This window comes from Streptomyces sp. TN58 (assembly GCF_001941845.1).
Classification (GTDB): Bacteria; Actinomycetota; Actinomycetes; order Streptomycetales; family Streptomycetaceae; genus Streptomyces.
The window spans coordinates 4948040-5178725 of record NZ_CP018870.1; the positions used below are offsets into that span (position 1 = coordinate 4948040).

General features: G+C 72.1%; 198 protein-coding genes, 1 tRNA gene, 1 pseudogene and 1 riboswitch (1 of these 201 only partly in view). Of the genes and pseudogenes, 128 read left to right on the forward strand and 72 right to left on the reverse strand.

Going from position 1 to position 230686, the window contains the following annotated elements:
- Window positions 1-302, reverse strand: the 5' portion of a protein-coding gene (locus BSL84_RS22690) for a hypothetical protein (RefSeq protein ID WP_030028225.1). It extends 43 nt beyond the left edge of the window; 302 of the gene's 345 nt are visible here — the first part of the coding sequence; it begins with the start codon at window positions 300-302; its stop codon lies beyond the left edge, outside the window.
- 222 nt (window positions 303-524) lie between these two features.
- Between BSL84_RS22690 and BSL84_RS22695 the strand changes: the two genes are divergently transcribed.
- The 3 genes from BSL84_RS22695 (at window position 525) to BSL84_RS22705 (ending at window position 4450) form a co-directional block, all read left to right on the forward strand.
- Window positions 525-1289 (forward strand): DUF4097 family beta strand repeat-containing protein, encoded by a 765-nt coding sequence (locus BSL84_RS22695; RefSeq protein ID WP_075971011.1) that lies wholly within the window; start codon window positions 525-527, stop codon window positions 1287-1289.
- A gap of 124 nt (window positions 1290-1413) precedes the next feature.
- Window positions 1414-3810: an endopeptidase La gene (gene lon / locus BSL84_RS22700; RefSeq protein WP_045323681.1), complete on the forward strand. Its 2397-nt coding sequence runs from the start codon at window positions 1414-1416 to the stop codon at window positions 3808-3810.
- Window positions 3811-4009: 199 nt separating this feature from the next.
- Window positions 4010-4450, forward strand: coding sequence for a MarR family winged helix-turn-helix transcriptional regulator (locus BSL84_RS22705; RefSeq protein ID WP_030028221.1), 441 nt, complete (start codon window positions 4010-4012; stop codon window positions 4448-4450).
- Window positions 4451-4482: 32 nt separating this feature from the next.
- Here the strand turns inward: BSL84_RS22705 and BSL84_RS22710 are convergent, their stop codons facing one another.
- The gene (locus BSL84_RS22710; protein WP_075971012.1) at window positions 4483-5256 is read right to left on the reverse strand and encodes a protein phosphatase 2C domain-containing protein; all 774 of its coding nucleotides are present in this window, start codon (window positions 5254-5256) and stop codon (window positions 4483-4485) included.
- Window positions 5257-5654: 398 nt separating this feature from the next.
- Between BSL84_RS22710 and BSL84_RS22715 the strand changes: the two genes are divergently transcribed.
- Genes BSL84_RS22715 through BSL84_RS22735 form a run of 5 tightly spaced genes read left to right on the forward strand, consistent with a single transcriptional unit; the run spans window position 5655 to window position 11443 of the window.
- Entirely contained in the window at window positions 5655-8636 is a 2982-nt protein-coding gene (locus BSL84_RS22715; protein ID WP_075971013.1) for a nitrate- and nitrite sensing domain-containing protein, read from the forward strand.
- Entirely contained in the window at window positions 8633-9139 is a 507-nt protein-coding gene (locus BSL84_RS22720) for a roadblock/LC7 domain-containing protein (RefSeq protein ID WP_030031512.1), read from the forward strand. Before BSL84_RS22715 ends, BSL84_RS22720 begins: the two co-directional genes overlap by 4 nt.
- Window positions 9136-9525 carry a DUF742 domain-containing protein gene (locus BSL84_RS22725; RefSeq protein ID WP_075971014.1) on the forward strand — a complete coding sequence of 130 codons (390 nt, stop codon included), beginning with the start codon at window positions 9136-9138 and terminating at the stop codon, window positions 9523-9525. The genes BSL84_RS22720 and BSL84_RS22725 overlap by 4 nt, the downstream gene beginning before the upstream one ends.
- Window positions 9506-10135, forward strand: a complete 630-nt coding sequence (locus tag BSL84_RS22730) for a GTP-binding protein (RefSeq protein ID WP_030031514.1) — start codon at window positions 9506-9508, stop codon at window positions 10133-10135. The genes BSL84_RS22725 and BSL84_RS22730 overlap by 20 nt, the downstream gene beginning before the upstream one ends.
- A gap of 3 nt (window positions 10136-10138) precedes the next feature.
- Complete coding sequence (locus BSL84_RS22735; protein ID WP_075971015.1) at window positions 10139-11443, forward strand: styrene monooxygenase/indole monooxygenase family protein; 1305 nt, start codon at window positions 10139-10141, stop codon at window positions 11441-11443.
- Here the strand turns inward: BSL84_RS22735 and BSL84_RS22740 are convergent.
- The 3 genes from BSL84_RS22740 to BSL84_RS22755 form a co-directional block, all read right to left on the reverse strand.
- On the reverse strand, window positions 11350-12555 hold the full coding sequence (locus BSL84_RS22740) for a C40 family peptidase (protein WP_075971016.1): 1206 nt from the start codon (window positions 12553-12555) through the stop codon (window positions 11350-11352). The two genes, BSL84_RS22735 and BSL84_RS22740, sit on opposite strands and share 94 nt — an antisense overlap.
- A gap of 1803 nt (window positions 12556-14358) precedes the next feature.
- Window positions 14359-14799, reverse strand: a complete 441-nt coding sequence (locus BSL84_RS22750; RefSeq protein WP_030028173.1) for an SHOCT domain-containing protein — start codon at window positions 14797-14799, stop codon at window positions 14359-14361.
- Entirely contained in the window at window positions 14799-15206 is a 408-nt protein-coding gene (locus BSL84_RS22755; protein WP_051873153.1) for a DUF6325 family protein, read from the reverse strand. The genes BSL84_RS22750 and BSL84_RS22755 overlap by 1 nt, the downstream gene beginning before the upstream one ends.
- Window positions 15207-15312: 106 nt before the next feature.
- Here BSL84_RS22755 and BSL84_RS22760 point away from each other — a divergent pair, with 106 nt between their 5' ends.
- Entirely contained in the window at window positions 15313-16683 is a 1371-nt protein-coding gene (locus BSL84_RS22760) for an FtsW/RodA/SpoVE family cell cycle protein (RefSeq protein ID WP_075971017.1), read from the forward strand.
- Window positions 16680-18149: a penicillin-binding transpeptidase domain-containing protein gene (locus BSL84_RS22765; RefSeq protein WP_030028169.1), complete on the forward strand. Its 1470-nt coding sequence runs from the start codon at window positions 16680-16682 to the stop codon at window positions 18147-18149. The genes BSL84_RS22760 and BSL84_RS22765 overlap by 4 nt, the downstream gene beginning before the upstream one ends.
- 212 nt (window positions 18150-18361) lie before the next feature.
- Here the strand turns inward: BSL84_RS22765 and BSL84_RS22770 are convergent, their stop codons facing one another.
- Entirely contained in the window at window positions 18362-19483 is a 1122-nt protein-coding gene (locus BSL84_RS22770) for a ferritin-like domain-containing protein (protein ID WP_030028165.1), read from the reverse strand.
- 168 nt (window positions 19484-19651) lie between these two features.
- Here BSL84_RS22770 and BSL84_RS22775 point away from each other — a divergent pair, with 168 nt between their 5' ends.
- From BSL84_RS22775 to BSL84_RS22785, 3 genes are all read left to right on the forward strand, one after another.
- Complete coding sequence (locus tag BSL84_RS22775; RefSeq protein WP_030028164.1) at window positions 19652-20581, forward strand: AurF N-oxygenase family protein; 930 nt, start codon at window positions 19652-19654, stop codon at window positions 20579-20581.
- A 97-nt stretch (window positions 20582-20678) separates the two neighbouring features.
- Window positions 20679-21392: a TetR/AcrR family transcriptional regulator gene (locus tag BSL84_RS22780; protein WP_030028163.1), complete on the forward strand. Its 714-nt coding sequence runs from the start codon at window positions 20679-20681 to the stop codon at window positions 21390-21392.
- A gap of 10 nt (window positions 21393-21402) precedes the next feature.
- Window positions 21403-21675 carry a hypothetical protein gene (locus tag BSL84_RS22785; protein WP_030028162.1) on the forward strand — a complete coding sequence of 91 codons (273 nt, stop codon included), beginning with the start codon at window positions 21403-21405 and terminating at the stop codon, window positions 21673-21675.
- Window positions 21676-21806: 131 nt separating this feature from the next.
- On the opposite strand, the gene BSL84_RS22790 is transcribed toward BSL84_RS22785, so the two are convergent.
- The 3 genes from BSL84_RS22790 to BSL84_RS22800 form a co-directional block, all read right to left on the reverse strand.
- Entirely contained in the window at window positions 21807-23075 is a 1269-nt protein-coding gene (locus BSL84_RS22790) for a sensor histidine kinase (protein WP_075972194.1), read from the reverse strand.
- A gap of 32 nt (window positions 23076-23107) precedes the next feature.
- Entirely contained in the window at window positions 23108-23962 is an 855-nt protein-coding gene (locus BSL84_RS37495) for a hypothetical protein (protein WP_267894044.1), read from the reverse strand.
- 184 nt (window positions 23963-24146) lie between these two features.
- Entirely contained in the window at window positions 24147-24818 is a 672-nt protein-coding gene (locus BSL84_RS22800) for a hypothetical protein (protein WP_045322472.1), read from the reverse strand.
- Between the two features lie 162 nt (window positions 24819-24980).
- Here BSL84_RS22800 and BSL84_RS22805 point away from each other — a divergent pair, with 162 nt between their 5' ends.
- On the forward strand, window positions 24981-25865 hold the full coding sequence (locus tag BSL84_RS22805) for a nuclease-related domain-containing protein (RefSeq protein WP_075971018.1): 885 nt from the start codon (window positions 24981-24983) through the stop codon (window positions 25863-25865).
- 113 nt (window positions 25866-25978) lie between these two features.
- Here the strand turns inward: BSL84_RS22805 and BSL84_RS22810 are convergent, their stop codons facing one another.
- The gene (locus BSL84_RS22810) at window positions 25979-27166 is read right to left on the reverse strand and encodes a Ku protein (protein WP_030030161.1); all 1188 of its coding nucleotides are present in this window, start codon (window positions 27164-27166) and stop codon (window positions 25979-25981) included.
- A gap of 31 nt (window positions 27167-27197) precedes the next feature.
- On the opposite strand from BSL84_RS22810, the gene ligD reads away from it, so the two are divergent.
- Together ligD and BSL84_RS22820 are read left to right on the forward strand one after the other, a co-directional pair.
- A complete protein-coding gene (gene ligD, locus BSL84_RS22815) occupies window positions 27198-28094 on the forward strand; it encodes a non-homologous end-joining DNA ligase (RefSeq protein ID WP_075971019.1) in 897 nt (298 codons plus the stop codon).
- The gene (locus BSL84_RS22820; RefSeq protein WP_199816176.1) at window positions 28091-28984 is read left to right on the forward strand and encodes an ATP-dependent DNA ligase; all 894 of its coding nucleotides are present in this window, start codon (window positions 28091-28093) and stop codon (window positions 28982-28984) included. Before ligD ends, BSL84_RS22820 begins: the two co-directional genes overlap by 4 nt.
- 74 nt (window positions 28985-29058) lie before the next feature.
- On the opposite strand, the gene BSL84_RS22825 is transcribed toward BSL84_RS22820, so the two are convergent.
- Together BSL84_RS22825 and BSL84_RS22830 are read right to left on the reverse strand one after the other, a co-directional pair.
- A complete protein-coding gene (locus BSL84_RS22825) occupies window positions 29059-29454 on the reverse strand; it encodes a DUF6479 family protein (RefSeq protein WP_030032372.1) in 396 nt (131 codons plus the stop codon).
- 116 nt (window positions 29455-29570) lie between these two features.
- A complete protein-coding gene (locus BSL84_RS22830) occupies window positions 29571-30554 on the reverse strand; it encodes an XdhC family protein (RefSeq protein WP_075971020.1) in 984 nt (327 codons plus the stop codon).
- 752 nt (window positions 30555-31306) lie between these two features.
- On the opposite strand from BSL84_RS22830, the gene BSL84_RS22835 reads away from it, so the two are divergent.
- The 6 genes and pseudogenes from BSL84_RS22835 to BSL84_RS22860 all read left to right on the forward strand — a co-directional run bounded on the left by BSL84_RS22835 (window position 31307) and on the right by BSL84_RS22860 (window position 37969).
- Window positions 31307-31831, forward strand: a complete 525-nt coding sequence (locus BSL84_RS22835; RefSeq protein WP_030033852.1) for a VOC family protein — start codon at window positions 31307-31309, stop codon at window positions 31829-31831.
- 478 nt (window positions 31832-32309) lie between these two features.
- Window positions 32310-33743 (forward strand): ATP-binding protein, encoded by a 1434-nt coding sequence (locus BSL84_RS22840; RefSeq protein WP_030037025.1) that lies wholly within the window; start codon window positions 32310-32312, stop codon window positions 33741-33743.
- 238 nt (window positions 33744-33981) lie between these two features.
- A complete protein-coding gene (locus BSL84_RS22845; protein ID WP_159393546.1) occupies window positions 33982-34458 on the forward strand; it encodes a hypothetical protein in 477 nt (158 codons plus the stop codon).
- A complete protein-coding gene (locus BSL84_RS22850; RefSeq protein WP_075971022.1) occupies window positions 34430-36694 on the forward strand; it encodes a hypothetical protein in 2265 nt (754 codons plus the stop codon). The genes BSL84_RS22845 and BSL84_RS22850 overlap by 29 nt, the downstream gene beginning before the upstream one ends.
- Window positions 36695-36888: 194 nt before the next feature.
- Window positions 36889-37014 (forward strand): annotated as a pseudogene (locus BSL84_RS37810) (transposase domain-containing protein); the annotation flags it as partial.
- Window positions 37015-37282: 268 nt separating this feature from the next.
- Window positions 37283-37969 (forward strand): hypothetical protein, encoded by a 687-nt coding sequence (locus BSL84_RS22860; protein ID WP_159393548.1) that lies wholly within the window; start codon window positions 37283-37285, stop codon window positions 37967-37969.
- 136 nt (window positions 37970-38105) lie between these two features.
- On the opposite strand, the gene BSL84_RS22865 is transcribed toward BSL84_RS22860, so the two are convergent.
- Window positions 38106-38177: transfer RNA gene (locus BSL84_RS22865), tRNA-Arg, on the reverse strand.
- A gap of 67 nt (window positions 38178-38244) precedes the next feature.
- Here BSL84_RS22865 and BSL84_RS22870 point away from each other — a divergent pair.
- From BSL84_RS22870 to BSL84_RS22990, 25 genes are all read left to right on the forward strand, one after another.
- Window positions 38245-38757, forward strand: coding sequence for a response regulator (locus tag BSL84_RS22870; protein ID WP_075971024.1), 513 nt, complete (start codon window positions 38245-38247; stop codon window positions 38755-38757).
- Window positions 38758-38939: 182 nt separating this feature from the next.
- Window positions 38940-39929 carry an ArgS-related anticodon-binding protein NrtL gene (gene nrtL, locus BSL84_RS22875; RefSeq protein WP_075971025.1) on the forward strand — a complete coding sequence of 330 codons (990 nt, stop codon included), beginning with the start codon at window positions 38940-38942 and terminating at the stop codon, window positions 39927-39929.
- Between the two features lie 19 nt (window positions 39930-39948).
- Window positions 39949-41340 (forward strand): diaminopimelate decarboxylase, encoded by a 1392-nt coding sequence (gene lysA, locus BSL84_RS22880; protein WP_030037036.1) that lies wholly within the window; start codon window positions 39949-39951, stop codon window positions 41338-41340.
- Window positions 41341-41468: 128 nt separating this feature from the next.
- Window positions 41469-42758 carry a homoserine dehydrogenase gene (locus BSL84_RS22885; RefSeq protein WP_045322474.1) on the forward strand — a complete coding sequence of 430 codons (1290 nt, stop codon included), beginning with the start codon at window positions 41469-41471 and terminating at the stop codon, window positions 42756-42758.
- 6 nt (window positions 42759-42764) lie between these two features.
- On the forward strand, window positions 42765-43835 hold the full coding sequence (gene thrC / locus BSL84_RS22890) for a threonine synthase (protein WP_030037040.1): 1071 nt from the start codon (window positions 42765-42767) through the stop codon (window positions 43833-43835).
- A gap of 337 nt (window positions 43836-44172) precedes the next feature.
- Entirely contained in the window at window positions 44173-45099 is a 927-nt protein-coding gene (gene thrB, locus BSL84_RS22895) for a homoserine kinase (protein ID WP_030037042.1), read from the forward strand.
- 429 nt (window positions 45100-45528) lie between these two features.
- The gene (rho, locus tag BSL84_RS22900) at window positions 45529-47628 is read left to right on the forward strand and encodes a transcription termination factor Rho (RefSeq protein ID WP_075971026.1); all 2100 of its coding nucleotides are present in this window, start codon (window positions 45529-45531) and stop codon (window positions 47626-47628) included.
- A gap of 352 nt (window positions 47629-47980) precedes the next feature.
- On the forward strand, window positions 47981-49081 hold the full coding sequence (locus tag BSL84_RS22905; protein ID WP_045322458.1) for an LCP family protein: 1101 nt from the start codon (window positions 47981-47983) through the stop codon (window positions 49079-49081).
- Window positions 49082-49321: 240 nt separating this feature from the next.
- Window positions 49322-49540: a 50S ribosomal protein L31 gene (rpmE, locus tag BSL84_RS22910; protein WP_030008686.1), complete on the forward strand. Its 219-nt coding sequence runs from the start codon at window positions 49322-49324 to the stop codon at window positions 49538-49540.
- A gap of 126 nt (window positions 49541-49666) precedes the next feature.
- Window positions 49667-50746, forward strand: coding sequence for a peptide chain release factor 1 (prfA, locus tag BSL84_RS22915; protein WP_030030384.1), 1080 nt, complete (start codon window positions 49667-49669; stop codon window positions 50744-50746).
- Between the two features lie 47 nt (window positions 50747-50793).
- Complete coding sequence (gene prmC / locus BSL84_RS22920) at window positions 50794-51639, forward strand: peptide chain release factor N(5)-glutamine methyltransferase (protein ID WP_030030385.1); 846 nt, start codon at window positions 50794-50796, stop codon at window positions 51637-51639.
- Window positions 51640-51688: 49 nt separating this feature from the next.
- Complete coding sequence (locus BSL84_RS22925) at window positions 51689-52336, forward strand: L-threonylcarbamoyladenylate synthase (protein WP_030030386.1); 648 nt, start codon at window positions 51689-51691, stop codon at window positions 52334-52336.
- Window positions 52333-52965 (forward strand): low molecular weight phosphatase family protein, encoded by a 633-nt coding sequence (locus tag BSL84_RS22930; protein ID WP_030030387.1) that lies wholly within the window; start codon window positions 52333-52335, stop codon window positions 52963-52965. The genes BSL84_RS22925 and BSL84_RS22930 overlap by 4 nt, the downstream gene beginning before the upstream one ends.
- 516 nt (window positions 52966-53481) lie before the next feature.
- Window positions 53482-54711 carry a serine hydroxymethyltransferase gene (gene glyA, locus BSL84_RS22935; protein WP_030031814.1) on the forward strand — a complete coding sequence of 410 codons (1230 nt, stop codon included), beginning with the start codon at window positions 53482-53484 and terminating at the stop codon, window positions 54709-54711.
- A gap of 116 nt (window positions 54712-54827) precedes the next feature.
- Entirely contained in the window at window positions 54828-56162 is a 1335-nt protein-coding gene (locus BSL84_RS22940; protein WP_045321203.1) for an MraY family glycosyltransferase, read from the forward strand.
- 274 nt (window positions 56163-56436) lie between these two features.
- Window positions 56437-56874 (forward strand): hypothetical protein, encoded by a 438-nt coding sequence (locus BSL84_RS22945; RefSeq protein ID WP_030027371.1) that lies wholly within the window; start codon window positions 56437-56439, stop codon window positions 56872-56874.
- Window positions 56875-57115: 241 nt separating this feature from the next.
- The gene (gene atpB / locus BSL84_RS22950) at window positions 57116-57922 is read left to right on the forward strand and encodes a F0F1 ATP synthase subunit A (RefSeq protein WP_075971028.1); all 807 of its coding nucleotides are present in this window, start codon (window positions 57116-57118) and stop codon (window positions 57920-57922) included.
- Between the two features lie 80 nt (window positions 57923-58002).
- Window positions 58003-58230, forward strand: coding sequence for an ATP synthase subunit C (locus BSL84_RS22955; RefSeq protein WP_046776171.1), 228 nt, complete (start codon window positions 58003-58005; stop codon window positions 58228-58230).
- A gap of 37 nt (window positions 58231-58267) precedes the next feature.
- A complete protein-coding gene (locus tag BSL84_RS22960; protein ID WP_030826858.1) occupies window positions 58268-58810 on the forward strand; it encodes a F0F1 ATP synthase subunit B in 543 nt (180 codons plus the stop codon).
- Entirely contained in the window at window positions 58807-59622 is an 816-nt protein-coding gene (locus BSL84_RS22965) for a F0F1 ATP synthase subunit delta (protein WP_030027377.1), read from the forward strand. Before BSL84_RS22960 ends, BSL84_RS22965 begins: the two co-directional genes overlap by 4 nt.
- Before the next feature lie 129 nt (window positions 59623-59751).
- Window positions 59752-61347 carry a F0F1 ATP synthase subunit alpha gene (gene atpA, locus BSL84_RS22970; RefSeq protein ID WP_030027378.1) on the forward strand — a complete coding sequence of 532 codons (1596 nt, stop codon included), beginning with the start codon at window positions 59752-59754 and terminating at the stop codon, window positions 61345-61347.
- Between the two features lie 20 nt (window positions 61348-61367).
- Window positions 61368-62285 (forward strand): F0F1 ATP synthase subunit gamma, encoded by a 918-nt coding sequence (locus BSL84_RS22975; RefSeq protein WP_030027379.1) that lies wholly within the window; start codon window positions 61368-61370, stop codon window positions 62283-62285.
- Window positions 62285-63727 carry a F0F1 ATP synthase subunit beta gene (atpD, locus tag BSL84_RS22980; RefSeq protein WP_030027380.1) on the forward strand — a complete coding sequence of 481 codons (1443 nt, stop codon included), beginning with the start codon at window positions 62285-62287 and terminating at the stop codon, window positions 63725-63727. The genes BSL84_RS22975 and atpD overlap by 1 nt, the downstream gene beginning before the upstream one ends.
- 161 nt (window positions 63728-63888) lie before the next feature.
- On the forward strand, window positions 63889-64260 hold the full coding sequence (locus tag BSL84_RS22985; protein WP_030027381.1) for a F0F1 ATP synthase subunit epsilon: 372 nt from the start codon (window positions 63889-63891) through the stop codon (window positions 64258-64260).
- Window positions 64261-64422: 162 nt separating this feature from the next.
- Entirely contained in the window at window positions 64423-64869 is a 447-nt protein-coding gene (locus tag BSL84_RS22990; protein WP_030027382.1) for a DUF2550 domain-containing protein, read from the forward strand.
- 110 nt (window positions 64870-64979) lie between these two features.
- On the opposite strand, the gene BSL84_RS22995 is transcribed toward BSL84_RS22990, so the two are convergent.
- The 3 genes from BSL84_RS22995 to BSL84_RS23005 all read right to left on the reverse strand — a co-directional run bounded on the left by BSL84_RS22995 (window position 64980) and on the right by BSL84_RS23005 (window position 68887).
- The gene (locus BSL84_RS22995) at window positions 64980-66881 is read right to left on the reverse strand and encodes a glycoside hydrolase family 18 chitinase (RefSeq protein WP_078848827.1); all 1902 of its coding nucleotides are present in this window, start codon (window positions 66879-66881) and stop codon (window positions 64980-64982) included.
- 135 nt (window positions 66882-67016) lie between these two features.
- The gene (locus BSL84_RS23000; RefSeq protein WP_234363498.1) at window positions 67017-67706 is read right to left on the reverse strand and encodes a response regulator; all 690 of its coding nucleotides are present in this window, start codon (window positions 67704-67706) and stop codon (window positions 67017-67019) included.
- The gene (locus BSL84_RS23005; RefSeq protein ID WP_075971029.1) at window positions 67703-68887 is read right to left on the reverse strand and encodes a sensor histidine kinase; all 1185 of its coding nucleotides are present in this window, start codon (window positions 68885-68887) and stop codon (window positions 67703-67705) included. Before BSL84_RS23005 ends, BSL84_RS23000 begins: the two co-directional genes overlap by 4 nt.
- A 161-nt stretch (window positions 68888-69048) precedes the next feature.
- Between BSL84_RS23005 and BSL84_RS23010 the strand changes: the two genes are divergently transcribed.
- Complete coding sequence (locus BSL84_RS23010) at window positions 69049-69627, forward strand: hypothetical protein (RefSeq protein WP_075972195.1); 579 nt, start codon at window positions 69049-69051, stop codon at window positions 69625-69627.
- Between the two features lie 30 nt (window positions 69628-69657).
- On the opposite strand, the gene BSL84_RS23015 is transcribed toward BSL84_RS23010, so the two are convergent.
- Complete coding sequence (locus BSL84_RS23015; RefSeq protein WP_045321206.1) at window positions 69658-70230, reverse strand: cob(I)yrinic acid a,c-diamide adenosyltransferase; 573 nt, start codon at window positions 70228-70230, stop codon at window positions 69658-69660.
- Window positions 70231-70434: 204 nt separating this feature from the next.
- Here BSL84_RS23015 and BSL84_RS23020 point away from each other — a divergent pair, with 204 nt between their 5' ends.
- From BSL84_RS23020 to BSL84_RS36595, 3 genes are all read left to right on the forward strand, one after another.
- Window positions 70435-71283: a 3-hydroxyacyl-CoA dehydrogenase family protein gene (locus tag BSL84_RS23020; RefSeq protein WP_075971030.1), complete on the forward strand. Its 849-nt coding sequence runs from the start codon at window positions 70435-70437 to the stop codon at window positions 71281-71283.
- A 172-nt stretch (window positions 71284-71455) separates the two neighbouring features.
- The gene (locus BSL84_RS23025) at window positions 71456-71779 is read left to right on the forward strand and encodes an STAS domain-containing protein (RefSeq protein ID WP_030030436.1); all 324 of its coding nucleotides are present in this window, start codon (window positions 71456-71458) and stop codon (window positions 71777-71779) included.
- 190 nt (window positions 71780-71969) lie between these two features.
- Window positions 71970-74597 carry an ATP-binding protein gene (locus BSL84_RS36595; protein ID WP_075971031.1) on the forward strand — a complete coding sequence of 876 codons (2628 nt, stop codon included), beginning with the start codon at window positions 71970-71972 and terminating at the stop codon, window positions 74595-74597.
- Window positions 74598-74652: 55 nt separating this feature from the next.
- Here BSL84_RS36595 and nucS read toward each other — a convergent pair whose 3' ends face one another.
- Window positions 74653-75324 (reverse strand): endonuclease NucS, encoded by a 672-nt coding sequence (gene nucS / locus BSL84_RS23035; protein WP_030037138.1) that lies wholly within the window; start codon window positions 75322-75324, stop codon window positions 74653-74655.
- A gap of 219 nt (window positions 75325-75543) precedes the next feature.
- Here nucS and BSL84_RS23040 point away from each other — a divergent pair, with 219 nt between their 5' ends.
- Window positions 75544-75936, forward strand: coding sequence for an SCO5389 family protein (locus BSL84_RS23040; RefSeq protein ID WP_030037139.1), 393 nt, complete (start codon window positions 75544-75546; stop codon window positions 75934-75936).
- On the opposite strand, the gene BSL84_RS23045 is transcribed toward BSL84_RS23040, so the two are convergent.
- Window positions 75905-76990, reverse strand: a complete 1086-nt coding sequence (locus tag BSL84_RS23045) for an LLM class flavin-dependent oxidoreductase (RefSeq protein ID WP_045321211.1) — start codon at window positions 76988-76990, stop codon at window positions 75905-75907. The genes BSL84_RS23040 and BSL84_RS23045 overlap by 32 nt on opposite strands.
- A 230-nt stretch (window positions 76991-77220) precedes the next feature.
- Between BSL84_RS23045 and BSL84_RS23050 the strand changes: the two genes are divergently transcribed.
- On the forward strand, window positions 77221-77547 hold the full coding sequence (locus tag BSL84_RS23050) for a hypothetical protein (RefSeq protein WP_030037143.1): 327 nt from the start codon (window positions 77221-77223) through the stop codon (window positions 77545-77547).
- A gap of 188 nt (window positions 77548-77735) precedes the next feature.
- On the opposite strand, the gene BSL84_RS23055 is transcribed toward BSL84_RS23050, so the two are convergent.
- The 7 genes from BSL84_RS23055 to mce form a co-directional block, all read right to left on the reverse strand.
- Complete coding sequence (locus BSL84_RS23055; RefSeq protein WP_030037144.1) at window positions 77736-78572, reverse strand: ABC transporter permease; 837 nt, start codon at window positions 78570-78572, stop codon at window positions 77736-77738.
- Window positions 78569-79684, reverse strand: coding sequence for an ABC transporter ATP-binding protein (locus tag BSL84_RS23060; protein ID WP_030037146.1), 1116 nt, complete (start codon window positions 79682-79684; stop codon window positions 78569-78571). Before BSL84_RS23060 ends, BSL84_RS23055 begins: the two co-directional genes overlap by 4 nt.
- 152 nt (window positions 79685-79836) lie before the next feature.
- A complete protein-coding gene (locus tag BSL84_RS23065; RefSeq protein WP_030037148.1) occupies window positions 79837-80613 on the reverse strand; it encodes an ABC transporter permease subunit in 777 nt (258 codons plus the stop codon).
- Window positions 80614-80615: 2 nt separating this feature from the next.
- Entirely contained in the window at window positions 80616-81629 is a 1014-nt protein-coding gene (locus tag BSL84_RS23070) for an ABC transporter ATP-binding protein (protein WP_075971032.1), read from the reverse strand.
- Between the two features lie 101 nt (window positions 81630-81730).
- On the reverse strand, window positions 81731-82669 hold the full coding sequence (locus BSL84_RS23075) for a cellulose-binding protein (RefSeq protein ID WP_030037152.1): 939 nt from the start codon (window positions 82667-82669) through the stop codon (window positions 81731-81733).
- Between the two features lie 196 nt (window positions 82670-82865).
- Entirely contained in the window at window positions 82866-87422 is a 4557-nt protein-coding gene (gene scy / locus BSL84_RS23080) for a polarized growth protein Scy (RefSeq protein ID WP_045321212.1), read from the reverse strand.
- Window positions 87423-87612: 190 nt separating this feature from the next.
- On the reverse strand, window positions 87613-88041 hold the full coding sequence (gene mce / locus BSL84_RS23085; protein WP_030030807.1) for a methylmalonyl-CoA epimerase: 429 nt from the start codon (window positions 88039-88041) through the stop codon (window positions 87613-87615).
- A gap of 135 nt (window positions 88042-88176) precedes the next feature.
- Here mce and BSL84_RS23090 point away from each other — a divergent pair, with 135 nt between their 5' ends.
- Window positions 88177-89376 (forward strand): acetyl-CoA C-acetyltransferase, encoded by a 1200-nt coding sequence (locus BSL84_RS23090; protein ID WP_030030806.1) that lies wholly within the window; start codon window positions 88177-88179, stop codon window positions 89374-89376.
- Window positions 89377-89451: 75 nt separating this feature from the next.
- On the forward strand, window positions 89452-90414 hold the full coding sequence (gene meaB / locus BSL84_RS23095; protein ID WP_045321213.1) for a methylmalonyl Co-A mutase-associated GTPase MeaB: 963 nt from the start codon (window positions 89452-89454) through the stop codon (window positions 90412-90414).
- Between the two features lie 27 nt (window positions 90415-90441).
- On the opposite strand, the gene BSL84_RS23100 is transcribed toward meaB, so the two are convergent.
- From BSL84_RS23100 to BSL84_RS23120, 5 genes are all read right to left on the reverse strand, one after another.
- Window positions 90442-91029, reverse strand: a complete 588-nt coding sequence (locus BSL84_RS23100) for a PepSY domain-containing protein (RefSeq protein WP_075971033.1) — start codon at window positions 91027-91029, stop codon at window positions 90442-90444.
- 116 nt (window positions 91030-91145) lie between these two features.
- Entirely contained in the window at window positions 91146-91622 is a 477-nt protein-coding gene (locus BSL84_RS23105) for a MarR family winged helix-turn-helix transcriptional regulator (protein WP_030030829.1), read from the reverse strand.
- A 66-nt stretch (window positions 91623-91688) separates the two neighbouring features.
- On the reverse strand, window positions 91689-92489 hold the full coding sequence (locus BSL84_RS23110; protein ID WP_075971034.1) for an AIM24 family protein: 801 nt from the start codon (window positions 92487-92489) through the stop codon (window positions 91689-91691).
- 14 nt (window positions 92490-92503) lie between these two features.
- Window positions 92504-93154, reverse strand: coding sequence for an AIM24 family protein (locus tag BSL84_RS23115; protein WP_075971035.1), 651 nt, complete (start codon window positions 93152-93154; stop codon window positions 92504-92506).
- Complete coding sequence (locus tag BSL84_RS23120) at window positions 93154-93792, reverse strand: AIM24 family protein (protein WP_045321215.1); 639 nt, start codon at window positions 93790-93792, stop codon at window positions 93154-93156. Before BSL84_RS23120 ends, BSL84_RS23115 begins: the two co-directional genes overlap by 1 nt.
- Before the next feature lie 187 nt (window positions 93793-93979).
- On the opposite strand from BSL84_RS23120, the gene BSL84_RS23125 reads away from it, so the two are divergent.
- The 5 genes from BSL84_RS23125 (at window position 93980) to BSL84_RS23145 (ending at window position 96826) form a co-directional block, all read left to right on the forward strand.
- Window positions 93980-94327, forward strand: coding sequence for a DUF3817 domain-containing protein (locus tag BSL84_RS23125; protein ID WP_030030825.1), 348 nt, complete (start codon window positions 93980-93982; stop codon window positions 94325-94327).
- Entirely contained in the window at window positions 94324-94620 is a 297-nt protein-coding gene (locus BSL84_RS23130; protein WP_030030824.1) for an MTH1187 family thiamine-binding protein, read from the forward strand. The genes BSL84_RS23125 and BSL84_RS23130 overlap by 4 nt, the downstream gene beginning before the upstream one ends.
- 201 nt (window positions 94621-94821) lie before the next feature.
- Entirely contained in the window at window positions 94822-95520 is a 699-nt protein-coding gene (locus tag BSL84_RS23135) for a hypothetical protein (protein ID WP_075972196.1), read from the forward strand.
- The gene (locus BSL84_RS23140) at window positions 95517-96197 is read left to right on the forward strand and encodes a DUF4166 domain-containing protein (RefSeq protein WP_030032638.1); all 681 of its coding nucleotides are present in this window, start codon (window positions 95517-95519) and stop codon (window positions 96195-96197) included. Before BSL84_RS23135 ends, BSL84_RS23140 begins: the two co-directional genes overlap by 4 nt.
- A complete protein-coding gene (locus tag BSL84_RS23145) occupies window positions 96194-96826 on the forward strand; it encodes a TetR/AcrR family transcriptional regulator (RefSeq protein WP_075971036.1) in 633 nt (210 codons plus the stop codon). Before BSL84_RS23140 ends, BSL84_RS23145 begins: the two co-directional genes overlap by 4 nt.
- 57 nt (window positions 96827-96883) lie before the next feature.
- Here BSL84_RS23145 and BSL84_RS23150 read toward each other — a convergent pair whose 3' ends face one another.
- Complete coding sequence (locus BSL84_RS23150; protein WP_075971037.1) at window positions 96884-97903, reverse strand: glycoside hydrolase family 6 protein; 1020 nt, start codon at window positions 97901-97903, stop codon at window positions 96884-96886.
- 718 nt (window positions 97904-98621) lie between these two features.
- Window positions 98622-99617, reverse strand: a complete 996-nt coding sequence (locus BSL84_RS23155; protein WP_030032693.1) for an ArsR/SmtB family transcription factor — start codon at window positions 99615-99617, stop codon at window positions 98622-98624.
- Between the two features lie 89 nt (window positions 99618-99706).
- Here BSL84_RS23155 and BSL84_RS23160 point away from each other — a divergent pair, with 89 nt between their 5' ends.
- The 4 genes from BSL84_RS23160 to BSL84_RS23175 all read left to right on the forward strand — a co-directional run bounded on the left by BSL84_RS23160 (window position 99707) and on the right by BSL84_RS23175 (window position 103685).
- Window positions 99707-100960 (forward strand): MFS transporter, encoded by a 1254-nt coding sequence (locus BSL84_RS23160; protein WP_107484832.1) that lies wholly within the window; start codon window positions 99707-99709, stop codon window positions 100958-100960.
- Between the two features lie 21 nt (window positions 100961-100981).
- Window positions 100982-101491: a MarR family winged helix-turn-helix transcriptional regulator gene (locus BSL84_RS23165; RefSeq protein ID WP_030031370.1), complete on the forward strand. Its 510-nt coding sequence runs from the start codon at window positions 100982-100984 to the stop codon at window positions 101489-101491.
- A gap of 76 nt (window positions 101492-101567) precedes the next feature.
- Window positions 101568-101897 carry a DUF3817 domain-containing protein gene (locus BSL84_RS23170; RefSeq protein ID WP_030031371.1) on the forward strand — a complete coding sequence of 110 codons (330 nt, stop codon included), beginning with the start codon at window positions 101568-101570 and terminating at the stop codon, window positions 101895-101897.
- Between the two features lie 87 nt (window positions 101898-101984).
- Window positions 101985-103685: an acyl-CoA mutase large subunit family protein gene (locus BSL84_RS23175; RefSeq protein ID WP_030031372.1), complete on the forward strand. Its 1701-nt coding sequence runs from the start codon at window positions 101985-101987 to the stop codon at window positions 103683-103685.
- A 130-nt stretch (window positions 103686-103815) separates the two neighbouring features.
- Here the strand turns inward: BSL84_RS23175 and BSL84_RS23180 are convergent, their stop codons facing one another.
- A complete protein-coding gene (locus tag BSL84_RS23180; RefSeq protein ID WP_030030143.1) occupies window positions 103816-104439 on the reverse strand; it encodes a TetR/AcrR family transcriptional regulator in 624 nt (207 codons plus the stop codon).
- Between the two features lie 248 nt (window positions 104440-104687).
- Here BSL84_RS23180 and BSL84_RS23185 point away from each other — a divergent pair, with 248 nt between their 5' ends.
- The 4 genes from BSL84_RS23185 to BSL84_RS23200 all read left to right on the forward strand — a co-directional run bounded on the left by BSL84_RS23185 (window position 104688) and on the right by BSL84_RS23200 (window position 108915).
- Window positions 104688-105686 (forward strand): tetratricopeptide repeat protein, encoded by a 999-nt coding sequence (locus tag BSL84_RS23185; RefSeq protein WP_075971038.1) that lies wholly within the window; start codon window positions 104688-104690, stop codon window positions 105684-105686.
- Between the two features lie 639 nt (window positions 105687-106325).
- The gene (locus tag BSL84_RS23190) at window positions 106326-106967 is read left to right on the forward strand and encodes a DUF6230 family protein (protein WP_030030147.1); all 642 of its coding nucleotides are present in this window, start codon (window positions 106326-106328) and stop codon (window positions 106965-106967) included.
- Between the two features lie 108 nt (window positions 106968-107075).
- Complete coding sequence (locus BSL84_RS23195) at window positions 107076-107648, forward strand: DUF6114 domain-containing protein (RefSeq protein ID WP_030030148.1); 573 nt, start codon at window positions 107076-107078, stop codon at window positions 107646-107648.
- The gene (locus tag BSL84_RS23200; RefSeq protein ID WP_075971039.1) at window positions 107638-108915 is read left to right on the forward strand and encodes a hypothetical protein; all 1278 of its coding nucleotides are present in this window, start codon (window positions 107638-107640) and stop codon (window positions 108913-108915) included. Before BSL84_RS23195 ends, BSL84_RS23200 begins: the two co-directional genes overlap by 11 nt.
- A 112-nt stretch (window positions 108916-109027) precedes the next feature.
- On the opposite strand, the gene pyk is transcribed toward BSL84_RS23200, so the two are convergent.
- The 3 genes from pyk to pta form a co-directional block, all read right to left on the reverse strand.
- On the reverse strand, window positions 109028-110458 hold the full coding sequence (gene pyk / locus BSL84_RS23205; protein ID WP_030032108.1) for a pyruvate kinase: 1431 nt from the start codon (window positions 110456-110458) through the stop codon (window positions 109028-109030).
- 61 nt (window positions 110459-110519) lie between these two features.
- Window positions 110520-111734 carry an acetate kinase gene (locus BSL84_RS23210; protein WP_075971040.1) on the reverse strand — a complete coding sequence of 405 codons (1215 nt, stop codon included), beginning with the start codon at window positions 111732-111734 and terminating at the stop codon, window positions 110520-110522.
- A gap of 54 nt (window positions 111735-111788) precedes the next feature.
- A complete protein-coding gene (gene pta, locus BSL84_RS23215) occupies window positions 111789-113936 on the reverse strand; it encodes a phosphate acetyltransferase (RefSeq protein ID WP_030028622.1) in 2148 nt (715 codons plus the stop codon).
- A gap of 241 nt (window positions 113937-114177) precedes the next feature.
- Here pta and BSL84_RS23220 point away from each other — a divergent pair, with 241 nt between their 5' ends.
- On the forward strand, window positions 114178-115203 hold the full coding sequence (locus BSL84_RS23220) for an ATP-dependent 6-phosphofructokinase (RefSeq protein ID WP_075971041.1): 1026 nt from the start codon (window positions 114178-114180) through the stop codon (window positions 115201-115203).
- Window positions 115204-115229: 26 nt separating this feature from the next.
- On the opposite strand, the gene BSL84_RS23225 is transcribed toward BSL84_RS23220, so the two are convergent.
- Complete coding sequence (locus BSL84_RS23225) at window positions 115230-115853, reverse strand: helix-turn-helix domain-containing protein (protein WP_107484925.1); 624 nt, start codon at window positions 115851-115853, stop codon at window positions 115230-115232.
- Between the two features lie 386 nt (window positions 115854-116239).
- On the opposite strand from BSL84_RS23225, the gene BSL84_RS23230 reads away from it, so the two are divergent.
- Both BSL84_RS23230 and trxA read left to right on the forward strand, forming a co-directional pair.
- Window positions 116240-116632: a MerR family transcriptional regulator gene (locus BSL84_RS23230; RefSeq protein WP_045321223.1), complete on the forward strand. Its 393-nt coding sequence runs from the start codon at window positions 116240-116242 to the stop codon at window positions 116630-116632.
- Window positions 116633-116666: 34 nt separating this feature from the next.
- Window positions 116667-117020 (forward strand): thioredoxin, encoded by a 354-nt coding sequence (trxA, locus tag BSL84_RS23235; protein ID WP_075971043.1) that lies wholly within the window; start codon window positions 116667-116669, stop codon window positions 117018-117020.
- On the opposite strand, the gene glgB is transcribed toward trxA, so the two are convergent.
- The 4 genes from glgB to BSL84_RS23255 form a co-directional block, all read right to left on the reverse strand.
- Complete coding sequence (gene glgB / locus BSL84_RS23240) at window positions 117010-119298, reverse strand: 1,4-alpha-glucan branching enzyme (protein WP_075971044.1); 2289 nt, start codon at window positions 119296-119298, stop codon at window positions 117010-117012. The genes trxA and glgB overlap by 11 nt on opposite strands.
- On the reverse strand, window positions 119295-120737 hold the full coding sequence (locus BSL84_RS23245; protein ID WP_075971045.1) for a maltokinase N-terminal cap-like domain-containing protein: 1443 nt from the start codon (window positions 120735-120737) through the stop codon (window positions 119295-119297). The genes glgB and BSL84_RS23245 overlap by 4 nt, the downstream gene beginning before the upstream one ends.
- A 300-nt stretch (window positions 120738-121037) precedes the next feature.
- On the reverse strand, window positions 121038-122756 hold the full coding sequence (treS, locus tag BSL84_RS23250; RefSeq protein WP_030026068.1) for a maltose alpha-D-glucosyltransferase: 1719 nt from the start codon (window positions 122754-122756) through the stop codon (window positions 121038-121040).
- Entirely contained in the window at window positions 122753-124747 is a 1995-nt protein-coding gene (locus BSL84_RS23255; protein ID WP_045321225.1) for an alpha-1,4-glucan--maltose-1-phosphate maltosyltransferase, read from the reverse strand. Before BSL84_RS23255 ends, treS begins: the two co-directional genes overlap by 4 nt.
- 625 nt (window positions 124748-125372) lie before the next feature.
- Here BSL84_RS23255 and glgP point away from each other — a divergent pair.
- Window positions 125373-128009: an alpha-glucan family phosphorylase gene (gene glgP, locus BSL84_RS23260; protein WP_075971046.1), complete on the forward strand. Its 2637-nt coding sequence runs from the start codon at window positions 125373-125375 to the stop codon at window positions 128007-128009.
- 127 nt (window positions 128010-128136) lie between these two features.
- On the opposite strand, the gene BSL84_RS23265 is transcribed toward glgP, so the two are convergent.
- Entirely contained in the window at window positions 128137-130404 is a 2268-nt protein-coding gene (locus BSL84_RS23265) for a M4 family metallopeptidase (protein ID WP_075971047.1), read from the reverse strand.
- Between the two features lie 381 nt (window positions 130405-130785).
- Here BSL84_RS23265 and BSL84_RS23270 point away from each other — a divergent pair, with 381 nt between their 5' ends.
- Window positions 130786-132261, forward strand: coding sequence for a sugar transferase (locus tag BSL84_RS23270; protein ID WP_079273271.1), 1476 nt, complete (start codon window positions 130786-130788; stop codon window positions 132259-132261).
- 21 nt (window positions 132262-132282) lie between these two features.
- Here the strand turns inward: BSL84_RS23270 and BSL84_RS23275 are convergent, their stop codons facing one another.
- Window positions 132283-133227 carry a GDP-L-fucose synthase family protein gene (locus BSL84_RS23275; RefSeq protein WP_075971049.1) on the reverse strand — a complete coding sequence of 315 codons (945 nt, stop codon included), beginning with the start codon at window positions 133225-133227 and terminating at the stop codon, window positions 132283-132285.
- 365 nt (window positions 133228-133592) lie between these two features.
- Between BSL84_RS23275 and gmd the strand changes: the two genes are divergently transcribed.
- From gmd to BSL84_RS23295, 4 genes are all read left to right on the forward strand, one after another.
- Window positions 133593-134606 (forward strand): GDP-mannose 4,6-dehydratase, encoded by a 1014-nt coding sequence (gmd, locus tag BSL84_RS23280; RefSeq protein WP_030026059.1) that lies wholly within the window; start codon window positions 133593-133595, stop codon window positions 134604-134606.
- A gap of 245 nt (window positions 134607-134851) precedes the next feature.
- The gene (locus tag BSL84_RS23285) at window positions 134852-137629 is read left to right on the forward strand and encodes a DNRLRE domain-containing protein (protein ID WP_075971050.1); all 2778 of its coding nucleotides are present in this window, start codon (window positions 134852-134854) and stop codon (window positions 137627-137629) included.
- Between the two features lie 95 nt (window positions 137630-137724).
- On the forward strand, window positions 137725-138399 hold the full coding sequence (locus BSL84_RS23290; protein WP_045321229.1) for a hypothetical protein: 675 nt from the start codon (window positions 137725-137727) through the stop codon (window positions 138397-138399).
- Window positions 138400-138529: 130 nt separating this feature from the next.
- Window positions 138530-138745 carry a DUF6458 family protein gene (locus tag BSL84_RS23295; protein ID WP_030026053.1) on the forward strand — a complete coding sequence of 72 codons (216 nt, stop codon included), beginning with the start codon at window positions 138530-138532 and terminating at the stop codon, window positions 138743-138745.
- Window positions 138746-138772: 27 nt separating this feature from the next.
- Here the strand turns inward: BSL84_RS23295 and BSL84_RS23300 are convergent, their stop codons facing one another.
- Both BSL84_RS23300 and BSL84_RS23305 read right to left on the reverse strand, forming a co-directional pair.
- Window positions 138773-139888 (reverse strand): glycosyltransferase, encoded by a 1116-nt coding sequence (locus BSL84_RS23300; RefSeq protein ID WP_075971051.1) that lies wholly within the window; start codon window positions 139886-139888, stop codon window positions 138773-138775.
- Window positions 139889-139896: 8 nt separating this feature from the next.
- Complete coding sequence (locus BSL84_RS23305) at window positions 139897-140436, reverse strand: WcaF family extracellular polysaccharide biosynthesis acetyltransferase (RefSeq protein WP_030026050.1); 540 nt, start codon at window positions 140434-140436, stop codon at window positions 139897-139899.
- 171 nt (window positions 140437-140607) lie between these two features.
- On the opposite strand from BSL84_RS23305, the gene BSL84_RS23310 reads away from it, so the two are divergent.
- Entirely contained in the window at window positions 140608-142056 is a 1449-nt protein-coding gene (locus tag BSL84_RS23310) for a hypothetical protein (RefSeq protein ID WP_051873025.1), read from the forward strand.
- Between the two features lie 196 nt (window positions 142057-142252).
- Here the strand turns inward: BSL84_RS23310 and BSL84_RS23315 are convergent, their stop codons facing one another.
- Genes BSL84_RS23315 through BSL84_RS23325 form a run of 3 tightly spaced genes read right to left on the reverse strand, consistent with a single transcriptional unit; the run spans window position 142253 to window position 146435 of the window.
- Window positions 142253-143488, reverse strand: a complete 1236-nt coding sequence (locus BSL84_RS23315; protein WP_075971052.1) for a hypothetical protein — start codon at window positions 143486-143488, stop codon at window positions 142253-142255.
- The gene (locus BSL84_RS23320) at window positions 143485-145233 is read right to left on the reverse strand and encodes a lipopolysaccharide biosynthesis protein (protein WP_075971053.1); all 1749 of its coding nucleotides are present in this window, start codon (window positions 145231-145233) and stop codon (window positions 143485-143487) included. Before BSL84_RS23320 ends, BSL84_RS23315 begins: the two co-directional genes overlap by 4 nt.
- Window positions 145230-146435: a glycosyltransferase family 4 protein gene (locus BSL84_RS23325; RefSeq protein WP_030026046.1), complete on the reverse strand. Its 1206-nt coding sequence runs from the start codon at window positions 146433-146435 to the stop codon at window positions 145230-145232. The genes BSL84_RS23320 and BSL84_RS23325 overlap by 4 nt, the downstream gene beginning before the upstream one ends.
- A gap of 173 nt (window positions 146436-146608) precedes the next feature.
- Between BSL84_RS23325 and BSL84_RS23330 the strand changes: the two genes are divergently transcribed.
- Entirely contained in the window at window positions 146609-147097 is a 489-nt protein-coding gene (locus BSL84_RS23330) for an adenylyltransferase/cytidyltransferase family protein (RefSeq protein WP_030026045.1), read from the forward strand.
- On the opposite strand, the gene BSL84_RS23335 is transcribed toward BSL84_RS23330, so the two are convergent.
- The 3 genes from BSL84_RS23335 to glgX are packed head-to-tail and all read right to left on the reverse strand — an operon-like array spanning window position 147078 to window position 151280.
- The gene (locus BSL84_RS23335) at window positions 147078-147800 is read right to left on the reverse strand and encodes a CDP-alcohol phosphatidyltransferase family protein (protein ID WP_075972197.1); all 723 of its coding nucleotides are present in this window, start codon (window positions 147798-147800) and stop codon (window positions 147078-147080) included. The two genes, BSL84_RS23330 and BSL84_RS23335, sit on opposite strands and share 20 nt — an antisense overlap.
- 34 nt (window positions 147801-147834) lie before the next feature.
- The gene (locus tag BSL84_RS23340; protein WP_234363499.1) at window positions 147835-149037 is read right to left on the reverse strand and encodes an MFS transporter; all 1203 of its coding nucleotides are present in this window, start codon (window positions 149035-149037) and stop codon (window positions 147835-147837) included.
- A 47-nt stretch (window positions 149038-149084) separates the two neighbouring features.
- The gene (gene glgX, locus BSL84_RS23345) at window positions 149085-151280 is read right to left on the reverse strand and encodes a glycogen debranching protein GlgX (RefSeq protein ID WP_075972199.1); all 2196 of its coding nucleotides are present in this window, start codon (window positions 151278-151280) and stop codon (window positions 149085-149087) included.
- Window positions 151281-151661: 381 nt separating this feature from the next.
- Between glgX and BSL84_RS23350 the strand changes: the two genes are divergently transcribed.
- The 10 genes from BSL84_RS23350 (at window position 151662) to BSL84_RS23395 (ending at window position 162684) form a co-directional block, all read left to right on the forward strand.
- Window positions 151662-152882 (forward strand): L,D-transpeptidase, encoded by a 1221-nt coding sequence (locus BSL84_RS23350; RefSeq protein ID WP_075972200.1) that lies wholly within the window; start codon window positions 151662-151664, stop codon window positions 152880-152882.
- Between the two features lie 137 nt (window positions 152883-153019).
- Window positions 153020-155215 (forward strand): choice-of-anchor A family protein, encoded by a 2196-nt coding sequence (locus tag BSL84_RS36600; RefSeq protein ID WP_107484834.1) that lies wholly within the window; start codon window positions 153020-153022, stop codon window positions 155213-155215.
- A gap of 72 nt (window positions 155216-155287) precedes the next feature.
- Window positions 155288-156157, forward strand: coding sequence for an MSCRAMM family protein (locus BSL84_RS23360; protein WP_159393549.1), 870 nt, complete (start codon window positions 155288-155290; stop codon window positions 156155-156157).
- 97 nt (window positions 156158-156254) lie between these two features.
- Window positions 156255-156962 (forward strand): L,D-transpeptidase family protein, encoded by a 708-nt coding sequence (locus tag BSL84_RS23365; RefSeq protein ID WP_075972201.1) that lies wholly within the window; start codon window positions 156255-156257, stop codon window positions 156960-156962.
- 122 nt (window positions 156963-157084) lie between these two features.
- Entirely contained in the window at window positions 157085-158326 is a 1242-nt protein-coding gene (locus BSL84_RS23370; protein ID WP_045321234.1) for a L,D-transpeptidase, read from the forward strand.
- Between the two features lie 87 nt (window positions 158327-158413).
- On the forward strand, window positions 158414-159181 hold the full coding sequence (locus tag BSL84_RS23375) for an enoyl-CoA hydratase/isomerase family protein (RefSeq protein ID WP_045321235.1): 768 nt from the start codon (window positions 158414-158416) through the stop codon (window positions 159179-159181).
- A gap of 244 nt (window positions 159182-159425) precedes the next feature.
- Window positions 159426-159938, forward strand: a complete 513-nt coding sequence (locus tag BSL84_RS23380) for an ATP-binding protein (RefSeq protein ID WP_030030936.1) — start codon at window positions 159426-159428, stop codon at window positions 159936-159938.
- Between the two features lie 363 nt (window positions 159939-160301).
- Complete coding sequence (locus BSL84_RS23385; protein WP_075971056.1) at window positions 160302-161123, forward strand: polysaccharide deacetylase family protein; 822 nt, start codon at window positions 160302-160304, stop codon at window positions 161121-161123.
- Complete coding sequence (locus BSL84_RS23390) at window positions 161120-162307, forward strand: YncE family protein (RefSeq protein WP_030032828.1); 1188 nt, start codon at window positions 161120-161122, stop codon at window positions 162305-162307. Before BSL84_RS23385 ends, BSL84_RS23390 begins: the two co-directional genes overlap by 4 nt.
- A gap of 164 nt (window positions 162308-162471) precedes the next feature.
- Window positions 162472-162684, forward strand: a complete 213-nt coding sequence (locus tag BSL84_RS23395; RefSeq protein ID WP_030028136.1) for an EF-hand domain-containing protein — start codon at window positions 162472-162474, stop codon at window positions 162682-162684.
- Between the two features lie 53 nt (window positions 162685-162737).
- Here BSL84_RS23395 and BSL84_RS23400 read toward each other — a convergent pair whose 3' ends face one another.
- Window positions 162738-163295, reverse strand: coding sequence for a PadR family transcriptional regulator (locus BSL84_RS23400; protein ID WP_030028137.1), 558 nt, complete (start codon window positions 163293-163295; stop codon window positions 162738-162740).
- 113 nt (window positions 163296-163408) lie between these two features.
- Here BSL84_RS23400 and BSL84_RS23405 point away from each other — a divergent pair, with 113 nt between their 5' ends.
- Together BSL84_RS23405 and BSL84_RS23410 are read left to right on the forward strand one after the other, a co-directional pair.
- Window positions 163409-164140, forward strand: coding sequence for a flavodoxin family protein (locus tag BSL84_RS23405; protein WP_030028138.1), 732 nt, complete (start codon window positions 163409-163411; stop codon window positions 164138-164140).
- A 52-nt stretch (window positions 164141-164192) separates the two neighbouring features.
- Window positions 164193-164837, forward strand: coding sequence for a dihydrofolate reductase family protein (locus BSL84_RS23410; RefSeq protein WP_075971057.1), 645 nt, complete (start codon window positions 164193-164195; stop codon window positions 164835-164837).
- Between the two features lie 55 nt (window positions 164838-164892).
- Here the strand turns inward: BSL84_RS23410 and BSL84_RS23415 are convergent, their stop codons facing one another.
- From BSL84_RS23415 to gcvT, 5 genes are all read right to left on the reverse strand, one after another.
- A complete protein-coding gene (locus tag BSL84_RS23415) occupies window positions 164893-165405 on the reverse strand; it encodes an AMIN-like domain-containing (lipo)protein (RefSeq protein WP_030028140.1) in 513 nt (170 codons plus the stop codon).
- Window positions 165406-165557: 152 nt separating this feature from the next.
- Window positions 165558-166940 carry an L-serine ammonia-lyase gene (locus BSL84_RS23420; RefSeq protein WP_045320883.1) on the reverse strand — a complete coding sequence of 461 codons (1383 nt, stop codon included), beginning with the start codon at window positions 166938-166940 and terminating at the stop codon, window positions 165558-165560.
- Between the two features lie 270 nt (window positions 166941-167210).
- A complete protein-coding gene (gene glyA, locus BSL84_RS23425; RefSeq protein ID WP_030028142.1) occupies window positions 167211-168467 on the reverse strand; it encodes a serine hydroxymethyltransferase in 1257 nt (418 codons plus the stop codon).
- 17 nt (window positions 168468-168484) lie between these two features.
- The gene (gene gcvH, locus BSL84_RS23430) at window positions 168485-168865 is read right to left on the reverse strand and encodes a glycine cleavage system protein GcvH (protein ID WP_030028144.1); all 381 of its coding nucleotides are present in this window, start codon (window positions 168863-168865) and stop codon (window positions 168485-168487) included.
- A gap of 103 nt (window positions 168866-168968) precedes the next feature.
- A complete protein-coding gene (gene gcvT / locus BSL84_RS23435; RefSeq protein ID WP_075971058.1) occupies window positions 168969-170084 on the reverse strand; it encodes a glycine cleavage system aminomethyltransferase GcvT in 1116 nt (371 codons plus the stop codon).
- Window positions 170085-170255: 171 nt separating this feature from the next.
- Window positions 170256-170359, reverse strand: a riboswitch (glycine riboswitch).
- A gap of 205 nt (window positions 170360-170564) precedes the next feature.
- On the opposite strand from gcvT, the gene BSL84_RS23440 reads away from it, so the two are divergent.
- The 11 genes from BSL84_RS23440 (at window position 170565) to BSL84_RS23490 (ending at window position 182771) form a co-directional block, all read left to right on the forward strand.
- Window positions 170565-171230, forward strand: a complete 666-nt coding sequence (locus BSL84_RS23440) for an AAA family ATPase (protein WP_420718790.1) — start codon at window positions 170565-170567, stop codon at window positions 171228-171230.
- Window positions 171231-171328: 98 nt separating this feature from the next.
- On the forward strand, window positions 171329-172075 hold the full coding sequence (locus BSL84_RS23445) for an enhanced serine sensitivity protein SseB (protein ID WP_075971059.1): 747 nt from the start codon (window positions 171329-171331) through the stop codon (window positions 172073-172075).
- Window positions 172076-172171: 96 nt separating this feature from the next.
- Window positions 172172-172912, forward strand: a complete 741-nt coding sequence (locus BSL84_RS23450; RefSeq protein WP_030028270.1) for an enhanced serine sensitivity protein SseB C-terminal domain-containing protein — start codon at window positions 172172-172174, stop codon at window positions 172910-172912.
- A 456-nt stretch (window positions 172913-173368) separates the two neighbouring features.
- Window positions 173369-174364, forward strand: coding sequence for an ABC transporter permease (locus BSL84_RS23455; RefSeq protein ID WP_045320886.1), 996 nt, complete (start codon window positions 173369-173371; stop codon window positions 174362-174364).
- Between the two features lie 74 nt (window positions 174365-174438).
- Window positions 174439-176217 (forward strand): ABC transporter substrate-binding protein, encoded by a 1779-nt coding sequence (locus BSL84_RS23460; RefSeq protein ID WP_045320887.1) that lies wholly within the window; start codon window positions 174439-174441, stop codon window positions 176215-176217.
- 132 nt (window positions 176218-176349) lie between these two features.
- Window positions 176350-177348 carry an ABC transporter permease gene (locus BSL84_RS23465; RefSeq protein ID WP_030028267.1) on the forward strand — a complete coding sequence of 333 codons (999 nt, stop codon included), beginning with the start codon at window positions 176350-176352 and terminating at the stop codon, window positions 177346-177348.
- Window positions 177345-178469, forward strand: coding sequence for an ABC transporter ATP-binding protein (locus BSL84_RS23470; RefSeq protein WP_030028266.1), 1125 nt, complete (start codon window positions 177345-177347; stop codon window positions 178467-178469). The genes BSL84_RS23465 and BSL84_RS23470 overlap by 4 nt, the downstream gene beginning before the upstream one ends.
- On the forward strand, window positions 178466-179572 hold the full coding sequence (locus tag BSL84_RS23475; protein WP_075971060.1) for an ABC transporter ATP-binding protein: 1107 nt from the start codon (window positions 178466-178468) through the stop codon (window positions 179570-179572). The genes BSL84_RS23470 and BSL84_RS23475 overlap by 4 nt, the downstream gene beginning before the upstream one ends.
- A gap of 363 nt (window positions 179573-179935) precedes the next feature.
- Complete coding sequence (locus tag BSL84_RS23480; protein ID WP_030028666.1) at window positions 179936-180592, forward strand: trimeric intracellular cation channel family protein; 657 nt, start codon at window positions 179936-179938, stop codon at window positions 180590-180592.
- Between the two features lie 42 nt (window positions 180593-180634).
- Window positions 180635-181489, forward strand: coding sequence for a thioesterase family protein (locus BSL84_RS23485; protein WP_030028665.1), 855 nt, complete (start codon window positions 180635-180637; stop codon window positions 181487-181489).
- A 118-nt stretch (window positions 181490-181607) separates the two neighbouring features.
- The gene (locus BSL84_RS23490; protein ID WP_030028663.1) at window positions 181608-182771 is read left to right on the forward strand and encodes a cysteine desulfurase family protein; all 1164 of its coding nucleotides are present in this window, start codon (window positions 181608-181610) and stop codon (window positions 182769-182771) included.
- A 34-nt stretch (window positions 182772-182805) separates the two neighbouring features.
- Here BSL84_RS23490 and BSL84_RS23495 read toward each other — a convergent pair whose 3' ends face one another.
- Window positions 182806-183471, reverse strand: coding sequence for an N-acetylmuramoyl-L-alanine amidase (locus BSL84_RS23495; RefSeq protein ID WP_030028662.1), 666 nt, complete (start codon window positions 183469-183471; stop codon window positions 182806-182808).
- 69 nt (window positions 183472-183540) lie between these two features.
- Between BSL84_RS23495 and mnmA the strand changes: the two genes are divergently transcribed.
- Window positions 183541-184671, forward strand: a complete 1131-nt coding sequence (gene mnmA, locus BSL84_RS23500) for a tRNA 2-thiouridine(34) synthase MnmA (RefSeq protein WP_030028661.1) — start codon at window positions 183541-183543, stop codon at window positions 184669-184671.
- Window positions 184672-184682: 11 nt separating this feature from the next.
- Here mnmA and BSL84_RS23505 read toward each other — a convergent pair whose 3' ends face one another.
- Window positions 184683-185606, reverse strand: a complete 924-nt coding sequence (locus BSL84_RS23505) for an NADP-dependent oxidoreductase (protein WP_075971061.1) — start codon at window positions 185604-185606, stop codon at window positions 184683-184685.
- A gap of 127 nt (window positions 185607-185733) precedes the next feature.
- Here BSL84_RS23505 and BSL84_RS23510 point away from each other — a divergent pair, with 127 nt between their 5' ends.
- The 11 genes from BSL84_RS23510 to gatB all read left to right on the forward strand — a co-directional run bounded on the left by BSL84_RS23510 (window position 185734) and on the right by gatB (window position 197994).
- Window positions 185734-186798, forward strand: coding sequence for a GlxA family transcriptional regulator (locus BSL84_RS23510; protein ID WP_051873184.1), 1065 nt, complete (start codon window positions 185734-185736; stop codon window positions 186796-186798).
- Window positions 186799-186857: 59 nt separating this feature from the next.
- Window positions 186858-187202 carry a DUF1330 domain-containing protein gene (locus tag BSL84_RS23515; protein WP_030028657.1) on the forward strand — a complete coding sequence of 115 codons (345 nt, stop codon included), beginning with the start codon at window positions 186858-186860 and terminating at the stop codon, window positions 187200-187202.
- A gap of 145 nt (window positions 187203-187347) precedes the next feature.
- A complete protein-coding gene (locus BSL84_RS37500) occupies window positions 187348-187482 on the forward strand; it encodes a hypothetical protein (RefSeq protein ID WP_267894046.1) in 135 nt (44 codons plus the stop codon).
- A 224-nt stretch (window positions 187483-187706) separates the two neighbouring features.
- Entirely contained in the window at window positions 187707-188396 is a 690-nt protein-coding gene (locus BSL84_RS23520) for an SDR family oxidoreductase (RefSeq protein ID WP_030029303.1), read from the forward strand.
- Entirely contained in the window at window positions 188393-189376 is a 984-nt protein-coding gene (locus BSL84_RS23525; protein WP_030029304.1) for a methionine synthase, read from the forward strand. Before BSL84_RS23520 ends, BSL84_RS23525 begins: the two co-directional genes overlap by 4 nt.
- Window positions 189377-189406: 30 nt before the next feature.
- Entirely contained in the window at window positions 189407-191608 is a 2202-nt protein-coding gene (gene ligA / locus BSL84_RS23530) for an NAD-dependent DNA ligase LigA (protein WP_030029305.1), read from the forward strand.
- Window positions 191609-191993: 385 nt separating this feature from the next.
- The gene (locus BSL84_RS23535) at window positions 191994-194174 is read left to right on the forward strand and encodes a putative bifunctional diguanylate cyclase/phosphodiesterase (RefSeq protein ID WP_234363500.1); all 2181 of its coding nucleotides are present in this window, start codon (window positions 191994-191996) and stop codon (window positions 194172-194174) included.
- Between the two features lie 251 nt (window positions 194175-194425).
- Window positions 194426-194722: an Asp-tRNA(Asn)/Glu-tRNA(Gln) amidotransferase subunit GatC gene (gene gatC, locus BSL84_RS23540; protein ID WP_030030671.1), complete on the forward strand. Its 297-nt coding sequence runs from the start codon at window positions 194426-194428 to the stop codon at window positions 194720-194722.
- 5 nt (window positions 194723-194727) lie between these two features.
- Window positions 194728-196221, forward strand: coding sequence for an Asp-tRNA(Asn)/Glu-tRNA(Gln) amidotransferase subunit GatA (gatA, locus tag BSL84_RS23545; protein WP_075971063.1), 1494 nt, complete (start codon window positions 194728-194730; stop codon window positions 196219-196221).
- The gene (locus BSL84_RS23550) at window positions 196218-196463 is read left to right on the forward strand and encodes a hypothetical protein (RefSeq protein WP_030030669.1); all 246 of its coding nucleotides are present in this window, start codon (window positions 196218-196220) and stop codon (window positions 196461-196463) included. Before gatA ends, BSL84_RS23550 begins: the two co-directional genes overlap by 4 nt.
- A gap of 16 nt (window positions 196464-196479) precedes the next feature.
- Window positions 196480-197994: an Asp-tRNA(Asn)/Glu-tRNA(Gln) amidotransferase subunit GatB gene (gatB, locus tag BSL84_RS23555; RefSeq protein ID WP_075971064.1), complete on the forward strand. Its 1515-nt coding sequence runs from the start codon at window positions 196480-196482 to the stop codon at window positions 197992-197994.
- Between the two features lie 67 nt (window positions 197995-198061).
- Here gatB and BSL84_RS23560 read toward each other — a convergent pair whose 3' ends face one another.
- The 3 genes from BSL84_RS23560 to BSL84_RS23570 form a co-directional block, all read right to left on the reverse strand.
- Window positions 198062-199933: a protein kinase domain-containing protein gene (locus BSL84_RS23560; RefSeq protein ID WP_159393550.1), complete on the reverse strand. Its 1872-nt coding sequence runs from the start codon at window positions 199931-199933 to the stop codon at window positions 198062-198064.
- Window positions 199934-200143: 210 nt separating this feature from the next.
- Complete coding sequence (locus BSL84_RS23565) at window positions 200144-200794, reverse strand: GNAT family N-acetyltransferase (RefSeq protein WP_079273274.1); 651 nt, start codon at window positions 200792-200794, stop codon at window positions 200144-200146.
- The gene (locus BSL84_RS23570) at window positions 200791-203025 is read right to left on the reverse strand and encodes a penicillin acylase family protein (protein WP_079273275.1); all 2235 of its coding nucleotides are present in this window, start codon (window positions 203023-203025) and stop codon (window positions 200791-200793) included. Before BSL84_RS23570 ends, BSL84_RS23565 begins: the two co-directional genes overlap by 4 nt.
- Before the next feature lie 48 nt (window positions 203026-203073).
- Between BSL84_RS23570 and BSL84_RS23575 the strand changes: the two genes are divergently transcribed.
- A complete protein-coding gene (locus BSL84_RS23575; protein ID WP_030028026.1) occupies window positions 203074-203808 on the forward strand; it encodes a siderophore-interacting protein in 735 nt (244 codons plus the stop codon).
- Between the two features lie 55 nt (window positions 203809-203863).
- On the opposite strand, the gene BSL84_RS23580 is transcribed toward BSL84_RS23575, so the two are convergent.
- Together BSL84_RS23580 and BSL84_RS23585 are read right to left on the reverse strand one after the other, a co-directional pair.
- Window positions 203864-204364 (reverse strand): DinB family protein, encoded by a 501-nt coding sequence (locus BSL84_RS23580; RefSeq protein WP_030028028.1) that lies wholly within the window; start codon window positions 204362-204364, stop codon window positions 203864-203866.
- 151 nt (window positions 204365-204515) lie between these two features.
- Complete coding sequence (locus BSL84_RS23585; RefSeq protein WP_075972205.1) at window positions 204516-205334, reverse strand: GNAT family N-acetyltransferase; 819 nt, start codon at window positions 205332-205334, stop codon at window positions 204516-204518.
- A gap of 61 nt (window positions 205335-205395) precedes the next feature.
- Here BSL84_RS23585 and BSL84_RS23590 point away from each other — a divergent pair, with 61 nt between their 5' ends.
- From BSL84_RS23590 to BSL84_RS23605, 4 genes are all read left to right on the forward strand, one after another.
- On the forward strand, window positions 205396-205857 hold the full coding sequence (locus BSL84_RS23590) for a signal peptidase I (protein WP_075971066.1): 462 nt from the start codon (window positions 205396-205398) through the stop codon (window positions 205855-205857).
- A 207-nt stretch (window positions 205858-206064) separates the two neighbouring features.
- Window positions 206065-208314 carry an MMPL family transporter gene (locus tag BSL84_RS23595; RefSeq protein WP_075971067.1) on the forward strand — a complete coding sequence of 750 codons (2250 nt, stop codon included), beginning with the start codon at window positions 206065-206067 and terminating at the stop codon, window positions 208312-208314.
- A 39-nt stretch (window positions 208315-208353) separates the two neighbouring features.
- On the forward strand, window positions 208354-208908 hold the full coding sequence (locus BSL84_RS23600; RefSeq protein WP_075971068.1) for a GNAT family N-acetyltransferase: 555 nt from the start codon (window positions 208354-208356) through the stop codon (window positions 208906-208908).
- Window positions 208909-209000: 92 nt separating this feature from the next.
- Window positions 209001-209591, forward strand: a complete 591-nt coding sequence (locus BSL84_RS23605; RefSeq protein ID WP_045320896.1) for a hypothetical protein — start codon at window positions 209001-209003, stop codon at window positions 209589-209591.
- 47 nt (window positions 209592-209638) lie between these two features.
- Here the strand turns inward: BSL84_RS23605 and BSL84_RS23610 are convergent, their stop codons facing one another.
- The 3 genes from BSL84_RS23610 to BSL84_RS23620 form a co-directional block, all read right to left on the reverse strand.
- The gene (locus BSL84_RS23610; protein WP_045320915.1) at window positions 209639-209860 is read right to left on the reverse strand and encodes a DUF6191 domain-containing protein; all 222 of its coding nucleotides are present in this window, start codon (window positions 209858-209860) and stop codon (window positions 209639-209641) included.
- Between the two features lie 38 nt (window positions 209861-209898).
- Window positions 209899-211164: a PQQ-dependent sugar dehydrogenase gene (locus BSL84_RS23615; RefSeq protein ID WP_199838740.1), complete on the reverse strand. Its 1266-nt coding sequence runs from the start codon at window positions 211162-211164 to the stop codon at window positions 209899-209901.
- A 112-nt stretch (window positions 211165-211276) separates the two neighbouring features.
- A complete protein-coding gene (locus BSL84_RS23620) occupies window positions 211277-212284 on the reverse strand; it encodes an aldo/keto reductase (RefSeq protein ID WP_075971069.1) in 1008 nt (335 codons plus the stop codon).
- 72 nt (window positions 212285-212356) lie between these two features.
- Between BSL84_RS23620 and BSL84_RS23625 the strand changes: the two genes are divergently transcribed.
- The 6 genes from BSL84_RS23625 to serA all read left to right on the forward strand — a co-directional run bounded on the left by BSL84_RS23625 (window position 212357) and on the right by serA (window position 222224).
- Entirely contained in the window at window positions 212357-213304 is a 948-nt protein-coding gene (locus BSL84_RS23625; RefSeq protein WP_045320916.1) for a 2-hydroxyacid dehydrogenase, read from the forward strand.
- A 350-nt stretch (window positions 213305-213654) separates the two neighbouring features.
- On the forward strand, window positions 213655-216477 hold the full coding sequence (locus BSL84_RS23630; protein WP_107484927.1) for a putative bifunctional diguanylate cyclase/phosphodiesterase: 2823 nt from the start codon (window positions 213655-213657) through the stop codon (window positions 216475-216477).
- Window positions 216478-216681: 204 nt separating this feature from the next.
- Window positions 216682-218568, forward strand: coding sequence for an acetolactate synthase large subunit (locus tag BSL84_RS23635; RefSeq protein WP_030027473.1), 1887 nt, complete (start codon window positions 216682-216684; stop codon window positions 218566-218568).
- Between the two features lie 32 nt (window positions 218569-218600).
- On the forward strand, window positions 218601-219125 hold the full coding sequence (gene ilvN / locus BSL84_RS23640; protein ID WP_030027475.1) for an acetolactate synthase small subunit: 525 nt from the start codon (window positions 218601-218603) through the stop codon (window positions 219123-219125).
- Between the two features lie 189 nt (window positions 219126-219314).
- Window positions 219315-220316, forward strand: coding sequence for a ketol-acid reductoisomerase (gene ilvC / locus BSL84_RS23645; RefSeq protein ID WP_045320900.1), 1002 nt, complete (start codon window positions 219315-219317; stop codon window positions 220314-220316).
- A 318-nt stretch (window positions 220317-220634) separates the two neighbouring features.
- A complete protein-coding gene (gene serA / locus BSL84_RS23650) occupies window positions 220635-222224 on the forward strand; it encodes a phosphoglycerate dehydrogenase (protein ID WP_030027477.1) in 1590 nt (529 codons plus the stop codon).
- 80 nt (window positions 222225-222304) lie between these two features.
- On the opposite strand, the gene BSL84_RS23655 is transcribed toward serA, so the two are convergent.
- Window positions 222305-223852 (reverse strand): MFS transporter, encoded by a 1548-nt coding sequence (locus BSL84_RS23655; protein ID WP_075971071.1) that lies wholly within the window; start codon window positions 223850-223852, stop codon window positions 222305-222307.
- A gap of 102 nt (window positions 223853-223954) precedes the next feature.
- Here BSL84_RS23655 and BSL84_RS23660 point away from each other — a divergent pair, with 102 nt between their 5' ends.
- Window positions 223955-224533, forward strand: coding sequence for a TetR/AcrR family transcriptional regulator (locus tag BSL84_RS23660; RefSeq protein ID WP_030031179.1), 579 nt, complete (start codon window positions 223955-223957; stop codon window positions 224531-224533).
- 43 nt (window positions 224534-224576) lie between these two features.
- Here BSL84_RS23660 and BSL84_RS23665 read toward each other — a convergent pair whose 3' ends face one another.
- Complete coding sequence (locus BSL84_RS23665) at window positions 224577-225551, reverse strand: NAD(P)-dependent alcohol dehydrogenase (protein WP_075971072.1); 975 nt, start codon at window positions 225549-225551, stop codon at window positions 224577-224579.
- A gap of 132 nt (window positions 225552-225683) precedes the next feature.
- Window positions 225684-227015 carry a PucR family transcriptional regulator gene (locus tag BSL84_RS23670; RefSeq protein ID WP_075971073.1) on the reverse strand — a complete coding sequence of 444 codons (1332 nt, stop codon included), beginning with the start codon at window positions 227013-227015 and terminating at the stop codon, window positions 225684-225686.
- Window positions 227016-227174: 159 nt separating this feature from the next.
- On the opposite strand from BSL84_RS23670, the gene BSL84_RS23675 reads away from it, so the two are divergent.
- Window positions 227175-228101: a proline dehydrogenase family protein gene (locus BSL84_RS23675; protein ID WP_030036885.1), complete on the forward strand. Its 927-nt coding sequence runs from the start codon at window positions 227175-227177 to the stop codon at window positions 228099-228101.
- A gap of 31 nt (window positions 228102-228132) precedes the next feature.
- A complete protein-coding gene (gene pruA / locus BSL84_RS23680; RefSeq protein WP_045320904.1) occupies window positions 228133-229764 on the forward strand; it encodes an L-glutamate gamma-semialdehyde dehydrogenase in 1632 nt (543 codons plus the stop codon).
- 127 nt (window positions 229765-229891) lie between these two features.
- Here pruA and BSL84_RS23685 read toward each other — a convergent pair whose 3' ends face one another.
- A complete protein-coding gene (locus BSL84_RS23685; protein WP_045320905.1) occupies window positions 229892-230593 on the reverse strand; it encodes a nitroreductase family protein in 702 nt (233 codons plus the stop codon).
- Window positions 230594-230686: the final 93 nt, after the last annotated feature.

Here is a 230686-nt window from a genome sequence, read left to right on the forward strand (position 1 = left end):
CAGCCGGTGTGGGGCCGCAGCCGGAAGGCGGGCCCCTCGCAGTTCGTGTCGCCGAAGACCGTGGCCCATGCGTCCGTGCGGTTCCTCGGCGAGTGGCCCGGCTCGGGGTTCTCCTGGCCCACACCGGGGAGGTTGAAGCACTCGCCGTCCCACGGGTCGGTCAGGAAGCCGGAGGCCTCGTAGCCCTCGACGGTCAGGTACGTGTAGCTGAACCGGCCCGAGGCGGCGGAGGCGGAGGCCGGGACGGTGACGAGGAGCAGGGCGGCGCCGAGAACGGCGGTGAAGGCGGAGCGGAGACGCATCAACTGGTCTTTCTACGGGTGGGAACACTGCCGCAGCCACCCCTGCCCGGCCGGGGGGCCCGCATCCGCCCGTCACGCGTACGGATGAGGAGGAAACGACCCTGCTCGGGCCGAACGGCCGAAGCCCGCCCGCCACCCGGACCCGGCCCGGGGGATAACCCCCCACCGGATCCGGGTACCGGCACCATCGGCCGCGCGGGGCGGGCGCCGCAGGATCGGGGTATGACTTCCCACACCACGGCGGCGGCCCGGGCCGCCCGCGCCTCGGCCGCCGCCCTCGCGGCCGGCCTCGTCCTGGCGGCCTGCTCCTTCGTCGACGGCCCGCGCACGACGGTGAGCGCCGACACCACGGTCACCGAGGCGGTCACCGCCGTCGAGCTGACCGGCACCCGGGCCGGGTCGATCGAGGTCACCCCGGGGGCCGGGCCCGGAGTCACGGTCCGCCGTACCGTCCGCTACCACGGCGACACCGCCCCCACGCCCGGCCAGCGGGTCAGCGGGGGCGTCCTCACCTTCACCGCCGACGGCTGCCCGAGCAGCTGCCGCATCGACTACCGGCTGGAGGTCCCGGCATCCGCGAAGGTCACCCTGGAGAGCGGCAGCGGCGACATCACCGTCGCGGGCGTGGCCGCCGCCGAGGTGGAGGCCGGGTCCGGCGACGTCCGGGCCCGGGACATCGCCGGCCCGCTGAAGATCCGTACGACCTCCGGCGAGATCACCGGCACAGGGCTGGCCGGCCCGGACACGTCGGTGCGCTCCGAGTCGGGCGACGCGCGCCTGGACTTCGCGAAGGCCCCCGCCTCCGTGCTCGCCGAGACGACTTCCGGCGACGTCAGCCTGGGGGTGCCCGCGGCCCGCTACCGGCTCGCCGTGTCCACCACCTCGGGCGACCGCGACGTCTCCCTGTCCGACGACGCCTCGGCCTCCTCCCACCTCACGGCGAAGACCACCTCCGGCGACGTCCGCGTCGCCACCCTGACCGGCTGACACCCCCCGGCCGGGGAGCACACCGGGGAGCGTGTTCGCCGCCGGCGAACGGAGGTTGGGGAACACCGGGAGGCGCAGATGCATTGAGTCCCTGTAGCTCAACTTCACTGCCGGAGGGAAGATCATGGCTTCGACGTCCGTAACGCTCACCCTGCCCGTGCTGCCTCTCGACGACGAGGTCGTGCTGCCCGGAATGGTCGTTCCGCTGGACCTGTCCGACGCCGAGGTACGCGGGGCCGTCGAGGCCGCCCAAGCCGCCGCCGGCACCGGGAAGCCCCGCGTGCTGCTCGTACCGCGGATCGACGGCACGTACGCCGCGACCGGTGTGCTCGGAACCGTCGAGCAGGTCGGCCGGCTCTCCGGCGGCGATCCGGGCGCACTCATCCGCGGCCTCGGCCGCGTCCGCATCGGCGCCGGCACCACCGGGCCCGGGGCGGCGCTCTGGGTCGAGGGCGAGATCGTGGACGAGACGGTCCCCGATCCGCTGCCGGGCGCCGTCGCCGAACTCGTCAAGGAGTACAAGGCCCTCGCCACCAGCTGGCTCAAGAAGCGCGGGGCCTGGCAGGTCGTGGACCGCGTCCAGCAGATCGAAGGGGTCTCCGCCCTCGCCGACAACTCCGGGTACTCGCCCTTCCTGACAATCGAGCAGAAGGTCGAACTGCTGGAGACGGCCGACCCCGTCGCCCGCCTCAAGCTCGCCGTCAAGGCGCTCAGCGACCACCTCGCCGAACAGGACGTCGCCGAGTCCATCGCCAAGGACGTCCAGGACGGCGTCGACAAGCAGCAGCGCGAGTTCCTGCTGCGCCGCCAGCTGGAGGCCGTACGCAAGGAACTGCGCGAGCTCAACGGTGAGAAGGAGGGCGAGGAGTCCGACGACTACCGCGCCCGCGTCGAGGCCGCCGACCTCCCCGAGAAGGTCCGCGAGGCCGCCCTCAAGGAGGTCGACAAGCTGGAGCGGTCCAGCGACCAGAGCCCCGAGGGCTCCTGGATCCGCACCTGGCTCGACACCGTCCTCGAACTGCCCTGGAACGAGCGCACGGAGGACCGGTACGACATCCAGGGCGCCCGCGCCGTACTCGACGCCGAACACGCGGGCCTCAGCGACGTCAAGGACCGCATCACCGAATACCTGGCCGTGCGCAAGCGCCGCAGCGAGCGCGGCATGGGCGTCGTCGGAGGCCGCCGCGGCGGCGCCGTCCTCGCCCTCGTCGGCCCGCCCGGCGTCGGAAAGACCTCGCTGGGCGAGAGCGTCGCCCACGCCATGGGCCGCAAGTTCGTCCGCGTCGCCCTCGGCGGCGTACGGGACGAGGCCGAGGTGCGCGGCCACCGCCGCACCTACGTCGGCGCCCTGCCCGGCCGCATCGTACGGGCCGTCAAGGAAGCCGGATCGATGAACCCGGTCGTGCTCCTCGACGAGATCGACAAGGTCGGCTCCGACTTCCGCGGCGACCCCGCGGCCGCCCTCCTGGAAGTCCTCGACCCCGCCCAGAACCACACCTTCCGCGACCACTACCTGGAAGTCGAACTCGACCTCAGCGACGTCGTCTTCCTCGCCACCGCCAACGTCCTGGAAGCCATCCCCGAAGCCCTCGCCGACCGCATGGAACTCGTCCGCCTCGACGGCTACACCGAGGACGAGAAGGTCGTCATCGCCCGCGACCACCTGCTGCCCCGCCAGCTGGAGCGCGCCGGACTCGGCGCCGACGAGGTGGTCCTGGAGGAGGACGCCCTGCGCAAGCTGGCCGGCGAGTACACCCGCGAGGCGGGCGTACGCACCCTGGAGCGGGCCATCGCCCGCCTGCTGCGCAAGGTCGCCGCCCAGCACGAACTCGGCGAGCGGGAACTGCCCTTCCACATCGGCGCCGACGGGCTGCGGGCCCTGATCGGGCGCCCGCACCACGTGCCGGAATCCGCCCAGGACCCGGCCGAGCGGCGCACCGCCGTCCCCGGCGTGGCCACCGGCCTCGCCGTCACCGGGGCGGGCGGCGACGTGCTGTTCGTGGAGGCCTCACTGGCCGACCCGGAGACGGGCGCGGCCGGACTGACCCTCACCGGCCAGCTCGGCGACGTCATGAAGGAGTCGGCGCAGATCGCGCTGAGCTTCCTGCGCTCCCACGGAGCCGAACTGGAACTCCCCGTCGCCGACCTCAAGGACCGGGGCGTGCACATCCACTTCCCGGCCGGCGCGGTACCCAAGGACGGCCCGAGCGCGGGCATCACCATGACCACCGCCCTCGCCTCGCTGCTCTCCGGGCGGCAGGTGCGCACCGACGTGGCCATGACCGGCGAGGTCTCGCTGACCGGGCGGGTCCTGCCGATCGGCGGGGTCAAGCAGAAGCTGCTCGCCGCCCACCGGGCGGGCCTGACCACCGTCATCATCCCCAAGCGCAACGAGGCCGACCTGGACGACGTCCCGGCCGAGGTGCTGGAGGGGCTGGAGGTGCACCCGGTGACCGATGTGCGCCAGGTCCTGGAGCTCGCCCTGGAAGACGCGCAGGTGCAGGTCCCGGCCGCCGCCTGACCTCGGACCGGGGGCCTACGCCCGCACCCGGACGGCCCGGTTCCCCGCTCCGGCGGGGCCCCGGGCCGACCGCGCGCCCGCTGCGAAATACTGGCCCCCACCCCCCGGGGCTGCCGGGACCCACCGGGACCTGTGGGGACCCACCGGGGCGCCACACATCGCGGCATCGCGCATCGCGGCATCGAAGAAGGAGCAGGACGTGCACGGGAGTGAAGACCAGGAGTTCCTTGCCCTGGAGCGGGAGCTGTCCGTCTTCCTCCGGCGGGCCCGCGCCTCCTCCGGGGAGATGGCCCGCGCCCTCCACCCCGAACTGGAGCCGGCCGCCTACGGGCTGCTCGTACGCCTGGAGGCCGCCGGCCGGCAGCGGGCCACCGACCTCGCCGCCTACTTCGGCGTCGGCAAGGCCACCATGAGCCGGCAGCTGCGGGCCCTGGAGGTCCTGGGCCTGGTGGCCCGCGAGCCCGACCCCGCCGACGGGCGGGCCTTCCTCGTCGGGCTCACCGAGGAGGGCCGCGAGCGGTTCCTGCGGGTACGCGGCGCACGGCGCGAGCAGTACATGCGCAAGCTCGCCGGATGGGACCGCGGCGAGGTCGCGGAACTGGCCCGCCTGCTCCACCAGTTGAACACGGGCGCCGAGTAGCGGACCGCCTCAGCCCCCCCGCAGGCCGCGCCTCAGAGTTCCGCGTAGACCGCCGACGCGTCGTCGTGCCGCTTGTGCCGGCCCCGCGGGACGGCCGGGCCGACCTCGACGGCGCGGACCCGGCCGATCAGCCCCTCCGCACCCTCCTTCCGGAGCACCGCCAGGCACTCGGCCCAGTCGCCCTCCCCGAACGTGTCCGTCCAACGGCTCGCCCCGTCCGTCAGCGCGGCCACCGCCCGCACCCGGCCGCGCGGGGTGCGCCCCGTGATCGCCCGGGACGCCACCGACGGGTCCGCGGCCGCCGTGAAGAAGCCGCCCTCGGCATTGCGCAGGGCGTCCGTCGCCGCCACCGAGCGCAGCACCTCCCGCGGCACCCGCTCCAGCCGGTCGTCGAGCACCGCCGCCACCTCGCCCCCGGGTGCCTGCAGGAGCAGTACGGAGTCCGAGAGCACGAGGTGTTCCACATACGCCTCGTCCCAGCGGACGACGACGACCGTCGCCTGCGGGGTCCGTATGTGAGAAAGGTCACACGTGTCGCGGTGGGCCTCGGCCGTGGCGCGAACTGCCTCGGCCAGGATCCGGTCCAGCGGCATGTCCCGTCGCGATCCGGACAGTTCGGTCAATCGGCCGCCGAGCCGGGCCGTGAACCACGGCACGCCGTGCACGCACCCGTCCCCGCCCGCCGGCGGGGTGACCCCGTCGAGCACCACCAGGACCCCGCCCCCCGAAGCGGGCACCGACGCCGACACCCAGTCCTCATTGGGGCGTTCCTGACTGCCGGGGGCCGTGGCGAGGTCGATGCGCATACGGACATTCTGCCCGGGCGACGTCTGTGGGCCCGGGAAGGTACGGACCAGGGCAGGCGTGGTGGGCGGCCCGCACACGCGCGGTGCCCGGCCCGGCCCGGACGGGCTCCGGCACAGGGCCGGCGATGTGGGCGGGGCATACTGCCAAAGGCCGCATCGATCTTTCAACCACCTGTCCACGGAGCCGGTCTGTGACCGGGTCCCCGAGTTGGTCGCCAACTCATCCGTGATGTTCACTCGTTCGAGTGGCCGGGTGGGCGATGTGCGGCTCTCTCCCCAACACGCTGCAAAGGTCTGAGGCGGTACGAGGGGGCAGGGGGCGTTTACTTGTTGACCGGCCGTTACCTCGGCCACACGAGTAGACGAGCAAAAGCACACGTACAGGATTGCGAGCACCGGTGCAGAAGAAGCGGTCTCGGAAGAACGGCACCGCCGCCGAAGGCCCGGCCCCCGCAGGACGCCGCGTCCGCGTGCGCAGCCGGCTGGTCGTCGGCGTCGCCGTCGCAGGACTCGCCGTCCTCACGGCCGGCACCCCCGCCGTCGTCACCGCCGCGAGGGAGCTGAACGACTCCCAGCGGCTGGTCACCCTCGCCGAGCAGACCGGCCAGATCCTCACCCTCACGCACGTCCTCGCCGACGAGCGCGACGCCGTGGTCGAGTACGCCGCCAAGGGCCGCCCGAGCGCCGCCAAGGCCGGCCTCCAGGACCGCGTCCAGCGCACCGACCGGCAGATCACCGAGGCCGCGACCGAAGTCGACGAACCCCTCGCCCTGGCCCTCGCCCGCGTCGAGTCCGTCCGTACCGAGGCCATCGACGGCAAGGGCACCGCCCTCGCCGCCCACCAGGCCTACACCGGCCTCATCACCGAACTCCTCGCCCCGGGCGCCCGGCTCGTCGAGCTGACGCCGCCGCGCGCCGAGTCCGCCCTCGTCACCACCCGCCCGCTGGCCCCCCTGGGCCAGGCCGTGGAACAGGCCTCCGCCACCCGCGGACTGCTGCTCGGGGCACTGGCCGTACCCCGTGGCGACCAGCCCTCCGGCTCGGCCGCGGTCGACGAACTCACCGCCGCAGCCCAGCGCACACGCGTACGGGAACAGGCCGCCCTGGACGACTTCGCGCGGGTCGCCCGGCCCGACGTACGCCAGACCCTCACCGCCACCGTCACCGGCCCCGAGGTCAAGGCGGCCGACGACTACCTCAAGCGGCTCACCGACCGGCCCACCCTGACCGGCTCTGACCGCAAGACCGACGGCGCCGCCGTCGGCGCCGCGCTCACCGCCCGCATCGACCGTATGCGCACCGTGGAGGCCACCCTCGCCGGGCAGCGCGCCTCCGCCCTCGCCACCCTGCGCGACGACGACGTGACCCGGCTGGAGATCCTGGTCGCCCTGCTGGGCCTGCTGTTCCTCGGCACCGTCGGCTTCTCCACCGCCGTCGCCCGCTCGCTCACCCGCCCGCTGTCGGTCCTGCGGCGCGGCGCGGAAAGGCTCGCCACCCCCGAGGGCTCGGTGGAACCGGTGCGGTTCACCGGCCGCAACGACGAGTTCGCCGAGGTCGTCCGGCACCTGAACGCCGTACGGGACCAGACGGTCTCGTTGCACACCCGGATCGCCGGCCTCGACGCCGACCGGCGCCGCATCATCGGCCGCAACGAAGCGCTCGCCTCCGGCCGGGAAGCACTCGAAGAGGAACTGACGCAGCTGCGCGCGGGGCTGGAAGAGCACCGCCGCAACATGTCGACGACCTCCGTCTCCCTGTCGCTGCGCACCCTGGGCCTGGTGGAACGCCAGCTCGCCGTCATCGAGGAACTGGAGTCCAGGGAACAGGACCCCGACCGGCTCGCGACCCTCTTCAAGCTCGACCACCTGGCGACAGTGATGCGCCGCCACAACGAGAACCTGCTCGTCCTCGCCGGGCAGGAGCACGGCCACGGGCAGGGACTCCCGGTCGCGCTGGTCGACGTGATGCGGGCCGCCGTCAGCGAGATCGAGCGCTACGAACGCGTCGACCTCGCGGCGCTGCCCTCGTACACGCAGGTCGCCGGACACGCCGCCGACGACATCTCCCACGTACTGGCCGAACTGCTGGAAAACGCGACGACGTTCTCGCCGCCGGACGTCAAGGTGAAGGTGTCGGGCTGGACCCTGGACTCCGGCGACGTGGTGCTGTCCGTCGTCGACGAGGGCATCGGCGTCACCGACGACCGCCTCGCAGCACTCAACGCCCGGCTGTCCACGCCCGAGGCGTACGACGAGGAGCCCGAGGAGGAGCACGGCCTGGGCCTGGGCCTGTACGTGGCCGGGCGGCTCGCGGCACGCCACGGGGTCACCGCGGAGCTGCGCGGCGCCCGGCACGGCGGCACCGAAGCCCTGGTCGTCATCCCCGCGACGCTGCTGCCGACCACCCCGCCGGCCTCGCCCGTCCACACCCTGGCCGCACCGGGCGCGCTCTCGCTGCACCTCCCGGGCGTGATAGCGGAGGCGAACGAGAACACCCTCCCCGCCCGCCCGCGCGGCGCCCACGCAGCCCCCGAAGCCGACGCCGAAGCCGACCTGGATCCGGCCCCGGCCCCGGACGCCGTCCCGGCGGAGCCGGTCATCCTGGCCGAGGGTGTCGACCTGGCTCCGGGCCCGGACGCCGTTCCGGTGGAGCCGGTCACCCCGGTCACCCTGGCCGAGGCCCTGGCGCCGCCCGCCGAGACCGAGGCCGCCGAAGCCGACGCCGACGCCAGCACCGGCCTGGACCGGGTTCCGGCCTTCGACGCCGTCCCGGCGGACCAGGTGTTCACCGCCGAGCCCCCCGCAGGGGAGCAGCTCCTCGCACGCATCGCGCACGACACGGACCCGGCGGACTTCGAGCTGCCGGAACCCGCCCAGGCCGACCCCGCCGAGCCCCCCGCCGGGGACCCGGCGGGGGACCCGGCCGGCGAGGTCTTCATCCCGGCCCCGGCCGCCGACGCCCCGCCCGCGGAGCAGACCTTCACCGCCGAGCCCCCCGCGGGGAGCCCGGCAGGGGACCCGGCCGGGGACCACACCCACGCCCCCGCCGAGGCCGACTGGCTCCCCCGCCAGGGCAGCCACCCCGCCGACCCGTCCGACGGCGGCGCCGCCGTCACCGACAAGGGCCTGCCGAAGCGCACCCCGCGCACCGTCGCCGCCCCGCGGGCGGAGGCCGTACGGCCGCAGCCGCCGCGCCGGGTCGACGCCGAAGAACTGCGGCGCCGGCTCGGGGGCTTCTACCAGGGAGCCCAGGACGGCCGCCGGGTCGCCGCCGCCGAGATCGCTCGGGACCAGGAGTCGGCCTCCGGGCCGGCGCAGGGGCAGGGGCCGGGGCAGAGCAAAACCGACCAGGGGGACAGCGCACAGGAGGCACGCACATGACCGCGCCCAGTACGTACGGACTGAGCACCCAGGCCCGCAACCTGCAATGGCTGCTGACCGACCTGGTCGAGGAGGTGCCCGGCGTCAACTCCGTCGCCGTCGTCTCCTCGGACGGGCTGCTGCTCCTGTCCTCCGACCCCGGAGCGGGCGGCGCGGGCGAGACGGGCGGCACGGGCGAACCACAGGCGGCGCCGCGGCCCAAGGGCCCACGGGGGGCGTCCGCCGACCTCGCCACCATCGTCTCCGGCCTCGGCAGCCTCACCACCGGGGCGGCCGCCCTGATGGAGCTCGGCGCCGTCAAGCAGACCATGGTGGCGATGGAGCACGGCTCCGTCTTCGTCATGGCCGTCAGCGACGGCTCGCTGCTGGGTGTGCACGCCGCGCCCGACTGCGACATGAGCGTCGTCGCCTACCACATGGCCCTGTTCGTCGGCCGCGCCGGCCACGTCCTGACCCCCGAAGTCCGCAGTGAGCTGCGCCAGTCGATGGAGAACACCCCGTGAGGAGACCGGCAACCGACCGACTCCCGATACGCGGAGCCGACCGCCGGCCCGCCCGCGTCCGCCCGTACTCCCTGACGGGCGGACGGACACGGTTCACCCAGGTCCTGCACGTCGAGACCTTCGTCGCCGCCCTGGACGCCAAGGCGTCCGAGCCGCAGAAGCCCGACCGCATGCCCGAGATGCCCGCGATCGTCGAGGTGTGCCGCCGCATGCGCACGATCGCCGAGATCGCCGCACTGCTGAAGCTGCCGCTCGGTGTGGTCCGCGTCCTCGTCAGCGACCTCGCCGACCAGGGCAGGCTCCGTGTCTACACGACGGGCCACGGCACCGGCCGGCCCGAACGCGCGCTGCTGGAAAGGGTGCTCGGTGGTCTTCGCCGTCTCTGACAAGCCCGTGGTCGACGACGAACCGGCACAGCCCTGGCAGTACGACCGCTCCCGCGCGCCCGTCGCCGTCAAGGTGCTGGTCGCGGGCGGCTTCGGCGTCGGCAAGACCACCTTCGTCTCCTCCGTATCCGAGATCACCCCGCTGCGTACCGAAGCGGTGATGACCCAGGCCGGCGTCTCCACCGACGACCTGTCCGGCACCCCGGACAAGCACACCACCACCGTCGCCATGGACTTCGGCCGCGTCACCCTCGACGACGACCTCGTCCTCTACGTGTACGGAACCCCGGGCCAGGAACGCTTCTGGTTCATGTGGGACGACCTGGTGCGCGGAGCCATCGGCGGCCTCGTCATGGCCGACACCCGCCGCCTGCGCGACTGCTTCCCCGCGCTCGACTACTTCGAGAGCTCCGGGCTGCCGTACGCCGTCGCCGTCAACCACTTCGAGGGCTCGCAGTCCTACGAGCCCGAGGACGTGCGCGAGGCCCTCAGCGTCCCGCCGCACGTACCCGTCGTCATCATGGACGCGCGAGAGCGGCGGACGGTCGTCGAATCCCTGCTGGCGCTGGTGGGCCACGCCCTCGACAGCACTCCCGAAGAGAGGACTTGAGAGATGCGCAGGATACTTGTCGTCGGAGCCGGGCAGTCCGGTCTCCAGCTCGCCCTCGGACTCCAGGCCAAGGGGTACGAGGTGACCCTCATGTCCAACCGGACCGCGGACGAGATCCGCACCGGGCGGGTCATGTCCACTCAGTGCATGTTCGACACCGCCCTCCAGCACGAGCGCGACCTCGGGATCAACTTCTGGGAGCGGCAGGCCCCGAAGATCGAGGGCCTCGGAGTCTCGGTGGCCGCCCCCGACGGCAGCCGCGCCGTCGACTGGCTCGGCCGGCTCAAGGGCTACGCGCAGTCCGTGGACCAGCGGGTGAAGATGTCCGGTTGGCTGGACACCTTCACGCAGCGCGGCGGGCAGCTCGTCATCCACGGCGCGTCCGTCGCCGACCTCGACTACTTCTCCCGCACCTACGACCTGGTGCTGGTGGCCGCCGGCAAGGGCGAGCTGGTGTCGATGTTCGAGCGGGATGCGGCACGCTCCCCCTACGACACCCCGCAGCGCGCGCTGGCCGTGTCGTACGTACACGGGCTCGGTCCGCGCCCCGAGCACCCGGAGACGGACGCGGTCCGCTGCAACCTCGTCCCGGGCGTCGGCGAGCTGTTCGTCATGCCGACCCTGACGACCTCGGGGCGGGCGGACATCCTCTTCTGGGAGGGCCTGCCCGGCGGTCCGCTGGACGTCTTCAAGGGCGTCAACGACCCGGCCGAGCACCTCGCGCTCACCCTGGGGCTGATGGAGAAGTACACGCCGTGGGAGTACGCCCGGGCGACGAAGGTGGAGCTCACGGACGCGGGCGGCACGCTTGCCGGCCGGTACGCGCCGGTCGTCCGGAACCCGATCGGGCGCCTCCCCGGCGGCGGGCTCGTCCTCGGCGTGGCCGACGTGGTCGTCGCCAACGACCCGATCACCGGGCAGGGCTCGAACTCCGCGGCCAAGTGCGCGGCCTCGTACCTCTCCTCGATCCTCATGCACGGGGACAACCCGTTCGACGAGGCGTGGATGAAGGCGACCTTCGACAAGTTCTGGTTCACCACGGGCAAGCCCGTGACCCAGTGGACGAACGCGATGCTGGGCGTGCCGCCGGAGCACGTGCTCAACCTGATCGGCGCGGCCGGGCAGCTCCAGCCGGTGGCGAATCGATTCGCCAATGGCTTCGACAACCCGGCCGACTTCGACGCGTACTTCTACGACCCCGAGGACGCGGCCGACTACCTCGCCGAGGTCGCCTCGACCGCCGGTGCCCCGGCCGCCGGCGCCCCCGCCGCCGACGCCTCGGCCTCGGGCGCCTCCTCGGAGGAGTAGCCGGCATCGTCCCCCGCCGCCGCGCCGCCCGAGGGCTCGGGCAGCGGCGGCGGGGCGAACTCCGCGAGCGGCTTCCCCTCCGGGTCCGGTCGCACCGCCCCGAGCAGCGGGTTCGCGGCGACCGGCGACACCTTCACCACCGATCCGGGCCGCGGCGCCTGGATGACCTTGCCGTCACCGACGTACAGGCCCACGTGTGTGGCCTTGGGGAAGTAGACCACCAGATCCCCCGGCCGCAGCTGGTCCAGCGGCACCCTCGGCAGCCGCGCCCACTGCTCCTGACTGGTCCGCGGGATCGCCCGGCCCGCGTGCGCCCAGGCCTGCGAGGTGAGTCCGGAGCAGTCGAAGGACCCGGGCCCCTCCGCGCCCCACACGTACGGCTTGCCGATCTGCGCCGCCGCGTACCGGAGGGCCGCGCCCCCGGCGGCCGTCGGCGTGCCCGTGCGCGCGGGCAGGGCCCCGGAGGCCACCAGGTCCCGCTGCGCCGCCGCGGTCGTCTCGTCCTCGCGCGCCCCCAGCCGGGCGAGCTGGTCGGGGGTAAGGGAGGACAGCAGCCGCTCGACCTGCTTCAGCTGCGAGGCGACCGCCTCCTTCTGGGCCTTCTGCCGTTCGGCCAGCGTCTGCCGGGTGTCCAGGGCCTTGCGGGCCTGCATGGCGAGCGTGTCGGCCTCCTTCTCGCCCTTGGCGAGGCGGCTCAGCGCCGCGGCCCGGCGCGCGCCCTCGCGGGCGGCGAGCCGGCGCTGTTCCAGCGCCGCCTGCGGGTTCCCGGCCAGCAGCATCCGGGCGTAGGGGGAAAGGCCCTGGCTGCCTTGGTACTGCTCGCGGGCCAGGCGTCCGGCGAGGGCCCGCTCGGAGTCGAGGGCCGTACGCACCCTGCCGAGCGCGGCGGCCCGCTGCCGCTCCTCCCGCCGGCCCGCCTCCAGCGCGTCCTCCGTGGACTTGTACGCCTCGGAGGCCTCCTCGGCCTTCTGGTACAAGCCCTGTAGGCGGGTGAGCAGCGCCCCCACGTTCTCCCCTTCGGGCAGACCGGGCTCGGCGCCGGCGTCGTGGACCGGTCCGGCGACGAGAAGCGCTACGGCGACACAGGCAGCGCGGAGCCCCCGATATGACATGGGATCACCTCCAAGACCGCCGATGCTGCCACGCCCGGTATGACAAATCCCCCAACGGAGTCGGCCGGTCGCCTGGTGCCACCCGGTTGGGGGCGGGGGGCGGGCGGGGCGGGGGCTTCGGGGGCGGGATCCGCGCGGGCGGGGTCGGGTCGGGGCCCGGGGGGTACGGGTGGTCGGGCGGGTCGGGGAGCGCGGCTGTGGGGGCGGGGAGAGGGGTCTACTCAGGCGGGGTCGAACGGAGCCTGGGAGACGGGAGGCACATGGGCCGGGCGGCGCCGGGGACGTGGGGCGGCGTGGGTGGGCGGGAGCCACCCGGGCGGTGTCGGTGGGGTTCTGGGGGTTTCCCGTCAGTCCCATCGTCTCTCCGCGTCGGGCCGGTCCGTCAAGGGCGCTCCCGTTGGTCGCGTCACTTCGTGAGGGCCTTCGGCCCCCCTTGACTGCCCGTCCCGCCACGGAAATCCGAAAGACTGCCGGGAAGCCCCCAGAGGAACGGGCCGGCCATCGAGACATCCCTCGGGGAGGTCGGCGCCGTGCGCCGGATCCCGGGGCGCCTCAAATCGCTACGCGCTTCTGCCCGATGGCGTTCCCCCGTCTCTTGGGCTGGTCATAAGCCGCCACCAATCGCTACGCGCTCCTGCCAGAGGGCGTCAGCGAGTCTCTTGGGGTGGGCATAGGCCGCCAGCGATCGCGGTGCGCTTATCCACCACGCGTCCGCGAGTCTCATGGGTTGGGCATAGGCCGCCAGCGATCGCAGTGCGCTTATCCATCACGCGTCCGCGAGTCTCATGGGTTGGGCGTAGGCCGCCAGTGGTGGCCGCGCGCTTCTCGATCACGCGTCTGCGGTTCGTCTGGGGCTGGGCGCAAGCCGCAGAAAGCTTTCCGCGCCCCTCTTGGACGACGTCCGGCCCCTGGGTGGGGTGGAAAAGCGTCAGATAACGGCTGGAGCGATGCCAATCCACGTCTGGGTGGGTGCCCGCATCCGAGAGGCTTCAATTCGCCCCAAATACCCCTGTCTGTGCCGACGGGTGGGATCTCGTCGTGGTCTTGATGGGGGTTGAGTTCGGCTGAGCCGAGGAATGGCTTTCCTGGCCCTCGATTTCGCCCCTCCCGGCCCCGAACGAGGGGCGGACGCGGTCGTCGAGGAGCGCGTAGCGATTGGTGGCGGCTTATGCCCGACCCCAGATGCTCGCGGACGCGTGATGGAGAAGCGCGTAGCGATCTGGGGCGGCCTATGTCCAGCCACAGGGGTCCGCTGACGCCGTCCGGCAGGAGCGCGTAGCGATCTGGGGCGTACCCGGCTCCCGCTGCGCGGCGCCGACCTCCCCGAGGGATGTCTCGATGGCCGGCCCGTTCCTCTGGGGGCTTCCCGGCAGTCTTTCGGATTTCCGTGGCGGGACGGGCAGTCAAGGGGGGCCGAAGGCCCTCACGAAGTGACGCGACCGAAGGGAGCGCCCTTGACGGACCGGCCCGACGCGGAGAGACGATGGGACTGACGGGAAACCCCCAGAACCCCACCGACACCGCCCGAGTGGGTTCCGCCCGCTCGTACCCCCTCGCGTTTTCCGATCCTGCTGGGGTGGGGTCCCGCCCCTGATGTCACCCCTCCCGTTTCCGACCCTGCGGGGGTTGGGTCCTGCCCGCTGGTGCCACCCTCCCGTTTCCGCCCCCGCCCGGGCGGCTCCGCCCCCCCGGCGGTTCCCGCCCCCCGGGCGGCTCCGCCCCCCGGCGCTCCCCGCGCCCGTCCGATCCCGTCCCGGTGCCTGCCCCTCACCGAAGCCGCCGCCCCGCCCCGCCCCCCGACCCTCAGCCGTTCAGCAGGCGGGCCTTCGCCGTCGTGAACTCCTGGGGGGTCAGCAGGCCCTCGCGGGCCAGGTCGGCCAGTTGGCGTAGCTCCGCCGCCAGGCCCGCGGGGGGCGTCCGGCCGGGCTCGTGGGGGATGTCCGTGTCCCAGTGCAGGGCGTCGATCGGCTCCGGCTCGTCCATCTCCTCCGGCTCGTCGGTCGGCTCGAACCCGAACTCCGGCTCCGGCGGCTCGTCCAGCGGATCCCGTTCCGGCGGCTGGGCCGGCTGGACCGGCTGGGCGAACCGGGGCGGCAGGGGGCCGCGGGCGGGCTCGTCCGGGCGTACCGCGCCCGACGTGTCCTGGGCCGCCCCCGACGCGCGCGCCAGCAGGCCGCGGAGCAGCGGGGCTCCCGCCGGGCGGTTCGCGGCGTGGACCGTCACTCCCCTCGGGCGGATGAACATCAGGCCGCCCCTGCCCGGGGGTCCGCCGGGACCCGGTCCGGCGGGATGCGGACCGAGCCCACGATCCGGCCGCCCGCCGCCCGTACGGCGACCGCCGCGTCCTCGGCCCATACGTGCTCGACCACCAGGAGCAGCGCGCAGCTGCCGCGCTCCAGCAGGTCCGCCGCCTCGTGTACGTCCTCCGGTCCGATCAGCCGGGCCACGTCCCGCCCCGTCAGCAAGCCGTGCAGCTCCACGAACTCGTCGAACTCCGCGGCGAGGACCTCGCCCGAGGCGGTCTTCGTGGCGACGAGGCCGTCGATCAGCCGGACCACCCCCGTCTTGCGCAGCCCCATCACGGCCTCGACGGCCGGCACCCGCAGCTGCTCCTCCGGGAAGGCGAGGACGATGAACTCCACAGGCCCCATGCGCCTCGGCTCCTCACTTTCGATACTTTCGACCGTTTGTGACGACTCTTCGGCACACTATGACATAAGCGGACATACCATCCGTCTGCTTGCTACGTTTCGGGGTATGACCGCTCTGACGGCGAAGGTGGCGGAGCCGACCCCGCCCCCGCCACCCGCAGCCGGCGCGCCCAGACGCCGGGGAGTCGAGCTGGCGCTCCTCACGGGTGCCGTCCTGATCTCCGTGCTCGGTCACCTCCTCGTCGGCCTCGCCACCACCGGCCGCATCCCCGACCCCGCCGACCGCTACGCCGCCGGCCTCGCCGCGGCCGCGCTGCTCGCCCACCTCGCCGTACGGCTCGCGGCGCCGTACGCGGACCCCCTCGTGCTCCCCATCGCGGTCCTGCTCAACGGCCTCGGCCTGGTGTTCATCCAGCGCCTCGACGCGACCACCCCGGGACACCCCACCGCGGACGACCAGCTCCTGTGGTCCGCCCTCGGCCTGGTGCTGTTCATCCTCGTCGTCGCGCTGCTCCGCGACCACCGGGTCCTCCAGCGCTACGCGTACCTGTCCGTCGCCACCGCCCTGGTGCTGATGCTGGTGCCCGTCTTCTTCCCGGCGGTCAACGGCGCCCACATCTGGATCCGCTTCGCCGGGCTGTCCTTCCAGCCAGGGGAGTTCGCCAAGATCCTGCTCGCGGTGTTCTTCGCCTCCTACCTCGCCGCGAACCGCACGGCCCTCGCCCTGACCGGCCGCCGGCTCTTCTGGAAGCTGCGCCTCCTGCCCGGCCGGGTGCTGGGCCCGATCCTCGCGATCTGGCTGCTGAGCGTCGGCCTGCTCGTCCTGGAACGGGACCTCGGCACCTCGCTGCTCTTCTTCGGCCTCTTCGTGATCATGCTGTTCACCGCCACCGGGCGGATCGGCTGGATCGCGATCGGCCTGCTCCTCGCGGCCCTCGGCGCGTACGCGGTCGGGACCCTGGAGCCGCATGTGAACAGCCGCGTGGACGACTGGCTGAATCCTTTCGCCTCCATCGAGCGCGGCGAGGGCCCCGGCCAGCTCGCCCAGTCCCTCTTCTCCTTCGGCGCCGGCGGCCTCCTCGGGGCCGGCCTCGGCCACGGCCGGTCCTTCCTCATCGGGTTCGCCGCCAAGTCGGACTTCATCCTCGCCACCGCCGGCGAGGAGCTCGGCCTCGTCGGCCTCACCGCGATCCTGCTCCTCTACGGGCTCCTCGTCGCCCGCGGCTTCCGCGCCGGCCTCGCCCTGCGCGACCCCTTCGGCCGGCTGCTCGCCACCGGCCTCGCCTCGATCATCGCGCTGCAGGTGTTCGTCATCACGGGCGGTGTCACCGGCCTGATCCCGCTCACCGGCATGGCCATGCCCTTCCTCGCGCAGGGCGGCTCCTCCGTCGTCACCAACTGGATCATCGTCGCCCTGCTGGTCCGGCTCAGCGACAGCGCCCGCAGGCCCCGGCCCGCGCAGGAGGCGGACGAGTGATCCGCTACATCCGCTGGTGCGCGTACTTCTGCGCGCTGCTGCTCCTGGCCCTGCTGGCCAACCTCGTCCGCGTGCAGGTCTGGGAGTCCGCCGCCTACGGCGCGAACCCGGCCAACAAGCGCACCGCCATCGAGCGCTACGCCGAGCCGCGCGGGGACATCCTCGTCGACGGACGGCCCGTCACCGGCTCCCGCGACAGCGGCCAACTGCTGCGCTATGAGCGGTCCTACACCAACGGCCCGCTCTACGCCCCCGTCACCGGCTTCTCCTCCCAGACGTACGGGACCAGCTTCGTCGAGCGCGCCGAGGACGCCGTCCTGTCGGGCACGGACCCGGGGCTGTCGGCGTTCCCGCTCTGGTACGAGCTGGCGCGCGGCCGCCCGGCCGGCGGGAACGCCGCGACCACCGTCCGCGCCGCCGTGCAGCAGGCCGCGTACACCGGACTCGGCGGCAAACGCGGCGCGGTGGCCGCCCTCGAACCGGCCACCGGGAGGATCCTCGCGCTGGTCAGCAGCCCTTCCTACGACCCTGCCGTGCTGTCCGGTACGGGTACGAAGGTGAAGGCGGCCTGGTCGGCGCTGAACGCCGACCCCGCCAGGCCGATGCTGAACCGGGCGCTGCGCGAGACGTACCCGCCCGGCTCCACCTTCAAGATCGTGACGGCGGCGGCGGCCCTCGACGCGGGCGTGGTCACCGACGTGGACGCGCCCACCCGGACCCCGGACCCCTACCCGCTGCCCGGGACCAGGACCCTGTTGCCGAACGCGGCGAAGGGCTGCGAGGACGCCTCCATGGCCGAGGCCGTGCAGTGGTCGTGCAACACGGTGATGGCGAAGATCGGCGTACAGGTCGGGCTGCGCGGGATGGTGGACGCGGCGCGCCGCTTCGGCTTCAACTCGGCGGGGCTGCGGGTTCCCTCGTGGGTGTCCCGGTCGAACTTCGACACCGACATGAGCCTGGACCAGCTGGCCCTCTCCTCGATCGGGCAGTTCAACACCACGGCGACACCGCTGCAGATGGCGATGGTGGCCGCGGCCGTCGCGAACGGCGGTGAGCTCGCCTCCCCGTACCTGGTGGAACGGACCACCCAGGACGACGGTTCCCCGATCCGGCGCGGCGACCGGCGCAGCCTCGGGCGGGCGATGAGCCCGGCCACCGCGCTGCGGATGCAGGAGCTGATGGTGAAGGTGGTGGAGGACGGCACCGGAAGGAACGCGGCGATCCCCGGCGCGGTGGTCGGCGGCAAGACCGGTACCGCCCAGCACGGCGTCGGCAACGCGGGGACCCCGTACGCGTGGTTCATCTCCTGGGCCCGCGCCGAGGGCGCGGGCCTGCCGGCGGTGGCCGTAGCGGTGGTCGTGGAGGACGCCGCCGCGGACCGGGGCGGCATCAGCGGCAACGGCGCCGCCGCGCCGATCGCCCGGGCGGTGATGCAGGCCGCGCTGCGTGCGAAGCCCTCCGAGTAGGCCGCGCGGTGGACCGTCGGCAGACCGCCCGGTGGACCGTCGGCAGACCGCCCGGTGGACATTCCGCCGGGCGGCCCGGACCGGGCCGGGGGTCAGTACGAGCAGCCGCTGGTGGGCAGTGAGCCCGGCGACGGCGGGGTCACGCCGTCGTAGAGGGCGCGGAGCATGGCCGGCGTGACGGCGGCGTACGGCTGCCCGTACGGGTGGCCGGGTCAGCGCTCCGCCGGGTCCGGACCGCCGCCGTCGGCGATGGCGGCCTCGACCTCCGCCACGCGCGCCGACTCCTCGGCCGCGAAGCGCTCGCGGTCGAGGGCGTCGGCGATCTCCTCGTCCTGGCTCATCAGCAGGTCCAGGTTGGAGTCGCCCATGTGGAAGACGCCCAGGTCCACGTACGCCCGCTGCAGCCGTTCGCCCCACAGGCCGATGTCCTTCACGCAGGGCACGATCCGGCTGAACAGCAGTTTGCGGAACAGGTGCAGGAACTCCGACTGCTCGCTGAGCCGCTGCGCCTCCTTCGGCGGGATGCCGAAGTTCTCCAGAACCTCCACCCCGAGCAGCCGGTCCCGCATCAGGTGACAGCCCTCGATCACGAACTCCTCGCGCTCGCGCAGCTCGGCGTCGGTCAGCTGCCGGTAGTGGTCGCGCAGCGCCATCCGGCCGAAGGCCACGTGCCGGGCCTCGTCCTGCATCACGTACGCCAGGAGCTGCTTGGGCAGCGGCTTGGCGGTCGTGTCCCGGATGAGGCCGAAGGACGCCAGCGCCAGCCCTTCGATGAGCACCTGCATGCCCAGGTACGGCATGTCCCAGCGCGAGTCGCGCAGGGTGTCGCCGAGCAGGCCCTGGAGGCTGTCGTTGACCGGGTAGAGCATCCCGACCTTCTCGTGCAGGAAGCGCCCGAAGATCTCGGCGTGCCGGGCCTCGTCCATGGTCTGCGTGGCTGAGTAGAACTTCGCGTCGAGGTCCGGAACGGTCTCCACGATGCGTGCCGCGCACACCATCGCACCCTGCTCGCCGTGGAGGAACTGGCTGAAGTTCCAGGCGGTGTAGTGCCGGCGCAGGTCACCCCGGTCCTTCTCGGTGAGTTTGGACCAGTGCCGGGTCCCGTACAGCGGCAGGGCCTCGTCAGGGGTTCCCAACGGATCGTACGGATCCACCTCGACGTCCCAGTCGATGCGTCTGGCGCCGTCCCACTGCTTGTCCTTGCCCTTCTGGTAGAGGGCGAGGAGGCGTTCGCGGCCGTCGTCGTACTCCCAGCTGAAGCGGGCCGAGCCGGAGGCGGGGATCTGCCATACGGCCTCTCCCGGGTCCTCGGTGTAGAGCTCGTGCGTCGACACTGACGCCCCCTCGTCTCGCGTACTGCGGTGCAGGACCGGACAGTTGGCAGGGTCACACGTTGGTAGACGCGGGGTCAACAAGTCGTGCGCGGGGGATTGACGACCTTGCTGACAGGCAGTCTCATAAGCAGTGACCGCCGGTAACTCGACGACGAGGTGTCCGAAGCCATGACGACCGTGACCGAACGAGCCGCGCTCAGGGACGCCCTCGGCCTCCTCAAGGACCGGGAGCAGATAGCCGAGCGCCTGCTGGAATCCTCGGCCAAGCACTCCTTCGACCCCGACCGGGAACTCGACTGGGACGCACCCATGGTCGAGGGGAAGTACTACTGGCCGCCCGAACTGCTCTCCCTCTACGACACCCCCCTCTGGAAGAAGATGGGCGAGGAGCAGCGCATCGACCTCTCCCGCCACGAGGCGGCGGCGCTCGGCTCGCTCGGCATCTGGTTCGAGATCATCCTCATGCAGCTGATGGTCCGCCACATCTACGACAAGTCGCTGACCAGCAAGCACGTGCGCTACGCCCTCACCGAGATCGCCGACGAGTGCCGCCACTCGATGATGTTCGCCCGCATGATCCAGAAGAGCGGCAGCCCCGCCTACCCCGTCTCCCGCCTCAACCACAACCTCGCGCGGATCCTCAAGACCGTCTCCACCACCCCCGGATCCTTCGCCTGCACCCTGCTCGGCGAGGAGATCCTCGACTGGATGCAGCGACTGACCTTCCCGGACGAGCGCATCCAGCCGCTGGTCCGCGGCGTCACCCGGATCCACGTCATCGAGGAGGCCCGGCACGTCCGCTACGCGCGCGAGGAACTGCGCCGCCAGATGGTGACGGCCCCCCGCTGGGAGCAGGAGCTCACCCGGATCAGCTGCGGCGAGGCCGCCCGCGTCTTCTCCCTCGCCTTCGTCAACCCGGCCGTCTACGACAACGTCGGCCTGGACCGGCGCGAAGCGGTCGCCCAGGTCCGCGCCAGCGGCCACCGGCGCGAGGTCATGCAGACCGGCGCCAAGCGGCTCACCGACTTCCTCGACGACATCGGCGTCCTGCGCGGCGTCGGCCGCAGGCTGTGGCGGAGCTCGGGGCTGCTGGCGTAACGGCTGCCGGCGGAAACGGCCGGTGGGGGAGTACGGATCGGGCGGGGACTTCCCGGACGCCGGCCGCGTCCGGCCGCCCGCGGGCTACCCTGCGGTCATGACCGTACGCGCGTACCGCAGGTTGAGCGTCGAGGAGCGGCGGGCCCAACTCCTCGACGCGGCCCTCTCGCTGTTCGCGCACCGGGCTCCGGAGGAGGTCTCGCTGGACGATGTCGCGGAGGCCGCCGGAGTCTCGCGCCCGCTCGTCTACCGCTACTTCCCCGGCGGCAAGCAGCAGCTCTACGAGGCGGCCCTGCGCTCGGCGGCCGACCTCCTCGAACTCTGCTTCGCCGAACCGCAGGAGGGCCCCCTGACCCGGCGCCTGTCCCGGGCCCTGGACCGCTACCTCGCGTTCGTCGACGAGCACGACACCGGCTTCGCGGCCCTCCTCCAGGGCGGCAGCGTCGTGGAGACCTCCCGCACGACGGCGACGGTCGACGGCATCCGCCGGGCCGCGGCCGACCAGATCCTCCTCCACCTGGGGGTCCCGGCCCCCGGACCCCGGCTGCGCATGATGGTCCGCACCTGGATCACGGCGGTCGAGGCCGCCTCCCTCATCTGGATCGACGAGGGCAAGCAGCCCGAGGTGGACACCCTCCGGGACTGGCTGCTCGACCAGTTCATCGCCCTGCTGACGGCCACCGCCGCGACCGACCCGGAGACCGCGGAGGCCGCCCGGGCAGCCCTGGCCCTGGAATCGGCGGACGGCCCGGTCGGAGCCCTGGCCCGGCGCGTGATGCCCGTGGTCTCCGAGGCCGCCCACCTGCTGTGACACTGGTGGGGTGAGAAGCCAACCGACCCCCTTCGAGGGCGGCCCGATGGACGGCCGGGTCCTCCCGATCCTGCTCGGCCCGACCGGACACCCGCCGAAGTGGTACGAGATCCCCGTCCCGACGCCGGACGGCCCGCCGACGGTACTGCTGTACGAACGCGTCCCGTCGGGCTACTCGAAGCGGCTCGGCCTGCAGAAGGGCTGGAAGTACGCCTTCCGCCCCTCGGGCACCAAGCCCCGCCCGCGCTGGCCCTGGACCAAGGCCCCCCGCCCCCAGGACTGACCCGGGGCGGCGGCCGGGGCCGCGCGCCCGTACGGCGCCCGTACGTCCGTGCCTGTACGGCCGCGGGCCCGGACCGGCCGCGGGGCCGGACCGGGCGCGGGGCCGGACCGGGCGCGGGGCCGGGCCGTGGCCTACGTACCCGGGAGGGAGAGGACCGCCAGGCCGCCGCCGCCCTCCGCGGTGCGGAAGCGCAGCGTCGCGCCGATCGCCTCCGCCTGGCCCACGGCGATGGTCAGGCCCAGCCCGTGGCCCTTGCCGCCGCTGCGGAAGCGCTGCGGGCCGTGCGCCAGCAGGTAGTCGGGGAAGCCGTCCCCGTGGTCCCGTACGGTCACCACCGGCCCGTCGACCGTCAGCACCACCGGCACCCGGCCGTGCTGGTGGGCGTTGGCCACCAGGTTCCCCAGGACCCGCTCCAGCCTGCGCCGGTCCGTCTCCACGTGGGCGTCCCGCAGGACGGCCACCTCCGTGGCCGTCGCCGACGCCCGCACCACGCGCCGGGCCAGCCGCCCCAGCTGGTGCAGGTCCGTCTCCACCGCCTCGCTGCCGGAGTCCAGGCGGGAGATCTCCAGCAGGTCCTCCGTCAGCTGCCTCATGGTCCGTACGCGTTCGCGCACCAGCTCCGTGGGCCGGCCCTCCGGCAGCAGCTCCGACGCCGCCTGCAGCCCGGTCAGCGGTGTGCGCAGCTCATGGGCCACGTCCGCCGTGAACCGCCGCTCGCTCTCCAGCTTCGACTGCAGGCTGCCCGCCATCGTGTCCAGCGCCGCGGCCACGGTCGCCACCTCGTCCTGGCGCCGCGACGGGTCCTTCGTCCGGGGGTCGTCCACCCGGGCGTCGAGATCGCCCTGGGTGATCCGCCGCGCCACGGTCGCCGTCTGGTGCAGCCGCCGGGTCACGCGGGTCACCGCGAAGGCGCCCACGAGCAGCGTCCCGCCGATGGCCAGCACCGACGACCCGATGATCGCGTTGTCCAGCCCGCTGATGGTGCGGGCGCTCTGCCCGTAGTCGACGGCGGTCGCCAGCGCCCGGCCGTCCGCCGGGGCCGCCGCCCACATCGTCGGGCGGCCGCGGTGCTCCGCCACGACCGTCCCACGGTGGCCGCCGACGGCGAGCGCCCGCAGCTCCGGCGGCAGCCCCACGGGGTCCAGGCCGGAACCGGGCGGCAGGCTCTCGCCCGCCTCGTAGGCGCTCGCGACGTCGTTCAGCTTGCCCAGCGCCTTCTCGCGCGCGGTGGCCACCGTCTGGCGGGTCACCTCCACGTGCACGAGTGCGCCGAGTACGGCCGCCAGCGAGCAGCACATCACCACGATGAAGCACGCCGACTTCCAGGTCAGCGTGGCCGTCCAGGAGGGCAGCCGGAGCCGCGGTCGGAGCCTCGGCCCGGGCTGCGGCCGGGGCGGCAGCCGCCGGCCGGCCCGGCGCCCGGGGTCCTCGCTCACGGCCGGTCCGGGGCGGGACCGAGACCTGCGCCGGATCCGGGACCGAGGCCGGGGCCGGATCCGGAGCCCGGACGGCCCCCGGGCCCCGGGCCGGAGCCGGGACCCGGGCCAGGGCCGCGGTCCTCCGTACCCTGCGGATTCGCGGGCACCCGTACGATCTGCTCGCGCGTCGGCAGCATGGTGCGCTGCTTCTCCTCCCAGGACCATGCGGTGATCAGCTCGTAGCCGCGGTTCCCGCTGGGCACCCGCAGGACCACGTCCCGCCCGGCCAGTTCCACCGAGACGACGGTCTGCGTGGTCGCCATGATCCGGTTGAGCCGCCCGTCGCGGTCCGCCGTGTAGACCCGTACGGACATCTTCCGGTCCGGGAACTCGATGCCCAGGATCAGCTCGTCCGTCCCGTCGCCCGTCAGGTCCCGGTAGTACGGCGCCAGCACCGGGCAGGCCGCGGGCGAGGTCTCCGCGGCCCCCTTCTCGCAGGCGTTGATCGCGGCCGCGGTCTCGGCCGGTATCCCGTCGGCCCCCGCCTTCGACTTCGGGTGGACCCGCAGCTCCGCCTGGACGAGGGCCACCGGATCGACCGCGTGCACGTCCCCGCCGCGAACGGGCGGGATCCCCTTCACGTACTCGGGCGGAGCCCCGGCCGGATCGGCCGGCGGTACGGTCGCCCCCTGGCGGTCGGGCCACAGGTGCACGGGCCCGCTCGCGGTCGCGGTCGCCCCGGCGCCGACCAGCCCGCCGGTGTCGCCGCACCCCGCCAGCAGCGGAAACAGGGCGAGTACCAACAGCGGGGCGACGGCCGGAGCGGGGGAGCGCCGGTGCGCGGAGCCGCCGAAACCGAACCTCTTCACGGCCCCCCTGTCCACAGCCCCGTGCCTTTCCGCCCGCGTCGCACCGTCGTTCGATCATGCCCACCATATGCGGAGGTGCGCCCGTTTTGCCCTTGCGGGTGCCGAGGCCGAAGCCGGTACCGGTGTACGGAGTCCCGTACCGGTCTCTCCAGCGCGCCGGTGGCTCTACGAGCCGGCCGGCCGGTCAGCCGTCCGTGCGTCCCCGGCGCAGCATGGCGAAGCCGAGCCCGGCCGCACCCACCGCCGCGATACCGGCGCCCGCGGCGAGCAGCAGTACGCCCTCGCCCGGTCCGTCGGCCAGCGTACTCAGCCGCCGCCCCTCGGCGGACGCGGCCTCCAGGGCCCGGGTGTCGCCGGAGGCGGCCCGCTGCTCGGCCGAGACGGGGACGACCTGCCCGCTGCGCGCGCTGTCCCGCGTACCCGTCTTGTACCCGCCGCCCGCGACGGCGTGGTCACCGCCCCGCGCGGCAGGGTCGCCCACCCATGAGGTCAGCCGGCCCGTCGAGTCCAGGGCCGCGTGCAGTTCGCCGGTGGAGCCGAAGTCGGTGACCCCGTCGCGGCTGGTCAGGGTGGTGGCCCTGGCTCCGTCGGCGGCCAGGATGTCGGCCTGGTAGGCGCCCGCGGCCGTCCGGTACACCTTCGCCGTGGACACGCCGTCGGCCAGCGAGAGACTCTTGACCAGGATCCGCTGCGGGGCCGCCGAGTGCGCGGACGAGGCCGCCGGCACCCCTTCGGCCAGAGCGGCGGCGGTGGGCAGCGCCAGCAGGCTGCCGGCACAGGCGGTCACGGCGGCTGCGCGAACGAGAGTGTGGCGGCGGCGGACGGTGCTCACGGAAAGCCCTTCGGTACTGGTCACGGCCTGGCATCTCCAGGTGCGACCAACCTAGGGGGCGGCCGTTGCGGCGACACCCCGTTCGTGTAACAGCGAAGTCGCAACGTCCCGTCGGACTCGTTACACCACCGGGGGATTGCCGTGCCGCGCCCCGGCTGCTCCCATGGACGGCGGGGGTGAGGGTGCATGCGCGGACTCAAGGTACTGCCCAGCGGTCGGCCCGGCCACGGCAGACTGTACGTCAACCTGCCCGACGGTCAGGCGGTCGCCTGGTACGACCGCCGGGCCAACCGCATCAGCGTGCTCGCGGACGATCACCGCGAGGCCGTCCTGGCGGTGCTGCGCCCCTACCTGAGCGGCACCGTGTCCATCGGGCCGCCGCCGGTACCCACCGCGGCCGACCTGCGCCGTCTCGCCCTGCCGCCCGACGCGGACCTGGCACCGAACCGCCCCGGCGAGACCCTGCTGGCGGAGCTGGAACACGGCGCCGCCGCGGGCACCCGCGCCCGGCACCGGCTGCGTCAGGACCTGACCGCGCAACAGCGGATGGGCGAAGCCTTCGACGCGCTGGAACCGGACGGCTGGCGGACCCTGCACCGCGTCCCGCTCCCGGGCTTCGGCCACATCGACCACCTGGTCATCGGCCCGGCCGGGATCTTCTGCGTGCGTACGGTCCCGGGGCGTCGTCAACGCGCGATGGTGGGCGACCTGTTGCTCACCGTCGGCCGCGCGGAACCCCGCCCGGACCCCCGCTGGATCCGCGGCGCGGCGGCCCGCGCGACGGCGCTCCTGGCCGCGCACGTGACTCCCGCCCTCGCATTGGTCGACGCCTCCCGCCTGGAGACCGCCCCGACCGTCCGCGACATCCGCATCCTCCAGCCGCCGTCCGCGACGCCGGACCTCGTGGCGTCCCCGACTGTCCTCGAACCCCCGGATGCCGACGCCCTGTTCGCCCAGGCCCGAGACGTCAGGACCTGGATGCCGGGGCTCCCGCCCCCGCGTGCGCCCGAGGCGCGGGGCCCGGGGTGGGGCGGCGGGCGTAACTCCGGGCGGAACTCCGGGAAGCGGTGACCGGGCGGGGCGGGGCGGGGCGGGGCGGGCAGGCGGTGCCGCAGGCCGGTCCGCAGGCCGACTCCCGCACCCCGAGCCCGGTACCCCGAGTCCCGCACCCCGACTCCCGTTCCTCAGGCGGAGGTCCGCTTCCGCGTCGCCGCCGCCTTCTTCGCGCCTGCGGCGGCCTTCTTCGCGCTCGCCGCCGAAGTCGACTTCGTGGCCCCCGACTTGCCCCCTGCCGATCTGGCCGTCGATCCGGCCGTCGATTTGGCCGTGGACTTGGCTGTGGATTTGGCCGTCGTTTTCACGGCCGTCTTCTTCGACGCCGCCGACGTGCTCTTCGCCGCAGCCGGCGCCGCGGTCTTCTTCGCCGAAGCGGCCGTCGACTTCTTCCCGCCCACCGCCTTCGGCGCGGCCTGGGTCCTGCGGCCCGGCCCACCCCGCCGCCGCATCGGCGTGACCTCGGCCTCCGTCCCGGTCGTCCCCGTCTCCTCGGTGCCCGCCTGCCCGGCGCCGCCTTCGCCGGCTCCACCCGCCTCGCCCCGAGAGGCCTTCGCCGCCCGCACGCTCTTCTCCAGCGCCGCCATCAGGTCGATCACCTGCCCGCCGGCCGGCTTCCCCGGAGCCTCCACCGGCTCGAACGCCCCACCCGCCTTCGCCGCGATCATCGCCTCCACCGCGTCCCGGTAGTCGTCGTGCAGTGAAGCCATCTCCACCTCGCCGAGCGTCGCCATCAGCGCGTCCGCCAGGTCGAGTTCGGCGTCCCGTACCGTCACCTCCACGTCCGGAGCAACACCCTCCGGCACCCGGATCTCGTCCGGCCACAGCAACCCGTGCATCGCGATCACATCGTCGACGACCCGCAGCATGCCCAGCCGCTCCCGCCCCCGCAGCGCGTACTTGGCGATCGCGACCTTCCGGCTCCGCTTCAGCGCCTCCCGCAGCAGCGTGTACGGCTTCGCCGCGGTCGCCCCGTTCGCAGCCAGGTAGTACGCCGCGTCCATCTGCAGCGGATCGATCTCCTCGGCGGGCACGAACGACATGATCTCGATCGTCTTCGCGGTGGCCAGCGGCAGCTGCGCCAGGTCCTCGTCCGTGATCGGGATGACGGACCCGTCCGCCTCCTCGTACCCCTTGCCGATCTCGGCGCCCGACACCTCCTCGCCGTCCAGCTCGCACACCTTGCGGTAGCGGATCCGCCCGCCGTCGGCGAGGTGGATCTGGCGGAAGGAGATCGAGTGGCTCTCGGTCGCGTTCACGAGCTTGATCGGAATGCTGACGAGGCCGAAGGAGATCGCTCCGTTCCAGATGGATCGCACGGTTCCTCCTGTTTCGTGGCAATCTCATCGTATGACGCCGATCACAATGGTGGAGGGCCGTCGCATCTCGCTCAGCAACCTCGACAAGGTCCTCTATCCGGAGACCGGCTTCACCAAGGGCGAGGTACTCCACTACTACGCCACCGTCGCGGGGCCCCTGCTCGCCCAGATCCACGACCGGGCCGTGTCCTTCCTGCGCTACCCCGACGGACCGGACGGCCAGCTGTTCTTCACCAAGAACCCGCCGCCCGGCGCACCCGACTGGGTGAGGACCACCCCCGTACCCCGCTCCGAGGACCCCTCCGCCGAACAGGTGGTCGTCGCCGACATGGCCACCCTCATGTGGTCCGCCAACCTCGTCGTCGAGTTCCACATCCACCAGTGGCCGGCCGGCAGCCCCGCCGTCGCCGACCGCATGGTCCTCGACCTCGACCCCGGCGCCCCCGCGACCGTCGCCGAGTGCAGCGCCGTCGCCCTGTGGCTGCGCGAGCGCCTCGCCGCCGACGGCCTCGACGCCTACGCCAAGACCTCCGGCTCCAAGGGCCTGCACCTGTCCGTGCCCCTGGAGCCGACCCCGTCCTCGCAGGTGTCCGCGTACGCGAAGCAGCTCGCCCAGGAGGCCGAGCGCGAGCTCCCCGACCTCGTGGTGCACCGCATGGCCAAGGCCCTGCGCCCCGGCAAGGTCTTCGTCGACCACAGCCAGAACGCCGCCGCCAAGACCACCGCCGCCGCCTACACCCTCCGCGCCCGGGCCCGCCCCACCGTCTCCGCCCCGGTCTCCTGGGCCGAGGTCGAGGCCTGCCGCACCCCCGCCGACCTGGTCTTCCTCGCCGACGACATCGGGCCGCGGCTCGACCGCGACGGAGACCTCTTCGCCCCGCTCGCCGACCCCGCACGGCGCCGCCCCCTCCCGAGATCCCGCCGATGATCCGCGTCGCGCTGGCCGCCTCCGTGCGCACGCTGCCGCGCGCTGCGGGACTGGCGTACGAGCCGAAGTTCGACGGGCACCGGCTCGTCGTCGTGCGCTCGGCGGGCGACGTGGCGCTCCAGGCCCGCTCCGGCCGCATCGTGACCAGCGCGTTCCCCGATCTGGCGGCGGCCGCGCTGCGGTTGCCCGCCGGGACGGTCCTCGACGGCGAGGTGGTGGTCTGGCACGAGGGCCGGACGGACTTCGCGCTCGTGCAGCGGCGCGCGGCGGCCACCGCGGCCCGGGCGGCCGTGCTCGCGCAGAGCCTGCCGGCCTCGTACGCCGCCTTCGACGTACTGGAACTGGCCGGGCTGGACGTGCGCGGCCGCGCGTACGAGCGACGCCGCGCCCTCCTCGTCGACCTGCTCCTGCCGCTCGGACCGCCCCTCCAGCCGGTCCCGATGACGACCGACCCGGAACTGGCCGCCACCTGGTACGAGACCCTCCCCGCCAGCGGCATCGAGGGCATCGTCGTCAAGCGGCTGGACCAGGCCTACCCGGCCGGGCGGCGCGGCTGGCAGAAGCTCCGGCACACCGACGTACGGGACGCGGCGGTGATCGGGTACACCGGGACCCCGCGCCGTCCGCTGGCCCTGGTGCTCGTCCTGCCCGTCGGGGACGAGACCCCGCTGGTGTCGAGTCCGCTGACGGCGGCGCTCCGGCGGGAGGTGGCGGACGTGGCCGCCGTGCGGGGCGGCGCAGTCGAGCCGGGGGCCACTGCGACGGCGACCGCCATCGGGCTCGGCGAGGTCCCGTACCGCCTCCTTGACCCGCCGCTCACGGCGGAGGTCCGGACCACCTCGACCCGGCACCCGCCGCCGGAGGTGCTGCGGTTGCGGACGGACCTCTGACCCGCGCGAGGGGCTGCGCGGGCCAGAGGTCCGGGTCGTCGTACGGTCGTCCCGTCGTCCTCGGGACGGCCGTGTCAGGAGTGCGCGCCGCGCCCGGCGTCCGGGGGAGCCCCGGGCTGCGGGTGCGGACCGGGCCCTTCGGGCAGCTCGTATCCGGACTCGCGCTCCTTGCGCACCTCATCCGGATGGCTGGAGGTGGTGGAGCCGAAGTTGCCGTAGCCCTGCATCTCGTGCGGCCGCAGGCCGCCCTCCGGGATCTCCACCTGGTCCCGCTCCTCGCGGACCTCGTAGACCGCTCCGCCGTTCGGCAGGTGGGGCTGATCCTCGGCGGCGGGGGGCGGCGGTTCCTTCGCCCGTACCATCTGGCCCAGCTTGAAGCCGCCGAGCAGCAGGGCGACGACGGCCAGTCCTACGATCGGGAACCACGCGACATCCGTGAGGATCGAGTCCACGCTCAGGATCATGTCCATACGGAGCATTTTCCCTCACATTGTCCCTGTATGCGCATTTCGGGACGTCGTGCGCGCACCGCACAGGACCAGGTAAGAGAGGAGCCCGGGGGCCTCAGCGCGTCCGGGCGGCGGGCTCAGCCGTTGACGGGGCCGGCGGTGTCCCGCAGTGCCCCCGCCTTGCGCGACCCCAGCACCGCCAGGATCTCCGCGCAGATCGCCAGCGCGGTCTCCGGCGGCGTACGGGCGCCGAGGTCGAGCCCGATCGGCCCGTGCACCCGCGCCAGCTCCGCCTCCGTGACCCCGGCCGCGAGCAGGCCCTCCCGGCGCCGCGCCGTCGTACGCCTCGACCCGAGCGCCCCGACGTACGGAACCCCGGCCGCCAGCGCCGCCCGCAGCATCGGCACGTCGAACTGCTCGTCGTGGCTCAGTACGACCACACACGCGGAGTCCCGGCGCGCCTCGATCGCCGCCACGGCCGGCTCGGCCGCCTCGACCCGTACGGCCTCCCAGCCCAGCAGCACCGCCTGCCGCTCGATGACGGCGGCGAGCTCACCGCCGCCCCCGATGACCACGTACGGGGCCGACGGGTGCGCCTCGACCAGCACCAGGCCGCTCTCCCCGTACAGGGCGTCCCGCCCGGCCCGCCGGGTGGCCAGCAGCTCACCGGCCCGCCGCCCGGCATCGTCGCCCGGCAGCGCGGTGGCCCGTACGACCTCACTGGACGCCTGGTCGGCGGCCTCGTTCAGCCGGGTCACCAGCGCCACCCCGACGCCCTCGCCGAGCAGTTCCCACCACTCGGCGGGAACCGCCGCGAGCGGCTGGAGCAGTACCTCGGCCTGCCCGCCGCAGGTCAGCTTCGCCGCCACGGCCTGGTCCCCGGCCACGGACACCTCGCACACCCGCGCGGTCGCCCCGGGCCCCATGGCCGCGGCCTCTGCGACGAGCTCGGCGTCGAAGACCCCGCGGTACAGGCTCCCGACGCACTCCCCCCGCACGTCGACGAGCACGGCCCCCGCGGGATCCCGCGGCCCGAAGCCCTGCTCGGTGACGGGCCGGGCCAGATACCCCGCCCGCCCCTCGGCCACCCACCGCTTCGCCGTCTCCACCAGCTCACGCATCCGTGCCGCCCCATCCACTCCGCGGTCTCTCCCACAAAGAGCCAGGTCAGCAGCACTCTGCGGGCTCGCCATCCACACTAGACACCCCCTCCCCCCGACCCCCACCCCGAAACCCACAGACCCCGCCGCCCCTCGCTCGTACGGATCGCCGGTGCCGCCCCGCCGGTGCCGCCCCGCCGGCGGCGGTGGGGCGGTGGCGTCAGGCCGTCGGCCCGAGGTCAGCGCGGGGACTCGACCAACCCGGTCGCGATCAGCCCGCAGGCGGAAAGAAGTCGACCGCGCCGACCGCGCCGTGGCCGGCGTCCGCCCCCCGACGGCAAGGCTGATCCGGTCCGGGCCGGGCCGTGGCAGACGTAACCCTCGGAGTCGTCCTCTCCCTTGCGCTCGGGCAGCGACTCGTCCTGGTGGATGCTGAGCCCGCACCGGACAGAGCCACGCTTGCGGTCGCAGACCACGTTCCCGACCGTCGGCACCTCGGACCTGTCGTACCGGACCCCGGTGTCCTGCCCAAGCGGCTCCGCCTTTGCCTGCGCTCTCTGCTTCTCGCCGCCAGCGGCAGAACCGGCCCCACGGCGACCCTCGCTGCTCACGCCGCCTGAAGATCGGCTTCGAGAGCCTGGGCGAGCGAGTCCGTTTGCCCCGTATTCAGGGAGAAAGGGACTTGGGGCGGGTCGTATCTAGGTCCTCAGTTGTCCTCATTGGGTCCTAGGTTCGTCGCATCGCGAAAAGCCCACGAGAGGACGAGGCAACCAATGAGCCACACCGCACCCGAGGGTTACACCAGCGTTGCACCGTGGGTGGTCACCGATGACACCGGTGCACTGCTCGACTTCATCACCGCCGCGTTCGCCGGCGAGGAACTCGCACGGGTGCCCGTCGAGGACGGCAGCATCGGCCATGGCGAGATCCGTGTCGGGGACACGGTGGTACTGGCCTTCGACCGACGGTCCGACTGGCCGGTGATGCCCTCCCTGCTGCGCGTCTACGTCCCGGACGCGGACGCCGCCATGGCCGCCGCTGTCGCACACGGGGCGCAGGTGGTCACCGAGATCGCCGACAGCGCGTGGGGGGATCGCGGGGGCCGGGTACGGGATCCCTTCGGCAACATCTGGTGGGTGGTGAGCCGGGTCGAGGAGGTCGCCCCGGACCGCGCCTGGGAGCGCATGCTTGAGCCGAAGTACGCCGAGGCGATGCGCACCGCCCAGGAGACCCTGGACATCGCGCTGAGCGGCCGGGATTCAGGCACGGCAAGCGCCCCGCGCCGCCCGACCGCCTGAGCCCTTCCGCCCCGGCCTGCGCCACTCCGCGGCGGCTGCCGCTCCCCGCCGGCGCACTCCCGGCGGCGCGTTCGGCCCGCACGCCCGGACTCAGCGGGACTGAGTTCGGGCCTTCATGCTTGGCACTTCAGCTGGTCAGCGGCGTGATCGCGCTGTCTTTGCTGGAGTGCCCACGGCAGGATTCGAACCTGAGCACACGGCTCCGGAGGCCGGATCGTCTCCAGGTGTTTGCCCAGGTCAGACACCTAGCTGACGAGTTGTCAGGCTTGCCGTCCCACGCATGTACCGACTCGGAAATGCGCCGAATGCCGCAGAATCTGAAGCGCGTGGGCCCCGGCGGTCGAGGCGCCGACGAGCGGCCCTCCCCTCCGCCTCGGCGGGGCTGCCGACGAGGACGGTAGAAGCGAGCTAGAGTCTAAGTAAGATGCGATCTACGTAATATCGAATCTATGTTTTGGAGGTTAGGGGTGGGGCTCTGATGGAGTTCAAGGGCAGGTCTGCCGACCTGGATCAGCTGGCTCGGCAGCTGGGCCTGGTGGTCGGCGGTACGGGCGCCACGCGCGGTCAGGCTGTGATCGTGACGGGCCGGCGCCGGGTGGGCAAGTCTCGTCTGGTCCAGGAGTTCTGCGACCGTTCCGGGCTTCCGTACGTGGTCTTCCAGGCGACTCGGGGACGCAACGCGGTGGCCGAGCGGGCGGACTTCGCCGCGACGCTGGCGCAGTCACCTCTTCCCGGGGCCGAACTGGTGGCCGGGCTGCAGGCCGCCGACTGGAACCAGGCACTGCGTTCCCTCGCGGTCGCGGTTCCGGACGATGCCCCGAGCATTGCGGTGGTCGACGAGGTGCCGTGGCTGGTCGAACAGGACGGTGAGTTCGAGGGGGCGCTGCAGACGGTCTGGGACCGGCACCTGTCCGCCAAGCCCGTCCTGTTGATCCTGGTCGGCAGTGACATGTCGGTCATGGAGGCGCTGCAGTCCTATGGCCGCCCGTTCTTCGGCCGGGCGGCCAAGATGACCGTACAGCCGCTGCATCTGGCCGATGTGCAGGCGATGACCGGCCTTGACGCGGCGGAAGCGGTGGACGCGCTGCTGATCACCGGAGGGTTCCCGGAGATCGTTCAGTCCTGGCGGCCGGGGATGGACCGCCGAGACTTTCTGCGCGAGGCTGTGTCCAACCCGCTTGCCCCGCTGTTGGTGGCGGGCGAACTGTCGCTACTGGGGGAGTTTCCCGAGGCCTCCCACTCGCGGGCAATCCTGGAAGCGGTTGGCAGTGGCGAGCGGACCTTCTCCACCATTGCCGCACAAGCCGGTGGTGCCGGCGCGCTGCCCTCGGGCACGCTGTCTCCGCTGCTGAACACGCTGCTGGCCAAGCGAGTCCTGGCCGCTGACCTGCCGCTCTCGGTCAAGGCGGACAGCAAGAACAAGCGCTATCGCATCGCTGATCCGTACCTGCGGTTCTGGCTGGCTTTCCTGCAACGCGGGATCCCGCTCATCGAGCGAGGTCGCGGTGATCTGGCGCTGGAGCGCATCGAGCGGTCGTGGACGACATGGCGGGGCCGGGCCGTCGAGCCGGTCGTCCGCGAGTCGCTGCTGCGGCTGCTGCCCGACGAGATGTGGCCGCAGACGGAGGCGGTCGGGGGCTGGTGGAACCGGCAGAACAACCCGGAGATCGACCTGATCGGAGCCGACCGCGAACCCGTCGCAGGACAGGTTCACTTCATCGGCTCGGTGAAGTGGCTGGAGTCGCAGCCGTTCGGCCGACGTGAGTACGACGCCCTGGTACGGGACATGCTCGCCGTGCCCGGTGCCGGGCCGGACACGGCGCTGGTTGCGGTGTCCCGTTGCGGTGTCGAGGACGATCTACCTCTTGCGGCGCATTGGGGTCCGGAGGACCTTGTCCGTGCCTGGCGGTAGCCAGGGAAACCTCCAGGGTGGTCATGGTGGTGTATCTGCTCGGGTGCCCAGTGGCGGGAGACATCGACCGCATTCTCAGAACCTTCCGGACGTCGAAGCCCCCTTGCGCGGCGGTGAGGTGACGGGCCCGGTTCACCCCCCCCGCGGGGTGACCGGACGGCGCTAGCCTGGCCGGGCGAATGCGCGTACCGCCCATGTGAAATGGCTCGGGTCCCTGGATCCTCAGCGGCTGACCGCGTTGCTGAAGGAGCGGGATCTGCCGCTCGCCGCCGGGTACCGACGGATCACCACCCTCCGCGAGCTCGCCGAACACCTGCTCACCGACAAGTCGGTGGGCAGGGGGCTGACGGCGGGCACCGCCGGAGAACTGGAATTGCTCGCTTCCATCGCCGCCCTTGCCCTGGAGCGGCACGGCCCCGTAGCCGGTGGCGAGGTCGAGGACGGGCCCCGGTATCCCTGGCAACAGCGGAAGCCCATTCCCCTGGTGGAACCCGCGGAGCGATTGGTGCCTGAGCGGGACGTGCTGTCCTGGTTCGAGCCGGGGAAGCAGCGGCAGCGGGCGGAACACACACTCACCCGACTGCGGGAGCGCGGGCTGCTGCTCCCCGCACCCAAGGGCCGACTGGCGCTCCCACCACTGTCGCCGATGGGAACGGGCAGCCGTGCCGCGTCGCTAGGCTGCCGGGATGAACACCGCCACGCCACTTCTCCTTGATCTGGACTCGTTCCTCGCCCGGGCCGAAGAGCGAGGCGCCCCGCTGGACGCGCGGGCGGCCGAGGCCGTCCTCGGTCTGCTCGCGTTGGGCGAAGCACGCCGCCGGACCGGCTTGCCCGAGCCCACCGAGGAGCTGGCCGAGGAACTGCTGCACATCCTGCTCCCGCTCTACGTCAGCGCCACCGAGGAAGAGCTGCCGGGCTTCGTGGCCGCGCTGATCGCCCTGATCGACCACACACACGAGGCCGGCCGCCTCAACGCCAAGCGGCAGGCGAAGCTCGTGACGCGGGTGCACGAGCTGGCCGAGGGCTTCACCCAGGCGATGACGAGCCCTCGCCGCCTCACCTGGCCGCGGCTGTACGGAAACCTGCTGCGCGCCACGGGCGTGGACGCCACCGATCCCCGGGCTGTGCGCGACTGGCTGGAGGCGTTCGCCGAGCGCCCGCAGGCCGAGCGGAACGCCGCGCTCGGCTTCGCCTCCTCCTCTCCGGAAAGACCGCTCGCCGAAGCGGCATACGCGGAGGCGCTGTGTGCGGAGCGCTCCCGGCAGGCCCGTCCGCTGCTTGCCGCACGGCTGGAGGCCGTGGCGCTCGCCGAGCGGGTGCGGCCCCGCCCCGGCGAGGGCCTGTTGGTCGCCGATGCCCCGGCAGGCAAGCCGGACGACGAGAGGGACGACCGGCACGAGGCGCAGGCGGCGGTGCTCGCGGATCGCTGGACGGCAGTCGGGCTCGACACCCTGCTGCGCGGACCCTTCGCGCACCTGGCGCCGGGCGGCGGCAGCGCTCCCACCCCTCTCCTCGCCCTTGTCGAGGCCATGGCCGGCCAGCACCTGGAGATGTACGGCGACGCCTTCGCGCCGCTGCCCCCGACCCCGTTGCCGGACTCCCCCGAGGAGCAGGCCGCGATGCTGCGTTCCGCGCCGCTGCCCCAGCTCCTGGCGCGAGCCGCCGCCGACCCGCAGGGCGCGGACGAGCGAACGCGCGAACTGGCGCTGGCGAGCGGCTTCCTGGTGCGGGAGCAGGGCGGCGCGATGAGCGCGGGGCCATCGGCTGAGGCCTGGCGTGAGGGTGGCCCCGCCGAGCTGACCGGACTGGCCCTGAACCTGCTCGGCGTCCTGCTGACACAGCCGGCCGAGGAGGAGGAGACCGCGGAGGAGTACGAGGGTGAGCACCTGCTCACCCTCTACCTCCTGTGCGAGCAAGCGGGGATGACGCAGTCCGTGGCCCGTGTGGCTGCCCTGAACGACATGTGGTTCGTGCCGCCGGGCCATGAGAGCGACCCCGACGCGTCCGTCCCGGCCACCGGAGACTACGAACTGCCTGACCCCCAAGCCCTGTCCACGATCCTGGGAATCCCGGCACTCACCGAGTCCGACCGTACGGACCTGACCCCGTCCGCCGCCCGCCTCGTGCGCCTGATGGACCGCCTGGCCGCCCTGGGTGTCACCGAGCGTACCGGAGACGCCGTCAGCCTCACCCCTCTCGGCTCCGCCCTGCTGCGGGACACCCTCCTCGTGGGCCTCGAAGGCGAAGCCGCCGATGTCTTCCCCACTCGGGAGCAGGTGCTCGCCTGGGACGCGGAACGGCTCGTCGCGGCAGCCCAGTGGTGGCCGAAGCGGGCCGCCCGGCAGGCCGTCGGCGACTGGCTGGCCGCGCAGGGCACCGACGGATGGACCCCTCTGTTCGCGGCGATCTCCGCCGCCTGCCCCGAGGCCGAACCCGCGAGGCGGCGGGCGCTGCTCGCCGCCCTCGACGCGACGGCCGTGCCCGACGAGGCCCTGTACGCGCTGCTGGCCGACCCGGTCCTGGGCGGCTGGGCCGAACACACCCTGCACGCAAGCGGCCAGGCGCCCGACCCCTCAGCCGTTCCGCTGTCGGCCCGCGCGGTGTACCTGCTCGACGCGCTCGAAGCCGTACGGAGCGCCGCATCCCTCGACCACCGCATGACGGCGGCTCGGAACGAGGAGGAGCCCGAACTGGTCGCCGAGGTCCACGCCGCCTTCGACAAGGCCGCGGCAGCCTGGCCCGGCGGCGGCCCGGCCCTGGTCACCGCCCTCACGGCGGCGGACCCGTACACGTCCGCCTTCCTGGCGCAGCAGCTCTCACACCACCCCGACCGCGCCACCGCCGACCAGGCCCGTCATGCCTGGCGGGCCTTCGAGACCAGGGGTACGACCCGCTCCCCGGGCAGGAAGAAGCCCGCCAAGCGCGCGGGCGGGAAACGCAAGCGGCGCTGACCGGCGTGAACGCCGGACCGGGGCTGGGCGAAGCCCTATGCAGTTGCTTTTGAGCTGAGGAGATCGTTGCCCCGCGTGTGACGGGGTGGGGTGCGGGCCAGCGGGTGCGGATCGGGATCCTGACGAAGGTGTTCACCGCCGAGCTGGTGGACGCGGCAATATCCAAGCACGACCGAGCCTAGCGGCGCCGTCGTCTCCTGCCGGCTCGGCTGGTCGTGTACTTCGTCCTGGCCCTGTGTCTGTTCGCCCGGGAGTCGTACGAGGAGGTGCTGCGAGTGCTGACCAGCGGTATCCCGGGCAGCCGGGCCCTTTCCCGGTGAACCGGTCGTCGTTGTGTCGGGCTCGCGCGCGGCTCGGGGAGGACGTGCTACAGACCGTGTTCCGCCAGGTGGCCGGCCCGCTCGCCACCAGGGACACGCCAGGCGCATGGAGGCGAGATCTGCGGCTCCTCGCCTTGGACGGCACCCAGTTGGATGGCCGAGGTGGTCGCGCACACCGGAAGACGTCCGACAGGAACTGTGGGCCTACCTCGCGGTCCACCACGCGATCCGCCAGTTCGCCCACGCGACGGCGCTTGTCCGTCCGGTCGTGGACGCCGACCGTGTCTCCTACCTGAAGTGCGTCCGCATCGTCCGCCGCAGCGTCCCTTCCCATCTCGGAGCGACCGCCACCAAACTCACCCGCTCCTTTGCCGAGGCTGAATGGGAGGCCCGTGCACGCCTCCTGCCGGCCCGGCGTGTGACGTCGATGATCACGGCGGCCATCTCCGCCGGAGCTGTGCTCATCAGCTCGGCCGCCGCGGCCTGGATCACCCACTACTTCACGGGACGGACCGAGAGGAGGAGGCAGGAGCACGCCGACATCCAGGAGGCGGCCAAGCGCGAGCACGAGGCCAGGCTGTCGCACGAGCAGCGCATTCGGGAACAGGTGATCGCCACCTCTACGACCATCTCGAAGATGCTCCAGGACTTCCGGGCGAAGATCGGCGAGGCCACGGAGGCGGCCGACACTCTGGCCGCCACGCTCCTGTACGACGAGTGCTCCGCCATCGTCCGCCGGCACCATGACGACGCCTTGCCCGTCATCGAGGTCATGCCGGACCTGGAGCTCCGGCGGCGAGCCAATGCCGTCTTCGAGTCCTACGGCGGGTGGGCGGAAGGCACAGCTGAGGCGTTGTCGAATCTCACGACGCGACCGGATGCCGCGGGGCTGGACGGGACGCGTGAGCAGTACTACGAGCGGGCGCGACGGGTGATCAGGGAGGCGTCCGACTGACGTGTGGCCCACACGCTCCTCACACGGGACCAGTGCGTAACAACGACAAAGGCCCGGACTCAGTGGTACTGAGTTCGGGCCTTCATGCTTGGCACTTCAGCTGGTCAGCGGCGTTACCGCGCTGTCTCTGCTGGAGTGCCCCCGGCAGGATTCGAACCTGCGCACACGGCTCCGGAGGCCGTTGCTCTATCCCCTGAGCTACGGGGGCGTGTCGCTTGTGGTGCGGCGACGGGTTGAACACTACCAGCTTCCGCGGGGTGATCAGGAACCGTTTTGTGGGGGACGGGGGAGTAGGTCGCCCGCACGGGGTGGAAGTGGCAAAAACCCGGACGCGGGGGCCCGGGCGGACCTACTCTCAAGTTGTGCCAGGCGTCTCGGGCCGGGTCCTCGTTGTCGACGACAACAAGGTCATCCGGCAGCTGATCAGGGTCAACCTCGAACTGGAGGGCTTCGAGGTCGTGACCGCGAGCGATGGTGCCGAGGCGCTGGACATGGTGCACCGGGTGTGCCCTGACGTGATCACCCTTGATGTGGTCATGCCCAGGCTGGACGGGTTCGGGGCCGCCGCGCAGCTGCGGGCCGATCCGCGGACGCGCGATCTGCCGGTCGCCATCGTCAGCGCCTGTTCGCAGCAGGAGGTCGAGGCCGGGATCGCGGCCGGGGTCGACGCCTTCCTCGCCAAGCCCTTCGAGCCCACCGAGCTCGTACGCGTCGTACGTCGGCTCGCCGAGCGCAAGGACCGGCGCGACGGGAGGAAAGGAGCTCCCGCCGGGAGGGGACGGGGCTGAACAACCACACCCCCGCTCATCTGACATGCCGATCGGGCCCGGGTCGCCGCCGTGCGGCGTTTCCCTTACGGCTCGCCTCCCTCCCTCCCGCCCGCGCCCGCCGCGCCCTGATGCGGGCGCCCGCTGTTCACATGGCGAAACTCTTCGTGGGATGACCGGGCGTCTCCCCTAGGCTGGGTCCCGTGATCCCCGCCGACCTCTCCCGTTGCGTCGTACGCGCCGTGCGCTGCGCCGTCGACGACGGGGAGCTCGCCCCGGAGGCGGCCGCGCCCGCGCGGGTCGTCGTCGAGCGGACCCGGCCCGGCGGGGTCGGGGACTACGCCACCCCCGTCGCCTTCCAGGTCGCCAAGGCCGCCCGGTGCGCGCCGCGTGACGTGGCCGGCGTACTGGCCCGCCGGCTCGGCGCCGAGCCGGGCATCGAGCGCGTCGAGGTCACCGGAGCCGGCTTCCTCAACTTCGTGCTGCCCGCCCCCTCCGCGCCCGCGGTCATCATCGAAGCGATCGTCCGCGACATCGCCATCCGGGACGTCCGCGGCGGCGCGGCCCATGTCCTGCCCGCCGACGAGAGCGGGCTCGGGCTGCGCGAGCGGGTCGTACGGCGCAGCGTCCTGCGGCTCGTGGCCGCCGAGGGCGGCACCGAGCGCGACCTGCCCGACACCCTGGCCGTGGCCCCCGTCGCCCGGCGCGACGGCGACGTCGTCGCCCGCTACGGCGCCGACGCCGCCTCCTGGGCGATGCTCGCCGTGCCCGCCCGGGAGACCCCCGCCTTCTCCGACCTGCTGCTGCACCAGGGTGAGGCGAACGAGTTCTTCCGCGTCCGGTACGCCCACGCCCGCAGCCGCGCCCTGGAACGCAACGCCGGCCGGCTCGGCTTCCACCAGGAGCCCGGCGACGTCGACGACGTCGACGAAGCCGCCGCCCTGCTGCGCCTCCTCGCCGACCACCCCCTCGTCCTTGAGGCCGCCGCGTACCACCGTGCGCCCGAGCGGCTCGTACGGAACCTCGTCGAGCTGGCCGACGCGCTGCTCGACTTCCACCACCGCGTAGTGCCCCAGGGGGACGAGAAACCCTCGGCCGCCCACCGCGCCCGGCTGGCACTCGCCGACGCCGCCGGGACGGTGCTGGCCGGCGGCCTGGCCCTGCTCGGCATGGACGCACCCGAACGCCTATGACCCGCGAAGAGAGATACCGATGAGCCGCTCCGCGCACCCCGCCGGCCCCCGCCACGCCGACGTCCTGCCCGAAGGGCACTACTCCCCGCCGCCCGCCGACCTCAACGCGCTCGACGAGAAGGTCTGGTCCCGCACCGTCCGGCGCGGGGACGACGGCGTCGTCTCCGTCGGCGGTATCGAAGTCACCCGGCTCGCCGAGGAGTTCGGGACCCCCGCCTACTTCCTCGACGAGGAGGACTTCCGCTCCCGCTGCCGCGCCTGGGCCCACGCCTTCGGCCCCGACGCCGACGTCTTCTACGCCGGCAAGGCGTTCCTCTCCAAGGCCGTCGTGAAGTGGCTGAAGGAGGAGGGGCTCAACGTCGACGTGTGCTCCGGCGGGGAGCTGTCCACCGCCCTCGCCGCCGGGATGCCGGCCGGGCGGATCGCCTTCCACGGCAACAACAAGTCCGAGAGCGAGATCCGCCGGGCCGTCGGGGCCGGGGTCGGACGGATCGTCCTGGACTCCTTCCAGGAGATCGCCCGCGTCGCGCACATCGCCCGCGAGCTGGGTGTACGCCAGCCCGTGCAGATCCGCGTGACCGTCGGCGTCGAGGCGCACACGCACGAGTTCATCGCCACCGCGCACGAGGACCAGAAGTTCGGCATCGCCGTCGCGGACGGGTCCGCCGCCGAGGCCGTGCGCCGCGCACTCGGCCACGACTCGCTGGAGCTGCTGGGCGTCCACTCGCACATCGGCTCGCAGATCTTCGACATGGCCGGCTTCGAGGTCTCCGCCAAGCGCGTCGTGCGGCTGCTCGCCGCCGTCCGCGACGAGCACGGCGTCGAACTGCCCGAGATCGACCTCGGCGGCGGCCTCGGCATCGCCTACACCTCGAACGACGACCCCCGCGAGCCCCACGAGATCGCCAAGGCGCTCACCGAGATCGTGGCCCGCGAGTGCGAGAGCGCCGGACTGCGCGCCCCCCGGATCTCCGTGGAGCCCGGCCGCGCCATCGTCGGCCCGACCGCGTTCACCCTGTACGAGGTGGGGACCATCAAGCCGCTGGAGGGGCTGCGTACGTACGTGAGCGTCGACGGCGGGATGTCCGACAACATCCGTACGGCCCTCTACGACGCCGAGTACTCCATCTCGCTCGTCTCCCGTACCTCCGACGCCGAGCCCATGCTCGTGCGCGTCGTCGGAAAGCACTGCGAGAGCGGTGACATCGTCGTGAAGGACGCGTTCCTGCCGGCCGACCTGGCGCCCGGCGACCTCCTCGCCGTGCCCGCCACCGGCGCGTACTGCCGGTCCATGGCCAGCAACTACAACCACGCGCTCCGCCCGCCCGTCGTCGCCGTGCGTGACGGACAGGCCCGGGTGATCGTTCGCCGCGAGACGGAGGAAGATCTCCTGCGACTCGACCTCGGATGATGAAATAGGCGTCTCACGAAATGGACCGAGGATGGAAAGTGCTGTCCATTGAGTGAGACTGGTTCACACCCCGCGCGCAAAACCGTGCGCGGGGTATTGACAGAAGATCGAAAGGCGTAGGTCGAATGATGCGTACGCGTCCGCTGAAGGTGGCGCTGCTGGGCTGTGGAGTGGTCGGCTCAGAGGTGGCTCGCATCATGACGACGCACGCCGACGACCTCACGCAGAGGATCGGCGCGCCCGTAGAGCTGGCCGGCGTGGCCGTGCGCCGCCCCTCCAAGGTCCGTGAGGGCGTCGACCCGGCCCTGATCACCACCGACGCCACGGCCCTGCTCAAACGGGGCGACATCGACATCGCCATCGAGGTCATCGGCGGCATCGAGCCGGCCCGCACCCTGATCACCACCGCCTTCGAGCACGGCATCTCGGTGGTCTCCGCGAACAAGGCGCTGCTCGCCCAGGACGGCGCCGCGCTGCACGCCGCCGCCGAGCAGCAGGGCCGCGACCTGTACTACGAGGCCGCCGTCGCCGGCGCGATCCCGCTGGTCAGGCCGATGCGCGAGTCCCTCGCGGGCGACAAGATCAACCGTGTGATGGGCATCGTCAACGGCACGACGAACTTCATCCTCGACAAGATGGACTCGACGGGCGCCGGCTACCAGGAGGCGCTCGACGAGGCCACCGCCCTCGGGTACGCCGAGGCCGACCCGACGGCCGACGTCGAGGGCTACGACGCGGCCGCCAAGGCCGCGATCCTGGCCGGCATCGCCTTCCACACCCGGGTCCGCCTGGACGACGTGTACCGGGAGGGCATGACCGAGGTCAGCGCCGCGGACTTCGCGTCCGCCAAGCGGATGGGCTGCACCATCAAGCTCCTCGCCATCCTGGAGCGCGCCGCGGACGGCGAGTCGGTCACCGCCCGCGTCCACCCGGCGATGATCCCGCTCAGCCACCCGCTCGCCTCCGTCCGTGAGGCGTACAACGCGGTCTTCGTCGAGGCGGAGGCCGCCGGGCGGCTCATGTTCTACGGGCCCGGCGCGGGCGGTGCCCCGACCGCGTCCGCGGTACTCGGCGACCTCGTCGCCGTCGCCCGCAACAAGCTCGCCGAGGCAACGGGGCCCGGCGAGTCGGCCTACACCCAGCTGCCGGTCAGCCCCATGGGCGAGGTCGTCACCCGCTACCACATCAGCCTCGATGTGGCGGACAAGCCGGGCGTCCTCGCCCAGGTGGCGACGACGTTCGCGGAGCACGGTGTCTCCATCGACACCGTGCGGCAGCAGGGCAAGGACGGCGAGGCCTCCCTCGTCGTCGTCACCCACCGCGCCGCCGACGCCGCCCTCTCCGGGACGGTCGAGGCACTGCGGAAGCTGGACACCGTGCGCGGTGTCGCCAGCATCATGCGTGTTGAAGGGGAGTAAGGACCCATGAGCAGCAATCGCACCCACCAGTGGCGCGGCATCATCGAGGAGTACCGGGACCGCCTGCCGGTCACGGAAACGACTCCGGTGGTCACGCTCCGCGAGGGTGGCACTCCTCTCGTTCCCGCGCAGGTGCTGTCCGAGCGCACCGGCTGCGAGGTGCACCTGAAGGTCGAGGGGGCCAACCCCACCGGGTCCTTCAAGGACCGCGGCATGACCATGGCGATCACCAAGGCCAAGGAGGAGGGGGCCAAGGCCGTCATCTGCGCCTCCACGGGCAACACTTCGGCCTCCGCGGCCGCGTACGCGGTGCGTGCCGGGATGGTCTCCGCGGTGCTCGTGCCGCGCGGCAAGATCGCGCTGGGCAAGATGGGCCAGGCCCTCGTCCACGGCGCCAAGATCCTGCAGGTGGACGGCAACTTCGACGACTGCCTCGACCTCGCCCGCGCGCTGTCCGACAACTACCCGGTGGCGCTGGTCAATTCCGTCAACCCGGTGCGTATCGAGGGCCAGAAGACGGCCGCATTCGAGATCGTGGACGCGCTCGGCGACGCCCCGGACGTGCACGTGCTGCCGGTGGGCAACGCGGGCAACATCACCGCGTACTGGAAGGGGTTCAAGGAGTACAAGGCCGACGGCCTGGCCTCCCGTACGCCCCGTGTGTGGGGTTTCCAGGCGTCCGGTTCCGCGCCCATCGTGCGCGGCGAGGTCGTCAAGGAGCCGCACACCGTCGCCACCGCGATCCGCATCGGCAACCCGGCCTCCTGGGACCACGCGCTGGCCGCGCGTGACGAGTCGGGCGGTTTCATCGACGAGGTGACGGACCGCCAGATCCTGGCCGCCTACCGGCTGTTGGCGGCCCAGGAAGGCGTCTTCGTCGAGCCCGCCTCGGCCGCGTCCGTGGCCGGCCTGCTCAAGGCCGCCGAGCTGGGCCTGGTGGACCCGGGCCAGCGGATCGTCTGCACCGTCACGGGCAACGGCCTGAAGGACCCCGACTGGGCGGTCGCCGGCGCTCCGCAGCCCGTCACCGTTCCGGTGGACGCCGAAGCCGCCGCCGTGCGCCTCGGCCTGGTCTGACGTACGACCGGGCGAATGCCGGGTCCGCAGGCCCCCGGAGTGTCCTGGCGGGCGCTTTCGGGGCCATGGCGGGCCCGGCAACCCACCTCGTACGACGGCACGAGTACGGTCGAAGCGGGTCCAACCCGGTCGAATCCGCGACACGCATCGTGCGCCTCCTGTGCGCCCTATGTCGCGAGAGAACCTTCCTTCGATAGGCTGTACTTACATCCGCCACCGCGCATATGACTGCGGTGCTGCCCCGAGGGCCTTCGGGTGTCGTACGTTCTCCAGTACATTCGCAGCGAGCCAGCGAAGAGCGAAGTCCTCGCACAGTCACAAGGAGTGTCATCGGACGATGGCCGGTCCAGCGTTCCGCGCCGCCGCCGTACGGGTGCGCGTCCCCGCCAGCAGTGCCAATCTCGGCCCCGGCTTCGACGCCCTGGGCCTGGCCCTGGGGCTCTACGACGACGTCGTCGTCCGGGTGGCCGACTCCGGCCTGAACATCGACATCGCGGGCGAGGGCGCCGACACCCTCCCGCGGGACGAGAGCCACCTGCTCGTACGCTCCATGCGCACGGCCTTCGACCTGCTGGGCGGCCAGCCGCGCGGCCTGGAGGTCGTCTGCGCCAACCGCATCCCGCACGGCCGCGGGCTGGGCTCCTCCTCGGCCGCCATCTGCGCCGGCATCGTCGCCGCCCGCGCCGTCACCATAGGCGGCGAGGCGAAGCTCGACGACGCCGCGCTCCTGGAGCTCGCCACCGAGATCGAGGGCCACCCCGACAACGTCGCGGCGTGCCTCCTCGGCGGGTTCACCCTGGCGTGGATGGAGGGCGGCAGCGCCCGGGCGATCCGGATGGAGCCCGCCGAGTCCATCGTTCCGGTGGTCTTCGTACCTTCCCGGCCGGTCCTGACCGAGACGGCGCGCGGCCTGCTGCCGCGCAACGTCCCGCACGTGGACGCGGCCGTCAACGCGGGCCGCGCGGGCCTGCTCGTGGAAGCCCTGACCAGGCGTCCCGAGCTGCTGCTGCCGGCCACCGAAGACCGGCTCCACCAGGAGTACCGGTCCCCGGCGATGCCCGAGAGCGTGGCACTCGTCAACCGGCTGCGGGCGGACGGCATCCCCGCGGTCATCTCCGGCGCGGGCCCCACGGTCCTCGCGCTGGTCGACAACGACGCGGCCGACAAGGTCGCGCAGCTCGCGGGCGAGGGGTGGGCCGCGAACCGGCTCGCACTCGACGCCGCGGGCGCGAGCGTTCTTCCGCTGGGCACCCAGGGCGGTTAGTCCCGTCGGGTGACGGGACCAGCCGGCCAGGGGCGGGCGGCCAGGGCAGGCCGCCCGCGCGGAAGAGCGCGATTGCCGGTGATTGAGAGGGGGAATATCTATTGGATCCGGTAGTGTTAGTCTCAAGTGCGCATCGGAAGCCGCCATGGCTCGGTGCTCAGTGTCCCCATCCGGGACCACATTTCTTCCGGGAGCCTCCCCGACTGCTTTGATCACTCCAGCAGTTTCGAGCACGCTCCGGAATCGGCGTGATTTTCCCACGCTTTCCAGCTCGGGGGCTTCTCGCCGGAACCCACGCACGTTTCTCTCCGCCGTATCTCTATCGGCGGACCACCGCCCCGGCACGGTCCACACCAAGGACCGTCGTCGGACAGCACAACCGGTCGCCGAGCCAGACAGGCCGACGTCCGCTCCAGGGAAGGACCCTTCGTGAGCGACACCACCGATCTGATGGGCGCTGCCGACACCTCTGTCGACGCCAGTGCCCCCGCCGCGGGCGCCGCGGCCGCCCCCGCCGGACGGCGGCGACGCACCGGCACCGGCCTTGACGGCATGGTCCTCGCCGAGCTGCAGCAGGTCGCGTCGGGCCTCGGCATCAGGGGCACCGCGCGGATGCGCAAGAGCCAGCTGATCGAGGTCATCAAGGAGGCGCAGGCCGGCAGCGGTGCCCCCAAGGCCGCCGCCACCGCCGCGGACACCGCCGAGGCCAAGCCGAAGCGCCGCGCCGCCGGCAAGGCCCGTACGGCTGCCGCCGACGCCGCACCGGCGGAGGCCCCGGCCCTCGCCGAGAAGCCCGCCGAGAAGCCGACCGCCGCGCCGGCGCAGATCGAGATCCCCGGTCAGCCCGCCAGCGACGACGCGCCGGCCGGCGAGCGCCGCCGCCGTCGCGCCACGGCCCCCTCCGGCAGCCCGGAGGGCTCGGCCCCCGTCTCCGTACAGGTCGAGCAGAAGACCGACACGGCCACCGCCACCGCGCCCGCCGAGACCAAGGCCGAGGCCGCCACGGCGGTCTCCGCCGGCCAGGCCCAGGGCCAGGACGGCGAGGGCCGCGGCCGCCGTGACCGCCGGGAGCGCGGCGACCGCCAGCGCGACCGCCGTGAGCGCGGCGCCAAGGGTGACGACCAGGGCCAGGGCGGCCAGGGTCAGGGCCAGCCCGCGCAGGGCGGTCAGGGCGGGGGCCGGCAGGACCGTGCCGACCGTGCCGACCGCCAGGACCGCCAGCAGCAGGGCGGCCGCGGCCAGGGCCAGCAGGGTCGCCAGGACGGCGGCCCGCAGGACGACTTCGACGACGAGGGCGGCCGCCGCGGCCGCCGCGGCCGCTACCGCGACCGCCGGGGCCGTCGTGGCCGTGACGAGTTCGCGCCGAACGAGCCGCAGGTCGCCGACGACGACGTGCTGATCCCCGTCGCGGGCATCCTCGACATCCTGGACAACTACGCGTTCATCCGGACCTCGGGCTACCTGCCCGGCCCCAACGACGTGTACGTCTCCCTCGCCCAGGTCCGCAAGGCGGGGCTGCGCAAGGGCGACCACACCACGGGTGCCGTGCGCCAGCCCAAGGACGGCGAGCGCCGCGAGAAGTTCAACGCCCTGGTGCGCCTCGACTCGGTGAACGGCATGGCGCCCGAATCCGGCCGCGGCCGACCGGAGTTCCAGAAGCTGACGCCGCTGTACCCGCAGGACCGGCTGCGCCTGGAGACCGACCCGGGCGTGCTGACCACCCGCATCATCGACCTCGTGTCGCCGATCGGCAAGGGCCAGCGAGGCCTGATCGTGGCCCCGCCGAAGACCGGCAAGACCATGATCATGCAGGCGATCGCCAACGCGATCACCACCAACAACCCCGAGTGCCACCTGATGGTCGTCCTGGTCGACGAGCGTCCGGAAGAGGTCACCGACATGCAGCGGTCGGTCAAGGGCGAGGTCATCTCCTCGACCTTCGACCGGCCGGCCGAGGACCACACCACCGTCGCCGAGCTGGCCATCGAGCGTGCCAAGCGCCTCGTCGAGCTCGGCCACGACGTGGTCGTCCTGCTGGACTCCATCACCCGTCTGGGCCGCGCGTACAACCTCGCGGCGCCCGCCTCCGGCCGCATCCTGTCCGGTGGTGTCGACTCGACCGCGCTGTACCCGCCGAAGCGCTTCTTCGGTGCCGCGCGCAACATCGAGGACGGCGGCTCGCTGACCATCCTGGCCACCGCGCTCGTCGACACCGGCTCGCGCATGGACGAGGTGATCTTCGAGGAGTTCAAGGGCACCGGCAACATGGAGCTCAAGCTCGACCGTAAGCTCGCCGACAAGCGCATCTTCCCGGCCGTCGACGTCGACCCGTCGGGCACCCGCAAGGAGGAGATCCTCCTCAACGCGGAAGAGCTCGCCATCGTCTGGAAGCTGCGCCGGGTGCTGCACGCGCTCGACTCGCAGCAGGCGATCGAACTGCTCCTCGACAAGATGAAGCAGACGAAGTCGAACGCCGAGTTCCTGATGCAGATCGCGAAGACGACCCCGTCGGGCAAGAACGACGACTGAGACCGGCCGTCCGGCGTTCCGCGCCGGACCCGGACGTGACGCGTCACCCGCAGCAGCCCCCGCCGCACACCCGCGGCGGGGGCTGCCGCGCGTTCTCCCGGCCCCGGCGGCGGCCCCTGGAACACCGGCGGGACCGCGTACGGGGCCTGGCCTCCTGCGAGCTTCGCCACACCCACACCCCAGGCGCGGCCCCCGGCGTACACGCCGAAACCGCAGGTGAGGAACGGGCTACGCAGCGTTTTACCCCGGTTCGTACGCAGTGGCAGCCGTACGGGCGGTTGCGGCGGCCGTGGAACCCTTCACGTCATTCGCCCGTCTGTGTCACAAGAGAACTGAGGACTGGGGACTGAGGATGACCGAGGACAGCAGGAGCCGCGGCCGGCGCGCCGCGGGCCGCCGCCGGCGCAAACCGACGGCACGCCGCCGGGCCCTCGCCGCCGCCGCGTGGAGCGCCGCCGCGGTGGTCCTGCTGGGCGGGGCGGGCCTGGGCTACTTCTACTTCAAGCTCAACGGCAACCTCAAGACCGTCGACATCGACCAGGCGCTGGGCACCGACCGCCCGGCGGACGTCGACAACGGCTCCATGGACATCCTCGTCCTCGGCTCAGACTCCCGCGGCGGCGCCAACAGCGCGTACGGCGCGGACGACGGCGGCTCCGCCCGCTCCGACACGGCGATGATCGTCCACCTGTACGAGGGCCACGAGAAGGCCAGTGTCGTCTCCATACCCCGCGACACCATGACCTCCCGCCCCGAATGCCCCACCGGCAAGGGCAGGAGCGACCCCGGCGGCAAGCGCCGGCAGTTCAACGAGGCCTACACCGTCGGCGGCGCCGCCTGCGCGGTCAAGACCGTCGAGAAGATGTCGGGGATCCGCATGGACCACTACGTCGAGGTCGACTTCACCGGCTTCAAGAAGATCATCGACACCCTCGGCGGGGTCCGGGTGACCACCACCAAGCCGATCAAGGACGAGTACAGCCACCTCGACCTCCCCGCCGGCCCCAACCAGCTCGACGGAGAGCAGGCCCTCGGCCTGGTCCGCACCCGCCACGGCGTCGGCGACGGCGGCGACCTCGGCCGAATACAGCTGCAGCAGGCCTTCATCAAGGCGCTCATCAAGCAGGTCAAGGGCGTCGGCGTGTTCGACAACCCCAAGAAGCTCTTCGACCTCGCCGACGCCGGCACCAAGGCGCTCACCACCGACAAGGCGCTCGGCGACGTGAAGTCCCTCGCCGGCTTCGCCCAGAGCCTCCAGGGCATCGACGCCCAGGACATGCAGATGATCACCCTGCCCGTCACCACGGACCCGCTCGACGCGAACCGCGTCACCCCGCTGCAGAAGGAGTCCAGGATGGTCTGGGACGCCCTGCTGGCCGACCGGCCCATCCCCGCCGAGGCCACCGTGGACTCCACCGGCGACAAGAGCGCGGCCGGAACCGTCGTCCAGTAGGCGCACCCGGCGGAACGGACCCGGAAGGCACCGGTCAGGGACCTGGAAGGGACCTGGAAGGGACCTGGAACGGATCCGGAACGGACCGCGGAATAGTCGGGGACCCCTTCCCGTTGAAGCAGGCGTCCTCAGAATTTTGACAGGCGGCCCGGTCCTGGCAGACTGGTCTGTCGGCCCCGGTTCACGCACGTAGCAATTCGGCTCCTGCGACCCGGCGCCCTCCCGAATCTAGGAGACACCTTGAAGCGCGATGTTCACCCCGAGTACGTCGAGACCGCGGTCAGCTGCACCTGCGGCGCGTCGTTCACGACCCGTAGCACCCTGACCGAGGGCACCATCCGTGCCGAGGTCTGCTCCGAGTGCCACCCGTTCTACACGGGCAAGCAGAAGATCCTCGACACCGGTGGCCGCGTGGCCCGCTTCGAGGCGCGCTTCGGCAAGGGCGCGGCCAAGAAGTAGCGCGACCCAGGCGCCGGTCTCCGGCCGCCCCCTGTCCACTCGGGGGCGGCCGGACCGGCGCCTTTGTCGTCGTATCGCCCGTCACCCCGTGCAGTCCCCCCGCACTTTCACCACAGGAGCCCCCCGATGTTCGAGGCGGTCGAGGAACTGGTCGGCGAACACGCCGACCTCGAAAAGCAGCTCGCCGACCCTTCGGTCCACTCCGATCAGGCCAACGCGCGCAAGCTGAACAAGCGCTACGCGGAGCTGACCCCGATCATCGCGACCTTCCGTGCCTGGAAGCAGACGGGCGACGACATCGAGACGGCGAAGGAGCTCGCGGCCGACGACCCGGACTTCGCCGCCGAGGTCAAGGAGCTGACGCAGACGCGCGAGGAGCTCACCGAGAAGCTCCGCCTGCTGCTCGTCCCGCGCGACCCCAGCGACGACAAGGACGTGCTCCTGGAGGTCAAGGCGGGCGCGGGCGGCGACGAGTCCGCCCTGTTCGCCGGCGACCTGCTGCGCATGTACCTGCGCTACGCCGAGCGCGTGGGCTGGAAGACCGAGATCATCGACGCCACCGAGTCCGAGCTCGGCGGCTACAAGGACGTCCAGGTCTCCGTCCGCACCAAGGGCGGCAACGGCGCCACCGAGCCCGGCCAGGGCGTGTGGGCCCGCCTGAAGTACGAGGGCGGCGTGCACCGCGTCCAGCGCGTCCCGGCCACCGAGTCCCAGGGCCGCATCCACACCTCCGCCGCCGGCGTGCTCGTCACCCCGGAAGCCGAGGAGGTCGAGGTCGAGATCAACGCGAACGACCTCCGCATCGACGTGTACCGCTCCTCCGGCCCCGGCGGCCAGTCCGTCAACACCACCGACTCGGCCGTGCGCATCACGCACATCCCCACCGGTGTGGTCGCCTCCTGTCAGAACGAGAAGAGCCAGCTCCAGAACAAGGAGCAGGCCATGCGCATCCTGCGCTCCCGCCTGCTGGCCGCCGCCCAGGAGGCCGCCGAGCAGGAGGCCTCGGACGTGCGCCGCAGCCAGGTCCGCTCCGTGGACCGGTCCGAGAAGATCCGTACGTACAACTTCCCGGAAAACCGGATCTCGGACCACCGCACCGGTTTCAAGGCGTACAACTTGGACCAGGTGCTCGACGGCGACCTCGACGCGGTCATCCAGGCCTGCGTGGACACGGACTCCGCCGCCAAGCTCGCCGCCGCGAACTGACCGCACACCGCACCACCCCCCGTACGACAGCAGCCCGGAGGACCAGCGTGAACTTGCTGCTTGCCGAGGTGGCCCAGGCCACCCAGCGGCTGGCCGCCGCCGGCGTGCCCTCACCGCGCTTCGACGCGGAGGAGCTCGCCGCCTTCGTGCACGGCGTCAAGCGGGGGGAACTGCACCACGTCAAGGACGCGGACTTCGACGCCCGCTACTGGGAGGCCGTCGCCCGCCGCGAGGCGCGCGAGCCGCTCCAGCACATCACCGGGCGCGCCTTCTTCCGCTACCTGGAGCTCCAGGTCGGACCCGGGGTCTTCGTGCCCCGGCCCGAGACCGAGTCGGTCGTCGACTGGGCCATACACGCCGTCCGGGCCATGGACGTCGTCGAGCCGCTGATCGTCGACCTGTGCACCGGATCCGGCGCCATCGCGCTGGCCATGGCGCAGGAGGTGCCGCGCTCGCGCGTGCACGCGGTCGAGCTGTCCGAGGACGCCCTGCGGTGGACCCGCAAGAACGCCGAGGGCTCCCGCGTCACCGTCCACCAGGGCGACGCCCTGAGCGCGCTGCCCGAACTCGACGGACAGGTCGACCTGGTCATCTCCAACCCGCCGTACATCCCGCTCACCGAGTGGGAGTACGTCGCCCCCGAGGCCCGCGACCACGACCCGGAGATGGCGCTCTTCTCCGGCGAGGACGGACTCGACACCATCCGGGGCATCGAGCGCACCGCCCACCGGCTGCTGCGGCCCGGCGGCATCGTCGTCGTCGAGCACGCCGACACCCAGGGCGGCCAGGTCCCGTGGATCTTCGCCGAGGAACGGGGCTGGGCCGACGCGGCCGACCACCCCGACCTCAACAACCGCCCGCGCTTCGCCACGGCCCGCAAGGCCCTGCCGTGACCGGCGCGACGACCCCTGCCACCCCCCTGCTGCACGAGGAGGCCCGCTGATGGCCCGGCGATACGACTGCAACGACGCGACGGACCGCAAGACCGGTCTGCGTGAAGCCGCATCAGCCGTGCGCCGCGGCGAACTCGTCGTGCTGCCCACCGACACCCTGTACGGGATCGGCGCGGACGCCTTCAGCCCGGAGGCCGTCCACGACCTGCTCGCCGCCAAGGGCCGCGGCCGCGGCATGCCCACCCCGGTGCTCATCGGCTCCCCGAACACCCTGCACGGCCTCGTCACGGACTTCTCCGAACAGGCCTGGGAGCTCGTCGACGCCTTCTGGCCCGGCGCGCTGACGCTGGTCGCCAAGCACCAGCCCTCGCTGGCATGGGACCTGGGCGACACCCACGGCACCGTGGCCGTGCGCATGCCCCTGCACCCCGTCGCCATCGAGCTGCTGACGGAGGTCGGACCGATGGCGGTGTCGTCGGCCAACATCTCCGGCCAGCCGGCGCCCGAGGACTGCGACGCGGCGCGCGAGATGCTCGGCGACTCGGTGTCCGTCTACCTGGACGGCGGTCCGACGCCCGGCATCGAGCCGTCGTCGATCGTCGACGTGACGGGGAAGGTTCCCCTGCTGCTGCGCGAGGGGGCGCTCAGCGCCGACCAGCTGCGGGAGGTCGTACCCGACCTAGAGGTGGCCCCGTGAGCCCTGAGGGGCGTGGCATAGCAGGAGGAAGCACTTTCCGCATACTCCACGTCAGCACGGGCAACGTGTGCCGCTCGCCGATCACCGAGCGGCTGACCCGGCACGCCCTCTCGCACCGCCTCGGCGGACCCGTCGGCGGCGACCTCATCGTGGAGAGCGCCGGTACGTGGGGCCACGAGGGCGCCCCGATGGAGGCGAACGCGGCCGCCGTGCTCGCGGACTTCGGAGCCGACGCGTCCGGGTTCACCGGCCGTGAGCTGCTGGACGAGCACGTCATACGCGCAGACCTGGTGCTGACCGCCACCCGCGACCACCGAGCGCAGGTCATCTCGATGGGCCACTCGGCGGGGCTGCGCACCTTCACCCTGAAGGAGTTCACCCGGCTGGTCAGGGCGATAGACCCGGCCACGCTGCCGCCGCTGGACGACGGCATGGCGGAGCGGGCGCGGGCGCTCGTACGGGCCGCCGCGGCGCTGCGCGGGTGGCTGCTGGCGCCGTCGCCCGACGCGGACGAGGTGTACGACCCGTACGGGGCGCCGATCACCTTCTTCCGCTCGATCGGCGACGAGATCAACCAGGCGCTGGACCCCGTGGTCACGGCCCTGACGGGCGTCGCGGCCCGCCGCTGACGCGGAGCCGTGCGGCCTGCCGGCCGGGGGTGCGGTCCCGCTGCGCGGAGCATGCCCCTGCCCGCCCCTTCTCCGTTTCCCGGGGCGCTGCCCCGGACCCCGCGCCTCAAGCGCCGGCGGGGCTGGGAGAGCAGGGCTCCGGCCCGGGCCCCGCGCCTCAAGCGCCGGCGGGGCTGAAGGATCGGGGCTCCGCCCCGGGGCCCGCGCCTCAAGCGCCGGCGGGGCTGGGAGAGCGGGGCTCCGGCCCGGGCCCGCGCCTCAAGCGCCGGCGGGGCTGGGAGAGCGGGGCTCCGGCCCGGGCCCCGGGCCTCAAGCGCCGGCGGGGCTGAAGGATCGGGGCTCCGGCCCGGGCCCGCGCCTCAAGCGCCGGCGGGGCTGGGAGAGCGGGGCTCCGGCCCGGGGCCCGGGCCTCAAGCGCCGGCGGGGCTGAAAATCGGGGCGGGTGGCGTCGGCAGGGCGTCGTGGGGGCTGCGGGCCTACAGTGGCTGGTACCCGGTACCCCCCTGGAGTCGCGCCATGAGCGTCATCACCCAGCCCACGGACCTGCTGCGCCGGCAGGACCCGGAGATGGCCGACGTACTCGCCGGGGAAGCGCGCAGACAGGCCGGCACGCTGCAGCTGAGCGCGGCGGAGAACTTCACCTCCTCGGCCGTCCTGGCCGCCCTGAGCTCCCCGCTCGCCAACAAGTACGCCGAGGGCTACCCCGGCGCCCGCTACCACGGCGGCTGCGAGTACGCCGACCTGGCCGAGCAGACGGCCGTCGAACGGGCCAAGGCGCTGTTCGGGACCGAGCACGCCAACGTCCAGCCGCACTCCGGCTCCTCGGCCGTCCTGGCCGCCTACGCGGCGCTGCTGCGGCCGGGGGACACCGTGCTGGCGATGGGGCTTCCGTACGGGGGACACCTCACCCACGGCTCGCCCGCCAACTTCTCCGGCCAGTGGTTCACCTTCGTCGGGTACGGCGTCGACGCCCGGACCGGCCTCATCGACTACCGGCAGGTGCAGGACCTGGCCCGGGCGCACCGGCCGAAAGCCATCGTGTGCGGGTCCATCTCCTACCCGCGCCACCCCGAGTACTCCGCCTTCCGGGAGATCGCCGACGAGGTCGGGGCCTACCTGATCGCCGACGCCGCCCATCCGATCGGACTGGTGGCCGGCGGGGCCGCGCCCAGCCCCGTCCCGTACGCGGACGTCGTCTGCGCGACCACCCACAAGGTCCTGCGCGGGCCGCGCGGCGGGATGGTCCTGTGCGGTGCGGACCTCGCCGAGCGCATCGACCGGGCGGTGTTCCCCCTCACGCAGGGCGGGGCCCAGATGCACACCATCGCCGCCAAGGCCGTGGCCTTCGGCGAGGCGGGCCGGCCGGCCTTCGCCACCTACGCCCACCGCGTGGTCGCCAACGCCCGGGCACTGGCCGCGGCGCTGGAGGAGCGCGGGTTCACGATCACCACAGGCGGCACCGACACACACATGATCACCGCGGATCCGGCGCCGCTGGGCGTGGACGGCCCGACCGCCCGCGGCCGGCTGGCCGCCGCCGGGATGGTGCTGGACACCTGTGTCCTGCCGTACGGGGACCAGCGGGGCGTACGCCTGGGCACCGCGGCGGTGACCACCCAGGGGATGGGGGAGAACGAGATGCGCCGCATCGCGGAGCTGTTCGCCGCGGCGCTGCACGGGGAGGCCGCGACCACACGTACGGAGGTCGGCGAGCTCACGGAAGGTTTTCCACCTTACGGGGATTAAGCGGGACAAGGAGGGTGTAGTGGAACCGGGATGCCGCACCCTGGCGTCCTCGGCAGAGGGGACATCGCAGCTAATGTGTGGGGCTGAGATGGCCGGCGATACATCTGGGGCAGCCCGTGCGTGAATATCTGCTGACGCTTTGCGTCACGGTCGCGGTGACCTACCTGCTGACCGGGCCCGTGCGGAAGTTCGCGATCGCGGCCGGGGCCATGCCGGAGATCCGCGCCCGCGACGTGCACCGCGAGCCGACGCCGCGCCTCGGCGGGATCGCGATGTTCGGCGGCCTGTGCGCGGGCCTGCTGGTCGCCGACCACCTGCAGAACCTCAACGCGGTCTTCGAGAAGTCGAACGAACCGCGCGCACTGCTCTCCGGAGCCGCCCTGATCTGGCTGATCGGCGTCCTGGACGACAAGTTCGAGATCGACGCCCTCATCAAGCTCGGCGCCCAGATGATCTCCGCCGGCGTCATGGTCATGCAGGGCCTGACCATCCTCTGGATCCCGGTGCCCTTCATCGGCACGGTCCCGCTCACCCAGTGGCAGGGCAACCTGCTCACCGTGGCGCTCGTCGTCATCACCATCAACGCGGTGAACTTCGTGGACGGCCTCGACGGCCTCGCCGCCGGCATGGTCTGCATCGCCGCCGCCGCGCTCTTCCTGTACGCGTACCGGATCTGGTTCGGCTACGGCATCGAGTCCGCGGCCCCCGCCACCCTCTTCGCGGCCATCCTGATGGGCATGTGCCTGGGCTTCCTGCCGCACAACATGCACCCCGCCCGGATCTTCATGGGCGACTCCGGCTCGATGCTCATCGGCCTGGTGCTGGCGGCGGCGGCGATCTCCCTGACGGGTCAGGTGGACCCGGACGCGCTGGCCCTGTTCGCCGGCGGTGAGCGCAACGCGACGCACGCGATGCTCCCGGTCTTCATCCCGCTGATCCTGCCCCTGACGATCATCGCGATCCCGATGGCCGACCTGATCCTGGCCATCGTCCGGCGTACGTGGAAGGGCCAGTCGCCCTTCGCGGCCGACCGGGGCCACCTGCACCACCGGCTGCTGGAACTCGGCCACTCGCACAGCCGAGCGGTCCTCATCATGTACTTCTGGTCGGGGCTGATCGCCTTCGGCACGGTGGCCTACTCCGTCCACTCCACGGCGATGTGGATCGTGCTGGTGATCGCCGTACTCAGTGCCGTGGGGCTTTTCCTGCTACTCCTGCCGCGCTTCACCCCGCGTACTCCGAAGTGGGCGGAGGGTCTGGTTCCGCCGCGCTACCGGCACGCCGCGCGCGCCGCGGAAGCGGCCGCGGAGGCCGCCGCGCGGGACGCCTCGGGCACCGAGCCGGCGCCCGCCAGGCCCATCGCAGCAGGCGTCTCGGGCGTCAACGGAGCAACCGCCGTGGGCCCCCGTTCGCGCTTCCCCGAGCGGCGTAAGGCTGAATCCACCCGCTGACAGCGGCATCGCATGTCCGACATGGGTGCGCATTAGCAGACAGCCGGCCCGCCTGTCGCGCACACACGCGCAGGGTCACTCTCATGTGTGACAGTCGGCACACCCGGCAGGTAAAGCTCTCATCAAATAGTTTGTGATACCGTTCACTAAACCCGGCGACAGAGCCGAAGGACCGTAGTGCGACGGTCCCTTGGCCCGAGGTTCTCTCTCGGACCGGGCTTACGCTCGTCCCGTACGAGTCCAGTGCCCCCACCACCACGCGGAGCAAACCGCCATGCGGTCAGATGACGTCCGATCCCTTCTGCAAGCCGCCGTGCCCACGGCCGTCGCCGGCGCACTCGCCGCGTTGATCAGTGGGCTTGTCGTCGGCGGCAAGGGCGCGGTCGGAGCGGTCGTCGCGACGCTGGTCGTGATCGTGTTCATGGGCATCGGATTCGTCGTTCTACAGCGCACGGCGAAATCGCTCCCGCACCTCTTCCAGGCCATGGGGCTCATGCTCTACACGGCCCAGATCCTGCTGCTTTTCGTGTTTGTCGCGGCGTTCAAGAACACCACCCTGTTCAACCACAAGGCGTTCGCGATCACGCTCGTGGCGACCACCCTCGTGTGGATCGCCGCGCAGGCCCGCGCGCACATGAAGGCCAAGATCCTTTACGTCGAACCGGACTCGACGACGGGCGGCAAGCCCGAAAATCCGGGACCGAAGACGTGAAGGGTAGGGCCGGGATAAGTGGGCGTTCGAGATCCTGCTATCGTCCGGTGCCAACTGCGGCACTGCGGGCGCGGGCATCTGAGCTGACGCCTGTTCCATCGCGAGGCTCGATGCCTGACTGCCGCCCCACCATCCGTTACACCAGTCCAGTGCCGAACCGCGGCTGCGCGCCGCGCCGACACAACGAGGTTGCCGTACCTATGCGCCACGCTGAAGGAGCCCTGCGGTGAGTGCTGCTGACATGACGCTCGCCTTCGAGATCAATTGTCATTTCGAAGACGGCACTGGCTGCGGCTTCCCGGGCCCGACCCTGTACTCGTTCCTGTTCAAGCCGATGTTCGGCGATGCGGACGGCCTGTACTTCAACAAGACGATGCTTCTGGCCCTGCTGGGCTCGATCATCATCGTCGCCTTCTTCTGGGCCGCGTTCCGGAAGCCGAAGGTCGTCCCGGGCAAGCTGCAGATGGTCGCCGAGGCGGGCTACGACTTCGTGCGCCGCGGCATCGTCTACGAGACGCTGGGCAAGAAGGAAGGCGAGAAGTACGTCCCCTTCATGGTCGCGACGTTCTTCTTCGTCTGGATGATGAACCTCTGGTCCATCGTCCCGCTCGCCCAGTTCCCGGTGACCGCGGTCATCGCGTACCCGGCCGGTCTCGCCCTCGTCATCTACGTCATGTGGATGTCGGTGACCTTCAAGCGCCACGGCTTCGTCGGCGGCTTCAAGAACATCACGGGCTACGACAAGACGCTCGGCCCGGTCCTGCCGATGGTCATGGTGATCGAGTTCTTCTCGAACGTGCTGGTCCGCCCCTTCACCCACGCGGTCCGACTGTTCGCGAACATGTTCGCCGGTCACACCCTGCTGCTGCTCTTCACCATCGCCAGCTGGTACCTGCTGAACGGGATCGGCATCGCCTACGCGGGCGTCTCGTTCGTCATGGTCATCGTGATGACCGCCTTCGAGCTCTTCATCCAGGCCGTCCAGGCCTACGTCTTCGTGCTGCTGGCTTGCAGCTTCCTGCAGGGCGCGCTCGCCGAGCACCACTGAGCGCGGCCCGCTCCAAGCAATCCCCCCAGTCGTCCGGTGGCCAACCCCCACCGGTCCGTGAAAGAGAAGGAAGAACTGGCATGTCCCAGACCCTTGCTGCCGTCACCGGTTCCCTCAGCTCCGTTGGCTACGGCCTCGCGGCGATCGGCCCCGGCGTCGGCGTCGGCATCATCTTCGGTAACGGCACCCAGGCGCTCGCCCGTCAGCCCGAAGCTGCCGGTCTGATCCGCGCCAACCAGATCCTCGGCTTCGCCTTCTGTGAGGCGCTCGCCCTCATCGGTCTGGTCATGCCGTTCGTCTACGCCTGACGAACACGACTAGTCCGAATCGACGAAAGGCACTGATGTGAACCTCCTGGTTCTCGCGGCCGAGGAGCCTCAAAACCCCCTCGTCCCGCCGATCCCCGAGCTCGTCATCGGTCTGATCGCCTTCGTCATCGTCTTCGGTTTCCTCGCGAAGAAGCTCCTCCCGAACATCAACAAGGTTCTGGAAGAGCGCCGCGAGGCCATCGAAGGCGGTATCGAGAAGGCGGAAGCCGCTCAGACCGAGGCCCAGAGCGTCCTGGAGCAGTACAAGGCCCAGCTCGCCGAAGCCCGGCACGAGGCCGCGCGCCTGCGCCAGGAAGCGCTGGAGCAGGGCACTGCGCTGAAGGAAGAACTGCGCGCAGAGGGCCAGCGGCAGCGTGAGGAGATCATCGCTGCCGGCCACGCCCAGATCGCGGCGGACCGCAAGGCCGCCTCTCAGGCGCTGCGTCAGGACGTGGGCAAGCTCGCCACCGACCTGGCCGGAAAGCTCGTCGGCGAGTCCCTTGAGGACCACGCCCGGCAGAGCCGCACCATCGACCGCTTCCTCAGCGAGCTTGAGGAGAAGGCCGAGGCGGCCCGATGAACGGAGCGAGCCGCGAGGCGCTGGCCTCCGCGCGCGAGCGTCTCGACGCGCTGACGGACAACACGTCCGTCGACGCGGCGAAGCTCGCCGGTGAGCTGGCCGCTGTCACCGCGCTGCTCGACCGTGAGGTCTCGCTGCGTCGGGTCATCACGGACCCGGCGCAGGCCGGCGAGGCCAAGGCCGAGCTCGTCGCTCGGCTGCTCGGCGGTCAGGTCGGCGGGGAGACCCTCGACCTGGTGTCCGGCATGGCCCGGTCCCGCTGGTCGCAGTCCCGCGACCTGGTGGACGCGCTGGAGGAGCTGGCGGCCACCGCCGACCTCACGGCGGCCCAGCAGGCCGAGGCGCTCGACAACGTCGAGGACGAGATCTTCCGCTTCGGCCGGATCGTGTCCTCGAACACCGAGCTGCGTGCCGCGCTGACCGACCGCGCGGCGACCACCTCCGCCAAGAGCCAGCTGCTGCGCAGCCTGCTCAACGGCAAGGTGAACGCCGTCACCGAGCGCCTGGTGATCCGTCTTGTCACGCACCCGCGTGGACGTAGCCTGGAGGCGGGACTCGAATCCCTGTCCAAGCTCGCCGCCGAGCGCCGTGACCGCATGGTCGCCACCGTGACCAGCGCGGTTCCGCTCAGCGACGTGCAGAAGCAGCGTCTCGGCGCGGTGCTGGCCAAGCTGTACGGACGCCAGATGCACCTGAACCTCGACGTGGACCCCGAGGTCCTCGGCGGGATCTCGGTGCGAGTCGGCGACGAGGTCATCGACGGCACCATCGCGGACCGCCTCGCAGAGGCGTCCCGCCGCATGGCCGGCTGACCAGCCACCAAAAGTACAAAGCATTCCTAGCGGCCCGGTTGGGCCGTGCAGAACTTGCAGAAGATTCCTGGGGGTCGCCCCCAGACCCCTAAGAAGCTTCAGGCCCAACAAGGAGAGCAGGGAACCCAGATGGCGGAGCTCACGATCCGGCCGGAGGAGATCCGGGACGCACTGGAGAACTTTGTCCAGTCGTACCAGCCGGACGCGGCCTCGCGCGAGGAGGTCGGAACGGTCAGCGTTGCCGGCGACGGCATCGCGAAGGTGGAGGGCCTGCCCTCCGCCATGGCGAACGAGCTGCTGAAGTTCGAGGACGGCACCCTCGGTCTCGCCCTCAACCTTGAGGAGCGCGAGATCGGTGCGATCGTCCTCGGCGAGTTCAGCGGTATCGAGGAGGGCCAGCCGGTGCAGCGCACCGGTGAGGTTCTCTCCGTAGGTGTCGGCGAGGGCTACCTCGGCCGCGTTGTCGACCCGCTCGGCAACCCGATCGACGGCCTCGGCGAGATCGCGACCGAAGGCCGCCGCGCCCTCGAACTGCAGGCCCCGGGCGTCATGGTCCGTAAGTCGGTGCACGAGCCCATGCAGACCGGCTACAAGGCCGTCGACGCGATGGTGCCGATCGGCCGTGGCCAGCGTCAGCTGATCATCGGCGACCGTCAGACCGGCAAGACCGCCCTGGCCGTCGACACGATCATCAACCAGCGCGACAACTGGCGCTCGGGCGACGTGAACAAGCAGGTCCGCTGCATCTACGTCGCCATCGGCCAGAAGGGCTCGACCATCGCGTCCGTTCGCGGCGCCCTGGAAGAGGCCGGCGCGCTCGAATACACGACGATCGTCGCCGCCCCGGCGTCCGACCCGGCCGGCTTCAAGTACCTGGCGCCGTACACCGGTTCCGCCATCGGCCAGCACTGGATGTACGCCGGCAAGCACGTCCTGATCATCTTCGACGACCTGTCGAAGCAGGCCGACGCCTACCGCGCCGTGTCGCTGCTGCTGCGCCGCCCGCCGGGCCGTGAGGCCTACCCGGGTGACGTCTTCTACCTGCACTCCCGCCTGCTGGAGCGCTGCGCGAAGCTGTCCGACGAGATGGGCGCCGGCTCGATGACCGGTCTGCCGATCGTCGAGACCAAGGCGAACGACGTGTCGGCGTTCATCCCGACCAACGTCATCTCCATCACCGACGGCCAGTGCTTCCTGGAGTCCGACCTGTTCAACGCGGGCCAGCGCCCGGCGCTGAACGTCGGTATCTCGGTCTCCCGCGTCGGTGGCTCCGCCCAGCACAAGGCCATGAAGCAGGTTTCGGGTCGTCTCCGCGTCGACCTGGCCCAGTACCGCGAGCTGGAGGCGTTCGCCGCCTTCGGTTCCGACCTGGACGCCGCGTCGAAGGCCTCCCTGGAGCGCGGCAAGCGCATGGTCGAGCTGCTGAAGCAGGGCCAGTACCAGCCGATGCCCGTCGAGGAGCAGGTCGTCTCCGTCTGGGCCGGCACCACCGGCAAGATGGACGACGTCCCGGTCGCCGACATCCGTCGCTTCGAGTCGGAGCTGCTGGAGCACCTGCGCCGCGAGCGCAAGGACCTCCTGACCTCCATCGCCGAGGGCGGCAAGATGTCGGACGACACCCTGGGCTCGATCGCTGACGCCATCGCGGCCTTCAAGCGCCAGTTCGAGACCTCGGACGGCAAGCTCCTGGGCGAGGACGTGCCGGCCGTCAACGTCTCCAAGTGACGACGGAAGGGACCTGACTCATGGGAGCGCAGCTCCGGGTCTACAAGCGTCGCATCCGTGCCATCACGGCGACCAAGAAGATCACCAAGGCGATGGAGATGATCGCCGCCTCGCGCATCGTCAAGGCGCAGCGCAAGGTGGCGGCGTCGATGCCGTACGCGACCGAGCTCACCCGTGCGGTGACCGCGGTGGCGACCGGTTCGAACACCAAGCACGCCCTGACCACCGAGGTCGAGGCGCCGACCCGCGCCGCGATCCTGCTCATCACGAGCGACCGCGGTCTGGCCGGCGGCTACTCCTCGAACGCCATCAAGCAGGCGGAGCGGCTCAGCGAGCGGCTGCGCGCCGAGGGCAAGGAGGTCGACAGCTACATCGTCGGCCGTAAGGGTGTCGCCTACTACGGCTTCCGTGAGCGCAAGGTCACGGACTCGTGGACCGGCTTCACCGACAGCCCGGCCTACGCCGACGCCAAGCGCGTCGCGGCGCCGCTGATCGAGGCCATCCAGCTGGAAACGGCCGAGGGCGGCGTCGACGAGCTGCACATCGTCTACACGGAATTCGTGTCGATGATGACGCAGAACGCGGTCGACGGCCGGATGCTGCCGCTCAGCCTCGACAAGGCTGCGGAGGAGGACGGCGCGAAGGGCGAGATCCTTCCGCTGTTCGAGTTCGAGCCGTCGGCGGAGGACGTCCTCGACGCCCTTCTGCCGCGCTACGTCGAGAGCCGGATCTACAACGCACTGCTGCAGTCGGCCGCTTCCGAGCACGCCGCCCGCCGCCGCGCGATGAAGTCGGCGACCGACAACGCCGGGGACCTCATCAAGAGCCTCTCCCGGCTTGCCAACGCGGCCCGCCAGGCCGAAATCACCCAGGAAATCAGCGAGATCGTCGGTGGCGCCAGCGCCATGGCCGACGCGACCGCGGGGAGTGACAAGTAATGACGACCTCTGTTGAGACGGCCGCTGCCACGGGCCGCATCGCCCGGGTCATCGGCCCGGTCGTCGACGTGGAGTTCCCCGTCGACGCGATGCCCGACATCTACAACGCGCTGAAGGTCCAGGTCGCCGACCCGGCCGAGGACGGCGCGCTCAAGACGCTGACCCTTGAGGTCGCCCAGCACCTGGGTGACGGCCTGGTCCGCACCATCTCCATGCAGCCCACCGACGGCCTGGTCCGCCAGGCCCCGGTGACCGACACGGGCGAGGGCATCACCGTCCCCGTCGGCGACTTCACCAAGGGCAAGGTGTTCAACACCCTCGGTGAGGTGCTCAACTTCCCCGAGGCGAACGCCGAGGTCACCGAGCGCTGGCCGATCCACCGCAAGGCGCCTTCCTTCGACGAGCTTGAGTCGAAGACGGAGATGTTCGAGACCGGCGTCAAGGTCATCGACCTTCTCACCCCGTACGTCAAGGGTGGAAAGATCGGTCTGTTCGGTGGTGCCGGTGTCGGCAAGACCGTTCTGATCCAGGAAATGATCTACCGCGTCGCCAACAACCACGACGGTGTGTCGGTCTTCGCGGGCGTCGGTGAGCGTACCCGTGAGGGCAACGACCTCATCGAGGAGATGGGCGACTCCGGCGTCATCGACAAGACGGCGCTCGTCTTCGGCCAGATGGACGAGCCCCCGGGCACCCGTCTGCGCGTCGCCCTGGCCGGTCTGACCATGGCGGAGTACTTCCGCGATGTGCAGAAGCAGGACGTGCTCTTCTTCATCGACAACATCTTCCGGTACACCCAGGCGGGTTCCGAGGTGTCGACCCTGCTCGGCCGTATGCCCTCCGCGGTGGGTTACCAGCCGAACCTGGCCGACGAGATGGGTCTCCTCCAGGAGCGCATCACCTCGACCCGTGGTCACTCGATCACCTCGATGCAGGCGATCTACGTCCCCGCGGACGACCTGACCGACCCGGCGCCGGCGACCACCTTCGCCCACCTCGACGCGACGACGGTTCTCTCCCGTCCGATCTCCGAGAAGGGCATCTACCCGGCCGTGGACCCGCTGGACTCGACGTCCCGCATCCTCGACCCGCGGTACATCGCGGCGGACCACTACGCGGCCGCCATGCGTGTCAAGGGGATCCTGCAGAAGTACAAGGACCTCCAGGACATCATCGCGATCCTCGGTATCGACGAGCTGGGCGAGGAGGACAAGCTCGTTGTCCACCGTGCCCGTCGCGTCGAGCGCTTCCTGTCGCAGAACACCCACGTCGCCAAGCAGTTCACCGGCGTGGACGGTTCGGACGTTCCGCTCGACGAGTCGATCACCGCGTTCAACGCGATCTGCGACGGTGAGTACGACCACTTCCCCGAGCAGGCGTTCTTCATGTGCGGTGGCATCGAGGACCTGAAGGCCAACGCCAAGGAGCTGGGCGTCTCCTGATCCGGCGCGCTCCGCGAGGAGCGCGTTCGCAGGCCCCCAGCTACCGCTGGGAGAAGCCCCCGGACGGAGAGGGGCGGGTGTGTCCCGTCCCTCTCCTCACGCCCATTAGAATTTGACCCAACACCCGGCCGACCCGCCGGGTGGTGACCCGAGGAGCCACCTTGGCTGCTGAGCTGCACGTCGAGCTGGTCGCGGCGGACCGCAATGTCTGGTCCGGCGAGGCCACCCTTGTTGTCGCCCGCACCACGTCCGGCGACATCGGCGTCATGCCCGGTCACCAGCCGCTTCTCGGTGTGCTGGAATCGGGCCCGGTGACCATCCGCACCAGCGAGGGCAACACTGTCATCGCCGCGGTGCACGGCGGATTCATCTCGTTCGCGGACAACAAGCTGTCCCTGCTGGCCGAGATCGCCGAGCTCGCGGACGAGATCGATGTCCAGCGTGCGGAGCGGGCACTGGAGCGCGCGAAGGCGGAGGCCGACGCGGCCGCCGAGCGTCGCGCGGATGTCCGGCTGCGCGCCGTAACGGGCTGACCGCCCGTCGGAGTTTCAACCGCCGAGTGCCGGAGGGCGACCTCCGGGGCTCGGCAGACCTCAGCCGCGGTCCGTTCTGGAATTTTCCAGACCGGGTCGCGGCTGAGGCGATGCAGGTCCGTTTTTCTCATGCGTATTCGATGAGCGAGGAGGTCGGTGAAGATGCTCCTCGCTCTGCTTGTGAGCGGCCTGGTCGTAGCCCTGGTGGTGATCGGGCTGTTCGTCTTCGGACTGCGCCGCAGACTGATCCAGCGGTCCGGCGGGACCTTCGACTGCAGCATGCGCTGGGGTGTGTCCGAGGAGCCCGACGTCTCCGGCAAGGGCTGGGTGTACGGGGTCGCGCGCTACAGCGGCGACCGCATCGAGTGGTTCCGGGTGTTCTCGTACTCCCCGCGCCCGCGCCGGCTGCTTGAGCGCTCCTCCATCGAGGTGCTGGCCCGTCGCGCCCCGGAGGGCGAGGAGGAGCTGGCGCTGCTGTCCGACGCCGTCGTGCTCGGCTGTCTCCACCGCGGGACGCGCCTGGAGCTGGCGATGAGCGAGGACGCGCTGACGGGCTTCCTGGCCTGGCTGGAAGCGGCTCCGCCCGGCCAGCGGGTGAACGTCGCCTAGGGCGAGGGGCCCTGTACCCAGCCCGGGGGTCTGGTACCCCGGCGGGGTGAGAACGGCATGGAGAAGCCGGGGAGACGGGGGGCGGACCCGTCTCCCCGGCTTCCGTCTTCCTACTGGAGCCCGGTGTGGACCGCGTTCGCGAGTTCACCGTTCGCGGTGTCGCCGCTGAACTCCCAGTAGAAGGCTCCCCTGAGGCCCTGCTGCTTGGCCCAGGTCATCTTTCCGGCGATGGTGGCGGGGGTGTCGTAGCTCCACCAGTTGGCGCCGCACTTGGCGTAGGCCGTGCCGGCGACGGTGCCGGTGGCCGGGCAGCTGTTCTTCAGGACCTTGTAGTCCTCGATGCCCTGCTCGTACGTGCCCGGCGCCGGTCCGGTGGCGGTGCCGCCGGGGGCGGCCTGGGTGACGCCGGTCCAGCCGCGGCCGTAGAAGCCGATGCCGAGGTTGAGCTTCGAGCCGGGCACGCCCTTCGCCTTGAGCTTGGCGATGGCGTCCGCCGAGTTGAAGCCGGCCTGCGGGATGCCGGCGTAGGAGGTCAGCGGTGAGTGCGGGGCCGTCGGGCCCTGGGCCGCCCAGGCGCCGAAGAAGTCGTACGTCATGACGTTGTAGAAGTCGGTGTACTGCGCGGCGCCCGCGTAGTCCGCCTTGTCGATCTTGCCGCCGTCCGAAGCGTCGGCGGTGATGGCGGCCGTGACCAGGTTGTTCGCGCCGAAGCGGGCCTTCACGGCCTGCATCAGGTTCTTGAAGGCCGCCGGGCCGCTGGTGTCGCAGGACAGGCCGCAGGCGTTCGGGTACTCCCAGTCCAGGTCGATGCCGTCGAAGACGTCGGCCCAGCGCGGGTCCTCGACCAGGTTGTGGCAGGACTGGGCGAAGGCGGCCGGGTTCGCGGCGGCCTGCGGGAAGCCGCCGGACCAGGTCCAGCCGCCGAAGGACCACAGCACCTTGATGTGCGGGTACTGCTTCTTCAGCTTGCGCAGCTGGTTGAAGTTGCCGCGCAGCGGCTGGTCCCAGGTGTCGGCCACGCCGTCGACGCTCTGGTCGGCGGTGTAGGCCTTGTCGTAGTCGGCGTAGGCGTCGCCGATCGTGCACTGGCCGTTCTGGACGTTGCCGAAGGCGTAGTTGATGTGCGTGATCTTCGCCGCGGTGCCGGAGGTGACCAGGTTCTTCACGTGGTAGTTGCGCCCGTAGACGCCCCAGTTCGTGAAGTAGCCCAGCTTGACCTTGTCGCCCGGGTCGGGCGGGACGACCCCGCCGGTCGTCGTGACCGTGGTGGAGCCGGAGGAGGGACCGGTCTGGTCGGCGGTGTCGCGGGCGGTGACGCTGTAGGTGTACGTCGTGCCCTTGGTCAGGCCCGAGTCCGCGTAGCTCGTCCCGGTGACGGTGGCGATCTTGGCGGAGCCCCGGTAGACGTCGTAGTTCTTCACGCCCTTGTCGTCGGTGGCCGGGGTCCAGGTCAGGGTCAGCGAGGTGTCGGCGACGTTGCTCGCGGCGGGGGCGCCGGGAGCCGTGGGGGGAGCGTCGCCGGGCTGGGTGCCCCCGTCGCAGGAGGCGCCGTTGATCTTGCAGCCGCTGGGGGAGCCGGATCCGGTGCCGTTGAAGCCGAAGCTGGCGGTGGCACCGGGGGCGAGGGTGCCGTTCCAGCCGACGTTCCTGGCCGTCCAGTGCGTGCCCGAGCTGGTGACGGTGGCGTCCCAGGCGGAGGTGACCGAGGTGCCCGCCGGGTAGTCCCACTCCACGGTCCAGCTGCTCAGGGTGGTGGTGCCGGTGTTCTTCACCACCCACTTGCCCTCGAAGCCGGACCCCCAGTCGGAGGCCTTGGTGTACGTCGCGGTCGCGGAGGCGGCGGCCTGGGCCGGGCCGGCCAGCGCCACGAGACCGGTGACGGGCAGGGCGAGCACGGCGACGACCGCCGCGACTCTGGTGAAGAACCGGGTGCGCCTGGTGGGGGGTGGGGATGCTGTGCTCAAGGGTGCTCCTCCGAGGTCCGTCGCGGCCGTGGGGGCCGTCAGCGACATGGGGGTGGGACCTGCGCCGCCCGTGAGCACGCTTTGTCATGGCACGCTCACCACAGTGTGCCCGAGCGTAGAAAGGTCTGGACCAACCGTCAAGAGGTCCAGACCGGTGTCGCCCGCCGCCCTCGGCGCCCGCCGTCAGATTCCCAACTCCTGAGCCAGAACGGCCGCTTGTAGCCTGCTGCGCAGTTCCAGCTTGCCCAGCAGCCTGCTGACGTGGGTCTTCGCCGTGGCCTCCGCCATCTCCAGCCGCTCGGCGATCTCCGCGTTCGACAGGCCCTCGCCCAGAGCGCTCAGCACCTGACGTTCGCGCGGCGTCAGGGAGGCGACCGCGGCCGCCCGCTCCGGAGCCGGTGCGCCGCGCGCCGGACGGGGCGCGGCGAACTCGGCGATCAGCCGCCGCGTCACCGCCGGGGCGATCAGGCCCTCCCCGCGCGCCACCGTCCGTACCGCCGCCAGCAGCTCCGCGGCGTCGGCGTTCTTCAGCAGGAAGCCGGCGGCGCCCGCCCGCAGGGCCCCGAAGACGTACTCGTCGAGGTCGAAGGTGGTCAGCACCAGGACGTCCGCCAGGCCCTCCTCCACGACCTGCCGGGTCGCGGACACCCCGTCGAGGCGGGGCATCTGCACGTCCATGAGGACGAGATCCGGCCGCATCTCGCGGGCCAGGCGCACCGCCTCCTCCCCGTCGGCCGCCTCACCGGTCACCTCGATGTCGCCCGCGCTGCGCAGGATGAGCACCAGCCCCGCCCGTACCGCGGCCTGGTCCTCCGCCACCACCACCCGGATCGTCGCGCCTCCACCGCTCGTCATGCCCTCACCGCTCGTCATGCCTCCACCGCCCTGTCCTCCGCGGGCAGGGACGCCCGCACCTGCCACACCGCACCGCGGCGGCCCGCCGTGAACTCCCCGCCCAGCAGTTCCGTCCGCTCCTTCATGCCGATCAGCCCCGCCCCCGATCCGGGCGCGCGCGGCCCGGGGCGGTCGCCGTAGGGCGAGTCCACCGCCACGCTGAGCCGTCCGTCCTCGTGCGCCACGCGGACCGTCACCGTGCCGGGCGCGGCGTGCTTGAGGGCGTTGGTCAGGGATTCCTGGACGATCCGGTACGCCGCCAGCTCCACCGGTGCCGCCGCGGGCTCCCCGGACGGGCGGTCGTCGTGCAGTACGAAGGTCAGCCCGCTGGCCGAGCCGTTCGTCCCGGCCTGTCCGATCAGGGCGTCGAGGCCGTCCAGGGAGGGCACCGCGACCGGCTCCCGGCCGCCGCCGGCGTCCCGCAGCAGCCCGATCAGGCGACGCATTTCGGCCAGCCCCTGGACGCTGTTCTCGCGGATCACGCCGAGTGCGTCGCGGCTGGTCGCGGCCGTGTGGATGGAGAGCGCGGCGGTGGAGTGGATGGCGATGGCGGAGAGGTGGTTGGCCACCATGTCGTGCAGCTCGCGCGCCATCCGGGCGCGTTCGGCGGCCACCGCCTCCTTGCGGTCCACCTCGGCCAGCAGCGCCGTCTGCTCGGCGCGCAGCCGGGCGGCCTCGGCGGCCTCGCGGTGGTTGCGCAGGGTGGCGCCGGTCAGGGCCGGGGCGAAGGTGACGATGCCGGTGATCGCGCCGATCAGCAGGGCCTGGGGGCTCCGCAGCCAGGCCAGCGAGGCGATGGTGACGACGACGGTGATCAGGCCGGTGGTGACCGGGAGCCGCCGGGCCATGGCCGGTTTCCCGTACACGACGGCCGCGTACATCAGGTCGGTGAAGATGATGACGGTGGCGAGGCTGCCGACGGTGAACTGGTCGGCGATCACCCCGGCGGTGCCGACGGCCAGGGTCGCGCGCGGCCGGGTGCGGCGCAGCAGCTCCATCGCGCCGAGGGCCGCCAGGGGGACCAGCGCGGCCCAGGCGGGCAGGAGGTCGCGGTCGGGGGTGCTGTAGACGCCGAGCGACCAGAACACCAGGCCCGCGGCCACGCTGACCGCCGCGAGGAGGACGTCGTCGCGGTGGGGGCGCAGGCTCTTCTCGGTCACGGTCCCATCCAACAGGGTGCTCCGCCGCCGTACGTCGGCGGAGCGGCGGAGGCGCGGCTACATCGAAGGATGCAGGCCCACATGGTCATTCGCGACGACGAAACGGGCGGCGGAGGGCGGGAGCCTTGGAGGACGACGCACCCGAGCGGAAGGAGAATCCCGTGATCGTCGCGTTGATCATCGCCTGCGAGGTCGGCTTCTGGGTCCTGCTGGCGGCGGGACTCGCCCTGCGCTACCTGGCGAAGATGCCCCGGCTGGGCGCGGCGGTCCTGCTCTGCGAGCCGCTGATGGAGCTGGTCCTGCTGGTCGTCACCACGGTCGACCTCAAGAACGGCGCCGAGCCCGACTGGAAGCACGGTCTCGCCGCGCTCTACATCGGCTACACCGTTGCGTTCGGGCACTACACGATCAAGTGGCTCGACGGGCACGCCGCGTACCGGCTGGCCGGGGGGCCGAAGCCGGCGGGCGCCGGCTACGGCATGGAGCGGGCCCGGCACGAGTGGAGGCTCTGGGTGCGCACCGTGGTCGCCGCCGCCGTCGCCCTGACCCTGCTGCAGGCAGCCGTCTGGTACGTCGGCGACGCGGGCGACGTCAGCTCGCTCAGGGCGTGGCAGTTCGGCGCCCTGCGCGTCGTCGGCATCCACGCCCTGGTCGCGGCGGCCTACACGATCTGGCCGAAAAAGGCCCCCGCCGGCGCCGAGCCGGAGGCCTCCTCCCTCGCCGCGAGCGAGCGGAGGTAGGCGGAGCGCCCCCGCGGGGGCGCCTCCCGGCTACCGCTCGCCGCCCGGCACCCACAGCACGTCCCCGACCTCTTTGTTGGCCACCCGGGCCAGGATGAACAGGAGGTCGGAGAGGCGGTTGAGATAGGTGGCGGTCAGCGGGTTCATCGTCTCGCCGTGCGCCTCCAGCGCCGCCCACGTCGACCGCTCGGCGCGCCGCACCACGGTGCAGGCCTGGTGCAGCAGGGCCGCGCCGGGGGTACCGCCGGGCAGGATGAAGCTGCGCAGCTTCTCGACCTGCTCCAGGAAGAGGTCGCAGTCGGCCTCCAGCTTGTCGACGTAGAACTGCTCCACGCGCAGCGGCGGGTACTCGGGGTTCTCCACGACCGGCGTGCACAGGTCCGCGCCCACGTCGAACAGGTCGTTCTGCACCCGGACGAGCACCTTGACGACCTCGTCCGGCAGGCTGCCGAGCGCGATGGCGGAGCCGATGGCCGCGTTGGCCTCGTTGGCGTCGGCGTACGCGGAGATCCGCAGGTCGGTCTTGGCCGTGCGGCTCATGTCGCCCAGGGCGGTCGTGCCCTTGTCGCCGGTACGGGTGTAGATGCGCGTCAGGTTCACCATGCGGCCAGGGTAGATGGCGGGCGGCGGCCCGGGGCGGCGCGTGAACTGTGAGGCAGCGCACCGGTCGTGGGCCGACCGGTGTGATGTCCGTCATCTGAGACGTGACGCGTGTTACTTCACGGTCACACCGCACCCCCCGGGCGCTAGTCTCCGCCGGAGTGGCTGTGAAGCCGTGCCGTATTTGAGAACAACGAGGGGTGTGCAGTGGCTGGGAAGCTCGCCGTCATCGGTGCGGGACTCATGGGTTCCGGGATCGCTCAGGTCTCCGCTCAGGCGGGATGGGACGTCGTGCTGCGCGATGTCACCGACGCGGCGCTGACCCGGGGCACGGGCGGGATCAAGGCCTCGTACGACAAGTTCGTCTCCAAGGGCAAGCTGACGGCCGAGGACGCCGAGGCGGCGCTCGCGCGCATCACGACGACCACCGACCTGGACGCCGTCGCCGACGTCGACATCGTCGTGGAAGCGGCCTTCGAGAAGATCGAGATCAAGCACGAGATCTTCCGCGCGCTCGACAAGATCGTGCGTGAGGACGCCATCCTCGCCTCCAACACCTCCGCCATCCCGATCACCAAGATCGCGGCCGTGACGGAGCGCCCCGAGCGGGTCGTCGGCGCGCACTTCTTCTCGCCCGTCCCGATGATGCAGCTGTGCGAGCTGGTCCGCGGCTACAAGACGAGCGACGAGACCCTCGCCGCGACCCGGGCGTTCGCCGAGTCCGTCGGCAAGACCTGCATCGTCGTCAACCGCGACGTAGCCGGATTCGTGACGACCCGTCTGATCTCCGCGCTGGTCGTCGAGGCCGCGAAGCTGTACGAGTCGGGCGTGGCCACCGCGGAGGACATCGACATCGCCTGCAAGCTGGGCTTCGGCCACGCGATGGGCCCGCTGGCCACCGCCGACCTCACCGGCGTCGACATCCTGCTGCACGCCACCAGCAACATCTACACCGAGTCCCAGGACGAGAAGTTCGCGCCGCCGGAGCTCATGCGCCGCATGGTGGACGCCGGGGACATCGGCCGCAAGAGCGGCCAGGGCTTCTACAAGCACTGAGAGCGGTCCACCAACTGAGCGCCATCGTTCGAAAGCCTTCACCCGTCAGGGTGAATTAGGTATCGGTTCGCTCACGGTCGGCAACTTCCCTGCCCGCGCGGCAGTCAGTTGCAGTGAGAGTTGCCGACCACGGACCAGTTGCCATACGTACGCAGTACTGCCGGGAGTACACATGCACATCAGGGGCGACCACGCCGAACTCGCAGTCGGGGGCCGCCTCGACGTGCGCAGCGCGGCGGACGCCCGTACGGCCCTCCACACCGCGCTCGACGACGGCCACGGCGACCTCGTGCTCGACCTGACCGGGCTCGACTCGTGGGACGCGACCGGCCTCGGCGTGATCATGGGCGCGCACCGGAGGGCCGGCCGGGCGGGACGACGCCTCGTCCTGCGCGGAGTGCCGCCGCAGATGCAGCGGCTGCTCGTGGCGACCCGCCTGCACCGGATCCTCGCGATCGAGGGCGGCCTGGAAGCCGAGTCGCTGCCCCGGGTCTGACCCGCAAGCCGCTGACCTTCGCATTTCCTGCGGAAAGTAACGGTCCGGTGGTGATCGAGCCCCCACGGTTTCCCGCACGACCGGCCACGGTCTAGGGTTCGGGCGGAAACCGGACCAGTGGCGACAGCGGGTGCGCGACGGCCGGGCGGTACGACGGCGAGGCGCGCGGCCCGCGATGGGGGACTGGGTCATGGACCGTACACAAGGGCAGACCGGGCGGGACGAGCAGGCCGCGGGCGGCCCCCGGAAGCCGTCCTCCGCCTCCGCTTCCGCCGCCGGTACCACGCCGCCCGCGCCGGCTTCGCCGCCGTCCGGGCCCTCCGGACCCGCCGGCCCAGCCCGCGTCGTCACCCTGACCGCCGGCGACTTCACCCTCACCGTCAACCCCGTCGACGGCAGCGAGATCGAACCCGTGCGGCCCGGCACCGAGCGCGGTCGCCCCGCCAAGCGCGACGCCGCCGCCCGAGCGGCCGGGGACGCCGCCGCACGGCCGCCCGTACTGCCCGGCCCCCCGATACCCGCCCGGCCCCTGCTCGCCCGCGGCGAGGAACTGGAACGCCTCGTCCGGCTCCTGGGACGCGGCCGGTCCGTCCGCCTGACCGGACCTTCCGGTTCCGGACGCAGCGCGCTGCTCGACGCGGTCGCCGCCCGCTGCGCGGGCCTCGCCCCCGACGGAGTCGTACGGCTCAGCGGATACGGCCACCAGCAGCCCGGCGAACTGCTCCACGCGCTCCACGCGGCCGTGTACGACGCCCCGCGGGAGCGCCCCGAGCGCGACGAGCTCCTCGCCCGCGTGCGCGACATCGGCGCCGTCGTCCTCCTCGACGACCTGGAGATGGGCGGCAGCGCCCTCGACGAACTGCTGCGCGCGACCCCCGAATGCGCCTACCTGCTGGCGGCCACCCCCGAGACCAAGGCCCCCTCCGACGACTCCCACGTCGAGGAGGTCTTCCTCACCGGCCTCGGCAAGGACGACTGCCTGGCCCTGCTGGAAGCGGGCCTGGGACGGCCCCTGACGGACGAGGAGACCGCCTGGGCGGGCGACCTCCGGTTCGCCTCCGAGGGGCTGCCGCTGCGCTTCGTGCAGGCCGCCGCGATGCTGCGGCAGCGGGACGAGCTCAACCACAGCGACGCGGACGACGACGAGGAGGAGCCCGGCGTCTTCGAGGAGCGCCCCCGCGACAGCGGAGTGGTGCCGCTGCCCACGCTCGCCGAGGGCGCGGCCCCGGCGGAGCTGCTCGCCTCGCGGGTCAGCGAGTCGGCGCGGGCCGCCCTGCGGATCGCCTGCGCGCTCGGCGGCGAGCTGCCGCACCACGCCCACCTGCCGGCGCTCGTGGGGGACACCCACGCGGACACGGCCGTGGCGGAACTGCTGGACTGCGGACTGCTGACGCCCGTCGGAACGCGCTACCGGCTGGCCGCCGGGGTCGCCCGCCAGCTGGAGGACGTCGGTTACGCGGACACCGTGTCGGAGGAGGCCCGTACGGCCGCCCGGCACTACGCCTGGTGGACCGGGCACGCCTCGGTCGTCCCGGAGCGGGTGGGAAGGGAAGCGGACGCGGTGCTCGCGGCTCTGGCCGGCGCGGACGTGGTCGCCGCGGCGGTGCTCGCGCGTACGGCCGCCCCCGCCTTCGCGGCCTCGCTGCACTGGGAGGCCTGGGAGCGGGTGCTGCGCTCGGGAGCGGAAGCGGCGCGCAAGGCGGGGGAGGTCGCCGAGCAGGCGTACTTCCACCACGAGCTGGGTGTGCTCGCCCTGTGCGAAGGGCGCGTCGACCGGGCCCGCGCCGAGCTGGAGACCTCGATCGGGCTGCGGGGCGCGCTGGCCGACAAGCGCGGCACCGTCGCGGGCCGGCGGGCGCTGGCGCTCGTCGTGGACCGCGAGGCCGCCGGGGCGGCCGCCTCGCCCCCGCTGCGCCTGGAAGCCCCCGCGGCGGCCTCGGAGGCCGTGACGGTGGCGACCCCCGCGACCCCGCCGACACCCACGAAACCCGCGACCCCGGCCGGGCCCGCTGCGCCGGCCGCACGGCCGAACGCGGTCACCAAGGCCCTCCCGTCGGCGAAGCCGGCCACCCCCGTCCGGCCCCGCCCGGCCGTGGCCCCGCCGGAGGATCCGGCCGTCTCCGAGGCCGCCGTGACCCGTGTGGCCCCCGTGACGCCCGCAGGCCCGGTCTCCGCCGAGGCGGTCAGCCGGATGACCCCCGTGGTGCCCGTCAACCACCGCTCGCAGACGCCCACGACCCTCTCCGAGGTGTTCGAGGACGCCTTCCCGCTGTCGCCGGAGCCGGCCTCGGCCTCGGCCGCGGCTCCGGTCCCCGCCACCGCCACCGCCAAGCCGTCCTCGGACCCGGGCCGGCGGCGCCGGGTGCTGCTGGCCGCCGCGGGAGCGCTGACGGTCGTCGCGCTGGGCACCGTCGTGAGCCTTGCGATGACCACGCCGGACACACCGGACACCGAGCCGCCCGCGAACGGGCCCGCCGTGTCCTCGACCCCGGCGTCCGCGTCCCCGACCACGGTGCAGCAGAACAGCGGGAACGATCCTGCGCCGGAGCCGCCCGTGACGGCGCCCTCGAACGGCGCCACCACCCCGCAGGAGAGCGCCGCCGCGCCCTCGCCCGGCCGCACCCCGGGCCGCACCCCCTCCCGCCGCCCGTCCTCGACGCCGACCAACTCCCCGCGTCCGGGCACCCCTTCGACCGCACCGACCACCGCGGGCCCGACCACGGCCCCGACGGCGACCGGCGAGGCCACGCCCACGGCCACCGCGGCGCCCACCGGACCGGGGACGGCCACCGCCACCTCGCCGACCACGGCCCCCTGATACGCCACCGGCTCCGTCCTCGCGGACGGAGCCGGCGTTCGTTCGCCGAACGGGATCAGAACAGGCGCAGCTTGTCGTCCTCGATGCCGCGCAGGGCGTCGTAGTCCAGCACCACGCAGTCCATCCCGCGGTCCGTCGCCAGCACCTTCGCCTGCGGCTTGATCTCCTGCGCGGCGAAGACGCCCCGGACCGGGGCCAGGTGCGGATCCCGGTTGAGCAGCTCCAGGTAGCGGGTCAGCTGCTCCACGCCGTCGATCTCGCCGCGCCGCTTGATCTCCACGGCCACCGTCGCGCCCGAGGCGTCCCGGCACAGGATGTCCACCGGGCCGATCGCCGTCATGTACTCACGCCGGATCAGCGTGTAGCCGTCGCCCAGCGTCTCGATCCGGTCGGCGAGCAGCTCCTGGAGGTGCGCCTCCACGCCGTCCTTGATCAGCCCCGGGTCGGTGCCCAGCTCGTGGGAGGAGTCGTGGAGCACTTCTTCCATGGTGATGATGAGCTTCTCGCCCGCCTTGTTGACGACCGTCCACACACCGGCGTCGTCACCGCTCCCCTCTTTGAGGGTGCACGGCGGCGACATCCAGTTGAGCGGTTTGTACGCCCGGTCGTCCGCGTGGATCGAGACACTGCCGTCGGCCTTCACGAGGATGAGACGGGGTGCCGAGGGCAGATGGGCGGTGAGGCGGCCCGCATAGTCGACGGAGCAGCGGGCAATCACGAGACGCATGGTCGGCAACGCTACTCGACCTACGGCCCTCCACGCGATTCGCCCCTGAAAGCCCCGTTCGCCGATGGCGCGTTGTATGCGCATTCTCCTGGTGCGTCACCCATGGGGCGCCTACCGTGGTGAGCGGGAGGTCGTCGAGCGTGCACTCTGCGTCGCGATCTCCTTCCCTGCCCGTAAGGCTCCGGCAACCAGTCAGCCGGGGTCGCGAGAGGAGAACCCATGTCGCTCGACGTCTCACCGGCCCTACTCGAACAGGCCGAGCGAGGCGAGGTCGACGAAGCCGCCTTCGTCGACTGCGTCCGGACCTCCCTGCCCTTCGCATGGGAGATGATCAGCTCGCTGGTGGCCCAGCTGAAGGTGGACGGCGGCCAGTTCGCCGACAACCAGACGCCGCCGCCCGACGAGCAGGCGCGTGGGCAGCTGCTGCGCGCACTCGCGAGTGACGCGATACGCGGTGCGCTGCAGCGGCACTTCGGAGTGCGCCTGGCATTCCAGAACTGCCACCGGGTGGCGGTCTTCCCGCTGGATCCCTCGGTGGACGACCGGCTGGCCAAGTTCACTTCGATCCGCGGCCAGCTGCTCAACCAGTCGCCGGAACTGCGGGACTGCTGAGCAGGGCCGGAGCCGGTAGATCTCGGCCGAGACGGGGCAGGACTTCGGCGCCGAGCCGTCGTACGTTCTCCTCCGTCGCGGCGAGATCTCCCGAACCCTCCGTCAGGAGGGCGAACCGCGTGATGCCCGTGCGCGCGGCGGTGGCCGCCAGCCGGTCCGCCGCCAGCTCAGGGGTGCCCACCGGGTGCAGGTCGCAGAGCAGTTCCGTGTACGCGAGCGGATCCCGCATCGCGCGCACGCGGCCGTCCACGGTCACGTGCGCGTCCAGGCCGAGCTTGAGCCAGCCCGGCATGGACTTCAGCAGGGTCTCGCGCGCGTCCGAGGCGCTGTCCGCGATCTGGCACACCCCGGCGGACACGTGCCCGGCCGCGGCCACGTGCTCGGGGGAGTGGCCCGCCGCGAGTGCCGTGCTGCGCCACAGCGCGACCATCTCGGCCTTGTTCTCGTCCCCGCAGTGCATGCCCAGCAGCATCGGCAGGCCCCGCCGCGCGGCCATCCGCACCGACGAGGGCGAGGTGCAGGCCACGATCACCTCCGGCCCCGACCCGTCCCCGTCCAGGGCCTCCGACGGCCGCGGTACGACCGCCACCTCGCGGAAGGCGTACCGTTCGCCGGCGGCGCCGACCCGCGCCTGCGTGAGCCACCGCCGCAGCAGGTCCAGGGACTCCGGGAAGCCCTTCTCGTAGGCCTCCAGACCGCCGCCGAAGACCTCCAGGTCCACCCACGGCCCGCCGCGCCCCACCCCGAGAGAGAAGCGGCCCCCCGAGGCCAGGTGCAGCAGCGCCGCCTGCTCGCCCAGGGCGACCGGGTGCGCGCTCGGCAGTACGCTCACGGCCGTACCCACCCGGAGCCGTCGGGTCCGGCCCAGCAGCAGCCCCGCGAGGGTCACCGCCGACGGGCAGACGCCGTACGGGACGAAGTGGTGCTCGGCCAGCCAGACGGAGTCCAGCCCGGCCTCCTCCGCCACCTCGGCGGTCCGCACCGCCCGGTGCAGTGCCTCACCCTGTCCCTGGCCCGGGAACTGGGCCGCCAGTACAAACGCTCCTACGCGCATCGCCTTCATCCTCCTCGCGGCTGACGCGGCCTCCCCCAGGTGGACCGGTTCTTCCTATGGCAACAACGTCTGACACGTGCCAAAGGCACGGGCTGACACGAAAGTTATTGGGATTGTCGGGCCAGTCCCGGCCATCGGTCCGACCGCCCGTAGACACCCTGCGGGTACCCGGCCTCGCTGCGCGTAGTCTGGAAGAAAGTCACTGCCGTCACCCCATCCGTGAGGTATACGTGTCACCGCGCAACAACCGCCGCAGGGGCGGCGAGACGCCGGACGAGCGCCCGGGGAGCGGCCTGGACCGCTTCGGGCTGGAGCGCACCGAGGAGTACCAGGGCGAGGACTGGAAGGTCCGGCACGTCGCGGGCGCGAGCGCGGCGGGCAAGCGCTACCGCTGCCCCGGCTGCGACCAGGAGATCCCCTCCGGCACCCCGCACCTGGTGGCCTGGCCCGAGTACGGCGGCGTGGACGACCGGCGGCACTGGCACAAGGCCTGCTGGAACGCGAAGGACCGCCGCACCACGAAGGTGCAGCGGTCCCGCAACGCGCCGAGGTACTGACCCCGGCGGGGCCGGGCCGGACTCTGCCCAGTGCTGTGGCCGGAAAGGTTTGCCGGGGCGCGGTGTCCGGTGCGGTGCATCGCAAGGCGGAGGGCCACGGCCCGTACCGGACGTACCTGCGTGGTCCGACAACGCCGCGAGGTGCTGTACCGGGCGCCGTGACCCGGTGAACCTTCACGGTCGCAGCACTAGACGTCCCGGCGGCCGACCATGGCGTAGGAGGCGGCCACGGCCGCTCCCGTGACCAGCAGGATGATCAGCACCTGGGAGAGGTCGCTCGGCGCCGGGCCGAGGTCGCCGCCCTCCTGCATGCCGAAGAGCTGGCTCAGCGCCACCGGCACGTTGCGCTGGAGGACGAGTTCCCCGACGGGGGCCACGGGCTCCCAGATCATGAGCATGGCCCCGAACACCGGCGGCAGCGTGACCACGCCCAGCATGACGGCGATCGCCCCCGCCGAGTGCCGCACGAGCGCGCCGATCGCGAGCGCGAGCACCCCGAGCAGGGTCACGTAGAGGCAGCCGGCCAGGGCGCCCAGCCACTCGCGCGCCGCGTGCGGGCCGGCCGCGGACCCGCCGTGGGCGAGCATGGCGGCGATCCCGACCACGAAGACGGACAGCGCGGTGACGACGAAGGCCGTGGCGCTGAAGACGAGGTACTTCGCGGTGAGCACGCGGAAGCGGTCCGGGGCGGCGGTGAACGTGGTGCGCACCAGGCCGGTGGCGTGCTCCGAGGCGATCGTGAGCACACCGAGGACCATCACCGCGACCTGCCCGACCATCAGGCCGAAGAGGGCGGGCGTGGTGAAGGAGATGGACTCGTAGTCCCGGTCCACGGTCTGGGCGACGAAGAGCAGCCCGATGCCGACGACGGTCACCACGAGGGCGCCCAGCGTCCACAGGGTGGAGCGGATCGAGATCAGCTTGGTCCACTCCGACGCGAGGGCGTGCCCCAGGTGCGGCCGCGGGGTGGGCAGCGGAGAGCTGTAGGTCCGCGGCTGATCCGGCGTCGCGGTCGTCGGGGTCATCGGGGGTCCTCCGCGGAGTCCTTGGCGGTGCTCGCGAGCTCGCCGGGCTTGCTGGGCATCAGGAAGGGCTTCCCGCCCGCCCCGGGAGGCGGCGGGGCGAAGAAGCCCGCCTGCGGGACCTCCGGGGCCGCCGGCCCGTCCTCCCAGGCCGGGAGGGCCAGCGGGTCCTGCTCCCACAGCTCGGCCCGCGGGTCCTCGGTGGAGGTGTACTCGACGGCGGACTGGGTCATCCGCATGTACGCCTCCTCCAGCGAGGCCCGGTGCGGGGACAGCTCCCACAGCCGTACGCCGGCCGCGTGCGCGAGGTCGGAGATGCCGGGCAGCTCCAGGCCGGTCACGCGCAGTGCTCCGTCGGGCTCCTGGAGGACCCGTCCGCCCGCCTTGACGAGGGCCCTTCCCAGCTTCTCCCGGCCATCCGGATCGGTGTCGGCCGCACGCACCCGAGCGAATCCGGCCGAGTTGTGCGCGATGAAATCCTGCGTGCCCATGTCGGCCAGCAGCCGTCCGCGGCCGATGACGATCAGGTGGTCGGCGGTCAGGGCCATCTCGCTCATCAGGTGCGAGGAGACGAACACGGTGCGGCCCTCGGCGGCGAGCCGGCGCATCAGGTTGCGGACCCAGAGGATGCCCTCGGGGTCGAGCCCGTTGACCGGCTCGTCGAACAGGAGCACCTGGGGGTCGCCGAGCAGCGCCGTGGCGATGCCCAGGCGCTGGCCCATGCCGAGCGAGAAGCCCTTCGTGCGCTGCCGGGCCGCGTCCTTGAGGCCGACGACGGCCAGCACCTCGTCCACCCGCTTCTCCGGAATCCCGGAGAGCTGGGCGATGGACAGCAGGTGGGTGCGGGCCCGGCGGCCGCCGTGGACGGCCTTGGCATCGAGCAGGGCCCCGACGTGCCGCTGGGCGTTCGGCAGCTCCCGGAAGGGGAGGCCGTTGATCGTGACATGACCAGAGGTGGGCCGGTCGAGGCCCAGGATCATGCGCATGGTCGTGGACTTCCCGGAGCCGTTGGGCCCCAGGAAGCCCGTCACGTGACCCGGCTTGACCTGGAAGGACAACTGGTCGACGGCGGTCTTCGCGCCGTAGCGCTTGGTCAGGCCGACTGCCTCGATCATCTTGCTGCCCCTTACCAGGCCGGGACGACTTTCGCCCGTGTAAGGGTTAAGAGGATAGCGAGGATCCTACGGTTCCGTCCCGGGCCGGATCCCTGACCCGTCCCCGAGACCGACCCTGGTACGACCCGTAGTCCTTCCGGAGGGGCCGGCCGTCAGGCGTCCCTCTTGTTGAGGACGAGACAGCCCCCGGCGACGGAGGCGGCCACCCACAGGAGCATGATCCCGAGCCCGCCCCACGGGCCGTAGGGCGCGTCCGAGGGACCGACGGGGGAGGACACCGTCTGCATGATCGCCGAGCCGGCCTGGTTGGGCAGGTAGTAGGCGATCTTGCGCGTGGCGTCGACCACGCTGAGGACGATGGGAAGGATCAGGACGAAGCTGATCAGGATCGAGATCGCGGCGGCGGTGTTGCGCAGCATCATCGACACACCCATGGCGAACAGCGCGAGCAGTGCCATGTAGAGGCCGACGCCGATCACCGCGCGCAGGACGTTCTCCTCGCCGAGCGTGGTGGCGTGCTCGCCGAGGAGGGCCTGGCCGACGAAGAAGGACAGGAACCCGGTCGCGAGGCCGACCACCAGGGTGAGGGCGGTGGCCACGGTGAGCTTCCCCAGCAGCAGGGAGCCGCGGACCGGCACGGCGGCGAGGGAGCTGCGGATCATGCCGGTGCTGTACTCGCTGCCGACCACCATGGCCGCGAAGATGAGCACGGCCACCTGGCCGAAGAGCATCCCGGAGAAGCTCATCTGGGTGGGGTCGAAGGCGAGCTGTTCCGGCTCCGGAATGGAGTCGAAGGTCGCGTTGACCACGGCGCACAGACCTGCGCCCATGGCCACGGTCACCAGGAACGCGGTGGCGAGCGTCCAGCTGGTGGAGGCGACGGTACGGATCTTGGTCCACTCGGAGGTGAGGACGGCGGAGAGGGCCATGGTCACTGCCCGCCCTTGCGCGCCGAGTCGAAGCCGGCGCCCCAGGCGGGGACGTCGGCCGGCCGGGCCGGGTTGTCGGCGGCCGTGCCGGGTGCGCCGGGTGTGCCCGGTGCGTGGGCGTGGTATTCGACGGAGTCCGCCGTCATACGCATGAACGCTTCCTCCAGTGAAGCCCGCTGCGGGCTGAGTTCGTGCAGCACGACCTGGTGCCGGGCGGCCAGCTCGCCGAGCTGTTCCGCGCCCGCGCCGTCGACTTCCAGCGCGCCGTCGGCGCCGGCGCTGACGGCGCCGATCCCGGCCTCGTGCAGGATGTCCTTGAGCTGTTCCTGCTGCGGCGAGCGCACGCGGACGTAACTGCGGGAGTTCTGGTGAATGAAATCAGCCATAGAGGTATCGGCCAGTAGTCTTCCCTGTCCGATGACGATCAAATGGTCTGCGGTCAGGGCCATTTCGCTCATCAGGTGGGAGGACACGAAGACCGTGCGCCCCTCTGCCGCCAGGCCCTTCATCAGATTGCGGATCCACAGAATGCCCTCGGGATCCAGACCATTGACCGGTTCGTCGAACATGAGGATCTGCGGGTCGCCCAGCAATGCGGCGGCGATTCCCAGCCGTTGCCCCATGCCCAGCGAAAAACCTTTGGACTTCTTCCTGGCCACGGCCGTCAGCCCCACCAGGTCCAGCACCTCGCCGACCCGCCGCTCCGGGATGCGGTTCGACTGGGCCAGGCAGAGGAGGTTGTTGTAGGCGGTGCGGCCACCGTGCATGGCCTTCGCGTCCAGCAGCGCCCCGACGTGCTTCAGCGGTTCCTGGAGGTCCCGGTAGCGCTTCCCGTAGATCCGGACCGCACCACTGGTCGGATTGTCCAGATCCAGCATCATGCGCATGGTGGTCGACTTGCCGGCCCCGTTGGGGCCGAGGAAGCCGGTCACCACCCCCGGTCTGACCTGGAAGCTGAGGTTGTCCACGGCGGTCTTCGCGCCGAATCGTTTAGTAAGGCCCTCAAGCTCGATCATGCGGCCACGCTAGAGCGCCCGAGGGCCCTACGCCACCTCAAAAGAGTGACATAGGGCCCTCGATCAGGCTCTGTTCGCTACCAGCAGGTAACGCCTGTTGTTCAGCGGCTCTGCTGCGCCGGGACGCCGCGGCTGACCGGCTCGTCGTCCACGATCGGGTTGGCCGCCGCGACGGCCGCACCGGTGAGCGTCGCCAGCATCTCGCGGACGTTGGTCAGCTGCGCGTTGATCGAGTCGCGACGGTTGGTGAGCGCCGCCAGCTCGCGCTCCGACTCGCTGCGGATGCGGTCCGCCTTGGCGTTGGCGTCGGCCACGATGTCCTCGGCCTGGCGCTGCGCGGTCTCCACGGTCTGGCGGGCCCGGCGCTCGGCGTCCGTACGCAGCTTCTCGGCCTCCAGGCGCAGCTGCTCGGCGCGGTGCTCGATCTCCGCGAGCCGCTTCTCGGCCTTCGCCTGACGGGAGGCCAGGTCGCGCTCCGACTGCTCACGGCGCTTGGCCAGGTTGGTCTCGAAGTCGGCGGCGGCCTGGGCGGCCTTGGCGCGGGTCTCCTCGAACAGCGCGTCGGCCTCCTCGCGCTTGGAGGCCGCGTCCTTCTGGGCCTCGGCGCGCAGGGTGGCGGCGTCGCCCTTGGCCTTCTCGACGATGCGGACGCCCTCGTCCTCCGCCTTCGTCTTGCGGTCCGCCGCGAACGACTCGGCGTCGTTGCGCACCTGCTGGGCGGCCGACTCGGCGAGCTCACGGTGCTGCTCGGCCGCGCGACGGGCCTCCTCGCGCAGGTCCTTCGCCTCCTCCTCGGCCAGCCGAAGGATCTTCTCGACCCGGGCGCCGAGACCCGCGTACGACGGCTCGGCGTCGTTCACCTGGGCCTGGGCGTTCTGCGTTTCGAGGTGCAGCTCCTCGATCCGCTTTTCCAGAGAGTTGATACGTCCAAGGGCGCTGTCGCGGTCGGAGACCAGCTTGGTAATGCGGTCGTCCACCTGACCGCGGTCATAACCACGCCGCACGAGCTCGAAGCCGAAGGGGGAGGAAGTGTCGCTCATGGGGTTCCTGTCGAATGAGACCGATGAGGTGCTACGTGAGGTGTTAAGGGGAATCCTAGGCGCCCAGACGGCGTGTCATCGAGTCAATCCGCGTTTGATCTGGACAATGACACCCCTTTTGAGTGGCAAGGCGGCGGATTGCTTGTCACCCGTTCGCCTGAACCTTCATCAGGTGCACACATCCCCGATCTCTTGGCTAGCCCTCTGACGACTTACCACCCGAACGAGTGGATCCCGCTGTCACTCCGGCCTTGGCGCCCCCCGCTCCCTGGCTGCCGACCGCGGACTTCCCGCCGCCCGAAGGCGCCTCGAATGATTCCAACGCCTCAAGAACGTCCTGGACACGGGAGATCTCCCCCTGAATGTCCTGCCGCCTGCGGACCAGGACCTCCAGCTCGCGACGGCCTTCCTCGACCAGCCGCTCGGCCTCCGCCTTGGCCTCCGCCAGCGCCTTCTCGGCCTCCCGGGCCAGCTCGGCCTTCTTCTGCTCGGCCTCCTTGAGCAACGCCTCCGCCTTGCGGACCGCCGCGATGCGCACCTTGCTCGCCTCGCTGCTCGCGTCCGACAGCAGCTCCTTGGCCTTCGCCTCGGCCTCGACGCTCTGCTCGGTCGCCGCGCGCACCAGCTTGTCCACGCGCTCGCCGGCCGACTTCATCTGCTCGGCCGACTCCCGGCGGGCCCGCTCGTGCAGCTCCTCGACCTCGCCCTCGACGCGGCCGCGCAGCTCCTCCGCCCGCTCCCTTATGGCGGCCGCGTCCGTGCGCGCGCCGACCAGCAGCTCGTTGGCGTCCGTACGGGCCTTCTCCACCAGGGAGTTGCCCTCGACGGTCGCCTCCGAGGTGATCCGTGCCGCCTCCTTGCGGGCCGCGGCGACCATCGCGTCGGCCTGCTCCTCGGCCGCCGTGGTGGCGGCGAGGGCCTGCGCCTGCGCGTCGGCGGTGAGCTTGTCCGCCTCGGCCGCCGCCTCCGTGATGAGCCGGTCGACCTGCTCCGCGGCCTCGCTGCGGCGCTTGTTCGCCTCCTCGCGGGCCTCGTCCAGCAGCCGCTCGGACTCCGTACGGGCCTCCGCGCGAAGGCGCTCCGCCGCGGTGGCGGCCTCCGCCTTGACCCGCTCGGCCTCCGACCGGGTGCGGGCCGCGTGCTCCTGCGCCGAGGACAGCGCCTCCGACGCGTCGGCGCGCAGCCGCTCCGCCTCGGACGCCGCCTCGCCGACCGTGCGCTCGTTGTCCTTGCGGGTCTGCTCGGTGAGCTTGTCGGCCTCGGCCGCCGCCTCCGCGATGAGCCGGTCCGCCTGCTCGGCCGCCTCGGTGCGCAGCCGGTTCGCCTCGGCGCGCGCCTCGTCCAGCGCCTGCTCGGCGTCCCGCTCGGCGCCGGCCAGCGTCTCGCCGGCCGCGGCCGTGACACGGTCCGCCTCCGCGGTGGCCTCGCCGATGATCCGGCCGCCCTCCGCGCGGGCGTCGTCCAGCACCCGTGCCGCGTCGGCGCGCAGCCGCTCCGCCTCCGCCGCCGCCTCGCCGACCGTGGCCTCGTTGGCCACGCGGGTCTCGTCGATGAGCCGGTCGCCCTCGGCACGCGAGTCGACCATGATCTTCGCGGCGTCCCGCTCGGCGCTCGCCAGGGTCTCCGCCGCCTGGGACTTCAGGCGTGCCGCCTGGGTGGTGAGGCGCTCGGCCTCCGCCGCCGCCTCGCCCACGGTGGCCGCGTTCGCGGCGCGGGTCTCCTCGATGAGGCGGTCCGCCTCCGCCGAGGCCTCCGTGATGAGCCGGTCGACCTGCTCCGCGGCCTCGGTACGCAGCCGGTTGCCCTCGGCCCGGGCCTCGTCCAGCGTGGCCGCGGCCTCGGCACGGGCGGCCTCGGCGGCCTGTGCCGCCTCGCCGGTGATCCGCTCGGCCTCCGCCTCGGCGCCGGCGACCGTCGCCGCGTTCGACGCCAGGGTCTCCTCGGTGAGCCGCTCGGCCTCCGCCGCGGCCTCGGCCGTGATCCGGGCGCCCTCGGCGCGCGCCGCCTCCAGCGACTCCGCCGCCTCGCCGCGGATGCGGTTGGCGTCGTCGCGGGCGTCGGCACGGGTACGGGCGGCGTCGCGCTCGGACGCGGCCAGCGCGTCGGTGGCCTCGGTACGCACCCGCTGGGCGTACTCGGCGGTGTCGGTGCGCAGCTGCTCCGACTCGGCGATCGCCTCGGCGACGGTCCGCTCCGCCAGGGCCTTCGCCGCGTCCGTCTCCGCACGCGCCTGGGTGCGGATCCGCCCCGCGTCCTCGGTGGCCCGCTCCCGCTCCGCGTGGGCGTCGGCGCGGACCCGGGCGGCCTCCTCCTCGGCCTCCGTCCGCGTACGCTCCGCCACGAGCTCGGCGGCGCTGCGCAGACCGGCGATCTCCTCCTCGGCCTGCTCGTGCAGCCCGGCCACGGCGTCGCGCACCTGCTGGGCGGTGGCCTCGGCCGCCGACACCAGCTCGGACGCGCGGCGTTCGGCCTCCTCGGTCAGGCGGGCCGCCTCGGCCTGCGCCTCCTCCGAGCGGCGGCGGGCCGCGGCCAGCAGCTCCTCGCTCTGCTCGCGGGCCTGCGCCCGCTCCTGGTCGGCGTCGGTGCGGGCCGACGCCAGGGTCTCCTCGGACTCCCGGCGGCGCCGGGCGGCCTCCTCCTGGGCGGCGGCCAGCGCCTCGGCGGCCTCCTCCGCGACCCGCTCCGCCGCGGCCTTGGCCTCGGCGCGCAGCCGGTCGGCGGTCTCCTGGGCCTCGGCGCGCACGCGCTCGGCCTCCGCCTCGGCCTCGCCGCGCAGCCGTACGGCCACCTGCTCGGCCTCGGCGCGCACCCGGCCGGCGTCCTGCGCCGCCTCCGTGCGCAGCTGGTCGGCCTCCTGCTCGGACTGCGCCTGGAGCGTGCGGATGCGTTCCGCCGACTCCGCGCGCAGCCGGTCGTTCTCCTCGCTCGTCTCGCGGCGGATGTTCTCCGCCGCGAGACGGGCGTCGCGCAGCGTCTGCTCGGCCGTGGTCAGCCGGGTCTCGGCCTCCGTGTGCAGCCGTACGAGCTCCTCGTCGGCCTCCGCCCGCTTCGCGGCCAGCGCCTGCTCGGTCTCCTCGCGGCGTGCGAGGGCCGCCGCGTCCGCCTCGGCGCGGACCGACTCGGCCTGCTCCTCGGCCTCGGAGCGGATCCGCTCGGCCTCGGTGCGGGTCCGCTCCAGGGTCTCCTCGGCCTGCTTGCGCAGGGCCGCGGCCCGCTCGACGGCCTCGGCGCGGACCCGTTCGCTCTCGGTGGTCGCCCCGGAGCGCAGTTCGTCCGCGTCGGCCTTGGCCTTGCCGAGCAGTTCCTCGGCGGTCTTGGCCGCCTCCTCGATCTGCTGGACCGCCTCGCGGCGGGCCTCGCCGCGGATCCGCTCGCCCTCGGCGACGGCCTCCGCGCGCAGCTGCTCGGCCTCACCGCGCAGGCGGCGGGCCTCCTCCTGGAGTTCGACCGTGCGGGCCCGGTACTCCTCGGTGTCGTCCTTGGCGGCGCCCTTGAGCTCGTCGGCGGTCGCGGCCGCCTGGAGGCGCAGCCGGTCGGCCTCGGCCTCGGCCTCGCGGCGGATCCGGTCGGCCTCCTCGGACGCGGCCCGGGTGGTGGCCCGGGCGTCCTCCGAGGCCTTGTTCAGGACGTCCTCGGCCGTGCGGGCGGCCTTCGCCAGCTGCGCCGCCATGTCCTCGGCGGCGGCCGTACGGGCGCTGTCGCCGGCCTCGGCGCGGACCCTCTCCGCGTCCGCGCGGGCGTCGGCCAGGGCCTGCTCGGCCTCGGCCTTGAGGAGTTCGGCCTCCTTGGTGGCCTCGCCGACCAGCCGGGCGACCTGCTCCTTGGCGGTGCGGGTGCGCTGCTCGTTGACGGACTCCGCCGACGCGAGCTGGCGCGCCGCGCTCTCCTTGGCCTCCGCGAGGACCTTCTCGGCCTCGGCGCGGGCCTCGCGCAGCGCGGACTCGGCCTCCTGCGCCCGGGATTCGGCGATCCGGCCGAGGTCCAGGGTCTGCTGCCGGGTCTGCTCGGCCTCGGCGGAGGTGGTGGAGCGCAGCCGCTCGGCGTGCTGGGTGGCCTCCTGGGCCTGGGTGGAGGCGGCCGTCAGCAGGCGCTCGGCCTCCTTGCGGGCGCGCAGCAGGGTGGACTCGGCCTCCGCGCGGGCGGCCTCGGCGTCGGCGGCCATCCGGCGCCGGGTCTCCTCGGCGACCCGGGCGGCCTCGGCGCGGGCCGCGTTCAGCGACTGTTCGGCCTCGGCGCGGGACTCCTCCATGAGGCGGCGGGCCTGGGCCTCGGTACGGGCGCGCAGCTGCTCCGCCCAGGCCACGTTCTCGTTGACGTGGGCCTCGACGGTCTGCCGGCGCTCGTTGAGCTCCTGGTCCAGGCGCTGGCGGCGGTTGACGGCCTCGCTGTGCAGCTCGGCCTGCAGGCGTGCCTGGTGCTCGGCGTGCTCCTGGAGGATGCGCTGGGTCTGCGCCCGGGCGTCGCGCAGCTCGCGCTCGGCGTCGGAGCGCATCTGGTCCGCCTGGATCTGGGCGTTGCGGAGCAGCTGCTCCGCCTGGTAGCCCATGTCCGCGCCGTCGTAGGCGGGACGGGACGCCAGAGCCCGGCGTACCTCGTGGAGCTTGGCGCGCAGCACCTCGACCTGGTAGCCCAGGTCCTCAGCGTGCTGGACGGCCTTCCCGCGCTCCTTCTTCAGCCGCTCCATCTCGGCCTCGAAGCGCGAGAGATGGTCGGCCTCGGCCTGATGGCTCTCCTGGCTTTCGTAGCCCCGCACAGCGCGGTCCCATCCGTCCCCTGGTCGCAAGCTCACTCCCAATGAGCATCGCTCGCCCGCTGAACGACGCCCCCGGGGGAATGGTGTCAGATACCGGGGCAGGGGTCACAGGCCCCGACCCTCTCCGCACCGAACCCCGGCCGAGCCATGGCCACTCTACCGGCCGGGGAATCGGGCCATCAGTGGTCCATCAATGGTCGGGGTTCGACGTGACCAGTTCGGTGAGGACTCCGTGGCAGTCCTTGGGGTGCAGGAAGGTGATCGAGGACCCCATGGAACCGGTGCGGGGCTGGTCGTAGAGGACGCGGACGCCCTTGCCGCGGATGGCCTCGGAGTCGCCGTGGACGTCCTCGGTGCCGAAGGCGATGTGGTGCACGCCCTCGCCGTTCTTGGCGAGCCACTTGCCGACCGCGGAGTCCTCGCGGGTGGGCTCCAGGAGCTGGATGTAGGAGGCGCCGCCGTCCGAGGTTTCGTTGATCTTCAACATGGCCTCGCGGACACCCTGCTCCTCGTTGACCTCGGTGTGGAACACCTCGAAGCCGTACGTGGCACGGTAGAACTCGACAGTCTTGTCCAGGTCGAAGCAGGCGATCCCGATGTGGTCGATTCTTGTCAGCATGGGGACAGTGCACCGCCGAAGGGGGTCGTCACGCAACGTGCGCGCGATCACACCGGCTGCCCGGTGACCGCTGCGGTACCGCCCAGTACATTCACGTAAACCCTCGTTCACTCCTCATCCAAGGGGCTGTGCCTCATGTCCGGATCGAACAACACCACTTCCGTGATCGTCGCCGGGGCCCGCACGCCCATGGGGCGGCTGCTCGGCTCGCTGAAGTCCTTCTCGGGCGCCGACCTCGGCGGCTTCGCCATCAAGTCCGCGCTGGAGCGGGCCGGGATCTCCGGCGACCAGGTCCAGTACGTGATCATGGGCCAGGTGCTCCAGGCCGGCGCGGGCCAGATCCCCGCCCGCCAGGCGGCGGTCAAGGCCGGCATCCCGATGAACGTCCCCGCCCTGACCATCAACAAGGTGTGCCTCTCGGGCCTCGACGCGATCGCGCTGGCCGACCAGCTGATCCGCGCCGGTGAGTTCGACATCGTGGTCGCGGGCGGCCAGGAGTCGATGACCAACGCCCCGCACCTGCTGCCCAAGTCCCGCGAGGGCTACAAGTACGGTGCGATCGAGATGCTGGACGCGATGGCCTACGACGGCCTCACCGACGCCTTCGAGAACATCGCGATGGGTGAGTCCACCGAGAAGCACAACACCCGCCTCGGCATCGAGCGCGCTCCGCAGGACGAGTTCGCCGCGACCTCCCACCAGCGCGCCGCCGCCGCCCAGAAGAACGGCGTCTTCGAGGCCGAGATCACCCCGGTCGAGATCCCGCAGCGCAAGGGCGACCCGGTGATCTTCTCCACCGACGAGGGCATCCGCCCCGAGACCACGGCGGAGTCGCTGGGCAAGCTGCGTCCCGCCTTCGCCAAGGACGGCACGATCACCGCCGGCACCTCCTCGCAGATCAGCGACGGCGCGGCCGCCGTGGTCGTGATGAGCAAGGCGAAGGCCGAGGAACTCGGCCTGGAGTGGATCGCGGAGATCGGCGCCCACGGCAACGTGGCCGGCCCGGACAACTCCCTGCAGTCGCAGCCGTCCAACGCGATCCTGCACGCCCTGAAGAAGGAGGGCCTGGAGGTCTCCGACCTGGACCTCATCGAGATCAACGAGGCCTTCGCCGCGGTCGCCGTGCAGTCAATGAAGGACCTGGGCGTGACCCCGGAAAAGGTGAACGTCAACGGCGGCGCCATCGCCCTGGGCCATCCGATCGGCATGTCCGGCGCCCGTGTGGTGCTGCACCTGGCGCTGGAGCTCAAGCGCCGCGGCGGCGGGGTCGGCGCGGCCGCCCTGTGCGGCGGCGGCGGCCAGGGTGACGCGCTGATCGTGCGCGTCGCCAAGTAGGCGGCCCGGCCGCCGGGCGCACCGGGCCCGGCGGCCCCCACGTATCCCGTACGAGAACCGAGGAGCGCAGCACGTATGACGGCGGTGGACGTCCCCCAGCTGGTGGCCCAGGCGCGTGAGGGCAGGCCGAGGGCGGTGGCCCGGCTGATCTCGCTGGTCGAGGGGGCGTCCCCGCAGCTGCGCGAGGTGATGGCCGCGCTGGCCCCGCTGACGGGCGGGGCGTACGTGGTCGGCCTGACCGGGTCGCCGGGCGTCGGCAAGTCGACCTCGACGTCGGCGCTGGTCTCCGCCTACCGCAAGGCCGGCAAGCGCGTCGGCGTCCTCGCCGTCGACCCGTCCTCGCCCTTCTCGGGCGGTGCGCTGCTCGGCGACCGGGTGCGGATGTCGGACCACGCCTCGGACCCCGGGGTCTACATCCGCTCCATGGCCACCCGCGGCCACCTGGGCGGCCTGGCGTGGGCCGCGCCGCAGGCGATCCGGGTGCTGGACGCGGCCGGCTGCGACGTGATCCTGGTCGAGACGGTCGGCGTCGGGCAGTCGGAGGTGGAGATCGCCTCGCAGGCCGACACCTCGGTGGTGCTGCTGGCGCCCGGGATGGGCGACGGGATCCAGGCCGCGAAGGCGGGGATCCTGGAGATCGGCGACGTGTACGTGGTGAACAAGGCCGACCGGGACGGCGCGGACGCGACCGCCCGGGAGCTGAACCACATGCTGGGGCTGGGTGAGGCGCGCGGCCGCAACGACTGGCGGCCGCCGATCGTGAAGACGGTCGCGGCCCGCGGCCAGGGCATCGACGAGGTCGTCGAGGCGCTGGAGAAGCACCGGGCGTGGATGGACGAGCGCGGGGTGCTCGCCGAGCGGCGGGCGGCGCGGGCCGCGCGGGAGGTCGAGACGATCGCAGTGACGGCGCTGCGCGCGCGGATGGCGGACGTTCACGGGGACGCGCACCTGGGCGCGCTGGCCGCCAGGGTCGCCGAGGGCGACCTCGACCCCTACGCGGCGGCCGACGCCCTCCTGGCGACGCTGACGGAGTCCTGAGGGCGTCGGGACCCGGGCGGGCCGGCGTCAGTTGCCGTCGGAGTCGGAGTCGGAGTCGGAGTCGGAGTCGGAGTCCGAGCCGGATCCGGTGACCTTGCCCGTGGCGGGGTCCACCTGGGCGTCCCAGGTCTTGCCGTCCTCGCCCTGGATCTCGACGTGCCAGGAGGCGGCGTTGTCGTCGTCGTCCCATTCGACGGTGGTGACCTGTCCGGCGTGCGCGGCCAGGGCCGCCTTCATGGCCTGTTCGGCGGTGACTTTCCCGTCGACCAGGGCCTTGTTCTCCGCGGCGTTCCCGCCGGTGTCGCGGTTGCGTTCGGTGACGGCGCCGGCGGCGGAGACCTCCAGCTCGGCATGGCCCTTGCCGTCCTTGGCGACGACGTCGACATGCCAGACCGAGCCGTCCTTGTCGACGGACTCGACCACGCCCGGGTAGTGCTTCAGGGCCGCCGCGGCAGCCCCCTGCGCCGTCGTGTCGACGCGCAGGACGGGGGCCGCGGAGACGGTTCTCGCCGCGTCGGCGCGGACCCCGTCGGCGGACACCGCGGCGGCGGTCGCCGGAGCGCCGGCGATCAGGACGGCGGACGCGGCCGCACAGACGTACCTCGCACGCATCATGGCTGGACCTCCTCGGGCCGGCCGTGGCGCTCATGGTCGCCCGGCGCGGCCGGCAGCGGGCGGATAACGCCCATTGTCCGGCCTGACGCCCCGCGGGGCGCGCCGGGCGCCCGGTCTCAGGCCTTGCCGCGGGTGCCGCGCAGGTGCTCCGCCACCGGCGTCAGCGAGGCGCGCAGCGCCGCCAGGGCCTCCGGCGGCAGCAGGTCGATGAAGTGCCGGCGGACGGACGCCACGTGGTGCGGGGCGACCTTGCGCATGGTGTCCATGCCCTCGTCGGTGAGGACCGCGTACAGGCCCCGCCGGTCGGACTCGCAGTTGACCCGGCGGACCAGGCCCGCCGTCTCCATGCGCGTGATCTGGTGCGACAGCCGGCTCTTGGACTGCAGGGTGGCGGTCGCGAGATCGCTCATCCGCATCCGGTGGTCCTGCGACTCCGAGAGGTTCACGAGGATCTCGTAGTCGTTGTTGGTGAGTCCGAAGGGCTGGAGATCCTTTTCCAGCTGGTGCATGAGCAGCCTGCTGACGTCGAGGTGGGTACGCCAGGCGCACTGCTCCGCGTCGGTCAGCCAGCGCGTGGCCGTCTCGGTCTCCATGGTCTCCATGAATGAACTCTACCTAAAAAGTTGAATTGCGTACAAAGGTCGGAAGTCCCGAAAACGTCACAGCCCGAAGCGGCGCTGGAGGTCCCCCAGCTGCCCCGGCATCCGCGGCACGCCCACCTGCCCCAGAGGCCCCTGGCCGGCACCCGGCACGCCCTGCGCGTTCCCCGCGGCCGCCCCGGCACCCACCGTGCCGACCGACTGCTCCGCCATCAGCATCTCCGAGGACTGCAGGAGTACGGTGCCGGCTCCGACGAACTCGAACTGGTGCTCCTCGCCCGAGGTGCCCCCGATGCCGGTCAGCGAGCGCAGTCCGCCCATCACGCCGGACATGTAGCCGTGATCGTAATGGTGACAGGGAGACGGGCAGTCCGCCCATCCGACCAGTGCCTGCGGGTCCACGCGCAGCGGCGGCTCCATGAACACCACCGGCCCGTTGGAGGCCGCCACGAACTTCCCGGTGCCGATCAGCGTCAGGAAGCCCGGGACGATCGACTGCTTCAGGGCGAGCGAGGGCTGGTAGGCCAGCAGGTTGCCCGAGCGGATCGTCAGGTTGCCGTCTTCCAGGTCGTAGGAGTTCACGTCGAAGGCCCGGTCGGCCAGCAGCATCTTGCCCTGGCCCTCCGCGACCACCCAGTCGCTCGCGTGCAGCGGCGAGTGGAAGCTCGTGCGCAGCAGGCGGTCGAAGCGCCCGTTGCCGATGCCGTTGAACTCGATGCGCCCGTAGTACGAGATCATCTTGCCCTTCTGCAGGAACCACTGGCTCCCCTTGAGCTCCACGCAGAAGGTGTACGCGTTCACGTTGTCGTCGGACGGCAGCGTGTACGGGTCGAAGACCGTCGGGCCGCCCGGCCCGCCCATCACGGGGCCAAAGTTCACAGCTTCTCCTCGGAGGTCTGTACGTACACCGCGCCCTGGCCGGACAGTTCCAGCTGGAACGCCTCGCCCGAGCCGCGCCCCACCATGTCCCGCCAGCCGAGGGCGGTGGAGAGCTTGTTCCTGACGTCCCCGTGGTGGGCCACGTAGGCCTGGGGGTCCACGTGGATCGGCCGGTTCGGGGTGATGGGGAGCTCGATGACCCCGCCGTGGGCCATCACGGCGACCGAGCCGTGCCCCTTGAGGGTGGTGGTGAACAGGCCCTGGCCCGTCACCTGGCCGCGGACCATGCCCATGACCCCGCCCTGGGAGCCCATGAACATCGTGCCCTGCTGGAGGGTGCCGTCGAAGGCGAGCAGCCGGTCCGCCTCGACGTAGAGGGTCTCGCCCGTCAGGTTGATCACCTGGATGTGGTGGCCGCCGTGGCCGAACATCACGGTGCCGCTGCCCTCGACCGCCATCAGCGGGGTCTGCTCGTTCGCCACGCGGCGCCCGATCATGCCCATGACCCCGCCCTGACCGCCCGTCAGGCTCGGGGTGAAGGAGACGTCGCCGCGGTATGCGAGCATCGCGCCGCGCTGGCTGAACATCTTCTGGCCCGGGACAACCTGGGCCTCGACCATCTTCGAGTTGATCTCGCGGAACGGCATCAGACGTCGCCCCCGACGGTGTTGCGCTCGCTGGGCTGCACGTAGACCAGGCCCTCGCCCTCGAAGCGGATCTGGAAGGCCTCGCCCGAACCCTCGCCGATCAGTGTGCGGAAGGTCACACCGGACTGGAAGGACTGCTGGAGGTTGCCGGTGTGCGCGATGTACGCCCCCGGGTCCACGGACAGCGGGTACTGGGCGCTCACGCGCAGCACCACGGCCGGACCGTCGGACATGATGGCCGCCTGGCCCGATCCCTCGACGGTCGTGGTGAACAGGCCGTTGCCCGTCGACGCGCCGCGCAGCCCCGTGAAGGTGGTGCCGGTCCGCAGGCCGGCGTCGGTGCACAGCAGGTTGCTGGACTCGACGTAGAGCTTCTCGCCGTGCAGGTTGACCAGATTGATCTCACTTGCCCGGTCGGCGAAGAAGCAGGTGCCGTGTCCCTGTACCTCCATCACCGTCATCTGTTCGCCGGTCAGCCGGCGGGTCACCATGCCGCGGAGGCCTTCGCCACCGCCGGTCATCTTCTTGAAGGCCATCTGCCCGTCGTACGCGACCATGGAGCCGTTCTTCGCTTTCACGGCGTCCCCGGTCAGGTCGACGGCCAGCACCTTGCTGCCTTGGAGTCGGAACTGAGCCACGGGGAGACGTTATCGGCAGCGGGCGGACCCGAACAGGGTCCCGTGGCCGGATATATGACACACCCGGGCGTTTGGGAGCGTTCCCGGTCCCTCCCGGCGCGGTCCGGGAGGGAGGGGCCGGGTCAAGATCCCGTAAAGCGGCTGAGACACTGGGAGGGACCCTGGCCTCCACCACCGAAGGTTCCACGTGGACATCAAGACCGCCTCCGCCCTGCACCGCCTGCGCCTCGTCTCCGTGCCGGAGGCGCTGTCGTTCCCGGCCCTGCTGATCTTCGGCTCGCTGCTGAGCCGGGTCTCGGACATCGACTACCTGCTGATGCCGCTGGGTCTGCTGCACGCGTTCCTGTTCATGGTCTACTCGGTGCTGCTGCTGGACGTCTGGTACAAGGCCAAGTGGCCGTTCAAGAAGGCCCTGTTCTTCTTCGTCCTCTCGGTGGTGCCCCTGGGCGGCCTGTACGGCGACAAGCTGCTGAAGCGGGAAGAGGCGGACAGCGTGGTGGCGGCCCGCGTCGCGCGCGAGGCGGCCCAGGCGTGATCGTCGCGTTCTCCGTGACCCCGCTCGGGGTCGGTGAAGAGGTGGGCGAGTACGTCGCCGACGCGGTCCGCGTGGTCCGCGAGTCCGGGCTCCCGAACCGCACCGACGCCATGTTCACCACCGTCGAGGGTGAGTGGGACCAGGTCATGGACGTGATCCGCCGTGCGGTGGCCGCCGTCGAGGAGCGGGCACCCCGCGTCTCCTTCATCCTGAAGGCCGACATCCGCCCCGGCGTCACCGACGGCATCACCTCGAAGGTGGAGACGGTGGAGCGCCACCTCGCGCAGGGCTGACCTCCGCCCCCGAAGCGCCCCTGGCCTGCCCGGCCGGGGGCGCTTTCACGTCTCCGTATGCCGGGCGGAGCCCGGCAACGGCGGCGAGCCGAGCGGCCCGCCGAGCACCCCGCAGGGGCCCCGTTGAGCGATCGCTCAAGTTCCTCTAGGGTGCGGGTTGAGCGAACGCTCAAAACGCGGGAGCGGGGGACCGGCATGGGGCTGGGGCTGTACGTCGAGACGTTCGTCCGGGCCGGGATGGACGAGCTGTGGGAACGCAGCCAGGATCCCGCCCGGCACCAGCGGTGGGACCTGAGGTTCACCTCCATCGACCACCTCCCGCGGTCCGAGGGCGAGCCGCAGCGGTTCCGGTACGCGACCCGCGTACTGCCCTTCGTCTCCGTCTACGGGACCGGCGTCTCCGCGGGGGAGCGCCGCCGGCCCGACGGGACCAGGGTGTCGGCCCTGCGGTTCGCCTCGGACCACCCGCTCTCGCTGCTCGCCGAGGGCAGCGGCTACTGGCGCTACGTCCCGGACGGCGACGGCATCCGCTTCCTCACCGGCTACGACTACCGGCCCCGCTGGGGCCGCTTCGGGGCGCTCGCCGACCGGCTCGTCCTGCGGCCGCTCATGGGCTGGGCCACCGCCTGGTCCTTCGACAGGCTGCGGCTGTGGTGCGAACGCGGGACCCCGCCCCCACTCGCCCTCGCCCGGGCCGTCGGCGAGTGCGCCCTGCGCGCCCTGCTGTCCGCGGCCGCCCTGCTGTACGCCCCCACCGCGGTGGCCCTGGCCGTCCTGGCCGCCGCGGTGCTGCTGCCGCCGCTGCCCGGCACCCCGGCCGCCCGCCGCTGCCTGCGCACCCCGCCCGGCCGCACCCCCGTCGCCGCACCCCGTCTGCTCACCACCCTGGAGCCGTCATGACCTCCATCTTCCAGGCCCACATGGGCGCCGACTTCGACCGTCTGCACCCGCAGATCCGGCGCCGCTTCTCGGTCGGCCTGGACAGCGGCGAGGGCTGCGTCGGCCGCGGGACCATGGACCGGATCTGGCACGGCGGCAGCTTCGTGAAGCCCTTCCTCCGGCTCGGCGGGACGCGCAACATCCTGGTGCCGCGCCAGGGCCGCGACGTCCCCTTCGTCATCGAGAACCTGCCCTACCTCGACTCCTACGGGCGCGAGACCGTCACCTTCGTACGGACCTTCCGGCTGCCCGGCGGACCGCACCGCTTCGACGCCACCATGGTCCACAGCCCCGAGCGCGACTGCGTCCTGGACTACCTGGGCACGCACCAGCACCTCGCCAGCGACCTGCACATGAGCGCCGAGCCGGACGGTTCGCTGCTCATCCGCTCCGGCGAGCACCGCTTCCGCGAGGGCCCCGTCGACGTCCGCGTCCCCGACCTCATCGGCGGCGACGCCGAGGTGCGCGAGTCCTTCGACGACGCCACCGGCCGGTTCCGGATCCGGGTGCGGGTCGCCAACCGCCGCTTCGGACCGCTCTTCGGCTACGAGGGCTCCTTCACCGCGCGGTACGTGGACGTCCGTACGCACGGGGTCCGCCGGGACCTGCGGCCGGTCCGCGAGGAGGCCCGGGCGTGAGCGCCGCCACCAAGGACAAGCTCCTCGAAGGAGCCCTGCGCACACTCGTGGAGCAGGGCATCGCCAAGGCCTCGGCCCGTACCATCGCGGCCACCGCGGGAGTCGGCCAGGGCCTGATCTTCTATCACTTCGGCTCCGTCGACGAACTGCTCGCCGCCGCCTGCCGGTACGGCGCCGAACAGCGGGTGGACCGCTACCGCGACCGGCTCGCCGGGCTGGACAGCCTCGCCGAACTCGTCGAGTTCGCCCGCGCGATGCACACCGAGGAGCGGGAGGCCGGGCACGTCGCCATGCTCGGGCAGGTGCTGGCCGCCGGGCAGAGCTCGCCCGCCCTCGCGGCCGCGACCGCAGCCGGACTCGGCCTGTGGATCGAGGAGCTGGAGCGGGTGCTCACCCGGCTGCTCGCGGCGACCCCGCTGGACGGGTTCGCCGACCCCGCGGGGCTCGCCCGCGCGACCGCGGCGTCCTTCGTCGGCATCGAGCTGTACGAGTCGGTGGACGCGCAGGGCGCCGGCCGGGCGTTCGACGCCCTGGAGCAGCTCGCCGGACTGGCCGCCGTACTGGAGGGGCTGGGGCCGCTGAGCCAGCGGGCCGTACGCCACGGACTGCGGCGCGGCACCCGCGGCTGAACCGCCGACCCCGCCCCGGGTTGGCCCTGCCGGTGTCCGGGGCGGGCGTGGCGGTGCTCAGTCGTGGGCGCGGCGGGCCAGGCCCAGGGCCTGTTCGGGCCACCAGGTGCCGGCTGCGGGGCCTCCGCGGCAGGTCCCGTCGGACTCGCCGGGCCGCTTCACCCAGAGGTACGCGTCGACGAGCGGGTCGCCGGTCCGGTCGGTCGGCGGGATGCCGAGGGCGCGGCCCGGAGGGTTGCAGGCGGCCTGTGTGCTGTCGCCCGGCGGCGGCTCCGCGCCGTTGCGGCCGGTGTCCACGACGAAGTGCCTGCCGCCGACCGCGCGGGAGAGCTCGGCGCCGTAGGCTCGGACGGCCGCGTCCGGCTGGTAGCCGGAGACGTTGAGGGCGAAGCCGTCGGCGCGGTCGAGGCCCGCCTCGCGGAGCGGGCCGGCGAGGTCCGCGGGATCGCGGACCCACCCCGGACCGCCGGCGTCCAGGTAGACCTTCGTGTTGCGGTTCTTCTTCAGCCGGTCGACGGCCTCGGAGAGCAGTCGGTAGCGCTCGGCGCGCTGTCCTGCGCGCACGCAGCCGTCGACGGTGTGCGCGACGGCGTGCGGCTCCAGGACGACGAAGGCGCGGGCGTCGCCGATCGCGTCGGCGAAGGCGCCGATCCAGCGGCGGTAGGCCCCGGCGTCGGCGGCGCCCCCGGCCGGCGGCTTCCCGCAGTCGCGGTGCGGGAGGTTGTGCGCGGCGAGCACCAGGGTCCGCCCGGCGGCCTTCGCGCCTGCGCGGGCCCGGCGGATCCCAGGGCCGGGGTCGCCCGGCCGCCCCCACAGCGCGACCGGCCGCTCGGCGATCCGGCGCAGCGCCTGGGCGTCGTCGTAGCGGCCCGTCGCCTCCCACGCAGTGACCTGCCGGGCGGCCTCGCTGCCCGGGTCCACCCAGAACGGGGACGTCCCGTTGGGAGCGGCCGGGGCCTCCGGACCGGCCGCGGGCGGGCGCGGCCCGGGCTCCGGCGCCGTGGTGCAGGCGGGGGCCGCCGCGAGCAGCAGGAGGAGGCCGAGGACGGCGGCGGGCCTGGCGGCGACGGGTGGCATCCGGATTCCTCGGGACGAAGGGCCGGGCGGCGGACCATGACGCCGCATGGCCGGCATATGGTGACATGGCAGACAGTCGACTCGGCCGTGCCACACCGCCCGCGCGGCCCCGCCGCTGCGACCCCGCCTGGCGCGCCCTGGCCTGCGCGACCCGTCCGTGTCCCCCGGCCTGCGCGACCCGTCCGGTGTGCCCCTGGCCCGCGCGGCCTCGCCGGCGCAACCTGGCGACGCACCCCGGGCCGTGCGACCCCGCCTGCGCGACCTGGCCGACGCACCCCCGCCCCGTGCGACCCGGCCTGCGCGACCCCGTCCGGTGGGCCCCGGCCCGTGCGGCCTCGCCGGCGCGGCCCGGCCGACGCACCCGGGCTGTGCGACCCCGCCTGCGCAACCTGGCTGACGCACCCCCGGCCCGGGCGACCCGCCTGCGCGACCGGCCTGCGCGACTCCGTCCGGTGGGCCCCGGCCCGTGCGGCCTCGCCGGCGCGGCCCGGCCGACGCACCCCGGGCCGTGCGACCTGGCCGACGCACCCCCGGCCCGGGCGACCCGCCTGCGCGACCCGTCCGTGTCCCCCGGCCCGGGCGACCGGCCTGCGCGACCGGCCTGCGCGACTCCGTCCGGTGGGCCCCGGCCCGCGCGGTCTCGCCGACGCACCCCGGGCCGTGCGACCCGGCCGATGTACCTCGGCCCGTGCGGCCCGGCCCGGCCCGTGCCTGGCGGTCAGGCGGAGGCGTCCCCCGTCGTGAGGGCGATGGCCAGCGGGGTGCGTTCGTAGAGCACCTGGTGGCCGCGTCGGGCCGAGATCAGCAGGCCCGCCGCGTGCAGCACCCCCAGGTGCGCCGAGACGGTGGACGGGGCAAGGCCCAGGCGGAGCGCCAGCGCTGTGGTGGACGCCGGTTCCTCCAGCGCGCACAGCACGTCCGCCCGGCCCCGGCCCAGCAGCCGGGCCAGCGCGGTCGGTGTGTCCCCGCCCGCCGGGGACCACAGGGCGCCGACGCCGCGGGCCGGATAGACGACGGTCGGCTGCCACGGCGGGTCGAAGCCGCCCGCGATCCCCGGCCAGACGAAGGCGCTCGGCATGAGCAGCAGCCCCTGGCCGCCCAGGACGCGGTCGTGGTGGCTGGGCCGCTCGATGGTGAGGGTGAGCGAGGGCGCGTCCCAGGAGAGATCGGGGTGCAGGCCGTCGAAGAGCGAGTCCAGCCCGCCCGCGGCGAGGCGCCGCGTGTGGAAGAGGACGTCCGCCTCCAGCAGGGCCCTCAGCCGCGGCCAGTGCGGCTCGACCAGCACGGCCCAGGCCCGCTCCATCAGGTCCGCCAGCTCACGCACCGCCCGCGCCGGATCGGCCAGCAGGTACCGGCCCAGGTCGCTGTCGAGCGCACCCGGCGTACAGGCCAGAGACCTGCGCATGTCCTCGCGCGCGGCCTCCGGATCGGCCGCGCGGATCACCGCCAGCTCCTCCTCGAAGGAGACCCCCGGTCCGCTCGGCGGCGGGCAGACGAAGTCGGCGCTGTGCCCCCGGCGCGGCATCAGCAGCCACAGCGGCCGCAGGTCCAGCCCGTCGGCGGCGGCCCGGATCCGCCGGAGCCACGGCAGGTGGTAGCCCTGCCGGTCCGGGCGGCTCAGGGTCCGGACCGCCTCCTGCGTCTCCCACGCCGGCGACAGCGCGAACCGGCACCGCAGCAGGTCCGCGTGCCCGAAACGGTGGTGCAGTCCCACGCCCAGCCCCCTCCGCGGACCGTGCCGCCCGACATTCGTTCCAGGCCGAATCTCTACGCCGGCCAGCCTAGGCCCCCCACGCTGCCCCCATGCCAACCGTCACCCCGGCCGCGGCCGAAGCGGGCTCCGCCGGCTACCGCACCGTCCTGCGCACCCCCGAGTTCCCCGCCGTCTTCGCCGCGCACCTGATGTCCGTACTCGGCCTGGTCGTCGCAGAGATCTCCCTCTCCGTCCTCGTCTACCGCCTCACCGGCTCGCCCCTGATGAGCGCGCTCACCTTCGCGCTCGGCTTCCTCCCCTACGCCCTGGGCGGCACCCTGCTCGCCGGGCTCGCCGACCGCCTCCCCGCCCGGCGGGTGCTCGTCACGTGCGACCTCCTCTGCGCAGCCTGCGCCGCCGCCATGGCGCTGCCCGCGACCCCCGTCGCCGCCCTCCTCGTCCTGCGCTGCGCGCTGGCCTTCGTCGCACCCCTCTTCCAGGGCACGCGCAACGCCTCCCTCCCCGACATCCTCGGCTCCGGCGAGGCCTACGTCCTGGGCCGCTCGCTGCTGCGCATGGTCGCCCAGAGCGCCCAGCTCATCGGCTTCGGCCTCGGCGGGCTGCTGCTCACCGTGCTCGCCCCGCGCGGCGCCATCGCCCTGACCGCCGCCGGCTTCCTCGGCTCGGCCGTCCTGCTGCGGCTCGGCACCCGCGCCCGTCCCGTGCGGACGACCGTCCGCACCTCACCGCTCGCCGGGATGCGGGCCGTCCTGGGACGGCGCCGACTGCGGGCGCTCACCCTGCTGTTCTGGCTGCCGCCCGTCTTCCTCGTCGTACCCGAGGCGCTGCTCGCCGCGTACGCCGACGGCATCGGCGCCGGGACCGCCGCGCTCGGACTGATGATGTGCGCCATGCCCGTCGGCACCGTCGCCGGTGAGCTCTGGGCGGGCTCCGCGCTGAGCGCCCGGACCCGCTCGCGGCTCGTCGCCCCGCTGGCCGCCGCCGGCCTGCTGCCCTTCCTCCTGTACGCGGGCCGGCCGGGCGTGCCCCTGGCCCTGCTCGCGCTGCTGCTCGCCGGGCTGGCCCACGCCCACACCCTGGGGCTCGACCAGTGGTACGTGGAGGCCGTCCCCGACGAGCTGCGCGGCCGGGCGATGACCCTGCTCGGCACCGGCCTGATGACCCTCCAGGGAGTCGGCATGGCCCTGGCGGGCCTCGCCGCCGAGTTCTTCCCGGTGCACGTGGTCGTCACCGGGTCCGGGGTGCTCGGCACCGCCGTCGTGCTGGCGCTCCTGGCCGAACTGCGGTCCGCCGTCCGGCAGGAGGAGCGACTGAGGGGTGAGACGGCCCGCGCAGGGAAGTGACCTCCCGGTAGGGTCGGAAGCGTGCCCAAGCCGCTCAGCCTTCCCTTCGACCCCATCGCCCGCGCCGACGAGCTCTGGCAGCAGCGGTGGGGGCCCGTGCCCTCGATGGCCGCGATCACCTCGATCATGCGCGCCCACCAGATCCTGCTCGGCGAGGTCGACGCGGTCGTCAAGCCGTACGGGCTGACCTTCGCGCGCTACGAGGCCCTGGTGCTGCTCACCTTCTCCAAGGCGGGCGAACTGCCGATGTCGAAGATCGGCGAGCGGCTGATGGTCCACCCGACGTCGGTGACCAACACCGTGGACCGGCTGGTGAAGGCCGGGCTCGTCGCCAAGCGGCCCAACCCCAACGACGGCCGCGGCACCCTCGCCTCCATCACCGAGAAGGGCCGGGAGGTCGTCGAGGCCGCCACGAAGGACCTGATGGCCGTCGACTTCGGCCTGGGCGCCTACGACGCCGAGGAGTGCGGGGAGATCTTCGCCCTGCTCCGTCCGCTGCGGGTGGCCGCCGCGGACTTCGAGGAGTCCTGAGGGTCCCTCCGCAGGCCGTCTCCCGATCCCGGGGCCGCGTCAAGATCGAGCAAAACGGACGGTTAGGCTCGTCCGCATGAAACGAAGCGTGCTGACCCGCTACCGCGTCATGGCCTACGTGACCGCGGTCATGCTCCTGATCCTCTGTGCCTGCATGGTGGCGAAGTACGGCTTCGACACCGGTGCCGACCTCACCTTCGTGGTGTCGCAGACGCACGGTGTGCTCTTCATGATCTACCTCGTCTTCGCCTTCGACCTGGGCTCCAAGGCGAAGTGGCCCTTCGGGAAGCTGCTCTGGGTGCTCGTGTCGGGCACGATTCCGCTGGCCGCCTTCTTCGTCGAGCGGGGGATCCGCGCCGAGGTGGAGCCGCTGATCAGCGACCCGCTGGCGACCGCCAAGGCCTGACGACGAGGCGAGCGTCACGCACCCCCGGGACGACTCCCGGGGGTTTCCCATCGACATTTACTAGGACGTCCTAGTAAATTCGTGGGTATGGACGCTGACGCCATCGAGGAGGGCCGCCGCCGCTGGCAGGCCCGTTATGACAAGGCCCGCAAGCGCGAGGCGGACTTCACCACGCTCTCCGGGGACGAGGTCGAACCGGTCTACGGGCCCCGGCCCGGAGACACCTACGAGGGCTTCGAGCGGATCGGCTGGCCGGGGGAGTACCCGTACACGCGCGGCCTGCACGCCACCGGCTACCGCGGCCGGACCTGGACCATCCGCCAGTTCGCCGGCTTCGGAAACGCCGAGCAGACGAACGAGCGCTACAAGATGATCCTGGCCGCCGGCGGCGGGGGGCTCTCCGTCGCCTTCGACATGCCGACCCTCATGGGGCGCGACTCCGACGACCCCCGCTCGCTCGGCGAGGTCGGCCACTGCGGCGTCGCCATCGACTCCGCCGCCGACATGGAGGTCCTCTTCAAGGACATCCCCCTCGGCGACGTCACGACCTCCATGACCATCTCGGGCCCCGCCGTGCCCGCCTTCTGCATGTACCTCGTCGCCGCCGAGCGCCAGGGCGTCGATCCCGCCGTCCTGAACGGCACGCTCCAGACGGACATCTTCAAGGAGTACATCGCCCAGAAGGAGTGGCTCTTCGAACCCGAGCCGCACCTGCGCCTCATCGGCGACCTCATGGAGTACTGCGCGAAGGGCATCCCGGCCTACAAGCCGCTGTCCGTCTCCGGCTACCACATCCGCGAGGCCGGGGCCACGGCCGCGCAGGAGCTCGCATACACCCTCGCCGACGGCTTCGGCTACGTGGAGCTGGGGCTCTCCCGCGGCCTGGACGTGGACCACTTCGCCTCGGGCCTGTCCTTCTTCTTCGACGCGCACCTCGACTTCTTCGAGGAGATCGCCAAGTTCCGCGCGGCCCGCCGGATCTGGGCGCGCTGGATGAAGGAGGTCTACGGCGCCAAGAGCGAGAAGTCCATGTGGCTGCGCTTCCACACCCAGACCGCCGGCGTCTCCCTCACCGCGCAGCAGCCGTACAACAACGTCGTACGCACCGCGGTGGAGGCCCTGGCGGCCGTCCTCGGCGGCACCAACTCGCTGCACACCAACGCCCTCGACGAGACCCTCGCGCTGCCGAGCGAGCAGGCGGCCGAGATCGCCCTGCGCACGCAGCAGGTGCTCATGGAGGAGACCGGCGTCGCCAACGTGGCGGACCCGCTGGGCGGCTCCTGGTACGTGGAGCAGCTCACCGACCGCATCGAGGCCGACGCCGAGAGGATCTTCGAGCAGATCAAGGAGCGCGGTCTGCGCGCCCACCCGGACGGCCGGCACCCCATCGGGCCGATCACCTCGGGCATCCTGCGCGGCATCGAGGACGGCTGGTTCACCGGCGAGATCGCCGAGTCGGCCTTCCAGTACCAGCGGTCGCTGGAGAAGGGCGACAAGCGGGTCGTCGGCGTCAACGTCCACCACGGTTCGGTCACCGGCGACCTGGAGATCCTGCGCGTCAGCCACGAGGTGGAGCGCGAGCAGGTCCGCGTGCTCGCCGACCGCAAGGGCCGCCGCGACGACGCCAAGGTCGCGGCCTCCCTGAAGGCCATGCTCGACGCCGCCCGCGACGGGTCGAACATGATCCCCGCCATGCTGGACGCGGTGCGCGCGGAGGCGACGCTGGGCGAGATCTGCAACACGTTGCGCGACGAGTGGGGCGTCTACACCGAGCCCCCGGGCTTCTGAGCCCGGAGACCCCCGAGACCCCCGGTCCGCGCCGGAAGGCCGGTCGTGCCACCCCGCTCACCGCGGCGACACGGCCGGCCTTTCCGCGTGCGGGTCCGGGGCCGGCGGCCCGTGACCGCGGCGGCGGGGCTCAGGCGGCGGCGGACGGACCGCGGAGGCCGTGCATCAGCAGCGCGGTGAAGGCGGACACCCAGAGCTCGTCCACCGGTTCGGAGCTGACCAGCGCGCGGTGCACGACGGTGCCCGCGATCACGTCGAAGATCAGGTCGGTGGTGCGCCCTGCAAGGAACTCGTCCTCCTCGTAGGGGAGTTCGCCGCGGGCCTGAGCCCGTTCGCGGCCCAGTACGACGAGACGTTTCTGCCGGTCGACGATCGCCGACCGGATCCGGTCACGCAGGGCCTCGTCCCGGGTCGACTCCGAGACGACCGCCATCAGGGCCGTACGGGCCTCCGGGCGCCGCAGCAGCTCCGCGAAGCGCAGGACCACGTACTCGATGTCGGCTTCCAGGGAGCCCCGGTCCGGCAGTTCGAGGGAGTCGAAGAGCTCCGCGACGGCGTCCACGACCAGCTCGCTCTTGCCGGCCCAGCGCCGGTACAGGGTGGTCTTCGCGACGCCGGCACGGGCCGAGACGTCGCCCATCGTCAGCTTCGACCAGCCCAGCTCGACCAGCGCGTCCCGGGTGGCGGCGAGGATGGCGGCGTCCGCGGCCGCGCTGCGGGGGCGACCGGTGCGGCCGGGACTGGGGTTGCGCATGGCCGAGACCATACCCGCCGGTAGCCGAACGGGACTCTGTGGTTCAGATCACGGGCGCCGCGGGGGCGCGCAAAGCCCGCGGGGGAGTTACGCTACGGCTCGTAGCGTAAGAGCGACAACCACGCGAAGAGCTACAGGCGCCAGGTGGGGACCGGGCGCCGCCAGCAACACGATCGCGACGGTACGGCCGCACGGCCGATTCCGGCGATCTTTTTCGTCGGCGCGCGCACACGGGGGAGGATGTACGCATGCAGCCCAGAAACATGTCCATGAGCGGCGTCGTCGACCTCGCCGCGGTGAAGGCGGCCGGCGAGGCCAAGGCCAAGGCCGAGCAGGCCCGAGCCGAGGCGGCGCGCCAGGCGAGTCAGGGCGGCGGGTCCGGCCCGTCCGCCGGCGCCGTTCCGCCGTCCGCGCTCGTCGTCGACGTAGACGAGGCCGGCTTCGAACGTGATGTGCTCCAGCTCTCGGCGGAAGTCCCGGTGGTCCTGGACTTCTGGGCCGAGTGGTGTCAGCCGTGCAAGCAGCTCAGCCCGCTCCTGGAGCGCCTGGTCACCGAGGCCAACGGCCGCCTCGTGCTGGCCAAGGTGGACGTCGACGCCAACCAGATGCTGATGCAGCAGTTCCAGATCCAGGGCATCCCGGCGGTCTTCGCCGTGGTCGCCGGTCAGGTGCTGCCCCTCTTCCAGGGCGTCGCGCCCGAGCAGCAGATCCGTGAAACCCTCGCCCAGCTGGTCCAGGTCGCCGAGGAGCGCTTCGGGATCATCGGGATCGAGGTGGACCCGAACGCCGAGGGGGCCGCCGGGCCCGCCGAGGCCGAGGCTCCGGCCGGTCCGCACGACGCGCTGCTGGAGGCGGCCGTCGTCGCACTGGACGCCGGCGACCTGGGCGGCGCCGTGCAGGCGTACAAGAACGTACTCGCGGACGACCCGGGCAACACCGAGGCCAAGCTGGGTCTCGCCCAGGCCGAGCTCCTCGCCCGGGTCCAGCACATGAACCCGCAGGAGGTGCGCACCGCCGCGGCCGAGAAGCCGCGCGACCCGGCGGCGCAGATCGCCGCGGCCGACCTGGACCTGGTTGGCGGTCACGTGGAGGACGCCTTCGGCCGTCTGGTGGACACCGTGAAGGTCACGTTCGGTGACGATCGGGATGCGGTGCGGCTGCGGCTGCTGGAACTGTTCGAGGTCATCGGCGCCGACGACCCGAGGGTCTCGGCGGCGCGGACGGCGTTGGCGCGCGTGCTCTTCTAGACCGGCCGGCGACCGGTTGCAGGACCGGCTTCCCCGCCGCTCCGCACCGGCCCCGCACGGGGTCCCGGACGCCCCGGGGCCGCCGCCGATTTGTTGACACGTAGACGAACAGCGGCCGCGCTTTGCCAAAACTTGGCAATCGCGGTCGCTGTTACTCGCAGTAAATCGAACCCCGTGAACTGTCCGGTGTGTTCACCATTTCACCCTTCTGTCGTGGCCCCCGGTGGCACCCTGTGTTGCCGACGGTCTGTTACGGGCAGCATCCGGGTTATCTGGCCGTTACCCGCCAGTAACGAACCCCCTTGTGCCCCGGCCGGTAATGGACCACGATCGGCGACGCTCGGTCCTTCCCGCAGAGCCGCTCACTCGGAGCCGCGGTGGAGGGTCCCCACCGGGCCGGCCGGTGGCAGTGGCACCGGCCGTGGGACAGGGGGGTCTCTGCCGTACGGCGGGGCCTGTCCTCCAGGTTGCGCGAACGCGTGGCCCAGTGGTTGTCGCTCGGGGGTGAACGCCGGTGTATCGGACGTGGCACGGCCGCGGCCCGGCCGCCTGCGCTCCTTCCCGAGGACGTAGCACTTCTCCCATCCCAGGACGGGCACGGCCCGGACCGGAGATGTACGTCCGAGAAGGAGGAACGAAATGAGTTCTCAGGTTCGTGGCGGGACCAGATGGAAGCGCTTCGCGCTCGTCATGGTGCCGAGCATCGCGGCCTCGGCCGCGGTCGGTGTGGGTCTGGCGCAGGGTGCCCTCGCGGCGTCCTTCAGCGTCTCCGGCCAGGACTTCAAGGTCTCGGCCGACAGGCTCGACGGTGACAACCTCATCCAGTACGGCGGCATCGCCGAGGGGCACGACCTCAAGGGCAATGCGCAGCACCACCCGGTGACGATCTCCGGGTTCAGCCACGCCGAGATCACCAACATGTGCCAGTCGCTGGTGACCCCGACGCCGCTGGGCAACATCACGCTGCAGCTGCGCACCGGCCACAAGGGCAAGCCGGCCGTCGCCGACAACATCTACCTGGATGTCGCGGAGCTCGACACCGACGCCGAGTTCAAGAACCTGGACATCGGTGTCGCGGTCGGCGACAAGAACCACAAGACGAAGCCGCAGGCCGGCACGGTCACCAGCCCGTACGCGTTCTCGCAGCGCGCCGACAAGGCGATCCTGACCAACGTGCGCCAGAAGGCGTGGGCGACCACGGCAGGCACGTTCAAGCTGCCCGACCTGAAGCTCCGTCTGCTCGGTGGCGACCAGCCGTGCTACCAGGACATCAAGGACTGATCCGGTCCTGGTGAACGACCGGACGGGCGGGCGCCGGCGGCCGTCGCCGCCCGCCCGTCCGGGCTCCACAGAGATCTCCGTACCACCGTTTCCAGGGAGCTGTTGTCCATGAACCCCCAGGCCCCGGTTTACGTTCGCGCAGAAGACGACGCCTGGCTCACCGTGGTGTACTACCACTTCCGCGCCTGGCGCGGTCGCCGTCCCTTCTGGGCCGGGCTGTTCACGCTCCTCGGTGGCTTCCCGATCGCGTACTTCCCGTATGCGGACCTCCGGCTGGGCAACATCAGTCTCGCCATGGCCACCACCGGCGGCGCGGGCGCACTGATCATCGGTGTACTGCTCATCACGCTGGGCCTGGCCCTGTGGTTCCAGCAGACCATCCGCGTCTTCGCCGGCGTCGCCTCGATCCTGTTGGCGCTGGTGTCCCTGCCGGTCTCCAACCTCGGCGGATTCGGGATGGGCTTCATCTGCTCCCTCGTCGGCGGCGCCCTGGCGCTGTCGTGGGCCCCCGGGCAGCCGGCGGGCGAGGAGCAGGCGGACCAGCCGCCGACCGCCGTCCCCCTGGCGAAGTCGGAGGCGATGGCGGGCATTCCGGGCATCCCGGGACCCCGTGAGACGGAGACGGCAAACGCGAGCGAGACGACTGCCCACGCCGATGGCGGGAGGAACAGTGCGGGGTGACGAGACGCAGCGGGCAGTGGCCCCGGGCGCAGAGTCCCGTGAGAGGAAGGGCCCGCGCCACGCGGCGCCCAGGAAGTCGCTGCTGAACAAGATCCAGATACCCGTCGGCAAGACCATGGCGCTGGCGGCGATGCCGACGGCCGTGTTCGTCGGGATGGGCATGGCGCCCAAACTGGCCGTGGCCGACGACAAGGAGATCCCCTTCGCCCCCGGACCGTGCGTGACGCGGTCGGACGAGCCGGCGGAGACCGAGTCGAAGTCCCCGTCCCCCACACCCTCGAAGTCGGCTTCGCCGAGCGCCTCGCCCAGTGCGTCGCCCGCGCCGTCCACGGCCGCGAAGCCCAAGCAGAGCGCCACCCCGGAGGCGGCCAAGTCCCCGACGGCGAACGCCCCGGCCCCGGCGGCCACCACCACGCCGGCGCCGACCAAGTCCGCGAACCCGCTGGACCCGCTCGGCGTGGGCGACAAGCTCAAGGACCTCATCGACGGGCTCGGCCAGCCGCTCAAGGACACCAGGGCGACCCCGGAGCCCACGGCCACGCCGTCCCCGAAGACCGAGCCGGCCCCGGCTCCCGACCCGGCCGCGGACGCGATCCGGGAAGCCGCCAAGCAGGCGGGTGCCACCGTCGAGGAACTGCCCGACGCGGTCAAGGACACCGTCAAAAAGCCCAAGGACGAGAAGCCCGGGAACGAGGACGACGAGGACAAGGCCGGCGACGGCAAGGACGACAAGGACGCCGACAAGGACGAGGCGAAGAAGGACCCGGACGGGAAGGAACCCTTCCCCTGCCCGACCTACGACGCCGAAGCCCTCGCCAACGCCGAGCTGGAGCAGGGCATCCCGCTGCTGCCGGACGAGCCCTGGTACCTCGACAGCTCCCTGCTGACCCTCTACGGCCTGGACTACCACGGCATCGTCGAGGTGAAGACGGCCGGCGGCAAGGTCAAGAAGGTCCTCAAGTTCACCGCGGGCTCGCTCGACATCAAGGACCTCTACCAGACGGTCGGCAAGGACGGGAACGTCGCACACCTGAAGTCCCGTCCGGGCTCCACGTCCAAGATCCGCGGCGGCACGGTGACGATGTACACCGAGAGCCTCAAGGGGAACCTCTTCGGTCTGATCCCGATCGAGTTCACCCCGAACAGCCCGCCGCCGCTGAACGTCCCGTTCGCGTTCTTCACGGACGTCAAGGTCGTCCAGGCCGCGCAGTTCGGCGGGACCCTCACGGTCCCGGGCCTGAAGAACTACATCGGCCCGCCGGAGTAGTCCCCGCCGCGCCGTGACACCGAGGGCGGCACCCCGCATCACTGCGGGGTGCCGCCCTCGGTTCTCGCGTGCGGTACGGGCGCCTGCGGCGCAGGCGCCCGCGGCGCGGCCGTCAGTCGCGGGCGACGCCGCCCAGGTGGTGGACCCGGACCATGTTGGTGGTGCCCGGGACGCCGGGGGGCGAGCCGGCCGTGATGACCATGGTGTCGCCGTCGTTGAAGCGGCCCAGCTTGTGCACCTCGCCGTCCACCAGGTCGACCATCGCGTCGGTGGTGTCCACGTGCGGCACGATGTACGACTCGACGCCCCAGCTCAGCGTGAGCTGGTTGCGGGTGTTGACGTCGGTGGTGAAGGCCAGGATCTGCTGCGTGGCGCGGTAGCGCGACAGGCGGCGGGCGGTGTCACCGGACTGGGTGAAGGCGATGAGCGCCTGCCCGCCCAGGAAGTCCGCGATCTCGCACGCGGCGCGGGCCACCGAGCCGCCCTGGGTGCGCGGCTTCTTGCCCGGCACCAGGGGCTGCAGGCCCTTGGAGAGCAGCTCCTCCTCGGCCGCCGCGACGATCTTCGACATCGTCTTGACGGTCTCGATCGGGTAGGCGCCGACCGAGGACTCGGCCGACAGCATGACGGCGTCCGCGCCGTCGAGGATGGCGTTGGCGACGTCGGACGCCTCCGCGCGCGTCGGGCGGGAGTTGGTGATCATCGACTCCATCATCTGGGTCGCGACGATCACCGGCTTGGCGTTGCGGCGGCACATCTCGATGAGCCGCTTCTGGACCATCGGGACCTTTTCGAGCGGGTACTCGACGGCCAGGTCGCCGCGGGCCACCATGACCGCGTCGAAGGCGGCGACCACGGCCTCCATGTTCTCGACGGCCTGGGGCTTCTCCACCTTGGCGATGACGGGGACCCGGCGGCCCTCCTCGTCCATGACCCGGTGGACGTCCTTGACGTCGTTGGCGTCGCGGACGAAGGACAGGGCGACCATGTCGCAGCCCATCCGCAGGGCGAAGCGGAGGTCGTCGACGTCCTTCTCCGACAGGGCGGGGACGTTCACGGCGGCACCCGGCAGGTTGATGCCCTTGTGGTCCGAGATGACACCGCCCTCGATGACGATGGTCCTGACCCGGGGGCCGTCGACCTCCGTCACCCGGAGCTCGACGTTGCCGTCGTTGATCAGGACCTGGTCACCCTTGGCGACGTCGCCCGGGAGCCCCTTGTAGGTGGTGCCGCAGATGGACTTGTCGCCCGGGACGTCCTCGGTGGTGATGGTGAACTCGTCACCGCGCACCAGCTCGACGGGACCTTCCGCGAAGGTCTCCAGACGGATCTTCGGGCCCTGGAGGTCGGCGAGGACGCCGACGGCGCGCCCGGTGTCCTCGGAGACCTGCCGGACGCGGTCGTACCGCTCCTGGTGTTCTGCCTGGGACCCGTGGCTGAAGTTGAATCGGGCCACGTTCATACCAGCCTCGATGAGCGCTTTCAGCTGCTCATACGAGTCGACGGCGGGGCCCAGCGTGCAGACGATTTTGGAACGGCGCATGACTGGATCCTATCGGTTTGTTTCGTAGCGGAATATTCCGGCTGGTGGAAAGTCCAAGTGACTACTGGGTAACCAGCGCGTACGCCTGGGTGGCGATCTCCAGTTCCTCATCCGTGGGGACCACCGCCACGGCCACCCGGGCATGATCCGCCGAAACCAGCCGCGGCCGCGGGGAACGCGCCGCGTTGGCATCGAGATCCAGCACCAGGCCCAGCTCGGCCAGGCCGTCGATCGCGGCTTCGCGGACCTGGTGGGCGTTCTCGCCGACCCCGGCCGTGAAAGCCACCGCGTCCACCCGCCCGAGCACCGCCGAGTAGGCCCCGATGTACTTCTTCAACCGGTGGACGTACGTGTCGAAGGCCAGGCGGGCCGTCCCGTCGCCCTCGCCCGCCCGCCGCAGCACCTCGCGCATGTCGTTGTCGCCGCACATGCCCAGCAGACCGCTCTTCTTGTTCAGGAGCGAATCGATCTCGTCCACCGAGAGGCCGCCCACCCGCGCCAGGTGGAAGACGACCGCCGGGTCGAGATCGCCCGAGCGGGTGCCCATGACCAACCCCTCCAGCGGGGTCATGCCCATGGACGTCTCCACGCAGACCCCGCCCCGCACCGCCGAGGCGGAGGCGCCGTTGCCCAGGTGCAGCACGATCACGTTCACGTCCTCCACCGGCCTGCCGAGCAGTTCGGCCGTCGCCCGGGAGACGTACGCGTGGGAGGTGCCGTGGAAGCCGTACCGCCGGACGGAGTACGCGTCCGCCGTCGCGGCGTCGATCGCGTACCGCGCCGCGTACTCCGGCATCGTCGAGTGGAAGGCGGTGTCGAAGACGGCGACCTGCGGGACGTCCGCGCGCAGCGAGCGCGCCACCTCGATGCCCGTGACGTTCGCCGGGTTGTGCAGCGGCGCCAGGGGGATCAGCTTGCGGATCTCCGCCAGCACCTCGTCGTCGATCACCGTGGGCCGGGTGAACCTCGTCCCGCCGTGCACCACCCGGTGCCCCACCGCGACCAGCTCGGGGGAGTCCAGGCCGGTCCCGTCGGCCGCGAGCTCGGCGGCCACGGCCTTCAGCGCCGCCGCGTGGTCCGCGACCGGGCCGGTCCGCTCGCGCCTGCCGCCGGCCGCGGCCGGGCCGGTGAGCGGCTCGTGCACCAGCCGGGAGGTCTCCTCGCCGATGCGCTCGACCAGGCCGACGGCCAGCCGCGACCGGTCCGCCATGTCGAGGAGCTGGTACTTCACGGACGAGGAGCCGGAGTTGAGGACGAGTACGCGCGATGCGGTCACGGTGCGGGTCTTTCCTTGTCGCGGGCGGTGGGGAAGAAGGGCGGGGCGGAGGGCTCAGGCGGTTGCGGCGGGGCCCGGCGTCGCGCCCTGCGCCTGGATTGCGGTGATGGCCACGGTGGTCACGATGTCCTGGACGAGCGCGCCGCGCGAGAGGTCGTTGACGGGCTTGCGCAGACCCTGGAGCACCGGGCCGACCGCGACCGCGCCCGCCGACCGCTGCACGGCCTTGTAGGTGTTGTTGCCCGTGTTGAGGTCGGGGAAGATCAGCACCGTCGCACGGCCGGCCACCTCCGAGCCCGGCAGCTTCGTCGCGGCGACCGAGGGCTCCACGGCCGCGTCGTACTGGATCGGGCCCTCGACGGCCAGGTCGGGGCGCCGCTCGCGGACGATCTCGGTGGCCTTGCGCACCTTGTCGACGTCCGCGCCCGTGCCGGAGGTGCCCGTGGAGTACGAGAGCATCGCGATCCGCGGCTCGACGCCGAAGGCGGCGGCGGTCGCGGCCGACTGGACGGCGATGTCCGCCAGTTGCTCGGCGTTCGGGTCCGGGTTGACCGCGCAGTCGCCGTACACGAGGACCCGGTCGGCCAGGCACATGAAGAAGACCGAGGAGACGATGGACGCCTCGGGCTTGGCCCTCCCGTCGCCCGCCACCACCCTGTCCGACGCGCTTCGCGCGGCTGCGTCGGTCTTGATGATCTCGAAGGCCGGGCGGATGGTCGCGGCGGTGGAGTGCACCGAGCCGGAGACCATGCCGTCGGCCAAACCCCGCTGCACCATCAGGGTGCCGAAGTAGTTGACGTCGGTCACCACGTCGTGGGCCAGCTCGACCGTCATCCCCTTGTGGGCGCGGACCTGCGCGTAGTACTCGGCGAAACCCTCCCGCAGCGGGGAGGTCGCCGGGTCGATGAGCTGCGCGCCCGAGACGTCGATGCCGAGGTCGCCGGCCTTCTTCAGGATCGCCTGCTCGTCGCCCAGCAGCGTCAGGTCGCACACGCCCCGGCGCAGCACCACGTCCGCGGCGCGCAGCACCCGCTCCTCGGAACCCTCGGGCAGCACGACGCGGCGGCGCTCGGAGCGGGCCCGCTCCAGCAGCTCGTTCTCGAACATCATCGGGGTGACCCGCTCCGAGCGGGCCACCGAGAGCAGGCCGCGCAGCTCGGCGGTGTCCACGTGCCGCTCGAAGAGGCCGAGCGCGGTCTCCAGCTTGCGCGGGGTGGCGGAGTTCAACCGGCTCTGCAGCGAGAAGAGTTCGGCGGCGGTCGGGAAGCTGTTGCCGGCCACCGACACCACGGGGGTACCCGGTGCCAGCTTCGAGGCCAGCGCCAGGATGTCCTCGCCCGGGCGCTCGTTCAGGGTGAGCAGCACGCCGGCGATCGGCGGGGTGCCCGAGGCGTGCGCGGCCAGCGCGCCGATGACGAGGTCGGAGCGGTCGCCGGGGGTCACGACCAGGCAGCCGGGGGTCAGGGCGTTCAGGAAGTTCGGCAGCATGGCGCCGCCGAACACGAAGTCCAGCGCGTCGCGGGCCAGGCCCGCGTCGTCGCCGAGGAGCACCTCGCCGCCCAGGGCCCGGGTGATCTGGGCGACGGTCGGGGCGGACAGCGACTTGTCGTCCGGCAGCACGTAGCAGGGCACGGGGAGGCGGGCGGCCAGCCGCTCCGCTATCAGGTCGCGGTCCTCCGCGGCCACCCGGTTGACGACCATCGCGACGACGTGGCAGCCCAGGCTCTCGTACGCGCGGTAGGCGTTGCGGGCCTCGGCGCGCACCTCCTCGGCGGGGTGCTTGGTGCCGCCCACGACGGGGACGACGACCGCGCCCAGCTCGTTGGCGATGCGGGCGTTGAGCGCGAGCTCGTCGGGGAGGTTGGTGTCGGCGTAGTCGGTGCCGAGGACGAGCACGACCTCGTAGTCGCGGGCCAGCCGGTGGTAGCGGGCGACCAGCTGGGACACCAGCTCGTCGGTGCCCTTCTCGGCGAGGATCGCCGACGCCTCGCGGTACTCCATCCCGTAGGCCGTCGAGGCGTCCTGCTCGATTCGGTAGCGGGCCTTGAGGAGGTCGAAGAGGCGGTCCGGTGCGTCGTGGAGCAGCGGGCGGTAGACGCCGACGCGGCCCGTCTGCCGGGTCAGGAGTTCCATGATCCCGAGTTCGACGACCTGCCGGCCGTCCCCCCGCTCGATACCGGTCACGTACACGCTGCGCGTCACGCGTGCTCTCCGTCTCTGCTGTGGTCGATCGACCCGGTTGGGATGGCTTGCCCTCTTGACAATACCTCCGCCAATGGCTAGGACGCCCGACGGGCCAAAGCCCTCCGGGGAGGCGCGGGAGGCACGCGCCCCCGCCCGGCGCGGAGCGCGCCCCCGCCCGGCGCCCGTGGAACAATCGGACAGGCGGCACCCATACGCCCCTCGCACGGACGGGCCGGCCACAGGCAGGAGACACAGCACGATGCGTATCGGAGTTCTCACCGCGGGCGGCGACTGTCCGGGCCTCAACGCTGTCATCCGGTCGGTCGTACACCGCGCGGTCGTCGGGCACGGCGACGAGGTCATCGGCTTCGAGGACGGCTTCAAGGGCCTCCTCGACGGCCACTTCCGGCCCCTCGACATCAACGCCGTCAGCGGCATCCTCGCCCGCGGCGGCACGATCCTCGGATCGGCGCGCATGGAGCGGGCCCGGCTCCACGAGGCCGCCGAGAACGCGCAGGAGCTGGCCACCCGCTACGGCATCGACGCCCTCATCCCGATCGGCGGCGAAGGCACCCTGACCGCCTCCCGGATGCTGTCCGACGCCGGGATGCCGGTCGTCGGCGTACCGAAGACCATCGACAACGACATCTCCTCCACCGACCGCACCTTCGGCTTCGACACCGCCGTCATGGTCGCCACCGAGGCCATCGACCGCCTCAAGACCACCGCCGAATCGCACCAGCGCGTGATGGTCGTCGAGGTCATGGGCCGCCACGCCGGCTGGATCGCCCTGGAGTCCGGCATGGGCGGCGGCGCCCACGGCATCTGCCTGCCGGAGCGCCCCTTCGAGGTCGACGCCCTGGTCAAGATGGTTGAGGAGCGCTTTGCCCGCGGCAAGAAGTTCGCCGTCGTCTGCGTCGCGGAGGGCGCGCACCCGGCCGCGGGCTCCATGCCGTACGAGAAGGGCGCGATCGACGCCTACGGCCACGAGCGCTTCGCCGGCATCGGCAACCGCCTCGCCATCGAGCTGGAGCACAGGCTGGGCAAGGAGGCCCGCCCGGTCATCCTCGGCCACGTCCAGCGCGGCGGCACCCCCACCGCCTACGACCGCGTCCTCGCGACCCGCTTCGGCTGGCACGCCGTGGAGGCCGTGCACCGCGGCGAGTTCGGCAACATGACCGCTCTGCGCGGCACCGACATCGTGATGGCCCCCCTCGCCCACGCGGTGACCGAGCTCAAGACGGTTCCCGAGGACCGCATGTACGAGGCCGAGTCGGTCTTCTGACCCGCCCGGCCGACCCGGACACGGGGCTACGCCGCGCCGCCCGCGAGCTGCCAGAAGCGGTCCACGATGTCCGTGAGGAACTCGCGGCCCGCGTCCCCGCTGGCGGCCCCGCCCTGGCCGCCGCCCCAGCTGAGCGTCGCCACCATCCGCGACTGGTAGTCCCCGTGCAGCTGCTCCAGCACTCGCTCCAGGTGCTGCCTGGGAATCGGCAGCAGCTTGCCGAGCGGCTTCACGTACGCCTGCCAGCGCGTGGTGACCGCACTGCGCAGCAGCTCGGCCAGCTCCTCGTGCTTGCCGGTGGCCGTCACGAACTGCGCCAGGGTCAGCCCGAGCACCGTGGCGAGGGCGGCCGACTGCCGCTCGTTGCCCTTCCAGCGCCCGGTGTCCTCCATCTTCTGGTAGGAGCTCGTCTCCAGGCCGATCCGCCGGGCCAGTTCGTCCGCGGCCAGCCCGCGGGTCATCCGGTGCTCCCGCAACGTGACCGGCTCGGCGAGCAGTTCGCCCGGCGCGCACCACAGGACGCCCGCGAGCGCCGTGAGCTCGGCTGACGACGGTGATATCTCCCCGCGCTCCCAGGCCATCACCGTCTCGGGCGCGACGACGAGGCCGTACTGGGCGCGCAGGCCGTAGGCGACATGTCCGGGAGCCATGCCCAGGGCCGCGCGCAGGCGCCGCGCGGCGGGGGCATTGAAAGGCGGGCTGGAGTGCACACCGCACACCGTAGAAGTGGCTGGGCTGCGCCGCCTACAGACCAAACAAACAAGCCCATACCTCGTAGGAACGTCCTATGAAGTAAGGGGCTTTTGGCGAGTTTTCCGGCGACTGTCCGGTAATCGGGGCACTCGAAGATCCAGTACTGGGTACGGTTCCAGCCAACGCCCCCCGACGCAAGACCCCTCACACGGCCTCCACGGAATGTGAACCGGAACCCCCTCCCGTACGTGGTTCCTGTGGGGCCCTCGCATACGGGGGTGGCGAGGGCCCCGCCCCGCGCACCCCTTGCCTTGACGTCGGCGTCAACCCATACCGTCGGGCCATGCGCATCGGCGAACTGGCGAGAAGGGCCGGGACCAGCACCCGGACGCTCAGGTACTACGAGGCGCGCGGGCTGCTGCCCGCGCGGCGTGCGGACAACGGACACCGGACCTACGACGAGGACGACCTGCGGCTGCTGCGGGAGATCCGCACCCTCCAGGACTTCGGCTTCGAACTCGAAGAGACCCGGCCGTTCCTGGAGTGCCTGCGGGCCGGCCACCCGGCAGGGGACTCCTGCCCGGCCTCCCTCGCCGTCTACCGGCGCAAGCTCGCCGAGCTGGACGACCTGATCGGCCGGCTCGCAGACGTACGGGACCACGTCGCGCGGCAGCTCGCCGGCGCCGAGGAGGCGGCCGGCGAGGCCGCCGCCCCGCGCTGCGAGATGACGCCCTGACCCCACGGAAGAAACGGCAGAAGGAGAGAACGACATGGCGCACACCCACGCGGTGGCCGAGGTGACCGACGCGGACTTCGCGGCCGAGGTACTCGCCGAGCGCGGCAGGCCCGTCCTCGTCGAGTTCACGGCGCAGTGGTGCGGCCCCTGCCGCCAGCTCGCCCCGGTGCTGTCCGCGATCGCCGCCGAGGAGTCCCACCGCCTGAAGGTCGTGCAGATCGACGCGGACCGCAACCCCGCGACCGTGACCCGGTACGGGGTGCTGTCCATGCCGACCCTGCTCGTCTTCCGCGACGGCGAACCCGTCCGCCAGATGGTCGGCGCCCGGCCCAAGCGCCGCCTCCTCCAGGAACTGGAGGACCAGCTCGCCCCGGCGCCTACGGCCTGAGCCAGATCGTCGCCAGCGGCGGCAGCGTCAGCCGCAGGCTGGCCGGGCGGCCCTGCGCCGGCACCGGCTCGGACCGCAGCGGCTGCCCGTGGTGCACTCCGCTGCCGCCGTAAACCTCCCGGTCGGTGTTGAGGACCTCACGCCACTGCGGCACCTCCTCCGGCACTCCGATCCGGTAGCCGTGCCGGACCACGGGCGAGAAGTTCGACACCGCCAGGAGCTGGGAGCCGTCCTGCGCGTACCGCAGGAAGGCGAAGACGTTGTCCTCCGCCGCGTCCGCCTCCACCCAGGCGAAGCCCTCCGGCACGGTGTCGCGCTCCCACAGCGCCGGAGTCGCCGCGTAGGCGCGGTTCAGGTCGCGCACCAGGTCGCGCACGCCCCGGTGGTCGCCGGCCGCCGGGTAGGAGGAGTCGAGCAGCCACCAGTCCGGCCCGTGGCTCTCCGACCACTCCGATCCCTGCGCGAACTCCTGCCCCATGAACAGCAGCTGCTTGCCCGGGTGGGCCCACATGAAGCCCAGGTACGCCCGGTGCGAGGCCCGCTGCTGCCACCAGTCGCCACCCGGGATCTTCGACACCAGCGCGCGCTTGCCGTGCACCACCTCGTCGTGCGAGATCGGCAGCACGTAGTTCTCGCTGAAGGCGTAGATCATCCCGAAGGTCATGTCGTGGTGGTGGTACTTGCGGTGCACCGGCTCCTTCGACATGTAGCGCAGGGTGTCGTGCATCCAGCCCATGTTCCACTTCAGACCGAAGCCCAGCCCGCCGCCGTCCGTCGGCCGGGTGACGCCGTTCCAGGCGGTGGACTCCTCCGCGATGGTCACCACCCCCGGGCAGCGCCGGTACACGGTGGCGTTCATCTCCTGCAGGAACGACACCGCGTCCAGGTTCTCCCGGCCGCCGTGCTCGTTGGGCGCCCACTCGCCCTCACCCCGCGAGTAGTCCAGGTAGAGCATCGAGGCCACCGCGTCCACGCGCAGCCCGTCCACGTGGAACTCCTCGCACCAGTACACGGCGTTGGCGACGAGGAAGTTGCGGACCTCCTTGCGCCCGTAGTCGAACTCCAGCGTCCCCCAGTCCGGATGCGCGGCCCGCCGCGGGTCATGGTGCTCGTACAGCGGCCGCCCGTCGAACTCCGCGAGCGCCCACTCGTCCCGCGGGAAGTGCGCCGGCACCCAGTCGACGATCACGCCGATCCCGGCCCGGTGCAGCGAGTCCACCAGGAAGCGGAAGTCGTCCGGCGTGCCCATCCGCGAGGTCGGCGCGTAGAAGCCGGTCACCTGGTAACCCCACGAGCCACCGAAGGGGTGCTCGGCGACCGGCATCATCTCCACGTGCGTGAAGCCCAGCTCCTTGACGTACGCGGGGAGCTGCTCGGCGAGCTGCCGGTAGGAGAGCCCCGGACGCCAGGAGGCCAGGTGCACCTCGTAGACCGAGAAGGGAGCCTGGTGCACGGGCCGGGCGCCGCGCCGCTCCATCCACTCCGCGTCCTGCCACTCGTACTCCGACGCCGTGACCACCGAGGCGGTCGCCGGCGGGACCTCCGCCGCCCGGGCCATCGGGTCGGCGCGCAGCGTGTGGCTGCCGTCCGGACGCGCGATGTCGTACTTGTAGAGCGTGCCGGCGCCCACCCCCGGCAGGAACAGCTCCCAGACGCCGCTCGCGCCGAGCGAGCGCATCGGATGGGCGACGGCGTCCCAGTACGAGAAGTCCCCGGTGACCCGCACCCCCTGCGCGTTGGGCGCCCACACCGTGAACCGGGTGCCCGCCACGCCCTGGTGCTCCATCGGCTGCGCGCCGAGCGCCGTCCACAGCTGCTCGTGGCGGCCCTCGCCGATCAGGTGCAGGTCCAGCTCGCCGAGGGCGGGCAGGAACCGGTAGGGGTCGTGGACCTCGATCTCGGTGCCCTCGTACGCCACCAGCAGCCGGTAGTCCGGCACCGCGGTCAGCGGCAGCAGCCCGGAGAACAGCCCGTCGCCGTCGTCGTGGAGCTCGGCCCGCAGCCCCTTGGCGATGACCGTGACCGCCTTGGCGTGGGGGCGCAGCGCCCGGAAGGCCACCCCGCCGCGCTGGGTGCGCGCGCCCAGCACCGCGTGCGGGTCGTGGTGGCGGCCCTCCAGCAGCCGGGCCCGTTCCCCGGCGCCCAGTGCCGGAGCGGGCCGGACCCCGTGCGCGGGGGCGGCACGGCGGGCCCGGGGGGTACGGGGCTTCTCGGCCGCCGCCGGGGCGGCTGCGGCATCGTCGCGGACGGTCGGTGACGGCTGTCGTGCGGCGCTCACGCGAGCGGCCTCCTCGGGGGCTTCGGGTGCGGGTGCGGATGGGGGGAGAGGGCGGGCGGGGTCGGCGGCATGCGGTGGGCGGGCCGCGCGGGCTCCGAGAGCCGCCGGATCGCGGCCATCGGGACGTGCAGCCAGTCGGGACGGTGCCGGGACTCGTAACGGGCCTCGTACACCGCCTTGTCGGTCTCGTACGCCCGCAGCAGTACGGGATCCTCGCGCGGGTCACGGCCGGTGGTACGGGCGTAGCCCTCGCAGAAGGCCGCCCGGCAGTCGTCCGCCCAGGCGGGGGCGAACGGCCGGTGCGAGCGGGCGGCGTAGTCGAAGGAGCGCAGTATCCCGGCGATGTCGCGCACCGCCGGTTCGGGACGGCGCCGGTCGGCCAGCGGCCGGGCCGGCTCGCCCTCGAAGTCGATCAACGACCAGCTGCCGTCGAGGGTGCGCAGGGTCTGACCCAGATGGAGGTCGCCGTGGATGCGCTGGGCCGCCACGCCCGTCCCGCGGGAGGCGGCCAGCGCGTCGAAGGCACCCCGCAGCCCGGCCTCGTAGGGCCGCAGCGCCGCCACCTCCCGGGCGGTGGCCGCCAGCCGCGCCGTCATCCCGGCGGCCAGCCGGGCGGTCTGCTCCGGGTCGAGCGCGACGGTGGGCAGGGCCGAGGCGAGCGCGCTGTGCACCTCGGCGGTGGCCCGGCCGAGCGCGTGCGCCTCGGCGGTGAAGTCCTCACCGGCGCCGAGCCGGCGCAGCGCGAGCTGCCAGCCGTCGTCGGAGCCGCGCAGGTACGGCTGGAGCACCCCCAGGGTCAGCGGTTCACCGCCGGGCGGCTCGGCCTCGTACCAGGCGACCGGCGCCGGCACCCGGGTGCAGCCGGCGGCGGCCAGCGCCCGGGGCAGTTCGAGGTCCGGGTTGACGCCGGGGCCGACCCGGCGGAAGACCTTCAGGATGAACGAATCTCCGTAGATCAGGGACGAGTTCGTCTGCTCCCCGGACAGCGGCCGGGGAGTGAGTCCTGCCGGGATGGGCGTGGCGGGGTCCCGGTCGAAGCGCAGCGGCCCGAGCGCGCCGGGGGAGCGCAGCCTCTCCAACAGCATCGCCGCGAGCCGCGGGTCGCCCAGCGCCTCGTAGACCGCCCGGCCGGCGTACGGCCCCTCCTCGGCGTGCCCGATCAGGGTCGGTGCGAGTGCGGGCGGCAGGGACGGGCGGATGCCCAGCAGCAGCTGGTAGCAGTCCCCGTCCACGTCGAGGAGCACGTGCAGCAGTCCCGGGGTGGAGCCGGGGGGCAGCAGGTCGGCCGCCGAGACGGTCGTGAGTCTGCTGATGGCCCGCCCCTTGCCCGCGAACCAGCGCTGTGCGGGCAGCCAGGCCCGCAGCATCGGTTCCAGCGGGGCGATCCCGGCGGCCCGGTCGGCAGTGAGCCGGCTCCGGGCGGATGCAGCCTCCGACATGGCGTCGCGTCCTTTCCCCGGGCCGTCACAGAATGCGCAGAGTGTCCCGGATGCGCGGCAGTTGCTTCTCCGGCATGTGCGAGTGTCGGGTCAGGATGATCCGTACAGGGGCGGGCGATTGACCCATTCGAGCCGCCCGCCCCTCTTTTGCGGGCTCGGTTCGCCTCCGGGGCGCCGTTTTGCCTGGCTCACAGGCCCCTACGTGCTCGGAATCGCTCGTACCTCGCGATTCCTCCGCGCGTTCGGACCTGTTCCCCAGGCGCGCCCCTTCGACTCACTCGCCCGTGAACCGCCGTGCGGCTACTTCACGCGGCGGTCTCCGCGCTGTTCGGCACGCAGCCGGAACCAGTAGAAGCCGTGCCCCGCCAGGGTCAGCAGGTAGGGCCACTCGCCGATCGGCGGGAAGCGCACGTCACCGGTGAGCTCCACCGGAACCCGCCCGTTGAACGACTGCAGTTCCAGCTCGGTGGGCTGCGCGAAGCGCGAGAAGTTGTGCACGCACAGCACCAGGTCGTCGCCGTACTCGCGCAGGAACGCGAGCACCGCCGGGTTGGACGACTGCAGTTCGGTGTACGAGCCGAGGCCGAAGGCCGGGTTCGCCTTGCGGATCTCGATCAGCCGGCGGGTCCAGTGCAGCAGCGAGGAGGGCGACGCCATGGCCGCCTCGACGTTGGTGACCTGGTACCCGTGGACCGGGTCCATGATGACCGGCAGGTTCAGCCTGCCCGGATCGCACGAGGAGAAACCGGCGTTGCGGTCCGGGGTCCACTGCATGGGGGTGCGGACGCCGTCGCGGTCGCCCAGCCAGATGTTGTCGCCCATGCCGATCTCGTCGCCGTAGTAGAGGACCGGCGAGCCGGGCAGCGACAGCAGCAGGGCCGTGAACAGCTCCATCTGGTTGCGGTCGTTGTCCAGGAGCGGGGCGAGGCGGCGCCGGATGCCGATGTTGGCCCGCATCCGCGGGTCCTTGGCGTACTCGGCGTACATGTAGTCGCGCTCTTCGTCCGTGACCATTTCGAGGGTGAGCTCGTCGTGGTTGCGCAGGAAGATGCCCCACTGGCAGTTCTTCGGGATGGCCGGGGTCTTGGCCAGGATCTCGGAGACCGGGTAGCGCGACTCTCTTCGCACCGCCATGAAGATGCGCGGCATGACGGGGAAGTGGAAGGCCATGTGGCACTCGTCGCCGCCCTTGGCGAAGTCCCCGAAGTAGTCGACGACGTCCTCGGGCCACTGGTTCGCCTCGGCGAGCAGCACCGTGTCCGGGTAGTGGGCGTCGATCTCGGCCCGGACCCTCTTCAGCAGCTGGTGGGTGCGCGGGAGGTTCTCGCAGTTGGTGCCCTCCTCGGCGTACAGGTAGGGCACGGCGTCGAGGCGGAAGCCGTCGATGCCGAGGTCCAGCCAGAACCGCAGGGCGGAGATGATCTCCTCCTGGACGGCCGGGTTCTCGAAGTTGAGGTCCGGCTGGTGGGAGAAGAAGCGGTGCCAGTAGTACTGCTTGCGGACCGGGTCGTACGTCCAGTTCGAGGTCTCGGTGTCGACGAAGATGATCCGGGCGTCCTGGTACTGCTTGTCGTTGTCGGCCCACATGTAGTAGTCGCCGTACGGACCCTCCGGGTCCTTGCGCGACTGCTGGAACCACTCGTGCTGGTCGCTGGTGTGGTTCATGACGAAGTCGATGATCACCCGCATGCCGCGGGTGTGCGCGGCGTCCACGAACTCCACGAAGTCGGCGAGGTCGCCGAACTCGGGCAACACCGAGGTGTAGTCGGAGACGTCGTAGCCCCCGTCGCGCAGGGGGGAGGCGAAGAACGGCGGCAGCCACAGGCAGTCGACGCCGAGCCACTGGAGGTAGTCCAGTTTGGCGGTGAGGCCCTTGAGGTCCCCGACGCCGTCGCCGTTGCTGTCGTGGAAGGAGCGGACGAGGACCTCGTAGAAGACGGCCCGCTTGAACCAGTCGGGATCGCGGTCCTTGGCGGGGGTGTCCTCGAAGGTGTCGTGGACGGGGTCGTTGATCATCATGTGGTGGGTGACCCTCCGGTGGGCGGGGACGGTCGCAGAGCGGCCAGAACGTGCGCGGGCGTGCGGCCCGGCTCTAGGCGCACGTAGTTCGCCCTGCCCCAGTGATAGGTCTCGCCGGTGAGCTCGTCGCGCACCGCGAGGGACCCGTGCCAGTCGAGGCCGAGTACCGGCATGTCCAACGAGACCGTCGCCTCCTGGGTGTGGTGCGGATCGAGGTTGACGACCACCAGTACGGAATTGGCGCCCGCGTGCTTCGAATAGGCGATCACCTGTTCGTTGTCGGTCGAGTGGAAGTGGATGTCCCGCAGCTGCTGGAGTGCGGGATTGCGCCGGCGCAGCCGGTTCAGGGCGGTGATCAGCGGGGCGATGGTGCGGCCCTCGCGGTCGGCGGCGGCCCAGTCCCGCGGCCGGAACTCGTACTTCTCGGAGTTCAGGTACTCCTCGCTGCCCTCACGCACCGGGGTGTTCTCGCACAGCTCGTAGCCGGAGTAGATCCCCCAGGTGGGCGACATGGTGGCGGCGAGGACGGCACGGACCTCGAAGGCGGGACGGCCGCCCTTCTGCAGGTACTCGTGGAGGATGTCGGGCGTGTTGACGAAGAAGTTCGGCCGCATCACCGAGGCGGACGCGGTGGACGACAGCTCGGTCAGGTACTCCGTCAGCTCGGCCTTCGTGTTGCGCCAGGTGAAGTACGTGTACGACTGCTGGAAGCCGACGGAGGCGAGCGCGCGCATCATCGCCGGCCGGGTGAAGGCCTCCGCCAGGAAGATCACGTCCGGGTCGGACTTGTTGATGTCCGCGATCACCTTCTGCCAGAAGACCACCGGCTTGGTGTGCGGATTGTCGACCCGGAAGATGCGCACCCCGTGGTCCATCCAGTGCCGCAGGATCCGGCAGGTCTCCTCGACGATGCCGGCCATGTCGGTGTCGAAGTGGACCGGGTAGATGTCCTGGTACTTCTTCGGCGGGTTCTCGGCGTACGCGATCGTCCCGTCGGCGCGGTGGCGGAACCACTCCGGGTGCTTCTCCACCCACGGGTGGTCGGGGGAGCACTGGAGGGCGAAGTCCAGCGCGATCTCCAGCTGCAGGTCGCGGGCGCGCGCGACGAAGGCGTCGAAGTCCTCGATGGTGCCCAGCTCCGGGTGGACCGCCTCGTGCCCGCCCTCGGTGGACCCGATGGCCCACGGCACACCCGGATCCCAACTCCCCGCGGAGAGCGTGTTGTTCGGACCCTTGCGGTAGGTGCTGCCGATCGGGTGGATGGGCGGCAGGTACACCACGTCGAAGCCCATCGCGGCGATCGCGGGCAGCCGCTCGGCGGCGGTCCGGAAGGTGCCGCTGACCGGGGCCTCGCCGGGCTCCAGCACCGCTCCCTCGGAGCGCGGGAACATCTCGTACCAGGAGCCGAAGAGGGCCCGCCTGCGCTCGACGACCACGGGCAGCGGCTTGGAGGCGGTGACCAGCTCCCGCAGCGGGCGCCGGGCCAGTGCGGCGGACACGGCGGGGGCGAGAGCGGCCTCGTACCGGTCGGCGGCCGGCCGGTCCTCGTCCCGCATGATCTCGGCGGCGGCCATGACGGCCTCGCGGCCGTCGCGCTTGGGGATCCGGGCCCCGGCCCGCTCGTAGAGCTCCGCACCCTCCAGCAGCACCAGCCCGGTGTCGATCCCGGCGGGGATCTTGATCGCGGCATGGGCCCGCCAGGTGCCCAACGGGTCGCTCCACGCCTCGACGGTGTACGTCCACCTCCCCTCGGCGTCGGTGGACACCCGGGCACCCCACCGGTCGGTGCCGGGAGCGAGCTCGCGCATCGGCACAGGGGGCCGCAGCCGCCCCTTCGGATCACGCAGGACGACGTGGGCGGAGAGGGCGTCGTGTCCTTCGCGGAACACGGTGGCGGAGATCTCGAAGACCTCGTCCACGACCGCCTTGGCGGGTCTGGCGCCGCAGTCGACGGCGGGGCGGACGTCCAGCACGGGAATGCGACCGATCATGATGGGATCACCTGGGGGCAGTTCGCAGGGCTCGGTGACAACAGTCCAGCCGGTGTCACGACTGGTAGTGCACGCTCTGTTCGCTCTGTTTCTAGCCGCTCAAGAGACGGCTGGGCTGCGGGCATGGCCGCTCCTGTCCGCGTTCACTCGGGTGGCGGGGAGAGGGTTTGTGGGCGGGCGCGCCGGGGGTGTACGACGTGTACCCGGGGAGCCCTTCCCACTCTCCTCCCGCCCAATCCGCGCACTTGGTTAACTACTCGTACGTAGTCGCACGGGCAACACCAAGCCTCCGCTCGACATCCGGCCGGGCTCCGTCAAGTCGGCTGGGACTAGGTGACCTAGAAGCCCGAATCACCGGTCACACCGGCCTCCGGAGCCCCGCGAGAACCACCCGCGCGGGGGTACGGCAGACGACCGCTCACCCCGTCGCGGGGCGGGAGTGACCGCTGGTGCAGGGGGGCTTGGGAGATCTGGCCGAAGATGATCCCCCGGGGGCGTGCCGGGCAGGTTTCGCGGGAAGGAGCGCCCCGCCGGCCGTCACCGCACTAGCCTTCCCGGGGTGATGCGCGGGTGCACAGCGTGGTGCGGCCGCTCCGATCCGCAATCCCCTGCGAAGGTGGAACGTGTGAAGGCTATCCGTCGATTCACCGTGCGCCCCGTCCTCCCGGAACCCCTGCTGCCACTGACCGATCTCGCGCGCAACCTGCGCTGGTCGTGGCATGCCGAGACCCGCGAACTCTTCCAATCCGTCGACCCCGAGGGCTGGCAGGCCGCCTGCGGGGATCCCGTCCGGCTGCTCGGCACGGTCTCCGCCGCCAGGCTTGAGGCACTGGCCGCGGACCGCCGCTTCCTGCGGCGCCTGGCCGTCGCCGCCGCCGACCTCGATGACTACGTCAACGGCGGGAGGTGGTACCAGAGCCAGGAGAACGGCGCGGAACTGCCCACCGCCATCGCCTACTTCTCCCCCGAATTCGGGATCACCGCCGCCCTGCCCCAGTACTCCGGCGGCCTCGGCATCCTCGCCGGGGACCACCTCAAGGCCGCCAGCGACCTCGGGGTCCCGCTCATCGGCGTGGGACTCCTCTACCGGCACGGCTACTTCCGCCAGTCGCTCTCCCGCGACGGCTGGCAGCAGGAGCACTATCCCGTCCTCGACCCCAACGAACTCCCGCTCGGCCTGCTCCGCCAGGACGACGGCGCCCCCGCCCGCGTCTCGCTGACCCTGCCCGGCGGCCGCGCCCTGAACGCCCACATCTGGCAGGCGCGCGTCGGGCGCGTACCCCTGCTGCTCCTGGACTCCGACGTCGAGGACAACGACGCCGCGGCCCGCGAGGTGACCGACCGGCTCTACGGCGGCGGCAGCGACCACCGGCTCCTGCAGGAGATGCTGCTCGGCATCGGCGGCGTGCGCGCGGTGCGCGCGTACTGCGGGATCACCGGCCACCCCGAGCCCGAGGTCTTCCACACCAACGAGGGCCACGCCGGATTCCTGGGCCTTGAGCGCATGAGGGAACTGGAGCGGGAGCGCGGCCTCGGCTTCGACGCCGCCGTCGAGGCGGTGCGCGCCGGGACCGTGTTCACCACGCACACGCCCGTCCCGGCGGGCATCGACCGCTTCGAGCGGAGCCTGGTCGCCCGGCACTTCGGCGAGGGCGGCGAGCTGGCCGGCGTACCGGTCGAGCGGATCCTGGAACTGGGCGCCGAGTCCTTCCCCGGCGGCGACCCCGGGGTGTTCAACATGGCGGTGATGGGGCTGCGGCTGGCCCAGCGGGCCAACGGCGTGTCCACCCTGCACGGCGCGGTCAGCCGGGAGATGTTCGCCGGGCTGTGGCCCGGCTTCGACCCGGCCGACGTGCCCATCACCTCCGTGACCAACGGCGTGCACGCCCCGACCTGGGTGGCCCCCGAGGTCGTCCGGCTCGGCGCCCGCCAGATCGGCGCGGGCCGCACCGAGGACGCCCTGTCGGTCGGCGGGTCCCGGCGCTGGGACGCGGTCGCCGAGATCCCCGACCAGGACGTGTGGGACGTGCGGCGGGTGCTGCGCGAGCAGCTGGTGCAGGAGGTACGGGACCGGCTGCGGGCCTCCTGGCTCCAGCGCGGGGCCGCCGCCGCCGAACTGGGCTGGGTGGACTCCGTACTCGACCCGGACGTGCTGACCATCGGCTTCGCCCGGCGCGTGCCCTCGTACAAACGGCTGACGCTGATGCTGCGCGACCCGGACCGGCTGCGCAGGCTGCTGCTGGACCCGGAGCGGCCCGTGCAGATCGTCGTGGCGGGCAAGGCGCACCCGGCCGACGACGGCGGGAAGCGGCTCGTGCAGGAGCTGGTGCGCTTCGCGGACGACCCGCGGGTGCGCCACCGCATCGTCTTCCTGCCCGACTACGGCATGGCCATGGCACAGAAGCTCTACCCGGGCTGCGACGTCTGGCTGAACAACCCGCTGCGCCCGCTGGAGGCGTGCGGCACGAGCGGGATGAAGGCCGCGCTGAACGGCTGCCTCAACCTCTCCGTCCTGGACGGCTGGTGGGACGAGTGGTTCGAGCCGGACTTCGGCTGGGCCATCCCCACCGCCGACGGGCTCGGCGCGGACGAGGACCGCCGCGACCACCTGGAGGCGAACGCCCTCTACGAGTTGATCGAGGGGCGGGTCGCGCCCCGGTTCTACGACCGGGCGGGGCGCGCCGGACTCCCGGTGCGGTGGATCGAGATGGTCCGGCGCACACTGGTGTCGCTGGGGCCGAAGGTCCTGGCCGGACGGATGGTGCGCGAGTACGTGGAGCGGCTGTACGCGCCGGCCGCGCTCGCCCACCGCGCCCTGACCGCCGACGCGGCGCGGGACCTCGCCTGGTGGAAGGGCCGGGTCCGTGCGGCGTGGCCGCGGGTCGGCGTCGAGCACGTGGAGGCGCTGGCCGCGGCTCCCGTGAACGGCACCGCCGAGCTGGGGGCCACCCTCACGCTGCGCGTGCAGGTGTCCCTGGACTCCCTCGCGCCCGAGGACGTGGAGGTGCAGGCGGTCGCGGGCCGGGTCGACCCGCAGGACGTGATCCGGGACGCGCGGACCTTCCCGCTCAAGCCGTCCGCCGGTCCCGACATGGAGGGCCGCTGGGTGTACGAGGGGCCGCTCGCGCTCGACCGCACGGGACCGTTCGGCTACACGGTCCGCATCCTGCCGACGCATCCGCTGCTGGCGACCCCGGCCGAACTGGGCCTGGTCGCGGCTCCGGCGGCCGCGGAGGGCGGCGGCGGGGTACTGCTGCGCTAGTCCGTCCATGGGACAGGGCCGCCCGGGGAGGTCTTCTCCCGGGCGGCCCCGTGTCTGTTCAGCTGTTCAGCTGACCATCGGTTTTCGCTTCATCTGCTTCGGCTGTGGCCCGTGCTGCCCCGAGGGGTCAGAAGGTGAGCTTCCAGCTGTTGATGTAGCCGGTGTCCAGGTAGGCCGCGTCCCTGACGCGGAGCTTCCAGGTGCCGCTCGCGACCTCGGAGGAGGCGTTCACCGTGAAGGTCTGGACGATGTTGTCCGCGCTGCCGCCGCTGCGGTTGCGCAGGTTGTACACGCTGCCGTCGGGGGCGACCAGGTCGACGACCAGGTCACCGACGTAGGTGTGGACGATGTTGACGTCCACCTTCAGCGTGCTCGGGGCGTTGCCCGAGCGGGTCACGTTGATCGGGGACTCGACCGTGGCGTTGTCCTTGATCTGGTAGTCGGCCGTGTTCTCGAAGACGTTCTGCTGGCCGGTGCCGACGGTCCAGGTGAAGGACGCCGTGCCGGTCTTGCTCTGCGAGTCGGTCACGGTGACGGTCACGTTGGACGTGCCCGCGGTGGTGGCCGTACCGGAGATCAGACCGGTCGAGGAGTTGATCGACAGGCCGGCCGGCAGGCCGGTCGCCGCGTAGCTCAGCGCACCCGGGTTGGTGCTGGTGGCCTGGACCTGCAGGCTCACGGCGGTGTTGATCTGCGTGTTCTGATTGGCGATCGGGGTGACCGAGACGCCGCTGACGATGCGCGGGCCGACGTTGATGGCCGCCCAGGCGTTCGCCGCGTTGTTGTAGGTGGTCGAGCCGGCGCCGTACAGGTCGGCCGCCGCCTGCAGGGTCGCCGTACGGGCGGCCGCGTAGTTGGTGTTCGACTTGAACAGGCCGGTGGTCAGCGCGCGGAACCAGATCTTCGAGGCGGCGTCGCGGCCGATCGCCGTGACCGGGAGGCCGTCGGAGGTCGGCGAGTCGTAGCTCACGCCGTTGACGACCTTGGCGCCGGAGCCCTCGGAGGCCAGGTAGTACCAGTGGTTGGCCGGGCCCGAGGAGTAGTGCACGTCGATCGAGCCGATGCCCGAGTACCAGGCGTCCTTGGACGCGCCGTCCTTGCTCGGCTTGTCCATGTAGCGCAGCGGGGTGCCGTCGCCGTTGATGTCGATCTTCTCGCCGACCAGGTAGTCGCCGACGTCCTGGGCGTTGTTGGCGTAGAACTCGACCGCGGCCGCCATGATGTCGGAGGTGGCCTCGTTCAGACCGCCGGGCTCACCGCTGTAGGTCATGTTGCCGGTGACCGAGGTCAGACCGTGGGTCATCTCGTGCGCGGCCACGTCGGTGGAGGTGAGGGGCTTGCTGTTGCCCTCGCCGTCGCCGTACGTCATGCAGAAGCAGGAGTCCTGCCAGAAGGCGTTCACGTAGTTGTTGCCGTAGTGGACCCGGCTGTACGGGGCGACGCCGTCGTTGCGCAGACCGTTGCGGCCGTGCACGTTCTTGAAGTAGTCCCACGTGACCGCGGCGCCGTAGTGGGCGTCACCGCCGGCCGTCTCCATGTTGGACGGCAGGCCGTTGCCCCAGACATCGTCCGGGCCGGAGAAGAGCGTGCCGGTGCCGGAGGATCCGCGGTTGAGGTTGTAGGTCTTGTGGTTGCCGCGCGCGGCGTCGGTCAGGTTCCAGCTGCTGCCCGACTGCGTGGTCCCCAGGGTCACCTGGCCGCTGTACATCGTGTTGCCGGTGCCGGTCTCGACGGCCTGCCACTCGGTGATCTTGGCGCCGGTCTTGGCGTCGGTCACCACGTGCAGCTCGTTCGGAGTGCCGTCGTGCTGGAGTCCGCCGACGACCGTCTCGAACGCGAGCCGCGGAGCGCCCTCGGCCGCCCAGATCACCTTGCGGGCGTTCTTGGAGGCCTTGGCCTCCTTGGAGCCCTCGGCGTTGGCGGCGGAGACGGCCTGGCTCTCGGCGGCGGCCGGGGTGACCGAGGCCTCGGTGGTCGCGACCTTGATCTCGTGGTGGGTGGCCTTCGTCACGCTCTTGGTGACGCCGTTCTTGGCGTGAACGGTCAGGTCGCCACCGAGGACGGGCAGGCCGTCGTAGGTCCGCTCGTACGTGGTGTGCGTGGTGCCGTCCGCATCCTGGACGACGTCACGGACGATGAGCTTCTCGCCACTGCCGAGGCCGAGCGCCTTGGCGGCCTGCGCGGTGGTCGAGTTGGCCTCGGCGAGGAGCGTCGCACGCTCCGATGCGCTGAGTACGCGGTTGGCCGCGCCCGGATTGGACTGGGCGGCCTTGGGTGCCTGTGACGCGGTGGCGTCGGCGGTGGCGGTTCCGGTCTGTATACCTACGGCGAGCAGGGCTGCCGCGGCAACGAGCGCGCCCGCCGCGGTGGCACGCCTCTGGGGGGTGGACCTCAACGCAGACTCCTTCTGCAAGGGGGGTTCCGGATGGCTGGGTGGGCCTCCGGGCAGAGCAGGTGCGGTGCGATGAACGGTCGAAGATTGCCACTTGGCGCGTTGGATGTCAGGGCCGCGTCAAAAGGTTGGCCGGAAACGGTTCGTTGTCCGAAGATGCGTATCCGCTATCCGGACCCTTCGCCTTCGCGTGCGCGGAAGGGCGCCCAGGATTCGGAACGTCAGCTACCGGTTGCTAACACTTGCGCAACATGGGGCTCGGTTGACCGAAACGGCGATTACCGCACGGGTGTTTGTCGTACTGTTTGCCGGTGCGGCAGTGTCTGTTGCCAGGGGAAGCCATGGACACTTGCCTTTGTCATAGACCACGTGCCAGGGGGGCCCATGAGGCATGTTCATTTTCCTGCGCAAAGAGTGGCCAGGGCGGCCCATGAGTCCCTGGTGCCCGCACGGCGCCTCGGGGACAAGGCCGGCTGGTACCGACCGGCCGCGATAGCCGCCGACTTCCTCGGCGCAGCCGTCCCCGTCGGACTCGTCTTCGACGCCGCCCAGCAGGTCCGGCCCGTCTACTGCGCGCTGGCCGCCGCCGTGGCGTGGACCGGCATACAGGCGTTGCGCCGCCGGTACGCCACCCGGGCCCTCGGAGAGTCCCGCGGAGTGCTGCCGGTCCTCCACGACTGGCTGATTCTGATCGGCGTCCTGGCCGTGGCGCGCGTGGTGACCGAGGAGGACACGCCCCGGCTGTCCGCCCTCGGAGCCCTGCTGCCCGCCCTGCTGATCACGATCGCCTGCCACAAGCTGACCTACCGTCACCTCTCGGCCGCCCGCCGCGAGGCCCAGGCCGTGAGCCGCGTACTCGTCATAGGGGAACCCGACGCGGCCGAGGACGTCATCGCGCACCTCGCCGCCCGCACCGACCACCCGTACGTGGTCGTCGGCGTCGTCCCCGTCGGCACGGGCCCGCTCGCCAGCGGCGTCCCCGTGGCCGCACGGCTCGGCGCCGACGCCCCCGAGGCCCCCGGCGTCGACTCCGCCGCCGTGCTCGGCGCGGTCCTCAGCCACCACGCCGACCTGGTGCTGGTGGCCCCCGGGGTACGGATCACGGGAGAGCGGCTGCGCCGCATCGCCTGGGCCCTGCACGACGCCCGTCTGGAACTCGCCGTCTTCCCGGGGCTGGTGGAGGTCTCCGTCAAGCGGCTGGAGACCCTGTCCGCCGGCGGACTCGCCGTCCTGCGCGTCGCGCCGCCGGTCAGCCGCGGTGTGCAGACGCTGCTCAAGTCGGCCCTGGACCGGGTGGGCGCCGCCGTCGGGCTGGTGCTGCTCTCCCCGCTCTTCCTCGGGCTCGTGCTCGCCATCCGCCTCGGCTCGCGCGGCCCCGCCTTCTACCGCCAGCGGCGCATCGGCCGCGACGGGGTCCCCTTCGTCATGTGGAAGTTCCGCACGATGGTGGTGGACGCCGACGCCCGCAAGGCCGAACTGGCCGGGGCCAACGAGAACGACGGCCTGATGTTCAAGATGCGGCGCGACCCCCGGGTCACCCGGGTGGGCCGGCTGCTGCGCCGCACCTCCCTGGACGAACTGCCGCAGCTGGTCAACGTACTGCTCGGCGACATGTCGCTGGTCGGCCCGCGTCCGCCGCTGCCGGACGAGGTGGCCCGGTACGACGAGGTCGAGCTGCGCCGGCTGACCGTGCGCCCCGGGATGACGGGACTGTGGCAGATCAGCGGCAGGTCGGACCTGTCCTGGGACGAAACGATCCAGCTGGATCTGCAGTACGTCGACAACTGGTCCTTCACCAGTGACGTCGACGTGATGGGCCGTACGCTCCGCGCCGTCGTCGACGGTCGCGGAGCCTACTGAGGGCCGAGGCCGCCTGTGCGATCAGCTCTGCTCGCGCCACCACGCGTACGTGGAGGCGATGCCCTCCCGCAGCGGGATGCCGGGCTTCCAGCCGAGCGAGGTCAGGCGGCCGACGTCCAGCAGCTTGCGCGGCGTCCCGTCGGGCTTGGAGGTGTCCCAGGCGAGCCGGCCCCGGAAGCCGGTCACTTCGGCGACCGTCTCCGCGAGCTCCCGGATCGTCAGGTCCTCGCCGCAGCCGATGTTGACCGGCTCGTCGCCGTCATAGGTGTTCAGCAACACCGCGCAGGCCGCGGCCAGGTCGTCCACGTGCAGGAACTCCCGCCGCGGGGTGCCGGATCCCCACAGGGTGACCTCCTCGCGGCCCTCGGCGGCGGCCTCGTGGAAGCGCCGGATGAGCGCGGGCAGGACGTGCGAGGACTCCAGGTCGAAGTTGTCCCCCGGCCCGTAGAGGTTCGTCGGCATCGCCGAGATGTAGGAGGCCCCGTACTGCTTGCGGTACGACTGCACCTGGACGATGCCGGCGATCTTCGCGAGGGCGTAGGCCTCGTTGGTCGGCTCCAGCGGGCCGGTCAGCAGGGCGTCCTCGTGGATCGGCTGCGGCGCCAGCTTCGGGTAGATGCAGGACGAACCGAGGAACAGCAGCCGGCCCACGCCGGCGGCGTGGGCGCCGCCGATCACGCTGAGCTGGATCTGCAGGTTCTCCTCCAGGAACTGCACCGGGTACGTGCTGTTGGCCATGATGCCGCCGACCTTGGCGGCGGCCAGCACGACGGCGTCCGGACGGACGTCCTTCAGGTACGCCCCGGTGGCCGCGGCGTCTCGCAGGTCGAGGTCGGCACGGCCCCGGGTGAGCACCTGGTGGCCGTCGGCGGTGAGCCGGCGGGCGACCGCGGACCCCACGAGGCCGCGGTGGCCCGCGACGAAGACACGGGCGTTCGGGGGCAGAAGCGGCAGCGAACTTGTCATACCGCCGATGATGCCAGTCCGCTCGGGCGCGGGTCGCAGTGGTTCACGGCCCGGGGCCGCCCCGCCGGCGCCGCCCCGGAACCGGCAGACCTCACGGCCGAGGCCCGGGAGTCGGCACTCGACGCGGCCGGTGGCGCCGGCTCCGGAACCGCGGCAGCGCCGGGCGGCGTCCGCACCATCAAGCGGCGTGCGCCCCGCAGGGGGTGGGCGCCCAGCGGGGGGTGCGCAGGGCCGGCCGTGTACGGTACGCATCCAGCCCCCGGGCCGCGGCCCGACCGCTCCTCACGCCGTCCCGCAGGGCTCACTCACCCGCCCCGAGGCAACGCCTCACCACGACACACAGCAACCACCAACAAGGGGACCCCATGGGCAAGACCGCACTGATCACCGGAGTCACCGGACAGGACGGCTCGTACCTCGCCGAGCTCCTGCTCTCCAAGGGCTACACGGTGCACGGTCTCGTGCGGCGGTCCTCCAGCTTCAACACTGAGCGGGTCGACCACATCTACCAGGACCCGCAGACCGCGAACCGCTCCTTCGTCCTGCACCACGCCGACCTCTCCGACGGCGTCGCGCTCGTGAACCTGCTCCGCGACATACGCCCCGACGAGGTCTACAACCTCGGCGCGCAGTCCCACGTCCGCGTCTCCTTCGACGCCCCCCTCTACACGGGTGACGTGACCGGCCTCGGCGCGCTGCGGCTGCTGGAGGCCATCCGGGCCAGCGGTGTCGACACCCGTATCTACCAGGCCTCGTCCTCCGAGATGTTCGGGTCCACCCCGCCGCCGCAGAACGAGCAGACCCCCTTCCACCCGCGCAGCCCGTACGGCGCGGCGAAGGTGTTCGCGTACTGGACCACGGTGAACTACCGCGAGGCGTACGACATGTTCGCCGTCAACGGGATCCTCTTCAACCACGAGTCCCCGCGCCGCGGCGAGACCTTCGTGACCCGCAAGATCACCCGCGCGGTCGCCCGCATCAAGGCCGGCCTGCAGGACCACCTCTACCTCGGCAACCTCGACGCGGTGCGCGACTGGGGCTACGCCCCCGAGTACGTCGACGCCATGTGGCGGATGCTGCAGCAGGACGAGCCCACCGACTACGTCGTCGCCACCGGTGTGGCCGCCACGGTCCGCGAGTTCGTCGAGTCGTCCTTCTCGCACGCCGGCCTCGACTGGACCGAGCACGTCCGCTACGACGCCAAGTACGAGCGCCCCAGCGAGGTCGACGCCCTCATCGGCGACGCCTCCAAGGCCCATGACCTGCTTGGCTGGAAGCCGTCCGTCCTGGTCGAGGAACTCGCCCAGATCATGGTGGACGCCGACATTCGCCAGGTGGAGGACCAACTGGCGGGCGTGACGGTCCGTATCGATCGCTGAGGGCTTATATTTCCCCTACGATTTGCCGTGTTCCGGTCATGCAGGCGGTTCTGCGCCAGTGTGGCCGGGGTAAACGTGCCGTATGTCCCTAGTGCACCCTCCATGCTGAACCTTTGATTCCAAGTTGGTATGCAATGGGTCAAGGGAGGTGACCAGGCCCCCGCGTGAGCCCTAGTCTGCGCCAGATACATATGGCTGTTCGGATAGTTCCAGCCATCAAACCGGGCGATTGCCCTGGGGGGCTCATGCGTAGATCCAGAGGGCTGACTGCCGCCCTCGTACTGTCACTGGCCGGTGCGGGCACCGGTATAGGCCTGGTGTTGATGCCTCAGGCGTCCGCCATCACGGCACCGGTGGCATTCACCGCCGACGAACTGCCCACCTGGCAGCCCGACGGCATCGTCTGGGCGATGGCCCAGGCCGAAGGCACCGTCTTCGCGGGCGGCACCTTCTCCGCCGTCCGCCCGCCCGAGGGCGTGGCGGGTGCCGAGCAGGAAGCCGTGAACTTCGTCGCGCTCGACGCCGCGACGGGCAAGCCGACCTCCTGCAAGCTCGCCTTCACCATCGGCGAGGGCACCGCGACGGTGCGCACCCTGGTCGTCTCGAAGGACAAGAAGACCCTCTACGCGGGCGGCTACTTCGGCGCTGTCAACGGCACGCCGGTCTCCAGTGTCGCGGCGATCGACATCGCGAGCTGCACCCCCAAGGCCGCCTTCCACCCCGGCTTCCCCGCCACGGTGCGCGGACTCGCCGTCACGGACGACACCCTCTACGCGGCCGGCGACTTCACCACCGTCGAGGGCCAGAGCCGCGAGCGGTTCGCCGCCGTGGACGCGTCCTCGGGTGCGCTCAAGCCCTTCAAGGCCAACGCCGACGAGCCGGGCCGGGCGATCGAGGTCACCCCCGACGGCAAGAACGTGCTCCTCGGCGGCGACTTCTTCACGGTCAACAACGCCAACAGCCACGCGCTGGCCGTCGTCGACGCCGCGTCCGGCGCCGTGAAGAAGACCTACACCAACATCCCGTCGAACTCGGTCGTCAAGGACATCTCCACCGACGACACGGGCTTCTACACGGGCAACGAGGGCTCCGGCGGCGGCGTCTTCGACGGCCGCATCGGCCTGCGCCTGAGCGACTTCACCGAGAAGTGGCGTGACCGCTGCCTCGGCGCCACCCAGTTCGTCCTGCCGTACGAGGGCGTCCTCTACAGCTCCTCGCACGCGCACGACTGCTCCACCGAGCTGGAGTTCCCCGACGGCAAGCGGCACTTCCTGCTGGCCCAGCCGACCAACCACGAAGGCGCCGCCCCCGCGCCCGTGGACGGGTTCGTGCGCGGCCCGGGCAAGCTCGGCTGGCACCCCACGGCCAACGACGGCCTCGGCGAGGGCATCGGCCCGCGCGTGATGGCCGTGGCCGAGAAGAACGACGTCAAGTACATGTGGGTCGGCGGCGAGTTCACCCTCATCAACGGCAAGGCGCAGCAGGCCCTGACCCGCTTCGCCTCCACCGGCGACGTCGGCGCCCCGACCACCCCGGTGGCCAGCGCCTCCAGCGTCAAGCCGGGCGAGGTCCAGGTCCGCTGGCGTACGAGCTACGACGCGGACGACAGCAAGCTGACGTACCGCATCTACCGCAACGGCTCGGCCACCCCGGCCGCCACCGTCACCGCCGGCTCGCTGGAGTGGGAGCGCCCGCAGGCCTCCTGGAACGACACCACCGTCAAGGCCGGCCAGTCGTACACCTACCGGGTGACCGCGACCGACGCCGCCGGCAACACCAGCGCCCTGTCGGCGACCGCCTCGGTGAGCGTCCCGACCTCGGTCCAGTCCTACCCGAACCAGGTCCGTACCGACGGCGCCGAGCTGTACTGGCGCTACGACGACGTGGTCAGCCCGTACGCCGCCGACTCCTCGGTGTCCGGCAACCGCAGCGGTGTCCAGGTCAACGCCCCCGCCCTGAAGCAGTCCCCCGGCGCGGTCCCCGGCAGCAACGCCATGGGCTTCAACGGCACCAGCCAGAAGGTGCACAGCGACCGCCGCCAGTCGGTCGGCAACACCTTCACCATCGAGACGTGGTTCAAGACGAACACCACGCGCGGCGGCAAGCTCATCGGCTTCGGCAACAACACCACCCGCAACAGCGGTTCGCACGACCGCCACATCTACATGACCAACACCGGCCGTCTGGTGTTCGGCGTCTACAACGGCTCGGCCCGCACGGTCTCCACCGGCCTGTTCGAGACGTACAACGACAACAAGTGGCACCACGTGGTCGGCACCCAGGGTCCCGGCGGCATCACGCTGTACGTCGACGGCCAGAACAAGGGCACCCTGAACGCCACCAGCAACGGCACCTACGCGGGCTACTGGCACGCGGGCGGCGACAACCTCTCCGGCTGGCCGACCCGTCCGACGAGCAACTTCTTCGCGGGTCAGCTCGACGAGACCGCCGTGTACCCGACGGCGCTCACCCAGGCCCAGGTCAAGAACCACTTCGACCTGGCCAAGGCGCCCACCGACACGGTCTCCGCGGTGAAGACGACCGAGGACACCTACATCAACCAGGGCGCCCCGAGCACCGCCTACGGCACGTCCACCTCCCTCGCCGTGCGCGGCAGCGGATCGCTGTACGAGACGTACATGCGCTTCAACCTGCCGGCCGCCCCGGCCGGCCAGGTCCTGAAGTCCGCCTCGCTGCAGTTCAAGACCACCACGCAGACGGGCGCCGGCACCGCCGACACCGTCTCCGTGGTCCCGGTCACCGGCGCCTGGACCGGTGCGGGTACGACGTTCAAGACCAAGCCCGCTCTCGGCGCCACCCCGCTCGGCACCATCGCGGGCGTACCGGACGGCTCGGCCGTGCACAACGTCGAGCTGGACACCGCCGCGGTCAGCGCGGTGCTGGGCAGCAGCTACGGCCTGGGCCTGACGAGCAACGGCAGCGACCCGCTGTGGCTCTGGTCCTCCGAGGCCACCGCCGCGGAGGGCACTCCGCAGCTGGTCCTCACCTTCGGGGCGAAGTAGCACCACCGAAGCAACCGCCTGACGGATGCGGGGCCCGGCTGCGTGGCCGGGCCCCGCATTCCTGTGCAGATCCTTTTGAGTACGGGAGCCATCCGATGTACCGACGCTCCGCAGCGGCCGCCGTTCTGCTCGCCGCCGCCCTGACGCTGACCGCCTGCAGTTCGGGCGGGGACGACGCCGACGCAGACGCCAAGGCGAAGCCGCCGGCCTCGTCGTCGGCCCCCGACCCGGCGGACACCCCGGACCCGTCGGCGCCCGCCGCCGACGCCAAGCCGACCGGCCCGGTCCTGCCCGACGCCAAGATCACTCCCAAGACGGGCAGCTTCACGGCGGAGGAGAAGAAGTACCTGAGCGGGCGCGTCCCGGAGAAGACGGACCCGGCGGCCGTCCTGCAGACCGGCCAGGAGGCCTGTCAGCGGGTGGCGCGCACGGCGAAGCGCGACAAGGACGCGGCGACCGGCGCCGTCATCACCGGGGAGATCGCGGGCGCCAAGGACGCGATCACCCACCTGTGCCCGGACCAGAAGCCGGTCCTCGCCGCGGCGGAGAAGGGCTTCCCCGAGGGGCCCCGCCAGTCGCCCGCCGCCGGCAACTACCGGGCGCTGACCCAGGCCACGAACTGCACCTGGGAGGCCAAGGGCAAGGACGGCGCGGTCCTCGCGTCGGGCCCCGAGACCCCGCCCAAGGCCGGCGACAAGATCACGGCCGCCATCCCGGCGGGCACCGCGGAGTTCAACTCCTCCGGCTGCTACGCCTGGATCCCCGCGTAACACCCGTACCGCGCTGCGCCGCGGTCGCGAAAACGCCCCGCAGGACCGGACTTCCGGCCCCGCGGGGCGTTTTCGTTCCCGGTACCCGGGTAGCCGCGCGGTCACAGTCACCACACCGGAAGGCGGACCCATGGGCATCGGCGGATGCATAGGCCTGATCGTGGTGGGCGCCATCCTCACCTTCGCCAGCGACTGGGAGATGGAGAGCGTCAACCTCGACCTGGTCGGCCTGATCATGATGGCGGTGGGCGGGATCGGCCTCGCCGTCTACACCAGCATCTACAAGCGGCGCAGGGCGGCGGGCGCGATCCCCGTGGTGGAGGAACACCGCCGGGACGTCATCTGACCCCAGGGCGCACCTGATGCGGGGGCCTCACCCGCGCAGCGCGGCCTCGTACACCGGCAGCAGCGTGTCGAGGACGGCGTCCATGGAGAAGGAGCCGGCGGCCAGCTTCCGCGCCGCGAGCGAGGCCTCGCGGCCCGCCTCCGGGTCGAGCAGGTCCAGGACCGCCGCGGCGACCCCCGCCGGACCGGGGTCGACCGCGAGGCCGGCCCCGGCCTTCGCGATGTCCCGTGCCAGGCCGTTGGAGTGCGTCACCACCGACGGGACGCCCACGGCGAGGGCTTCCAGCACGGACATGGGGAACGGCTCGTCCACGGACGGCAGGACGTAGACGTGGGCCCGGCGCAGCTCCGCCAGCACCTGCGCGCTGGACAGCGCCCCGGGCACCGTGAACCGGTCCGTCAGGCCCAGCTCCCCGATCCGGGCGCGTACGGCCCCCAGTTCGCCCTCGTCCGGGCCCGCGACGACGAAGTGCGCGTCCGGGTGCTCCGCGAGCACCGCCGGGGCCGCGTCCACGAAGTCCACCGGCCGCTTGCGGGCCTGCAGGCGCGCGGAGTACAGGATGCGCGGCGACCCCTGCGGCGCGGGCCGCTCCTCCTGCGCCGGGGTCCCGTTGACCAGCCGGACCGTGTTCGCCAGCGGTGCGCCGACCACGGCGTCCAGGCCCTCCCGCTCGTGCGGGGTCAGATACAGCAGAGCGTCGGCGCCGCGCAGCAGCCGGCGTACCGCCACCGCGTCCAGCACCTTCGCCAGGAGCCTCCCGCTCGGGTCCACCATGCCGTGGGTCTGGAGGACCAGCGGCTTGCCCGCGCGCAGCGCCGCCAGCGCCACGGGCAGGGTCACCAGGTCACGCGCCAGGTGGACGTGCACCACGTCGGCCTCGCGCACCAGGCGTCCCGCCGAGGCCAGCAGGGCCGGAGAGGTCATCCCGCTGAAGCCGAGCGGCAGCAGCCGGCGGGCGGGGAACAGCTTCGCCGGTACGCCCTCCACGGAGGACGGCCACTCGTCGAAGCCCTCGCCCAGGGCGAGCAGCCGCGCCTCGTGGCCGCGGGCCCGCAGCCCCTTCGACAGGTTCAGCGCGACCCGCACCGGCCCGCCGAAGGCGTGCGAGGGGGAGTGCAGGGTGACGGCGTGCAGGACTCTCATCGCGGCACTCACTTGGGCTCCTCCACCGGGCGGCGCCGCCCGTCCTGCGTCTGCAGGGTCAGTTCCGGCAGGTCCTTGTGCACGACGGCTCCCGCGCCGGCGACGGCGCACCGGCCGACGGTCACCCCGGCCAGCACGGTCGCCCGTACCGCCACCCAGGCGCCGTCCTCGACGGTGATCGGGGCGTTGCGGTAGCGGAAGTCGGCGGCCCGGTGGTCGTGCGAGCCGGTGCACAGCATCGCCTCCTGCGAGAGGCACACGTGCGAACCGATCGTCACCGGCTCCAGGTTCAGCACCCAGACGCCCTCGCCGATCCAGGCGTGGTCGCCGACGGTGAGCTTCCACGGCCACAGCACGCGGACCCGGTGCCGGATCAGCACCCCCTCGCCGATCTGCGCCCCGAAGGCCCGCAACAGGGCCACCCGCAGCCGGGCGGGACAGAACCAGGCCGTGAAGAGCGTGTTCATCACGGCGAACCAGAGCGCCTGCGTCAGCAGCCCGCGCCCCTTGTCGTACCCGGCCAGCGTGAAGGACGGAAGATCACGCAACACAAGCCCCCATCGTGCTCTCGGCCACGGCCTCCCCTGGCGCGGCCCGCTCAGACTAGACTGCGCGCGGACCAGGCACATCGGGCGGGGGCGGCAGTGACGACGGACATACGCAAGCCCTCCGCGGCACCCGCCAGGCCGGCCGTCCCGTCCCCCTTCGAGGACGAGAGCATGTGGGGCCGCGACACCCTGCCGCGCACCCTGCTCTCGCGCGCGCTGTCCGTACCGCTCGCGCTCGGATTCACCGTCTTCCTCCCGCTGTTCGTGGCCGTCCAGACCGGCGCCGGAGTCCGCGACGCGGCCTTTTGGCTGCAGTTGCTGCTCACCATGTACGCGGGCGCCCGGCTCTCCGCGATGGTCCTCACCAGCCGCCGCAAGCTGCTCCAGGGCTCCTTCTGGCTCTTCGTCTACATGGCCATGGGCGTGGCCCCGCTCGCGCAGGCCGTGCTCGGCCAGGTCCCGACGCCCGTCGTCGGCCCGCGCTCCGACCTCACCGCCGCGATCGGGCTGGTGCTGCTCGGCTGCACGGCCTTCGACGTCGGCGTGCTGCTGGCCCGGCACCGCCCGGCCGGGCGCGCGGGCGGCTCCCAGAAGGAGTCCAGGCCCGTGATGGCGCACCGGCGCCGACTCCAGCTGCTGACGGCCCTGTCGTTCCTGTGCAGCGCGGCCTTCGTCATGAAGCTGGGCGGCCCCGCGGTCTTCTTCTCCAGCCGCCAGGAGATCATCGCCGGCATCCAGGAGGCGGGCGTCTCCAACGGCGACGGCCAGGCCGGCCAGGCCCTGCTGCGCGGCTTCGGCACCGTGCCTGCCCTGCTCTCGCTGCTCCTGTACACGCGCTGGCTCATCACCTCGAAGTTCGCCCGCCGCAAGGTGTCGATCATCGTCACGTGGGCGGCGCTCGCCTGCCTCAACCTGATCGTCAACAACCCGATCTCGAACCCTCGGTACTGGTTCCTGACGGTCATGTTCGCGCTGCTCTTCACCGTCTTCCCGGTGAGCGCGGCGATGTACCGGGTGGCGCTGTCGATGGCCGTGGTCGTCGCCCTGCTGATCTTCCCGTTCGCGGACCGCTTCCGCTACGACGAGAAGAACTACCGGCCGGTGGAGACGACGTCCTTCTTGGAGCCGATGGCCCTCAAGGACTACGACCAGATCGGCATGTTCGCGAACACCATCACCTACTCGGAGTCCGGCCCCGGGCACTTCTACGGGCGCCAGCTGGCCGGGTCCGTCTTCTTCGCGGTACCCCGCTCGGTGTGGGAGGGCAAGCCGAGGGACACGGGCGTGATGGTCGGCCAGTGGATGGGCACGGTCAACACCAACCTCTCCTCCCCGATCTGGGCGGAACTGTGGCTCGACTTCGGGCCGCTTGGGATGGGGGCGGGGCTGCTGGGCATGGGGTACGCCTCGGCCCGCGTCGACCGGCGCTACGCGAAACGGGCCACGCGCAGGTCGCCACCGGGCAGCCTGATCTCGGTGGTCGTACCGCTGGTCGCGGGCTACTCCTTCATCCTGCTGCGCGGTCCGCTGCTCCAGGCGTCGGGGCGCGTCGCGATCGCGGCCCTCTGCCTGGCGCTGGTCGCGACCTACCGCACGGACAAGTCCACCACCCTGCGGTAGCGCTCCGCTGGGTTCAGCACGACCCGGGCCTCCTCCGCGCCTGGCCGCGGCACCGCTGCTGGGGCTCCGCCCCAGACCCCGCGCCTCAAACGCCGGCGGGGCTGAAACACAGCCCCGCCGGCGTTTGAGGACCGGGTCCGGGCGGAGCCCGGGAAACGGAGAAAGGGCGGGGCGGGGAGAGGCTCCGCGCAGCGGCTCAGGCTGCGGGCGAGGCGGCCCGCCGCGGCTCGTCGGCCCGCGCGGCATCGGGGGCCAGCCGGGCCACCCGGAGCCAGGCGGCCAGAGCCTTGAGCGCGGAGCCGGCCGCGAGGCCCCACGCGGCGCCCGCCACCCCCCACACCGCGTACCCGCCCAGCAGCAGCCCCACCGACAGCAGCGAGAAGACGACCTGCAAGGACAGCGTGGCCTTCGGAGCGAGCACCCGCAGGGTCAGCAGCGCACACGTCCCGAGCCCCATCACGGCGTACTGCGCCCCCGTCGCCGGGAGCAGCGCGGACGCCGCCGTCCAGGTGTCGCCCAGCAGTTCGCGGCCCAGCCGGTCCGGCAGCAGGTACAGCGCCGTCGCCCATCCCGCGCCGACCGCGGCCAGCACCAGGCCCAGCGCCGCCGTCACCCGCACGGTCGCCCGCTTGCCGCCGAGCCGTCCGAGCACCGGCGGCCCGAACGCGTTCGCCGAGTTGAACAGCACGTTCAGCGGCCCGAAGAGGGTGGTCGCACCCCGCAGCGCGCCGACGGCCAGCGGCGTCGCGAAGACGCCGAGGCCCAGCACGGCGAGCTGGCTGGAGCCGTTGCCCACCGCGAACTCGACCACGAACCGCTGCCCCAGGTGCCCGCGCCGCAGATACGGTCGCAGGTCGGCCCGGGAGCCGCGGACGTACGGCCGCAGCAGCCACAGGCCCACCGCCAGCGCGGGCAGCGCCGACAGCCCCCACACCAGCACCAGCCGCCCCGCCGACGCCCCTTCGGGCTGCAGGGCCAGCGCGGCGACCACGCACACCAGCCGCAGCGCGTCCGCCGCCAGTGCCCGCTCCGGGGCGCGCAGCGCCGAGAAGCAGTAGCGCAGCCCGTCCTGGAGGAGTACCAGCGGCAGGACGAGGCCCAAGGCGAGGAAGGCCCGTCCGGAGGCTCCGGGGAGTGCGAGGCCCACCACCGCGAGCAGCACGCCCACGGCGGCCGACGCCGCCGTCGTGAAGCCGGCGGCCGAGCGGCAGGCCGCACCCAGCCGGTCGCCCTTCTCCAGGACCAGGCTCTGGCCGACGTAGGCCATGTTCAGCCCGAGGAGCACGCTGAAGGCCACATACACCATGGAGAAGTCGGCGAAGGCGGACGCCGAGGACAGCCGGGCGGCCAGCACCACCACCAGGATGTTGGTGGCGCTGGAGGCGGCCTGGTCCAGGACCGAGGCGACGGCGGCGAGGCCGCGTCGGCTCATCTGCGGCCCATGCGTACGGTGCGCAGCGCGACGGTGTCCGTGCCGTCACCCGGGATGTGCTGCTCGGGCTCGGCCACCTCGTAGGGGATCGGCTGGGGCTGCGGCGCGGCCTTCCCCGACTTCGCGGGGGCCGCCGGGCCGGCGGCGGCCGTGCCGCCCTTGTCCTTGCCCTTGCCGCGCTTCTCGCCGGGCAGCGGTGCGTGCAGCACCGCGCCGAGCACCGTGCCGCCGGCGCCGCTGATGAGTTCGCGGATCCGGATGAGGTCGGTGCGGTGGATGGCGCGCGGGTCGCAGACGACCAGGACGCCGTCGACGCGGTCGACGAGGGCGAGGGCGTCGGCGTAGGACAGCACGGGCGGTGCGAGTACGACGACCGTGGAGTTGGGGGCGTCGGCCTCGGAGATCAGCCGGGTGGCGCGGGCGGAGGTCAGCGCGCGCGGCACGTTGCGCGCCCGGTCGCCCGGGATGAGGTCGAAGGTGCCGGACTCCCCGGCGTCCACGACGAGCTGGCGTCCGTCGGGCCACTCGGAGTCGGCGTGCCGGCCGGGCGCGGGCGCGCCGCCCTGGCTCCAGCGGGGCCGGCCGCCGGCGTCGGTCGGCAGCTGGCTGGCCAGCACCGGGGTGCGCAGGTCGGCCTCGATGAGGAGCACGTCCTTGCCGGTCTCCGCGAAGGAGGCGGCCATGTTCACGGCCACCGCGGCCGCGGTCTCGCTGCTGCCGCGCGGTGCGACGACGAGGAGGCGGCGCCGGTCGGCGAAGCGGGAGTCGTAGGCGAGACGGAAGGCCACCGAGCGGTACTCCTCGGCGAGCCTGGGGTCGGCCTCGCCGGCGGCGAGCAGCGGCCCGCCGCCCGTCCGGTCGCGCGGCAGGTAGCCCAGTACGGGAGCGCGCAGGGCCCGGGCCACGTCGCCCTCGGAGCGCGGCGCCGGGTCGAAGACCAGCCGGACCCAGGCGGCCAGCAGGCCGAGGGCGAGGCCCACGGCCGCGCCGAGCGCGAGGGACATCACGATGCCGGGGCCGTCGGTCGCGGTGGGTGCGGTCGCGGCGCTGGTGACCCGGCCCGGGGTCATGTCGAGCGCTTCCAGCTTGGTGATCTTGCTGTTGTAGCCGCCGACCTCGCTCTGCAGGTCGGTCTTGGCGGAGCTGGCCGCGTCGCGCCCGGCGCCGGCGGGCATCCGGGCGATCTCCTTGGACAGCTCGTCGAGGTTCTTGGCGACCGGGTCGCGCTGCTCCTTGTAGCCCTTGACCATCTTGTCGCGGGTGGCGTCGAGGGACTCCTGGCGCTTGAGCAGGTAGGCCTCGCTCATGGCGTTGGCGCGCTTGGCGGCCTCCTTGGCGGAGTCCGCGGTGTAGGTGAAGCGCAGCACCATGGTCTGCGGCGGGTTGGTCACCTGCAGACCGGAGCGCAGGGCCGCGAAGTCCTTGGCGGACACCCCGAGCTTCTTCGCCGCCTCGTTGGCGATGGAGGAGCTGAGCGCGACCTGGCGCTCGGAGCCGACGTTGATCGCCTTGTCCGGGGCGAGGCTCGGGTTGAAGGGGTCGTCGGTGGGCGCGCGCAGCACGACGTCGGCGGTGGCCACGTAGGTGTCGGCCGTGGATATGCCGAGGTAGACGCCGCCCAGCAGACCGACCGCGATGCCCCCGCCGATCAGCCTGCGGTAGCGCAGGAGCTGCCGGAACTGGTCCCTGAGAAGGTCGGGTTCGTCGTCGACCGGTGCCGCTGCCGGGCGGTTCGTCTCGATCACGGCCGGGGTCCCCCAAGTGCTTCGTCTATCAGTGCGTCGATGCGGGCCAGGCCCGCTTCGCGGCTCAGGTGGGCCGCCACGTGGCGGGGCCCGGCCGCTCCCAGTGCGTCCGCGCCCTCGGGGTCCTCCGCCAGGGCCCGTACGGCCTTCAGCAGGGCCTCGGGGTCCTCCGGCGGTACGAGCACCCCTGCGCCCGAGCGTTCCACCTCCTGGGCGGTCCCGCCCTCCGCCGCCACTGAGGCGACGACGGGCCGGCCGGTCTGGAAGTAGGAGGTGAGCTTCGACGGGACGCTCATGTCCAGCACGGCGGCGTGCTGTGTGACCGCGAGAACGTCCGCCGCGGCGAGGATATCCGGGAACTCGCCGTCAGCGGCAGGGGGGATGATGTCCAGATTCGGCACGTCCGCGGAGAGGTCGGCGAGCGCGGAGCGCTGACTGCCGTCGCCCATCAGGACGAAACGGACCCCGGGGTCCAGCCGTGCGGCGCCCACGAGGACTTCGAGGCCCTGCTTGAGGCCCATGTTCCCGGAGTGCAGGACGACGGTCTCGCCGGGGCCCCAGCCGAGGTGGCGGCGGGTCTCGCCGCGCGGCTTGGTGGGCTTGGGCACGTGCGACCAGTTGGGGACGAGGCGGATCCGGCCGGGGTCCACGCCCATGCCGACGACCCGCTCCACGAAGGTCTCGTGGATGACGCCGACGAGGGTGGCCCGCTTGAGTGCGTACGCCTCGGCGCGGCCGGCGAGCGCGGCCGCCTTGTCGCCGCCGCTGATCCCGCTCTGCGCGGCGGCGGCGCCCATGAGGTCCTGGACGACCGGGACGTAGGGGACCTTCCAGCGCGCCGCGAGCCGGGCGGCGAGCACTCCGCCGGCCAGGCTGGGCATCTGGGCGAGCACCGCGTCCGGTCTGGGCATCCGCGGCGGCGCCACGGCGCCGTGCAGCAGAATCGATCCTTCAAACAGGGCCCGCTTCAGGGCGGTCTGACGCGGCGGAACGGTGTGCGCGCGCCGGTGCACGGTGACTCCCGCGCGCTGTTCCGTGCGCCGGAGCGCCCCCTTGTACTCCGGTTCGAGCGACCACGCCGGGTAGTGCGGCATGCCGGCGAGGACGTGCGTCTCGTGGCCGAGATCCGCCCAGTGCTCCGCGATCTGCGTCGCGTACGGGCCGATACCCGCGTGCTCCGGAGCGTAATTGGTGGAAACCAGCAGCAAGCGCCGCTGACCGGATCTGGACACCGAGCGTCCCCTCTTCCCCTGGATGATGCGCACGTCACCCTAGTTCGTTCACCCGCGTGTTGCGGAACGTGCACGCTATTGTCTGCTAATCCGCTGCACCGGGGGGTGTGGCCGCTGGGGACAAAGAGATGACGGAGCGGTACATGTCGGACATTGGTGCGCCTTCGCGTCGGCCGTATCGAGTCGGTTACGCGCCGGGAGCCTACGATCTGTTCCACATCGGGCATCTCAACATCCTTCGGCACGCCCGGAGCCGGTGCGACTACCTGGTGGCCGGGGTGGTCTCCGACGAGATGGCCGAACTCGCCAAGGGCCGCCGCCCGATGATCCCGCTCGTCGAGCGGCTGGAGATCGTGCGCAGCGTGAAGTACGTCGACGCCGCCTTCGTCGAGACGGTGCCCGACAAGGTGGAGACCTGGAAGCAGGTCCGCTTCGACGTCATCTTCAAGGGCGACGACTGGCGCGGGACCCCCAAGGGCGACAAGTTGGAGAAGGACTTCGCCGCCCACGGCGTCGACGTCGTCTACTTCCCCTACACCGTCCACACCTCCAGCACCCAGCTGCGCCGGGCGCTGGACGCGCTCGCCGAACCGGCCGCGGCGCCGGGCCACGTCACCGGCGAACGGCGCTGAGCTCCCGGAACCACTTGGCGAGGAAGGCCAGCAGGAACAGCGCGGCGACCGCGCCCAGTCCGGCGTAGACCCAGGCGAACAGCCTCCCGCCGCCGAGCAGCAGGAACACCAGGCAGAACACCCCGTAGTCCACGGGGAGCAGCGCCACCGCGCGCAGCGTCGACGGCGCGGCGGCGGGGCTGCCCGGGGCCGGCCTGGGCTTGAGCTTCTCGGTCAGCAGCCCGCCGAAGAAGGTGACGACCGCGGCGAACTGGAAGCCGAGCGGCACCAGCAGCCAGCCGTTGGCCGCCGTCCCGTACTCCTCGGGGAACCGGTAGAACGCGATCAGTACGCACGAGTGCAGGGCCGTCAGCTTGGCGGCGTCCACGACGTGGTCCAGCCACTCGCCGGCCGCGCTGCCGCCGCCGCGCAGGCGGGCCAGCTGCCCGTCGGCCGAGTCGAAGGCGAAACCGACGGCGAGCGCGGCCCACACGGCGATCCCCAGCGCCCAGGACGGCCCGGTCAGCGCCACCGCGGCCACCGCGGCGAAGCTGAAGACGGCACTGACCAGCGTCACCTGGTTCGGCGTGAGCCCGAGCGCGTACGAACCGGCCGCCAGGTAGCGCCCGGCGGGCCGGTTGACGAACCGGGAGTAGAGCGACACCCCCTTCGCCGACTTCTGCGCCCCGCGCAGTTCCTGCAGCGCGGTCCCGACTCTGCCCATGCAGGAGCTCCCCTCAGCGACGATGTCGAACACATCATCGCAGGACGGTTGAGCGAGTCGGTGCGGGATGTCTGCGGACGTCCGGAAGGAGCAGTACGGACAGATTCGCCGCCGCGCTGAGGACGGCCGCGACCAGCAGGGGAGCGGTGGCCCCGACGGCGGCGGCCAGCGGCGCGGCCACCGCCAGCCCAAGGGGCCGCGAGGCGAACGAGATGAGGGTGTCGAAGGAGCCGACCCGGCCCAGGGTCTCCAGCGGGATGCGGCGCTGCATCTCCGTCTCCCACAGCGGACTCAGCACCCCCAGGCCGAACATGGCGCAGCCGAACGCGGCGGCGGTGGCGGGCAGCGGCAGCCGCAGGGCGAAGGCGGTGAGGGGCAGGGCCTGGGCGGCCGCCCCGAAGGCCACCCCGAACAGCGGCCGGCGCAGCGGCAGCCGCCCCGCCGCCCATACGCCGGCGAGCATGCCGACCGTGCCGGTCTGGGCGACCACCACCCAGGAGGCCTCGCCGCCCAGGCTCTCGGCGGCGATCACCGGTCCGAGGGTGAGGAGCAGACCGGCGGCCAGGTGCCAGACCCCGTGGGCCAGCACGTTGGCGAGGAACCACGGGTGGCGCCGGGTCTCGGCCCAGCCCGCGCGCAGTTCGGCTCCGAAGGCGGCGCGCGGCACGGTCCGCGGGACCGCCGCGGTACGCAGCCCGCCGAGGGTGAGCGCGGAGAGGACGAAGAGCGCCGCGGTCAGCAGGGAGGCCCAGCCCCCGCCGACGGTCAGCGCCAGCGACCCGGCGGCGGCCGGGGCCGCGACGTTCGCGAGCCCGGTGGCCACCCCGAGCCGGGCGTTGACCCGCGTCCGACCCTCCTCGGGGACCGTGGCCGCGACGAGTGTGCGGACGGCGGGCGTGCCGAAGGCCACCGCGGCGCCCGTCACGGCCGCGAGCGCGGCCAGTTCGGGGACGCGGCCGTCGAGCCCCGTCAGGAGCAGGATCCCGATGGCGAGTTGGGCCGCCGCCCGGACCAGGTCGGCCACCAGCACCACCCGCCGGGCGGGGAACCGGTCGGCGGCCACCCCGGCGACGGGCAGCAGGAGCAGCATCGGAAGCAGCTCACTGGCGAGTACGAGGCCCAGGTCTCCGGAGGAGCCGGCCCGCAGCAGCGCCAGGGTGAGGGTGGTCGGGACGAGGGCGGAGGCGAAGGCGGCACAGGTACGTCCGACGAGCAGCCGCCGTATCGGGGTGATCACGATCGGGCTCCTCGGTGACGACGGACGTGCCGCGCTCGCCGTCCCCCTCAGGCCGGTGTTCCTGGCGGCCGGGGCCCGTGGACCCGCAGCAGCAGCACCGAGCGGGCCGGCACGCTCAGGGTATCCCCGGCGCGGTGCAGGGTGCCCGGCACGGCCGCCTGCTCCTCCAGCGAGGTGTCCAGGACCAGTTCGTACTCCTCGGCCCACGGCGCCCCCGGCAGCGCCCACGCCGCCGGCCGGTCACCGGTGTGCAGCAGCACCAGGAAGCTGTCGTCCGTCACCTGCCGGCCCCGCCCGTCCCGGCCCGGGATGTCCCGCCCCGACAGGTACATCCCCAGCGCGGCTGCCGGGGCGTACCAGTCCCGCTCCGTCATCTCCACGCCCGCCGGGGTGAACCAGGCCAGGTCCCGCAGCCCGTCCGCCCCCTGCGGCCGGCCCGAGAAGAACGCCCGCCGCCGCAGCACCGGATGGGCGTGGCGCAGCGCGATCAGCCGGGCCGCCAGGGCGAACAGCGACCGCCACGCCGGATCCTCCAGCAGCGACCAGTCCACCCAGCCCGTCTCGTTGTCCTGGCAGTAGGCGTTGTTGTTGCCGCCCTGCGTGCGCCCGAACTCGTCGCCCGCCACGAGCATCGGCACGCCGGTCGACAGCAGCAGCGTGGTCAGCAGGTTGCGGAGCTGGCGGCGCCGCAGCACCCCGACGCCCACGTCGTCCGTCTCGCCCTCCGCCCCGCAGTTCCACGAACGGTTGTCGTTGGTCCCGTCCCGCCCCTCCTCCCCGTTCGCGTCGTTGTGCTTGCGCTCGTAGGACACCAGGTCCCGCAGGGTGAATCCGTCGTGCGCGGTGACGAAGTTCACCGAGGCGTACGGCCGCCGCCCGCCCCACGCGTACAGGTCGCTCGACCCCGACAGCCGGTACCCGAGATCGCGTACGTCGGGCAGTGCGCCCCGCCAGAAGTCCCGCACGGCGTCCCGGTAGCGGTCGTTCCACTCCGTCCACAGCGGCGGGAACGCCCCCACCTGGTAGCCGCCCGACCCCACGTCCCACGGTTCGGCGATCAGCTTCACCCGCCGCAGCACCGGGTCCTGGGCGATCACGGCCAGGAACGGGGACAGCATGTCCACGTCGTGCATCGAGCGGGCCAGCGCCGCCGCCAGGTCGAAGCGGAAGCCGTCCACACCCATCTCCGTGACCCAGTAGCGCAGCGAGTCCGTGATCAGCCGCAGCACGTGCGGCCGCCCGGCGTGCAGGGTGTTCCCGCAGCCCGTGTAGTCGGCGTATCGCCGCTGGTCGGACTGGAGCCGGTAGTAGCCCCGGTTGTCGAAGCCGCGCAACGACAGGGTGGGCCCCAGCTCGCCCGCCTCCGCGGTGTGGTTGTAGACCACGTCGAGGATGACCTCGATCCCCGCCGCGTGCAGCGCCCGGACCATCCGCTTGAACTCGCCGACCTGCTGCCCGGCCGTCCCGCTGGAGGAGTACCCGGCGTGCGGGGCGAAGTACCCGACCGAGTTGTACCCCCAGTAGTTGCGCAGACCCCTGCGCAGCAGGTGGTCCTCGTGCGCGAACTGGTGCACCGGCAGCAGCTCGACCGCCGTCACGCCCAGCTTCACGAGGTGCTCGACCGCCGCCGGATGGGCCAGGCCCGCGTACGTGCCGCGCAGCTCCTCGGGAACACCCGGATGGCGCATCGTGAAGCCGCGCACGTGCAGCTCGTAGATCACCGAATCGGCCCAGGGCGTCTTCGGCCGGACGTCGTCCGCCCAGTCGTCGTCATCGTGCACGACCACGCCCTTGGGGACGAACGGCGCCGAGTCCCGGTCGTCGCGCACCGTGTCCGCGATGTACTGCTGCGGCCAGTCCCGCACGTGCCCGTACACCTCCGGCGGCAGCGTGAAGTCCCCGTCCACGGCCCGCGCGTACGGGTCCAGCAGCAGCTTCGCCGGATTGTGCCGCAGCCCCGTCCAGGGATCCCAGCGGCCGTGCACCCGGAAGCCGTACCGCTGCCCCGGGCGCACGCCCGGCACGAAACCGTGCCAGATCTCGTGCGTGAGCTCCGTCAGTACACAGCGCGTCTCGGCCCCGGCCTCGTCGAACAGGCACACCTCCACCGACTCCGCGCCCTGCGCCCACACCGCGAAGTTGGTGCCCGCGGTCCCGTCCGGACCGTGGTGGAAGCGGGCCCCCAGGGGATGCGAGGACCCCGGCCACACCGCCGGCGCCGTGCGCCCGCGGGCACCTGGCACCTGGCCGTTGACCTGGCCCTTGGTCTGGCCGTTGACCTGGCCGTTCGTCCGGCCGTCCGGCCGTCCGTCCGGCTGGTGGCCCAGTGGGCCGGCCGGTTGGCCGTCGGCGTGCGGTACGGGCGCGGCCTGCCCGCTCCGTACCGCTCCGACGGCGTTGCTGACGGCTTCCACCGCCTCCTGCTCGGCTGCGCTCGACACTGCCCGCCTCCACGGCTCCTCGGTACCGGCGGGGGGAGGGGAGTGTGTGGCCCCGGCGTCCCGGCCCGGGCCCGCCCCCGTCTGGTCCTTCCCACTGTTCTGCCCGGACTGTTCTGCCCGGAACGTCGCCCGCCCTCACGTTTCCCCCGGAGGGCTCCGGTCGTTGGAGGGATCGTGACACTTCTGACAAGGCGGGCAGGGGCGGGCTTGGCCGCCGTGGCGGCGTGGGCGGGCCTGCTGGGCGGGCTGGCCGGCTGCACCGAGGACGGCAAGCCGCCCGTCGAGATCCAGCTCCCCGGCAGGGTCCGCTCGCCGGACGAGGCCATCCGCATCACCCCCGAAGACAACGCCAAGGACGTGCCCGCCGACGGCCGGCTGACGGTCACCGTGCCCGAGGGCCGGCTGGAGCGGGTCGTGGTGACCAAGGTGGAGGACGCCCAGCAGGAGGAGGTCCCCGGCGCCATCGCCGCCGACGGCCTCAGCTGGAGCCCCGCCCCGCAGGCCGGCCGGCTCGCCCTCGCGGCGAAGTACACCGTGGACGCGGTCGCCCGCGACGGGCACAACCGCCGCCAGGCCCGGCACACCACCTTCACCACCTACGTTCCCGAGGAGCGGTTCATCGGCTACTTCAAACCGGAGAACCGCTCGACCGTCGGCACCGGCATGATCGTCTCCTTCAAGTTCAGCCGGGCCATCGAACGACGCGCCGACGTGGAGCGCGCCATCCGGATCTCCTCCGAGCCGGCCGTGGAGGTGGCCGGCCACTGGTTCGGCAAGGAACGCCTCGACTTCCGGCCCAAGCAGTACTGGAAACCGGGGACCAAGGTCACCGTGCGGATGGACCTGCGCGACGTGGAGGGCGCTCCCGGCTCGTACGGGATCCAGGCCAAGACCGTCACCTTCACCGTCGGGCGCTCCCAGATCTCCACGGTGGACGCCGCCGCCCACACCATGGAGGTCCGCCGGGACGGCGAGCTGCTGTCGACCGTGCCGATCAGCGCCGGCGCGCCCAAGACCACCACCTACAACGGGAAGATGGTGGTGATGGAGCTCTTCGACGTCACCCGGATGAACGGCCAGACCGTCGGGTTCGGCGGCGAGTACGACATCCCCGACGTCCCGCACGCCATGCGGCTCACCAACTCCGGGACCTTCCTGCACGGCAACTACTGGTCCAGCCCCGACACCTTCGGCACCACCAACGTCAGCCACGGCTGCGTGGGCCTGCGCGACGACAAGGGCGGCGGCTCCGACACCCCGGCGGGCTGGTTCTTCGACCGGACCCTCATCGGGGACGTGGTGGAGGTGGTGAACTCGCAGGACAAGACGGTCGCGGCCGACAACGGGCTGGGCGGCTGGAACATGTCCTGGGCTGACTGGGTGGCCGGCTCCGCCATCGCCTGAACGGCGCACCGCCCCCCGCACGAGTGACTTGTGTGATCGGAATGCCGTAGCGGAGAGTGTCCGCGCCCCGCGCCGCCGACCCCTGCCCCCAGCCTGTCAGGGCACATGAGGGCGACAGGGGAAACGGACGGAGCACCATGTCAGCAAGGAACTGGACCCTCGGGCTCGCGATCGGTGCGGTGCTGGCCGCCGGCGCCCCCACGGCCGCCGCCGGACCCGCCGCCGACCGGCCGGCGGCGGCCCGCGCGCCGCTGCCCGACGGGCTCGGTCCGTGCGTGCCGGGCCGCTGCCCGGACCCGTACCCGCCGATCAACAGCGACGGCGTCCTGCGCGGCCGGGACAACGGTGTCAACATCTTCGCCGGCGGCGACTTCCGGGTCCGCGGACGGGCCTCCGAGGCCGAGGGCCGCCTCGTCGTCCTCGGCGGCTTCGACCAGGACAAGGCGGCCGGCGGGGACAGCCGCTACAACGTCGGGATCGTCGGCGCCGGATCGCTCGTACCGCCCCCCGACGGCGCCGACTTCCTCACCACCGGCGGCGGCGTCACCGTCGCCCAGGGTGAACGCCTGCTCGCCGAGGGCGGTGTGGTCCGGCACGCGGGCCCCCTCACCGGGGACGTGCGGGGCACCCGGGTACAGGACCCGGCCGCCGTCGCCCCGTACGCCGGGCTGCGCGAGCGGCTCGGCGCCGCCAGCCAGTGCTACGCCCGGGTCGGCGGGCAGCCCCGCCCGGCCACCGGCACCGTCGCCAACAGGGGCTACGAGACGCTCTTCACCGGCGACGGCACCTCCGCCCTCCAGATCTTCAACGTGGACGCGGACATGGTCGGCAACGGCGGCGGCATGCAGGGCGTCCGCTTCGACCGGATCCCGGCCGGGGCCACCATCCTGGTCAACGTCCTGGGCGCCGACCGGACCATCAACACCTACAGCGGCGGCCTCCAGGACACCGACCCCCTCAACGCCCACCGCGAACGGCTGCTGTGGAACTTCCCCGACGCCACCACCGTGCGGCTGACCGGCGGCGGCCAGTTCCAGGGCAGCTTCCTGATGGGGCAGCAGGCCTCCGAGACCACCGTCACCCTGCCCGGCATCAACGGCCGCTTCTTCACGGCCGGCTCCGTCACCCACGGCAGCGAGACCACCGGGGGCGGCGGCCAGGAGTTCCACGCCTACCCCTTCAACGGAGACCTCCCCGACTGCGCCGGCCCGGCCCCGGTGACCGGCTCGGTCTCCGTCCTCAAGCGCGACGCGGCGACGGGAGCGGCGCTGGCGGGCGCACGGTTCGAGCTGTGGCGGGAGACCAACGGCACCGCCGGCCTCCAGAGCACCGGCCCGGACGCCGACACCCGCGTCACCGAGTGCACCACCCCCGCCACCGGCCTGTGCGAGACCACGACCGTGCTCGGCACGTACTACTGGCGCGAGACCCAGGCGCCCCCCGGGTACGAACTCCCGCCCCAGCCGGTCGGCACCCTGACGCTGACCGCCGAGAACGCGCAGGCCGGCGTCCGGTACGAGGCGGACAACCGGCGCGGCCCCGAACCGCCGGACTCCGCCCGCGTGGTGCTGCGCAAGACGGACGCGGCGACGGGCCTTCCGCTGGCCGGCGCGGAGTTCGAGCTGTGGCGGGAGAGCAACGGCACCGCCGGCCTCCAGACCTCCGCCCCGGGCGGCGACTCCCGGCTGGACGGCGCCTGTGTCACCGCCGCCGACGGCACCTGCACGGTCGAACTGCCGGTCGGCCAGACCTACTACTGGCGGGAGACCGCCGTCCCGGCCGGATACGAACCGCCGGCGGACCCGGTCACGCGCTTCGACCTGACCGAGGGCGACGTGTCCGGCGGCATCGCCGTCTCCGTGCCCAACACCAGGAGCGAGCGGTACGAGGGCGCCATCCGGATCCTCAAGCAGGACGCCAAGACCGGACGGCCCCTGCGCGGCGCCGTGTTCGAGGTGTGGCAGGAGACCAACGGCACCGCCGGACTCCAGACGCGCGGAATCAACGCCGACCGCCGGGCGGCGGACGGCTGCGCCACGGACCGCGGCGGAGTCTGCGACTTCGGCCCGCTGCCGGAGGGCTCGTACTACCTCGTCGAGACGGCCGTGCCCGAGGGGTACGCGCTGCCCGCGGACCGGGTGACCGGACCGCTGCGGCTGGACGCCGCCACCCCGGACGGGCGGCTCGTGGTCACGCTCCGCAACGAGCGGGACCGCCACGGCAAGGGCAAGGGCGACCACGGCAAGGGCGACCACGGCAAGGGCAAGGGCGGGCACCCCAAGCACCCCGAGGACGCCCGGTACCCGAAGGACGCCAAGGGCCCCCGGGCCTGACCCGGGGATCCGGTCCCGATCTGATCCCCGGCTGATCCCCGGCCCCCTACGACGGACGACGGACGGAGCGGCATGACAGCCAGGACGACGAAGGTGTGGCCCGTCGGCCTCGCCGCCGCGGTGGTGCTCACCGCGGCGGCGCCGGCCCTCGCCGCACCGCCCCCGGCGGCGGCCGGCGGCGCCAGGGTCGTACTGCGCACCACCGACCTGGACACCGGCGCACCGCTGCCCGGGGCCCGGTTCGAGCTGTGGCGCGAGACCAACGACCGGGAAGGGCTCCAGAGCACCGGCCCGGGCGCCGACGAAAGGCAGCCGGGCGGCGTCTGCACGACCGACGCCAAGGGCCTCTGCGCGGTCGAGCTCGCGACCGGCGAGACGTACTACGCCCTCCAGGTCGAGGCCCCGGCCGGCTACGAGTGGCCGGACGAGGCGGCGACCGGATTCGACCTGGCCGAGGCCGCGGCACGGGACGGCCTCGTCCTGGGCGTCCCGAACCGGCGCACCGGCGCCGCGTACGACGGCTGGATCCTCGTCCGCACCAAGGACGCGAAGACCGGCACACCCCTGCACGGACCGGTGTTCGAACTGTGGAAGGAGACCAACGGCACCGCCGGCCTCAAGACCGCGGGCCTCGACGCGGACCAGCGCGTCAGGCCCGGCTGCGCCACCGACGCCGACGGGACCTGCGAGTTCGACGGTCTCGCCGACGGCGGGTACTTCCTGGTCGAGAAGGACGTCCCCGAGGGCTATGTCCTGCCGAAGAGCCCGGTGACCGGCCCCTACCCGCTGGACGCGGCGAGCGGCCGGCAGCTCGTGCTCACCGTCCACGGCAAGCGCGCCGAGCCGATCCCCCTGGACGAGAAGGCCGGGTCCGCGGCCGCGGGCGCCCGGGACAGGGGCCGCGGGAACCGGTCGGCGCGGCCGGGTGCGCCGCCGGAGTGACCTCCTCACCCCGGCGGCGCAGCAGCACGAGCCGTACCCCGGCCATCCGGCTTGGCTGGGGTACGACCGTCCGCGCTCGCAGACCGAGGAGGCCCGCATGGCCGCATGTCAGGGGAGAGGCCCGGTGGCCCGGGCGGCCGTACTCGGCGCCCTGCTCGCACTCGCGGGCCCGCCTCCGTCCCTCGCCGCGGCCGCCCCGGCGGAGCCGGAGAGCGCGTGCGCGGCCGGCACCGGCCCCTACCAGCGCGAGCTGGAGCACCACGTGCGGCGCCCGGTCGACGGGGTGCAGTCCGCGGCGGACTGCCGCGCGGTCCGCGACTTCCAGCGCAGGAACGGCGTCAGCCCCGCCGACGGCTACGCGGGCGTCGCCACCTACCGCACGATGCTCGTCGTCACGGCGCGCCCCGACCCCAACGCCGCGGGCGACTGCCCCGAACGCACCCACCGCGTCACCTGCGTCGACCTGAACCGCCAGCTGCTGTGGGTGCAGAAGGGCGGCGGCGTGGTCCTGCCGCCCGTCCCCATCCGCACCGGCCGCGACTTCCAGGAGACCCGGACCGGCTGGCACGAGGTGTACTGGCGCAGCAAGGACCACGTCTCCACGCTGTACGGATCGCCCATGCCGTACGCGCAGTTCTTCGACGGGGGGCAGGCCCTGCACGGCTCGCCCGGCACCCTCTACGAGGGCGGCGGTTCCGCCGGCTGCGTCAACCTCACCGAGGCGGACGCGAAGCGCCTGTGGGACCTGCTCGCCGAGGGCGACGCCGTCTACGTCTGGGGCACCAAGCCGGGCACCGAGGACTGACCGCAAGCCGTCCCCGCCGTGTCGTGGCACTTGGGACGGAACGGTGACAAGACCGTGGCTCATTGTGATCCTCCCATGTGATTTCCTGTCGACATGCGCGCGACAGTCCGTGCGCGGGGGACATGGGGAGAACACGAGTGAACGTGCAGCCGATACTCGGCCGCGCCCGGACCGGCCTGCCGGCCCTTCTGCTGGGAGCGGCCCTGCTGTTCACCACCGCCTGCAGCGGCGGTGGCGGCGGCAACGGCAGCGGCGGCGGAGGCGACAACGCCGGTGGTGGCGGCAAGACCGGCACCGAGGCTTCGAAGGCCGTCGTCAACGTCAAGCCCGACGACGGGGCGAAGGAGGTCGCGACCAGCGGCGTCCTGAAGATCACGAGTACCGGCGGCAAGCTCAGCACGGTGACCGTCGCCGACACCAAGGGCAACACGGTCGAGGGCAAGGTCTCCGACGACGGCGCGAGCTGGGAGCCGGCCCGCCACCTGGCCTCGGCCACCGAGTACAAGGTGCACGCGGTCGCCAAGGACGAGGCCGGCCGGGAGTCCGTCAAGGACACCTCCTTCACGACCCTGACCCCGAAGAACACCTTCGTGGGCCACTACACCCCCGAGGACGGCGCGACCGTCGGCGTGGGCATGCCGGTCTCGATCAACTTCTCCCGCGGCATCACCAACCCCGAAGCCGTCGAGAAGGCCATCACGGTGACGGCCGAGCCGGCCGTGCCGGTCGAGGGCCACTGGTTCGGCAACGACCGCCTCGACTTCCGCCCCGAGAAGTACTGGGCCGCGGGCACGACGGTCACCGTGAAGCTCGCCCTGGACGGCGTCGAGGGACGCCCGGGGGTCTACGGCAAGCAGACCCGTACGGTCACCTTCAAGATCGGCCGCTCGCAGGTCTCCACGGTCGACGCGGCCGCGCACACGATGCAGGTCGTCCGGGACGGCCAGGTCATCAAGGACGTCCCGATCACCGCGGGCGCCCCGTCGACCACGACCTACAACGGCCAGATGGTCATCAGCGAGAAGTACAAGGTCACGCGGATGAACGGCGCCACCGTCGGCTTCGGCGGCGAATACGACATCTCCGACGTCCCGCACGCCATGCGCCTCTCGCAGTCCGGCACCTTCGTGCACGGCAACTACTGGGCCTCCTCCGGCACCTTCGGCTCGGCCAACGTCAGCCACGGCTGCATCGGCCTCAAGGACGTCCGCGGCGCGGGCGACTCCAAGCAGCCCGCCGCCTGGTTCTTCGACGAGTCGCTGATCGGCGACGTGGTCATCGTGAAGAACTCCAAGGACAAGCAGATCGCCCCGGACAACGGCCTCAACGGCTGGAACATGGACTGGGCGGAGTGGATCAAGTAGATCCGTCCCGTACGCGGTGAAAGCGGCCCGGTGCTGTGACACACAGCACCGGGCCACCTCGCGTTAACCGCCGCTAACCTGACCCGTATGACCATCTCTCTCGAAGTCTCCGAAGGCGTCGGCACCGTCCGTCTGGACCGGCCGCCCATGAACGCCCTGGACATCGCCACCCAGGACCGGCTGCGCGAGCTCGCCGTGGAGGCGACCGACCGGGCCGACGTCCGCGCCGTCGTCATCTACGGCGGCGAGAAGGTGTTCGCGGCGGGCGCGGACATCAAGGAGATGCAGACGATGGACCACGCGGCGATGGTCGCCCGGTCCCGTGCGCTGCAGGACGCCTTCACCGCCGTCGCCCGCATTCCCAAGCCGGTCGTCGCGGCCGTCACCGGCTACGCGCTGGGCGGCGGTTGTGAGCTCGCGCTGTGCGCCGACTACCGGATCGCCGCCGACAACGCCAAGCTCGGCCAGCCCGAGATCCTGCTCGGTCTGATCCCCGGCGCGGGCGGCACCCAGCGGCTGTCCCGGCTGGTCGGCCCCTCCCGGGCCAAGGACCTGATCTTCACCGGCCGCATGGTCAAGGCCGACGAGGCGCTGACCCTGGGTCTGGTGGACCGGGTGGTCCCCGCCGCCGAGGTCTACGAGCAGGCGTACGCCTGGGCCGCCAGGCTCGCGCAGGGGCCGGCGATCGCGCTGCGCGCCGCCAAGGAGTGCGTGGACGCGGGCCTGGAGGCGGACATCGACACCGGGCTGACCATCGAACGCAACTGGTTCGCCGGGCTGTTCGCCACCGAGGACCGCGAGCGCGGCATGCGCAGCTTCGTCGAAGAGGGCCCGGGCAAGGCGAAGTTCGTCTGAGAGCCCCGGCCGGCCGGTCCTCCCTGTGGGTGGATTAGCCAGGCCTTAACGCAGCCTTAAGGCGCTTCGGTGATCAACTCGCTGTGATCGCTTCCGTGCGGTGGGTCACACCAGGTCAGGCCCGTTCCAAGGCCCCCGCGTTGCCTCCCGCATATGACAGGAGACCCCCTCGGAGTCGTTGAATCCGGGGGGCGTTTTCCTGTGGAACGGCCCGGCGGGGCGGGCCCCCGGCCATGATGGGTGCATGGCGGGCCTGGAGGGTGTGGAACAGCCGCGGCAGCGCGGCGGTGCTTCGGCGGTACGGCTCACGGCGGCGGTCGAGGAGGAGCAGGGCCTCAAGGCGCTTGAGTCGTACGGGAATCCGGCCGAGGGTGAAGTGACGCTGCCGTCCATGCCGGAGTCGGCCGGGGCCGCGCGCCGGCTCACCCAGTGCGTGGTGGTCCGCCTCTGGGGCCTCTCGCCGCAGATCGCCGAGCACGCGGTCCTGCTGGTCTCCGAACTCGTCGGCAACGCGGTCCGCCACACGGGGGCCCGCTCCTTCGGCCTGCGCATGCTGCGGCGGCGCGGCTGGATCCGGGTGGAGGTGCGCGACCCCTCGCGCGGGCTGCCCTGCCTGATGCCGGTGCACGAACTGGACACCACCGGCCGCGGCCTCTTCCTGGTCGACAAGCTGTCCGACCGGTGGGGCGCCGACCTGCTGCCCCGGGGGAAGATCACCTGGTTCGAGATGCGGGTCGCCGACCGCCAGAACGCCTGAAGCCCCCGGCTCGCCGTGTGGGGCGGTGTGGGGGCTTCATGGGTGCGCCGAGGATCGAAGGGGGTGTGATCCTCGGCGTGGCGACTTCGCTCGGGTCAATGGGAAGTCGTGGTTTCGACTATGACAGACGTCGGCTCGAACGCCAAAAGTCCCTACTTGGACATAAGTGTGCAAATCGGAAGACTTTCTAGCTAAATCCTAGGTGAGGTGGGCCACCTACCTCGCAATCGATGAATATCTATCGGCTGCTCTGAGTAAATCGTTGATCACGTGGCGGATGGGCCATCGATCCACCCCCTTCGGTGCGCGTCCCGAAATGGGTCAATCATTACCTTCCAGGCTATCCGCCTCTTAAATGGGCAGGTGCTCACACATCCAGGCCGCCGCGCGGCCCTGCGCGCGGCCCTGCGTGCGACCGGCCTCGGGGTGGCCGGCGCCGCGGCAGCCGGCCTCACCGCCGGCTGCGGCCCGGGCCGCCCGCCCGCCGGGCCCTCCTCCCCGCCCTCCCCGCCCTCCGGCCCCGCCCGCCCCGCCCGGCCCGCACAGGCGGCCCCGGCCGCAGCCCCGCGCCGGTTCGCCGGACAGCCCGTCGAGATCGGCCACGGCCCGCGCGACCGCGCCCGGGTCGCCCTCACCTTCCACGGCAACGGGGATCCCGCCCTCGCCCGCGCGGTACTGGCCGCGGCGGAGAAGGGCGGCGCGCGGGTCACCGTACTGGCGATCGGCGCCTGGCTGGACGCCCACCCGGACATGGCCCGCCGCATCCTCGACGGCGGCCACGAACTCGGCAACCACACCCAGCGCCACCTCGCGATCAACGGCATGGCCGAGCCGGAGGCCTACGCCGAGATCACCGGCTGCGCCCAGCGCCTCAAACGGCTCACGGGCTCCATCGGCACCTGGTTCCGCCCCTCCCAGACGCAGTACGCGACACCTCTCGTCCAGAAGCTGGCCCGGCGGGCGGGCTACCCGCACGTCCTCTCGTACGACGTCGACTCCCTCGACTTCACCTCGCCCGGCGCCGCGGCCGTCATCCGCAACGTCACCGGGACGATCCGGCCCGGATCCGTGGTGAGCCTGCACTTCGGCTACGCGGACACGGTCGACGCGATGCCTCCCCTCCTCGAAGAACTCGCGCGCCGCAAGCTGCGCGCGGTGACCACCACGGAGCTGCTGACGCCATGAAGACCACCCGCCTTCCCCGGAATGCCGGCGTACTGCTGGCCGGTCTGGTCCTCGCCGCCCTGGCCGGCTGCGGATCAGCCGGAAAGGGGCCCGCCGAGGCGCTCGGCACCAAGGGCCCGGCCAAGCCCGCCAAGGCCGTACCGGCCGCGCCGCCCGGGTTGCCCGGCATGCCGCCCCTGCTGGATCCCAACGACGTCTACGCGGCGGACCGGCCGGGCAAGCTGTCCCCGGTGGTCAAGGACTTCCCCTCCCGCGTCTACGTGCCGAACACCAACTCCAACACGGTGTCCGTCATCGACCCGGAGACCTACCAGGTCATCGACACCATCCCGGTCGGGGTCCAGCCCCAGCACGTCGTCCCCTCCTGGGACCTGAAGACCCTCTGGGTCAACAACAACCGGGGCCACACGCTCACCCCGATCAACCCCGCCACCGGCGAGGCCGGCGAGCCCGTCGAGGTCCACGACCCCTACAACCTGTACTTCACGCCCAACGGCAAGTACGCGATCGTCATGGCCTCGCTGGACAAGGAACTGGTCTTCCGCGACCCGCACACCATGGACCGCGTGAAGACCGTCCCGGTCACCTGCTTCGGCGTCAACCACGCCGACTTCTCCGCCGACGGCCGCTACTTCATCGTCAGCTGCGAGTTCTCCGGCGAACTCCTCAAGGTGGACACCGAGAAGATGGAGGTCGTCGGCCAGCAGAAGCTGCCCTTCGAGGGGGCGATGCCCCAGGACGTCAAGGTCTCCCCGGACGGCAAGACCTTCTACGTCGCCGACATGATGGCCCACGGCATGTGGGTGCTCAGCGGCGACACCTTCGAGACGCCCAAGCTGCTGCCCACCGGCAAGGGCTGCCACGGCCTCTACGTGAGCCGCGACTCCAAGGAGATGTACGTCTCCAACCGCGGCGAGGGCACCATCTCGGTCTACAACTTCCCGCAGAAGAAGCTCACCAAGAAGTGGACGCTGCCCGACGGCGGAAGCCCCGACATGGGCGGCGTCTCCGCCGACGGCAAGGTGCTGTGGCTGTCCGGCCGCTACAACTCCGAGGTGTACGCCGTCGACACCGTCACCGGCAAGCAGCTCGCCCGGATCCCGGTGGGCGGCGGCCCGCACGGTCTCGCCGTGTACCCGCAGCCCGGCCGCTACTCGCTCGGCCACACCGGCATCTTCCGCTAGGCGGTGTCGTCGAAGTCCCGTCCGGGTGGCGGGGCCCGGCACGCACGCTCGCCGCGTTGTCGTCGGTCGCCGACGCCCGGGGCCGCCCAGGACCCGGGGGACCAGGCCGCCCCGGCTGCCGCTACCCTGGGCCGGTCAACAAGCACCAAGAAGGGGTGGACCCAGTGGCGGACATCGAGAGCGCACGAGCTACGTTCGACAAGTTCGACGTGAACGGTGACGGCTTCATCACGGCCGACGAGTACAGCGCCGCGATGCGCGCCATGGGCGACGCCTACGTGACCCCGGCGGTCGCGGACTCCGTCGTCGCCTCCAAGGACGCCAACGGCGACAAGCTGCTGAGCTTCGACGAGTTCTGGGCCGCCCTGGACAAGTAGTCCCCGCGGTCTTCCGCCCCGCCCCGGCCCGCGGGCCGGGGCGGAAGCACGCGTCAGGCGGTCGGCCCGGAGGTGTCCTCCATGTCCCCGACCTCGCCGAGGGCCTCCTCCAGCCAGGCCAGCCAGAACGTCTCCAGGGCGATTCCCCCGTGCAGGACGAGCCGGCGCAGCCGGTCCTCCACGGCGTCGCGCCCCGGCGGGAAGTCCTTCTCCTCGATGGCCTCGTACTGCGCCAGCTGGCGGCGGTGCAGGTCCAGGTGGCGCCGCAGCTCGGGGCCGAGCCCCTGCGGTCCCACCACGCCCGCCGCCCGGATCCGCAGCAGCAGCGGATCGCGCATCGGCTTCGGGTCCTGGCTCTGCGCGACCCACCGGGCCAGCTCCGCACCGCCCGCCGGCAGGACCTCGTACTCCTTCTTCTGCCCCCGCACGGGCACCTCGCTGGGCAGCGCCCGGATCAGGCCGGCCTCCTCCAGCCGCCCGAGCTCGCGGTAGATCTGCTGGTGCGTCGCCGACCAGAAGTACCCGATCGACTTGTCGAACCGCCGGGTCAGCTCCAGCCCGGAAGAGGGCTTCTCCAGCAGGGCGGTGAGGATGGCGTGCGGCAGGGACATGCCGCCATCCTAGGTTTGCGGCGGCCCGGCGCCGCGGTCGGCCTCTCCGGGGCCGCCCCCGGACGGGCCAGGCCCGGTGGCGGCCTCCCCGCCCACTGCACAGGCTGGGACGCGTGGCTGCCGACGAGAACACCGCGACCCCCGCGCCCTACACCGACCTGACCGCCCTCTACGTGAACTGCACGCTCAAGCGCTCGCCCGAGACCAGCAACACCGAAGGCCTGATCGACCGGAGCCGGGCGGTCATGGAGTCCGCGGGCGCCCGTACCTCCCTCATCCGCGCCGTCGACCACGACATCGCGACGGGCGTCTGGCCGGACATGACCGAGCACGGCTGGGAGAGCGACCAGTGGCCGGTCCTCTACAGCCAGATCATGGACGCCGACATCCTCGTGCTGTGCGGGCCCATCTGGCTCGGCGACAACAGCTCCGTGATGAAGAAGGTCATCGAGCGCCTCTACGCCTGCTCCTCCCTGCTGAACGAACACGGCCAGTACGCCTACTACGGCCGGGTCGGCGGCGCGCTGATCACCGGAAACGAGGACGGCGTCAAACACTGCGCCATGAACGTCCTCTACAGCCTCCAGCACCTCGGCTACGCGATCCCGCCGCAGGCCGACGCGGGCTGGATCGGCGAGGCCGGCCCCGGCCCCTCCTACCTCGACCCCGGTTCCGGCGGCCCCGACAACGACTTCACCAACCGCAACACCGCCTTCATGTCCTGGAACCTCATGCACCTGGCCGCCCTGCTCAAGCGCTCCGGCGGCATCCCGGCGCACGGAAACCAGCGCTCCCTGTGGGACGCCGGCTGCCGCTTCGACTTCCCCAACCCCGAGCACCGATGAGTTCCGCGCGCCCCGGCGGTCCCATGGGGGACGACACGACTGGAGGAAGCCCGTGGAGCAGCTGCTGAGAGTCCAGAACTTCACCGTCTCGCGCGACGGATTCGGGGCCGGTGAGCCCCAGAGCCTGGAGCGGCCGTTCGGCCACGCCGACCCCGGGGTCATGTTCGCGTGGGCCGGGGCCACCGCGAGCTGGCCCAACCGCACGGATCCCGGCGGCAGCCGGGGCCTGGACGACTACTTCACCCGCGACTTCACGCACAACATCGGCGCCGAGATCATGGGCCGCAACAAGTTCGGGCCCCAGCGCGGGCCCTGGGCCGACCACGACTGGAAGGGCTGGTGGGGCGACGAACCCCCGTTCCACACACCGGTCTTCGTCATGACCCACCACCCGCGGCCCTCGTTCACGCTCTCCGACACCACCTTCCACTTCGTCGGCGGCGAACCGGCGGCGGTCCTGGAAACGGCCAGGGAGGCGGCGCGGGGCAGGGACGTCCGGCTCGGCGGCGGAGCCACCACCGTCCGGGAGTTCCTGGACGCCGGTCTCGTCGACACCCTGCACGTGGCGGTGGCGCCCGTGGACCTCGGCTCCGGGGTGCGGCTGTGGGAATCTCCCGAGGACCTGCTCGACCGCTACCACCTGGAGGTCGTACCCAGCCCCAGCGGTGTGACGCACCACCTCTTCTGGCGCAGGTGACACACGGGCCTGCCCGGGGCGTGGTGCGCCCCGGGCAGGCCGTCCCGGCACCGGTTCAGTGGGCGATGTCCACGACGAACCGCTCGGGCGAGTGGAGGCTGTAGGCGCGGTAGTAGGGGACGGTGTCGAAGGCGGCGCCGAAGGTCACGTACCCCTCGTAGTCGCCGGTCATGGCGAGGCCCTTCAGCTTGCTCAGGTAGATCTTCTGCAGCTTGGGGCCCTGGTAGACGCTCCCGCCCGCGTCGTCGTGCGCGGCGGCGGGATTGAGGCGGATCTCCAGGAAGTGCTTCCCGGCCAGCGGGACGGGCTTTCCGGAGCCGTCGTAGACGAGCTGTGCGACGGGTGTGACGGTCACCGTGGGGGTGTACCCCTGCAGGTCGATGACGATCCGGTCGAAGGTGGCGTGCCCGCCCCAGCGGGCGTTCACGACGAGCGGGGTCGGGGCCTGGGCGGCGGCGGTGGCCGCGGACAGGGTGGAGGCCGAGGCGGGCGCGGCGAAGGACAGGCACGCGGCGAGCAGAGCGCCGGTCGTCAGAGCCACGAACTGCCGGATACGGGTGTTGATCATGACGTCCCCTCGATTCCGAGAGACGGGGACAGGTGGCACACCCTAGGACGCCGGCCCGGATCGGGCGGTTGCGGCCGGCGGGCACGAAGCGGGGCCCGGCGCACGCGCCGGGCCCGCTCGGTGGCCGTCGATGACGGGTCAGCGCTCGCCGGTCAGCACTCGATGACGTTGACCGCGAGGCCGCCGCGGGCGGTCTCCTTGTACTTGATCTTCATGTCGGCGCCGGTCTCCTTCATGGTCTTGATGACCTTGTCGAGGGAGACCTTGTGCGATCCGTCGCCGCGCATCGCCATCTTGGCGGCGGTGACCGCCTTGACCGCGGCCATGCCGTTGCGCTCGATGCAGGGGATCTGGACCAGGCCGCCGACCGGGTCGCAGGTCAGGCCCAGGTTGTGCTCCATGCCGATCTCGGCGGCGTTCTCGACCTGCTCCGGGGTGCCGCCCAGGACCTCGGCGAGGGCGCCGGCCGCCATCGAGCAGGCCGAGCCCACCTCGCCCTGGCAGCCGACCTCGGCACCGGAGATCGAGGCGTTCTCCTTGAACAGCATGCCGATCGCGCCCGCCGCCAGCAGGAAGCGCACCACGCCGTCCTCGTCCGCGCCCGGCACGAAGTTCATGTAGTAGTGCAGGACCGCCGGGAGGACACCCGCCGCGCCGTTGGTGGGCGCGGTGACGACACGGCCGCCGGCCGCGTTCTCCTCGTTGACCGCCATCGCGTAGATCGTCGTCCACTCGCTGCGGTGCATCATCGGGTCGCCCTCGGTGCGCAGCTGGCGCGCCGTGGAGGCGGCGCGGCGCTTGACCCGCAGGCCGCCCGGGAGGATGCCCTCGCGGGACATGCCGCGCGAGACGCAGGACTGCATGACGCGCCAGATCTCCAGAAGGCCCTCGCGGATCTCCTCCTCCGTGCGCCAGGCCTTCTCGTTCTCCAGCATCAGGGAGGAGATCGACAGGCCGGTCTCGTTCGCCAGGCGCAGCATCTCGTCACCGGAGCGGAAGGGGTACCTCAGCACCGTGTCGTCGAGCTTGATCCGGTCCTCGCCGACCGCGTCCTCGTCCACGACGAAGCCGCCGCCGACCGAGTAGTAGGTCTTCTCCAGCAGCGGGGTGCCGGCGTCGTCGTACGCGAAGAGCGTCATGCCGTTCGCGTGGTAGGGCAGGGAGCGCCGGCGGTGCAGGATCAGCTGGTTCGGCTCGTCGAAGGCGATCTCGTGGAGATCGCCTATCTCCGCGCCCAGCAGCCGCAGGCGGCCGCTCCGGCGGATGCGCTCCACCTCGTCGTCCGCCGTCTCCACGTCCACGGTGCGGGGGGAGTGGCCCTCCAGGCCCAGCAGCACCGCCTTGGGGGTGCCGTGGCCGTGGCCGGTGGCGCCCAGGGACCCGAAGAGCTCGGCCCGCACGGACGCCGTCTGGGCGAGCACACCGTCCTTCTTCAGCCGCGTCACGAACATGCGGGCGGCGCGCATCGGACCGACCGTGTGGGAGGAGGAGGGACCGATGCCGATGGAGAAGAGATCGAAGACGGAGATGGCCACGGTGGCGGACTCCCTTGTCTGCTCGTGGGGTGGGAGGGGGTGCGAGGGGGTGGGAGAGGTGGATTCTTCAGATTTTGTCCGACAGACGAGCTTAGCGCGGTGCGGTGAAGTCCTGGCTTCCGGCCGGCGTGGGATGGATTACGCGTACGGGCCGGTCGGGTGTCGCCCTGCATCCCCGGGCGCCCGGGGAGGGGGGAGGACACGGAAGGGCCCGGCCCGTGCACAGACGGAGCCGGGCCCTTCCACAACCACCGCTAGGCCGTGTCTGACCTAGAGCGACGGGTACAGCGGGAACTTCGCGGCGAGCGCCGAGACGCGCGCCTTGAGGCCCTCGGCGTCGTACGTCGGCTTCAGCGCCTGCGCGATGATCTCGGCGACCTCGGTGAAGGCCTCGGCGTCGAAACCGCGGGTGGCCAGGGCCGGCGTACCGATCCGCAGACCCGAGGTGACCATCGGCGGCCGCGGGTCGTTCGGGATGGCGTTGCGGTTGACCGTGATGCCGACCTCGTGGAGGCGGTCCTCGGCCTGTTGCCCGTCCAACTCGGAGTTGCGCAGGTCCACCAGGACCAGGTGCACGTCGGTGCCGCCGGTGAGGACGTCCACGCCCACGGCCTTGACGTCGTCCTGGACGAGACGGGCCGCGAGGATCTTCGCGCCCTCCAGGGTGCGCTCCTGGCGCTCCTTGAACTCCGGCGACGCCGCGACCTTGAAGGAGACGGCCTTGGCCGCGATCACGTGCTCCAGCGGGCCGCCCTGCTGGCCGGGGAAGACCGCCGAGTTGATCTTCTTGGCCAGCTCCTGCGTCGACAGGATGACACCGCCGCGCGGACCGCCGAGGGTCTTGTGCGTGGTGGTGGTGACGACGTGGGCGTGCGGGACCGGGTTCGGGTGCAGGCCCGCCGCCACCAGGCCGGCGAAGTGCGCCATGTCGACCATCAGGTACGCGCCGACCTCGTCCGCGATGCGGCGGAAGGCGGCGAAGTCCAGCTGGCGCGGGTAGGCGGACCAGCCGGCGACGATCAGCTGCGGCTTGGACTCCTTGGCGAGGCGCTCGACCTCGGCCATGTCGACCTCGCCGGTCTCGTCGACGTGGTAGGGGACCACGTTGTAGAGCTTGCCGGAGAAGTTGATCTTCATGCCGTGGGTCAGGTGACCGCCGTGGGCCAGGTTCAGGCCCATGATCGTGTCGCCCGGCTTGAGCAGCGCGAACATCGCGGCGGCGTTCGCCTGCGCACCGGAGTGCGGCTGGACGTTCGCGGCCTCGGCGCCGAACAGCGCCTTGATGCGGTCGATCGCGATCTGCTCGACCACGTCGACGTGCTCGCAGCCGCCGTAGTAGCGGCGGCCCGGGTAGCCCTCGGCGTACTTGTTGGTCAGGACCGAGCCCTGGGCCTCCATGACGGCGGTCGGAGCGAAGTTCTCCGACGCGATCATTTCCAGGGTCGACTGCTGGCGCACGAGCTCGGCGTCGACGGCTGCGGCGACGTCAGGGTCGAGTTCGTGGAGAGGGGTGTTCAGTACGGACATCAGGATCCCCTGGGGTGTCAGTTACCGGCGGTGAGTGCGGTGTACTCGTCGGCGGAGAGCACGTCCTTGGGCTCTTCCGAGATGCGCACCTTGAACAGCCAGCCGCCCTCGAACGGTGCGCTGTTGACGAGCGCCGGGTCGTCCACGACGTCCTGGTTGGCCTCGACGACCTCGCCGGATACCGGGGAGTAGAGGTCGGAGACCGACTTGGTCGACTCCAGCTCGCCACAGGTCTCGCCCTCGGTGACGGTGTCGCCGACCGCGGGGAGCTGCGCGTAGACGACGTCACCGAGCGCGTTGGCCGCGAACTCCGTGATGCCGACCGTCGCGACGCCGTCCACGACGTCGGACAGCCACTCGTGCTCCTTGGTGTAACGCAGATTCTCGGGGGTGCTCATGGCCTGATTCTCCTGGATGCGGGGGAGTGGATACGAACTGCGGTCTTGGGTACTGAGACGGCGCCGTTCCGGTGCCCGGACGGCGGACGCCGTACGCGGAGGGTTACTTCCGCCGCTTGTAGAACGGCAGCGCCACGACCTCGTACGGCTCATGCGTACCGCGAATGTCGATGCAGACGCCGGAGGCGCCGGGCGCGGCGTGCTCCGCGTCCACGTACGCCATCGCGATCGGCTTGCCCAGCGTCGGGGACGGGGCGCCCGAGGTGACCTCGCCGACCACCTCTCCGCCGAACGTGACGGGGAAGCCGGCCCTCGGAACGCGGCGGCCCTCGGCGATCAGGCCGACCAGCTTGCGCGGAGCCTTGGTCGCGGCCTTCTCGGCAGCGGCCTCCAGGGCGGCACGGCCGACGAAGTCACCCTCCTTCTCGAACTTCACGACCCGGCCCAGACCCGCGTCGAACGGGGTCAGGGCCGTGGTCAGCTCGTGCCCGTACAGCGGCATGCCCGCCTCCAGGCGCAAGGTGTCGCGGCAGGACAGGCCGGCCGGGACCAGGCCGACGCCCTCGCCGGCCTTGCTCAGCGCCTGCCACAGCTCCACGGCGTGCTCGGGGGCGACGAACAGCTCGAAGCCGTCCTCGCCGGTGTAGCCCGTACGCGCGATCAGCGCGGGCACGCCCGCGACGGTGCCCGGCAGGCCGGCGTAGTACTTGAGGCCGTCCAGGTCGGCGTCGGTGAGCGACGCCAGGATGCCGGGGGACTCCGGGCCCTGCACCGCGATCAGCGCGTAGGCGTCCCGGTCGTCGCGGACCTCGGTGTCGAAGCCGGCGGCGCGCTCGGTCAGGGCGTCGAGGACGACCTGGGCGTTGGAGGCGTTGGCGACGACCATGTACTCGGTCTCGCCGAGGCGGTAGACGATCAGGTCGTCGAGGATCCCGCCGTCCTCCTGGCAGATGTGCGTGTAGCGGGCACGGCCGACGCCGACGGTCGAGATGTTGCCGACCAGCGCGTAGTCCAGGGCCTTGACGGCCTCAGGGCCGGTCAGCGTGATCTCGCCCATGTGCGAGAGGTCGAACAGGCCGGCCTTGGTGCGGACGGCGTTGTGCTCGTCGCGCTCGCTGGCGTACCGCAGCGGCATGTCCCAGCCCGCGAAATCGGTCATGGTCGCACCGAGCGAGCGGTGCAGCGCATCGAGGGCGGTCAGGCGGGGGGCAGTGCTCATGGGTGTGGCTCCCGGGTCCCAGGGCATCGACATGACATGACGAGGACGATCCTCCCCATCTGTCATCGGAACCTGAGAGGTTCGCCGAGAGTTCCACCGATCCACCGATCGTCGGAATGCGCGACTTGCACCTTGGGTGGAGCTGCCGGGCAGCTCGCTTTTCAGATCTGCCTCATCCACGCGGTACGGGGCCTGAGAGATTCAAGGGAGGTTCTTGCTCCTTCGGCGCCCGCGCACGGCCTTGCGGCGTGCCGGGACTCTCCCGCGCGGATTCAAGCGGCCGGTATGCAGTTGGTCCAGATGGCGCACATCATTGCACGCCATGTCCGAGATCGGGGTCGGGGGTCCGAAAGTTCGTACGCCCATCCGAGAGGTCGGAACGGAACCGTCCATACCGATTGCCGTCTCTTTACACTCAGTGGGCGGGGGTCCCTGCGGCCCGATTCGGGGGAGGCGAACACTGTGCGGAGATTCGGAGTGGTGGCGACGACGGGAACCGTCGAGGCGGTGCCGGCGCAGCGGCGCGGCGTGCGCGTGCGCGTGCGCAGGAAGGCGGCGGACGGCGGCCTCGGCCTCGTACGCGACCTGCGCGGCCCGGCGTGGCGCGGACCGCGGCGGCTCGGCTTCGCCGAGGGCGACATCGTCGTGGTCTCCGGCCTCCCCGGCGGGGGCAAGAGCACACTGATCAAGCGGGCCGCGCCGGAGGGCGGGGCCGTCGACTCCCAGGACACCCGCGAGCGCTGGGAGCGCCGGATGCCCGCCGCCCTGCCGTACGCGGTGTACCGCCCGCTGGTGCGCGCCGCGCACTACTGGGGCCTGTACCGGATCCTGCGCTCCGGCGCCTCCGTGGTCGTCCACGACTGCGGCACCCAGACCTGGGTGCGCGGGCTGCTCGCCGCGGCCGCCCGCCGCCGGGGCCGGGCGCTGCACCTCCTCCTCCTGGACAGCAGCCCGGAGGAGGCCCTGTCCGGCCAGCGCGCCCGGGGCCGCCGGGTGTCCGCCTACGCCTTCGCCCGCCACCGCGGCGCCGTGGGCCGCCTGCTGCGCGACGCGGAGGCGGGCCGCCCGCCCGCCGGCTGCGCCTCGGCGACCCTCCTGGACCGCCGCTCGGCCGCCGCCGTGACGGGGATCGGCTTCCAGGGCTGACCGCCGGGCCGCCCGCATACGGCGCCCCGGCAGCGGCGCCCGCCAGGGGACGGATAGCCTCGGCACCACACACCGCAGACCGACGGAGGCAAGGGCAGATGCAGGGCAGCGGCTGGCCGGACAATGAGCTGGAGCAGGTGCTCGGGGCGGCGCTGGGGCAGCCGGACGCCGGCGGCCGGATCCTGGAGGTGCTCGGCCGCAGCCGGGTCTGGGTGCCCCTGCCCGGCGGCGGCGGCCCCGACGCGGCCGGCCTGGACCTGCCCACCATGGACATCGGCGGGGCGGCGTACGTCCCCGTCTACAGCTCCGAGGCCCAGTTCCTCGCCTGCGCCGGCCCCGGCATGGACTTCGCGGTGGCCCCGGCGGTCGAGTTCGCCCGCGGGCTGCCCCCGCAGCTCGGCATCGCGCTCAATCCGGACGGCGCCGTCGGCGTCCCGCTGCCCCCGCCCGCCGTCGCGGAGCTCTGCCGGGCCGGCCGCAGCCCGCTCGACGGCCCCGCCACCGGAGGCCGCGTGCGGCTCTTCGAGCCCGACTGGCAGGACGACCCGGTGGACCTCCTCGCCGCCGCCGGCGAGGAGTTCCGGGCCACCGGCGTGGTCGCGGCGGCGCACCGCTGCCTCGCCAGCGTCGAGGGAGGGGCCCCGGAACTGTTCATCGGTGTCCGCCTGGTGGGACGGGAGCCGCAGGTGCGGGAGGCCCCGATGGAGGTACCGATGGAGGCCCTGGGGCGGGCGCTGGCCCGCGTTCCGGCGCCGTGGCCCGTGCAGTTGATCCTCCTGGACGCGGCCCAGGACCCGGTCACGGACTGGATTCGTGAGCGCGTACGCCCCTTCTACCTCGCGTAGGGCCGCTTAAGCTGGTTACATTCCCGGCCGCACGCCTCTGAGCGAGGGCCGGGTGAAGCACGCGTGGAGCGACGGGCGGACGAAGAGGGGTACCGGGTGAGTGCGTCAGGCACGGCCGCGGCCGGGCAGGTCGAGCACATGATGCGCCAGGTGACCCCCGGGCGCTACGAGAGCTACGAGTCATTGCTGCACGCCCTCTCCGAGGGCCGGCTGTGGCTGCTGCTCTGGCAGGGGCAGCCGGGGTCCCCGGACGCCCAGTACGGCGGCATGGAGGTCGACGGCCTCGGCTACGCGCCCTGCGTCACCTCACCCCAGGAACTGGCCGCCAGCGGCTGGAACCGCGGCTACGAGGTCGTCACGGGGCGCGACATCGCCCGCGCCCTCTACCCGGACCGCTGGGGTCTGTGGCTCAACCCGCACGCCCAGGGCGGCGGCCTCGGCATCCCGTGGGCGGACCTGCGCCGCGTCGCGACCGGCCTGGACCGGATGCCGGCGGGCCCGCTGCGGCTGTCCGAACCCAGCATCGAGCTCCCCCAGTTCTACGGGCTGCTGACCCAGCACGCGCACCGCACCCCGGCCGTACGGTCGCTACGCCGCGCCTGGGTGCAGCCGGCGCTCGGGTCCCCCTATCTCGCGGTCGGGCTCGACCTCTACGACGCCTCCGCGCCCGCGCTGGAATCCGTACGGGAGATGATGCGCCAGTCGGTCGGGGCGGTCCCCGAGGGCGTACCGGTGTGCACGGTCGCGCTGGCGGACGAGCACGATCCGGTGGCGATGTGGCTGCGCGCGCAGACCCGCCCCTTCTACGACCGCGAGGGCCAGGCGCCGGCGTACTGACCCGGCCCGCCGCCGCAGAGCTGCCGGCCCCTGCCCCACTACATCCGCATATTGAGACATCCGTCTCGAAGGCCGCACCGGACGCATCGGTGCGGCCTTCGTCATATCCGCTGAATACACCCAAGATCCGCGCCTGACAGGGCAGTTGGGTCGGATGTCCGTTCCGCGAGGAACCTGAGGTGTTTCACCGCTCAACAGGTCTGGCGGTTCGGATAACGGAAGGTGTAGGCGCAGATCACGGTTGCGCATCACATCCCCGGGGGGTCTGGCGGCTGGTTGAGAGGGCGTTGAAGACTCCCCCCACCGAAGGCCGGTCCATCTCGCAAGCGCCAGCTCTTCACGTGCACTTCCGGCACATTTCTCGCCAATCGCACCACCAGCGACGCCGATTGAACCAAGCCGCCACAGCGGCGGGCATGGGCCGGCCACCGTCGGCCGAGAGGGGTCCCCACCACGATGACGGCACCACTGCACGACACCAGCGCCGCCGAGCCCGCGGCCGTGGCCGCCCCCGATGTACCGCACAAGGCGATCGAGGGGCGCTCGCCGTGGCAGATCGCCTGGCTGCGCCTCAAGCGCGACAAGGTCGCCCTGGCCGGCGGTGTCGTCGTGCTGCTGCTGATCATCGTCGCGATCTTCGCGCCGCTGATCGTCAAGGCCCTCGGGCATCCGCCGGAGGAACTGCACGAGGACATGCTCGACCCGCTGCTGGGCCTTCCGCTCGGCGACTGGGGCGGCATGAGCGGCGACTTCCTGCTCGGCGTCGAGCCGGTCAACGGCCGCGACGTCTTCAGCCGCATCGTCTACGGCGCCCGTATCTCGCTGCTGGTGGCCTTCCTGTCCGCCTTCGTGGCGGTCTCGCTGGGCACCTTCTTCGGCATCATCGCCGGCTACTTCGGCGGCTGGGTCGACGCGGCGATCAGCCGGGTCATGGACCTCCTGCTGGCCTTCCCGCAGCTGCTCTTCATCATCGCGCTGATCTCCGTCATCCCCAGCAAGCTCTGGGGCTTCGAGGGTTCGGGCCTGCGCATCGCCGTACTGGTCCTGGTGATCGGCTTCTTCGGCTGGCCCTACATCGGCCGGATCGTCCGCGGCCAGACCCTCTCGCTGCGCGAGCGCGAGTACGTCGAAGCCGCGCGCAGCCTCGGCGCGGGCCGCTTCTACATCCTCTTCCGCGAACTGCTCCCCAACCTGGTGGCGCCCATCACCGTCTACGCGACGCTGATGATCCCCACCAACGTGCTGACCGAGGCGGCCCTCAGCTTCCTCGGAGTCGGCGTCAAGCCGCCCACGCCGTCCTGGGGGGAGACCCTCGCCACGGCCGTGCGCACCTACGAGGACGATCCGCTCTTCATGATCTTCCCCGGCGTGGCGATCTTCATCACCGTGCTGGCCTTCAACCTCTTCGGCGACGGCGTCCGCGACGCCCTCGACCCGAAGGGCTCCCGCTAGCCACCGCAGGGCAAACCAAGGACCGGCCTCGTGCCGTACGTACACCGGAACTACAACGGAGGGTTGCGAGCATCGTGACTACCCATCGCACGTCGAAGCGCAGACTTGCCGCCGGCACCGCCGTCGTGCTCGCGGCCATGCTCACCGCGACCGCCTGTGGCGGGGCCGACAAGAAGGACGACAAGGGCACCGCCTCGGGCGGCGGCTTCAACGCGGGCATCGAGAAGGTCGCCAACGCGTCGGACAAGAAGGGCGGCGAACTGAAGTTCGTCGGCACCCAGGACGCCGACTCGTGGGACCCGCAGCGCGGCTACTACGGCTTCATGTGGGACTTCGCCCGCTACTACACGCGCCAGCTGATCAGCTTCAAGCCCGGCCCCGGCAAGGAGAGCACCGAGCTCGTCCCGGACCTCGCCACCGCCAAGGCCGAGATCAGCGACGGCGGCAAGACCTACAAGTACACCCTCAAGGACAACGTGACCTGGGAGGACGGCTCGCCCGTCACCGCCCAGGACATCAAGTACGGCATCGAGCGCATCTGGGCGCAGGACGTCATCTCCGGCGGCCCGATCTACCTCCAGCAGGTCCTCGACCCCAAGAACGAGTACCCCGGCCCGTACAAGGACACCGCTCCGGACAAGCTCGGCCTGAAGGCGATCGAGACCCCGGACGCGAAGACCGTCATCTTCAAGCTCCCCGCGCCCAACGGCGACTTCGAGCAGATGCTGGCGATGCCCGCGGCGAGCCCGGTCAAGCAGGACAAGGACACGGCCGCCAAGTACGGCCTCAAGCCCTTCTCCAACGGCCCGTACAAGATCGACTCGTACGAGCCGAACAAGAGCATGAAGCTCTCGCGCAACGAGAACTACAAGCCCGAGTCGGACACCATCCGCAAGGCGCTCCCGGACACCATCTCGGTCACGTTCATGGCGAACGCGGACGACATGGACAAGCGCCTGATGAACGGCGAGTTCGACCTCGACATCAACGCGACCGGCATCGGCCAGGCGGCCCGCGCCACCGCGCTGAAGGACCACAAGGGCAACCTCGACAACGGCCAGACCGGCTTCATCCGGTACGCGGTCATGCCGCAGACCGTCGCGCCGTTCGACAACATCGAGTGCCGCAAGGCCGTCATCTACGCCGCCGACAAGAAGTCCCTGCAGACCGCCCGCGGCGGACCGCAGGCCGGCGGCGACATCGCCCCCAACATGCTCCCGCTGGGCATCAAGGGCTCGGACGCCAAGTACGACCCGTACGAGGTCCTGAAGAACGACGGCAAGCCGAACCTGGAGAAGGCCAAGGAGGCCCTCAAGGCCTGCGGCAAGGAGGCCGGCTTCAAGACCACCATCGCCGTCCGCAACAACAAGCCGGTCGAGGTCGCCACGGCCGTCTCCCTCCAGAACGCCCTGAAGCAGGTCGGCATCGAGGCCGACGTCGACCAGTTCGACGGCGCCCAGACCTCCGGCATCATCGGCTCGCCGAAGGTCGTCAAGGAGAAGGGCTACGGCATCATCATCATGGGCTGGGGCGCCGACTTCCCGACCGGACAGGGCTTCTCGCAGCCGCTGGTCGACGGCCGCTTCATCCTGCAGAGCGGCAACAACAACTTCTCCGAGCTGAACGACCCGGCCATCAACACCCTGTTCGACCAGGCCATCGCGGAGACCGACCCGGTCAAGGCCGGCGACATCTACAAGCAGATGAACCAGAAGGTCTCCGAGGCCGCGGTCTACCTGCCCTTCGTCTACGACAAGACGATCACCTGGCGCAGCACCCGGCTGACGAACGCCTACACCACCGACGCCTACAACGGCCGCTACGACTACGCGTCCCTCGGTGTCGTGAAGTAACGGTCCATCAGTCCAGTTCCAGTGTTCCAGTGCCACACCCGCTAGGCACGAAGGGCAGGTGATGGCCGCGGCTACGGCCTGGGGGCGCTCTCCGCAAGGGGGCGCCCCCGGTCCGCAGCCAGGCCGAGCGCAGTGCTTGCATACCTCATCCGACGGATCTTCGCCGTCCTCGTCATGCTGCTGGTCATCACCTTGGTGACCTTCGGAATCTTCTTCCTGTTCCCGAAGCTGATCGGGACGGACCCTGCCCTGTACTTCGTGGGCAAGCAGTCCGACCCCGCCGCCATCGAAGGCATCCGGCAGAAGATGGGTCTCGACGACCCGGTCCTCGTCCAGTTCGGCAAGTTCGTCGTCGGGCTGGTGGCGGGTCGCACGTACGCCAACGGCTCCGACGTCACGCAATGCGCCGCGCCCTGCTTCGGCTACTCCTTCAAGACCGAGCAGGAGGTCTGGCCGCTGCTGCTGGAGTGGCTGCCGGTCACCCTCTCCCTCGCCATGGGCGCCGTGGTCCTCTGGGTCGCCGGCGGCGTCGCCACCGGCGTCGTCTCCGCCCTCAAGCGGGGCAGCGTCCTGGACCGCTCGGCCATGGGCGTCGCCCTCGCCGGCGTCTCCCTCCCCATCTACTTCACGGGCATGCTCGTCCTCGCCCTCTTCTCCGACCAGCTGGGCTGGTTCGGACGGCCGGAGGCGTCCTTCGCCGACGATCCGGCCAAGTGGTTCAACGGCATGGTCCTGCCGTGGGTCTCGCTCGCCTTCCTCTACGCGGCGATGTACGCGAGGCTCACCCGCGCGACCATGCTCGAAGTCCTGGGCGAGGACTACATCCGCACCGCCCGCGCCAAGGGCCTCACGGAACCCGTCGTCATCGGCAAGCACGCCATGCGCTCGACGATGACACCGATCCTGACCGTCCTGGGCCTCGACCTCGGCGCCCTGATGGGCGGCGCGGTCCTGACCGAGTACACGTTCTCGCTGCACGGCCTGGGATACAACGCGGTGCGCGCCATCAGCGACCACGACCTCCCGGTCATCCTGGGCATCACCCTGATCTCCGCGTTCTTCGTCGTCGCCGCGAACCTCATCGTTGACCTCCTGTACGCGGTGATCGACCCCCGAGTGAGGCTGTCATGACCGACCGGACCACCAAGACCGGAGAGGCCGCAGCGCCCCACCAGCCCTACGACGGGTCCCCGCCCTCCACCGCCTTCCTGGAGGTCCGCGACCTCAAGGTGCACTTCCCGACCGAGGACGGCCTGGTCAAGTCGGTCGACGGGCTCTCCTTCACCCTGGAGAAGGGCAAGACCCTCGGCATCGTGGGCGAGTCCGGATCCGGCAAGTCGGTCACCTCGCTCGGCATCATGGGCCTGCACAGGGTGGGCCAGTACGGCCGCCAGCGGGCCCGGATCTCCGGCGAGATCTGGCTCGACGGCAAGGAACTGCTCTCCGCGGACGAGGACGAGGTGCGCAGGCTCCGCGGCCGCGAGATCGCGATGATCTTCCAGGACCCGCTGTCCGCGATGCACCCCTACTTCACCGTCGGCAAGCAGATCGCCGAGGCGTACCGGGTCCACCACAAGGTCGACAAGAAGGCGGCCCGCAAGCGGGCCGTCGAACTCCTCGACCGCGTCGGCATCCCCGAGCCGCACAAGCGGGTCGACAGCTACCCGCACGAGTTCTCCGGCGGCATGCGCCAGCGCGCGATGATCGCGATGGCGCTGGTCAACAACCCCGAACTGCTCATCGCGGACGAGCCGACGACGGCCCTGGACGTCACCGTCCAGGCCCAGATCCTCGACCTGATCCGGGACCTCCAGAAGGAGTTCGGCTCCGCGGTCATCATGATCACGCACGACCTCGGCGTGGTCGCCGAGATGGCCGACGAACTCCTCGTGATGTACGGCGGCCGATGCGTCGAGCGGGGCACCGCCGAGAAGGTCTTCTACGAGCCCCGGCACCCCTACACCTGGGGGCTGCTGGGCTCGATGCCGCGCATCGACCGGGAGCAGACAGAGCGCCTCATCCCGGTCAAGGGCTCGCCGCCCAGCCTCATCAACATCCCGAGCGGCTGTGCCTTCAACCCGCGCTGCCCGTATGCCGACGTACCCAAGGGCGACGTCACCCGCACCGTGCGCCCCGAGCTCACGGCGACGGACGACACCGGCCCCGACGGCACCCGCCACTGGTCCGCCTGTCACATGTCGCAGGAGGAGCGGACCCGGATCTGGACCGAAGAGATTGCGCCGAAGCTGTGACCGACACCAAGAAGACGGATCCGGCCGTCACCCTTCCGGCGCAGGCCACGGACTCTCCCGAGCCGCTGCTCAAGGTCACCGGCCTGACCAAGCACTTCCCCATCACCAAGGGGCTGCTGCGCAGGCAGTCCGGCGCGGTCAAGGCCGTGGACGGCCTCGACTTCGACGTCCGGCGCGGTGAGACCCTCGGCATCGTCGGGGAGTCCGGCTGCGGCAAGTCGACCATGGGCCGGCTGATCACGCGGCTGCTCGAACCGAGCGGCGGAACCATCGAGTTCGAGGGCAAGGACATCACGCACCTGGGGGTGGCGGGCATGCGCCCGCTGCGCCGCGACGTGCAGATGATCTTCCAGGACCCCTACGGCTCGCTGAACCCGCGCCACACGGTGGGCACCATCGTCAGCGCCCCCTTCAAGCTCCAGAACGTCACCCTGGAGGGCGGGCTCAAGGCGGAGGTCCAGCGGCTGCTGTCGCTCGTCGGTCTCAACCCCGAGCACTACAACCGCTACCCGCACGAGTTCTCGGGCGGCCAGCGCCAGCGCATCGGCATCGCGCGGGCCCTGGCGCTGAAGCCGAAGCTGGTGGTCGCGGACGAGCCCGTCTCGGCGCTGGACGTCTCGATCCAGGCCCAGGTGGTCAACCTGCTGGACGACCTCCAGGAGGAGCTCGGCCTCACATACGTGATCATCGCGCACGACCTGTCGGTCATCCGGCACGTCTCGGACCGGATCGCGGTGATGTACCTCGGCAAGATCGTCGAGCTCGCCGACAACAAGTCGCTTTATGGCGAGCCGATGCACCCGTACACGGCGGCCCTGATGTCGGCCGTGCCGGTGCCGGACCCGAGGCGGCGGGGCGCCAAGAGCGGCCGCATCCTGCTCAAGGGCGACGTGCCGTCCCCGATCTCGCCGCCGAGCGGCTGCCGCTTCCACACGCGGTGCTGGAAGGCGACGCAGATCTGCGCGACGCAGGAGCCGCCGCTGCTGGCGCTGAAGACCGGCCACCAGGTGGCCTGCCACCACCCGGAGAACGCACCCGACCAGGCCCCGGGCGACAAGCCCCTCCCGGGCGCGGCGGACGCGGTCACGAAGACCCCGGAGTAACCCACCCGCCGGGTGGGCCCCCAGCCCACCCGGCGCGCACGCCGCCCAACCCGCCTCGCAGGGGCCAATCCCAGCCCGTCGGCCAACCCGGCTCGCGGGCAAAGTCAGCCTCGCCGGCGTTTGAGGCGCGGGGTCCGGGGCCGAGCCCCGGGGTCTTGGTCCCGCACCCGGCGGCGGCGCCGGCGCCCGCCAAACCCAGCCCGTCGGCCAAACCGGCTCGCGGGGCGAATCCAGCCTCGCCGGCGTTCGAGGCGCGGGGTCCGGGGCCGAGCCCGGGGTCTTGGACCCGCACCCGCCCGCGGCGGCGGACCCCCGCATTCCACCGAGCCCGCCGCAGGCGACACCGCAGGGGACAATGACCCCGTGCTCCACGATCTCTTCCCGCCCGGGGTCCAGCATGCCTTGGACCTCGCCGGCATCTTCGTCTTCGCCACCTCCGGCGCCCTGCTCGCCGTCCGCAAGAACTTCGACGTCTTCGGCATCGCCGTCCTCGCCCTCGTCACGGCCCTCGGCGGCGGCCTCTTCCGCGACCTGGTCATCGGCGCCGTCCCGCCGGCCGCCTTCGGCGAGCTCAGCTTCTTCGTCACGCCGCTCATCGCCGCCGCGTTCGTCTTCTTCCTGCACCCCGAGGTCCAGCGGATCAACCGGGCCGTCAACGTCTTCGACGCCGCCGGCCTCGCGCTGTTCTGCGTGACCGGCACGACCAAGGCCTACGAGTACGGCCTCGGCCTGACCGCGTCCGCCGCCCTGGGCCTGGCCACGGCCGTCGGCGGCGGCGTACTGCGCGACGTGCTGGTCAACGAGGTGCCCTCGCTGCTGCGCGACCGCGAGATGTACGCCGTGCCCGCCACCGTGGGCGCCGCCATGGTCGCCGTCTCCATCGCCCTGGACTCCCTCAACGCCGTCACCACCGCCCTGGCGATCGTCACCACGTTCGTCCTCCGGCTGCTCGCCATGCGCTACCACTGGCGTGCGCCGCTGGCCTGGAACCGGCGCTCCTCGGTGGCCGAAGAGCCCTAGAGAAAGCTACCGCTTAGTAGCAAGCGGGTGTACCGTCGTTCCATGTCATATGCAGCTGCCCAGGCATCCATCGGCGACAGCGAGTTCGACCGCGACACCGCGATCACCGAGCGTGCGGGCGAACCCGGTGTCTACGACGCGGAGCTCTCCGCCGGCTGGACGATCATCGCCGCCGTCAACGGCGGATACCTGCTGGCCCTCGTCGGCCGGGCCCTGTCGGCGGCCCTCCCGCACCCGGACCCCTTCACGGTGTCCGCGCACTACCTGACCTCCTCCGTGCCCGGCCCCGCCGTCATCCGCACCGAGGTGGTCCGGGTCGGCCGCACCCTCTCCACCGGCCAGGCCTCGCTCCTCCAGTACGACGAGCACGGCAACGAGGTCGAGCGGATCCGCGTCCTCGCCTCCTACGGCGACCTCGCCGCCCTCCCGGACGACGTGCGGACGGTCGCGGTACCGCCGCTCATGCCCTCCTACGAGAACTGCATCGGCCCCGAGGCCGGCCCCGCGCCCATCCCCGGCAGCTCCGCCATCGTGGACCGGCTCCGGCTGCGCCTGGACCCGGCGACGGCGGGCTGGGCCGTCGGCGCGCCCTCCGGCAAGGGCGAGATGCGGGCCTGGTTCGAGCTGGCCGACGGCCGCGACGCCGACCCGCTCTCCCTGCTCCTCGCGGTGGACGCACTGCCCCCCACCGCCTTCGACCTCGGTTTGGTGGCCTGGACCCCGACCGTGGAGCTCACCACGCACATCCGCCGCCGACCGGCCCCGGGCCCGCTGCGGATCGCCATCACCACCCGCAACCTCGCCGGCGGCTTCCTGGAGGAGGACGCCGAGGTCTGGGACTCCACCGACCACCTCGTCGCACAGTCCCGCCAACTGGCGCGAGCCCTGCGCATGTGACCCCCGGGCCGCCCCGCGCCCCGGCGGGGGCGCGGGGCGGCCCGGGCCCCGTGCTCCCGGCCGGATCGGGATCCCGCCGGGCGGAGGGGGCCGGGCGGGCTCGTAGAATCGGGGGATCATGGCCTACCTCGACCACGCCGCCACCACCCCCATGCTGCCGGAGGCCGCCGCGGCGATGACCGCGCAGTTCGCCGCCACGGGGAACGCCTCCTCCCTCCACGCCGCCGGCCGCCGGGCCCGCCGTACCGTCGAGGAGGCCCGCGAGGCCTTCGCCGAGGCGATCGGCGCCCGCCCCAGCGAGGTGGTCTTCACCGCCGGCGGCACGGAAGCCGACAACCTCGCCGTCAAGGGCCTCTACTGGGCCCGGCGCGACGCCGAGCCCGCCCGGACCCGGGTCATCGCCAGCCCCGTCGAGCACCACGCCGTCCTCGACGCCGTGCACTGGCTCGCCGAGCACGAGGGCGCCCAGGTCGACTACCTGCCCGTCGACCGCTACGGGCGCGTGCACCCCGACGCCTTCCGCGAAGCCGTCGAGCGCAACCCCGACGACGTCGCCCTGGCCACCGTCATGTGGGCCAACAACGAGATCGGCACCGTCATGCCGGTCCGCGAACTGGCCGACATCGCCCGTGAGGCCGGAATCCCGCTGCACTCCGACGCCGTCCAGGCCTTCGGGCAGCTCGACGTCGACTTCGGCGACAGCGGCCTCGCCGCCATGACCGTCAGCGGCCACAAGATCGGCGGCCCCTACGGCATCGGAGCGCTGCTCCTCGGCCGGGACCAGAGCCCCGTACCCGTCCTGCACGGCGGCGGGCAGGAGCGGCACGTCCGCTCCGGCACCCTCGACGTGCCCGCCGTCGCCGCCTTCGCGGTGGCAGCCGTCATCGCCGCCGAGCGGCGCGAGCAGTTCGCCGCAGAGGTCGGCGCCCTGCGCGACGAGCTGGTCGCAGCCGTACTCGCGGCCGTGCCCGACGCCGTGCTCGGAGGGGACCCCGAGGAACGGCTTCCGGCCAACGCGCACTTCAGCTTCCCCGGCTGCGAGGGCGACTCCCTGCTGCTCCTGCTCGACGCCCAGGGCATCGAGTGCTCCACCGGCTCGGCCTGCACCGCGGGCGTGGCCCAGCCGAGCCACGTCCTGCTGGCGGCCGGCACCGACCCGCAGCTGGCCCGCGGCACCCTGCGCTTCTCCCTCGGCCACACCTCCACCAAGGAGGACGTCGCCGCCCTGGCCTCGGCCATCGGCCCCGCGGTGGAACGCGCCCGGACGGCAGGCCTCAGCTGAGCGTCCGCGAGGCTCGGGCCGAAACGGCCAGGGCTCAGGCCTTGGCTGCCAGGGCCTCGCGGACCATGCGTATGTAGCGGTCCCAGTCCCAGTGGTCGCCCGGGTCCGTGTGATCGGCGCCGGGCACTTCCGAGTGCCCCACGATGTGCTTGCGGTCCGCCGGGAAGTCGTACCGCCGGCAGATGTCGGCCGCCAGCCGCGCCGAGGCCGCGTACATGGCGTCGGTGAAGTCCTTGGGCCGGTCCACGAAGCCCACGTGCTCGATACCGACGCTGCGCTCGTTCATCGAGCGGTTCCCGGCGTGGAACGCCACGTCCAGCTCGCGCACCATCTGCTCCACATGCCCGTCACCGCGGACTATGTAGTGCGCCGACGCCTTGTGCCACGGATTCCTGAAGGCGTCCACCGACGACCGGAAGCCGCCCTGCGTGACATGCACGACGATCCGGTCCACCCGGTAGTCGTCGGGCCGGTCCGCCAGCCGCCAGTTCGCCGGGGAGGCCGCGGTCCACCCCGCACCCGCGTGGTCGATCTCACCCTCCTTGCGCGGCTTGGACACCCCCGGCATCAGCCACCACGCCCGGCTGATCTCGTCCCGCCCCGCGACCGCCGCCGCGGCGACCACTCCGAGCCCGCCGAACAGCACGGCCCTGCGCGTGCGGCCCTTCGGCTTCGATCTCGCGTTCCCCTGCTCGGTCATGTGATCCACCCCCCTGACCCGACAACGCGCTGGGACCCCGCTCGGTTCCCCCGTACTCTGGACGGTGCTATGACTGAGAACCTGCCGCGCACCGACCGCCCCCTTCGCGTCCTGGCCGCCATGTCCGGCGGAGTGGACTCCGCCGTCGCCGCCGCCCGCGCCGTCGAAGCCGGGCACGACGTGACCGGCGTCCACCTCGCACTGTCCGCGAACCCGCAGTCCTTCCGGACCGGCGCCCGCGGCTGCTGCACCATCGAGGACTCCCGCGACGCCCGCCGCGCCGCCGACGTCATCGGCATCCCCTTCTACGTGTGGGACCTCGCCGAGCGCTTCCGCGAGGACGTCGTCGAGGACTTCATCTCCGAGTACGAGGCCGGCCGCACCCCGAACCCGTGCCTGCGCTGCAACGAGAAGATCAAGTTCGCCGCGCTCCTCGACAAGGCCCTCGCCCTCGGCTTCGACGCCGTCTGCACCGGCCACTACGCCACCGTCGTGCTGAAGGAGGACGGCTCCCGCGAGCTGCACCGCGCCTCCGACATGGCCAAGGACCAGTCCTACGTCCTCGGCGTCCTCGACGAGAAGCAGCTCGCCCACGCCCTCTTCCCGCTCGGCGACACCCTCACCACCAAGGAAGAGATCCGCGCCGAGGCGGAGGCCCGCGGCCTCGCCGTCGCCAAGAAGCCCGACAGCCACGACATCTGCTTCATCGCCGACGGCGACACCCAGGGCTTCCTCGCGCACCGCCTCGGCAAGGCCGAGGGCGACATCGTCGACGAGTCCGGCGAGAAGGTCGGCACCCACGAGGGCGCCTTCGGCTTCACCATCGGCCAGCGCAAGGGCCTGCGCATCGGCCACCCGGCCCCCGACGGCAAGCCGCGCTACGTCCTCGACATCTCCCCGGTGAACAACACCGTCACCGTCGGCCCCGTCGAAGCGCTCGACGTCAGCGCCCTCACCGCGATCCGCCCCCGCTGGTGCGGCGCCGAGGCCGCCGCCCCGGGCACCTACACCGCCCAGCTGCGCGCCCACGGCGGCGAGACCGAGGTCTTCGCCGAGGTCGTGGACGGCGAGCTGCGCGTCTCCTTCACCGAGCCCGTCCGCGGCGTGGCCCCCGGCCAGGCGATCGTGCTCTACGACGGCACCCGCGTGGTCGGCTCCGCCACCATCGCCACGACGACGCGGGCCACCGCCGCCGTCTGAAGCGGCCCCGGTCAGACCACCGTCAGGACGATCTTGCCGGTGGTCCGGCCCTGCTCGCCGATCTCGTGGGCCCGGGCGGCCTCCGCCAGCGGCAGCACCGTCTCGACCAGCGGCTTCAGCAGGCCCCGGTCCACAAGGTCCGCGATCGCCTCCAGTCCCTTGAGGTCCGGGTCGACCAGCACCCAGGACGCGTTCACCCCGCCGGCGTCCGCCGGGACGGAGTCCGGGCCGGGCAGTGAGACGAGGTGCCCGCCGGCCTTGAGGACCTTCAGGCTGCGCCCGGCGGTGTCGCCGCCCAGCGCGTCCAGTACGACGTCGACGTCCGAGACCGCCTCGGCGAAGTCCACCGAGCGGTAGTCCACCAGCTCGTCGGCGCCCAGCTCGCGCAGCACGTCGTGCTTGGCCGCGCTGGCCGTACCGATCACGTACGCGCCGCGCGCCTTGGCGATCTGCACCGCCAGGTGGCCGACGCCGCCGGCCGCCGCGTGCACGAGCACCCGCTGGCCGGCCGTGACGCCGGCCGTGTCCACCAGCGCCTGCCACGCGGTGAGCGCCGCCAGCGGCAGCGCCGCCGCCTGTACGTGGTCGAGGGAGGCGGGCTTGCGGGCGAAGTGCCGCGCCGGAGCCACCACGTACTCGGCGTAGCCGCCCGCCTGACGCGGGAAGTGCGGCATCCCGTACACCTCGTCGCCGGGAGCGTACAGGGTCACACCGGGGCCGACCGCCTCGACGGTGCCCGAGACGTCCCAGCCCACGATGGGGGTCTCGCCCCAGGCGATCAGGGCCCCACTGGCCCGGGTCTTCCAGTCGACCGGATTGACGCCCGCCGCGTGGACCCGGACCAGGACCTCGCCCAGCCCCGGCTCCGGCCGTTCGATCTCCCGCTCGACCAGGTTCTCCGGGCCGCCCCACTCGTCGACGACGATCGCGCGCATCTCAGTCCGCCTCATTCCATCCGTTTACGTCGGACACCGGGCCGTTTCCCGGCGACGTGTCCCAGACTCGGGCAGCGCGCACTCCCATGGTGTTGGCCGTTTGGCCACTATGTGACAGGATCTGGCCATGGGTGACTTCGAGGCGTACACGCAGGACACGGCCCCTCGCGGGAGCGGCGCGGACGGCCGGCACCTGGTGGCGGTGCTGGCCCTGCCGGGCTTCCCGCCGTTCGAGCTGGGCATCCCCTCCCGGGTCTTCGGCAGCGCCGTGGACGACGACGGCGAAGAGCTCTACGAGGTCGTCGTCTGCACCGCCGACGGCGCCCCCGTGGCCAGCGACTCCGGCTTCACCCTCCAGCCCGCCGCCGGCCCCGAGGCCCTCGCCGCCGCCGACACCGTGATCGTCCCGCCCACCCACGCCATGCCCGAACTGGCCGGCGGCGGACCGCTGCCGCCCGCCGTCGCCGCCGCCATCGCCGGCATCCGCCCCGGCACCCGGCTGGTGTCGATCTGCTCCGGCTCCTACGTACTCGCCGCCGCCGGACTCCTCGACGACCGCCCCGCGACCACCCACTGGAACCTCGCCGACGAGTTCCGCCGCGCCTACCCCCGCGTCCGCATCGACGAGGACGTCCTCTTCGTCGACGACGGCGACGTCCTGACCTCCGCCGGAGTCTCCGCCGGAGTCGACCTCTGCCTCCACCTGATTCGCCGCGACCACGGCGTCGCCGTCACCAACCGGGCCGCCCGCATGTGCGTCGTACCGCCCTGGCGCGACGGCGGCCAGGCCCAGTTCATCGACCGGCCCGTCCCCGAACCCACCGTCGCCACCACCACCGCCACCCGCGCCTGGGCCCTGGAACGCCTCGCCGAACCGGTCAGCCTCGCCGAACTCGCCGCCCACGCCCGGATGAGCCTGCGCACCTTCACCCGCCGCTTCCGCGACGAGGTCGGCATGACCCCGGTGCAGTGGCTCACCGCCCAACGCCTGGAGACGGCCCGCCACCTGCTCGAATCCAGCGACCTCCCGGTCGACCTCGTCGCCCACCGGTCCGGCTTCGGGTCCGCGGGCTCCCTGCGCCAGCACATGCGCGCCTCCCTCGGCGTCTCCCCGATCGCCTACCGCCGCACCTTCCAGGCCGCCGACCCCGGCATGACCCCGGAGGTAATCGCCGCCACGGCCGGGCGCTGACAGGATCGGACCGACGGCCCGCACGGGTGGGCCGGTCCGCGTCGACAGGGGAGCAGACCATGACCGCCTACGCCATCGCCCACCTCCGGCCCGAGACGGTGCACGAGGACGTCCTCACCTACATCGAGGCCATCCAGTCCACGATGGACCCCTTCGGCGGCCGCTTCCTCGTGCACGGCAGGCAGGTCGAGGTCCTGGAGGGCCCCTTCCCCGGCACGGTCGTCGTCATCGGCTTCCCCGACATCGAGCGGGCCCGCGCCTGGTACGCCTCCGACGCCTACCAGGCCATCCTCCCGCTGCGCACGCGGCACATAGCGGGCGAGGCCGTCCTGGTCGAGGGCGTCCCCGCCGACTACGACGCCTCGAAGACGGCCGCGGCCCTGCGCGCCGAAGCCGGCCTCTGACGGGCAACCGGGCCGCCTTCGTGATCGCGGGCCCCGACGGGTACACCCGCCACCGCTCTTCCCACGGCGCGGTGGCACTGGAGGCGCCGCACTGGCCGACGTACGGGCGCAGGCGCTCCGGCGTTGGGCCGGGCCGCGGGCCGACGTGCGGGCACGGCTCGCCGCCGGGCTTTCGCATGCCACGGTCGGCCACGGCTTCGCCCCCGCCGTCACGGAGGGGCAGGCGGCCGCCGCCCGCGCCGCCGTGGAGCGGGCCTACGCGGCGGCCGTCGGGATCTGACCGCGATCTTCCGGCCCGCGCGCCCGCGCGCCCGCGCGCCCGCGGGACGGCCGTCCGGGCCGGATTCCCGCCCGCCGTCGCCTGCCCGCGGGAGGCCGGGCGCGGGCCGTCCTCGTACGTCCCGGCGGGCCGCCGCGGCAGGCCGAGCCGCCCGGCCCGGCCCCGGGCCCGGCACCCCGGGGCTTCGCCCGCCTCCGCCCGCGCGACCTGCGAGCATGGGCGGTATGCCTACTCACCTGATCACCGGTGCCGGTTCCGGCATCGGCGCCGCCGTCGCGACCCGCCTGCACGCCCGCGGCGACGACCTCGTCCTCCTGGCCCGCGACGCCGCCCGCGGCAAGCAGCTCGTCGAGCGCTACCCCGGCTCCCGGGTCCTGGTGGGCGACCTCGCCGACCCCGACCGGCTCTCCTGGGCCTTCTCCAAGCAGGCGGTCCCCGAGCGCATCGACTCGCTGCTGCACATCGCCGGCATCGTGGACCTCGGCCCGGTGGGGGAGCTGCGCCCCAAGACCTGGCACCAGCAGCTCAACGTGAACCTCGTCGCCCCCGCCGAGGTGACCCGGCTGCTGCTGCCCACCCTGCGCGCCTCCAAGGCCACCGTCGTCTTCGTGAACTCCGGCGCCGGCCTCAACGCCCACGCCGACTGGAGCGCGTACGCCGCCTCCAAGCACGGCCTCAAGGCCCTCGCCGACTCCCTGCGCGCCGAGGAGCGGGCCAACGGCATCCGCGTCACCTCCGTCTACCCGGGCCGCACCGCCAGCCCCATGCAGGCCAAGGTGCACTCCCAGGAGGGCAAGGAGTACGACCCCGCCGCCTGGATCGATCCCGAGTCGGTGGCGACCACCATCGTCATGGCCGTCGACCTGCCCCGCGACGCCGAGGTCAACGACCTGTCCGTGAGGCCGGGCCGATGAGCGCCGGCGCGACCGGAGTCGGCTCGCTGCCCGGCGGCGACGCCCGCGAGGCCGCCAAGACGGCGACCGGCTCCTTCGAGGACTTCCCGTACCTGCCCGAACTGCCGGCCCGCGGCCCCGGCGCGGACATGATCGGCCGCTCGACCGGGCTGCTCGTCGACATGTACGCGCACGTGGAGCCCAGCGGCTGGCGGATCAGCGACCGGCCCGGCCGCGACACCCGCCGGGCCCGGTCCTGGCTGGGCGAGGACCTGGACGCCCTGGAGGAGTTCACCCAGGGCTACACCGGCAGGCTCAAGGTCCAGGCCGTCGGACCGTGGACGCTGGCCGCCGCCCTCGAACTGCACGGCGGCGAGGCGATGCTGCAGGACGCCGGCGCCTGCCGGGACCTGGCCGGATCCCTCGCCGAGGGCCTGCGCGCGCACCTGGCCGACGTACGCAGGCGGATCCCCGGCGCCGAGATCGTGCTCCAGCTCGACGAGCCGTCCCTGACGGCCGTACTGCTGGGCCGGATCCGCTCCGCGAGCGGCTACCGCACCTACCGCGCCGTGGACCGGCAGGTCGTCGAGGGCGCGCTGCGCGACCTGTTCGCCGTCCACGACGGCGAGGTGATCGTCCACTCCTGCGCTCCCGAGGTCCCCTTCGGACTGCTGCGGCGCGCGGGCGCCACGGGAGTGTCGTTCGATTTCTCCCTGCTCACGGAGCGCGAGGACGACGCGGTCGGGGAGGCCGTCGAAGGCGGCACCAAGCTGTTCGCCGGAGTGGTCCCGGGCACCGACGGCCCGTTGTCGGACCCGGGCGGTAGCGTCATGGGTGTCAGGAAGCTCTGGCGCAGGCTGGGGCTGGCCCCGGGGACTCTCGCGGAGTCCGTCGTGGTCACCCCCTCGTGCGGTCTCGCGGGTGCCTCGCCCGCCTACGCCCGCGCGGCGCAGGCGCATTGCGCCAGAGCGGCGAGGTCGCTCGCCGACAACCCTGAGTGACGGTCGAGACGGGCCACGGGAGGACACGGCATGGCAGCCGAACAGCAGGACACGGCAGTACCGGCAGCGGTGCGCGAGCAGCACCAGCTGCTGGCCGAGCAGGTCGAGGAGCACCGCTTCCGGTACTACGTCAACGACCAGCCGGTCGTCAGCGACGCCGAGTTCGACCAGCTGCTGCGTTCGCTGGAGGCGCTGGAGGAGCAGTATCCGGAGCTGCGCACGCCGGACTCGCCCACCCAGAAGGTGGCCGGGGCGTACGAGACGGACTTCGCCTCCGTCGAGCACCGCGAGCGCATGCTCTCCCTCGACAACGCCTTCGACGACGAGGAGCTGTCCGCCTGGGCCGAGCGGGTGGCCCGGGACGTGGGCACCTCCGACTACCACTACCTGTGCGAACTGAAGGTGGACGGCCTCGCCGTCAACCTCACCTACGAGAAGGGCCGCCTCACTCGGGCGGCCACCCGCGGCGACGGCCGCACCGGTGAGGACATCACACCCAACGTCCGCACCATCGCCGACATCCCCGACCGCCTGTCCGGCGACCGGATCCCGGCCCTCGTCGAGATCCGCGGCGAGGTCTACTTCCCGATGGAGAAGTTCGAGGAGCTCAACGCGAGACTCGTCGCGGCGGAGGGCAAGCCCTTCGCCAACCCGCGCAACGCCGCGGCCGGATCGCTCCGCCAGAAGGACCCGAAGGTCACCGCGAGCCGCCCGCTGCACATGGTCGTCCACGGCATCGGCGCCCGCGAGGGCTTCGAGATCGAGCGCCAGTCGCAGGCGTACGAGCTGCTGCGCGAATGGGGCCTGCCCACCGCCCGGCACAACAAGGTGCTCTCCTCGCTCGCCGAGGTCCGGGCGTTCATCGGCGAGTTCGGCGAGAACCGGCACTCGGTGGAGCACGAGATCGACGGCGTCGTCGTCAAGCTCGACGAGATCGCCCTGCAGGGGCGCCTCGGCTCCACCGCCCGCGCCCCGCGCTGGGCCATCGCCTGGAAGTACGCGCCCGAAGAGGTCAACACCAAGCTGATCGACATCAAGGTCGGCGTCGGGCGCACCGGCCGCGTCACCCCGTACGCGCAGGTGGAGCCGGTGACGGTGGCGGGCTCCGAGGTCGAGTTCGCCACCCTGCACAACCAGGAGGTCGTCAAGGCCAAGGGCGTCCTCATCGGGGACACCGTGGTCCTGCGCAAGGCGGGCGACGTCATCCCCGAGATCCTCGGGCCGGTGGTGGACCTGCGCGACGGCACCGAGCGGGAGTTCGAGATGCCGGCCGAATGCCCCGCCTGCGGGACCGCGCTGCGGCCCATGAAGGAGGGGGACATCGACGTCCGGTGCCCCAACGCCCAGACCTGCCCCGCCCAGTTGCGCGAGCGGCTCTTCTACCTGGGCGGCCGGCAGGCCCTGGACATCGAGAACTTCGGCATGGTCGCGGCGGCCGCGCTCACCGCCCCGCTGGAGCCGGCGCAGCCGCCGCTGCTCGACGAGGGCGACCTCTTCGACCTGACCATCGAGCAGCTGCTGCCCATCAAGGCGTACGTCCTGGACCAGGACAGCGGGCTGCCCAAGCGCGACCCGAAGACGGGCGAGGAGAAGATCGTCACGGTCTTCGCCAACCAGAAGGGCGAGCCGAAGAAGAACGCCCTGGCGATGCTGGAGAACATCGCCGCGGCCAAGGAGCGGCCGCTCGCCCGCATCATCAACGGCCTGTCCATCCGCCACGTCGGACCGGTCGCGGCCGAGGCGCTCGCCCGCGAGTTCCGCTCCATCGCCGCGATCGAGGCGGCGACGCAGGAGCAGCTGACCGCAACCGACGGCGTCGGCGCGATCATCGCCGCCTCCCTCAAGGAGTGGTTCGAGGTCCCCTGGCACCAGGAGATCCTCAACAAGTGGCGCCAGGCCGGGGTGCGGATGGAGGAGGAAGGTTCCGCCGAGGACGAGGGGCCCAGGCCCCTGGAGGGCCTGACCGTCGTCGTCACGGGCACTTTGCAGAGCCACACGCGGGACGGCGCCAAGGAGGCCCTGCAGAGCCGCGGCGCCAAGGTGACCGGCTCCGTCTCGAAGAAGACCTCCTTCGTCGTGGTCGGCGACAACCCCGGCTCGAAGTACGACAAGGCCGTCCAGTTGAAGCTGCCCGTCCTCGACGACGCCGGCTTCGCCGTGCTGCTGGAGCAGGGCCCGGACGCGGCACGCGAAGCGGCGCTCCCGGTGGACGGCGCCGCCGCAGGGGAGTGACACCCGCACGGCAATCCCTGAGGGGGAGTGGCGACGGCGAACGGATGCGTGGCGTGCGGCCGCACGGGCGGGCGCACGCCAGGCGCGGCCGGCGGTGGCAAACGGCCGGTACAAGGCTGGTCGCAGGGCGGTGACCTGTCGGATCATCGGACGGGTGACTGGGGCCCCGGTCCAAACTCACCCGTTCGGCGGATACCGTACTGATGAGGATGGCTGGGTCGCATTCGGGCAACCACTGCCGACCGCTGCCCCTGGGAGCCTCCCGCGTCCTACTGTTGAGGTGTGCGCCTGTCGTGCACGGCTGCGGGATGCGATCGCGGCCGTGGTGGCACGACACCGGGGCCATCGCGTGACATCGGCATCGCCGGCTGTGAGAGGTACGGGCATGAAACCCACCGAAAGCGCCGACCCGTCACCTGAGTTCGGCGGGGAAATCCCGTCCATGCGGGCGGGCAGGCTCGGCGTCCTGCGGGTCAGGACGCCGGAGACCCGACCGGTCGACACCGGTGAGGGCGGGCAGGGGCGGCGCGGCGTGCTGCCCTTCCTCGTCGTGGGTCTCGCGGTCGTGGTCCTCACCACCGGCGTCGCGACCGCCCTGAGCGGCCGTCACGCCCTGTTCCCCGGCGGCCCCGTCGGCTGGGCCCTGGCCCTCCTCACCGGCATCATCGTCGGCCACCTGGTCGCCCTCGGCCGCGACCGCTGGTGGGGCGGCACCGGATCCGGCGCCGCCCTCACCCTCGGCGTCCTCATCCTCTACGGCTGGGTGCCCGCCGGACTGGTCTCGCTGGCCGTGGTCTCCCTGGTCGGCGCCGCACGCCGGCACCGCTGGCGGCAGGGACTGCTCCACGGCTCCGTCGACATCCTCGGCATCGGCGCCGGGGCCCTCGTCCTCGCCGCCTTCGGCGAGACGCCCTCCGTCGAGACCCCCTGGCTGCCCACCACCTGGGGGCTGGACGCCGTACCCGAGATCGCCCTGGTCGCCGTCGCCTACCTGGCGGCCACCAGGCTCCTGCTCTGGATCGCACTGGCCCCGCGCGGCGGCGGGCTGCCCACCGTGGCCCGCACCGCCCTGCTCCGCCAGGCGTTAGTGGCGGTCGCGCTGCTCGGCATCGCCCCCCTCATCTGCGTCGTCGCGGTCAGCCGGCCGGTGCTGCTGCCGCTGTTCGCCGTACCCCTCATCGCCCTGGACTCCACCCTCTGGATCGCACGGGCGCGCGCCGAGGAGCAGCTGAGGGACCCCCTGACCGGGCTGCCCAACCGGCAGTGGCTGCTGGAGCGGGCCTGGTCCGCCCTGGACGAGGCCGAACGCCTGGGCACCCGGGCGGCCCTCGTCCTGATCGACCTGGACCGCTTCCGGGCCGTCAACGACACCCTGGGCCACCTGGCGGGCGACCGGCTGCTCCTCCAGATCGCCGACCGGCTGCGCCAGGCCCTGCCCGACGAGGCGGAGGCCGCCCGGCTCGGCGGCGACGAGTTCGCCGTGCTGCTCCCCGTCACGGACTCCACCACCAGCGCCCAGCGCGTCGCCCGCCACCTGGTCGCCGCACTCAGCTCCCCCCTCGACCTGGACGGCCTCACGCTCGTCCTGGAGGCCAGCGCCGGCCTCGCCGTCTTCCCCGACCACGCCCTGGACGCGGAGGGACTGCTGCGACGCGCCGACGTGGCGATGTACCAGGCCAAGCGGGACCGCACGGGCGTGGAGGTGTACGAGTCCAAGCGCGACAGCAACACCCCCGACCGCCTGGGCCTCCTCGGAGACCTCCGCAGAGCCCTCGACGCGGGCGAAGTGGAACTGCACTACCAGCCGAAGGTCCGGTTCGACGGACAGGTCGCAGGGCTCGAAGCACTGGTCCGGTGGGTCCACCCGGAACGCGGGCGGGTACCTCCGGACGAGTTCATCGCGATCGCCGAGACCTCCGGGCTGATGCCGCACCTGACGGAGTACGTGCTGGAGACCGCCCTGGCCCAGGTGGCCCGCTGGCGGGCGCAGGGCCTGAAGGTCCCGGTCGCCGTCAACGTCTCGCCGCGCGACGTCCACACCCCCGGCTTCGCCGGCGCGGTGGCCGCCCGGCTGGCCCGCCACGGGGTCCCGGCGAGCGGCCTGCAGCTGGAGATAACGGAACACGTCCTGCTGGAGGACCCCCAGCGGGCGGCGGACACCATGGCCGGCCTCACGGGGCACGGCGTGAAGATGTCCCTGGACGACTTCGGCACCGGCTACTCCTCACTCGTCCACCTGCGCCGGCTGCCGGTCAGCGAGCTGAAGATCGACCGGTCGTTCGTGGGCCGGCTGGCCGTCGACACACAGGACGCGGAGATCGTCCGCTGCACCGTGGACCTCGCGCACTCCCTCGGCCTGCTCGTCGTGGCGGAGGGCGTGGAGGACGACGAGACCTGGGAGCGGCTGAGGGACCTGGGCTGCGACGCCGTACAGGGGTGGCTGGTGGCCGCCGCGATGCCGCCGCAGGAGGCCACGGCCTGGCTGCTGGCCCGCGGTGAGCGCGGCTGGCGCCGCCCGGCGGACATCACGGCGGAACTGGCGGCGGCCGAGGCCGACGCGGGCTGATCCCGGGCGCGCCTCCGGCACCGCCCCCGCCGGCGGCGTTCCGGCTCCGCCGGCGCGCCCCGGGGCGGGGTCCGGGACGGAGCCCCGCCCTCCGAGCCGCGACGGCTTCACAGGCGCGGGGTCCCCGGGCCCGCGTCCGGGCGGGCGGCCCCGCGCGGCGGCCCGGGCCAAACCGTTTCGCAGGCCGAGCGCCCGGACCCATAGGATTGGGTCCGAAACGAAACATCCACCCACCCCCAGAGGATCGCTGCATGCCTGGCATTACGCGCGAGGAGGTCGTCCACCTCGCACGGCTGGCGCGCCTTGAGCTGTCCAGCAACGAGCTGGATCACTTCGCCGGACAGCTCGACGACATCATCGGCGCGGTCGCCCGTGTCTCCGAGGTCGCCGACCAAGACGTCCCGCCGACCTCCCACCCGCTGCCGCTGACCAACGTCATGCGCGCGGACGAGGTCCGTCCGTCGCTCACCCCCGAGCAGGCGCTCTCCGGTGCTCCCGCCCAGGAGCAGCAGCGTTTCAAGGTGCCGCAGATCCTGGGGGAGGACTAACAGCCATGGTCGACATCATCAAGCTCACGGCCGCCGAGACCGCCGAGAAGATCGCCTCCGGCGAGCTCACGGCCGTCCAGGTGACCGAGGCCCACCTGGCCCGCATCGACGCCACCGACGAGAAGGTCCACGCCTTCCTGCACGTGGACCGCGAAGGCGCGCTCGCCCAGGCCCGCGCCGTCGACGCCAAGCGGGAGGCCGGCGAGAAGCTCGGCCCGCTGGCCGGCGTACCCCTCGCCCTCAAGGACATCTTCACCACCGTCGGGGTCCCGACCACCGTCGGATCGAAGATCCTCGAAGGCTGGATCCCGCCGTACGACGCCACCCTGACGCGCAAGCTCAAGGAAGCCGACGTCGTCATCCTCGGCAAGACCAACATGGACGAGTTCGCCATGGGGTCCTCCACCGAGAACAGCGCCTACGGCCCCACCGGCAACCCGTGGGACCTCACCCGCATCCCCGGCGGCTCCGGCGGCGGCTCCGCGGCGGCCCTCGCCGCCTTCCAGGCGCCCCTCGCCATCGGCACGGACACCGGCGGCTCCATCCGCCAGCCCGCGGCCGTCACCGGCACGGTCGGCGTCAAGCCCACCTACGGCGGCGTCTCCCGCTACGGCATGGTCGCCTTCTCCTCCTCCCTCGACCAGGGCGGTCCCTGCGCCCGTACGGTCCTGGACGCCGCCCTGCTGCACGAGGTGATCGCCGGGCACGACCCGCTCGACTCCACCTCCATCGACGCCCCGGTCCCGCCGGTCGTCGAGGCCGCCCGCAACGGCTCGGTCGCCGGCATGCGCGTCGGCGTCGTCAAGCAGTTCGCCGGTGAGGGCTACCAGGCCGGCGTCGTCCAGCGCTTCAACGAGTCGGTGGAGCTCCTCAAGGAGCTCGGCGCCGAGATCGTCGAGCTGGACTGCCCGTCCTTCGACCTCGCGATGGCCGCGTACTACCTGATCGCGCCGTCCGAGTGCTCCTCCAACCTGGCCCGCTTCGACGCCATGCGCTACGGCCTGCGCGTCGGCGACGACGGCACCAAGTCCGCCGAGGACGTCACCGCCCTGACCCGCGAAGCCGGCTTCGGCGACGAGGTCAAGCGCCGGGTCATCCTCGGTACGTACGCGCTCAGCTCCGGCTACTACGACGCGTACTACGGCTCCGCCCAGAAGGTCCGCACGCTCATCTCGAAGGACTTCGAGAAGTCCTTCGAGCAGGTCGACGTGATCGTCTCCCCGACGACCCCGACCACCGCCTTCCCCATCGGCGAGCGCACCGACGACCCGCTCGCCATGTACCTCGCGGACCTGTGCACCATCCCGACCAACCTGGCCGGCAACTCCGCCATGTCGCTCCCGTGCGGGCTGGCACCGGAGGACGGCCTCCCGGTCGGTCTGCAGATCATCGCCCCCGCGATGAAGGACGACCGCCTCTACAAGGTCGGTGCGGCAGTCGAGGCCGCCTTCGTCGCACGCTGGGGCCACCCGCTGCTTGAGGAGGCACCGTCGCTGTGAGCACCAGTGCACTGTCCAAGGCCAAGGGCTTCAAGAAGTCCAAGACCGGCACCTACCTGTCGATCGGCACCACCGCGTTCGGCGCCATCAGCGTGTTCAAGCAGGTCAAGAAGGCCCGCAGCGAGCACGACATGCTGAAGCTGGTCGACGCCGCCGTGTCCGCCGCCGCCATCGTCACCGGCCTCGCGATCCTGTACCGCGAGCTCAAGCGTCTGGGCGACGACGACGTCCTGCTGGGCTGAGAGGGAAAGTTTCACCGTGACCACCTTCACCGAACTGCTGTCGTACGAGGACGCCCTGGCGTCGTACGACCCCGTCATGGGCCTTGAGGTCCATGTCGAGCTCGGCACCAGGACCAAGATGTTCTGCGGCTGCTCGACCGAGCTCGGCGCCGAGCCCAACTCGCAGACCTGCCCCACCTGCCTCGGCCTGCCCGGCTCCCTCCCGGTCGTCAACGCCATCGGCGTCGAGTCCGCCGTCAAGATCGGTCTCGCGCTGAACTGCGAGATCGCCGAGTGGTGCCGCTTCGCCCGGAAGAACTACTTCTATCCGGACATGCCGAAGAACTTCCAGACCTCCCAGTACGACGAGCCCATCGCCTTCAACGGCTACCTGGACGTCCAGCTGGAGGACGGCGAGATCTTCCGCGTGGAGATCGAGCGCGCCCACATGGAGGAGGACACCGGCAAGTCGCTGCACGTCGGCGGCGCCACCGGCCGTATCCACGGAGCGTCCCACTCCCTGCTGGACTACAACCGCGCCGGCATCCCGCTCATCGAGATCGTCACCAAGCCGATCGAGGGCGCGGGCGCACGGGCCCCCGAGGTCGCCAAGGCGTACGTCGCCGAGCTGCGCGAGGTCATCAAGGCGCTCGGCGTCTCCGAGGCCCGCATGGACAAGGGGCAGATGCGCTGCGACGTGAACCTGTCGCTGCGCCCGACCCCCGAGTCCGAGTTCGGCACCCGCAGCGAGACCAAGAACGTCAACTCGCTGCGCTCCGTCGAGCGCGCCGCCCGCTTCGAGATCCAGCGCCACGCGGCGGTGCTCTCGTCGGGCGGGTCGATCGTGCAGGAGACCCGGCACTTCCACGAGGAGGACGGCTCCACCACGGCCGGCCGCATCAAGGACAACGCCGAGGACTACCGGTACTTCCCCGAGCCCGACCTGGTCCCCGTCGCCCCGGCCCGTGAGTGGGTCGAGGAGCTGCGCGCCGGTCTGCCCGAGATGCCGCGCGTGCGCCGCAACCGCCTCCGCGAGGAGTGGGGCGTCAACGAGCACGACATGCAGTCGATCCTCAACGCGGGCGCGGTGGACTCCATCGTCGCCACCATCGAGGAGGGCGCCGACTCGGCCGCCGCCCGCAAGTGGTGGATGGGCGAGCTGGCCCGCAACGCCAACGAGCGGGGCGTCACCGTCGACGAGCTGCCGATCACCCCGGCGCAGGTCGCGCGGGTCGCGGCCCTGGTCGCGGCCGGCGACCTGAACGACAAGCTGGCCCGCCAGGTCATCGAGGGCGTCCTCGCCGGCGAGGGCACCCCGGACGAGGTCGTCGAGAAGCGCGGCCTGAAGGTCGTCTCGGACGAGGGCGCGCTCGGCGCGGCCGTCGACGAGGCCATCGCGGGCAACGCGGCCATCGCCGACAAGATCCGCGGCGGCAAGATCGCCGCGGTCGGCGCCCTGGTCGGCGCGGTCATGAAGACCACCCGCGGCCAGGCCGACGCGGCGCGCGTCAAGGAGCTCATCCTGGAGCGCCTGGGCGTCTCCGAGGGCTGAGCCGTCCCCGACGGCCCGGACCACCCCGAGGCCCCGCACCGACAGGTGCGGGGCCTCGGTCGTCTCGTCAGCGCTTGAGGACCGGGGCCGCCAGGACGGCGTTGCCACGGCCCTTGCAGCCCTCTTCCACCTTGATGCGCAGCCGCAGGGCGCCCTTGACGTCCAGGGACTTGGTGACCGGCTTGCCCAGGTGGACCAGCTCGGAGAAGATCGCGGGCTTGTCGTCCACCGAGATCGTCAGCCGTGCCTGCTCCACGGTCGAGCCGTCGTCGATCCCGGCGGTGAACTCCAGCGTGGACCAGGCCCTGTTGACGTCGTACTCGATGGCCGCGCCGTAGTAGCAGCTGCCGAGCAGCGCCGCCCCGTACTCGGTGGTGTTCAGCTTGGCGGAGCCGACCTCGAAGTGGTCGCCGTTGCCCACCGAGGCCAGTACGGTCAGGTCGGCGACGTTGCTGTCCTTGACCGCCCCCGGGGCATTGGGGGTGGAGGATCCGTCCGGGCTCGCGGAGGCCTCGGGTGTGGACGCGTCGGTCTCCTGCGGTGGCGAGGGCGTCGGTGACACAGGGGCCGCGGCCGCCGGGGTGCCGTCCCCGCCGGCCTTGCCGTCCCCGGCGGCGCCGGCCTTGTCCCTGTTCCCCAGGAGCTGTACGCCGATCACCGCGAGTACGGCCAGGACCACCACGGCGGCCGCCGAGCCCAGGATCACCCCGGTCCGCTTCCTCTTCACCTCGCCGGCGGGCGGCGGCTCCGGGGCGGTGCCGGTTCCCGGCGCTCCCGGGGCCGGTTGGTACGCCGCCGGGCCGTAGCCGGCGGGCACCGCGTCGGGCACGCCGGCGGGCGGCGCCGCGGTCGCGGCCGGGTCGGGCGCTGCCGCCGGGTCGGGCGCCGTCGCCGGCGCGGTCGCCACGTACGGCGGCGGCTGGGACGGCGCCTCGGCGGGCTGGGCCGGCAGCGCGGCCGGCTGGGGCGGTACGACGGGCGGCGGAGGCGCCGCGGGCTTCGGCGGGGAGTCCTGGAGGGCGGACCGCCGCGACGTCGTGGAGGCGGTCGTGGACACCACCGCGCGGCGCAGGTCCTTCATCCATCCGGCGAGGTTCACCGGCCGCCGGGTGGGCTCCTCCGCGTAGAGTGCGGTGATCCGCGCCCGCTGCTCGGCGTCCAGTACCGCGATCTGCGGCAGCTCGGCCATCGCCCGGGCCAGCTGCTGCGGAGAGGCGGGCGGCGACTCCCCGCTGAGCAGGAAGTACGCGATCGCCCCGAAGGCGTACCGGTCGGTGCCCGGCGTCCGCTTGCCTTCGAACACCTCGGGTGCCGCGTAGCCGGGGGTGAACCAGACCTCCGCAGTCTGGTGGTCGGCGGTCAGCTTGCTGAGGCCGAAGTCCACCAGCGTGGCCTGGCCGTGCGCGTCGACCATCACATTGCCGGGGGAGAGGTCGCCGTGCACCACCTGGCGCCCCGACGGCGTGGCCTTCCCCGAGTGCAGCCAGTCCAGTACCTCGGCCAGCTGCTCCAGGGTCCGCATGACCTCGCGCCGCTCGGCGGCCGTGGTGAGGGTGCGCTCGGCCCGCCAGTCCCGCAGGTCGAGCCCGTCGACGTGGTTCATGACGAGCACGAGCGCCCGTCCGGTCAGGGTGGACGACTCCCCGGCCCGGTGGATCGGCGGTCCCTCGAAGTGCTCCCGCACCCCCACGACTCCGGGGCGGTGGACGAATCTCAGCAGTTCGGCCTGCTCGTTCCACTTCTGGCTGATGCGGTCGAAGACCTCGGGCGTGATGGTGGTCTTGGAGTCGAGCACCTTGACGACCACGGGCTCCGACCCGCCCGCGAGTTCGATCTCCGCGAGGTAGAGCACGGCCTCCCCGCCGCGCCCGATGGACCTGAGCAGGCGATAGCGGTCCGCTGCCGCGTCCGGCCCGATGTGCAGATTCTGGCTGGTCAATTTCCCCCCAGCGCCACGTTGGTGAAGGGGCATCAGTCTTTCGTGGCCCGAATCACCCGGTCAATCGGAACGATCGGTTTGCCACGGCCGAAACTGGTGCCCTGGTGGCCGCCGCCGACGCGGAGGGGCGCGCGCCGGGCGCCCGGCCGACGGAACTGCCCACCGGGCAGCCTCCGTTCGCCGAGCGCCCGGCCGAACGGGCGGCGCTGGTCAGCGACTTCCCGCGGACGGCGCCGCCGGAGCGCCGAGGAAGGCGAGGCGGGCCGGCTTCGCCGGGAGGTAGATCTCCGGCAGGTCGATCTCGGGGAGCACGACCTCCGGGCCGAGCACGAACCCGGTGCGCTCCAGCCGTGCGATGGCCTTGGCGTTGCGGGCGTCCGGCTCGGCGACCAGGCGCCGCGCGGCCGGGTCGGAGAACACGAAGGAGAGGAAGGCCGTCAGCAGCGCCGCGCTGAAGCCGGGCCGCGGCGCGCCCTCGCCGGGGGCGATCAGCAGGTGCAGGCCTACATCGCCGGGCTGGACGTCGTAGCACTCGCTGACCCGGTCCGCCTCGCACTCGTACGTCTGGAACAGCCCGGCCGGCGCGCCCTCCAGGGCCACGATGAAGGCGTGGTGGGTGGTGCGGCGGTCGACGTCCTCGTAGATCTCCCGGACCAGTTCGCGACTGGCGCCGCCCATGCCCCAGAAGCGGGCCCGTTCCTGCGTGACCCAGCGGTGGATCAGCCCGGCGTCGGCGGCCGGGTCGACCGGGGTGACGGTGACGGTCCCGAAGCCCTCGGCGAAGTGGCTGTGGACCGGCTGCCTGGGCGAGGGGGACACGGGGGAGGACGACGCGGCGGAGGGGGACTTGGCGGAGGTCATATCGAATCCTTGGTGAGCCGGGCCCAGTCGGTGACGACGGGGACGAGTTCGCAGCGCGCCCACAGCAGGAGCTGATCGCGGTGGTGGGGGGCTCCCGTGACGCCGTCCGCGCCCAGCGGGACCGCCCAGAGGCTGTCCTCGCGGCGGGCCAGGTCCCAGACGTAGCGGGCGGCCGACGCGCGGGCGGTGAGGTCGGTGAAACCGGGCACGGAGGAGGTGGCGTTCACGCAGTCGTGGTCACCGCCGAGGCCGGGCCACTCCGGGGTGTCCGGGGTGGGAACCGCCTGCCAGGGGGCCAGGCGGTGGACTTGCGACCACGGGACGCCGGCGTCGGCGGAGCCCGCCGCGGCCGTCTCCTCCAGGGCGGCGCGGACATGCGCGGCGCGGTCCAGCTCCGGTACGAGGGAGGTGGTGAGCAGGCCTTCGAGCGCGTAGCCGATCTTGGGAAGCAGGTACAGCCACGGGTGGAACACCGCCGGCCCGGACGGCGCCCCCGCCAGGTCCGCGAAGACGGGGTCGGCGGCGAAACGCCGTACGGTCGCGGTCCGGAAGGCCGCGAAGACGGTGGCGTCGGTGCTCTCGGCCTCCATCCGCCGGTCCCAGGCCAGCAGCCGGGCACGCAGCTCCCGCGCGGCCGGCGTCAGGTCCTCGAAGCCGGGCAGCAGGGCGAGCAGCGGCTCGGCCGAGGCCAGATAGGTGTCCCGGTGTACGTCGGCCATCGCCTTGGGGGACCAGTCCGCGGAGCCGCTGAGCAGCTCGCGGATGCGGTCGGCGCGGTGCGGTGGCGCGAACTCCACGCCGAGCGGAGAGGCGATGCCGCGCGCGTTCGCCATCACGGCGAAGCCCTGCACCGGCTCGGCGGGCGTCGGCGCCCAGCCCTGCCAGGCGTGCCCCGGGTCCCACGCGGGTACGGGCCGCAGCCGGTTGGCGGGGTGGCGCAGCGGCACGGCGCCCGCCACGCGGTGCAGCAGGCCGCCCTGGGTGTCGGCGGCGTGCACGACGTTGACCGGCTCGGCCCAGCCGTCGAGGGCGCGGTCGATGTCGGCGACGGTACGGGCGCGCAGCAGGGCGGGCAGGGCGGCGAAGCCGAGGTCGCGCCGCACGCGGGGCGGGTAGCGCAGGGAGAGCGTCTGCGAGCCGCCGCCGGCGCCAGGCTCGGCGTCGCCCGGCTCCGCGCCCGGGTCGCCGTCCGCGTGGACGACCACCGGGCCGCGGGAGGTCTCCAGGACCTCCACCTCGACGTCGTCGCCGCCTGCCACGGCGATGGTCTCGGTGTGGCGTGCGACCGGCTCCCAGACGCCGTCCGGGCCGAGCGCCTCGACGGCGGTGCCGCGGCCCTCGCCCTCGCCTCCGCCCTCGACGCGGCGCAGCCGCTCGACGTACAGGTCCTGGTAGTCGGACATCGCGTTGGTGATGGCCCAGGCGGCGGAGCCGGTGTGCCCGAAGTGGGCGAGGCCGGGCACACCGGGGACGGCGAGGCCGAGGACGTCGTAGTCCGGGCAGGACAGGCGGATCTGCTGGTAGACGCCCGGGTCCTCGATGAACCGGTGCGGGTCGCCCGCGATGATCGCCGCCCCGGTGGCGGTGCGGTCGCCCGGCACCATCCAGCCGTTGCTGCCGGCGATGCGGGGGCCGTCGGTGGCGAAGAGGGTGAGCGCCTCGTCGCCGAGGGCGCGGGCCACCCGCTCGCGCCACAGCTTGGTCGGGAAGCCGGCGAACAGGATGTGCGTCGAGATCCAGATCGCCAGCGGTACCCACGGCTCCCAGGGCGAGGGCGCCAGGCCCGTGCGGGCGAAGCGCTCGTCGCGGGCGGCTCCGGAGGCCAGGCCGGTGTTGACGCCGTCGACGTAGGCGCGCACCCAGGCGGCGGTCGCGGGGTCGTCGGCCTCCATGGCCTCGTAGCAGAGGCGGGCGGTGTCGCCGAGGCGGCTCTGGCGGGCGAACCGGTCCCAGACGACGGAGTCCGGGCCGAGGAAGGAGGCGCTGGAGCCCTCGGCGCGGTGCCGTTCGACCTCCAGCTGCCAGGCGCGGTCGAAGGCCGTGACGCGGCCCTGGGCGTGGGCGAGCCCGAGCTCGTCCGCAGCGCGCAGGTGGGGGATGCCCCAGGGGTCGCGGAAGACGTCGTAGGATGCCGGGGTCTGCCCGTGGGGCCCGCCCTGGGCACCCGTGTTCGACTCCGGGTCGCTTCCGCTGCTCACACTGCTCACGCTGCTCTCTTCCCCGATGTGCATTTAGGTTAGGCTGCCCTAACTATAGAGGTGTCAGGGGAGGGTTCGAACATGGCGGTCGGCAAGGGTTGGGAAGGCGTGGTCCTCAAGCTCCTTCGGGGCAAGGACTTCACGTTCACGGTGACCGGGGCGGAGGACGTCACGGAGCACTACCGCCGGGTGTCCTTCACCGACGGCGGACTGCTGGCCGCGGTTGGGGCGTCGCTGCACCCCACGATGTGGGTGCGGGTCTGGTTCCAGAACGCCGGCCGGCCGCACCAGCGGGCGTACACCCTCGTCGACCCGGATCCGCAGACCGGCACCTTCTGCTTCGAGTTCGCGCTGCACGACGGCGTCGCCAGCGACTGGGCGCGCGGCGCCAAGCCGGGCGACACCATCGAGGCCACCGTCCAGGGCACCGGTTTCACCGCCCCGGCGCCTGCCCCGGAACGCCTGCTGGTCATCGGCGACCCCGCGTCCCTCCCGGCGGTCAACTCGCTGCTGGACGCCTTCCCCGCCACGCCCGCCACCATCTGGTTCGAGACCCAGCACGCCTCGGACGCGGAGCTGCCCGTACGCCTGGACGCCGACCGGCACGACATCCGCCGGGTGCGGCGGGACGGTACGTCCCTGGCCGACCGGGTCCGGGCAGAACTGCCGGAGCTGCTCGGCGACCCCGCGGCGGCATACGTCTGGCTGGCCTGCGACACGGCGACCACGCGCGAGCTGACGGCCTACCTGCGCAAGGACCTCGGCCTGCCGAAGCAGAGGGTGAACGGCCTGGGCTACTGGCGGGCGGACGTCTGAGGCCTGTTCCGTAATTCCCGGCGGACCAGCGCCCGCCGGGATCACGGGACGGTCCTCAGGCGCCGGTCGCCCCGTCGATCGCCTCTCGCAGGAGGTCGGCGTGGCCGTTGTGCCGCGCGTACTCGTGGATGAGGTGCAGCATGACCAGGCGCAGCGAGGCCTCCTCCTTCCAACTCGGCACGTACGCCGTCACCTCCAGGGACTCGGCCGCGGCCTCGATGCGGCGGGCGTGCGCGACCTCCTCCTGCCACGCGGTGAAGGCCTCGGCGCGGGTGCACCCGGAGGCGTCGTAGGCGGCCTGGAAGTCGTGGGTGTCGGACCACAGGTGCGGAAGCTCCTCGCCGCCCAGGACCCGCCGGAACCAGTGCCGCTCGACCTCGCCCATGTGCCGGACCAGGCCCAGCAGCGACAGGGTGGACGGAGGCATCGAGGCGCGGCGCAACTGCTCGTCGTCGAGGCCCTCGCACTTCCAGGCGAGAGTGGCGCGGTGGTAGTCGAGGAAGATCCGTAGCGTCTCGCGCTCATCGCCGGTGAGGGGCGGGCTGATGCGTTCCATGCAGATGATCATGCCGCGCCGCCTCCTCCCGCGGGAACCCCCAGGCCGTGGCCGGATCCGACGGAGCCAGGACCGGGTGGACCAGGATCGGGTGGACCATGACCGGGTGGAGCCTCGCGTCATCCGTGAGACGCGGTCAACGGCCTACGTCCTACGGCCGGGCCCGCGTCGACTCCGCCGGCCGCGTCCAGACATACGGCACCGTCACCCCCGCCACCCCGAAGCCCAGCCGCTCCAGGATCGGACGGCTGTCCTCGGATGCGTCCACCTGGAGGTAGGGGATGCCGAGCTCCGCCGCGACACGGGCCCGGTGCGCGACCAGCGCACGGTAGATGCCCCGGCCGCGCCACTGCGGGAGCGTGCCGCCGCCCCACAGGCCGGCGAAGGCCGTGCCCGGCCGCATCTCCATCCGGGCCGCGCTCACCGGGACGCCGCCCGCCATCGCGACGACCGCGGCGATGGTCTCCGGCTCGTCGCGAAGCCGTCCCAGCAGCGCCTCCCGGATGCGGGGCCGCTCCGTACCGAATGCCCCCGCGTGGACCCGCATCATCAGGTCGACGCCGGCCTCGTCCGTCACCACACGCAGGGCGACGCCCTCCGGCGGCTCCACCGGAAGCCGCGCGAGGTCGGCCGTCCGCCCCACCATCAGCGTCTCCGGCGGATCCGGTACGAAGCCCGCCGCCCGCAGCCGGTCCCCGAGGTCCGCCGGCCGGTCGTGGCGGTACAGCTTCCACTCGAAGTCCGGGCAGCCGTGCTCCGCGAAGAACGCCACCTGCGCCGCGATCTGCCCGTCCGCCGTCCCCTCGTCGAGATCGGACCAGAGGACGCCGTTCCATCCGAGGCCGGGCGCGCTCTGCCGGACGACCCCTCCCACCCGCTCCACGCGGGCGTCCGCGCCGTCCGGGCGCGCGCCCTCGCGCACCTCGGCGTCGTACCGGGCGCGCACCTTCAGCAGCTCATCGGGATCCATCGTCATCGGGCCAGCTCACCAGGGTGCGGGCGGCCCGCACAACTGCATTAGCCTCACCCCCGTGAACGACGACCTCACCATCTACACCGGCAAGGCCGCCCCCGACGCCGCCGCCGACCGCGGCTGGCTCCTCGGCCACTTCAAGGACCCGGCCGATCCCCGTCACAGCGAGGACGTGGAGATCAAATGGGGTGTCCACCCGAAGGGCGACGAACGGGAGCGCTGGGCCACCGCCGAGAGGCGCACCGCGCTGCTGGTCCTGATCAGCGGACGCTTCCGGCTGGAGTTCCCGGGCCGGACCGTCGTCCTCGCCGAGCAGGGCGACTACGTGCTCTGGGGCCGCGGCGTCGACCACTCCTGGTACGCGGAGGAGGACGCCGTCGTCCTCACCGTCCGCTGGCCCTCGATCCCCGGCTACCGGGTGGACGAGCCCGAAGACCGGGCCGGCGCCCACTCCGCCACCTCGGCGGCGCCCGTCGGGAGCGCCGTCGCAAGCCCCATCGGGAGCACCGCCGGGACCTGAGTTCCCGAACGCCTCCCCGGCCTGCTGTGATGATGCACACGAAACGGGCCAACGATCACGAAACGCTGGGATCGTGGAGGTCGCAGACCATCTGGGCCGAACCTGGGGCGATCCCCCGGGCCTTCGGCCGGGCCTTCACGAGTTCACGCGTTCTTTGCGACGGGCTGTCTCCCGCTAAAGATCCGAACCCACCAGGGAGCACGTCCGTTGGCAGTCCTCGCGCGGTGGTGCATGCGCCACCGCCTCCTCGCCGTCCTGATCTGGCTGCTCGCCCTCGGTGGGACCGCCTCGGCCGCGGTGACCGCCGGAGCTGCGTTCTCCAGTGACTACGAGGTCCCCGGCACCGAGTCCGGCAAGGCCGACGACCTCCTGCGCGAAGGCTTCCACGGACAGGGCGGCGACACCGACACCATCGTCTGGCGGGCCCCGGACCACCAGAGCGCGCGCACCCCGGACATCGAGCAGCGCATGACACGGGCGCTCGACACCGTCGCCGCCCTGCCCGGCGTCGGATCGGTCGCCGGGCCCTACGGACCCGGCCCCGAGAGCGCCGCTCGGATCAGCCCCGACGGGCGCACCGCCTACGCCGTGGTGACCTTCGACCGGCCGGCCGACTCCGTGCCCAAGGCCCAGGCGAAGGCGGTCGTCGAGGCCGCGAAGAACCCCGCCACCGAGGCCGGCGGACTCCAGGTCGAACTGGGCGGCCGCGCCATCCAGCTCACCGAAGCACCCACCGCGCACCTCGCCGAGGTCATCGGCGTGGCCGTCGCCGCGCTCGTCCTCTTCCTCGCCTTCGGCTCCCTCGCGGCGAGCCTGCTGCCCATCGCGACCGCCCTCGTCAGCGTGGGCACCGCCTACTTCGGCATCACCCTGCTCGGGCATGCGATGCCGGTCGCCGACTTCGCCCCCATGCTCGGAACCCTGATCGGCCTGGGCGTCGGCATCGACTACGCGCTGTTCATCGTCACCCGCCACCGCAAGGGCCTGATGCGCGGCCTGCCCGTGGAGGAGGCCGCCGCCGGGGCGGTCGCCACCACCGGCCGGGCCGTCGTCTTCGCGGGCCTCACCGTCTGCATCGCGCTGCTCGGCATGCTGGTGCTGCGGCTGAACTTCCTCAACGGCGTCGCCATCGCCGCCTGTGTGACCGTCGTCCTGACCGTCGCAGCCTCCGTCACCCTGCTGCCCGCCCTCCTCTCCTCCATCGGCCTGCGGGCTCTCTCCCGCCGCGAGCGCCGCAGGCTCGCCGCCGAGGGCCCGCAGCCCGAGCGGACCTCCGGCTTCGCCGCCCGCTGGTCCGCCTTCGTCGAGCGCCACCCCAAGCTGCTCGGCGCCGTCGCCACCGCTGTCATGGTCGTGCTGGCCCTGCCCACCCTCTCCCTCCACCTGGGCACCTCCGACCAGGGCAACAACCCCGCCACCTACACCACCAGGCAGGCCTACGACCTGCTCGCGGAGGGCTTCGGGCCCGGCGCGAACGGCCCGCTCGCCGTCGTCGCCCGCCTGGACGGCGCCGGGGACCGGCTCGCCGTGGACCAGCTGGCGCAGGCCCTGCGGACGACGCCGGGCGTCGCCTCCACCGGCCCCGCCGTCCTCAACCACAGCGGCGACACGGCCGTCCTGACCGTCGTACCGGACTCCGCCCCGCAGTCCCGGGCCACCAGCGACCTCGTCGACAGGCTCCGCGAGGACGTCATCCCGCGCGCCGGCCAGGGCAACTCCATGCAGGTCCACGTCGGCGGCGTGACGGCCGCCTACGACGACTTCGCCGAGGTCGTCGTCGGGAAACTGCCGCTCTTCGTCGCGGTGGTCGTCGCCCTCGGCTGCGCGCTCCTGCTGCTGGCCTTCCGGTCCATCGGCATCCCGCTGAAGGCGGCGGCCATGAACGTCGCCGCCGTCGCCTCCTCCTTCGGCGTCGTGGTCGCGATCTTCCAGTGGGGCTGGGGCAGCGAACGGCTGGGCCTGGGCAGCGCCGGCCCGATCGAACCCTTCCTGCCCGTCATCATGGTGTCCGTGCTCTTCGGGCTGTCGATGGACTACCAGGTCTTCCTCGTCAGCCGCATGTACGAGGAGTGGCTGGAGACCGGCGACAACCGGCGGGCCGTGCGGGTCGGGCTCGCCGAGACCAGCCGGGTCATCAACTCCGCCGCCGTCATCATGATCTCCGTCTTCCTCGCCTTCGTCCTCAGCGGCGACCGGATCATCGCGATGTTCGGCATCGCGCTCGCCGCGGCCGTGGCCCTCGACGCCTTCGTCCTGCGCACCCTCCTCGTCCCCGCCCTGATGCACCTGCTCGGCGGCGCCAACTGGTGGCTTCCCGCATGGCTCGACCGCAGGCTCCCCAGGATCAGCATCGAACCCCCCGAACGCCGCCCGCATGCGAAACTTCCGGCACAGCAGTCCGGCGCGGCCCCCGCCACGAGCGAGGACGGTGCCGAACCCGCCACAGCCTCCCGGTGATCCGGCCGACCGCCGCCCGAGACCCAAGGAAGAAGCCGCATGTTCTCGATAGACCTCGCCGAAGGCGCCCAGCTGTTCCCGCTGGAAGTCCGGCACGCCGAGGAGTTCTTCGCGCACATCGAACGCGGACGCGAGTTCATCGGCCAGTACGTGCGATTCCCGGACCGGTCCCCGGACGTCGACTCCGCCCGGGCCTTCCTCGCCGAGTACGCGGTGAAGGCCGGTGAGGACGGCGCCCGCTTCTTCGGCATCCGCCTCGACGGCACCCTCGTGGGCGGCGTCCTCTTCCCCAGCTTCGACGCCGACAGCGGCAACTGTGAGATCGGCTGCTGGCTGGAGCCCGCCGCGGCCGGCCGCGGCCTGGTGACCAAGGCCTGCCGCGTCCTGATCGACTACGCGTTCGGCGAGCGCGGCATGCACCGCGTCGAGTGGCATGCCGACACCGGCAACAAGAAGAGCCTCGCCGTCGCCGAACGCCTCGGCATGACCCGCGAGGGCGTCATGCGGGAGAACTACCTCCACCGCGGCGTCCGCCGGGACACCGAGGCCTGGTCGATCCTCGCCCACGAGTGGGCCGCCGCCCGCACCTCCTGAGACAGGCCGTCCGGGCCCCGCCCCCGGGGCCCGGAACAGCCGGGTCCCGGATCCTCAGAGAACTCTCAGACGCTGCCCCTACGGTGCGCCGCATGGACACCACGAAGCCCCCCGCCCCGAACGCCGCCCAGGCGGACACCACCCCGGTCGACCTCGCGAAGACCGAAGCCACCCAGGACACCGCGGCCGAGGCCCGGGCCGAGACCGCCGACCTCGACGCCGCGGCGGACGCGGACCTTGGCGCCGACGACTTCACCGAGGACCTGGCCGACGAGGAGCAGCAGCCGAGCCACGTCGGCTCCGCGGCCTTCGCGATCGTCTCCGCCGGCCTCTCCGTCGTCGCCCTCAGCGGGAGCTGGGTCGCCGGCATCGTGTCCGAGCGAGCGAGCGTCGCCGCCCGTCTGGAACTGAGCCAGGCCGCCGGCGCCGACGCGCAGATCGCCGCCCAGTTCGTCGACCCGTGGCACACGACCGCCATGGTGAACGGCGTCTTCTCCGCCCTCGCCCTGATCATCGCGACCTTCGTGCTGGCCCTCCCCGCCTTCAGCACTCCCGAACGCATCCTCCCCACCTGGGTCCGGTCGGTCTCCTGGGCGGGCATCGGCCTCGGTGCCCTCGGCGTACTCCTCTTCGTCCTCATGTACTTCGACCTTCTCCTGGCCATCCCGAAGGCAGCCTCCTGAGCAGTGCCCAGCCGCGGCCGGCAGCACCCGCCACCCGGGCTCGCCGGCTACGGCTCTTCGCCCCGCCCGTCCCGCCGGCGCCCCTCCGGTAGGCGCCCGTCCGCGAGCTCCTCGTCCAGGCGTATGAGCACCCGGCCGGAGTCGAGGTCTATGGGGCCCCGTCCCGGATCGGCGTCACCCACGTCGGTCCGGGACAGCTCCAGCCGCTTCTGCTCGTCGTCCGTGTGCTTGCGTCCCGGGTTGAACAGTTCCTCGATCATGTTGAACACCGTGCCCACGCACCCTCCGCCCCGTCCGGGGCCGCCGGTCATCGCACCGTCAGTGTCAGGATCCTGTCGTCGCCCGCCTCCGGCGACCCGCGCCCGTCCGTCTCACTCGTGACCAGCAGCAGCCGGTCACCCCCGAGAGCGATCACCGTCCGCAGCCGCCCGTACTCGTCCTGAAGGAAGGCCTCGGGCTCGGCCGCCGGCTGCGTCCCGGCCAAGGGGATCCGCCACAGCCGCTGCCCCTTCAGCCCGGCCATCCACACCGACCCCTCCGCCCAGGCGATCCCGCTCGGTGAGGCCTCGTCGGTCCGCCACACGGCCACCGGATCCCGCAGTCCGGGCTTGCCCGCCTTCCCCTCGGCCTCAGGCCAGCCGTAGTTCGCGCCGGGCTCGATCAGGTTCAGCTCGTCCCAGGTGTTCTGGCCGAACTCCGCCGCCCACAGGCGCTTGTCCTTGTCCCAAGCGAGGCCCTGCACATTGCGGTGTCCATAGGAGTAGACGACGGAATCGGCTTCCGGATTGCCGTGCACCGGATCCCCGTCCGGAGTCATCCGCAGGATCTTGCCGCCGAGCGACTTCCGGTCCTGCGCGAGCCCGGTGACACCCGTCTCGCCCGTCCCGGCATACAGCATCCTGTCCGGCCCGAAGGCGATCCGCCCGCCGTTGTGGATCAGCCCCTTGGGTATACCCCGGAACACGGTGTCCGGCGCCCCCAGTTGCTGCCCGGAGGGTCTGTTCTCGTCATAGCGAAGCCGAGCGATCCGGTTGTCCGACGCGGTCGTGAAGTAGACGTACACCAGCCGGTCCGAGGCGAAGTCCGGCGACAGCGCGAGGCCCAGCAGCCCGCCCTCACCTCCCGGATCCACGCCCGGAACCTCACCGATCCGCGTCACCGCACCCGACCCCGCCGCGACCCGGCTGATCGTCCCCTTGTCGCGGGAGGCGACCAGCAGGTCACCTCCCGGAAGGGGGGCCACGCCCCAGGGCGACTCCAGACCCTTGGCCGCCTCACCGGTGACCGTCACCGCCCCCTTCGCGGGAGGCCCCGACGCGGACGGCGAAGCGGACCCGCTCCCCGAAGGGCCCGGTGACCCGGCCCCCGCCGCCGTCGCACCCGGTGGGGAACCGCCCCGCCCGGGGTCCGGACCGCCCTGCGGGGAGCAGCCCGCCACCAGCAGCGCACCGCACCCGGCCAGCGCGACCGCCGCCAGCACACCCCGGCGCCGCGCGCCCGGGCCTGAAGATCTCTGCCCCTGAGGCTCCGGCCCCTCGCACCCCGCCTGCCCGCCAGAACTTCCGTACCGCATCGCCCTGCTCCCTTCCGGTCCCGACGATCCTGCCCTTCACCCGTCTCAACAGCCGGGGCAGTTCTCGAAGTTCCACCACTCGTACACCCGATCGAGTGGTTGTGGGTGGCGGTCAGTCCCAGGCTCCCACGTCGACCGGAAGCCCCGCGATCTCGGCCAGGTCCGCGGCCGTGAGCCGCAGCCGCGCCGCCCCGGCGTTCTCCACCGCCCAGTGCGCCCGGTCCGCGCCGGGCACCGGCACCACCTGCGGCCCCTGGGCCAGCACCCAGGCCAGGGCCACCTGAGCGACCGTGACCTCGGGGCCGTACCGCCGCGCCACCCGCCGCAGCCCTGCCACCAGCACCTGGTTCGAAGCCATCGCCTCCGCCGTGAACCGCGGGTGCCGGGCCCGGACGTCCTGCGGCTCGAAGCCCTCGCCCGGTGTGAGCGTCCCCGTCAGGAACCCGCTGCCCAGCGGCATCGCGGCCAGGAATCCCACCCCGCGCGCGGCACACCACGGCAGCAGCTGCCACGCCGCCTCCGGCGACCACACCGACAGCTCCGCCTGCACCGCGCTCACCGGAAAGACCTGCTGCAGCCGCTCCAGGTGCCGCAGCGTCGTCCGGTACCCGCGGTCACCGCGCCGCCCCGCACCCGGGCCTGCCCCCGCACCCAGCGCGCAGAAGCCGAGCGCCCGCACCTTGCCCGCGCCCACGAGCTCCGCCATGGCACCCCAGGTCTCCTCCACCGGAACCTCGGGGTCCACCCGGTGCAGCTGGTAGAGGTCTATGACATCGGTGCGCAGCCGCCGCAGCGAGGCGTCGCACGCCCGCCGCAGGTAGCCGGGGCGGCCGTCGGCCACCACGTGCTGGTCGCCCGCCCGCAGTCCCACCTTGGCCGAGACGAACGCGTCGGACCGCCGCTCCCGCAGCACCCGCCCGAGCAGCAGCTCGTTGGTGAACGGCCCGTACACGTCGGCCGTGTCCAGCAGGTTCGACCCCAGGTCCAGAGCGGCGTGCACGGCGGCCAGCGACTCGTGCCCCCGCCGTCGCGAAGGCGTGTACGCCCAGCTCATCGGCATACAGCCGAGACCGACGGCGCCCACGCTCAGCGCCCCCGCCCCGATCGACCTGCGCTCCACCCCTGCGTCCCCCTCCGCTCCGGCCACCAAACTAGCGGCTTGATCAAGACGGCTTGGCATAGCCTCGTGATCATGACTGCTGCGCCCCGGGACGTCTGGCTCCCCTTCCCCGCCGAAGAGGTCGCCGGCCTCCCCGACTCCTTCCGGTACCGCCAGTGGGACGGAGAGGACGCCTTCCCTGCCGATCCGGCCGACTGCGTCTTCTACGTGGCCCCCTACATGAAGGCCGCCGAGGTCACCGTGCGCCCGCTCGCCGCGATGCCCGCCGTCCGGGTCGTCCAGACCCTGACCGCCGGCATCGACGACGTGCTGGGCCGACTGGGAGACCTGCGTCCCGGAGTGCGCCTGTGCAACGCAGCCGGGGTCCACACGGCCAGCACCGCCGAACTGGCCCTCGCCCTGACCCTCGCCTCCCTGCGCGGCATCCCCGGCATGGTCCGCGGACAGGACCGCGAGGACTGGCGCTCCGGCTTCTACGACGCCCTCGCCGACAAGTCAGTTCTGATCATCGGCTACGGATCCATCGGCTCGGCGGTCGAGGACCGCCTGGCGCCCTTCGAGTGCGCGCGGATCGAACGCGTCGCGCGCTCGGCGCGGGCCGCGGCACGCGGGCCGGTGCACGCCATCGCCGACCTGCCCGGGCTCCTGCCGCAGGCCGACGTGGTCATCCTCGTGACGCCCCTGACCGACGCAACCCGGGGACTGGCGGGCGCCGGGTTCCTCGGCCGGATGAAGGACGGGGCCCTGCTCGTGAACGTCTCGCGGGGCCCGGTCGTCGACACCGGGGCCCTGCTGGCGGAGGTGGAGTCGGGCCGGCTGCGTGCCGCCCTCGACGTCACCGACCCCGAACCGCTGCCCGCGGGCCACCCGCTCTGGCACGCCCCCAACGTCCTGGTCACGCCTCACGTCGGCGGCAGCAGCTCCGCGTTCGAGCCCCGCGCCAAGCGCCTGGTGGCCCGCCAACTCACCCGCTTCGCCGCCGGGGAGCCCGTGGAGCACACGGTACTGATCACCGACTAGCCTCCGAACCCTGTACGCTCCGCAGTCGTCCGTGCGCGATCGGTTGCGACACCTCCCCGCTCGGTAACAGAGCGTAGAGCAACTATGTCCCTGAGTGACGAAAGTGGTGTATCGTCCGGAAGAAGGGGCTGCGCCGGGAACGTCTGGCGCTGGGGAGTGATCGGACACTTTGGGGGGCGACGGGCGATGCACGGCCAATGGACGAAGGACCCGACGCGGCACAGCCGCCGCAGGCGGCGCGGCCGGGACTGGGCCGCGCCGGAACCAGCCGGCGAGGGGGACCGGTGAACACCCCCGGGACGGCGCTCCTGGACCGCCCCTCCGTCTCGGGCGGAGGCAGGGGTCTGGCGATGCAGCTGATCCTCGCGGTCGTCAGCGGGGGGTACGCCGTCGGCGCCGCCCTCAACTGGGGGTCCGAGGAAGTGGCCGAGATCATGGGCGACTTCGGGCTCAGCGCCGCCGGCCTGCTCGCCGCCGTCTCCTGCTACACCTACGCCCGCACGATCGACAGCCGGGAGCGCCCCGCCTGGCTGCTCTTCGCCTTCTCCTCCCTCATGGGCGCCTGCGGCAACGCCGTCTGGGGCTGGTACGAGGTGATCCTCGGCGAATCCGTACCGAAGCCCTCGCTCGCCGACTTCGCCTTCCTCTGCTTCGCCCCGCCCGCCATCGTGGGCCTTCTCGTCCTCGCCAAACGCCCGGTCACCCGCGCCGGCTGGGTGTGCCTCGGCCTCGACTCCTGGCTCATCGGCGGCTCCCTGCTGACCCTGTCCTGGAGCCTGGCCCTGGCCCAGGCGGCCAAGACCGCCCAGTCCGGCGCCCCCGGCAGCGTCCCGCGCGCCGCGCTCTCCCTCGCCTACCCCCTGCTGGACATCGCGCTCGTCTCGATGGTCCTGGTGCTGCACTTCCGGCGGAGCGAGACCAACCGCTCCGCCGTCAACACCGCCATCGCGGCGCTGGCGCTGACCGTCCTCAGCGACGCCCTGTTCACCTCGCCTCTCCTGAGCGCCGAGTACCAGTCCGGCCAGCTGCTGGACGCCGGCTGGTTCGCCGGCTCGCTGCTGCTCGCGTACGCCCCCTGGGGCGCCCGGCGCATCCACCACGGGCCGGTGCCGCCGGGGCACCCGCGCAGGGACCGGCCGCACAGCCGGCCGATCACCGGATCCCTGCCCGCCCTCACGCCGTACCTGGCGGCCGCCGTGTGCACCCTCGGCATCCTCTACAACGTCGTGGACGGCCGGAAGGTGGACAGGATGGTCGTGTTCACCGGCTGCACCGTCGTGCTCGCCCTCGTGATCCGGCAGGGCATCATGCTCCTCGACAACATCGCCCTGACCCAGGAACTGGCCCAGAAGGAGAACCACTTCCGCTCCCTCGTCCAGGGCTCCAGCGACGTCATCATGATCGCCGCACCCACCGGGACCCTGCGCTACGTCAGCCCGGCCGCCGCCGGGGTGTACGGCCGCGAGGCCGAGGAGCTGGTCGGCACCGAGCTGGCCACCCTGATCCACCCCGACGACCTCGGCCGCGTGGTCCACGAGGTACGCCGCTTCCTCGCCGCACCGCCGGCCGAGGAGCCCACCACCCGCATCGAATGCCGCTTCAGGTCGGGCGGCGGCGAGTGGCTGAACGTGGAGTCCACCGTCAACCGCCACCAGGGCGGACTCATCCTCAACAGCAGGGACGTCACCGAGCGTGTCCGGCTCCAGGCCCAGCTCCAGCACAGTGCCGAACACGACCCGCTGACCGACCTGCCCAACCGGGCGCTGTTCACCCGGCGTGTGCGCCAGGCCCTGGCGGGGCGCCGCGCGGGCGACCACAGCACCGCCGTGCTCTTCATCGACCTCGACGGCTTCAAGGCGGTCAACGACACCATCGGCCACCAGGCCGGCGACGAACTGCTCATCGAGGCCGCGCGCCGGCTCCATGATTCCGTCCGCGCCGGGGACACCGCCGCCCGGCTCGGCGGCGACGAGTTCGCCGCGCTGATCCTGGGCGACGGCGGCCGCGACCGCAGCGCCCGCGAGTACCAGGTCCGCGAGATCGCCGACCGGCTGCGCACCAGGCTCTCCCAGCCGTACCGGATCGGCGGTAGCGAGGTACGGGTGGCCGCCAGCATCGGCGTGGCCTTCGCCGACCCCGGCATCACTCCCTCGGACCTGATGCGCAACGCCGACCTGGCGATGTACCGGGCCAAGGCGGGCGGCAAGGACCGCGTCGAGACCTACGCCCCGCAGATGCAGGCCGAGGTGGTCCGCAAGGCCGAGCTGGCGGGCCGGCTGCGCACCGCGCTGCACGAGGGCGAGTTCGCCCTGCTGCACCAGCCCGTGGTCTCGCTGGCCACCGGCGAGATCGCGGCCGTCGCCGCCCAGGCCCGGTGGCGTTCGGCCCAGGGGATCCTCTTCACACCGGCGGAGTTCCTCCGGGTGGCCGAGTACAGCGAGGGCTCGGCGGGCGGCGGCTCCGGCGCCGGCCCGGACGCCTCGCGCACCGCCGAGCTGGGCCGCTGGCTGCTGGAGGAGGCCGTCGAGCAGGCCGCCGACCGGCACCGGGCCGGGCACGACGTACCCGTGGCCGTGCGGATGACCGCCCAGCGGCTCCTGGACAACGCCATGCCGCTCGGCACGGTGGAAGCGTTGCTGACCCGGCACGGCCTGCGCTCCGGGGCCCTGGTGCTGGAGCTCGCGGTCTCGGACCCCCGAGTCCCCTTCGACGACCTGGAGCGCCGCCTGGCGGCCCTGCACCGGCTCGGAGTGGGAATCGCCCTGGACGGCTTCGGCAGCGGCTACGCCGCCATCAGCGCCCTGCGCCGCCTGCCCGTGGACATGCTCAAGCTGGACCGGGGCCTGGTGGAGGGAGTGGTCGAGTCCGCCCGCCTGCACAAGATCACAGCCGGGCTCTTGCGGATCGCAAACGACCTCGGCATGCGGTCCGTGGCCGACGGGGTGGACCTGCCCGAGCAGGTGGCCGCGCTGCGCGCGATGGGGTGCACGCACGGCCAGGGGGCGGCCTTTTCCGGCCCCCTCGACGAGTACAGGCTGCGCCGTGCGCTGGTGCGCGGTACGTTCCCAGTACCGGGCGGAGCGGCCCAGCCGGCACTGGCGGGAGGCTCCTCCGGGGGTTCGATGGTCATCCGTAGAGGCTCACATAATGAGACGCCCGTCCCACCTACTTGACATCACCCTCCCGCCGGAGGGAGGGTCAGTGCCATGCGCACCCGAATTCTCGTACTTGGAAAGCGCGTCGGCTGAAGCTGGGGCCTGCATGTCCCCGCTCAACACACCCGACGCGCTCCCCTCGCTTGCCTCCTGGCACGAGGGGTTTTTTGTTGCACTGGCACAGAGTCGAATCCGCGTAAAACCCTCAGCTTCGAGAAGAGAATGCCGATGACCGAGCAGGCCACCGGGGCCCACCATCCGCAGCCGCGGCCCCGTTCCGGCGGACAGCAGTCCGCCGCAGTTGAGCACGTCACGGGTGCGCAGTCCCTCATCCGCTCTCTCGAAGAGGTGGGGTGCGACACCGTCTTCGGGATTCCGGGAGGCGCCATCCTCCCCGCGTACGACCCGATGATGGACTCCAAGAAGGTCCGTCACATCCTGGTCCGCCACGAGCAGGGGGCCGGCCACGCCGCCACCGGCTACGCCCAGGCCACCGGCAAGGTCGGCGTCTGTATGGCCACGTCCGGCCCGGGCGCCACCAACCTGGTCACCCCGATCGCCGACGCGCACATGGACTCCGTCCCGCTCGTCGCGATCACCGGCCAGGTCTCCTCCAAGGCGATCGGCACCGACGCCTTCCAGGAGGCGGACATCGTCGGCATCACCATGCCGATCACCAAGCACAACTTCCTGGTCACCAGGGCCGAGGACATCCCGAAGACGATCGCCGAGGCGTTCCACATCGCCGCCACCGGCCGCCCGGGACCGGTCCTCGTCGACATCGCCAAGGACGCCCTCCAGGCGAAGACCACCTTCTCGTGGCCGCCCTCCCAGGACCTCCCCGGCTACCGGCCGGTCACCAAGCCGCACGCCAAGCAGATCCGCGAGGCCGCCAAGCTCATCTGCCAGGCCAAGCGCCCGGTGCTGTACGTCGGCGGCGGCGTCATGAAGTCCGGCGCCACCGCCGAGCTGAAGGTCCTGGCGGAGCTGACCGGCCTCCCGGTCTGCACGACCCTGATGGCGCTGGGCTCCTTCCCCGACAGCCACCCCCTGCACGTCGGCATGCCCGGCATGCACGGCAGCGTCACCGGCGTCACCGCGCTGCAGAAGTCGGACCTGCTGATCGCGCTGGGCACCCGCTTCGACGACCGCGTCACCGGCAAGCTGGACAGCTTCGCCCCCTACGCCAAGATCATCCACGCGGACATCGACCCGGCCGAGATCGGCAAGAACCGCGCCGTCGACGTCCCGATCGTCGGCGACGCCCGCGAGGTCATCGCCGACCTGATCCAGGCCGTCCAGGCCGAGCACACCGAAGGCGGCGCCGGCGACTACACCGCCTGGTGGAACGACCTCAACCGCTGGCGTGAGACGTACCCGCTGGGCTACGACCTGCCCGCGGACGGCAGCCTCTCGCCGCAGCAGGTCATCGAGCGCATCGGCGCGCTCGCGCCGAAGGGCACGGTCTTCGCGGCCGGTGTCGGCCAGCACCAGATGTGGGCCTCGCACTTCGTCAAGTACGAGGAGCCCCGCACCTGGCTGAACTCCGGCGGCGCCGGGACCATGGGCTACGCGGTCCCCGCCGCGATGGGCGCCAAGGTCGGCATGCCCGAGCGCACCGTCTGGGCGATCGACGGCGACGGCTGCTTCCAGATGACCAATCAGGAACTGGTCACCTGCGCCCTGAACAACATCCCGATCAAGGTCGCCATCATCAACAACGGCGCCCTGGGCATGGTCCGCCAGTGGCAGACGCTGTTCTACAACCAGCGGTACTCCAACACCGTCCTGCACGCCGACGAGACCGGACACGACACCGTCGGCTCCCAGCTCGGCGAGTCCACCGCGCCCCGCAAGGGCACGCGCGTCCCGGACTTCGTCAAGCTGTCGGAGGCCATGGGCTGCGTGGCGCTGCGCTGCGAGGACCCGGCCGACCTGGACAAGGTCATCGCCGAGGCCAACGCCATCAACGACCGCACCGTCGTCATCGACTTCATCGTCCACGAGGACGCCATGGTGTGGCCGATGGTCGCCGCCGGCACCTCCAACGACGAGGTCATGGCAGCGCGGGGCGTCCGCCCCGACTTCGGCGACAACGAAGACGACTGAGCCGAGAGAGCCTGAGAGAGAGAACGCCTCACATGTCCAAGCACACGCTCTCCGTCCTGGTCGAGAACACGCCCGGCATCCTCGCCCGGATCGCCGCCCTGTTCTCCCGCCGCGGGTTCAACATCGACTCCCTCGCGGTCGGCGTCACCGAGCACCCCGACATCTCCCGCATCACCATCGTCGTCAACGTCGAGGACCTCCCGCTGGAGCAGGTGACCAAGCAGCTGAACAAGCTGGTCAACGTGCTCAAGATCGTCGAGCTGGAGCCGCACAACGCCATCGAGCGCGAACTCGTCCTGGTGAAGGTCCGCGCCGACAACGAGACCCGCTCGCAGATCGTCGAGATCGTCCAGCTCTTCCGCGCCAAGACCGTCGACGTCTCCCCGGAGGCCGTCACCATCGAGGCGACCGGCGGTTCCGACAAGCTCGGCGCCATGCTCAAGATGCTGGAGCCCTTCGGCATCAAGGAGCTCGTGCAGTCCGGCACGATCGCCATAGGGCGCGGCGGACGGTCCATCACGGACCGCAGCCTGCGCGCGCTCGACCGCAGCGCCTGATCCGGACGGCCGGACCGGCCGGGGCACAACAGCCGCCCGGCTCCGGCCCCGGGGCCCCGCCCCCATGTCGCGAACGCGGGTCCAGGGCCCCGGCAGACACGCTCGGCCCGCATAGCGAGACCGACAGACTCAGATTCCGTTCCCCGCCGTACGGTGGGAGCAACACCAGCGCACCAAGGAGATATCCCAGTGGCCGAGCTGTTCTACGAGAACGACGCCGACCTGTCCATCATCCAGGGCCGCAAGGTCGCGGTCATCGGTTACGGCAGCCAGGGCCACGCCCACGCGCTGTCGCTCCGTGACTCCGGCGTCGACGTCGTCGTCGGCCTGAAGGAGGGCTCGAAGTCCAAGGCCAAGGCCGAGGAGCAGGGCCTGAAGGTCGTCCCCGTGGCCGAGGCCGCCGAGTGGGCGAACGTCATCATGATCCTCACCCCGGACCCGCTGCAGGCCGAGATCTACGAGGAGTCCGTCAAGGACCACCTCAAGGAGGGCGACGCGCTCTTCTTCGGCCACGGCTTCAACGTCCGCTACGGCTTCATCAAGCCCCCCACCAACGTGGACGTCGCCCTGGTCGCCCCGAAGGGCCCGGGCCACCTGGTCCGCCGCCAGTACGAGGAGGGCCGCGGCGTCCCGTGCATCGCCGCCGTCGAGCAGGACGCCACCGGCAAGGCCTTCGACCTGGCGCTCTCCTACGCGGCCGGCATCGGCGGCACCCGCGCCGGCGTCATCAAGACCACCTTCACCGAGGAGACCGAGACCGACCTGTTCGGTGAGCAGGCCGTCCTCTGCGGTGGTGCGTCCGCGCTGGTCAAGGCCGGTTTCGAGACCCTGACCGAGGCGGGCTACCAGCCGGAGATCGCCTACTTCGAGTGCCTGCACGAGCTGAAGCTCATCGTCGACCTCATGTACGAGGGCGGCCTGGAGAAGATGCGCTGGTCGGTCTCCGAGACCGCCGAGTGGGGCGACTACATCACCGGCCCGCGCGTCATCACCGACGCCACCAAGGCCGAGATGAAGAAGGTCCTGGAGGAGATCCAGAGCGGCAAGTTCGCCGAGGAGTGGATGGCCGAGTACAAGGCCGGTCTGCCCAAGTACAACGAGTACAAGAAGGCCGACTCGGAGCACCTGCTGGAGACCACCGGCAAGAAGCTGCGCAAGCTGATGAGCTGGGTCGACAACGACGAGAGCTGATCTCGCGGCGGTGGGGCCGGGACGGGTAATCCCGGCCCCACCGCGCATCACCGGGCGGTACGGCACATGCCGCACCGGTGGCCGGAGCGCCGGGAACGGGCCCTCGGGGCGTCGCGGCGGTCACGGCTTGTCCAACCCGGCCAACCACGGAAGAGTGATCCTTCCGGACAGGCGGAAAACCGGCCCGTCCGCGCCACTACACTGCTCAACACATACGCGTCAGGCCCACAGTGTCGTGCGTCTTCCACGCGGCTACCCCCTCCACCGCCTGCGGCCGTCGGGACGGCCGTCCGCACTGGACTTGTGAGGATGACCCACGTGAGCTCGAAACCTGTCGTACTCATCGCCGAAGAGCTGTCGCCCGCCACCGTCGAGGCGCTCGGCCCGGACTTCGAGATCCGCCACTGCAACGGCGCCGACCGCGCCGAACTGCTCCCCGCGATCGTCGACGTCGACGCGATCCTGGTCCGCTCGGCCACCAAGGTCGACGCCGAGGCCATCGCCGCGGCGAAGAAGCTCAAGGTCGTCGCCCGCGCCGGCGTCGGTCTGGACAACGTCGACGTCTCCGCCGCCACCAAGGCCGGCGTGATGGTCGTCAACGCCCCGACCTCGAACATCGTGACCGCGGCCGAACTCGCCTGCGGCCTGCTCGTCGCCACCGCCCGCAACATCCCGCAGGCCAACACCGCCCTGAAGAACGGCGAGTGGAAGCGGAACAAGTACACGGGTGTCGAGCTCAGCGAGAAGACCCTCGGCGTCGTCGGCCTCGGCCGCATCGGCGTCCTGGTCGCCCAGCGCATGTCGGCCTTCGGGATGAAGATCGTCGCGTACGACCCCTACGTCCAGCCCGCGCGCGCCGCCCAGATGGGCGTCAAGATGCTGACGCTGGACGAGCTCCTGGAGGTCGCCGACTTCATCACCGTGCACCTGCCCAAGACCCCGGAGACCCTCGGCCTCATCGGTGACGAGGCTCTGCACAAGGTCAAGCCGTCCGTCCGCATCGTCAACGCCGCGCGCGGCGGCATCGTCGACGAGGCCGCCCTGTACACGGCCCTCAAGGAGGGCCGCGTCGCCGGCGCCGGCCTCGACGTGTACGCGAAGGAGCCCTGCACGGACTCCCCGCTCTTCGAGCTCGACCAGGTCGTCTGCACCCCGCACCTCGGCGCGTCCACGGACGAGGCCCAGGAGAAGGCCGGTGTCTCCGTCGCCAAGTCGGTGCGCCTCGCCCTCGCCGGTGAGCTCGTACCGGACGCGGTCAACGTCCAGGGCGGCGTCATCGCCGAGGACGTCCGTCCGGGCCTGCCGCTCGCCGAGAAGCTCGGCCGCATCTTCACCGCCCTCGCGGGCGAGGTCGCGGTCCGCCTCGACGTCGAGGTCTGCGGCGAGATCACCCAGCACGACGTCAAGGTCCTCGAACTCTCCGCGCTCAAGGGTGTCTTCGAGGACGTCGTCGACGAGACGGTCTCCTACGTCAACGCCCCGCTGTTCGCGCAGGAGCGCGGTGTCGAGGTGCGCCTGACCACCAGCTCGGAGTCCCCGGACCACCGCAACGTGGTGACCGTCCGCGGCACCCTGTCGGACGGCCAGGAGGTGTCGGTCTCCGGCACGCTCGCGGGCCCGAAGCACCTTCAGAAGATCGTCGGCATCGGAGAGTACGACGTGGACCTGGCGCTCGCCGACTACATGGTCGTGCTGCGCTACACCGACCGCCCCGGCGTGGTCGGCACCGTCGGCCGCGTCCTCGGCGAGGGCGGCCTGAACATCGCGGGCATGCAGGTCGCCCGCGCGGAGGAGCACGGCGAGGCCCTGGCGGTCCTCACCGTCGACGCCGAGGTGCCGGCGGGTGTCCTCGCGGACATCGCCGCCGAGATCGGCGCGGTCTCGGCGCGCACCGTCAGCCTCGCCTGACGCCGCCACGGCAGTGGAACGCGGAAGGGCCCGGGGGAGACCCCGGGCCCTTCCGCGTTCCACCGGCCACGCCGCGCCGGTCAGTTGTACGCCGCCTCGTGCTTGCGCGCCGCGGCGTCCGGGGCGCGGGTGCCGGTGCCGGTGCCGGTGCCCCGCAGCAGGGCCGCGGCGAGCACGGCCGCCACGAGCAGCAGGGCCGTACCGCCCCAGGCCGCGTACCGCATCCCGTGGACGAAGGCCTCGCGGGCCAGGGCCAGGACCTCTTCGCCGGCCGGCCCGCCGATCCGGTGGGCGGTGGCGACGGCGCCGCCCAGGGTCGCCCGGGCGGCGGGCTCGGCGTCCGCGAGGTCACCGCGGTAGACCGCGGTGCCCAGGCTGCCGAGGACCGCCATGCCCAGGGCGCCGCCGAACTCCGTACCGGTCTCCAGCAGGGAGGCGGCGGAACCGGCCTTCTCGGCGGGGGCCGCGCCCAGGGCCATGTCGGAGACCAGGGACATCACGGTGACGACGCCCGAGGCCAGGACGCCCGAGCCGGCCAGGATCAGCCACAGCGAGTCGGTGTCCACGAGGCCGATCAGCGTGAATCCGGCAGCGGCGAGGACGAACCCGCCGGCGACGACGTGGGCGCGGTCCGTCTTGCGGGCCAGGGCCGCGGAGGCCGGAGCCGCCGCGCCGATGACGACGGAGGGGGCGAGGCTCCACAGGGCGGCTTCCAGGGTGCCCATGCCGAGCACCGACTGGAGGTACTGGGTGGTGAAGTAGGCCGAGCCGAGCATGGCGAAGGCGGCGATGGTGTTCAGGGCGACGCCGGCGCCGAAGCCGCGGCCCCGGAACAGCGAGCGGCTGACCATGGCGTCGTCACGGCCGCGCTGGCGGCGGACGAAGACGTGGCCGAGGAGCAGTCCGACGGCGAGGCACCCCAGGTAGCGGGGCTCGACGCCCTCGGCGGCGATCTCCTTGAGGCCGTACACGACCGGCAGCACGGCGGCCATGGACAGCGGGACCGACAGCAGGTCGAAGCGGCCGGGGGCGGGATCCTTGAACTCCGGGACCAAGGCCGGGACGAGGGCCAGCAGGAGCAGCATCGCGGGCACGTTGACCAGGAAGACGGAGCCCCACCAGAAGTGGTTCAGCATCACGCCGCTCAGCACGGAGCCGAGGGCGACGCCGCCGGTCATGGCCCCGGACCAGAGGGCGATGGCCTTGCCGCGCTGCCTGTCGTCCCGGAAGAGGTTGCGGACGAGGGCGAGCGTGGACGGCATCAGGGTCGCACCGCCGACGCCGAGCAGGAAGCGGGCCGCGATGAGCATCTCGGCGCTGGTGGCGTACGCGGCGGCGGCCGAGGCGAGGCCGAAGGCGCCCGCGCCGATCAGCAGCAGCCTGCGGCGGCCGATCCGGTCCCCGAGCGAACCCATCGTGATCAGCAGGCCGGAGAGGGCGAAGGCGTAGCTGTCGAAGATCCAGAGCTGCTGGGTGGCGGTCGGGTCCAGCTGTGCGGTGATCGCCGGGATGGCGAAGTAGAGGACCGAGACGTCCATGGAGACCAGGAGCAGGGGCAGCAACAGGACGGTGAAGGCGGTCCACTCGCGGCGGCCGGCGAGTCGCGCTGTGGCGGCGGGGTTCGTCATGCCAGGAAACATACACATGTATTACACGATCGTCTATGACGCTTGTATGGAACGATCGTCTCGCACTGCCGTCTAGGACGGTCGTCTTGCTACGGTGGCGCCATGGGACATCGTGAAGACCTGCTCGAAGGCGCCAAGAAGTGCCTGGTGGAGAAGGGGTTCGTCCGCACCACCGCCCGCGACATCGTCAGTGCCTCGGGGACGAACCTGGCCTCCATCGGCTACCACTACGGCTCCAAGGACGCCCTGCTCACGGAGGCCTTCACCGGCCTGATCGAGGAGTGGGGGGCGGTGTTCCAGGGAGGCCTGGACGGTGAGGGCGGGTCGCTGGAGCGCTTCCGCGCGCTCTGGGAGGGCGTCCTCGCGCAGCACGAGAAGTCCGCGCCGGTCTGGGCGGCCAGCCTGGAAGTGGCCCTGAGCCGGGACCAGCGGCCCGAGCTGCGGGCGATGCTCGCGGCCTCCCAGGCCGAGGGGCGGCGCGGGCTGATCTCGATGCTGACGGGAACCCCTGAGGACCAGCTCGAAGAGCGAGACGTGCGGACCCTGGGCTCCTTCTACCAGGCGCTGCTCAACGGCCTGATGATCCAGTGGCTCTTCGACCCGGAGTCGGCCGCCACGGCCGAGGAGTTCACCGAGGGCATGCGCCGGGCCGCCGAGGCCATGACCGGCCCGCGGCAGTAGCCCCGGCCGGCCGGCGATCGGCGCGGCGCAGGGCCCCGGCCGGCTACAGCGTGATGACCACCTTGGCCCGCGCGTGCTCCACCTCCACGTACCTGATCGCCTCGGGCACCTCGTGCAGGGGGTAGGCCCGGTCCACGGCCGGGGCCACGCGGCCGGACTCGATGAGCTCGCGCAGTGCCGCCAGGTTCCGGTGGTCCGGCGCCGCCGTGAGGACGAGCAGCCGGTGGCGGACGAAGGGGGACAGCGCCGCGCCCTTCAGCAGCAGGGCCATCGGCCCCATCAGGCTGCCCCCTTCGGACACACCGCCGCCGGAGAGCACCAGCGTGCCCCCGGGCGTCAGGGCGCGGCGGCAGTCGGTGAGCGACCGGTTGCCCACCAGGTCGAGGACGAGGTCGTGGCGCCGGCCGGCCCGGGCGAAGTCGTCGCGGGAGTGGTCGACGACATGGTCGGCGCCCAGCGAGCGCACCAGCTCCGTGTTCCGCGGACCGCAAACGCCGGTCACCTCGGCCCCGAACGCCTTGGCGATCTGAACGGCGAAGGTCCCCACCCCGCCTGACGCACCGTTGACCAGGACCCGCTGTCCCGGCCGCACGCGCCCCAGGTCGCGCACCCCCATGAGGGCGGTGTTCCCGGCCAGCGGAACCGCGGCCGCCTGCTCGAAGGTCAGGTTCGCGGGCATCGGCCCGACCGCGCCGGCCGGGGCGCAAACGAACTCGGCGAAGGCCCCGTCGGCCTCGCCGAACACCTCGTCCCCCGGGCGCAGCCGGGTCACGTTCCTGCCCACCGCCTCCACCCGGCCCGCGAAGTCGGTTCCCCGGATGCGCGCCTTCGGGCCGCGCAGGCCCAGCACCGGCCGCGCCAGGTACGGGTCGCCCCGCATGAGGTGCCAGTCGCGCGCGTTGACCGCGGCCGCGCGGACCCGTACGAGCACCTCCCCGTCGCCGGCCGAGGGCCGCTCGACCTCCCTCAACTCCAGTACGTCCGGGGAGCCGTACCGGTCCTGGACGATCGCCTTCATCGGAGCCTCCGTGGCGCACCGGCCGGTGCGGAAAGGATCCGCGGGCGGGGCGGCCGGCGCTGTTCGCGACGGTAGGGGCCGGGCGCCGCCGGGGCATCGGGGACAGCCCTGAGAGGGGCCCGGGGATTACCCTCAGGCCAGGCGGGAAGCCTTCAGGGCCATGTGGAGCAGCAGGCGGTCCTCGCCCGCGTCCAGGTCGAGGCCGGTGAGCTGTTCCACGCGGCCCAGGCGGTAGTAGAGGGTCTGGCGGTGGATGCCGAGGGCGGCGGCGGCGCGGCCCGCCTGGCCGGCGCAGTCCAGGAACACCTCGGCGGTGCGGGCGAGTTCGCGGTGGGCGGGGGCGAGCAGGGGCCGGGCCGCCGGATCGTCCACCGGGTCGGCGGCCAGGGTCGCCAGCAGCCGGTACGGGCCGATCTGCGACCACTGGACGACCGGGCCGAGCCGCGGTTCGGCGGCCGCCGCGCGGGCCGCGGCGACGGCCTGCTCCCAGGCGGCGGGCAGTTCGGCGAGGCCGCGCACGGGATCGGCGACGCCCGCGGTCATCCGGTGCGCGCCGCCCGCTGGCCCGGCCGCCGCGCCGGCCGTTGCGCCGGCCGTCGCGCCGGGCGCGGCCGTCGCCCCCGCCCCCGCCCTCGCCCGCGATCCGGCGGTGCCCGCGCCCGTGCCCGCCGCCGTGGCCGCCGCCGGTTCCGCCGTGCGCGGCAGCAGCCGCGCCACCGCCGTGAGCGCCGGAGCCAGCCCGTCCGGCGACCGCAGCCGGAGCAGTACCGCCAGAGCCCGGCCCGCACCCGCCGGCCCGGCCCCCGGCGCACCGTCCGGCTCGCCCGCGCCGCCGCCCCGCCGGGGTACGACGCACACGGCCGCCGCGCCCGGCACGGACGCCGGGGCGTCGCCCGTCCACGGCGCCACGCACACCGCCGCGTGCAGGCCCTCGCCGCCCGGCCCGAGGGCGGCCCGCAGTGCGGCCACGGCCATGTCCTGCTGCCACCCCCGCCCGGCCGTCAGCACCGCCTGGAACTCCCGGGACAGGTCCGCGCCCGCCTTCGCCTCCTCGGCGAGCAGCACCCCGATCCGCTGGGCCACCTCCATGGCCGCGGCCAGCGCCGCCGGGTCGGGGCCGGGGGTGCCGGGCTCCTGGTCGAGCAGCCACACGTAGCCCTGCACGATGGTCCGGAACCGCACCGGCAGGCAGATCCGCCCCCGGAACACCCCCGCGTCGGGCGCCGCCGGGATGCGGACGGGGCCGGTGGCACGGGCGATGCCGAAGCCCTCGAACCACGACCGGACGGCCGCCGTCGACTGCCGGGTCAGGATCGAGCGGGTCCGTACCGGGTCCATGGCGAGGTCGTCATCGCTGTCGTGGGCGCCGAAGGCGATGAGGCGGAAGTCCCGGTTCTCCAGGGTCGCCGGGGCGCCGAGCAGCGCGGAGATCTCGTCCACCAGGTCCTGGTAATCGCCCTTCACGCGCCCATTCTCCCACTCCCGCCCCTCCTCTTCAGACAGATGTATGAGATCGCGGACACGGATGCGTGACAGCTGTCGATGGCAGAGGATCAAAGCGATCCTTAGGTTTCACGGTGGTTTCACTTGCGCTTTTCTTCTGCCACCCGCTGGAGGTGCCCCGTGCTGGGTCCCGTGATCCTCGCCGCTTCGCGCAGCGACAAGATGCGTCGTATCGTCTCGGCCGCCCCGGTGACCAAGCCCGTGGTGAACCGGTTCATCCCCGGCGAGACCGTCGACCAGGTCATCCCGATCGTGGAGGACCTGACGCGGGCCGGCCTGGAGGTCACCCTCGACGTCGTCGGTGAGGACATCACCGAGGTGGAGCAGTCCTACGCCGCCCGCGACGCCTACCTCCGGCTCGTCGAGCGCCTCGCGGAGCTCGGCCTCGGCGAGAAGGCCGAGATGTCGGTGAAGCTGTCCATGTTCGGCCAGGCGCTGGAGGGCGGCCACGAACTGGCGCTCGCCAACGTCCGCCCCGTCGTCGAGGCCGCCGCCGCCATCGGCACCACCGTCACGCTGGACGCCGAGGACCACACCACCCTGGACTCGATGTTCGCCATCCACGAGGAGCTGCGGAAGGACTTCCCGCAGACCGGCTGCGTGATCCAGGCGTACCTCTTCCGCACCGAGGCCGACGCCCGCCGCCTGGCCGCCGACGGCAGCCGCGTGCGGATCGTCAAGGGCGCCTACAAGGAGCCCGCCGAGGTCGCCTACCAGGACAAGGCGGAGATCGACAAGGCGTACGTCCGCATCCTGAAGACCCTCATGGACGGCGAGGGCTACCCGATGATCGGGTCCCACGACCCGCGCCTGATCGCCATCGGCCAGGAGCTCGCCCGCAAGGCCGGGCGCAAACTGGACGAGTACGAATTCCAGATGCTGTACGGCATCCGCAGCGAGGAGCACCTGCGGCTCGCCGCCGAGGGCCACCGGATGCGCGTCTACACCGCGTACGGGACGGACTGGTACGGCTACTTCATGCGCCGCCTCGCGGAGAAGCCGGCCAACCTGCTCTTCTTCGTCCGCTCGATGATCACCAAGAACTAGCCACGAACCAGGTCAAGGAGTTACCAGCCCCATGGATGCTGTGACCCAGGTCCCCGCTCCGGTCAACGAGCCGGTCCACTCGTACGCCCCCGGCACCCCGGAGCGCACGCGCCTCGAAGAGCAGCTCAAGCAGCTGTCCGAGAACCCGATCGACCTCCCCATGACGATCAACGGCGTCAAGCGGATGGGCGGCGGTGAGCGCTTCGACGTGGTCCAGCCGCACGACCACAAGTCGGTGCTCGGCACCTACGCCAACGCCACCCAGGCCGACGCCCAGGAGGCGATCGACGCCGCCCTGGCCGCCGCCCCGGCCTGGCGCGCGATGTCCTTCGACGACCGCGCCGCGATCATCCTGCGCGCCGCCGAGCTGCTGTCCGGCCCGTGGCGCGAGAAGCTCGCCGCCTCCACCATGCTGGGCCAGTCGAAGACCGCCCAGCAGGCGGAGATCGACACCCCGTGCGAGCTCGTCGACTTCTGGCGCTTCAACGTCCACTTCGCCCGCCAGATCCTGGCCGAGCAGCCGGTCGCGAACTCCGCCGGCGTGTGGAACCGCAGCGACCACCGCCCGCTCGAAGGCTTCGTCTACGCCATCACGCCGTTCAACTTCACGGCCATCGCCGGCAACCTGCCGACCGCTCCCGCCCTGATGGGCAACGTGGTCCTGTGGAAGCCGTCCCCGACGCAGACCCACTCCGCGGTCCTCCTCATGGAGCTCCTGGAGGAGGCCGGCCTGCCCAAGGGCGTCATCAACCTGCTGACGGGCGACGGCATCGCCGTCTCCGAGGTGGCCCTGAACCACCCCGAGCTCGCCGGCATCCACTTCACCGGCTCGACCAAGACCTTCCAGCACCTGTGGAAGACGGTCGGCAACAACATCGAGAAGTACAAGTCCTACCCGCGCCTGGTCGGCGAGACCGGCGGCAAGGACTTCGTCGTCGCGCACCCGTCCGCGGACCGCGCGATCCTGAAGACCGCCCTGACCCGCGGCTCCTTCGAGTTCCAGGGCCAGAAGTGCTCGGCGTCCTCGCGCGCCTACATCCCCGCCTCGATCTGGAACGACGGCTTCAAGGAGGCCTTCGCGGCCGAGGTCGACGGCATCACCATGGGCCCGGTCACCGACCTGTCCAACTTCATCGGCGCCGTCATCGACGAGCGGTCCTTCGCGAAGAACAAGGCCGCCATCGACCGCGCCAAGGCCGACCCGACCTGCGAGATCGTCGCCGGCGGCCGCTACGACGACTCCGAGGGCTACTTCGTCCGCCCGACGGTCATCGTGTGCACCGACCCGGAGAACGAGGTCTTCACGACGGAGTACTTCGGCCCGATCCTCGCCGTGCACGTCTACGAGGACGAGAACTACGACGCCATGCTGGCCCAGATGGAGTCCGTCTCGGCGTACGCCCTGACCGGCTCGGTCATCGCCTCGGACCGCTACGCGGCGGCGGACGCGATGGAGAAGCTCCGCTTCGCGGCGGGCAACTTCTACATCAACGACAAGTCCACCGGCGCCGTCGTCGGCCAGCAGCCCTTCGGCGGCGGCCGCGCCTCGGGCACCAACGACAAGGCCGGAGCCGCGTCCAACCTGCTCCGCTGGACCTCGACCCGCTCCATCAAGGAGACCCTGGTCCCGCCGACCGAGTACGGCTACCCCCACATGGGCTGACCCCCGGCCCCCGCTGAACCCCGCCCCCGCTCCGGTACCCCCAAGTCCGGAGCGGGGGCGGTATCCATTTCCCGCCCGGCGGGACGCGGCGGGCGAAGGCTCCCGGAGGCGTCCGCCGGGGAGGGGGTCACACCTCCACGATGACCTGGTCCAGGGACTTGCGGACCAGGTCCGGGACCACGCAGTCGTCCGCCGGGTAGCCGACGGGGACGACCGCGAAGGCCTTCTCGTTCGCCGGGCGGTTCAGGACGTGGCCCAGGAAGCGCATCGGGCTCGGCGTGTGGATCAGCGCGGCCAGCCCCGACAGGTGCAGGGCGGACAGGAGCATGCCGACCGCGATGCCGACCGACTCGTCCACGTAGTAGTGCTTGCGCTTCGTGCCGTCCGGGCCGAGCCAGTACCGCTGCTGGAAGACGACGATCAGCGCGGGCGCGTCCGTCAGGTGCGTCTTCACGGCATCCGTGCCCAGCGGACGCAGCGCCGCCAGCCACTCGTCGCCGAGGCGGCCGTCGTAGGAGAGCTCCTCCTCCTGCTCCGCGGCCGCGCGGATCTGGGCGCGCACGGCCGGATCCTTGACCAGGACGAAGGTCCACGGCTGCTGGTGCGCCCCGGACGGCGCGGTCGACGCGCAGGCGATGGCGTCGCGGACGACCTGCTCGGGCACGGGGTCGGCGGAGAAGTGGCGTACGGTGCGCCGCTCGTCCATCCTGGCCCGCAACTCGGCGGCCCGCGCGAGGGATTCGTGCCGCGGCATCCGCTCCGGACGGTAGGCGGTGGGACGGTACGGCTGGCCGTGGGTGGGCGTCCACTGCTGGGTATCGGGCGACATGGCCCGATTCTGCCGAGGGATTGGTCCAGACCGCTAGAGAGGCTTCGGCCGATGGCGGCCGGTGTACGGCGTTCGGCGTCCGCAATGCGGTCC

Bases quoted from the DNA above. Each gene is read 5' to 3' on its own strand.
- BSL84_RS22695 (WP_075971011.1), top strand. From the start codon at position 525: ATGACTTCCCACACCACGGCGGCGGCCCGGGCCGCCCGCGCCTCGGCC.
- lon (WP_045323681.1), top strand. From the start codon at position 1,414: ATGGCTTCGACGTCCGTAACGCTCACCCTGCCCGTGCTGCCTCTCGAC.
- BSL84_RS22710 (WP_075971012.1), bottom strand. From the start codon at position 5,256: ATGCGCATCGACCTCGCCACGGCCCCCGGCAGTCAGGAACGCCCCAAT.
- BSL84_RS22720 (WP_030031512.1), top strand. From the start codon at position 8,633: ATGACCGCGCCCAGTACGTACGGACTGAGCACCCAGGCCCGCAACCTG.
- BSL84_RS22735 (WP_075971015.1), top strand. From the start codon at position 10,139: ATGCGCAGGATACTTGTCGTCGGAGCCGGGCAGTCCGGTCTCCAGCTC.
- BSL84_RS22740 (WP_075971016.1), bottom strand. From the start codon at position 12,555: ATGTCATATCGGGGGCTCCGCGCTGCCTGTGTCGCCGTAGCGCTTCTC.
- BSL84_RS22750 (WP_030028173.1), bottom strand. From the start codon at position 14,799: ATGTTCATCCGCCCGAGGGGAGTGACGGTCCACGCCGCGAACCGCCCG.
- BSL84_RS22755 (WP_051873153.1), bottom strand. From the start codon at position 15,206: ATGGGGCCTGTGGAGTTCATCGTCCTCGCCTTCCCGGAGGAGCAGCTG.
- BSL84_RS22760 (WP_075971017.1), top strand. From the start codon at position 15,313: ATGACCGCTCTGACGGCGAAGGTGGCGGAGCCGACCCCGCCCCCGCCA.
- BSL84_RS22775 (WP_030028164.1), top strand. From the start codon at position 19,652: ATGACGACCGTGACCGAACGAGCCGCGCTCAGGGACGCCCTCGGCCTC.
- BSL84_RS22780 (WP_030028163.1), top strand. From the start codon at position 20,679: ATGACCGTACGCGCGTACCGCAGGTTGAGCGTCGAGGAGCGGCGGGCC.
- BSL84_RS22805 (WP_075971018.1), top strand. From the start codon at position 24,981: ATGCGCGGACTCAAGGTACTGCCCAGCGGTCGGCCCGGCCACGGCAGA.
- ligD (WP_075971019.1), top strand. From the start codon at position 27,198: ATGACGCCGATCACAATGGTGGAGGGCCGTCGCATCTCGCTCAGCAAC.
- BSL84_RS22820 (WP_199816176.1), top strand. From the start codon at position 28,091: ATGATCCGCGTCGCGCTGGCCGCCTCCGTGCGCACGCTGCCGCGCGCT.
- BSL84_RS22825 (WP_030032372.1), bottom strand. From the start codon at position 29,454: ATGGACATGATCCTGAGCGTGGACTCGATCCTCACGGATGTCGCGTGG.
- BSL84_RS22830 (WP_075971020.1), bottom strand. From the start codon at position 30,554: ATGCGTGAGCTGGTGGAGACGGCGAAGCGGTGGGTGGCCGAGGGGCGG.
- BSL84_RS22835 (WP_030033852.1), top strand. From the start codon at position 31,307: ATGAGCCACACCGCACCCGAGGGTTACACCAGCGTTGCACCGTGGGTG.
- BSL84_RS22840 (WP_030037025.1), top strand. From the start codon at position 32,310: ATGGAGTTCAAGGGCAGGTCTGCCGACCTGGATCAGCTGGCTCGGCAG.
- BSL84_RS22850 (WP_075971022.1), top strand. From the start codon at position 34,430: ATGAACACCGCCACGCCACTTCTCCTTGATCTGGACTCGTTCCTCGCC.
- lysA (WP_030037036.1), top strand. From the start codon at position 39,949: ATGAGCCGCTCCGCGCACCCCGCCGGCCCCCGCCACGCCGACGTCCTG.
- BSL84_RS22885 (WP_045322474.1), top strand. From the start codon at position 41,469: ATGCGTACGCGTCCGCTGAAGGTGGCGCTGCTGGGCTGTGGAGTGGTC.
- thrC (WP_030037040.1), top strand. From the start codon at position 42,765: ATGAGCAGCAATCGCACCCACCAGTGGCGCGGCATCATCGAGGAGTAC.
- thrB (WP_030037042.1), top strand. From the start codon at position 44,173: ATGGCCGGTCCAGCGTTCCGCGCCGCCGCCGTACGGGTGCGCGTCCCC.
- BSL84_RS22905 (WP_045322458.1), top strand. From the start codon at position 47,981: ATGACCGAGGACAGCAGGAGCCGCGGCCGGCGCGCCGCGGGCCGCCGC.
- prfA (WP_030030384.1), top strand. From the start codon at position 49,667: ATGTTCGAGGCGGTCGAGGAACTGGTCGGCGAACACGCCGACCTCGAA.
- BSL84_RS22925 (WP_030030386.1), top strand. From the start codon at position 51,689: ATGGCCCGGCGATACGACTGCAACGACGCGACGGACCGCAAGACCGGT.
- glyA (WP_030031814.1), top strand. From the start codon at position 53,482: ATGAGCGTCATCACCCAGCCCACGGACCTGCTGCGCCGGCAGGACCCG.
- BSL84_RS22945 (WP_030027371.1), top strand. From the start codon at position 56,437: ATGCGGTCAGATGACGTCCGATCCCTTCTGCAAGCCGCCGTGCCCACG.
- atpB (WP_075971028.1), top strand. From the start codon at position 57,116: ATGACGCTCGCCTTCGAGATCAATTGTCATTTCGAAGACGGCACTGGC.
- BSL84_RS22955 (WP_046776171.1), top strand. From the start codon at position 58,003: ATGTCCCAGACCCTTGCTGCCGTCACCGGTTCCCTCAGCTCCGTTGGC.
- BSL84_RS22965 (WP_030027377.1), top strand. From the start codon at position 58,807: ATGAACGGAGCGAGCCGCGAGGCGCTGGCCTCCGCGCGCGAGCGTCTC.
- atpA (WP_030027378.1), top strand. From the start codon at position 59,752: ATGGCGGAGCTCACGATCCGGCCGGAGGAGATCCGGGACGCACTGGAG.
- BSL84_RS22975 (WP_030027379.1), top strand. From the start codon at position 61,368: ATGGGAGCGCAGCTCCGGGTCTACAAGCGTCGCATCCGTGCCATCACG.
- atpD (WP_030027380.1), top strand. From the start codon at position 62,285: ATGACGACCTCTGTTGAGACGGCCGCTGCCACGGGCCGCATCGCCCGG.
- BSL84_RS22990 (WP_030027382.1), top strand. From the start codon at position 64,423: ATGCTCCTCGCTCTGCTTGTGAGCGGCCTGGTCGTAGCCCTGGTGGTG.
- BSL84_RS22995 (WP_078848827.1), bottom strand. From the start codon at position 66,881: ATGTCGCTGACGGCCCCCACGGCCGCGACGGACCTCGGAGGAGCACCC.
- BSL84_RS23000 (WP_234363498.1), bottom strand. From the start codon at position 67,706: ATGACGAGCGGTGAGGGCATGACGAGCGGTGGAGGCGCGACGATCCGG.
- BSL84_RS23015 (WP_045321206.1), bottom strand. From the start codon at position 70,230: ATGGTGAACCTGACGCGCATCTACACCCGTACCGGCGACAAGGGCACG.
- BSL84_RS23025 (WP_030030436.1), top strand. From the start codon at position 71,456: ATGCACATCAGGGGCGACCACGCCGAACTCGCAGTCGGGGGCCGCCTC.
- BSL84_RS36595 (WP_075971031.1), top strand. From the start codon at position 71,970: ATGGACCGTACACAAGGGCAGACCGGGCGGGACGAGCAGGCCGCGGGC.
- nucS (WP_030037138.1), bottom strand. From the start codon at position 75,324: ATGCGTCTCGTGATTGCCCGCTGCTCCGTCGACTATGCGGGCCGCCTC.
- BSL84_RS23040 (WP_030037139.1), top strand. From the start codon at position 75,544: ATGTCGCTCGACGTCTCACCGGCCCTACTCGAACAGGCCGAGCGAGGC.
- BSL84_RS23045 (WP_045321211.1), bottom strand. From the start codon at position 76,990: ATGCGCGTAGGAGCGTTTGTACTGGCGGCCCAGTTCCCGGGCCAGGGA.
- BSL84_RS23055 (WP_030037144.1), bottom strand. From the start codon at position 78,572: ATGACCCCGACGACCGCGACGCCGGATCAGCCGCGGACCTACAGCTCT.
- BSL84_RS23060 (WP_030037146.1), bottom strand. From the start codon at position 79,684: ATGATCGAGGCAGTCGGCCTGACCAAGCGCTACGGCGCGAAGACCGCC.
- BSL84_RS23065 (WP_030037148.1), bottom strand. From the start codon at position 80,613: ATGGCCCTCTCCGCCGTCCTCACCTCCGAGTGGACCAAGATCCGTACC.
- BSL84_RS23070 (WP_075971032.1), bottom strand. From the start codon at position 81,629: ATGATCGAGCTTGAGGGCCTTACTAAACGATTCGGCGCGAAGACCGCC.
- BSL84_RS23075 (WP_030037152.1), bottom strand. From the start codon at position 82,669: ATGAGCGACACTTCCTCCCCCTTCGGCTTCGAGCTCGTGCGGCGTGGT.
- mce (WP_030030807.1), bottom strand. From the start codon at position 88,041: ATGCTGACAAGAATCGACCACATCGGGATCGCCTGCTTCGACCTGGAC.
- BSL84_RS23090 (WP_030030806.1), top strand. From the start codon at position 88,177: ATGTCCGGATCGAACAACACCACTTCCGTGATCGTCGCCGGGGCCCGC.
- meaB (WP_045321213.1), top strand. From the start codon at position 89,452: ATGACGGCGGTGGACGTCCCCCAGCTGGTGGCCCAGGCGCGTGAGGGC.
- BSL84_RS23100 (WP_075971033.1), bottom strand. From the start codon at position 91,029: ATGATGCGTGCGAGGTACGTCTGTGCGGCCGCGTCCGCCGTCCTGATC.
- BSL84_RS23105 (WP_030030829.1), bottom strand. From the start codon at position 91,622: ATGGAGACCGAGACGGCCACGCGCTGGCTGACCGACGCGGAGCAGTGC.
- BSL84_RS23110 (WP_075971034.1), bottom strand. From the start codon at position 92,489: ATGGGCGGGCCGGGCGGCCCGACGGTCTTCGACCCGTACACGCTGCCG.
- BSL84_RS23115 (WP_075971035.1), bottom strand. From the start codon at position 93,154: ATGCCGTTCCGCGAGATCAACTCGAAGATGGTCGAGGCCCAGGTTGTC.
- BSL84_RS23140 (WP_030032638.1), top strand. From the start codon at position 95,517: ATGACCTCCATCTTCCAGGCCCACATGGGCGCCGACTTCGACCGTCTG.
- BSL84_RS23150 (WP_075971037.1), bottom strand. From the start codon at position 97,903: ATGCCACCCGTCGCCGCCAGGCCCGCCGCCGTCCTCGGCCTCCTCCTG.
- BSL84_RS23160 (WP_107484832.1), top strand. From the start codon at position 99,707: ATGCCAACCGTCACCCCGGCCGCGGCCGAAGCGGGCTCCGCCGGCTAC.
- BSL84_RS23170 (WP_030031371.1), top strand. From the start codon at position 101,568: ATGAAACGAAGCGTGCTGACCCGCTACCGCGTCATGGCCTACGTGACC.
- BSL84_RS23175 (WP_030031372.1), top strand. From the start codon at position 101,985: ATGGACGCTGACGCCATCGAGGAGGGCCGCCGCCGCTGGCAGGCCCGT.
- BSL84_RS23180 (WP_030030143.1), bottom strand. From the start codon at position 104,439: ATGCGCAACCCCAGTCCCGGCCGCACCGGTCGCCCCCGCAGCGCGGCC.
- BSL84_RS23185 (WP_075971038.1), top strand. From the start codon at position 104,688: ATGCAGCCCAGAAACATGTCCATGAGCGGCGTCGTCGACCTCGCCGCG.
- BSL84_RS23190 (WP_030030147.1), top strand. From the start codon at position 106,326: ATGAGTTCTCAGGTTCGTGGCGGGACCAGATGGAAGCGCTTCGCGCTC.
- BSL84_RS23195 (WP_030030148.1), top strand. From the start codon at position 107,076: ATGAACCCCCAGGCCCCGGTTTACGTTCGCGCAGAAGACGACGCCTGG.
- pyk (WP_030032108.1), bottom strand. From the start codon at position 110,458: ATGCGCCGTTCCAAAATCGTCTGCACGCTGGGCCCCGCCGTCGACTCG.
- BSL84_RS23220 (WP_075971041.1), top strand. From the start codon at position 114,178: ATGCGTATCGGAGTTCTCACCGCGGGCGGCGACTGTCCGGGCCTCAAC.
- BSL84_RS23225 (WP_107484925.1), bottom strand. From the start codon at position 115,853: ATGGCTCCCGGACATGTCGCCTACGGCCTGCGCGCCCAGTACGGCCTC.
- BSL84_RS23230 (WP_045321223.1), top strand. From the start codon at position 116,240: ATGCGCATCGGCGAACTGGCGAGAAGGGCCGGGACCAGCACCCGGACG.
- trxA (WP_075971043.1), top strand. From the start codon at position 116,667: ATGGCGCACACCCACGCGGTGGCCGAGGTGACCGACGCGGACTTCGCG.
- BSL84_RS23245 (WP_075971045.1), bottom strand. From the start codon at position 120,737: ATGTCGGAGGCTGCATCCGCCCGGAGCCGGCTCACTGCCGACCGGGCC.
- treS (WP_030026068.1), bottom strand. From the start codon at position 122,756: ATGATGATCAACGACCCCGTCCACGACACCTTCGAGGACACCCCCGCC.
- BSL84_RS23255 (WP_045321225.1), bottom strand. From the start codon at position 124,747: ATGATCGGTCGCATTCCCGTGCTGGACGTCCGCCCCGCCGTCGACTGC.
- BSL84_RS23270 (WP_079273271.1), top strand. From the start codon at position 130,786: ATGAGGCATGTTCATTTTCCTGCGCAAAGAGTGGCCAGGGCGGCCCAT.
- BSL84_RS23275 (WP_075971049.1), bottom strand. From the start codon at position 133,227: ATGACAAGTTCGCTGCCGCTTCTGCCCCCGAACGCCCGTGTCTTCGTC.
- gmd (WP_030026059.1), top strand. From the start codon at position 133,593: ATGGGCAAGACCGCACTGATCACCGGAGTCACCGGACAGGACGGCTCG.
- BSL84_RS23285 (WP_075971050.1), top strand. From the start codon at position 134,852: ATGCGTAGATCCAGAGGGCTGACTGCCGCCCTCGTACTGTCACTGGCC.
- BSL84_RS23290 (WP_045321229.1), top strand. From the start codon at position 137,725: ATGTACCGACGCTCCGCAGCGGCCGCCGTTCTGCTCGCCGCCGCCCTG.
- BSL84_RS23295 (WP_030026053.1), top strand. From the start codon at position 138,530: ATGGGCATCGGCGGATGCATAGGCCTGATCGTGGTGGGCGCCATCCTC.
- BSL84_RS23300 (WP_075971051.1), bottom strand. From the start codon at position 139,888: ATGAGAGTCCTGCACGCCGTCACCCTGCACTCCCCCTCGCACGCCTTC.
- BSL84_RS23310 (WP_051873025.1), top strand. From the start codon at position 140,608: ATGTGGGGCCGCGACACCCTGCCGCGCACCCTGCTCTCGCGCGCGCTG.
- BSL84_RS23315 (WP_075971052.1), bottom strand. From the start codon at position 143,488: ATGAGCCGACGCGGCCTCGCCGCCGTCGCCTCGGTCCTGGACCAGGCC.
- BSL84_RS23330 (WP_030026045.1), top strand. From the start codon at position 146,609: ATGTCGGACATTGGTGCGCCTTCGCGTCGGCCGTATCGAGTCGGTTAC.
- BSL84_RS23335 (WP_075972197.1), bottom strand. From the start codon at position 147,800: ATGGGCAGAGTCGGGACCGCGCTGCAGGAACTGCGCGGGGCGCAGAAG.
- BSL84_RS36600 (WP_107484834.1), top strand. From the start codon at position 153,020: ATGTCAGCAAGGAACTGGACCCTCGGGCTCGCGATCGGTGCGGTGCTG.
- BSL84_RS23360 (WP_159393549.1), top strand. From the start codon at position 155,288: ATGACAGCCAGGACGACGAAGGTGTGGCCCGTCGGCCTCGCCGCCGCG.
- BSL84_RS23365 (WP_075972201.1), top strand. From the start codon at position 156,255: ATGGCCGCATGTCAGGGGAGAGGCCCGGTGGCCCGGGCGGCCGTACTC.
- BSL84_RS23370 (WP_045321234.1), top strand. From the start codon at position 157,085: ATGGGGAGAACACGAGTGAACGTGCAGCCGATACTCGGCCGCGCCCGG.
- BSL84_RS23375 (WP_045321235.1), top strand. From the start codon at position 158,414: ATGACCATCTCTCTCGAAGTCTCCGAAGGCGTCGGCACCGTCCGTCTG.
- BSL84_RS23380 (WP_030030936.1), top strand. From the start codon at position 159,426: ATGGCGGGCCTGGAGGGTGTGGAACAGCCGCGGCAGCGCGGCGGTGCT.
- BSL84_RS23390 (WP_030032828.1), top strand. From the start codon at position 161,120: ATGAAGACCACCCGCCTTCCCCGGAATGCCGGCGTACTGCTGGCCGGT.
- BSL84_RS23400 (WP_030028137.1), bottom strand. From the start codon at position 163,295: ATGTCCCTGCCGCACGCCATCCTCACCGCCCTGCTGGAGAAGCCCTCT.
- BSL84_RS23415 (WP_030028140.1), bottom strand. From the start codon at position 165,405: ATGATCAACACCCGTATCCGGCAGTTCGTGGCTCTGACGACCGGCGCT.
- glyA (WP_030028142.1), bottom strand. From the start codon at position 168,467: ATGTCCGTACTGAACACCCCTCTCCACGAACTCGACCCTGACGTCGCC.
- gcvH (WP_030028144.1), bottom strand. From the start codon at position 168,865: ATGAGCACCCCCGAGAATCTGCGTTACACCAAGGAGCACGAGTGGCTG.
- gcvT (WP_075971058.1), bottom strand. From the start codon at position 170,084: ATGAGCACTGCCCCCCGCCTGACCGCCCTCGATGCGCTGCACCGCTCG.
- BSL84_RS23445 (WP_075971059.1), top strand. From the start codon at position 171,329: ATGCAGGGCAGCGGCTGGCCGGACAATGAGCTGGAGCAGGTGCTCGGG.
- BSL84_RS23455 (WP_045320886.1), top strand. From the start codon at position 173,369: ATGACGGCACCACTGCACGACACCAGCGCCGCCGAGCCCGCGGCCGTG.
- BSL84_RS23470 (WP_030028266.1), top strand. From the start codon at position 177,345: ATGACCGACCGGACCACCAAGACCGGAGAGGCCGCAGCGCCCCACCAG.
- BSL84_RS23485 (WP_030028665.1), top strand. From the start codon at position 180,635: ATGTCATATGCAGCTGCCCAGGCATCCATCGGCGACAGCGAGTTCGAC.
- BSL84_RS23490 (WP_030028663.1), top strand. From the start codon at position 181,608: ATGGCCTACCTCGACCACGCCGCCACCACCCCCATGCTGCCGGAGGCC.
- BSL84_RS23495 (WP_030028662.1), bottom strand. From the start codon at position 183,471: ATGACCGAGCAGGGGAACGCGAGATCGAAGCCGAAGGGCCGCACGCGC.
- mnmA (WP_030028661.1), top strand. From the start codon at position 183,541: ATGACTGAGAACCTGCCGCGCACCGACCGCCCCCTTCGCGTCCTGGCC.
- BSL84_RS23505 (WP_075971061.1), bottom strand. From the start codon at position 185,606: ATGCGCGCGATCGTCGTCGACGAGTGGGGCGGCCCGGAGAACCTGGTC.
- BSL84_RS23510 (WP_051873184.1), top strand. From the start codon at position 185,734: ATGGGTGACTTCGAGGCGTACACGCAGGACACGGCCCCTCGCGGGAGC.
- BSL84_RS23515 (WP_030028657.1), top strand. From the start codon at position 186,858: ATGACCGCCTACGCCATCGCCCACCTCCGGCCCGAGACGGTGCACGAG.
- BSL84_RS23520 (WP_030029303.1), top strand. From the start codon at position 187,707: ATGCCTACTCACCTGATCACCGGTGCCGGTTCCGGCATCGGCGCCGCC.
- BSL84_RS23525 (WP_030029304.1), top strand. From the start codon at position 188,393: ATGAGCGCCGGCGCGACCGGAGTCGGCTCGCTGCCCGGCGGCGACGCC.
- ligA (WP_030029305.1), top strand. From the start codon at position 189,407: ATGGCAGCCGAACAGCAGGACACGGCAGTACCGGCAGCGGTGCGCGAG.
- BSL84_RS23535 (WP_234363500.1), top strand. From the start codon at position 191,994: ATGAAACCCACCGAAAGCGCCGACCCGTCACCTGAGTTCGGCGGGGAA.
- gatC (WP_030030671.1), top strand. From the start codon at position 194,426: ATGCCTGGCATTACGCGCGAGGAGGTCGTCCACCTCGCACGGCTGGCG.
- gatA (WP_075971063.1), top strand. From the start codon at position 194,728: ATGGTCGACATCATCAAGCTCACGGCCGCCGAGACCGCCGAGAAGATC.
- BSL84_RS23565 (WP_079273274.1), bottom strand. From the start codon at position 200,794: ATGACCTCCGCCAAGTCCCCCTCCGCCGCGTCGTCCTCCCCCGTGTCC.
- BSL84_RS23570 (WP_079273275.1), bottom strand. From the start codon at position 203,025: ATGCACATCGGGGAAGAGAGCAGCGTGAGCAGTGTGAGCAGCGGAAGC.
- BSL84_RS23575 (WP_030028026.1), top strand. From the start codon at position 203,074: ATGGCGGTCGGCAAGGGTTGGGAAGGCGTGGTCCTCAAGCTCCTTCGG.
- BSL84_RS23580 (WP_030028028.1), bottom strand. From the start codon at position 204,364: ATGGAACGCATCAGCCCGCCCCTCACCGGCGATGAGCGCGAGACGCTA.
- BSL84_RS23585 (WP_075972205.1), bottom strand. From the start codon at position 205,334: ATGGATCCCGATGAGCTGCTGAAGGTGCGCGCCCGGTACGACGCCGAG.
- BSL84_RS23600 (WP_075971068.1), top strand. From the start codon at position 208,354: ATGTTCTCGATAGACCTCGCCGAAGGCGCCCAGCTGTTCCCGCTGGAA.
- BSL84_RS23605 (WP_045320896.1), top strand. From the start codon at position 209,001: ATGGACACCACGAAGCCCCCCGCCCCGAACGCCGCCCAGGCGGACACC.
- BSL84_RS23615 (WP_199838740.1), bottom strand. From the start codon at position 211,164: ATGCGGTACGGAAGTTCTGGCGGGCAGGCGGGGTGCGAGGGGCCGGAG.
- BSL84_RS23625 (WP_045320916.1), top strand. From the start codon at position 212,357: ATGACTGCTGCGCCCCGGGACGTCTGGCTCCCCTTCCCCGCCGAAGAG.
- BSL84_RS23630 (WP_107484927.1), top strand. From the start codon at position 213,655: ATGCAGCTGATCCTCGCGGTCGTCAGCGGGGGGTACGCCGTCGGCGCC.
- BSL84_RS23635 (WP_030027473.1), top strand. From the start codon at position 216,682: ATGCCGATGACCGAGCAGGCCACCGGGGCCCACCATCCGCAGCCGCGG.
- ilvN (WP_030027475.1), top strand. From the start codon at position 218,601: ATGTCCAAGCACACGCTCTCCGTCCTGGTCGAGAACACGCCCGGCATC.
- BSL84_RS23655 (WP_075971071.1), bottom strand. From the start codon at position 223,852: ATGACGAACCCCGCCGCCACAGCGCGACTCGCCGGCCGCCGCGAGTGG.
- BSL84_RS23660 (WP_030031179.1), top strand. From the start codon at position 223,955: ATGGGACATCGTGAAGACCTGCTCGAAGGCGCCAAGAAGTGCCTGGTG.
- BSL84_RS23665 (WP_075971072.1), bottom strand. From the start codon at position 225,551: ATGAAGGCGATCGTCCAGGACCGGTACGGCTCCCCGGACGTACTGGAG.
- pruA (WP_045320904.1), top strand. From the start codon at position 228,133: ATGGATGCTGTGACCCAGGTCCCCGCTCCGGTCAACGAGCCGGTCCAC.
- BSL84_RS23685 (WP_045320905.1), bottom strand. From the start codon at position 230,593: ATGTCGCCCGATACCCAGCAGTGGACGCCCACCCACGGCCAGCCGTAC.